The sequence below is a fragment of the Streptomyces sp. Qhu_M48 genome (genome assembly GCF_051305195.1).
Taxonomy (GTDB): domain Bacteria; phylum Actinomycetota; class Actinomycetes; order Streptomycetales; family Streptomycetaceae; genus Streptomyces.
The window spans coordinates 4,236,140-4,466,825 of sequence record NZ_CP195432.1 but is presented as its reverse complement, the minus strand read 5'-3'; the positions used below and the strand labels follow the sequence as shown (position 1 = coordinate 4,466,825).

Annotated in this window: 182 protein-coding genes, 6 pseudogenes and 1 riboswitch (2 of these 189 cut by a window edge); of the genes and pseudogenes, 85 read left to right on the top strand and 103 right to left on the bottom strand. The window is 72.7% G+C overall.

Annotation, left to right across the window (positions count from 1 at the left end; genetic code table 11):
• The 4 genes from ACRRSS_RS20285 to ACRRSS_RS20270 form a co-directional block, all read right to left on the bottom strand.
• A protein-coding gene (locus tag ACRRSS_RS20285; protein WP_435972528.1) for a globin domain-containing protein crosses the window boundary here: on the bottom strand, positions 1–1,039 show its 5' portion. 149 nt of this gene lie to the left of the window's left edge; 1,039 of the gene's 1,188 nt are visible here — the first part of the coding sequence; its start codon is at positions 1,037–1,039; the stop codon falls past the left edge of the window.
• A gap of 69 nt (positions 1,040–1,108) precedes the next feature.
• Entirely contained in the window at positions 1,109–1,552 is a 444-nt protein-coding gene (locus ACRRSS_RS20280) for an RrF2 family transcriptional regulator (protein ID WP_351904906.1), read from the bottom strand.
• Between the two features lie 36 nt (positions 1,553–1,588).
• Complete coding sequence (locus ACRRSS_RS20275; protein WP_435972527.1) at positions 1,589–2,521, bottom strand: hypothetical protein; 933 nt, start codon at positions 2,519–2,521, stop codon at positions 1,589–1,591.
• A gap of 37 nt (positions 2,522–2,558) precedes the next feature.
• Positions 2,559–2,963 (bottom strand): SHOCT domain-containing protein, encoded by a 405-nt coding sequence (locus tag ACRRSS_RS20270; protein WP_435972526.1) that lies wholly within the window; start codon positions 2,961–2,963, stop codon positions 2,559–2,561.
• Between the two features lie 222 nt (positions 2,964–3,185).
• Between ACRRSS_RS20270 and ACRRSS_RS20265 the strand changes: the two genes are divergently transcribed.
• Entirely contained in the window at positions 3,186–3,422 is a 237-nt protein-coding gene (locus ACRRSS_RS20265; RefSeq protein WP_435972525.1) for a hypothetical protein, read from the top strand.
• A 6-nt stretch (positions 3,423–3,428) separates the two neighbouring features.
• On the opposite strand, the gene ACRRSS_RS20260 is transcribed toward ACRRSS_RS20265, so the two are convergent.
• Together ACRRSS_RS20260 and ACRRSS_RS20255 are read right to left on the bottom strand one after the other, a co-directional pair.
• On the bottom strand, positions 3,429–3,878 hold the full coding sequence (locus ACRRSS_RS20260) for a peroxiredoxin (protein ID WP_435972524.1): 450 nt from the start codon (positions 3,876–3,878) through the stop codon (positions 3,429–3,431).
• Positions 3,879–3,986: 108 nt separating this feature from the next.
• Complete coding sequence (locus ACRRSS_RS20255; RefSeq protein ID WP_435972523.1) at positions 3,987–4,601, bottom strand: PadR family transcriptional regulator; 615 nt, start codon at positions 4,599–4,601, stop codon at positions 3,987–3,989.
• A 180-nt stretch (positions 4,602–4,781) separates the two neighbouring features.
• Between ACRRSS_RS20255 and ACRRSS_RS20250 the strand changes: the two genes are divergently transcribed.
• Positions 4,782–5,267 (top strand): SRPBCC family protein, encoded by a 486-nt coding sequence (locus ACRRSS_RS20250; RefSeq protein WP_435972522.1) that lies wholly within the window; start codon positions 4,782–4,784, stop codon positions 5,265–5,267.
• A 301-nt stretch (positions 5,268–5,568) separates the two neighbouring features.
• On the opposite strand, the gene ACRRSS_RS20245 is transcribed toward ACRRSS_RS20250, so the two are convergent.
• Positions 5,569–7,179, bottom strand: a complete 1,611-nt coding sequence (locus tag ACRRSS_RS20245; RefSeq protein ID WP_435972521.1) for an extracellular catalytic domain type 2 short-chain-length polyhydroxyalkanoate depolymerase — start codon at positions 7,177–7,179, stop codon at positions 5,569–5,571.
• 169 nt (positions 7,180–7,348) lie between these two features.
• Here ACRRSS_RS20245 and ACRRSS_RS20240 point away from each other — a divergent pair, with 169 nt between their 5' ends.
• A complete protein-coding gene (locus tag ACRRSS_RS20240; protein ID WP_435972520.1) occupies positions 7,349–7,852 on the top strand; it encodes a tetratricopeptide repeat protein in 504 nt (167 codons plus the stop codon).
• 10 nt (positions 7,853–7,862) lie between these two features.
• On the opposite strand, the gene ACRRSS_RS20235 is transcribed toward ACRRSS_RS20240, so the two are convergent.
• The gene (locus ACRRSS_RS20235) at positions 7,863–8,183 is read right to left on the bottom strand and encodes a cupin (protein ID WP_351904874.1); all 321 of its coding nucleotides are present in this window, start codon (positions 8,181–8,183) and stop codon (positions 7,863–7,865) included.
• Positions 8,173–9,513: an MFS transporter gene (locus ACRRSS_RS20230; RefSeq protein ID WP_435972519.1), complete on the bottom strand. Its 1,341-nt coding sequence runs from the start codon at positions 9,511–9,513 to the stop codon at positions 8,173–8,175. Before ACRRSS_RS20230 ends, ACRRSS_RS20235 begins: the two co-directional genes overlap by 11 nt.
• A gap of 127 nt (positions 9,514–9,640) precedes the next feature.
• Between ACRRSS_RS20230 and ACRRSS_RS20225 the strand changes: the two genes are divergently transcribed.
• Positions 9,641–10,528: a LysR family transcriptional regulator gene (locus ACRRSS_RS20225; RefSeq protein ID WP_435972518.1), complete on the top strand. Its 888-nt coding sequence runs from the start codon at positions 9,641–9,643 to the stop codon at positions 10,526–10,528.
• 11 nt (positions 10,529–10,539) lie between these two features.
• On the opposite strand, the gene ACRRSS_RS20220 is transcribed toward ACRRSS_RS20225, so the two are convergent.
• From ACRRSS_RS20220 to ACRRSS_RS20190, 7 genes are all read right to left on the bottom strand, one after another.
• Positions 10,540–11,835, bottom strand: a complete 1,296-nt coding sequence (locus ACRRSS_RS20220; RefSeq protein ID WP_435972517.1) for a M20 metallopeptidase family protein — start codon at positions 11,833–11,835, stop codon at positions 10,540–10,542.
• Positions 11,836–12,010: 175 nt separating this feature from the next.
• Positions 12,011–13,306 (bottom strand): vWA domain-containing protein, encoded by a 1,296-nt coding sequence (locus tag ACRRSS_RS20215; RefSeq protein WP_435972516.1) that lies wholly within the window; start codon positions 13,304–13,306, stop codon positions 12,011–12,013.
• Positions 13,303–14,541, bottom strand: coding sequence for an AAA family ATPase (locus ACRRSS_RS20210; RefSeq protein ID WP_435972515.1), 1,239 nt, complete (start codon positions 14,539–14,541; stop codon positions 13,303–13,305). The genes ACRRSS_RS20215 and ACRRSS_RS20210 overlap by 4 nt, the downstream gene beginning before the upstream one ends.
• 146 nt (positions 14,542–14,687) lie before the next feature.
• Positions 14,688–16,163, bottom strand: a complete 1,476-nt coding sequence (locus tag ACRRSS_RS20205) for a hypothetical protein (RefSeq protein ID WP_435972514.1) — start codon at positions 16,161–16,163, stop codon at positions 14,688–14,690.
• A gap of 314 nt (positions 16,164–16,477) precedes the next feature.
• Positions 16,478–18,133, bottom strand: a complete 1,656-nt coding sequence (locus tag ACRRSS_RS20200) for an acyl-CoA dehydrogenase family protein (protein ID WP_435972513.1) — start codon at positions 18,131–18,133, stop codon at positions 16,478–16,480.
• Positions 18,117–18,734 (bottom strand): TetR/AcrR family transcriptional regulator, encoded by a 618-nt coding sequence (locus ACRRSS_RS20195; protein WP_435972512.1) that lies wholly within the window; start codon positions 18,732–18,734, stop codon positions 18,117–18,119. Before ACRRSS_RS20195 ends, ACRRSS_RS20200 begins: the two co-directional genes overlap by 17 nt.
• A gap of 195 nt (positions 18,735–18,929) precedes the next feature.
• The gene (locus tag ACRRSS_RS20190) at positions 18,930–19,514 is read right to left on the bottom strand and encodes a TMEM165/GDT1 family protein (protein WP_435972511.1); all 585 of its coding nucleotides are present in this window, start codon (positions 19,512–19,514) and stop codon (positions 18,930–18,932) included.
• Positions 19,515–19,891: 377 nt separating this feature from the next.
• Between ACRRSS_RS20190 and ACRRSS_RS20185 the strand changes: the two genes are divergently transcribed.
• The 4 genes from ACRRSS_RS20185 to ACRRSS_RS20170 all read left to right on the top strand — a co-directional run bounded on the left by ACRRSS_RS20185 (position 19,892) and on the right by ACRRSS_RS20170 (position 25,336).
• Positions 19,892–20,479 (top strand): TetR/AcrR family transcriptional regulator, encoded by a 588-nt coding sequence (locus ACRRSS_RS20185; protein WP_435972510.1) that lies wholly within the window; start codon positions 19,892–19,894, stop codon positions 20,477–20,479.
• Entirely contained in the window at positions 20,476–22,047 is a 1,572-nt protein-coding gene (locus ACRRSS_RS20180) for an MFS transporter (RefSeq protein WP_435972509.1), read from the top strand. The genes ACRRSS_RS20185 and ACRRSS_RS20180 overlap by 4 nt, the downstream gene beginning before the upstream one ends.
• A 1-nt stretch (position 22,048) precedes the next feature.
• A complete protein-coding gene (locus ACRRSS_RS20175; protein WP_435972508.1) occupies positions 22,049–23,152 on the top strand; it encodes a PP2C family protein-serine/threonine phosphatase in 1,104 nt (367 codons plus the stop codon).
• A gap of 177 nt (positions 23,153–23,329) precedes the next feature.
• Complete coding sequence (locus ACRRSS_RS20170; protein ID WP_435972507.1) at positions 23,330–25,336, top strand: CocE/NonD family hydrolase; 2,007 nt, start codon at positions 23,330–23,332, stop codon at positions 25,334–25,336.
• A gap of 63 nt (positions 25,337–25,399) precedes the next feature.
• Here ACRRSS_RS20170 and ACRRSS_RS20165 read toward each other — a convergent pair whose 3' ends face one another.
• Both ACRRSS_RS20165 and ACRRSS_RS20160 read right to left on the bottom strand, forming a co-directional pair.
• On the bottom strand, positions 25,400–26,767 hold the full coding sequence (locus tag ACRRSS_RS20165; protein WP_435972506.1) for an NtaA/DmoA family FMN-dependent monooxygenase: 1,368 nt from the start codon (positions 26,765–26,767) through the stop codon (positions 25,400–25,402).
• Positions 26,764–27,891 carry an LLM class flavin-dependent oxidoreductase gene (locus ACRRSS_RS20160; protein ID WP_435972505.1) on the bottom strand — a complete coding sequence of 376 codons (1,128 nt, stop codon included), beginning with the start codon at positions 27,889–27,891 and terminating at the stop codon, positions 26,764–26,766. Before ACRRSS_RS20160 ends, ACRRSS_RS20165 begins: the two co-directional genes overlap by 4 nt.
• A gap of 488 nt (positions 27,892–28,379) precedes the next feature.
• Here ACRRSS_RS20160 and ACRRSS_RS20155 point away from each other — a divergent pair, with 488 nt between their 5' ends.
• Positions 28,380–29,642 (top strand): alpha/beta hydrolase family protein, encoded by a 1,263-nt coding sequence (locus tag ACRRSS_RS20155; protein WP_435972504.1) that lies wholly within the window; start codon positions 28,380–28,382, stop codon positions 29,640–29,642.
• Positions 29,643–29,665: 23 nt separating this feature from the next.
• Here the strand turns inward: ACRRSS_RS20155 and ACRRSS_RS20150 are convergent, their stop codons facing one another.
• The 3 genes from ACRRSS_RS20150 to ACRRSS_RS20140 all read right to left on the bottom strand — a co-directional run bounded on the left by ACRRSS_RS20150 (position 29,666) and on the right by ACRRSS_RS20140 (position 32,632).
• On the bottom strand, positions 29,666–30,250 hold the full coding sequence (locus ACRRSS_RS20150; RefSeq protein ID WP_435972503.1) for a nucleosidase: 585 nt from the start codon (positions 30,248–30,250) through the stop codon (positions 29,666–29,668).
• A 121-nt stretch (positions 30,251–30,371) separates the two neighbouring features.
• On the bottom strand, positions 30,372–31,766 hold the full coding sequence (locus ACRRSS_RS20145; RefSeq protein ID WP_435972502.1) for a vWA domain-containing protein: 1,395 nt from the start codon (positions 31,764–31,766) through the stop codon (positions 30,372–30,374).
• Positions 31,763–32,632, bottom strand: a complete 870-nt coding sequence (locus ACRRSS_RS20140) for an AAA family ATPase (RefSeq protein ID WP_435972501.1) — start codon at positions 32,630–32,632, stop codon at positions 31,763–31,765. Before ACRRSS_RS20140 ends, ACRRSS_RS20145 begins: the two co-directional genes overlap by 4 nt.
• A gap of 181 nt (positions 32,633–32,813) precedes the next feature.
• On the opposite strand from ACRRSS_RS20140, the gene ACRRSS_RS20135 reads away from it, so the two are divergent.
• Positions 32,814–33,932, top strand: a complete 1,119-nt coding sequence (locus tag ACRRSS_RS20135) for a PP2C family protein-serine/threonine phosphatase (RefSeq protein ID WP_435972500.1) — start codon at positions 32,814–32,816, stop codon at positions 33,930–33,932.
• Positions 33,933–34,069: 137 nt separating this feature from the next.
• On the top strand, positions 34,070–34,435 hold the full coding sequence (locus ACRRSS_RS20130) for a luciferase domain-containing protein (protein WP_435972499.1): 366 nt from the start codon (positions 34,070–34,072) through the stop codon (positions 34,433–34,435).
• Between the two features lie 108 nt (positions 34,436–34,543).
• Here ACRRSS_RS20130 and ACRRSS_RS20125 read toward each other — a convergent pair whose 3' ends face one another.
• Positions 34,544–35,059 carry a PaaI family thioesterase gene (locus ACRRSS_RS20125; RefSeq protein ID WP_435972498.1) on the bottom strand — a complete coding sequence of 172 codons (516 nt, stop codon included), beginning with the start codon at positions 35,057–35,059 and terminating at the stop codon, positions 34,544–34,546.
• A gap of 112 nt (positions 35,060–35,171) precedes the next feature.
• Between ACRRSS_RS20125 and ACRRSS_RS20120 the strand changes: the two genes are divergently transcribed.
• The 8 genes and pseudogenes from ACRRSS_RS20120 (at position 35,172) to ACRRSS_RS20085 (ending at position 40,556) form a co-directional block, all read left to right on the top strand.
• Positions 35,172–35,645 (top strand): winged helix-turn-helix transcriptional regulator, encoded by a 474-nt coding sequence (locus tag ACRRSS_RS20120; protein ID WP_435972497.1) that lies wholly within the window; start codon positions 35,172–35,174, stop codon positions 35,643–35,645.
• 116 nt (positions 35,646–35,761) lie between these two features.
• Positions 35,762–36,631 (top strand): YhjD/YihY/BrkB family envelope integrity protein, encoded by an 870-nt coding sequence (locus ACRRSS_RS20115; RefSeq protein WP_435972496.1) that lies wholly within the window; start codon positions 35,762–35,764, stop codon positions 36,629–36,631.
• Between the two features lie 75 nt (positions 36,632–36,706).
• Positions 36,707–37,966 (top strand): sensor histidine kinase, encoded by a 1,260-nt coding sequence (locus ACRRSS_RS20110; protein ID WP_435972495.1) that lies wholly within the window; start codon positions 36,707–36,709, stop codon positions 37,964–37,966.
• Positions 37,963–38,643 (top strand): response regulator, encoded by a 681-nt coding sequence (locus tag ACRRSS_RS20105; protein WP_435972494.1) that lies wholly within the window; start codon positions 37,963–37,965, stop codon positions 38,641–38,643. The genes ACRRSS_RS20110 and ACRRSS_RS20105 overlap by 4 nt, the downstream gene beginning before the upstream one ends.
• A gap of 148 nt (positions 38,644–38,791) precedes the next feature.
• Positions 38,792–39,295 carry an NUDIX domain-containing protein gene (locus ACRRSS_RS20100; RefSeq protein WP_435972493.1) on the top strand — a complete coding sequence of 168 codons (504 nt, stop codon included), beginning with the start codon at positions 38,792–38,794 and terminating at the stop codon, positions 39,293–39,295.
• Positions 39,296–39,365: 70 nt separating this feature from the next.
• Positions 39,366–39,656, top strand: a pseudogene (locus tag ACRRSS_RS20095) (DUF6629 family protein); the annotation flags it as partial.
• A 63-nt stretch (positions 39,657–39,719) separates the two neighbouring features.
• Positions 39,720–39,935 carry a hypothetical protein gene (locus ACRRSS_RS20090; RefSeq protein ID WP_435972492.1) on the top strand — a complete coding sequence of 72 codons (216 nt, stop codon included), beginning with the start codon at positions 39,720–39,722 and terminating at the stop codon, positions 39,933–39,935.
• Between the two features lie 123 nt (positions 39,936–40,058).
• On the top strand, positions 40,059–40,556 hold the full coding sequence (locus ACRRSS_RS20085) for a peptidylprolyl isomerase (RefSeq protein ID WP_351908820.1): 498 nt from the start codon (positions 40,059–40,061) through the stop codon (positions 40,554–40,556).
• Positions 40,557–40,678: 122 nt separating this feature from the next.
• On the opposite strand, the gene ACRRSS_RS20080 is transcribed toward ACRRSS_RS20085, so the two are convergent.
• From ACRRSS_RS20080 to ACRRSS_RS20070, 3 genes are all read right to left on the bottom strand, one after another.
• Positions 40,679–41,515 (bottom strand): SDR family oxidoreductase, encoded by an 837-nt coding sequence (locus tag ACRRSS_RS20080; protein ID WP_435972491.1) that lies wholly within the window; start codon positions 41,513–41,515, stop codon positions 40,679–40,681.
• Between the two features lie 141 nt (positions 41,516–41,656).
• Positions 41,657–41,905 (bottom strand): type B 50S ribosomal protein L31, encoded by a 249-nt coding sequence (locus tag ACRRSS_RS20075; RefSeq protein WP_435972490.1) that lies wholly within the window; start codon positions 41,903–41,905, stop codon positions 41,657–41,659.
• Positions 41,906–42,019: 114 nt separating this feature from the next.
• Positions 42,020–44,602, bottom strand: coding sequence for a SpoIIE family protein phosphatase (locus ACRRSS_RS20070; RefSeq protein WP_435972489.1), 2,583 nt, complete (start codon positions 44,600–44,602; stop codon positions 42,020–42,022).
• Positions 44,603–44,791: 189 nt separating this feature from the next.
• Between ACRRSS_RS20070 and ACRRSS_RS20065 the strand changes: the two genes are divergently transcribed.
• From ACRRSS_RS20065 to ACRRSS_RS20055, 3 genes are all read left to right on the top strand, one after another.
• Entirely contained in the window at positions 44,792–45,556 is a 765-nt protein-coding gene (locus tag ACRRSS_RS20065; protein WP_435972488.1) for an alpha/beta fold hydrolase, read from the top strand.
• A gap of 148 nt (positions 45,557–45,704) precedes the next feature.
• A complete protein-coding gene (locus tag ACRRSS_RS20060) occupies positions 45,705–46,301 on the top strand; it encodes a hypothetical protein (protein ID WP_435972487.1) in 597 nt (198 codons plus the stop codon).
• 115 nt (positions 46,302–46,416) lie between these two features.
• Positions 46,417–47,706: a phosphoribosyltransferase family protein gene (locus ACRRSS_RS20055; protein ID WP_435972486.1), complete on the top strand. Its 1,290-nt coding sequence runs from the start codon at positions 46,417–46,419 to the stop codon at positions 47,704–47,706.
• Here the strand turns inward: ACRRSS_RS20055 and ACRRSS_RS20050 are convergent.
• A complete protein-coding gene (locus ACRRSS_RS20050) occupies positions 47,700–48,563 on the bottom strand; it encodes a LysM peptidoglycan-binding domain-containing protein (RefSeq protein ID WP_435972485.1) in 864 nt (287 codons plus the stop codon). The genes ACRRSS_RS20055 and ACRRSS_RS20050 overlap by 7 nt on opposite strands.
• 5 nt (positions 48,564–48,568) lie before the next feature.
• Positions 48,569–48,725, bottom strand: a riboswitch (cyclic di-AMP (ydaO/yuaA leader).
• Between the two features lie 371 nt (positions 48,726–49,096).
• Here ACRRSS_RS20050 and ACRRSS_RS20045 point away from each other — a divergent pair.
• The gene (locus tag ACRRSS_RS20045; RefSeq protein WP_435972484.1) at positions 49,097–49,738 is read left to right on the top strand and encodes a DUF6197 family protein; all 642 of its coding nucleotides are present in this window, start codon (positions 49,097–49,099) and stop codon (positions 49,736–49,738) included.
• Between the two features lie 92 nt (positions 49,739–49,830).
• On the opposite strand, the gene ACRRSS_RS20040 is transcribed toward ACRRSS_RS20045, so the two are convergent.
• Together ACRRSS_RS20040 and ACRRSS_RS20035 are read right to left on the bottom strand one after the other, a co-directional pair.
• Complete coding sequence (locus ACRRSS_RS20040; RefSeq protein ID WP_435972483.1) at positions 49,831–51,855, bottom strand: phosphocholine-specific phospholipase C; 2,025 nt, start codon at positions 51,853–51,855, stop codon at positions 49,831–49,833.
• 177 nt (positions 51,856–52,032) lie between these two features.
• Complete coding sequence (locus ACRRSS_RS20035; protein ID WP_435972482.1) at positions 52,033–52,854, bottom strand: DeoR/GlpR family DNA-binding transcription regulator; 822 nt, start codon at positions 52,852–52,854, stop codon at positions 52,033–52,035.
• A 148-nt stretch (positions 52,855–53,002) separates the two neighbouring features.
• Between ACRRSS_RS20035 and ACRRSS_RS20030 the strand changes: the two genes are divergently transcribed.
• Positions 53,003–53,926: an SIS domain-containing protein gene (locus ACRRSS_RS20030; RefSeq protein WP_435972481.1), complete on the top strand. Its 924-nt coding sequence runs from the start codon at positions 53,003–53,005 to the stop codon at positions 53,924–53,926.
• A 44-nt stretch (positions 53,927–53,970) separates the two neighbouring features.
• Positions 53,971–54,807 (top strand): class II fructose-bisphosphate aldolase, encoded by an 837-nt coding sequence (locus tag ACRRSS_RS20025; RefSeq protein ID WP_435972480.1) that lies wholly within the window; start codon positions 53,971–53,973, stop codon positions 54,805–54,807.
• Between the two features lie 28 nt (positions 54,808–54,835).
• On the opposite strand, the gene ACRRSS_RS20020 is transcribed toward ACRRSS_RS20025, so the two are convergent.
• The gene (locus ACRRSS_RS20020; protein ID WP_435972479.1) at positions 54,836–55,714 is read right to left on the bottom strand and encodes a LysR family transcriptional regulator; all 879 of its coding nucleotides are present in this window, start codon (positions 55,712–55,714) and stop codon (positions 54,836–54,838) included.
• A 72-nt stretch (positions 55,715–55,786) separates the two neighbouring features.
• On the opposite strand from ACRRSS_RS20020, the gene ACRRSS_RS20015 reads away from it, so the two are divergent.
• Complete coding sequence (locus ACRRSS_RS20015) at positions 55,787–56,716, top strand: DMT family transporter (RefSeq protein WP_435972478.1); 930 nt, start codon at positions 55,787–55,789, stop codon at positions 56,714–56,716.
• Positions 56,717–56,738: 22 nt separating this feature from the next.
• Here ACRRSS_RS20015 and ACRRSS_RS20010 read toward each other — a convergent pair whose 3' ends face one another.
• Complete coding sequence (locus ACRRSS_RS20010; RefSeq protein ID WP_435972477.1) at positions 56,739–57,176, bottom strand: nitroreductase family deazaflavin-dependent oxidoreductase; 438 nt, start codon at positions 57,174–57,176, stop codon at positions 56,739–56,741.
• A gap of 171 nt (positions 57,177–57,347) precedes the next feature.
• On the opposite strand from ACRRSS_RS20010, the gene ACRRSS_RS20005 reads away from it, so the two are divergent.
• The 5 genes from ACRRSS_RS20005 (at position 57,348) to ACRRSS_RS19985 (ending at position 61,900) form a co-directional block, all read left to right on the top strand.
• Positions 57,348–58,133 (top strand): alpha/beta fold hydrolase, encoded by a 786-nt coding sequence (locus ACRRSS_RS20005; protein ID WP_435972476.1) that lies wholly within the window; start codon positions 57,348–57,350, stop codon positions 58,131–58,133.
• A 222-nt stretch (positions 58,134–58,355) separates the two neighbouring features.
• A complete protein-coding gene (locus ACRRSS_RS20000; RefSeq protein WP_435972475.1) occupies positions 58,356–59,570 on the top strand; it encodes a S8 family peptidase in 1,215 nt (404 codons plus the stop codon).
• Positions 59,571–59,724: 154 nt separating this feature from the next.
• A complete protein-coding gene (locus tag ACRRSS_RS19995; RefSeq protein WP_435972474.1) occupies positions 59,725–60,756 on the top strand; it encodes a serine/threonine dehydratase in 1,032 nt (343 codons plus the stop codon).
• Complete coding sequence (locus tag ACRRSS_RS19990) at positions 60,753–61,298, top strand: hypothetical protein (protein WP_435972473.1); 546 nt, start codon at positions 60,753–60,755, stop codon at positions 61,296–61,298. Before ACRRSS_RS19995 ends, ACRRSS_RS19990 begins: the two co-directional genes overlap by 4 nt.
• Before the next feature lie 68 nt (positions 61,299–61,366).
• On the top strand, positions 61,367–61,900 hold the full coding sequence (locus ACRRSS_RS19985; protein WP_351908858.1) for a GNAT family N-acetyltransferase: 534 nt from the start codon (positions 61,367–61,369) through the stop codon (positions 61,898–61,900).
• Positions 61,901–61,932: 32 nt separating this feature from the next.
• On the opposite strand, the gene ACRRSS_RS19980 is transcribed toward ACRRSS_RS19985, so the two are convergent.
• Positions 61,933–63,210, bottom strand: coding sequence for a serine hydrolase domain-containing protein (locus ACRRSS_RS19980; protein ID WP_435972472.1), 1,278 nt, complete (start codon positions 63,208–63,210; stop codon positions 61,933–61,935).
• Between the two features lie 273 nt (positions 63,211–63,483).
• Positions 63,484–65,703 (bottom strand): catalase/peroxidase HPI, encoded by a 2,220-nt coding sequence (katG, locus tag ACRRSS_RS19975; protein ID WP_435972471.1) that lies wholly within the window; start codon positions 65,701–65,703, stop codon positions 63,484–63,486.
• A 173-nt stretch (positions 65,704–65,876) separates the two neighbouring features.
• Here katG and ACRRSS_RS19970 point away from each other — a divergent pair, with 173 nt between their 5' ends.
• Positions 65,877–66,287 (top strand): Fur family transcriptional regulator, encoded by a 411-nt coding sequence (locus ACRRSS_RS19970; RefSeq protein ID WP_351908862.1) that lies wholly within the window; start codon positions 65,877–65,879, stop codon positions 66,285–66,287.
• 150 nt (positions 66,288–66,437) lie between these two features.
• Here ACRRSS_RS19970 and tpx read toward each other — a convergent pair whose 3' ends face one another.
• Complete coding sequence (gene tpx / locus ACRRSS_RS19965) at positions 66,438–66,938, bottom strand: thiol peroxidase (protein ID WP_435972470.1); 501 nt, start codon at positions 66,936–66,938, stop codon at positions 66,438–66,440.
• Positions 66,939–67,301: 363 nt separating this feature from the next.
• On the opposite strand from tpx, the gene ACRRSS_RS19960 reads away from it, so the two are divergent.
• From ACRRSS_RS19960 to ACRRSS_RS19945, 4 genes are all read left to right on the top strand, one after another.
• Entirely contained in the window at positions 67,302–68,600 is a 1,299-nt protein-coding gene (locus ACRRSS_RS19960; RefSeq protein ID WP_435972469.1) for a ricin-type beta-trefoil lectin domain protein, read from the top strand.
• Between the two features lie 192 nt (positions 68,601–68,792).
• Positions 68,793–69,752 carry a GlxA family transcriptional regulator gene (locus ACRRSS_RS19955; RefSeq protein WP_435972468.1) on the top strand — a complete coding sequence of 320 codons (960 nt, stop codon included), beginning with the start codon at positions 68,793–68,795 and terminating at the stop codon, positions 69,750–69,752.
• A 127-nt stretch (positions 69,753–69,879) separates the two neighbouring features.
• On the top strand, positions 69,880–70,875 hold the full coding sequence (gap, locus tag ACRRSS_RS19950) for a type I glyceraldehyde-3-phosphate dehydrogenase (protein ID WP_351908872.1): 996 nt from the start codon (positions 69,880–69,882) through the stop codon (positions 70,873–70,875).
• 219 nt (positions 70,876–71,094) lie between these two features.
• A complete protein-coding gene (locus tag ACRRSS_RS19945) occupies positions 71,095–71,982 on the top strand; it encodes a poly(ethylene terephthalate) hydrolase family protein (protein WP_435972467.1) in 888 nt (295 codons plus the stop codon).
• 22 nt (positions 71,983–72,004) lie between these two features.
• Here ACRRSS_RS19945 and ACRRSS_RS19940 read toward each other — a convergent pair whose 3' ends face one another.
• From ACRRSS_RS19940 to ACRRSS_RS19925, 4 genes are all read right to left on the bottom strand, one after another.
• On the bottom strand, positions 72,005–72,559 hold the full coding sequence (locus ACRRSS_RS19940) for an HAAS signaling domain-containing protein (protein ID WP_435972466.1): 555 nt from the start codon (positions 72,557–72,559) through the stop codon (positions 72,005–72,007).
• Entirely contained in the window at positions 72,556–72,927 is a 372-nt protein-coding gene (locus tag ACRRSS_RS19935; RefSeq protein ID WP_435972465.1) for a PadR family transcriptional regulator, read from the bottom strand. Before ACRRSS_RS19935 ends, ACRRSS_RS19940 begins: the two co-directional genes overlap by 4 nt.
• An 83-nt stretch (positions 72,928–73,010) precedes the next feature.
• Entirely contained in the window at positions 73,011–76,088 is a 3,078-nt protein-coding gene (locus ACRRSS_RS19930; RefSeq protein ID WP_435972464.1) for a glycoside hydrolase family 3 protein, read from the bottom strand.
• Between the two features lie 67 nt (positions 76,089–76,155).
• Complete coding sequence (locus ACRRSS_RS19925; protein WP_435972463.1) at positions 76,156–78,105, bottom strand: lectin; 1,950 nt, start codon at positions 78,103–78,105, stop codon at positions 76,156–76,158.
• 221 nt (positions 78,106–78,326) lie between these two features.
• Here ACRRSS_RS19925 and ACRRSS_RS19920 point away from each other — a divergent pair, with 221 nt between their 5' ends.
• From ACRRSS_RS19920 to ACRRSS_RS19890, 7 genes are all read left to right on the top strand, one after another.
• A complete protein-coding gene (locus tag ACRRSS_RS19920) occupies positions 78,327–79,337 on the top strand; it encodes a LacI family DNA-binding transcriptional regulator (protein ID WP_435972462.1) in 1,011 nt (336 codons plus the stop codon).
• 327 nt (positions 79,338–79,664) lie between these two features.
• Entirely contained in the window at positions 79,665–83,036 is a 3,372-nt protein-coding gene (locus tag ACRRSS_RS19915) for a CARDB domain-containing protein (RefSeq protein ID WP_435972461.1), read from the top strand.
• 136 nt (positions 83,037–83,172) lie between these two features.
• Positions 83,173–87,459, top strand: a complete 4,287-nt coding sequence (locus ACRRSS_RS19910; protein ID WP_435972460.1) for a discoidin domain-containing protein — start codon at positions 83,173–83,175, stop codon at positions 87,457–87,459.
• A gap of 307 nt (positions 87,460–87,766) precedes the next feature.
• Positions 87,767–89,185: an extracellular solute-binding protein gene (locus ACRRSS_RS19905; protein WP_435972459.1), complete on the top strand. Its 1,419-nt coding sequence runs from the start codon at positions 87,767–87,769 to the stop codon at positions 89,183–89,185.
• 101 nt (positions 89,186–89,286) lie between these two features.
• Positions 89,287–90,246: a carbohydrate ABC transporter permease gene (locus ACRRSS_RS19900; protein WP_435972458.1), complete on the top strand. Its 960-nt coding sequence runs from the start codon at positions 89,287–89,289 to the stop codon at positions 90,244–90,246.
• 16 nt (positions 90,247–90,262) lie between these two features.
• Positions 90,263–91,138 carry a carbohydrate ABC transporter permease gene (locus tag ACRRSS_RS19895; RefSeq protein ID WP_435972457.1) on the top strand — a complete coding sequence of 292 codons (876 nt, stop codon included), beginning with the start codon at positions 90,263–90,265 and terminating at the stop codon, positions 91,136–91,138.
• Positions 91,139–91,313: 175 nt separating this feature from the next.
• Positions 91,314–92,918, top strand: coding sequence for a glycoside hydrolase family 13 protein (locus tag ACRRSS_RS19890; protein WP_435972456.1), 1,605 nt, complete (start codon positions 91,314–91,316; stop codon positions 92,916–92,918).
• A 256-nt stretch (positions 92,919–93,174) separates the two neighbouring features.
• Here ACRRSS_RS19890 and ACRRSS_RS19885 read toward each other — a convergent pair whose 3' ends face one another.
• From ACRRSS_RS19885 to ACRRSS_RS19860, 6 genes are all read right to left on the bottom strand, one after another.
• A complete protein-coding gene (locus tag ACRRSS_RS19885; protein ID WP_435972455.1) occupies positions 93,175–95,358 on the bottom strand; it encodes an FUSC family protein in 2,184 nt (727 codons plus the stop codon).
• 206 nt (positions 95,359–95,564) lie between these two features.
• Positions 95,565–97,004 carry a cellulose binding domain-containing protein gene (locus tag ACRRSS_RS19880; protein ID WP_435972454.1) on the bottom strand — a complete coding sequence of 480 codons (1,440 nt, stop codon included), beginning with the start codon at positions 97,002–97,004 and terminating at the stop codon, positions 95,565–95,567.
• Between the two features lie 47 nt (positions 97,005–97,051).
• Positions 97,052–98,569 (bottom strand): beta-N-acetylhexosaminidase, encoded by a 1,518-nt coding sequence (locus ACRRSS_RS19875; RefSeq protein ID WP_435972453.1) that lies wholly within the window; start codon positions 98,567–98,569, stop codon positions 97,052–97,054.
• A gap of 9 nt (positions 98,570–98,578) precedes the next feature.
• Positions 98,579–99,412: a carbohydrate ABC transporter permease gene (locus tag ACRRSS_RS19870; protein WP_435972452.1), complete on the bottom strand. Its 834-nt coding sequence runs from the start codon at positions 99,410–99,412 to the stop codon at positions 98,579–98,581.
• Positions 99,409–100,269, bottom strand: a complete 861-nt coding sequence (locus ACRRSS_RS19865; protein ID WP_435975381.1) for a carbohydrate ABC transporter permease — start codon at positions 100,267–100,269, stop codon at positions 99,409–99,411. The genes ACRRSS_RS19870 and ACRRSS_RS19865 overlap by 4 nt, the downstream gene beginning before the upstream one ends.
• 203 nt (positions 100,270–100,472) lie before the next feature.
• Positions 100,473–101,732 carry an extracellular solute-binding protein gene (locus ACRRSS_RS19860; protein WP_435972451.1) on the bottom strand — a complete coding sequence of 420 codons (1,260 nt, stop codon included), beginning with the start codon at positions 101,730–101,732 and terminating at the stop codon, positions 100,473–100,475.
• Between the two features lie 188 nt (positions 101,733–101,920).
• On the opposite strand from ACRRSS_RS19860, the gene ACRRSS_RS19855 reads away from it, so the two are divergent.
• A complete protein-coding gene (locus ACRRSS_RS19855) occupies positions 101,921–102,688 on the top strand; it encodes a GntR family transcriptional regulator (RefSeq protein WP_435972450.1) in 768 nt (255 codons plus the stop codon).
• Positions 102,689–102,748: 60 nt separating this feature from the next.
• Positions 102,749–103,513, top strand: coding sequence for a GntR family transcriptional regulator (locus tag ACRRSS_RS19850; protein ID WP_435972449.1), 765 nt, complete (start codon positions 102,749–102,751; stop codon positions 103,511–103,513).
• A gap of 557 nt (positions 103,514–104,070) precedes the next feature.
• Here the strand turns inward: ACRRSS_RS19850 and ACRRSS_RS19845 are convergent.
• A complete protein-coding gene (locus tag ACRRSS_RS19845) occupies positions 104,071–105,372 on the bottom strand; it encodes an MFS transporter (RefSeq protein ID WP_435972448.1) in 1,302 nt (433 codons plus the stop codon).
• Between the two features lie 152 nt (positions 105,373–105,524).
• Here ACRRSS_RS19845 and ACRRSS_RS19840 point away from each other — a divergent pair, with 152 nt between their 5' ends.
• The 6 genes from ACRRSS_RS19840 (at position 105,525) to ACRRSS_RS19815 (ending at position 111,704) form a co-directional block, all read left to right on the top strand.
• Positions 105,525–106,574: an ABC transporter substrate-binding protein gene (locus tag ACRRSS_RS19840; RefSeq protein WP_435972447.1), complete on the top strand. Its 1,050-nt coding sequence runs from the start codon at positions 105,525–105,527 to the stop codon at positions 106,572–106,574.
• Positions 106,575–106,746: 172 nt separating this feature from the next.
• Positions 106,747–107,829, top strand: a complete 1,083-nt coding sequence (locus tag ACRRSS_RS19835; RefSeq protein ID WP_435972446.1) for a FecCD family ABC transporter permease — start codon at positions 106,747–106,749, stop codon at positions 107,827–107,829.
• Positions 107,826–108,614 (top strand): ABC transporter ATP-binding protein, encoded by a 789-nt coding sequence (locus ACRRSS_RS19830; protein WP_435972445.1) that lies wholly within the window; start codon positions 107,826–107,828, stop codon positions 108,612–108,614. Before ACRRSS_RS19835 ends, ACRRSS_RS19830 begins: the two co-directional genes overlap by 4 nt.
• Before the next feature lie 32 nt (positions 108,615–108,646).
• Complete coding sequence (locus tag ACRRSS_RS19825; protein ID WP_435972444.1) at positions 108,647–109,597, top strand: Rossmann-like domain-containing protein; 951 nt, start codon at positions 108,647–108,649, stop codon at positions 109,595–109,597.
• Positions 109,594–110,736 (top strand): GHMP family kinase ATP-binding protein, encoded by a 1,143-nt coding sequence (locus ACRRSS_RS19820; protein ID WP_435972443.1) that lies wholly within the window; start codon positions 109,594–109,596, stop codon positions 110,734–110,736. The genes ACRRSS_RS19825 and ACRRSS_RS19820 overlap by 4 nt, the downstream gene beginning before the upstream one ends.
• Positions 110,694–111,704, top strand: coding sequence for a pyridoxal-phosphate dependent enzyme (locus tag ACRRSS_RS19815; RefSeq protein WP_435972442.1), 1,011 nt, complete (start codon positions 110,694–110,696; stop codon positions 111,702–111,704). Before ACRRSS_RS19820 ends, ACRRSS_RS19815 begins: the two co-directional genes overlap by 43 nt.
• A gap of 52 nt (positions 111,705–111,756) precedes the next feature.
• On the opposite strand, the gene ACRRSS_RS19810 is transcribed toward ACRRSS_RS19815, so the two are convergent.
• From ACRRSS_RS19810 to ACRRSS_RS19740, 15 genes and pseudogenes are all read right to left on the bottom strand, one after another.
• Positions 111,757–113,631, bottom strand: coding sequence for a hypothetical protein (locus ACRRSS_RS19810; protein WP_435972441.1), 1,875 nt, complete (start codon positions 113,629–113,631; stop codon positions 111,757–111,759).
• Positions 113,628–117,515, bottom strand: a complete 3,888-nt coding sequence (locus ACRRSS_RS19805) for a vWA domain-containing protein (RefSeq protein ID WP_435972440.1) — start codon at positions 117,513–117,515, stop codon at positions 113,628–113,630. The genes ACRRSS_RS19810 and ACRRSS_RS19805 overlap by 4 nt, the downstream gene beginning before the upstream one ends.
• Positions 117,512–118,666, bottom strand: a complete 1,155-nt coding sequence (locus ACRRSS_RS19800) for an ATP-binding protein (RefSeq protein WP_351908017.1) — start codon at positions 118,664–118,666, stop codon at positions 117,512–117,514. Before ACRRSS_RS19800 ends, ACRRSS_RS19805 begins: the two co-directional genes overlap by 4 nt.
• 191 nt (positions 118,667–118,857) lie before the next feature.
• On the bottom strand, positions 118,858–123,771 hold the full coding sequence (locus ACRRSS_RS19795; RefSeq protein ID WP_435972439.1) for a DNA-binding protein: 4,914 nt from the start codon (positions 123,769–123,771) through the stop codon (positions 118,858–118,860).
• Positions 123,768–124,625 (bottom strand): DUF4132 domain-containing protein, encoded by an 858-nt coding sequence (locus ACRRSS_RS19790; protein ID WP_435972438.1) that lies wholly within the window; start codon positions 124,623–124,625, stop codon positions 123,768–123,770. The genes ACRRSS_RS19795 and ACRRSS_RS19790 overlap by 4 nt, the downstream gene beginning before the upstream one ends.
• A gap of 317 nt (positions 124,626–124,942) precedes the next feature.
• Entirely contained in the window at positions 124,943–125,695 is a 753-nt protein-coding gene (locus ACRRSS_RS19785) for a D-Ala-D-Ala carboxypeptidase family metallohydrolase (protein ID WP_435972437.1), read from the bottom strand.
• A gap of 277 nt (positions 125,696–125,972) precedes the next feature.
• Positions 125,973–129,293 (bottom strand): DUF4132 domain-containing protein, encoded by a 3,321-nt coding sequence (locus ACRRSS_RS19780; RefSeq protein WP_435972436.1) that lies wholly within the window; start codon positions 129,291–129,293, stop codon positions 125,973–125,975.
• Positions 129,294–129,432: 139 nt separating this feature from the next.
• Positions 129,433–130,701, bottom strand: coding sequence for an FUSC family protein (locus ACRRSS_RS19775; RefSeq protein ID WP_435972435.1), 1,269 nt, complete (start codon positions 130,699–130,701; stop codon positions 129,433–129,435).
• 212 nt (positions 130,702–130,913) lie between these two features.
• The gene (locus ACRRSS_RS19770; protein ID WP_435972434.1) at positions 130,914–133,877 is read right to left on the bottom strand and encodes a LuxR C-terminal-related transcriptional regulator; all 2,964 of its coding nucleotides are present in this window, start codon (positions 133,875–133,877) and stop codon (positions 130,914–130,916) included.
• A 99-nt stretch (positions 133,878–133,976) separates the two neighbouring features.
• A complete protein-coding gene (gene bdeA, locus ACRRSS_RS19765; RefSeq protein WP_435972433.1) occupies positions 133,977–134,858 on the bottom strand; it encodes a bis(hydroxyethyl) terephthalate hydrolase in 882 nt (293 codons plus the stop codon).
• 182 nt (positions 134,859–135,040) lie between these two features.
• Complete coding sequence (locus ACRRSS_RS19760; RefSeq protein WP_435972432.1) at positions 135,041–136,432, bottom strand: chloride channel protein; 1,392 nt, start codon at positions 136,430–136,432, stop codon at positions 135,041–135,043.
• Between the two features lie 265 nt (positions 136,433–136,697).
• Positions 136,698–137,378 carry a hypothetical protein gene (locus ACRRSS_RS19755; RefSeq protein WP_435972431.1) on the bottom strand — a complete coding sequence of 227 codons (681 nt, stop codon included), beginning with the start codon at positions 137,376–137,378 and terminating at the stop codon, positions 136,698–136,700.
• The gene (locus ACRRSS_RS19750; RefSeq protein WP_435972430.1) at positions 137,375–139,045 is read right to left on the bottom strand and encodes a serine/threonine-protein kinase; all 1,671 of its coding nucleotides are present in this window, start codon (positions 139,043–139,045) and stop codon (positions 137,375–137,377) included. The genes ACRRSS_RS19755 and ACRRSS_RS19750 overlap by 4 nt, the downstream gene beginning before the upstream one ends.
• Positions 139,046–139,210: 165 nt before the next feature.
• Complete coding sequence (locus tag ACRRSS_RS19745; RefSeq protein ID WP_435972429.1) at positions 139,211–140,035, bottom strand: class I SAM-dependent methyltransferase; 825 nt, start codon at positions 140,033–140,035, stop codon at positions 139,211–139,213.
• Positions 140,036–140,308: 273 nt separating this feature from the next.
• Positions 140,309–140,570: pseudogene (locus tag ACRRSS_RS19740) on the bottom strand (RidA family protein); the annotation flags it as partial.
• Position 140,571: 1 nt separating this feature from the next.
• On the opposite strand from ACRRSS_RS19740, the pseudogene ACRRSS_RS19735 reads away from it, so the two are divergent.
• The 4 genes and pseudogenes from ACRRSS_RS19735 to ACRRSS_RS19720 form a co-directional block, all read left to right on the top strand.
• Positions 140,572–140,766, top strand: a pseudogene (locus tag ACRRSS_RS19735) (winged helix-turn-helix transcriptional regulator); the annotation flags it as partial.
• Positions 140,767–141,158: 392 nt separating this feature from the next.
• On the top strand, positions 141,159–142,022 hold the full coding sequence (locus ACRRSS_RS19730; protein ID WP_435972428.1) for an alpha/beta hydrolase: 864 nt from the start codon (positions 141,159–141,161) through the stop codon (positions 142,020–142,022).
• Between the two features lie 110 nt (positions 142,023–142,132).
• The gene (locus ACRRSS_RS19725) at positions 142,133–142,381 is read left to right on the top strand and encodes a helix-turn-helix transcriptional regulator (RefSeq protein WP_435972427.1); all 249 of its coding nucleotides are present in this window, start codon (positions 142,133–142,135) and stop codon (positions 142,379–142,381) included.
• Positions 142,378–142,893 (top strand): hypothetical protein, encoded by a 516-nt coding sequence (locus ACRRSS_RS19720; RefSeq protein ID WP_435972426.1) that lies wholly within the window; start codon positions 142,378–142,380, stop codon positions 142,891–142,893. The genes ACRRSS_RS19725 and ACRRSS_RS19720 overlap by 4 nt, the downstream gene beginning before the upstream one ends.
• A 136-nt stretch (positions 142,894–143,029) precedes the next feature.
• Here the strand turns inward: ACRRSS_RS19720 and ACRRSS_RS19715 are convergent, their stop codons facing one another.
• The 3 genes from ACRRSS_RS19715 to ACRRSS_RS19705 all read right to left on the bottom strand — a co-directional run bounded on the left by ACRRSS_RS19715 (position 143,030) and on the right by ACRRSS_RS19705 (position 145,486).
• Complete coding sequence (locus tag ACRRSS_RS19715) at positions 143,030–143,653, bottom strand: phosphoribosylanthranilate isomerase (RefSeq protein ID WP_435972425.1); 624 nt, start codon at positions 143,651–143,653, stop codon at positions 143,030–143,032.
• A gap of 147 nt (positions 143,654–143,800) precedes the next feature.
• On the bottom strand, positions 143,801–144,358 hold the full coding sequence (locus tag ACRRSS_RS19710) for a DUF3291 domain-containing protein (RefSeq protein ID WP_435972424.1): 558 nt from the start codon (positions 144,356–144,358) through the stop codon (positions 143,801–143,803).
• Between the two features lie 576 nt (positions 144,359–144,934).
• Entirely contained in the window at positions 144,935–145,486 is a 552-nt protein-coding gene (locus ACRRSS_RS19705) for a DinB family protein (RefSeq protein WP_435972423.1), read from the bottom strand.
• 649 nt (positions 145,487–146,135) lie between these two features.
• On the opposite strand from ACRRSS_RS19705, the gene ACRRSS_RS19700 reads away from it, so the two are divergent.
• The 4 genes from ACRRSS_RS19700 to ACRRSS_RS19685 all read left to right on the top strand — a co-directional run bounded on the left by ACRRSS_RS19700 (position 146,136) and on the right by ACRRSS_RS19685 (position 151,696).
• Positions 146,136–147,656: a catalase gene (locus tag ACRRSS_RS19700; protein WP_435972422.1), complete on the top strand. Its 1,521-nt coding sequence runs from the start codon at positions 146,136–146,138 to the stop codon at positions 147,654–147,656.
• A gap of 271 nt (positions 147,657–147,927) precedes the next feature.
• Complete coding sequence (locus ACRRSS_RS19695) at positions 147,928–148,485, top strand: PadR family transcriptional regulator (protein WP_435972421.1); 558 nt, start codon at positions 147,928–147,930, stop codon at positions 148,483–148,485.
• A gap of 157 nt (positions 148,486–148,642) precedes the next feature.
• On the top strand, positions 148,643–150,367 hold the full coding sequence (locus tag ACRRSS_RS19690) for an acyl-CoA dehydrogenase family protein (protein ID WP_435972420.1): 1,725 nt from the start codon (positions 148,643–148,645) through the stop codon (positions 150,365–150,367).
• Between the two features lie 315 nt (positions 150,368–150,682).
• A complete protein-coding gene (locus ACRRSS_RS19685) occupies positions 150,683–151,696 on the top strand; it encodes a hypothetical protein (protein WP_435972419.1) in 1,014 nt (337 codons plus the stop codon).
• A gap of 94 nt (positions 151,697–151,790) precedes the next feature.
• Here the strand turns inward: ACRRSS_RS19685 and ACRRSS_RS19680 are convergent, their stop codons facing one another.
• Complete coding sequence (locus tag ACRRSS_RS19680; RefSeq protein WP_435972418.1) at positions 151,791–152,831, bottom strand: VWA domain-containing protein; 1,041 nt, start codon at positions 152,829–152,831, stop codon at positions 151,791–151,793.
• Positions 152,832–153,028: 197 nt separating this feature from the next.
• Here ACRRSS_RS19680 and ACRRSS_RS19675 point away from each other — a divergent pair, with 197 nt between their 5' ends.
• Entirely contained in the window at positions 153,029–153,277 is a 249-nt protein-coding gene (locus ACRRSS_RS19675; protein ID WP_435972417.1) for a hypothetical protein, read from the top strand.
• 230 nt (positions 153,278–153,507) lie between these two features.
• Here the strand turns inward: ACRRSS_RS19675 and ACRRSS_RS19670 are convergent, their stop codons facing one another.
• Complete coding sequence (locus ACRRSS_RS19670) at positions 153,508–154,236, bottom strand: hypothetical protein (RefSeq protein WP_435972416.1); 729 nt, start codon at positions 154,234–154,236, stop codon at positions 153,508–153,510.
• A 134-nt stretch (positions 154,237–154,370) separates the two neighbouring features.
• Between ACRRSS_RS19670 and ACRRSS_RS19665 the strand changes: the two genes are divergently transcribed.
• The 3 genes from ACRRSS_RS19665 (at position 154,371) to ACRRSS_RS19655 (ending at position 157,230) form a co-directional block, all read left to right on the top strand.
• Positions 154,371–154,958 (top strand): hypothetical protein, encoded by a 588-nt coding sequence (locus ACRRSS_RS19665; RefSeq protein ID WP_435972415.1) that lies wholly within the window; start codon positions 154,371–154,373, stop codon positions 154,956–154,958.
• A 215-nt stretch (positions 154,959–155,173) separates the two neighbouring features.
• Entirely contained in the window at positions 155,174–156,364 is a 1,191-nt protein-coding gene (locus ACRRSS_RS19660; RefSeq protein ID WP_435972414.1) for a serine hydrolase domain-containing protein, read from the top strand.
• Positions 156,365–156,504: 140 nt separating this feature from the next.
• Entirely contained in the window at positions 156,505–157,230 is a 726-nt protein-coding gene (locus tag ACRRSS_RS19655; protein WP_435972413.1) for a dienelactone hydrolase family protein, read from the top strand.
• Between the two features lie 142 nt (positions 157,231–157,372).
• Here the strand turns inward: ACRRSS_RS19655 and ACRRSS_RS19650 are convergent, their stop codons facing one another.
• From ACRRSS_RS19650 to ACRRSS_RS19620, 7 genes and pseudogenes are all read right to left on the bottom strand, one after another.
• Entirely contained in the window at positions 157,373–158,095 is a 723-nt protein-coding gene (locus ACRRSS_RS19650) for an esterase/lipase family protein (protein WP_435975380.1), read from the bottom strand.
• Positions 158,096–158,616: 521 nt separating this feature from the next.
• A pseudogene (locus ACRRSS_RS19645) lies at positions 158,617–158,704 on the bottom strand.
• A gap of 36 nt (positions 158,705–158,740) precedes the next feature.
• On the bottom strand, positions 158,741–159,475 hold the full coding sequence (locus ACRRSS_RS19640; RefSeq protein WP_435972412.1) for a DUF7873 family protein: 735 nt from the start codon (positions 159,473–159,475) through the stop codon (positions 158,741–158,743).
• Between the two features lie 81 nt (positions 159,476–159,556).
• Positions 159,557–161,062 carry a cryptochrome/photolyase family protein gene (locus tag ACRRSS_RS19635; protein WP_435972411.1) on the bottom strand — a complete coding sequence of 502 codons (1,506 nt, stop codon included), beginning with the start codon at positions 161,060–161,062 and terminating at the stop codon, positions 159,557–159,559.
• Between the two features lie 61 nt (positions 161,063–161,123).
• Complete coding sequence (locus ACRRSS_RS19630; protein ID WP_435972410.1) at positions 161,124–161,546, bottom strand: DUF427 domain-containing protein; 423 nt, start codon at positions 161,544–161,546, stop codon at positions 161,124–161,126.
• A 50-nt stretch (positions 161,547–161,596) separates the two neighbouring features.
• The gene (locus ACRRSS_RS19625) at positions 161,597–162,325 is read right to left on the bottom strand and encodes an SDR family NAD(P)-dependent oxidoreductase (RefSeq protein WP_435972409.1); all 729 of its coding nucleotides are present in this window, start codon (positions 162,323–162,325) and stop codon (positions 161,597–161,599) included.
• Between the two features lie 58 nt (positions 162,326–162,383).
• Entirely contained in the window at positions 162,384–163,256 is an 873-nt protein-coding gene (locus ACRRSS_RS19620) for an oxygenase MpaB family protein (RefSeq protein ID WP_435972408.1), read from the bottom strand.
• Between the two features lie 276 nt (positions 163,257–163,532).
• On the opposite strand from ACRRSS_RS19620, the gene ACRRSS_RS19615 reads away from it, so the two are divergent.
• From ACRRSS_RS19615 to ACRRSS_RS19605, 3 genes are all read left to right on the top strand, one after another.
• Positions 163,533–163,712 carry a DUF6480 family protein gene (locus ACRRSS_RS19615; protein WP_435972407.1) on the top strand — a complete coding sequence of 60 codons (180 nt, stop codon included), beginning with the start codon at positions 163,533–163,535 and terminating at the stop codon, positions 163,710–163,712.
• 199 nt (positions 163,713–163,911) lie between these two features.
• Complete coding sequence (locus tag ACRRSS_RS19610; protein WP_435972406.1) at positions 163,912–164,382, top strand: TetR-like C-terminal domain-containing protein; 471 nt, start codon at positions 163,912–163,914, stop codon at positions 164,380–164,382.
• 202 nt (positions 164,383–164,584) lie between these two features.
• Entirely contained in the window at positions 164,585–164,863 is a 279-nt protein-coding gene (locus ACRRSS_RS19605; protein WP_435972405.1) for a UBP-type zinc finger domain-containing protein, read from the top strand.
• A 161-nt stretch (positions 164,864–165,024) separates the two neighbouring features.
• On the opposite strand, the gene ACRRSS_RS19600 is transcribed toward ACRRSS_RS19605, so the two are convergent.
• The gene (locus ACRRSS_RS19600) at positions 165,025–166,281 is read right to left on the bottom strand and encodes an NAD(P)/FAD-dependent oxidoreductase (protein WP_435972404.1); all 1,257 of its coding nucleotides are present in this window, start codon (positions 166,279–166,281) and stop codon (positions 165,025–165,027) included.
• Between the two features lie 1,413 nt (positions 166,282–167,694).
• On the opposite strand from ACRRSS_RS19600, the gene ACRRSS_RS19595 reads away from it, so the two are divergent.
• Entirely contained in the window at positions 167,695–167,928 is a 234-nt protein-coding gene (locus ACRRSS_RS19595) for a hypothetical protein (protein WP_351900634.1), read from the top strand.
• A 436-nt stretch (positions 167,929–168,364) separates the two neighbouring features.
• On the opposite strand, the gene ACRRSS_RS19590 is transcribed toward ACRRSS_RS19595, so the two are convergent.
• The 4 genes from ACRRSS_RS19590 to eno all read right to left on the bottom strand — a co-directional run bounded on the left by ACRRSS_RS19590 (position 168,365) and on the right by eno (position 172,409).
• Positions 168,365–168,901 carry a hypothetical protein gene (locus ACRRSS_RS19590; RefSeq protein WP_435972403.1) on the bottom strand — a complete coding sequence of 179 codons (537 nt, stop codon included), beginning with the start codon at positions 168,899–168,901 and terminating at the stop codon, positions 168,365–168,367.
• A complete protein-coding gene (locus ACRRSS_RS19585) occupies positions 168,898–169,866 on the bottom strand; it encodes a transposase (RefSeq protein WP_435972402.1) in 969 nt (322 codons plus the stop codon). Before ACRRSS_RS19585 ends, ACRRSS_RS19590 begins: the two co-directional genes overlap by 4 nt.
• A gap of 91 nt (positions 169,867–169,957) precedes the next feature.
• A complete protein-coding gene (locus tag ACRRSS_RS19580) occupies positions 169,958–170,326 on the bottom strand; it encodes a hypothetical protein (RefSeq protein WP_435972401.1) in 369 nt (122 codons plus the stop codon).
• Between the two features lie 775 nt (positions 170,327–171,101).
• The gene (gene eno, locus ACRRSS_RS19575; RefSeq protein WP_435972400.1) at positions 171,102–172,409 is read right to left on the bottom strand and encodes a phosphopyruvate hydratase; all 1,308 of its coding nucleotides are present in this window, start codon (positions 172,407–172,409) and stop codon (positions 171,102–171,104) included.
• 162 nt (positions 172,410–172,571) lie between these two features.
• Here eno and ACRRSS_RS19570 point away from each other — a divergent pair, with 162 nt between their 5' ends.
• The gene (locus ACRRSS_RS19570) at positions 172,572–172,994 is read left to right on the top strand and encodes a MarR family winged helix-turn-helix transcriptional regulator (RefSeq protein WP_435972399.1); all 423 of its coding nucleotides are present in this window, start codon (positions 172,572–172,574) and stop codon (positions 172,992–172,994) included.
• Positions 172,995–173,173: 179 nt separating this feature from the next.
• Here ACRRSS_RS19570 and ACRRSS_RS19565 read toward each other — a convergent pair whose 3' ends face one another.
• Both ACRRSS_RS19565 and ACRRSS_RS19560 read right to left on the bottom strand, forming a co-directional pair.
• The gene (locus ACRRSS_RS19565; protein ID WP_435972398.1) at positions 173,174–173,698 is read right to left on the bottom strand and encodes an AAA family ATPase; all 525 of its coding nucleotides are present in this window, start codon (positions 173,696–173,698) and stop codon (positions 173,174–173,176) included.
• Positions 173,699–173,755: 57 nt separating this feature from the next.
• Positions 173,756–173,872: pseudogene (locus tag ACRRSS_RS19560) on the bottom strand (IS5/IS1182 family transposase); the annotation flags it as partial.
• A gap of 22 nt (positions 173,873–173,894) precedes the next feature.
• On the opposite strand from ACRRSS_RS19560, the pseudogene ACRRSS_RS19555 reads away from it, so the two are divergent.
• A pseudogene (locus tag ACRRSS_RS19555) lies at positions 173,895–174,013 on the top strand (IS481 family transposase); the annotation flags it as partial.
• Positions 174,014–174,090: 77 nt separating this feature from the next.
• Here ACRRSS_RS19555 and ACRRSS_RS19550 read toward each other — a convergent pair.
• Positions 174,091–174,609: a hypothetical protein gene (locus tag ACRRSS_RS19550; RefSeq protein ID WP_435972397.1), complete on the bottom strand. Its 519-nt coding sequence runs from the start codon at positions 174,607–174,609 to the stop codon at positions 174,091–174,093.
• Positions 174,610–175,100: 491 nt separating this feature from the next.
• A complete protein-coding gene (locus ACRRSS_RS19545) occupies positions 175,101–175,277 on the bottom strand; it encodes a CsbD family protein (protein WP_435972396.1) in 177 nt (58 codons plus the stop codon).
• Between the two features lie 253 nt (positions 175,278–175,530).
• Here ACRRSS_RS19545 and ACRRSS_RS19540 point away from each other — a divergent pair, with 253 nt between their 5' ends.
• The gene (locus ACRRSS_RS19540; RefSeq protein ID WP_435975379.1) at positions 175,531–176,268 is read left to right on the top strand and encodes a VOC family protein; all 738 of its coding nucleotides are present in this window, start codon (positions 175,531–175,533) and stop codon (positions 176,266–176,268) included.
• 83 nt (positions 176,269–176,351) lie between these two features.
• On the opposite strand, the gene ACRRSS_RS19535 is transcribed toward ACRRSS_RS19540, so the two are convergent.
• From ACRRSS_RS19535 to ACRRSS_RS19525, 3 genes are all read right to left on the bottom strand, one after another.
• Positions 176,352–176,864, bottom strand: coding sequence for an SRPBCC family protein (locus tag ACRRSS_RS19535; protein ID WP_435972395.1), 513 nt, complete (start codon positions 176,862–176,864; stop codon positions 176,352–176,354).
• Between the two features lie 169 nt (positions 176,865–177,033).
• Entirely contained in the window at positions 177,034–178,752 is a 1,719-nt protein-coding gene (locus ACRRSS_RS19530; protein ID WP_435972394.1) for a PP2C family protein-serine/threonine phosphatase, read from the bottom strand.
• A gap of 115 nt (positions 178,753–178,867) precedes the next feature.
• Positions 178,868–179,191: a plasmid stabilization protein gene (locus ACRRSS_RS19525; protein ID WP_435972393.1), complete on the bottom strand. Its 324-nt coding sequence runs from the start codon at positions 179,189–179,191 to the stop codon at positions 178,868–178,870.
• 405 nt (positions 179,192–179,596) lie between these two features.
• On the opposite strand from ACRRSS_RS19525, the gene ACRRSS_RS19520 reads away from it, so the two are divergent.
• The 4 genes from ACRRSS_RS19520 (at position 179,597) to ACRRSS_RS19505 (ending at position 183,250) form a co-directional block, all read left to right on the top strand.
• On the top strand, positions 179,597–180,106 hold the full coding sequence (locus ACRRSS_RS19520) for a hemerythrin domain-containing protein (protein WP_435972392.1): 510 nt from the start codon (positions 179,597–179,599) through the stop codon (positions 180,104–180,106).
• 107 nt (positions 180,107–180,213) lie between these two features.
• Positions 180,214–181,404: a zinc-dependent alcohol dehydrogenase gene (locus ACRRSS_RS19515; protein WP_435972391.1), complete on the top strand. Its 1,191-nt coding sequence runs from the start codon at positions 180,214–180,216 to the stop codon at positions 181,402–181,404.
• A gap of 75 nt (positions 181,405–181,479) precedes the next feature.
• The gene (locus ACRRSS_RS19510; protein ID WP_435975378.1) at positions 181,480–182,745 is read left to right on the top strand and encodes a cation:proton antiporter; all 1,266 of its coding nucleotides are present in this window, start codon (positions 181,480–181,482) and stop codon (positions 182,743–182,745) included.
• 94 nt (positions 182,746–182,839) lie between these two features.
• A complete protein-coding gene (locus ACRRSS_RS19505) occupies positions 182,840–183,250 on the top strand; it encodes a hypothetical protein (protein WP_435972390.1) in 411 nt (136 codons plus the stop codon).
• 153 nt (positions 183,251–183,403) lie between these two features.
• Here the strand turns inward: ACRRSS_RS19505 and ACRRSS_RS19500 are convergent, their stop codons facing one another.
• Positions 183,404–185,752, bottom strand: coding sequence for a lectin (locus ACRRSS_RS19500; protein WP_435972389.1), 2,349 nt, complete (start codon positions 185,750–185,752; stop codon positions 183,404–183,406).
• Between the two features lie 544 nt (positions 185,753–186,296).
• Here ACRRSS_RS19500 and ACRRSS_RS19495 point away from each other — a divergent pair.
• The 4 genes from ACRRSS_RS19495 to ACRRSS_RS19480 all read left to right on the top strand — a co-directional run bounded on the left by ACRRSS_RS19495 (position 186,297) and on the right by ACRRSS_RS19480 (position 193,208).
• Positions 186,297–189,194: a lectin gene (locus tag ACRRSS_RS19495; protein ID WP_435972388.1), complete on the top strand. Its 2,898-nt coding sequence runs from the start codon at positions 186,297–186,299 to the stop codon at positions 189,192–189,194.
• A gap of 16 nt (positions 189,195–189,210) precedes the next feature.
• Positions 189,211–190,983 carry a ThuA domain-containing protein gene (locus ACRRSS_RS19490; RefSeq protein ID WP_435972387.1) on the top strand — a complete coding sequence of 591 codons (1,773 nt, stop codon included), beginning with the start codon at positions 189,211–189,213 and terminating at the stop codon, positions 190,981–190,983.
• 244 nt (positions 190,984–191,227) lie between these two features.
• Complete coding sequence (locus ACRRSS_RS19485; RefSeq protein WP_435972386.1) at positions 191,228–191,536, top strand: hypothetical protein; 309 nt, start codon at positions 191,228–191,230, stop codon at positions 191,534–191,536.
• Between the two features lie 133 nt (positions 191,537–191,669).
• Entirely contained in the window at positions 191,670–193,208 is a 1,539-nt protein-coding gene (locus ACRRSS_RS19480; protein ID WP_435972385.1) for a carboxylesterase/lipase family protein, read from the top strand.
• Between the two features lie 119 nt (positions 193,209–193,327).
• Here the strand turns inward: ACRRSS_RS19480 and ACRRSS_RS19475 are convergent, their stop codons facing one another.
• From ACRRSS_RS19475 to ACRRSS_RS19465, 3 genes are read right to left on the bottom strand one after another with little or no spacing between them, the layout of a single operon-like run.
• Positions 193,328–195,442, bottom strand: coding sequence for a xanthine dehydrogenase family protein molybdopterin-binding subunit (locus ACRRSS_RS19475; RefSeq protein ID WP_435972384.1), 2,115 nt, complete (start codon positions 195,440–195,442; stop codon positions 193,328–193,330).
• An 18-nt stretch (positions 195,443–195,460) separates the two neighbouring features.
• On the bottom strand, positions 195,461–196,444 hold the full coding sequence (locus ACRRSS_RS19470; RefSeq protein ID WP_435972383.1) for an FAD binding domain-containing protein: 984 nt from the start codon (positions 196,442–196,444) through the stop codon (positions 195,461–195,463).
• Entirely contained in the window at positions 196,441–196,998 is a 558-nt protein-coding gene (locus ACRRSS_RS19465; RefSeq protein ID WP_435975377.1) for a 2Fe-2S iron-sulfur cluster-binding protein, read from the bottom strand. Before ACRRSS_RS19465 ends, ACRRSS_RS19470 begins: the two co-directional genes overlap by 4 nt.
• 770 nt (positions 196,999–197,768) lie before the next feature.
• On the opposite strand from ACRRSS_RS19465, the gene ACRRSS_RS19460 reads away from it, so the two are divergent.
• On the top strand, positions 197,769–197,996 hold the full coding sequence (locus ACRRSS_RS19460; RefSeq protein WP_435972382.1) for a hypothetical protein: 228 nt from the start codon (positions 197,769–197,771) through the stop codon (positions 197,994–197,996).
• A 77-nt stretch (positions 197,997–198,073) separates the two neighbouring features.
• On the opposite strand, the gene ACRRSS_RS19455 is transcribed toward ACRRSS_RS19460, so the two are convergent.
• The 3 genes from ACRRSS_RS19455 to ACRRSS_RS19445 all read right to left on the bottom strand — a co-directional run bounded on the left by ACRRSS_RS19455 (position 198,074) and on the right by ACRRSS_RS19445 (position 202,081).
• Entirely contained in the window at positions 198,074–198,829 is a 756-nt protein-coding gene (locus ACRRSS_RS19455; protein WP_435972381.1) for a restriction endonuclease, read from the bottom strand.
• 257 nt (positions 198,830–199,086) lie between these two features.
• Complete coding sequence (locus ACRRSS_RS19450) at positions 199,087–200,676, bottom strand: pyridoxal phosphate-dependent decarboxylase family protein (protein ID WP_435972380.1); 1,590 nt, start codon at positions 200,674–200,676, stop codon at positions 199,087–199,089.
• Positions 200,666–202,081, bottom strand: coding sequence for an MFS transporter (locus tag ACRRSS_RS19445; protein ID WP_435972379.1), 1,416 nt, complete (start codon positions 202,079–202,081; stop codon positions 200,666–200,668). The genes ACRRSS_RS19450 and ACRRSS_RS19445 overlap by 11 nt, the downstream gene beginning before the upstream one ends.
• Before the next feature lie 168 nt (positions 202,082–202,249).
• On the opposite strand from ACRRSS_RS19445, the gene ACRRSS_RS19440 reads away from it, so the two are divergent.
• Positions 202,250–202,396: a hypothetical protein gene (locus ACRRSS_RS19440; protein ID WP_435972378.1), complete on the top strand. Its 147-nt coding sequence runs from the start codon at positions 202,250–202,252 to the stop codon at positions 202,394–202,396.
• A gap of 47 nt (positions 202,397–202,443) precedes the next feature.
• On the top strand, positions 202,444–202,827 hold the full coding sequence (locus ACRRSS_RS19435) for an FhaA domain-containing protein (protein WP_435972377.1): 384 nt from the start codon (positions 202,444–202,446) through the stop codon (positions 202,825–202,827).
• A gap of 77 nt (positions 202,828–202,904) precedes the next feature.
• Here ACRRSS_RS19435 and ACRRSS_RS19430 read toward each other — a convergent pair whose 3' ends face one another.
• The 3 genes from ACRRSS_RS19430 to ACRRSS_RS19420 all read right to left on the bottom strand — a co-directional run bounded on the left by ACRRSS_RS19430 (position 202,905) and on the right by ACRRSS_RS19420 (position 206,521).
• Positions 202,905–204,020 carry an AI-2E family transporter gene (locus tag ACRRSS_RS19430; protein ID WP_435972376.1) on the bottom strand — a complete coding sequence of 372 codons (1,116 nt, stop codon included), beginning with the start codon at positions 204,018–204,020 and terminating at the stop codon, positions 202,905–202,907.
• Between the two features lie 214 nt (positions 204,021–204,234).
• Positions 204,235–205,833: an MFS transporter gene (locus tag ACRRSS_RS19425; protein ID WP_435972375.1), complete on the bottom strand. Its 1,599-nt coding sequence runs from the start codon at positions 205,831–205,833 to the stop codon at positions 204,235–204,237.
• A gap of 214 nt (positions 205,834–206,047) precedes the next feature.
• Positions 206,048–206,521: a MarR family winged helix-turn-helix transcriptional regulator gene (locus tag ACRRSS_RS19420; protein ID WP_435972374.1), complete on the bottom strand. Its 474-nt coding sequence runs from the start codon at positions 206,519–206,521 to the stop codon at positions 206,048–206,050.
• A gap of 351 nt (positions 206,522–206,872) precedes the next feature.
• Between ACRRSS_RS19420 and ACRRSS_RS19415 the strand changes: the two genes are divergently transcribed.
• A complete protein-coding gene (locus tag ACRRSS_RS19415; RefSeq protein ID WP_435972373.1) occupies positions 206,873–207,124 on the top strand; it encodes a hypothetical protein in 252 nt (83 codons plus the stop codon).
• A gap of 354 nt (positions 207,125–207,478) precedes the next feature.
• Here ACRRSS_RS19415 and ACRRSS_RS19410 read toward each other — a convergent pair whose 3' ends face one another.
• On the bottom strand, positions 207,479–207,760 hold the full coding sequence (locus tag ACRRSS_RS19410; RefSeq protein WP_435972372.1) for a GlsB/YeaQ/YmgE family stress response membrane protein: 282 nt from the start codon (positions 207,758–207,760) through the stop codon (positions 207,479–207,481).
• A 709-nt stretch (positions 207,761–208,469) separates the two neighbouring features.
• Between ACRRSS_RS19410 and ACRRSS_RS19405 the strand changes: the two genes are divergently transcribed.
• Positions 208,470–209,714 carry an extracellular solute-binding protein gene (locus ACRRSS_RS19405; RefSeq protein WP_435975376.1) on the top strand — a complete coding sequence of 415 codons (1,245 nt, stop codon included), beginning with the start codon at positions 208,470–208,472 and terminating at the stop codon, positions 209,712–209,714.
• 103 nt (positions 209,715–209,817) lie between these two features.
• Positions 209,818–210,552: an SOS response-associated peptidase gene (locus tag ACRRSS_RS19400; RefSeq protein WP_435972371.1), complete on the top strand. Its 735-nt coding sequence runs from the start codon at positions 209,818–209,820 to the stop codon at positions 210,550–210,552.
• Between the two features lie 207 nt (positions 210,553–210,759).
• Here the strand turns inward: ACRRSS_RS19400 and ACRRSS_RS19395 are convergent, their stop codons facing one another.
• Positions 210,760–211,233 (bottom strand): MarR family winged helix-turn-helix transcriptional regulator, encoded by a 474-nt coding sequence (locus ACRRSS_RS19395; RefSeq protein WP_435972370.1) that lies wholly within the window; start codon positions 211,231–211,233, stop codon positions 210,760–210,762.
• A 116-nt stretch (positions 211,234–211,349) separates the two neighbouring features.
• Between ACRRSS_RS19395 and ACRRSS_RS19390 the strand changes: the two genes are divergently transcribed.
• Positions 211,350–212,858, top strand: a complete 1,509-nt coding sequence (locus ACRRSS_RS19390) for an MFS transporter (protein ID WP_435972369.1) — start codon at positions 211,350–211,352, stop codon at positions 212,856–212,858.
• 137 nt (positions 212,859–212,995) lie between these two features.
• On the opposite strand, the gene ACRRSS_RS19385 is transcribed toward ACRRSS_RS19390, so the two are convergent.
• From ACRRSS_RS19385 to ACRRSS_RS19350, 8 genes are all read right to left on the bottom strand, one after another.
• Complete coding sequence (locus ACRRSS_RS19385) at positions 212,996–213,550, bottom strand: hypothetical protein (protein ID WP_435972368.1); 555 nt, start codon at positions 213,548–213,550, stop codon at positions 212,996–212,998.
• 60 nt (positions 213,551–213,610) lie between these two features.
• Positions 213,611–214,897, bottom strand: a complete 1,287-nt coding sequence (locus ACRRSS_RS19380; protein ID WP_435972367.1) for an AAA family ATPase — start codon at positions 214,895–214,897, stop codon at positions 213,611–213,613.
• A 79-nt stretch (positions 214,898–214,976) separates the two neighbouring features.
• Entirely contained in the window at positions 214,977–215,579 is a 603-nt protein-coding gene (locus ACRRSS_RS19375; RefSeq protein WP_435972366.1) for a sigma-70 family RNA polymerase sigma factor, read from the bottom strand.
• A gap of 190 nt (positions 215,580–215,769) precedes the next feature.
• The gene (locus ACRRSS_RS19370) at positions 215,770–217,005 is read right to left on the bottom strand and encodes a S8 family serine peptidase (RefSeq protein WP_435972365.1); all 1,236 of its coding nucleotides are present in this window, start codon (positions 217,003–217,005) and stop codon (positions 215,770–215,772) included.
• 8 nt (positions 217,006–217,013) lie between these two features.
• On the bottom strand, positions 217,014–220,433 hold the full coding sequence (locus ACRRSS_RS19365) for a right-handed parallel beta-helix repeat-containing protein (protein WP_435972364.1): 3,420 nt from the start codon (positions 220,431–220,433) through the stop codon (positions 217,014–217,016).
• A gap of 52 nt (positions 220,434–220,485) precedes the next feature.
• Entirely contained in the window at positions 220,486–222,033 is a 1,548-nt protein-coding gene (locus tag ACRRSS_RS19360) for a hypothetical protein (protein WP_435972363.1), read from the bottom strand.
• Positions 222,034–222,112: 79 nt separating this feature from the next.
• On the bottom strand, positions 222,113–222,535 hold the full coding sequence (locus ACRRSS_RS19355; protein WP_435972362.1) for a hypothetical protein: 423 nt from the start codon (positions 222,533–222,535) through the stop codon (positions 222,113–222,115).
• 102 nt (positions 222,536–222,637) lie between these two features.
• Positions 222,638–230,686, bottom strand: the 3' portion of a protein-coding gene (locus tag ACRRSS_RS19350) for a hypothetical protein (RefSeq protein WP_435972361.1). It continues 13,428 nt past the right edge of the window; 8,049 of the gene's 21,477 nt are visible here — the last part of the coding sequence; the start codon falls outside the window, past its right edge — the gene reads right to left on this strand; it ends in the stop codon at positions 222,638–222,640.

Sequence of the window (230,686 nt, the reverse complement as noted above, 5' to 3'; positions counted from 1 at the left end):
CGAGCGCGGTGACGTCCGCGCGGCCCGGACGGGCCCCGGAGTCGCCCGGCTCCTCGTACCAGAGGTGCAGCGTGGCCTGTGGCAGCGCGTCCACGAGGTGCCGGAGTTCGGCGGCGTGCGCATGGGAGCCGGGGGCGCGGTCGGCGTGCACGACCACGACGGGGCGGGTCGATCCGGTGGCGGCCAGGTGGTCGAGCATGGCCAGCATCGGGGTGCTGCCGATCCCGGCGGAGGCGAGCAGCAGGGGCGTCTCCCCGTCGGGCAGGACCAGGTCGCCGAAGGGGGCGGAGACCTCCAGGGTGTCGCCCGCGCCCGCGTGGGCGTGCAGCCAGGAGGAGACCTCGCCCGCCGGGTCGCCGTCGACCCGCTTCACGGTGATCCGCCGGCCCGGGCGCCCCGGAGCGGCGGACAGGCTGTACTGGCGGATCTGCCGGGCGCCGTCGGGCAGGGTGACCCGGACGCTGACGTACTGGCCCGGCCGGAACGCCTCCGTGGGGGTGCCGTCGGTGCGACGCAGGACGAATGAGGCCGTGTCGGACGTCTCCTCCCGTCGCTCGGTGATCTCCATGGACCGCCAGGCCTGGCCCGCGGTGATGCCGGCCTCCTGGTAGAGCCGGGTCTCCACGGCGATCAGCGCGTTGGCCATCAGCCAGTACACCTCGTCCCAGGCCTGTGCCACCTCGGGGGTCACGGCGTCGCCGAGGACCTCCGCGATCGCGGCGAAGAGGTGCTCGTGCACGGTCTTGTACTGCGCGGCCGTGACGCCGAGCGAGGCGTGCTTGTGCGCGATCCGCGACAGCATCGCATCGGGGCGGACGTCCGGCTTCTCGACCAGGGCGACGGCGAAGGCGGCTATGGAGCCGGCGAGCGCCTGCCGCTGCTCGCCGCCGGCCTGGTTGCCCCGGTTGAACAGGTCGCGCAGAAGCTCGGGATGGGCGGCGAAGAGACGCTCGTAGAACCGCGCGGTGATCCGGTCGAGTGCGCCGCCGACGGCGGGCAGGGTGGCGCGGACGACCGGGACGGCCTGCTCGGATAGCATGGCAACTCGCAATCTGGTAAATGATCTGCGTATTTAACGGTGTGGCTGAGCGCCCGTGGGGCCGGGGGTTCAGGGGGTGGGGCGCGGGGTGAGGGAGAGGAGGAGCGGGCCGGTCGGCGACTCGACGAGCTCGGCGACGGTCAGGGGGTCGAGCGCGCGGTAGAACGCCTCCTGCGCCTGGCGCAGCGCCCCCCGCAGGCGGCATCCGCTGCGCAGTGGGCACGGCGGATCGCCCTCGCAGGCGACGACCTCCTCCTCGCCCTCCAGGGTGCGGGCCAGCCAGCCCACCGAGGAGCGCCGGCCCCGTTCGGTGAGGGCCAGGCCGCCGCCGCGGCCCCGTCGCGCCTCGACCACGCCCAGATGCTGGAGCCGGGTGACCGCCTTCGCCATGTGCGCGTAGGGCACGTCCATCGACTCCGCCACCTCGCGGGTGGTGACGGATTCCTCCGGAGCGGTGACCGCCAGGCGCATCACGGCACGGAGCGCCAGGTCGGTGAACTTCGTCAGCCTCACGCCATGACCGTATCAAAGCGGTATCTGAGAAGCGTATTAAGGGGTGGGATGTCGTCTCAGGCGCCGCCACAGCCACCAGCCGCCCGAGACCAGGCAACTGGCGGTGAGGACGATCCCCACGACCGGCCACCGCCCGCCCGCGATCCGGGTGTCCGTCACGAGGACCAGAAGGAGGGCGACCGCCGGCAGCAGCGCGGAACCGACCGCGCGCAGCCCCGCCAGAGCCACAGCGGGGTCGAGCCGGGCACCACGCGAGGCGCGCAGATCGGGGGAGCCGACGTAGAAGACGGTGGCCCGGTCGGTCAGCTGTGTGGTGCCGCGGTGGTACTGGAAGGCCATGTACGGCAGCCAGACCAGCGGCACCACCAGGCCGACCAGAAACACTCCGCCGAGGAGCGACCACCTGCCGACGCGGACCCACCGGCCGACACCGTCGCCCGGCGTGACCAGACCGAGGAGCCGCGCCATCCGCACGATCAGGTACCGGAACGCCGCCAGCCGTCCCTGCCCACCCTCGGCTCGCGCCCCGGTTCCGGCCGTGTCCAGGGCGGCCCTGGCGGTCGCTGTGTCGCCGTACACCCCCTGGATGACAAGGAGTTCGGCCGCCCGCTCGGGGTCGGTCGTGTCCCTCCCCTCGGTTGCGGCGAGTTCGAGCACCGTGCGCACCTGGGAGAGCAGGGCTCCGCAGAAGGCCACCGGGATGAGGAACAGGAAAGGCCCGCCGACGAAAGCCCCTTCCGTCGTCACCGACCGGCGTCCACGGGTGACGAGCAGGGCGCGCAGCGCGGCCGCGTCGGCGTGGGGGTGGGCGTCGCGGAGGCGGGCGACCGTGGCGCCGGCGCCCGGGCCGAGCCGTCGCAGAGCGAAGGACGCGAGCGACTCCGGGAGCCGGCCGGGCTCCGCCAGGGTCTCCCTCAGCAGGGAGCCGGCGAGCCCGGCGGCCGGAGCCGCCCGCGTCCTCTTCCGCACTGCCGTGTGCGCTTCCTTCCCGTCCTCCTCCGGAGCCTCAGGCCAGGACCTTGGCCTTCGCCTTCTCGAACTCCTCGGGCGTGATCGCGCCCTTGTCCTTCAGCTCCGCGAGCCGGGCCAGTTCATCGGTGGAGCTGCCACCACCGCCCGCCCCCTGGGTGCCGGCGGTCTTGCGGATGTAGTCCTGGAAGGCGGCCTCGCTCGCCTTGGCCTGCTTGACGTCGCGCGCGCTCATGCCCTTGCCCCGGGCGATGACGTAGACCAGCACGCCGAGGTAGGGGAGCAGGATGCAGAAGATCAGCCAGCCGGCCTTGGCCCACCCGTTCATGTCGTGATCCCGGAAGATGTCGGTGATCACCTTGAAGAGCAGGAACAGCCACATGATCCAGAGGAAGAACCACAGCATGGTCCAGAACACGTTGAGGAGGGGGTAGTCGTCCATTCCGGCACTCTCCGTTCCGGCGCCGGCCGGGAGAGGCCGTGCGTTGGTGCGAGTCTCACCCAGCCCGGACGCGTCCGCATGTCGGTGCCGCTCCACGTGCGACCGTGCCGCCGCCGTGTTCGGATGGAGCCCGCGAACCGTGCGGCACCGGGACCACGGGCGGAGGCGCGCACCGCACGAGGACGCGAGGCACGGAGCACCATGGGGCCGATGGAGTGAGTCGTGAACAGGACGCAGGAACAGGCCATCGCCGACCTCCAGGGCCGACAGCAGCCCTCAGCCGCCGCCCCGCCGCCCGCGCCGAGCACACCACCGGCCCAGGCTGCCGCGCCGGCCCCCGCTTCCGTAGGCGCGCCCACGGTGACCGACCAGCTGGTCCGATGGGGTGAACTGGCCGGGGAAGGCCTGCTCACCCCCGAGGCGTTCGCGGCCGCCAAGGCCGAACCGCTCGGCGTCTGAAGGGGTTCAGCCGCGGCGCAGCGCGGCGAGCGCGCGGTCGGCGTGGGCGCTCATGCGCAGCTCGCTGCGCACGACCTCCCGTATCCGCCGGTCCTGGCCGATCACGAACGTGACCCGCTTCGTCGGCGCGAGCGAGAACCCGCGCTTCACGCCGAACCGATCGCGCACCGCGCCGTCGGGGTCGGACAGCAGGGGGTAGCCGAGGGAGTGCCGCTCGGCGAACTCCTGCTGCCGTTCCACCCCGTCCGTGCTGATCCCGACGGGCAGCGCGCCGACGGCGCGGAACTCGGCCGCGAGATCGCGGAAGTGGCAGGCCTCGGCGGTGCAGGCCGGGGTGAGCGCGGCCGGGTAGAAGAAGAGGACGACCGGACCCTCGGCCAGCAGGCCGGTCAGGGAGCGCGGAGCGCCCGTCTCGTCCGGAAGGGTGAAGTCCTCGACGAGGTCACCGACGTTCACAGCAGTCCGTCCCCGATCCGTACCTGGTGAGCCACCGGAGCCACCGATGGCAGGGCGGCGACGTTACCGCAGAGTACGAGGCGACGTCACCCCTCGGCCGAGGGCCTGTCATCCTCGGCGTGCCGCCTGCGCCCGCGCCCGCGCCTCCGCCTCCTTCGCCCCGCTCCGGGCGGCGGCGCGCCGGTCGAGCACGTCCAGGGCCCGCTCGCCCCAGCGCAGGTTCTCCTCCTCGAAGAACCGGCCGCGCATCAGCGTGAGGTACGGACCCACCCGCTCCGTCTCCGCGAGGTAGGTCTCCTCGTCCCGGCCGGCGAGCATCCACTCGTACAGCCGGTCGTAGCGGGCCAGTTTCGCCCGGGAGGTCTCCATCCGCTGGGCGACGAACCCGCGGACGGCCGTGGTGTCGCCCTCGTCGCAGGCCTGCACCTGGACCATCAGCTCGTCACGGACGGCGCTGGGGCGCGGCGGCGTCGACGTGTAGGCGGCCAGGTCCCTGAGTCCGGGCTCCGTGAGACTGAACATCCGCTTGTTGGGGCGCCGTTCCTGCTCCACCACGCGAGCCGTGATCAGGCCCGCCTCCGCGAGTCGGTCCAGCTCGCGGTAGAGCTGCTGCGGGGTGGCTGCCCAGAAGTTCGCGACGGACACGTCGAAGATCTTGGCCAGGTCGTATCCGGAGGCCTCGCCCTCCAGGAGAGCTGCGAGGACGGCGTGCTTGAGGGACATCCGGACACGCTAGCAGCACGTTGAATAATTTCTTCCGCACCTAATCAACTCGACGCGCGCACGATCCACCGGCCGGAGGGTCCACGCGATCCACCGGTTGGACGGGCTCCCTCGCTGGCACGTCCGTCCGGCGCCTGCCTAGGCTGGAGGGAGGGGACGGCAGATCCGAGGGGCAGCGCGATGGACAGCGACACGTTCGTCTACACCACCTACATCCGGACCACCCCCGACGAGCTCTGGAAAGCGCTCACCGACGCGGCGTTCACCCGCCGCTACTGGGGCGTGGCCTTCGAGACCGAGTGGACCCCGGGCGCCCCCATGGTCTGGGACGAGGGCGGGCGCCGGACCGCCGATCCCGAGCAGGTGGTGCTCGCGGCCGAGCCGGGCCGCCTCCTCTCGTACACCTGGCACTCCTTCACCCCGGCCTGGGCGGAGGCCGTACGCCTCGACCAGGACGTCTACGAGCGCCTGGCCCGGGAGCCCCGGTCCACGGTGACCTACGTGATCGAGCCCTCGGGCGACACGGTCAAGCTCACGGTCACGCATGGGGACCTCCGGCCCGGCGGCATGATGAAGGGGCTGATCGCCGAGGGCTGGCCCGCCCTTGTCTCCAGTCTCAAGTCCCTTCTGGAGACGGGCGAGGAACTGCCGGAGCCGCCCCGCTGACCCGGCGACCGGGCTGACCCATTCGAGTGGTCTCGCCCGTCACTCCGCCGCCACGCCCATCGACGTGATCATCGTTCGGTCCTTTCACCCGTTGTGATGCCGCGGTCGGCACCGCACGCCGACGCCGACGCCGTCGTCAGAAAGGGGAGGGTGTCCGACGTGTCGTCACGCAGATAGGTGCGGGGGTGGGGTGCGTTGTCCCAGGCCGCCGGAACCGTCCTCGTCGGCACCGCGGCCCAGCCGCCCGCCCAGCCCGACGTGCGACCCGCCACGGCACCGGATTCCACCGCCGTCGTCCCCGCTACCGGTACTCGACCGTCAGGGTCACCGGCGTGTCCCGGTTCACGAAGAGGTACGCCGTCCCGGTCGGAGCAGACGCGAACCCGAGCCGGAACTGGGTGACCCCGCCCCGGTTCAGCGCCGCGAGGGCCTCCGCCGACAGGTCCGTCGACACCGCGCTCCCGGAGGAGAAGGAGTCGATCCGCGCCGCACCCGCCACCGAGGCCGCGGCGGACCAGTCACCCGGCTCGACCGCGCATCCCCCGAAGCAGCCCGCGCGCAGATCCACCTGGAGCCGGTTGCCCGCCGGAGACGTCCAGGGATCGCCGGAGCCACTGGTCCTGCTGACGGTCAGCCAGGCACGCGTGATCTCCTTGCCCGCCGGAACCCGCGAGGTGTCGAAGGAGACCACCGACCGGTTCACCTTGCCGTCCGTGCCCCGGCCGAGCGCCAGCCCGGACAGGTCCTCCAGGGTGCCGACCGCGGCCCCCGAGCCGTCCGGCGCCGCCTTCACGTACCCGTCCTCCGCGTCCGTGCTCGCCAGCACCGTCCGGCCCGGGGCGGGCGGAGGCGTCCCCGTGCCCCGCAGGGCCCGCACCATCCCCATGATCGCCTCGATCTGCTTCCCGCCGTGGCGCGCGTAGGCCGTGTCACCGAGGTAGCCCCACCAGTTCCAGCAGCCGTTCGGGTTCTCCAGGGTCGTGGTGGGCGCCGCCTGCGGATACAGCACGACGATGTCGTTGGTGTCGGCGTACTCGTTCAGGTACGCGCCCCCGACGAACCGGGTCCCGAACCCCTGGTACGCGTACCCCTGCTTGCACCCGTGCAGCGCGACGAGCAGCCGGCAGCGCGCCCCCTCGGCGCAGGACGCCGGTACGTACGCGAAGCCCTCCGCTCCCATCGACAGGGCCGCCGCCGAGCCGCCCGGCGCGTACACGTTCTGGTCGAAGCGGATCAGCGAGCCGCCCGTGCCGGAACCGGGCGCCGCGACCGTACCGAAGAGGTGCCCGAGAAGCGCTCCTTCCGCGTCGATCCCGCAGTTGTTGAGGAACGGGGTCTGCGTCACCGTGCAGGAGTTGGGGCCGAGCGGGGTGATCCACGCGTGGCCCGCCGCCGTGGAGCGGTCGTACCGGACCCGGGCACCGAAGCGCCCGTAGTAGTCGGCGAGGGCGTCCGCCACCGGCCGCTTCACCGTCGAGTCGTTCGAGCCGCTGAACACGTACACCGGGTCACCGGCCAGATTCGCCACCGGGTCCACCTGACCCTGCGCCGACCGGTCGCGGGTCGCCTGTTCCAGGGCGGCGAGCTGAAGGTTCTGCGTCGTGTCCATGCAGGCGTTGAGCGCCGTGGCGAGCTGGCCACGCGCGCAGTCGTACGGGCCCGAGGCGAACGCGGCGGAGCCCTCGAACGTACCCGAGTACGCCACGTGCAGCTGGGTCGCCATGTATCCCCCGGACGACACCCCCGCACTGAACACGGAGCCGATGTCGTACGGCTGCAGGGTGCCGGGCACCGGCGGCGGAGCGGCCGCCCCGGCCGGAGGCGCGGCGGGCAGAAGGGCCGCCGCGGCGCACAGCAGCAGCGCCGCGAACCGGCGTGGCCCTCGGCGGTGGGTGGGACGGGGTGAACGCATGGGGGCTCCCGGCTGGCTCGTTCCTGACGGAGGGTCGGCCGGGAGGCTACGGGCGGTCCTGAGCCCTCCTCCATGGGCGAGGACGCCACAATCCGGCCCGCCGGGTATGGCGGCCCGTCACCTGGCAGCCGCCGTGGGAGCGTCCGGCGCGAGCTGCGAGGATGCCGTCATGGACATTCACGACGTGAGGAACGGGCCGCTGGCCGAGGCGGTCGCGCTGCGCGAACAGGGCAGGCCGGAGGAGGCCCGCGAGCGGCTCGTCGCGCTCGCCGCCCGGTACCCGGACGACGCGGAGGTCGCGTACCAGACGGCCTGGGCGCACGATGTCCTCGGCCTGGAGGCGGACGCCGTGACCCACTACGAACGCGCCCTCACGGGCGCCGGGCTCGGCTCCGAGGACCGGCGTGGGGCGCTCCTCGGCCTCGGCAGCACCTACCGGGTGCTCGGCCGTCACGAGGACGCCGTCGCCCTCCTGGCCGGGGCCGTCGAGGAGTTCCCGGACGACGGCTCCCTCCGGACCTTCCTCGCGATGGCCCTCTACAACACGGGCCGCCACCACGAGTCGGTCCGACTGCTGCTCCGGCTGCTCGCCACCACCAGCGACGACCCCTCCGTACAGCGGTACCGCCGCGCCATCGAGCACTACGCCGAGGATCTCGACGCGACCGAGTGACGCGGGGCGGTCAGTCGTTCACCGCCGTCAGCAGGACCACCGCGTCCTCCAGGGCGGTGAGCCCGTGCCGCTCCTTGGGGATCATCCGCAGCGTCCCCGCCGCGAGCTCCTCCGACCGCCCGGACGCCGTCAGGTCCACCCGGCCCCGCAGCACCTGGAGACTCGCGGCCGGCGGCGCGTTGTGCTCGTCCAGGGACGTGCCCGAGGTCAGCGCGATGACGGTCTGCCGGAGTACCCCGTCGTGCAGCACCCGATGGGCGCTGCGCCCGTGCGGCGCCGCACGGGCCGCGGCCAGGTGCTCGTCGGCGAGGGCGGCGAGGTCAAGCTTCATGACTCTCCCTGCGGGATGCGCGGGCGGATACCCCACCAGCCTCCCGTGTGCCGTCCGGGACGCAACTCGGGACCGTCGCCCGTACGGCTCGTACCAGGCGTACAGGGTGTACCGACCGTACGGAGGGCGCCGCCACGAGACCGCCGACGGCGAGGAACACCCCGGCGGCCAGCAGGGCCGCCGACCAGCCGTGCTCCGCGTACAGCCAGGACCCGGCGAGGGAGCCGAGCGCCCCACCGCCGAACGTGGCCAGCATGAAGACCGTGTTGACCCGGGCCGCCACCGCGGCGCCGATCGCGAAGATCCGCGCCTGGTTGGCCACCTGGCAGGAGCTGACCCCGGCCACCAGCAGGTTCGCCCCGGCCACCAGGGCCGCCGGGAAGTCCGGGGCCAGGCCGGCCACGCCGAGGCCGAGCCCCGCCGACGCCAGCCCGACGGCGCTCACGACCGGCGCCCCGTACCGGTCGGTGAGCGGCCCGGCCGTCGCCGAGAGCAGCGCGGCGGGCAGGGTCAGCACCCCGAAGAGCCCGGCGGCGCCCGGCCCGTACCCGAGCGGGGGCGCCGCCAGGTGGAAGGCGAGCACCGCCCAGAAGACGCTGAACGCGGCGAACACGCCGGCCCCGAGCAGCGCCGCGACCCGGAGCTCGCGATGCGCCGCCAGGAGCCTGGGCAGTCCGGCCAGGAGACCGCCGTACGAGGTGCCGCCGGGCCCGCCGAGACGCTCGGGCAGGCTGCGCGGCAGGACACACAGCAGCGCCGCCGTCGCCACGGCGGCCACGACGTAGGCGACCCGCCAGCTGCCGCTCGCGTCGGTCACGGCGCCCGAGACCGTACGGGAGAGGGTCGACCCCAGCGTGAGGCCGAGTCCGACGAGGCCCACGACCCGGCCCCGCCGCCCGGGACCGGCGAGGACGGCCGCCACAGGAGTGAGGATCTGCGGCAGCACGGTCGTGGTCGACAGGGCGAGCGTCGCGAGCGTCAGGGTGACCACGCCGGGCGCCGCCGCGGCGAGGAGCAGCGCGCCGCTGGTGAGGACGAGCAGGACCGAGGTGAGGCGGCGCAGCCGCGCGGTGTCGGCCAGGGGCACGAGCAGCAGGATGCCGAGCGCGTATCCGATCTGCGCGGCCGAGGCGACGAGTCCCGCCGTCCGCTCCGACACGTCGAGCCCTTGGGCGACGGCCGCGAGGAGCGGCTGCGGAAAGTAGATGTTGGCGACGGTGACCGCGCCCGCGACGGCGAAGAGCGGAACGTTCACGGGCCGGGCGGCTTCGGAGCCTCCCGCGGGCTCGGTGGTGGGTTCTGGCGGGGCGGCCGGGCGGCGTGGGTCCACGGAGACTCTTCCGTACGGGGGAGGGGGACGCCTCAAGGCTCCTCGTCGCCGCACCGGCGGAACAAGCTGTCATCATGAAAACGGCGTTGAGCCGGACTCAACAATCGGAACGATCGCAGGAGGACCGGTGCTCGAACGGTACGAGCTGGAAACGTTCCTCACGCTCGCCGAGGAGCTCCACTTCGGACGCACCGGCGAGCGTCTCGGCGTCTCCACCGGCCGCGTCAGCCAGACCGTCAAGAAGCTGGAGCGCCGCGTCGGCACCCCGCTCTTCGCGCGCACCAGCCGCAGCGTCGCCCTCACCCCGGTCGGACGGCGCCTGTACGAGGACCTCCTGCCCGCCCACCGGCGGATCCGCGCGGCCCTGGAGCGTGCCACCGAGGCCGGACGCGGAGTCCACGGCAGACTGCGCACCGGCTTCGCCACCCCGTGGGGCGGCGAACTCCTCACCGCGGCCGCCGACACCCTCCTCACCCGCCACCCCGGCTGCGAGATCACCGTCCGCGAGGTCCCGCTCGACGGAGGCGTACAGCCCCTCCAGGACGGCGAACTCGACGTCCAGCTCACCGCCCTCCCCGTCCGCGAGCCGGAGCTCACCACCGGCCCCGTCGTCCTCCGCGACGACCGCGTCCTGCTGCTGCCCGCCGCCCACCCGCTGGCCGGCCGTCCTTCCCTCGGAGCCGAGGACCTCGCCGGGCTGCCCCTGATCACCACCGCGGGCGACAACCCGCGCCACTGGCTCGACCACCACTACCCCCGGCACACCCCCTCCGGAGCGCCCGTCGGGCGAGGCCCCGTCGCCGCCACCTGGCAGGAGGTCCTCTCCCACGTCACGGCCGGCCGGGGCGTCGCGTCCGGCGCCGCCCGAGGTGCCCGCTACCACCCCCGGCCCGGCATCGCCTACGTCCCCCTGCGCGACGCCCCGCCCCTCGAATACGGCCTGGTATGGCCCACCGCCGCCGACACCGCCCTGCTCCGGGCCTTCGTGACGGCGGTCGGCACCCCGCGCACCTGACCGGTGACGCATCAGCCGCCGCCCCCGGGGACGAGGGCCCCCGCCAGATGGTCGTACGCCACGTGGGCGTGGAGCCGGACACCGGTGACGAGAGTGTCGTCGTCCGCGTAGAAGTGCGGGTTGTGGTGGGTCACCAGACCACGACCACCGGGTACGGGCACCGGCCGGCCGTCCGCGTCCAGGGTCGCGTCCTGGACGCCGAGCATCACGTACAGGCCGCCGAACCGGCTCACGAACTCGGAGACGTCGTCGTACCCGAGGGTCGCCCCCGTCTCCACCACCCGCTCCTCGCCCACCACCCTGCGGAAGGTCGGGAGCCCCGCCTCCACCCACGGCCCGCTGTTGTGCACGGGCGGCACGGACTGGAGGTACTCCACCGTGGCCGCCGCCCCGTACGCCGCCGCCGAATGCTCCACGAGCGTCGTCAGCCGGCGCTGGACCCGCTCCATGTCCGACTCCACGGCCGTGCGGACCGTTCCCCACAACGTCACCGTCTCCCCGACGATGTTGAAGCGTCCGACGTCCTCGACGTGCCCGATGGAGACCGTGACCGGGTCGAAGGCCGACACCTGCCGGTACAACTGCCCGATGCCCGTCAGGACCGCCCCGACCGCGGGCATCGGGTCGATGCCCTCCCACGGTGTGGAACCGTGGGTCTGCCTGCCCGCGACGACGATGCGGACAAGGGTGGAGGCGCCGTACTGATTGCCGATCCGGTACCCCACGTACCCCTTCGGATGCGGCGTCACGTGCAGCCCGAAGACCATCGTCGGCACCGGGTCGGCGAACGCGCCCGCCTCGACCATCGCCCGCGCCCCGCCCTCCTCGGTCACCGGAGCGCCCTCCTCGGCGGGCTGGAAGACGAAGAGCACCGTCCCCGGCAACCGGTCGCGCACCCCGGCCAGCACCGTCGCCGCGCCGAGCAGCGCCGCCGTGTGGCAGTCGTGTCCGCAGGCGTGCGAGACGGGGAACGGGCCGCCCGGGTAGTCGGCGTCGACCACCCCGGAGGCGAACTCCACCCCGCACAGGTCCTGGACGGGCAGCGCGTCCATGTCGGCCCGCAGCGCCACGACCCGCTCACCCGGGGCCCCGCCGCGCAGGACACCCACCACCCCATGGCCCGCGATGCCCGTGCGGACCTCGTCGAGGCCGAGGGCGCGCAGCTGGTCCGCCACCAGGCGGGCGGTGTTCACCTCACGGTTGGACAGCTCCGGATGCCGGTGCAGATGGCGCCGCCAGGCCACCACCCGGTCCGCCACCCCGGCCGCCCGCTCGTCCAACTCGTCGTGGATCGCCTCGCTGCCCAACGGGACTCCTTCTCCTCCGGCCGCCATGGCCACGGACTCGGCCACGTGTGCCCTCAGGTTGCCATCCGCGGCCCGCCCGGGCACCGCCCCCTCGCGAGCGGGCGGTGCCCTCCTCGCTGCGGGCGTCGGCAGTCCGCCCGCGGCGAGGAGGGCGCACCCCTCCACCGCGCACGCCCTAACCGATGGTCACCACCCGCGCCCAGTCGGGCGGCGCGTCCGGGACGTAGTCCGGATCGTCCTCGTCCCAGGAACCGGTCGACCTCTCGCGGGGGAACAGGCCCACCACCGTCCGGCAGGACGGCCTGGCCTCGGGCCAGGGCGTCTGGCCGTCCGTCAGGACCACCACGACGTCCGGCCGCGGCGCCGTACGCAGCGCCCGCGCGAAACCCGTACGGAGATCCGTACCGCCCCCGCCCACCAACGTGATGCCCTCGGCGTGGCACAGCGGGTGCACGGTGTGCGCGGCCGCGTCGCAGGACATCACCGTGACCAGGTCCCGGCGACCGCCCACGGCCCGGGCGATCGCGGTCACCTCCAGGAGTGCGCTGCCCAGCTCGGCATCGCTCACCGACGCGGAGGTGTCGACGATCACGGACACCCGGGGCGGTCGGCGCCGCAGGCTCGGCAGCACGGCGCCCGGTACACCCGCCGAGCGACGGGACGGCCGGCCGTAGCTGTAGTCCTGGCCCGCGCCGGATCCGGAAGCCGCCGCGCGGACCGCCGCCCCCAGCAGGTCCCGCCACGGCTGCGGCGGGTGGAACACCTCCTCCGCCCACCGCTTCCAGGCCTTGGAGGTGTGCCCGGGGCGGCCGTTGACGGCCTGCGCCACCCGGAAGCGGACGGCGTCCCGCTGCTGCTCGCTCAGTCCGTCCGCGCCGTTCGGACCCAGATCCCACTCCCGGTCCAGCCCGTCGGAGCCACTGCCGCAGTCCAGCCAGGCGAAGTCCTGGGTGCGGGGGCCGAGGCCGAACTGACGCAGGTAGTCCTCCATCAGCTCCCCGGAAGGAAGGCCGAGGGCGCCCGGAGTGACCGCGCCATGGGGCAGGACCAGGCCGTCCCCGAACGAGTCGTCGTTGATCTCGCAGTCGGCCGCGATGTTCATCCGCAGCCTGGCCCCGGGGCCGGTGAGACCGCGTTCCCGGGCCACCCGGTCACCGCGTCCGTGGTGGTCGCGCAGGAGGTGCGACACCTCGTGCACCCACACCCCGGCCAGTTCCTCGACCGGGTTCCGGCGCACGAAGCCCGGCGAGACGTAGCACCGCCAGTACCGGTCGACGGCCATCGTCGGCACCTGCCGCGACTCCACGACGTGCAGGGCGAACAACGCCGTCGCCAGATAGGGCCGGGCCCGGACGGCGAGCAGCCGGGCGGCGAAGAGCTTGTCGAGGTCGAGCGACCCCCCGGCGTCCGCGCTCGTGGCGCTCACCGGGCCGGGAGTCCGGGCCGCGCTCGTGGCGTCCACCACGCTCATCGCGCGCCCGACGTCGCGATCGGCGTGCTCGCGACCAGGGCGGCCGCCTCGTCGGCACGCCGGGACATGGAGACGGCCCCGGCGAGCCGCTCGATGGCGGGCGGCACGTCCCACTCCTCACGGCGGAGTGCGGCGAGCGTGGTCGCGGGGACGACGACCAGATCCGGCGCGCCCGTCTCCACCGCCCTGGCCAGCAGGGTCCAGGCGGCGTCCCACCGCGCCTTCTCGGGGCGGGCCCCGACCGCGGCCACCACGCCGTCGAGCGCGGCCTGGCGCAGGTCACCCCGTACCGGAAGGGCGGCGCCCGCGGGGTCGGCGAGCAGCGTCTCGGGGTCCGGGAGGTCCATCCGGTCCAGACCGGCGAGGAGTTCGAGCCCCGGCCCGTCCCCCACGGTCCCCCTGACGAGGAGCGAGATCACCTCCCGAGAGGAACCGGCCGCCGTGGCGAAGGCGATGAGGCACAGGCTCATCTCCCAGCTGCGCGGAGAGGGCCAGGGGCCGCCGCGCCGGGCCTCGCCGTTGGGCAGCTGGTGTACGAGTTTGGGACGGACGGCGAGGAGTCCGCAGACCGCCCGCCTGGCGTACTCCACGGCCTGAGGCAGGCGCTCCGGGTCGAGGCGCGGCAGCGTCGCCCGCGGCCAGGTCCCGCCGAGGCCGCGCACGACGACGTCGTGGTCGTGGGTCCACCGGAGGTGGACGAAGCGGTTCGCCAGGGGCGGGCTGAGCTCCCAGCCGTCGGCAGCCGAGGCCCGCGGGTTGGCCGCGGCCACGATCCGCACCTCCGACGGCAGACGCAGTGCGCCGATCCGCCGTTCCAGGACCAGCCGGAGCAGAGCGGCCTGCACCGCCGGCGGAGCGGTGGACAGCTCGTCCAGGAACAGCAGCCCCCGACCGGCCCGCACGAGCCGCACCGCCCAGTCCGGCGGGGCCATCGGGACGCCCTGTTCGGCGGGATCGTCGCCGACCACGGGGAGCCCCGCGAAGTCGGACGGCTCGTGGACGCTGGCGATCACCGTGGTCAGTGGGAGGTCGAGGGTCTCGGCGAGCTGGGTCAGGGCGGCGGTCTTGCCGATACCCGGCTCCCCCCACAGGAGGACCGGCAGGTCGGCGGCGACGGCGAGGGTCAGCGCCTCCAGCTGGATGTCGGGGCGGGGCTCGGTGGTGGACTCGCGCAGCATGGAGAGGAGTTCACCGGCGACGTCGAGCGTGGAGTCGGACGGGGTGTGCAGGGGCATGAGTGATCACCTGTGGGTGTGTGGGGACCGGCGGACGGCAGCAGAGGGCCAGGGTTGGGCCCGTGGCCACGTACGGGTCCGGGTCCGGTGAGTACGGGGGACGGGGTGGGACGGCGCGGCCGGGATCGGGACCGGGGCCGCGCGCGTCAGCGGGCGAGAGTGTGGCGGGGATGGCTGCGGTGGTCCTGCGGGCGGTCGGGACCGGGCCGCGCACGACCGGGCCCCGGGCCGTAGAGGCCCGCCCTGAAGAGTCCGTACGTGATCCGGCGCCGAGCGGCCGTCTCCAGCGCGTCCCGGAGCGCACCGTTGCGCAGCACGGCGCCGGGGCCGAGCAGGCCCTCGACGACGGCCAGCGCGCCGGCGGTGTCGCCGTGGTCCAGGCGTTCGCGGACGCCGGTGAGACAGTCCGGCCGACGGTGCGCCTCGTCGATGACCTGGAGACAGGGCAGGGGCGGCCCGCCCAGCGCGACCAGGAGCTCCTCGCGCCGGAGTTCGGCGGAGCCGTGGTCGAGCGGGGCGAGTACGCCGTCGGAGAGTCCGATCCGGTGACGGGACCCCCGGCACTCCACGACACGCGGCTGCCCCGGCCGGTCCGCCGCCGGGGTCGTCGGGGACGGGTGTCCGGCCGGTGGACGGTCGGGGGCGAGGGCAGAGGCGACCAGCGGATGCAGTCGTCCGGCCTCGATCAGACCGGCGCGCAGCAGCTCCAGGTCGGGGAGCGCCCAGGTGGCGGCGTCGGGCAGGAGCGGCAGCGCCCGCGCGCCGGGCACCGGCTCCGACGCCGGTGTCGCCGTCGCGGCAGGGTGGAGCGGCTGTGCGGTCGCCGAGGAGCCGTCGCCGCGCGCGTCCACGTCGAGGAGGACCTGCTCGCGTGCCCCGAGCCGGACGCGGACGCGTCCGACGGAGTGCCCTGTGGAGCGGAGCAGTATGCCCGCCTCCGATGCCCAGCGGTCGACGGCGCGACCCGGCACCCGCTCGATCCGCATCGACGGGGCCGCGACGGGCCCGGCGGCACCCCTGGTCACCGCGCCTTCTGCAGCGCCCTCGGCGCCCTCAGGGCCTTCGGCGCCGTCGGCTCCCGAGCGGACGCGCAGCTCACCGCTGCGGTCCGCGTCCCAGAGGTGGCGGTGCAGGTCCAGGCGGTACCGGGGGCTGGGGCGGGCGTGCGGGTGGCGGCGCTCGGCCGGCCCGTCACGCGACCGGTCCCACAGGGCGAGGCTCATCCGTTGGCCGGCGTCCGCCCACGCGGGCGGGGTCCGCACCACGAGGTACACCGGACGGGAGCTGTAGTCCCCGGGGGCGTCGTACCGTGCCAGGGGCACGGTCAGGCCCGGACGCAGCAGGCCGTCGGGGGCGATCCGTGGCATGTGCCATCGCAGCAGGTCGGGAGCGAGCCGACGGAGATCGGCCCTCACCAGGGCGGTGAGCTCCCGGCCGTACTGGCGGGTGGTGGAGCCGAGGTCGAGATCGACGTCGATGCCGGCGGCGGCGCACGCGCCCGCCCAGTCCCCGACGGAGCGACGGAGGGCAGCGGTCTCGATCATGGACGGCGGCACGGCGAACTCGCGCACGCGCAGCCAGAGGGAAAGGCGGGTATCGCCGTTCGCGGTGGAGGTGGGCATCAGCACTCACCTTGCGCGGACGGGACCCCCGATCTGATAGCGGAGTAGGTCTTCATCGCGATGATCTTATCGACGCGTACGTCGCGGAGCCAAGGGATTTTCGCGGCACTGCCCGCAGCCGCAGCCGCAGCCGCAGCCGCAGCCGCAGCCGCAGCCGCAGCCGCAGCCGCGGCCGCAGGCGCGTCGCCGGGCCATCGAGCCGCCGAGCCGCCGATTGGCCAGCCGATGGGTCGACCAGCTGATCAGCACCTCTGCCACCCCGGCCACGGACGGTGGCCCCGCCGGAGTTCCGGCGGGGCCACCACCGTCGGGACCTAACCCGCGCTCACCGCGTCCGGACCGCTCCGTGCGATGATCGCCGCCGTGTCCACGCCCGCGGGGAGCGTGCCGAAGGCGAGCCCGCGGTCGCCGTCGAGCCGGGACGCGCAGAACGCGTCCGCCACCGCAGGGTGCCCGTGCCGTACGAGCAGCGAACCCTGGAGCACCAGGGCGAGCCGCTCGACGAGCCGCCGCGCCCCGTAGGCCGCCGCGTCCGGGTCTCCGAGGCCCGTCAGGTCCTTGCGGAGGCCCGCGACCGCCGTGTCCAGGCGCCGGTCGGCGCCCGCGCCCCGGTCGACCTCCGCGAAGTACGCCTCCAACGCCTCCGGCTGACGGGCCATCGCCCGCAGCACGTCGAGCGCAGCGACGTTCCCCGAGCCCTCCCAGATCGACGGCAGCGGCGACTCGCGGTAGAGCCTCGGAAGGCCCGAGTCCTCCACGTAGCCGTTGCCGCCCAGGCATTCGAGCGCCTCCGCCGCGTGCGCGGGCGCGCGCTTGCACACCCAGTACTTGGTGACCGCGAGGCCGAGCCGCCGCAGCTGATCCTCCTCCGCGTCGCCGCGCGTCGCCCGGTCCACCGCCCCCGCGAGCCGCAGCGCCGCGACCGTGGCCGCCTCGGCCTCGACCGCCAGGTCGGCGAGGACGTTCCGCATCAGCGGCTGGTCGGCGAGGCGCGCCCCGAACGCCTCGCGGTGCGTGGCGTGGTGCACGGCCTGGACGAGCCCGAGACGCATCCCGGACGCCGAGCTGATGGCGCAGTCGAGCCGCGTCATGTTGACCATCCGGATGATGGTGGCGACTCCGCGCCCCTCCTCGCCGACGATTCGGCCGAGGGCTCCCTCGTACTCGATCTCGGAGGAGGCGTTGGACCGGTTGCCCAGCTTGTCCTTGAGGCGCTGGAGGCGGATCGCGTTGCGGCTGCCGTCCGGGAGCACCCGGGGCACCAGGAAGCAGGAGAGACCCCCCGGCGCCTGTGCGAGGGTGAGGAAGACGTCCGACATCGGCGCCGACGTGAACCACTTGTGACCGGTGAGCGCGTACAGACCCGGCTCACCCGCCGGGACCGCCCGGGTCGTGTTCGCCCGGACGTCCGAACCGCCCTGCTTCTCGGTCATCGACATCCCGGCGATGATCCCGCGCTTCTCCGTCGGCACCCGAAGCCCGAAGTCGTACGACGACGCGGTGAGCAGCGGCTCGTACACCTCGGCAAGCTCCGGCTGGGCGCGCAGCGCGGGCACCGCCGCGTACGTCATGGAGACCGGGCACAGGTGTCCCGCGTCGGCCTGGCCCCACACGAACACCTTCGCCGCGCGGGCCACGTGCGCACCGGGCCGCTCGTCGCGCCAGGGGGCGCCGTGCAGCCCGTGCCGGACGGCCACGTCCATCAGCCGGTGCCAGTACGGGTGGAACTCGACCTCGTCGATCCGGTGGCCGTGCCGGTCGTGGGTGTGCAGGACGGGGGAGTGGCGCTCGGCGAGCCGCCCCCACTCCTGGGCCTCCGCACCGCCGGCACGCGCCCCCAGTTCGCGGACCTCGCCCTCGGCCCAGCCGGCGCCCTCCCGGCGCAGCGCCTCCAGGAGCGCGGGGTCGGCGGAGACGTCGTAACCGGTCAGGGGTGGTGCCTGGTTGGTGACCTCATGCGTGGTCGGCATCGGGAACTCCCAGTGCTCGCAGGGTGAAGGTGACGAGTGCGGGTACGGTGCCGGGCCCGACGGACCCCTCCGCTAGCGGGCCGACGAGCGCCTCCGCGCCCGCGCCGACCAGCGCCGAGGCCGTCAGGACCGGGTCCTGCGGCGGGAGTTCGCCCGAGCGGACGCCCTCCTCGACGCGCGCGGCGAACACGTCCCGGAACGCGCGTCGGAAGACGAGCCGCTCGGCGTCCACGGCGGGGTCGACGGGCTCGGCGAGGAGCGCGTAGGCGAGGCGTGGCGATTTGAGGGCGCGCAGGGCGAAGGTCTCGATGACGGCGACCACCCGCTCGGCGGCCGAACGGTGCCCTGGGTGCCCGGCTGCCTCGGAGACGGCCGCGACCTCCCGGCTCACCACGGTCCGGAAGAGCTCCACGGAGAGGTCGGCCTTGCTGGGGAAGTGGCGGTACACGCTGCCCGTGGCGATTCCGGCCCGGGCGGCGACGGCCGCCACCGTGCATCCCGCGTAGCCCTGCTCGGCGAGAAGTTCCCTGGCCGCGCCGACGACGGAGGCGCGCTGGGCGTCGAGCCGGGCCTGGACGGCGGGGGTGCGTCGGTAGGGCATGGAAGGAGTGAAGCAGTGATTCACTGCTTCATCAAGAGGTGGGGAGACGGCGTCAGGACAGGTCCGCAAGAGGTGGAGGGACGGCTTCCGGACAGGTCCGCAAGGAGGTAGGCGGTTCCCGGACGGGTCCACGAAACGGGGCACGCCCCCACCGGGAGCGGTGGAGGCGTGCGCCGTCAGGGCGTGCGAACGGTGTCAGCCGGTGAAGACCTCCGTGAGGGACCAGATCGCGAGCCCCGCCATGCAGACACCGCCGATGCGCTGGACGGTCTTGAGCGGAACGCGCTTCGCGATGAACCGGCCCGCGACCAGGGCGAGCGCGGAGACGCTCATCAGGGCGGCGAGCGAGCCGATCGCCGTCGACCAGGTGCCGTTCGTGGCGGCCAGGTTGGCGGTGGTGATCTGGGTGAGGTCACCCCACTCGCTGATGAAGACGGCCATGAAGGCGGTCGAGAAGACGGGGAGGAAGCCGGTGACGGTCCGGCCTCCCTCGTCGGCCTCGTCGTCGTCGCCCCCGCCGCGCAGCAGCATGAACGCGCCGAAGCCGAACAGCAGGGCCGAGACCAGCTTCACGGACCAGCCGGGGAGCAGCCCGAGCAGGCTGCCGGCTCCCACGGCGATGGCGACATGGGCCAGGAAGGCGGTCGAGGTGCCGATCCACACGTACAGCGGACGCATGCGCGTGCCCATGGCGAGGGACGCGAACATCGTCTTGTCGGGAAGCTCGGCGAGGAAGATCAGCCCGAAGGCGGTGAGGATCGCCAAAGGGTCGAGGTGCATACCGGGGCTCTCTGCTCGGTCCGGGCCCGTGGACCCGGCACGGCGCCTCGGTGGGGCGACGGGAGGACCACTCGGCCCGGCATGACGGACCACGCCCACGGAAGCGCGGACGCGGTTGATGCCTGGCCGAAGGTCTCGCCCGTCCGCGTCGTACGCGGACCCGGTCACCGGGAACCCGAGGGCTCCAGTATGTCGACGGCCGGTTCGCGGGGCTACTCCCCTTCGCTGTCCCTCAGTGTAGCCGACCAGGGCGCGAGGGTAGGTAGACACTGTCTACTCGTCCTTGGTAGACAGTGTCTATGCATGAGGAACGAGAAGATCGTCAAGGACCTGCCGCAGTCGACGAAGGTGCCGTCCACGCGGACGGCGAAGGAGCCGTGCACGGTGAGGACGGCGGCGGCGGGCTGCGCGGCCGGCTCGTCCGCGCCGGCGTCGAGCTCGTGGACGCCGAAGGCGCCCAGGCGCTCTCCCTGCGCGAGATCGCCCGCCGCGCCGGCGTCTCCCACGGAGCCCCCCGCCGTCACTTCCCGACCCACCTCGACCTCCTGTCGGCCATCGCCCGCCAGGGGTTCGTCGAACTGGCCGCCCGCGTCGCGGCCGAGGACCGGGAGACCGCCGCACCGCGCGAACGGATCGCGCTCCTCGCCCGCGTCTACCTCGACTACGCCGGGACCCGGCGCGGAATGTACGAGCTGATGTTCCGGCACGACCTGCTGGAGAGCGGCCGCCTGGGACTGCGGGAGACGAGCCTGCCCCTCTTCGCCCGCCTCACAGGGCTCGTCGCCCTCGTGCGCCCCACCGCCGACCCCGTCGTCGTCGCGGGAACGCTCTGGGCCAACCTCCACGGCATCGCCCAGCTCTGGCACTGGGGCAGCCTCCGGCTCGCCACCGGCGGCGACGACCCCGCCCCACTGCTCGCTGCCGCCCTCGACGCCCACCTCGGCCCCGCGGAGCCCGCCCCGTGACCGCCCGCCCCGTGACCGTCCGTCGCGGTCCCGTCCTCGCGTGCAGCGTCGTGGGCGCCGCCGTCGTCGCCCTCGACGGCACCGTGCTCACCGTCGCCCAACCCGCCCTCCAGCGCGACCTGCACGCCGGCCTCGGCCAGGTGCAGTGGACCAGCACCGGCTACCTGGTCGCGGTCGCGAGCCTGCTGGTCTTCGCCGGCCGGCTCGGCGACCGCTACGGCCACCACCGGGTCTTCGCCGTCGGCGCCCTCGGCTTCGCCGCCACCTCCGCGGGCATAGCCCTGGCGCCCGGCATCGGCGCAGTGATCGCGCTCCGCGTGCTCCAAGGCGTGTGCGGCGCGCTCCTCCAGCCCGCCACCCTCGGCATGCTGCGGACCGCCTACCCGCCCGAGCGGCTGGGGACTCCGATCGCCGTGCGCACCGCCGCGATCGGCCTCGCCGCGGCGGCCGGGCCGCTGATCGGCGGCGCGCTGGTCTCGGCGTACGGCTGGCGTTCGGTGTTCCTCCTCGGCGTACCCCCGACCCTCGCGATCGGCCTGCTGGCCCTCGCCACCGGGGAGCGCGGGACACGGCGCCCGGCCGCGCCCGCCGAGGGGCGCGGAGCACACGAGCCGAGCATCTCGCACGCGCCGAGCCGGTCGGACGCGCCGAACGCGTCGTCCGGGCCCGCGCCACGCCCTCCCCGCCAGGCGGCGGCAACCACCCCCCGCCCCACCCCGGCCGGCCTCTCCGCGCTCGATCCCGTCGGTGCCCTGCTGCTCGCCGCCGCGCTCGGTCTGCTCGTCCACGGCCTCGTCGAGGCTGCCAGGCCCGGCGGTGCGGTGCCCGGCCTACTCGCCTGCGCCGGGGCCGCCGTCGCCGGGGTCGTCCTCGCCCGGCACGAGCGCCGGGCCACCCGCCCCCTCCTCCCCGCCGAACTGCTGCGGAGCGTCCCCGTCGTCGCAGGCCTGGCCGTCCTCCTCGCCGCCTCGGCCGCCCTCTTCGGCTCGCTCTTCGTGGCGACGTACTTCCTCCAGGACGTCCAAGGGCTCGACCCCCTCGGCTGCGCGCTGCGCGTGCTGCCGCTCGCCGTCCTCATGGTGCTCGGCGCGCCGCTCTGCCCGCCGCTCCAGCGACGCTTCGGCCCCCGGCGCACGGCGACCGCGGGCGCCCTCGTCCTCAGCCTCGGGGTGGTGCTCCTCTCGCGACTCGACGCGAGGGCCGGCGCGGCCCCCGTAGGCGTCAGCGCCGCTCTGCTCGGCGCCGGGTTCGTCGTCCTGATGGTCACGGCCACCTCGGTCGTCGTGCACCGGGCCCCCGAGGCCCACGCCGGGGTCGCCGGTGGCCTCCAGCAGACCGCCATGAACATCGGACCCGCCCTCGGGGTCGCCGTCGCGACCCTGCTGCTCGCCCTCGCCCCGCTCGGCGGGTTCGTCCCGGCAGCGGGCGTCGCCGTACCCGCCCTCGCCGTGATCGCCGCCCTCGCGGTCCCGGCCGCGCTCGCCCTCCCCGGCGCGGCGGACCGGGGACGGACACGCCCGGGGACGACGTCACCAGGGCCCGACCGCGGAGCCTGCGTACGATCATGAAATGCCCGCAGGCAAACGGAGCCGTCCCGGCACAGCTAGACGCACCCAGTTCAACCTCGGTCGCGCCCTGCCCTTCCTGATCCTGACCCTGTGCGTCGTCGCCGATCTGCTCACCCCGGACCGCGAGCGCTTCGACCGGCTCCTCGTCGCCGCACCCGCGCTCGCCGCCGTCACGTGGAGCGTGCGCGGGACGATCGGCATCGGGCTGCTCGCCATGGCCGCCCGCGCGCTGCTGAGCCGGGGGGACGCGGGTGCTGCCGAACTCCTCGCGAACGAGGTCGTACTCGCCGGCGTCACCGCCGTCGCGGCCTGGGTCAGCCACGTCCGCACCCGGTACGAGCAGGACCTGAGGGAGCTGACCGCTGTAGCGGAGGTGGTGCAGCGGGTCGTGCTGCGCCCGCTCCCCGCCCACCTCGGCCGCTACGAACTGCGGCTGCTGTACGTGGCGGCCGCGGCCAAGGCCAGGATCGGCGGCGACTTCTACGAGGCCGTACGGGTCCCGGGCGCCGTCCGGATCATGCTCGGCGACGTCCAGGGCAAGGGCCTCGGCGCCGTCGAGACCGCCTCCGTCCTGCTCGGCTCCTTCCGCGCCGCCGTCGACGACGCCCCGGACCTGGCGGCCCTCGCCGACCGGCTGGAAGAAGGCCTCGCCCGTTACGGCGCCTGGGACCCGGACTCCGACGCCGCCGAACGCTTCGCCACCGTCGTCCTCGTGGAACTCCCCGACGGCAGGGACATCGCGCGGCTGCTCAGCTGCGGCCACCCCGCCCCGCTCGTCCAGCGCGGCTCCGCGGTCGAGCCCGTGCACTTCGCCGACCCCTCGCTTCCCGTCAACCTGGCGGGACTCTGCGACCCCCGTCACCGGATCGAGGAGGTGCCCTTCGGCCCGGGGGACCGGATGCTCCTCTACACCGACGGCGTCAGCGAGACCCGGGACCGGACCGGCACCTTCTACCCGCTCGAAGTGCGCCTGCGTGGCTGGGCGCGAGAACCGGCCAAGGAGCTGCCGGAGATCCTCCACAAGGACCTGGCCGATTACGGCGCCGACGGCCTGGACGACGACGTGGCCGCCCTGTTCGTGGTCTTTCCGCCCGAAGCCCGCTGACCTGAACCGTCCTCGTCGTCCCCAAACATCGAGTTCGGGGCGTCTTGTGTCGTTCCTGCCCGGTTGCGTGACACGTGCGCTCTTCATGCGCTCTGGCCGCTGCGTCCCGGATACGTGAGGCTTGTGACCGTCCGCGACGCGGACACTCACCAGTCCAGTCGAGAGGAACGGGTGCACGTGCCCCAGGAGAACCCCCTCACCGCCGGCTCGTCCGAACACTTCCCCGGCTTCCCGGACGTCACGACGGCGCTGACCGCCGCCGAGACCTCCAGGATCGCCGGACGCGGCCTCTGGGCCGCCGACGGAACGGTGGACCCCGGCGCCGTCCGGCTCGGCCAGACCCTCGCCAACGCGCTCCTGAGCGGCACGGCGGGCGGCACCGAGAGCACCGACGGTTCCGACCGCGCCGACGCGCTGCTCCCCGCCGAACTCGCCGCGATGGTCCGGGAGGTGCGCGGCCTGGCGCTGCCCGCCTACCACCGCATCGAGGGGGCCGCCGAAGGCGTCGAGCTCTCCGCCTTCAGCCTCCGCCAGCTCGGCCCGGGCCCGCACCCGCTCGTCGTCGTCCCGGCCGGCTGGACCCCCTTCGGCTGGCCGCTGTTCCTCTGGTCGTACCTCGTCCTCGCCCGCAAGGGCTACCACGTCCTCGCCTACACCCCCCGTGGCCTCGGCATCCCCGGACTGCCGTCCACCTCCAGCGGCTTCGTCGACGTCGCGGGACCCCACGACTGGGCCGACGGCTCGGCCGTCGTCGACTTCGCCGTCGACCGCTTCGCCCCGAGCGTCATCGGCTTCATGGGCGAGTCCTACGGCTCCGGCATCAGCCAGCTGGTCGCCGCCCACGACGACCGGGTCGCCGCCGTCGTGGCCCTCAGCACCTGGGGCAACCTCGCGACCAGCCTGTACGACAACAACACCCGCCACCTCGCGGCCGTGAAGGCCCTTCTCGCCCTGACCGGCGGGCCGGTGGAGACCAAGTTCGACGAGGACAACCAGCGGATCCTCGCCGACTTCCAGGCCGACCGGAACCTGGACACCGTCGTCGAGTGGGGCCGGCTCCGCGCCCCCGAGTCGTACCTCCACCTGACCAACGACAACCGCACGCCCACTTTCTTCTCCAACACCTGGCACGAGAGCCTCTTCGCGGTCAACCAGACCCTGGAGACCTTCAACGGCCTCGACGTGCCCAAGCGGCTCAACCTGTGGATCGGCGACCACGCCGCGCCCGAGGGTCCCGCGCTCATCGGTCCGCCCGCCACGCCCGGCGAGGTCAACCTCCCCATGGCGGAGGCGTACGCCTGGCTCGACCACCACCTCAAGGGCGAGCGCAACGGTGTGGAGGAGTGGCCGCAGGTCTGCAACCAGGTGATGTTCACGTACGGGACGGAACCGGTCCTGGACCCGGGGACCGGTGAGCCGACGGGCGAGAACAGGATCGTCACGCCCGCCCGCCGGGAGACCAGCCCGGACTGGAGCGAGGTCACCCGCGACACGGAGGTGTTCGGCCTCACCGGAGACGGCGCGGGCGGCGCCGACGGGCGGCTCGTCCCCACCGGCGGCGGGGCGCCCGAGGTGGAGGTGACCGGCTGGCGGCGGGCGTTCCTCGCGGGCGTGGACACCGAGGCCACCGCCATGGACGCGATCATGAAGACCGGTCAGGCGGAGTGGGCGGGCAATCCCAAGATCTACGACACCCGGAAGATCGACCGCAGGCACGCGGTCGCCTGGACGACCGACCCGCTGGTCTCGCCCGACGGCGAGAGGGCGGCCGACGAGAGGGCGGCCGGCGAGGGGCCGGCCGGGGAGAGCGCGGCCGGTGAGGGGGCCGCCGGTGAGGGGGCCGCCGGTCGCCGGGTCCGCGGCATCCCGCGGCTGCGGCTCACCGTCCGTTCCACCGCCACGTCCGCCAGCCTGTACGCCCACCTCCTGGACGTGTCCGAGGACGACACGGCCCGGATCATCAGCCACGAGCCGCTCAACGTGTACGGCCTGACGCCCGAACAGGACACCACCGTCACCTGGAACCTCCAGGCCGCCGCGTACGACATCGCCGACGGGCACCGGCTGATGCTGGTCGTCGACAGCAAGGACCCGCTGTACGGCGACGCGTCCGTCACCTGGACGCAGACGGTCGTGGGATCCCCGGAGGGCGAGCCGTCCTTCCTGGAACTGCCGCTCGGCTGACCTCCCGGAAGCGGACGGCGGACGGGTGCGCGGACCCAGGCCGCGCCCCCGTCCGCCGACGTGTCACACCGCCGGGGCGAGCCCCAGATGCTCCCGGAGGGTCGTGCCCGTGTACGCGGACCGGTACACGCCCCGCTCCTGGAGCTCCGGCACGAGCAGCTCCACGATGTCGTCGAGCCCGTCCGGAACCAGGTACGGCGTGACGTTGAAGCCGTCGACGGCCCCGTGCCGGACGAACCGGGCGAACTTCTCGGCGAGCCCGGCCGGTGTGCCCACGTGCCCGCGCTGCTGCGGACCGAGCTCGATCACCGTCTCGCGCAGCGACCAGCCGTTGGCCTCGGCCTTCGCCCGCCACCTTGCCACCACCGCCCGGGGGTCCTCCACCCAACGGGTCCCGAAGGTCCCCTTGTCCTGGGCGACCACCGGATCCTCGGCGGGCAGCGGCCCGTCGGCGTCCCGCCCGGACAGGTCGAAGCCCCACAGCCTGCTCGCGATGCCCAGCGCCACCGCGGGCGTGACCTGGGAGAGGCGGACCCAGCGGGCCTTCTCCTCCGCCTCCTTCTCGGTCGCCCCGATGATGATCTCCGTCCCCGGCAGGATCCGCAGCGCGTCCTCGGCGCGGCCCGCCGCGCGCAGCCGGCGCCGGATGTCCTCGGCGAAGGCGAGCGCGTCGTCGAAGTCCGTACCGTGCGCGGAGAAGATGACGTCGGCGTTGCGTGCCCCGAACTCGCGGCCGTCCCCCGAGTCGCCCGCCTGGAAGATCACCGGATGCCCCTGGGCGCTGCGCGGCAGGGTCGGGGCCAGGTCGACGTCGAACTGGGCGCCCCGGTGCCGTACGCGTCCCACCGCCTCCGGCACCGACCAGGAGCGTGCTTCGGCGGAACCGGCCGCCGCGTCCTCCGCCCAGCTGTTCCAGACGGCGCGGGCGAGCGACAGGAACTCCTCGGCGCGGTGGTAGCGGTCCGCGTGGTCGAGGTAGCCGCCCCGCCGGAAGTTCTCCCCGGTCCAGGCGTTGTGCGTGGTCACCACGTTCCAGCCGGCCCGGCCGCCCGAGAGGAGGTCGAGACCGGCGAGCCGCCGGGCGAGATCGACCGGCTCGTTGTAGGTGGTGTTGGAGGTGGAGACGAGCCCGATGCGCTCGGTCGCGGCGGCGAGCGCCGACAGCTGGGTGATCGAGTCCGGGCGGCCCGCGACGTCCAGTTCGTGGATGCCGCCCTCCGACTCGCGCAGCCGCAGACCGTCCCCGAGGAAGAAGGCGTCGAAGAGCCCGCGCTCGGCGGTCCGCGCCACCCGCAGGAAGGAGGCCGGGTCGATCTGGGAGCCGCTCGACGGGTCCGACCAGATCGTCCAGTGGTTGACACCCTGGAAGAACACCCCGAAGTGCAGCTGGGCGTCCGGGCGGGGGACGTCGGCCGGATCGGTGCGGGTCATCGGTTCTCCTCCCGGACGAGCGCGGCGGCACCGTCGGTCGTGAAGCGGCTGAGGGGCCGGGCCAGGCCCAGGGAGGTACGCAGGGTGGTGGCGGGCAGCGGCCGGGCCGCGAGCCGCCGGACGAACAGCTCGGGCAGGACGAGCCGGGAGAGCACGGCCAGGTCCTCGTCGAGCACGAGCGGACGCAGCCGCACCCCGTCGACCCGCCCGCTCAGCTCCGCCAGGAGCTCCACCAGGCCGGCGGGGGAGCCGGTGTACCGCAGCCGGTCCGGGCGGGGCGCCCACGGGGCGTACCGCTCCAGGTCGGCGATCCGTTCCCGCGCCGTCTCGCGCGGGGTGTCGAGGGCTACCTCGATCTCGGCGAAGGCGAGCGGTGACGCGCCGTCGCCGGTGGCGGCCGCGGCGGCGTCCACGACCTCGGCCGCGGTGCCACCGCCGACCAGCGCCACATCGGTCAGCTCGGCCGGTACGAGACCGGGGCGGGCGAGGACCACCGGCCGGCCCTGCGGCGGGCGCGGCACGATCGAGGGACCCTTCACCGAGTACGTCTCACCGGTGAAGTCGATGGAGTGGAGCCGGGACCGGTCCAGGTAGCGGCTGGTGGACACCGACCGGATCACCGCGTCGTCCTCCCAGGAGTCCCACAGGTCCCGTACGACCCTGAGTCCGTCGCGGGCCTCGCGGGCCAGCGCCTCGGACCCCTCGACCCGCGGCCGTCCCCACGCCCGGGCGGCCCCGGGGTCGTCCTCGACCCCCACCACCCAGCCCGCCCGGCCCGCCGAGACATGGTCGAGCGAGGAGAGCTGCGAGGAGACGTGGAACGGTTCGGCGTAGGTGGTCGCGAGCACCGGAGCCACCCCGAGGACGCTCGTGGACGCGGCCACGAACGCGGCCCGTTCCACCGCGCCGATCCGGCCCACCGGATCGGCGCCCCGGCCGGGCGGCAGGATCGAGTCGTCAAGGGTGACCAGCGTGAACCCGGCGTTCTCGGCGACGGCCGCGACCCGGCCGAGCCGACGCGGGGTCAGCAGCTCGCCGGGGGAGTGCGCGGCACGGCGCCACGCGGCCGGATGGGCGCCGTCACCGTCGATCTCGACGGCCAGGCGCAGGGCAGGGCGGGGCATGGGAGGTCCTTCCGGAAGACAGGAGCGCGCGGCGGGCCCACGGGGCCTGCTGCGGGATGTCGGCAGAAGCGCGGACCCACGCGGGGCGGGTCAGGCGCGGAAGGAAGGACAGATGGCCGAACAGGTACGGCAGAGGTCGACGTGCCGACGGCAGAACAGCCGGGCCACCCGGAGGCCGGGACGGGGGCCGCGCGGCGCCGCGATCGCTACGCGCACGTCCGCCTCCCCGCAGGTCCTGCCCGATCCCGTCCGTGTCCGGAGGGAGCCTCAGCTTAGGCAGGCGGCCTTCGGCGCTGTCAAGGCCGTTCCGGGGGGTGGGCGGGCGGACGGACGCCGGGGGCGCGGGAGTTGGCCCCGGGGCGCGGAAGGAGGCCCGGGGCGGCGACATCTCACCACCGTCGAGCCGTCGTGCGCATCCTTCGCTGGTCGGACGGAACATTGGCCCGCAGTGGGACGCGTCGACCGTTCCCCGCCCCTAGCGTGACCTCATGATCCGAAACACCAGAGCGGCAGCGGCCGTTCTCCTCGCCTGCTCTCTCGCCTTACCCGCCGCCCTCGCGACGGCGGGCCCGGCCTCCGCAGCCCCCGGACCGGCCACGGTCTCGGCTCCCGGCGCCACGACGGCCTGGGAATCCGCCCCGCGCTCGCCCCTCGCCCTCCTTCGCGACGCCGCCCCGACCGAGGCCGTCACACCGGGCGTCACCCGGGCCTCGCTGCCGGCGCCCACCGGGCCGTACTCGATCGGCAGCACGATCCTGCCGCTCGTCGACCGGTCCCGCACCGACCCGTGGGTTCCGAGCGCCGACGGACGCGCGCTCATGGTCACGCTCCACTACCCGGCCGCGCGCGACGGCCGCGGACGGACCGCCCCGTACGCCACGCGGGAGGAGGCGAGGCTGCTCGCCGAACAGCTCGGGCCCGGCGTCTCCGGTGACGTACTCGCCCGGACGCGCACCCACAGCAGGACCGACGCGCGCCCCGCGCCGGGCCGACGCCCCCTCGTGCTGCTCTCACCGGGCTTCAGCGTCTCCCGCTGGACGCTCACCCATCTCGCCGAGGACCTCGCCTCCCGCGGCTACGTCGTCGCCTCCGTCGACCACGCCTACGAGTCGTACGGGATCAGCCTCCCCGGCGGCCGTACCCTCACCTGCGTCGCCTGCGAGGCACTCGACGAGGACGGGGTGCACGGCAGCGTGGTCACCTCGACCCGCGCCGCCGACATGAAGTACGTCCTGGACCGGCTCACCGGGCCCCGGCCCGTCTGGCGGTACTCCGACGTGATCGACGAGCGCCGGATCGGCATGGCCGGCCACTCCATCGGCGGGGCGAGCGCGGCCAGTGCGATGGTGGCCGACCGGCGCATCGACGCCGGGATCAACATGGACGGATCCTTCTGGGAGGAGCTCCCCGCGGAGGGCCTGCGAGGCCGCCCGTTCATGATGCTCGGGACCCACGAAGGCATGCACCTGCCCGGGGGGATCGACACCACCTGGGACACGACGTGGACCGCGCTCGACGGGTGGAAGCGCTGGGTCACCGTGGCCGGATCCGACCACTTCTCGTTCTCCGACGGGCCCGTGATCTCACGGCACTTCGGCCTGCCCCAGCCCGAACTGCCCGCCGACCGCGCCGTCGGCGTCACCCGGACGTACGTGGCCGCCTTCTTCGACCAGCACCTGCGCGGCCTCTCCCGCCCGGTGCTCGACGGCCCGTCCCCGGCGAACCCGGAGGTCCACTTCCAGCACCGCTGACCGGGCCGTACGAGGCTCCGTGCTCAGGAGCGGTACGGGGTGTTCTCCTCCGCCCAGTCGGCCAGGACCCGCGCGCACTCGGCGACCGATTCACGCCAGGTGCGCGCGGCACCCTCCCCGGCCTCGTCGCTGACGTGCTTCACGATCCGCAGCGGCACCCCCGCGATCCCGGCGGCGTGCGCGAGGGCGTACCCCTCCATGTCGACGAGGGCCGCCTGCTCCGCGAGGCGGGCCCGGGCGATCTCGTCGGATATGAACGTGTCCCCGGTGGCCAGGACCGTGTCACCGCCGTCCGGCAGCGTCAGCGGAGCCCCGTACGACTCGCCCGTCAGCGTGGCGAGCAGCCGGCCGTCGAAGTCGTGCTGGACCACGGTGCCGATCACGTGGGTCCCGGTCATACCGGGCCGCAGCGCTCCGGCCGTCCCCAGGTTCACGATCCCGGACGGCCGCGGGCCCCGTCCGAGAGCGGAGGCGAGGGCGGTCGCCGCGTTCACCTTGCCCATGCCGGTCAGCAGCACCGGCAGATCCGTCTCCAGGAACTGCGCCTCCTCCTTGACGGCGAGGACGAGCAGCGGACGGTCGGCGGTGATCTCTCCCAAGAGTTCCATGGGGGTCACGCTAGTTCGCGGCGCCGCCCGCCGTACAGCCGAGTCCCTGGTCAGGGCCGGAGGGCGCGCGCCGCGCGGCAGTCCGCGCTCCGCGAGCGCCTCGCCGAGCACGCGCGGAGCCTCACACCGGCAGCAGCCTGCCGATCAGCGCCCCGAGCTGACGGGCGTTCCGGCACGGGCGCATCTCGACGAGCCCGGCGTAGGCCGGAGCCACCGAGTCCCCCGTGCCCCACAGCGAGGGCTGCTCGGGGTTGAGCCAGTGGACCCGGCGGGCCCGGTCGGCGATCCGCCGCAGCGCCGCGAGGTTCGGGTCGGAGCCGTTGGTGCGGGCGTCCCCGAGGACGAAGACCACCGTGCGCGGGCCGAGGGCCTCCGCGTACCGGTCGGCGAACTCGCCGAGCGCCGTCCCGTAGTCGCTCTGCCCGTGCCAGCCGGTCAGCTCCGCCTCCGCGAGGATGCGGTCACCGAGTCCCGCGGGGTCCGCCGAGCCCCGGGCGATCAGCCCCGTCACCTCGTCCACCCGGTTGACGAAGGCGAACACCCGCACCCGGCTGAACTGGTCGTGCAGGGCCTGCACCAGCAACATCGTGAACTGGGCGAACCCGGCAACCGACCCCGACACGTCACAGAGCAGGACCAGCTCCGGCCGCCGGGGAGGGCGCCGCCGCAGCACCGGACGCACCGGCACACCTCCGGTCGCCAGCGAGCGGCGCAGCGTCCGCCGCAGATCGATCTCCCCCCGCGCGGCCCGGCGCCGCCGGGCCGCGAGCCGGGTGGCCAGCTTCCGCGCCAGCGGCCGTACCGTACGCCGCAGCTCGTCCAGCTGCGCCCGCCCGGCCAGCAGGAAGTCGACGGAGTCCGCCGTCCCCGCGACCGCCCGGCGCGCGACCGGGTCACGGCCCCGCCGCTCGGCGACGCGCCGTCGGGCCTCGGTCCGCACCCGCTCGCGGAAGGCCTCGATCAGGCGCCGGATCTCGTCGTCGAGGAGCCGTTCGGCGAAGTCGGGTTCCGCCGCCCCGGGGGCCGCCCGCAGCCGCTCCCGTACGCGGGCGAGCAGGGTTTCGGGGCGCAGCCGGGAGAGCGTCTGGTACGAGGACCAGCCGTCCGACTCCGGCCCGGAGCCGTACCCGCCGAAGCCGCCCACCGCCTCGGCGGCCAGCCGGTCCAGGGCCGCGCCGTCACCGGCGGTGAGGGCCTCCGCGAGGCGCTCGCGGAGCGCGGCGAGATCCGCCGGGGTGTTCTCGTACGTCTCCGCCGCCCCGGTGTGACCGAGCGGGAAGTACAGGTCGAAGACCTGGTCGAACACCGGGCGCTGTCCCTCACCGTGGAGCAGGGTCGCCGCCAGCGCCTCCCTCACCCGAGCCCGGTCCGTGAACCCCACCGCCTCCAGGGCCAGCCCGGCGTCCACGGTCTCGCCCGTCCCGATCCGGAACCCGTGGGCGCGCAGCGCCCCCACGAGACCGGTGAGCCGCCCGGCGGGCGCCGCCGGTGCGGCCGGGGTGTCCCCGTGGCTCACACCGCCTCCAGATCGAGCTTGGCCGCGGCCTTCACGATGTCCTCCTGGTGCTTCAGGAGGACGCCCAGGGTCTCCCGTACGACCCGTTCGTCGAGGCGGTCCGCACCGAGCGCGAGCAGGGTGCGGGCCCAGTCGATCGTCTCCGCGACGGACGGCACCTTCCGCAGGTCCATCGCGCGCAGCGCCCCCACGACCCGCACGACGGACCCGGCGAGCGCGGCGTCGAGGCCGGGGACCTTGAGGGTGACGATGCGGCGTTCCAGCTCCTCCTCGGGGAAGCCGATGTGCAGGAAGAGACAGCGCCGGCGCAGCGCCTCGGAGAGTTCGCGGCTCGCGTTCGAGGTGAGCACCGTGAACGGCCGCCGGGTCGCCGTGATCGTGCCGAGCTCGGGCACCGTGATCTGGAAGTCGCCGAGGACCTCCAGAAGCAGGCCTTCGACCTCGACGTCGGCCTTGTCGGTCTCGTCGATCAGGAGCACGGTCGGCTCCTCGGAACGGATCGCGGTGAGCAGCGGCCGGGGGAGCAGGAACTCCTCGCCGAAGATGTCGGTGCGCGTCTCGTCCCAGGACTCGCCCCTTCCGGCCGTGATCCGCAGCAGCTGCTTGGCGTGGTTCCACTCGTACAGCGCGCGGGACTCGTCGACGCCCTCGTAGCACTGCAGCCGGACCAGGCGCGCGCCCGTCACCTCGGTGACCGCCTTGGCCAGCTCCGTCTTGCCGACCCCGGCCGGGCCCTCGACGAGCAGCGGCTTGCCGAGGCGGTCGGCGAGGAAGACGGTGGTGGCGACGGCGGGTGACGCGAGGTAGCCGGTCGTGGCGAGCCGTTCGGCGACGTCGTCGACGGAGCTGAAGAATCCGGTCGTCATGGCGGTCCCCCCCGGGGAGCGGAATCTCTTACTGGCCAGTAGCCTCTGCTGTAGCTGATCAGATCGAGCACCGTCGCACAACCGTCCCGCGCGAGCTCCGTACCGTGCGCGGGGCGCCACCCACTGGTGCAATGGGGGGACCGGGTACGCCACCCGGGGACCGCGCGGCGGTGGAGGTGTCGTGGCGGAACGGGACGAGGCCCTCCTGACCAGGGTGCGGGCCATGGAGCAGGCGATCGGCGAGATCGGCACGACGCTCGACGAGACGAGCACCTGCCGGGAACTCGCCGCCTTCGCCGCCCGCCACCTGCGCGCCTCCACGACGGTGGACCTGCTGACGACCCCGGGCACCCCGACCCGCCGCGTGGCCCAGGCGGAGCCCCCGGGCCAGGACCCCACTCCGCCCGCCGCCACCCACCGCCTCTCCGCCCCGCTCGTCGTGCACGACGACGAGGAGCCGCTCGGGGTGGTCGGTCTCGTCCGCACCGGCGGTGACCCCTTCTCCGCCGACGAGGCGGCCCTCCTCCACCACGCCGCCCGGCTCGCGGCCCGGCACCTCGGCCACGCCCGCCGTCTGGCCGCCACCGAGGACACCGCCCTCCACCTCCAGCGCGCCCTCGTCGCCGAACCGGGCCGGCCGCACCCCAACCTGGAGATCGCCGGCGGCTACCTCCCCGCCGGCCCTCGCGCCCTCGTCGGCGGCGACTGGTTCGAGACCGTACGGCTCCACTTCGGGCGGAGTCTCCTCGTCGTCGGCGACGTGATGGGCCACGGCCTCGACGCGGCCGTCGACATGAACGCCTACCGCACGGCCCTCCGGGAGGTCGCCGCGACCGACCTGCCACCCCACCGGGTGCTGCGCCACCTCGACTCGGTGGTCGCCGAGGACGCGTCCCGCCGCCCCGCCACCTGTCTCCTCGTCCGCGTCGACCCGGCCCGCTCCGCCGCGACCTTCGCCAGCGCCGGACACCTGCCGCCCGTGGTGTTCGGCGCGGACGGCTCGGCGGAACTCGTCGACCTCCCGGTGGGCCCGCCCCTGGGCACCGGGGTCGGAGGCTACGAACCGACCACCCGCCCGCTCGCCCCCGGCGACACCCTGCTGATCTTCACCGACGGCCTCGTCGAGCGGCGGGGGGAGGACATCGACGTCTCGCTCGCCCGCCTCGCCGCCCTGCGGCTCCCGCCGGACTCCGGGCCCCGTCAGGTCGTCGACGAGGTGCTCAGCCGTCTCGGCGCGCACGGTGCCGAGGACGACGTGGCCGTGCTCGCGGCCCGCATCCGCGCACGTGCACCCCAGTGACACCGCGTCACATCATTCCCACCCGCCGCCGTGACGCACGGTCACAGCCGCCCTGCGGGCACCACGTTTCAGGTCTGCGCGGGATTCTTCGGCAGGATGCTTGTGCACGGGGCCCCGTGCCCGGCACGCTCCTCCATATGAACACGGCCAGGCATGCCAGTGAACGCTTGACGAGCTGGCCCTCGCTGACCCCCGGCCGCGCCCACTGCGGCGCCGAGCTCGGACTGGGCACCGCGACGCAGGAGATCGTGCATTTCCACGGTGAACACGAGGCGGACGTCCATCTCACCCGCGCCATGGTCGCGAAGTTGCGCCCGGCGCTCCTCGGGTCCAGCGCGGTGCGCCTGCGCGCGGGTTCCGGCTGGGTGACGGTCCGCCTGGACATGGGTTCGGACATCGACCTGCTCGCGACCCTGGTGAGCGCGGCGCTCCAGGCCAACGGTGTCCCCGACGTGGCGCCGGACGGCTGCACCCGGACCCGTCCGGTCACCGGAATCCGCTGAGCCGGACGGCAATTGAGCCGGACGGTACCGGGGCGCCGGCCCTCCCTCCGCGCGCGTGCGCCCGGCGTACCCGCGTTCTTCCGGCGCACTCCTGCTGTACTCCCGCGCCTACGCGCGCGTACTCCCGGAACCCTCCGCCGGCAGGGGGAACAGCATGCACGTGCTGGTCGCGTGGGCGAGCAGCCGGTCCTCCGCGTCGTACAGCCCCGCCTCGGCGAGCGCGGTCCTGCGCCCGCGCGACAGCACCGTGCCGATCGCGCGCACCGTGCCGGTGGCGGTGGTGACGGGCCGGAGGAAGCGGGTGGACAGGTCGAGCGAGGTGTACGCGGTGCCCTTCGGCAGCGTCGAGTGGACCGCGCAGCCGGCCGCCGAGTCGAGCAGGGTCGCGTACACACCGCCGTGCACGCTGCCGATCGGGTTGTAGTGCTCCTCGCCCGGCTCCAGGACGAACACCGCGCGCCCGTCCTCGACCTCCTCCAGTCCGAAGCCGAGGAGTGCTGCGATCGGGGGTCCGGGCAGCCGTCCCGCCACCATCTCCCGCAGGAAGTCGAGGCCCGCCATCGAGCCCGCGGCCCGCGCGGTGGCTCCGGGGTCCTCCCACTCGACCGTGCGCGACCGCCCCATGACCACTCTCCGCCCGCCGTGGCCGGCTGACCCGCAGCTGGCTCTGTACGGCGAAGCTAGCCTTCGCGACAGCTGACTGTCAACGACGCAGTCAGGTGGCTACAGTGTGACGATGAAGTGGCTGGAGACGGACACGGAGAACTGCTCGGTCCGCCGCACCCTGGACCTGGTGGGCGAGAAGTGGACCCTGCTGATCCTGCGGGACGCCTTCAACGGCGTCCGCCGCTACGACGACTTCCGCCGCCACCTCGGGCTGTCCGAGGCCGTCCTCGCCGACCGGCTGCGCAAACTGGTCACGGCCGGCGTGCTGCGGGCGGAGCCGTACCGCGAACCCGGCGCCCGGACCCGCTCCGAGTACCGGCTCACCCCCAAGGGCCTCGACCTCTGGCCCGTGCTCCTCGCCCTCAAGCAGTGGGGCGACACCCACACGGGGGACCCCGACGGCCCCGTCCTCGACATCCGGCACACCGACTGCGGAGCACCCGTGCGCGTCGCCGTCCTGTGCGAGGGCGACGAACAGGCCACCCTGACCACCCGTGACGTCACCGTCCGCCCCGGCCCCGGAGCCCGCCCGCTCCGTCCCTGACCCCCGAGACAGCCGGGTGGACGGGCGAGCCCCCCGCCGCCCTCCGCGCCCCGCCCGGCACCCGTTCGGCGGCACCCCCGCGATGCCCCGGCGCCCGGCCGGGTACCTCACGAGGCATGCCCTCCACACCCGGTCCGCCGCACGACGGTGCCCCCACCGAACACGGCCACTGGCTCCAGCGGTGGTACGCCCAGGTCCAGGCGTCGCCCGTCGGGCTCGCCTGGAACCGGGGCCGCGCCATGGAACTCATGCACCGCGCCATGGGCTTCGCGGCGCTCAGCCTGCTCACCCTCGTGCCCCTGCTCATCGTCGTCGCCGCGGCCGACCTCGCCAGCGGCCGGGGATTCGCCCGCTGGCTCGTGCAGGGCCTCGGCGTCTCCGAGGTCTCCGAGGAGGAGGTCGAGCGCCTCTTCGGCCAGCCGGGCGCGGCCCTGCAGCGCACCACCGCCTTCGGTCTCGCCGCCCTCGCCGCCTTCGGCGTCACCTTCGGATCGGCCGTACAGACCGGGTACGAACGGGTCTGGGACCTTCCCACGGCCCGCTGGCACACCATGTGGCGGCACGTCGTCTGGCTCGCCGTCCTCGTCGCCTGCCTCCTCCTCTTCGTCGCCACGCCCGCCCCCGCCGACTCCCCGGCCACGACCACCGCCCTCGTCGCGATCGCCGACCTCATCGGCACGTTCTTCTTCTTCTGGTGGTCGCAGCGCTTCCTGCTCTGCGGCCGGATCCGCTGGCGCGCCCTCGCCCCGGGCGCCGTCCTCACCGCGCTCGGGCTCCTCGGTCTGCGGATCTTCTCCCAGCTGGTGTTCTCTCCGCTCATCGCCTCGAACGCCGTGACGTACGGCCAGTTCGGCACCGTCCTGGTCCTCCAGTCCTGGCTGGTCGGCGTCGGCTTCGTCGTGTACGGAGGTGCCCTGGTGGGGCGTCTGGTCCACGAGCACCTCATCCGGCGCCGCCTGCGCCGCGACCGTCCGGCGGCTCTCTGACCACCCACCTGTCACCCCCGGTCGTACACCCCGGGTCCGATGACCGCGGCCCCGCCCTCCCTCTACGATCACCGCATGTCCGCCACCCCGTCCGTACCGTTCCTCAGGAGGGTCACCCCCGGCGGGTGGACCGCGACCGCCTGGCTCGCGGGCCTGCTCTTCACCGCCCTGCTGCGGATCCGGCTGCCCGGCCAGGAGGAGGCCGACGTGCTGCCGGGGATCGTCATCCTGCGCTGGGACGGCCTCACCATGCTGTTGCTCGCCACCGCCCTCGCCCTGCGCGGCAGCGTGCTCCTGACCCGCCGTCCGGCGGCGGCACTCCGGTACCTCCTGGTCGCCGCGGTCATCGGCAGCACCCCGCTGGGCGTCACCGCCATCCCGTTCGCGCAGTACCTCGCCGTGGACGTCGCCCTCTACGCGATCGCCGCCTCCCGCCCGCCCCGCGAGGCCGGCCGGGCGCTCCTGCTCGCCCTCGGCCCCGTCGTCGTCTACCTCGCGGTCCGGCTGCTCTCGGGGTGGAGCGTCGGCACCACCGGCGCGCTGGCCGTCGCCCTCACCGCCGCCGTCGCCTGGCTGCTCGGCCGCTCGGAACACCAGAGCAGGACGTACGCCGAACGGACCCGCGCCCAGACCGCCGCCCGGGCCGTCACCACCGAACGGCTCCGCATCGCCCGCGAGATGCACGACTCGGTCGCCCACAGCATCGGCATCGTCGCCCTCCAGGCCGGCGCCGCCCGCCGCGTCATCGAGACGCAGCCCGAGCAGGCCCGGCAGGCCCTCGTGGAGATCGAGACGGCGAGCCGCGAGACCCTCGCCGGACTGCGCCGCATGCTCGGCGCCCTGCGCACCGAGGAGTCCGGCGCCGCCGGAGCGCACCCCGACGAGGCCACGGGGCTCCCCGAGATGCCCGGCCTCGCCGTCCTGGACCGGCTCGCCGAGGTCACCGCCGCCGCCGGGCTCCGCGTCGCCGTCCACCGCGTCGGAGCGCCCCGCACCCTTCCGCAGGAGATCGACCTCTCCGCCTTCCGCGTCGTCCAGGAGTCCGTCACCAACGTCCTGCGGCACTCGGGCGCCGACTCCTGCACGGTCACCGTCGACCAGCGGGACCCCGAGGCCCTCGTCGTCACCGTCGAGGACCGCGGCCCCGCCCACGGCAGGGACCGCGAGCAGAACCACGACCTGACCCGTTCCGGCGACGGGTCCGGCTACGGCCTCGCCGGGATGCGGGAGCGCGTCGGCCTGCTGCGCGGAGAGTTCACCGCCGGGCCCCGCCCCGGTGGCGGCTACCGCGTCACCGCCCGCCTTCCCCTACCCGCAGGAGCCACCGTCCGATGAGCGACACCACCACCGAGCGGCCCGTCCGGGTCCTCCTCGCCGACGACCAGCCGCTGGTGCGCGCCGCGCTCCGGATGGTCATCACCGACCTGCCCGATCTCGTCGTCGTGGGCGAGGCGGCGGACGGCGCCCAGGCCGTCCGGCTCGTCGAGGAGACCGGCGCGGACGTCGTCGTCATGGACCTGCGCATGCCCGGCACCGACGGCATCGAGGCGACCCGCCTCATCACCGGGGGCCCCACCGGCGCCCGCGTGGTCGTCCTCACCACCTTCGACGACGACGACCACGTGTACGGCGCGCTCCACGCGGGCGCCTCCGGCTTCCTGGTCAAGGACATGGCTCTCGACGACATCCTCGCCGCCATCCGCGTCGTGGCCTCGGGGGACGCCCTCATCGCCCCCAGCGTCACCCGGCGCCTCATCAAGGAGTTCACCGACCGCCCGAGGGCCGTCCCCGCCGCGCCCGGACGCCGTACCGACGGGATCACCGACCGCGAGCGCGAGGTGCTCACCCTGGTGGGCCGGGGCCTCTCCAACACGGAGGTCGCCGCCGAACTCCACATCAGCGTCGCCACCGCCAAGACCTATGTGACCCGGCTGCTCGCCAAACTGGGCGCCCGCGACCGCGTGCAGCTGGTGATCATCGCGTACGAGGCGGGCCTGGTCTTTGCCGGCTGACCGGGGCGCTCCGGACGGCGGCGGCGCGAAGACGTCCGGCCGGGAAGTGATCACACGATCCGGTGACGCGCCCCCTAGCGGTCGGTCGCGGCCTCCCGGACCGCTTGGATGGGGACGATCCCATCGGCCCGTCGAAGGAGAGCCGCCCATGGCGAACATCTGGCTGCCGCCCGTCGAGTACGTCGCGACCCTGCCGAGAGCGACGGCGTACGCCTGCCTCTACTTCACCGACACCCGGGGCCGCCCCTTCCAGCTCCGCGCCACCTACCGCACCGAACTGTGGCAGTGGCCCGGCGGGAACATGGACCCGGGGGAGACCCCCTGGGAGACGGCCGTGCGCGAGTGCCACGAGGAGACCGGCATCACCTTCACCGGCGAGCCACGCCTCCTCGGCACCCACTTCGTCACCGACCGGGGCGAGGACTGGCCCGCCAACCACATCGGCTTCGTCTTCGACGGCGGAGAGCTGACGGACGAGCAGATCGCCGGTGTCGTCCTCGACCCCGAGGAGCACAGCGAGTACAGCCTGCGCACCCTCGACGAGTGGGAGCGGGAGATGGAGCCGCGGGAGTTCGCCCGCCTCGCGGGGATCGACCGGGCCCGCAGGACGGGCACGCCGCTGTACCTGGAGACCGGCTCCGAGGGCGACTGAGCAAGGGGTACGGGGGTGGGGGCCGTCCGTAACCGTACGGTTCCACCCTGAATGGGGTAAAAAGTGCGCTATGTGCTGGAGTGTCACGGCCGACCTCTGGGCCGGCCTCGGGATCGGTGCCGTCGGCGTGGCCTCCCTCGCCTCCGTACGCCGACCGGGGGACGCGCCACTCGCCGCCCTGCCCCTGCTCCTCGGCGCCCACCAGGTCGTCGAGGCCGCCGTCTGGCACGGTGGCGGCGGAACGGGACCCGCCACCCTCGCCTGGGCCGTGATCGCCCTCCCCCTGCTACAGCTCCGGGTCCCGGTCGGCGTCCTCACCGCCGCCCGCCCCGACGACCGGCCACGCCTCCCCGCCGCCCTGCTGCTCCTCGTCCGGATCCGGCGACGGCCGTAACTCCTCGGGCGTTCAGCAGTTGACCCGGTCATGAAGAAGCGCAGCATGCTCGCCATCGCCTCCCTCGCCGCAGGCGTCGTCACCGCCCTCGTCACTCCCGCGCCGCAGGCCAGCGCCGCCGAGAGCCCCCTGGGCGGAGCCACCGGCCTCCTCCAGGAGGACCAGGGCGTCGAGACCGTCCTCCAGGACACCGTCGAGGGCGCCGGAGGCACCCTCCCCGCCCCCGCGACCGGCGGACTCCTCTGACCCGTGTCCCACCCGGCGACCGGTGCCCCGCGCCCCCGACGGGCCGCGGGGCACCGGCACGCCGTGACTCGGGAGGAGGCAGCCCGTGCGCGCGCCGTACGTGACTAATGACAGGATGTCCCCATGAGCGAGAACGTTTACTTCGACATCACCATCAACGACGAGCCCGCGGGCCGGATCACCTTCAAGCTGTTCGACGACGTCGTCCCGAAGACGGCGCAGAACTTCCGCGAGCTCTGCACCGGCGAGCACGGCTTCGGTTACGCCGGATCCCCGTTCCACCGCGTCATCCCGCAGTTCATGCTGCAGGGCGGCGACTTCACCCGCGGCAACGGCACCGGCGGCAAGAGCATCTACGGCGAGAAGTTCGCCGACGAGAACTTCAAGCTGAAGCACGACCGCCCGTTCCTGCTGTCGATGGCCAACGCCGGCCCGAACAGCAACGGCTCGCAGTTCTTCATCACCACGATCGTCACCGACTGGCTCGACGGCAAGCACGTCGTCTTCGGCGAGGTCGTCGAGGGCCAGGACCTGGTCAAGAAGATCGAGGGCCTCGGCTCCCGTTCCGGCGCCACCAGCGCCACCATCAAGGTCGCCGATTCCGGCATCGTGAAGGCCTGATCGCCTTCCCGAGCTGAGCCGAGGGCGCCGAGCGCCCTCGCTCGACCCACCCGGCCGGGGCGGGGGACACCGTCCGCGCGACGCGCGTCCCCGCCCCAGCCGAGGGCTCCCGACGCTCCGGGTCAGGTGAAGGCGGGCGCGTTGCGCGCCGCCCACGCCGAGAAGGGCCGCGGAGCCCGGCCGAGGACCCCCGCCACGTCGGGGCTCACCCGCTGCTCCTCGGCACTCGGCTCGCCCATCACCGACAGCATCCCGTCCACGGCGTCCTCGGGCAGGAACCGCACCAGCCGGGACCGTGCCTCGCCCGCGCTCTGCGCGACGAACGCGACCGGTTCGCCCACCGCTTTGGCGAGCGCCCGCACCTGCTCACGCGGTGATACGGCCACCGGTCCGGTCAGGACGTACGTCCGCCCCGCGTGCACCGGATCGCGCAGCGCCTCCGCCGCGACCCCGGCGACGTCCTCCGGATCCACCACGGGCAGGGCCACATCGGGGAACGGGGCCGCGACGGTACGCGCCGAACGCACCCGCTCGGCCCAGAGGACCGCGTTGGAGGCGAAGCCCCCGGGCCGCAGGACGGTCCAGTCGACGCCCGACCCACGCACCGCCGCCTCGAAGCCGCGCAGGATCTCGTGCGACACGGAACCGGTCCGCGTCCCCACCAGTTGCGAGGACTGGAACACGATCCGCCGCACCCCGGCGGCCACCGCCGCCGCCACGATCTCACGCGGCCTCAGCTCCGCCCCGAGACCCGCGACGAGCAGATACACCGCGTCCGCACCCTCGAACAGGCCCTTGAGCTCCGCCACATCGGCCAGATCACCCGGCCGGTGCGTCACTCCGGCGGGCAGCCCGGTGGCGGGCCGACGGCTCACCGCCGTCACCTGCTCACCCGCCGCCGCCAGCAGCTCCACCAGCGGACGTCCGACGTTTCCGGTCGCTCCGGTCACCACGATCACAGCTGTTCCCCTCCAGGGAGTCCTCGGCGGAGCGCGAGCGCTCCGCCGTCTTCGTGACCTCACCCTGGAAGGCGAACCGGCCATCTCCTGGCCAGTTTCACCAGCGGATCCCGGGAAAGGGGATCCGGCCCCCCTCGGGACTCAGCTCTCCTCGCCGAAACGCCGTTCGAACCTGGCGATCCGGCCCTCCGAGTCCACCGTCCGCGCCGTGCCCGTGTGGAACGGGTGGCTCTCGGAGGAGATCTCCACGTCGACCACGGGGTACGTGTTGCCGTCGTCCCACTCGATGGTCCGGTCGCTGGTCGCGGTGGACCGGGTCAGAAAGGCGAACCCGGCCGAGCGGTCACGGAAGACCACCGGGCCGTACTCGGGCTGCTTGTCCTGCTGCACGTGTCCTCCTCGGGCTCACGCCCCGACTCGTCCGGCCGCCTGATCGGCACGGCACCCCCAGCCTCCCCGCGCCCCCGGCGGCCGACCAGCGCCACGGGACCGACCGGGTGATCCTCAGCCGTGCTCCGGCCAGCGCGCCGCGAGCAGCAGCGCGATGTCGTCCGGGCGGGCCGTGGCCTGCCGGGCCTCCCGGATCACCCGGTCGGCCGCCTCCGCCAGCGGCAGCGAACAGGTCGCGGCCAGCGCCAGGCGCAGGCGCTCGATCCCCTCGTCGATGTCCCTGCCCGGCCGTTCGATCAGGCCGTCCGTGAACAGGGCCAGCACCGAGCCGGGTGCGAGCCTCATCCGTGTCACCGGGTACGAGGCGCGGTCGTCCACCCCGAGGACCACCCCGCCCGCCAGGTCCAGGAGCTGCGTCGTCCCGTCCGCACGCAACAGCAGCGGCTGCGGATGCCCGGCCCGCACCGCCCGGATCTCCCCCGACTCCGGGTCGAGCAGGACGTAGCAGCAGCTCGCGAACTGCCCCGGATCCAGGTCGATCAGCAGCCGGTTGGTGCCCCGCATCACGTCCTGCGGTCGGTGGCCGCCCAGGGCGAACGCCCGTACCGCGCTGCGCAGCTGACCCATCGTGGCGGCCGCCGCCACCCCGTGCCCCTGGACGTCGCCGATCACCAGGGCCAGCCGGCCCTGCCCCGTCTCGATCACGTCGTACCAGTCGCCGCCCACGTCCATGCCCTGCGTGCCCGGCAGGTAGCGGCCCACCGTGTCCACCCCGTCCCGCACCGGCAGCCGGTGCGGGAGCAGCGCGTCCTGGAGTCCCCGGGCGACCTTCGCCTCCGTGTCGTACCGCTGCGCCCGCTCCAGGGCCTGCGCGATGAGGCCCGCGAGCGCCGTGAGCACCGTCCGCTCCTCCGGGCTGAAGCCGCGCGGCTGGTCGAATCCGAGGATGCAGGAGCCCACCGGCCGGCCCGAGGCGATCAACGGCAGGAAGGCCCTGGCCCCCCTCTCCGCGTCCAGCGGCAGGTCCGGGTACGAGCGTCTCAGCTGCTCCATCGACTCGAAGAAGAGCGGTCTGCCGGTCGTGAGCGTCTCCACGCCCGGCAGCCGGGCGTCCAGGGCCACACCGTCGAAGGGTTCGAGGAACCCCTGCGGGAATCCGGTCTCCCAGGCGAGGTAGAGGCGCCGGTCGCTCAGCAGGTAGATCGCCAGCTGCCGCCCGCCGAAGGCCGGGAGCAGCTCCTCCGTCACCACCGCCGACACCTGGCGGGCCGTCATCGCCTCCGTGAGCGCGATCGCCAGCGCCACCGGCCGGTACAGGGCCGAGGCCCGGTCACCGGGGGAGGAGAGGTCGTCCTCCGGCTTCCGTCCGGTCCCGGACTTGTGCGCCAGAGCCGCCGGATCCTCCTCGGGGACCAGCACCATCGTGACCCCGTCCCGCCCCGGGTGCAGCGAGACCGACAGCCACCGGCCCCGCTCCGGTCGGGCCAGGAAGCGGATCGGCTCGCCGGACAGGAGCGCGGCGCGCAGTTGTTCGTCGTGGAAGGGGTGGTCGAACCAGGGCAGCGCCTCCCAGAGCGGCCGCCCGGCCAGCGCGCCGCGCGTCCGGCCGAGCAGCCGTTCCGTGCGGTCGTTGACGTAGGTGATCCGGCCCAGCCGGTCCATGGCCAGGATCGCCCGCGGCAGCCGGTCCGTGGCGTCCGAGCCGACCAGCCCGGTCCCCAGGTCGACGAGCGTGCCCATCAGGTGCCCCGCCCCGAGGGGCGGGCGGACCCCGGCACGCGCGCGCGTGCCGTCGGTGGTGTCCGGGGTCGTCGCGGCCCCGGGAGGGTCCCTCCGCGCCCTGGCGGACACCTCCAGGAGGTGCAGGCGGCCGTCGGGGCCCTTCAGCCGGATCCTGCGCACCGCCGGGCGTCCGTCCGGGCCCGTCGCCTGCCGGGCCGCCGCCCACAGCGCGTACCCGTCCTCAGGTTCGAGGAGCGACGTCAGCACCTCGATCGGACAGGGGGAGCGCACCTCCGGACCGAGGATCCCGAGCAGCCCCTCGTCCAGCGTGACCACGTTCGAGTCCAGGTCCCAGTCGAAGGAACCGAACCGGACCGGCGGCCCGGAGCCGGTGGACAGCTGGACGCAGACGGGATCGCCGGGCCATTCGACCGGCGTCCCCTGGTGGGCCAGACCGGACAGGGCCCCACCGAGGCGGAGCGCCTCCCGGGTCATCCGGTTCCGGTCGCGCGCGTCCACCGGTACCCCCGGAGTAGGAGCCCGCAGCGCCACGAGCACCCCGTAGCGCTCACGGCCGGCGACCACCGGCGCGTACAGCGAGGCGAAGGGGAACGGCAGGCTGGCCACCAGCTGGGGGAAGGACCGCATGGCCTCCTCGACGTCGGCCAGGTGGACGGGCTGCCCGGAGCGGTGCACCTCCGCCACCGGGAAGGGGCGATTTGTGTGCATCCGCCACCAAGGGCGCATCAGCGGCCCCGGCAGCCCCACGAGGACCGCGAGCCGCAGCAGCCCGGGGGTTCCCGAGCGCAGGTACACCCCGCCCGCGTACCCCCCGACCTCCTCCACCACCCGCAGCGCGGACTCCGCGAGCGCCCACGTCAGGGCACCCGAAGCGGGCCCGTCGGCGGTTCCCTTCCCGGGCGGACGCCCGGTACCGCCCGCCGGTCCGGGGCCGTACGAGCCGTGCGAGGTCACACAGCAAGGATGCCCCTGTCGGGAACGGCCCCGCATCCCGACTCGGCGACCCCCTGCCCCGCCCCACGCCGACAGGGGTCTCTCCCTCCACCGACGACGGTGTTGACCGCGCGCGTCCGCGCCGTCACACTCGGTCGTCGTCCGGTGTCGCGCGAGCGCGGCGCCACCACCTCATGACCAGGGAGCACGATGACGGGCCGGGTTCTTCCGCACGACGTACAAGGCGACGGCCCCCGGCGGGCCCTCGTGCTGCACAACTGGTTCGGCGACCGCACCAGCTTCGCCCCGTTGCGCGCCCATCTGAACGACGCCACCGGCTCCTACGCCTTCGTCGACTGCCGTGGCTACGGCGAGGCCGTCGACCACCCGGGGGCGTACACGATGGAGGAGGTCGCGGCCGACGCGCTCGCGGTCGCCGACGACCTCGGCTGGGACTCCTTCTCCGTGATCGGCCACTCGATGGGCGGCAAGGCCGCGCAGCTGATGCTCCTCGACGCCCCCGAACGCGTCCGTTCGATCATCGGCATCTCGCCCGTCTCGGCGGCCGGCTTCCCCCTCGACGGCGATACCTGGGAGCTCTTCGCCGGAGCCGCCGAGGAACCCGCCAACCGGCGGGCCATCATCGACAACACCACCGGCGGCCGGTACGACGACTCCTGGCTGAGCACGCTCGTCGAACGCTCCGTCGGCCGCTCCTCGGCCACCGCCTTCCGCGCCTACCTGGACTCCTGGTCGCGCACCGACTTCCACGAGCGCGTCCGTGACAACCCCACCCCCGTGCTGCTCGTCGTCGGCGCCCACGACCCCGCGCTCGGCGCCGAGGCGATGGAGGCCACCTGGCTGCGCTGGTACCCCAACGCGCGCCTCGAAGTCCTCAAGGACGCCGGCCACTACGCGCCCGAGGAGACCCCGCAGGCCCTCGCCGAGGCCATCGAGGCCTTCCTGGCCGCCTGACGGCGGCTCGCCGGATCTCATCCGAACGTCGTCGGCGGCGACGACTTTCGAGGACAGCGGTGCGGCCCCTCGCCGCCGGATCATCGTGCTCACGACCTCAGGGGGCGGTCCTTCGACGGACCGCCCACGACCGGCAGGAGCACGTTCGATGGGCCTCGCGCAGACGCAGCACCGCTTTCTCGTCCGGCAGAAGGTGACGCTCATGGCCAACCGCTACCTGGTGCACACCGTCGGCCCGGACGGGGAGGAGGCCGAACTCGTGGCCTTCGCCCACCAGAAGAGGATGGCGCTGAAGGAGCAGTTCACCTTCTACACCGACGAGTCCCGGCGCCAGGTCCTCTTCACCGTCAAGGCCCGCCAGGTCATCGACCTCGGCGCGAGCTACGACGTGCACGGCGCCTCCGGCTCCCGGCTGGGCGGCTTCCGCAAGAACTTCGGCGCCTCCCTGCTGCGCAGCACCTGGCACCTGAGCCGGGAGGGAGCCGCGGGGGAGACGACCGGTCAGGAGCGGAGCGAGCGGCTCGCGCTGCTGCGCCGTGCCTGGGAGTTCCTGCCCTTCACCGACCTGATCCCCTTCATCGTGCCGTACCACTTCGACTTCACCGAGGAGGAGCGGACCGTCATGACCGTCGACAAGATCTTCGGTCTGCGCGACCGCTACGTGCTCGACATAGCCGACCCGGAGCTCGACCGGCGTCTCGCGATAGCCCAGGCCGTCGCCCTGGACGCCCTGCAGTCCCGCTGACCTCCGCTCCACCCGACCGCCGCGGGAGAGGCGACCTACCCTGGAGGGACGGGCACGGGACAGGACACGCCGTCCTCCCTCACCCGAAACCGTGCGTACGGATGGGCGGTGGGCCATGTTCTTCAGCGATCGCACCGACGCGGGTCGGCGACTGGCCGGCCTGCTCGACCGCCTCAAGGGCCATGACGTCGTGGTTCTCGGCCTGCCCCGGGGCGGGGTGCCGGTGGCCGCCGAGGTCGCGGACGCCCTGGACGCCCCGCTCGACATCTGTCTCGTGCGGAAGCTGGGCGTGCCCAGGCAGCCCGAACTCGCGATGGGCGCGCTCGGCGAGGGCGGTGTGCGGGTGCTGAACGAGCGGGTGCTGCGGGAGTCCGGGGTGACCGAGCGGGGTCTCGCCGAGGTCGAGCGGCGCGAGCACGCCGAACTCGACCAGCGGACCCGCCGCTACCGGGGCAGCAGACCGTCCGTCCCGGTGGAGGGCCGGACGGTCCTGGTCGTCGACGACGGTCTGGCCACGGGTGCCACGGCCCTCGCCGCGTGCCGGGTGGTCCGTGCCAGGGGCGCCGCGCGGATCGTGCTGGCCGTCCCGGTCGCGCCACGGGGCTGGACGGTCCGGCTCGGGGGCGAGGCCGACGAGACCGTGAGCGTCCACACGCCGGAGCAGTTCTTCGCGATCGGACAGTTCTACCGGGACTTCTCACAGACCGCCGACGCCGAGGTCGTCGCCTGTCTGGACCGGAACCGGGCCGCGCACGACCCGGTCGTCCAGGACTCGGACGTACGGATCCCCACGGCGGCCGGAGTGACGCTCGCCGGGCGGCTCGCCGTGCCCGAGGGAGCCCTGGGCACCGTCCTGTTCGCCCACGGCAGCGGCAGCGGACGACGCAGCCCCCGCAACCGTGAGGTCGCGGCGGCGCTCAACAGGGCGGGACTCGGCACGCTCCTGTTCGACCTGCTCACCGAGGCGGAGGCGGTCGACCGGGCGCATGTCTTCGACACCCCGCTGCTCGCCGGCCGGCTCACCGACGCGACGGAGTGGCTGGCCGGGCGCCCGGAGAGCGAGGGCCTCCCGCTGGGGTACTTCGGCGCGAGTACGGGAGCGGCCGCCGCGCTGTGGGCGGCGGGCGATCCCGAGTCCCAGGTGACCGCCGTCGTCTCACGCGGAGGCCGGCCGGACCTCGCGGCCGACCGTCTGGCCCGGGTCCGGGCTCCCACGCTCCTGGTGGTGGGAGGCCGGGACACGCCGGTCCTGGACCTCAACCGGCGGGCCCGGTCCCTGCTGCGCTGCGAGAGCCGGCTGGCCGTCGTCGACGGCGCCACGCACCTCTTCGAGGAGCCGGGCGCCCTGGAGGAGGTGGCGGAGCTCGCCACCTCCTGGTTCAGCGGGCACTTCCGGGGTCAGTAGGCCCCGTTGACCTGGTCCATCGAGCCGTACTTGTCGGCCGCGTAGTTGCAGGCGGCGGTGATGTTGGCGACCGGGTCGAACGGGTCCATCGACGTGCCGGGCACGTGATAGGCGCGGAAGGTCGGGTCGATGACCTGGAGAAGGCCCTTCGAGGGGGTGCCGGCCATCGCGTTGGAGTCCCACAGGTTGATGGCCTGCGGGTTGCCCGAGGACTCACGCATGATGTTGCGGTGGATCCCCTCGTAGGAACCGGGGATCCCGTGCTGGGCCATGACGGCCAGCGACTCGCGGATCCAGCCGTCGAGGTTGTTCGCGTACTGGGTGACGGCGACCGGGGCGGCCTGGACGGCACCGGCGGCGGAGGCCCCCGTGCCGGTGGCGGCGGGCGCGGCGGCCCGACGCTCGGAGCGGTCGGCCCGCTCGGTCGTGGAGGCCTTCTTCGCCTGGGCGGGAGCCGCCTTCGCGGAATCCTTACGAAGCGTCAGTTCAAGGCCCGGGTGAATGAGTGACGGATTGTCACCCACCACGCTCATGTTGGCCCGGTAAAGGCCCTTCCAGCCGCCCTGAATTCCCTTCTTCTGGGCGATCAGGGAAAGCGAGTCGCCGCTCACGACGGTGTAGGTACGGGCGGCGGCCGGGGCGGCGGGAGCCTTGGCGGCGGCCGGGGCCGCGGCAGGAGCGGCGGGGGCGGCGACGGCCCGGGTGGTGAATTCCGGGGCGCCGGAGACGGGCGCGGCACCGGCCGCCGCGGGGGCGATCAGCGGGAGGGCGAGGGCGACTCCACCTGTGCCGACCAGCGCGAGTCCATGGGAGACGGCGCGGCGTCGGGGGCGGCGGTGCTTACCGTGAGCAGGCATGACGGGATTCCTCTCCGGCGCCTGCGGGGTGAGCTGTCGGGTTCGGACGGGAGATGTCCGGCCGCGCGCACGCGGCTGCACCCCGAGCCGTCCCGGGATTCCGGGCCGGCGTATTCGTGGGTCCCCCGCTCCTGCCGTCGGGTGAAAAGGGAGGTATTTCGAGCGGTGGCAGGATTAGGCGATCCGCTCGAATGGAGGTGACCGTAGGCCAGTAATGCGACAGAGAACAAGAGGACCGGAGCCCCGGGCCCGGGAATTGGATCACCGAATTCGACGAATTCAAGATCGAACGCGCCGAAGGTCCCTCGAACTTCCTTGTCCGGCCCGGCATGCGCGGACTCCTGCCGCGAGCCTCGTCCCGGGAAAGTGAGTCGCGTCACCAGCGACCGTATGTCCGAATAGGGCTTTTGATTCCATAAATTAAGGAGTGGGCGGTAAAGGCCGCTTCGAAGAGGTGGACACTTGCCCTCAGAAGTCGCAAAACCGACATTCGTCGTGAAAGATGAGGTGACCCCGACCGAGGAGCTGCCCGGATGTCCCCCTCCGCCGCCCTGCTCACCCCCGACGGACTCGACCGCGAGGCCGCCGAGCTCTATGAGAGCGCCACCTGGCAGCGTGTCGTCACGGACTTGACCACCGCCCCGCCCTCCCCGCCCACGTCCCCGCCCACGCCCGTACTGTCGCCCGCGTCCTCGCCCGACGAGAGCTGGCGGGATCTGCTCACCGTGCCGGTGGACCGCCTCGTCGCGGACGCGCTCGTCGCGCTGCCGCCGTCCCCGCCGGCCGAGCACCGCCTCCCTGGCCGGATCGCGGCCGTCCTGCCCGACCGGCTGCACGCCTGGCGCCGTGTCGGCCGTCCGGATCTGCGCCCTTCGGTCCACCTCGGCTACGCGCGCCTCGTCCTGACGGAGTGGGGCTGGCAGAACGCCCCGTACAAGCTGCGTGACGCACGGGGGGCCCGGTGCGTCTGCGGAGCGCTGCTCGCCGCGCACCGGCTCGGCCACGGCAGCGCCCCGACCATGCACGAGGCCGCCGCCTGGATCATGGCCGAGCTCCGGTCGCGGGGCTGGAGCGAGCTGATCGGACCCTGGAACCGGGCTCCGGGCCGTACGGCGGCCGACGCGGTGGCCCTGCTCGACGCCACGATCCACCGCGCGGCGCGCGCGGGCCGCTGACGGCCGTGCCGATGAGCCGGGCGGTGGCCCGGAAGCCGCCCCCGGCTCATCGACGCGGGCCGCCGGGCCGCCGGGCCGCCCGGCCGCCGGCGTCAGCCGGTGACGCTCGCGGCGCCGGTCTCGATGTGGCCGGTGTACCGGCGCGACCAGGTGCCGTCGATGTCGACGACGATCGTGAAGTCGTACCAGCCGTTGTGGAGGGCCACCGCGTTGAAGAAGTCCTCCCGCGTGGAGTTCGCCGGGACCGTGTACGTCCACGGGCCGTCCGTACGGTAGGCGTTCGAGCGGATCGTGAAGGTCACCGGTCCCGCTGAGGTGTTGCTCATCCGGAACCAGAGCGCCGTCCGGCCCGTACCCGCCTCGGGCGCGAACCGGGCCGCCACCTCGACCGCCTTGCCCGCCTTGGAGGCGTCCCCGAGGAAGCGGCGCAGGAAGCGGTTGGGGCCCATCATCGAGATGTCGTACTTGCCCGATCCCGACCCGGTGCCGATGTTGAAGTAGTCGGTCGCCGTGGCGCCCGGGTCGACCGTGTACTGCCAGGCGGCCGTGTCGCGGTGCTGGTGCGGGTGGATCGAGAAATGGGCCGCCCGCTTGGCCTCCGCTCCCTGGTTCGCCATCGAGAACCAGGCCAGGATCTTGCCCGCGGACCCGAACTCGAAGCGGTCGAGGTTGCCGTTCACCTGGTAGGGGAGGGCGCGCGCCGGGCGGGTGCCCGACTCCTGCGCGGGCAGGGTGTTGTTCTGCGGGGCCGGGTTCGGCAGCGGCTTGCAGGTGGCCTGGCCGATCACCTTCGCCGTGGAGGGAAGGCCGGCCGGCACGCCGTACACCGGGTGGGCGAAGTCGAAGACGCCGGTCAGGTCACCCGTCACCTTCCGTCGCCAGGCGCTGATGTTGGGGCAGGCGGCGGGCGTGCCGAGCGCGGACGTCCAGGTCTCCATGAAGCGAAGCACGGAGGTGTGGTCGAAGACCTCGGAGCTCACCCAGCCGCCCCGGGTCCACGGGGACATGACAAGCATCGGGACGCGGAAGCCGAGGCCGATCGGCACGCCGTCGAGGTACTCGCCCGGGGTGCCCGGGGGAGCGACCGGCGGCGGCACGTGGTCGAAGAAGCCGTCGTTCTCGTCGTAGTTGAGGAAGAGCACCGTCGAGTCGAACACCTCGGCGTCGGCCGCCAGGGCGCGGTAGACGAGATCGACGAAGTGCGCGCCGTCCCCGGGCGGCGCGTACGGGTGCTCCGAGAACGCCTCGTTCGCGACCACCCACGACACTTGGGGCAGGGTGCCCGCGACGACGTCGGCGCGGATCGCCGCGGCGATGTCGTCCGGCGTCGACCCGGTGACCTTGGGGACCGATCCCATGCCCCGGTCGTACAGCGGGTCGCCGGGGCGGGCGTCGGTGAACCTCTTGAAGTACGCGAGGCCGTTGTCGCCGTAGTTGTCCTGGGCGTTCTGGTAGAGCTTCCAGCTCACCCCGGCGCGCTGCAGCGCCTCGGCGTACGTCTCCCAGGTGAGGCCCGACTCGTCGCCCCCGTCCTTGCTGGAGGCGTCGATCCTCCCGCTCCACAGGAAGGTGCGGTTGGGGCCCGTGGCGCTGAGCGCCGAGCAGAAGTACGCGTCGCAGATCGTGTAGTGGTCGGCGAGCGCGTGGTGGAAGGGGATGTCCTCGCGGTCGAGGTGGCCGAGGGTCCGGTTGTTGCCGACTCCGGTGACCCAGTTGTCGAGGCGCCCCTTGTTCCAGGCGGCGTGCTGCGAGGTCCAGCTGTGCGGCAGGTCGCCGTTGCACTGGGCGAGGGTCTCGCCGTCCACGCCACCGGCGGGCGGGGTGTCGCTGAGCTTCCAGGGGTACCGGCGGCCACCCCAGTCGGGCTGGTTGAACATCCCCCAGCCGCCGGGCAGGTTGCCCGCGGCGCGGTCGCCGAAGCCCCGGACGCCGCGCAGGGTGCCGAAGTAGTGGTCGAAGCTGCGGTTCTCCTGCATGAGGATCACCACGTGCTTGACGTCGGTGAGGGTGCCGGTGGCCGCCCGCGCGGCGGCGGACGCCCGGGCCGTCGGGAGCGCCGCGCCCGCCACGAGCCCCGCGCCGATACCGACGAATCCCCTGCGGCTGATGGGAATCATGCTCCGCCTCTCCTGTCACGCTGTGCCCCGGCGGCACGTGCGAGACATGATGGGGGAGGGGAGCTTAAAGGTATACATCCGCGCGGTAATTAAAGGATTAACTCCCCAGGACACCCCAGGGGCAAGGGAAAGAGGGCTCCTGATTGGTCCGACTGCATACCAATGTGAACCGGCGGCTCAGACGGCGAGCACCTTCACTCCGGCCTCGGTGAGCTGCGCGACCGCCTCCGGAGTGATACCCGTGTCGGTCACGAGGAGGTCGATCCGGTCCAGACCACAGATGCGTGCGAAAGCCCGGCGGCCCATCTTCGAGGAGTCGGTCACCACGACGACCCGGCTCGCGCGCTCCGCGAAGAGCCGGCTGATGCTCGCCTCGTCCTCCTGGTGGGCCATCACGCCGAGCGCGGCGTCCACCCCGTCGACGCCCAGCACCACCACGTCGAGCACGACCTCGTTGAGCACCCCGACCGTCAGCGGGCCCACCAGCTCGTACGTCTGGGGCCGGGCCACCCCGCCTGTCGTGACGATCTTGATCTGCGGACGCACCGCCAGCTCGCCCGCGATGTTGAGCGCGTTGGTGACGACGGTCAGGGCGGGTCCGGACGTCGCGGCTCCCCCCGTTCCCGCCGTCCCCGCCGTGTCCGCGCGGCCGCTCGCGAACCGCAGGGCGAGGGCGCGGGCCACCTCCGTGGTCGTCGTGCCACCGTTGAGCCCCACGACCTCTCCGGGGGCGATCAGATCGGCGGCGGCCTCCGCGATCCGTCGTTTCTCCGCCGCGTGCCGTGTCGACTTGTAGCGCAGGGGCAGCTCGTAGGAGACACCGTGCGCCACCGCCCCGCCCCGTGTCCGTATCAGCAGCTGCTGCTCGGCGAGTTCGTCGAGGTCCCGGCGGATCGTCGCGGCGGAGACGTCGAGGGCGGTCGCCGCCTCCTCGACCTCCAGCTTCCCCGAGGCCGCCAGTAGTTCAAGGAGCGTGTTCCACCGCTCGTGCTTGGACATGTGTCCCTCCCTCGGGCTCGTGCGCGCGTCCGATTCTATCCGTCGAAGGGCGCGGGACCTGGAAAGCCGCTGCATGTTTCTGCTTGAATGGCATCGACTTCAAGCATCTTCCATCATTCCTGTGCACTCTTCTTGCAAGGAGACCGGCATGAGCACCACCCGCACCGCCGTCGAGATCGCCTCCCAGCCGACGACCTGGCGTCAGGCTGCCCGCACCCTGCCCCAGCACACCTCCGCCCTGCCCCGGCGGGGCGAGCGGGTCGCGGTGATCGGCTGTGGCACGTCCTGGTTCATGGCCCTGGCCTACGCGGAACTGCGCGAGTCCGGCGGCCACGGCGAGACCGACGCCTTCGCCGCCTCGGAGTTCCCCTACGGGCGCCGCTACGACCGGGTCGTGGCGATCACCCGCTCCGGCACCACCAGCGAGGTCCTGGCCGTCCTGTCCAAGCTGCGCGGCACGGTCCCCACGGGCGCCGTCACGGCCGACCCGACGACCCCGGTCATGGACCTCGCCGACGAGGTCGCCGTCCTGGACTTCGCCGACGAGGAGTCGGTGGTCCAGACCCGCTTCGCGACCACGGCGCTCGCCCTGTTCCGCGCGCACCTGGAGTCCGAGGGCGCGCTCCCCGAGGGGGTGGCCACCGTCGAGGAGGCCGCGCGGGACGCCGAACAGGCCCTCACCGCCCCCCTGGACGAGAGCGTCCTGACGGCGGAGCAGTTCACCTTCCTCGGATCGGGCTGGACCTACGGACTCGCCCTGGAGGCCGGACTGAAGATGCGTGAGGCGGCCGGCGCCTGGACGGAGGCGTACCCGGCGATGGAGTACCGTCACGGCCCCATCAGTATCACCGGACCCGGCCGGGTCACCTGGGGCTTCGGCACCCTCCCGGCCGGCCTCGCCGACGAGGTGCGCAAGGTCGGAGGCACCCTCTCCGAGAGCGACCTCGACCCGCTGGCGGACCTGATCAGGGCCCAGCGGCTCGCCGTGGCGGTCGCCGAGGCCCAGGGCCTGAACCCGGACACGCCCCGGAACCTGACCCGTTCGGTGGTCCTCACCGACGCCCCCGCCTGACCGCCACCCCGCACCGCCGCCCACTCCCCGGGAGAAGAACGACCATGCCGTTGACGCCGACCGATGAGATCGTCCGCCGCGCCCGCGCGGCGGGCACCGGTGTGGGGGCGTTCAACGTCCTCCAGCTCGAACACGCCCAGGCCATCGTGGCCGGCGCGGAGCACGCCGACCGCCCCGTCGTGCTCCAGATCAGTGAGAACACCGTCCGCTACCACGGAGCCCTGGAGCCGGTCGCCCTCGCCTCGCTGGCCATCGCCCGCGCCGCGAAGACCTCCGTCGCCGTCCATCTGGACCACGCCGAGAACCCCGGCCTCGTCCGCGAGGCCGTCGTACTCGGCCTGGGATCCGTCATGTTCGACGCCTCGAAACTGCCCTACGCCGAGAACGTCGCCGCGACCCGCGAGGTCGTGGAGCACTGCCACCAGCACGGCGTCTGGGTCGAGGCCGAACTCGGCGAGGTCGGCGGCAAGGGCGGCGCCCACACCCCGGGCGTCCGGACCGACCCCGACGAGGCCCGCGCCTTCGTCGAGGCCACCGGCGTCGACGCCCTCGCGGTCGCGGTCGGCAGCTCCCACCAGATGCTGACCCGGGACGCCGTCCTGGACTTCGAGCTCATCGCCCGCCTGCGGGCCGCCGTCGACACCCCGCTCGTCCTGCACGGCTCGTCCGGCGTCTCCGACGCGGACCTCACCGCGGCCGTCGCGGCCGGCATGACCAAGGTGAACGTCTCCACCCACCTCAACAAGGCCTTCACCCGGGCCGTCCGCGAACACCTCGGCGACCACCCCACCGCGGTCGACCCGCGCCACTACCTGACCCCCGCCCGCGCGGCCGTCGCCCGCGAGGTCGCCCACCTCCTGGCCGTCCTGTCCCCGGCCTGACCCGGAGCGGCCCGGGGGGCCGGGCCGCTCACACCTCCTGAAGCGCCCTGAGCAGACCGCGTACGGCGGGCAGGGCCAGTGAGGACTCCCGCACCGCCGCGTGGATGGCACGGACCGGCTCCGGCCCCCGGACCTTCCGGACGACCACGTGCGGGTGCCGGCTGCCCAGGCCCGTCAACGGGATCAGGCTGACACCGAGACCGGCCGCGACGAACCCCTGCGCGGTCGCGTACTCCTCGCACTCCACCGCGATGTCCGGGGTGAACCCGGCGGCCGCGCAGGCGTCGAGGACGGCGTCGAGGCAGGGGCCGGGCCGCTCGCTGCCGACCCACGGTTCGGCGGCGAGCTCAGCCAGGTCGACGGCGGTACGGCGCCCGGCGAGCGGATGGCCCCTGGGCAGCACCGCGCGGTAGGGGTCGTCGAGCAGGTGGACCAGACGGAGGCCGTCGCCGAACCCGTCCGGGCCGCCGCCCCGGGGCCGTACGACCAGGGTCAGGTCGGCCTCCTCGTCGGGCGCGCCGTCGGCGATCCTCAGATCGACCCGAACCCCCGGATGCTCGGTACGGAACCGGGCGAGCGCGGGGGCGACGAGGTCGGCGCCCGCCGTGGCGAAGTACCGGACCGCGATCTGCCCGGTGCGCCCCGCCCGCAGATCGGCCAGGGCGGTCTCGGCCTCGGACACCTGACGTCCGATGACGGCGGCGTGCTCGGTGAGCAGCCGTCCGGCGGCGGTCGGCCGCACACCACGGCCGTACCGTTCGAGCAGCGCGATGCCGGCCTCCTTCTCCAGGACACCGATCTGCTGGCTCACGGCTGAGGGGGTGTAGCCGAGGTTCGCGGCAGCGGCGGTGACGGAGCCGCTGGTCACCACCGCCCGGAGCACCTGCATGCGTCTCACATCCAGCATGTAGCAGAGCTTAACGCCGGATACACGATTCTTCGCTTGTCCTGTCGGATCGCGCGGAGGACGGTGGGTGACATGACATCGGCGATACGCATGGGTGTCCTCGCCCTGCTCTGGGGCTCGGGCTTCCTCTGGATCAAGATCTCCCTCAACGAGGGCCTCACACCGGGATGGATCACCTTCGTACGGTGCCTGCTCGGCGCGGCGGTGCTCCTCACGCTCGCGTACGGCGCGGGGCAGCGACTGCCGGGGGACCCTGCCACCTGGGGGCGGCTCGTCGTCGCCGCCTTCTTCTGCAACGCCCTGCCGTTCCTGCTCTTCTCCATCGGCGAGCAGACCGTGGACAGCGGAGTGGCCGGCGTCCTCAACGCCACCACCCCGCTCTGGGCCCTCCTCATCGGTCTGACCCTGGGCTCGGAACGCCCCCTGCGCGTCCCGCGCCTGGCGGGCCTCGCGCTCGGCTTCGCCGGAGTCCTGCTGATCTTCGCGCCCTGGAGTCACGGCTCCGGCCTGATGAGCTGGGGCGCCCTCGCCCTCCTCGGCGCCTCCGCGAGCTACGCCGTGGCCTTCGCGTACATGGCCCGCCACCTCACCGGCCGGGGAACCGCGCCGCTGGCGCTCTCCGCCGCGCAGCTGACCACCGCGACCGGCCTGAGCACGCCCGCCCTGGCGGCCGGCGGAGCGGCGACGGTGACCTGGGCCGGTGTCCTCGCGGTGGTGGTCCTCGGGGTGTTCGCCACCGGGCTCACCTTCCACCTGAACTACCGGATGATCGCGGAGGAGGGTCCGACCGCCGCCGCCACGGTCGGCTATCTGCTGCCGGTGGTGTCCGTGACCCTGGGAGCCGTCGTCCTCGGCGAGCCCCTGACGGCACGGGTGGTGGCGGGGATGGCGGTCGTCCTGGTGGGGGTGGGCCTGACGCGATCGAACCGGACGCCGCCCGCCGGCACGGAGCCGCGCCCCGTCGTTCCCCCGTCCGCACGTGATCGGCTCGGCACCCCGTAGGGCGGGTCTTTCGGGCCAGGCCCTACTCGACCCGCTCGACGACGAAGACGGGGATCTCCCGGTCGGTCCTGCGCTGGTAGTCGGCGTAGTCGGGGAACGCGGCGACCGCGCGTTCCCACCAGGCCGCGCGCTCCTCGCCGGTGACCAGACGGGCGTTCATGTCCCACACCTCCGTGCCGTCGCGCAGTTCGACGAGCGGCGCGGCGACGAGGTTGTGGTACCAGACGGGGTGCTTCACCGCCCCGCCGTTCGAGGCGACGAGCGCGTACGCCCCCTCGTGCTCGACCCGCATGAGCGGGGTCTTGCGGATCTTGCCGCTCTTCACGCCGACGTTCGTGACCAGGACGACCGGCATGCCCCGCAGGGTCGTGCCCTTGGTGCCGCCGGACGACTCGTACAGCTCGACCTGGTCACGCACCCACTTCGTCGCGCTGGGCTCGTACTCACCTTCGAGTGGCATGGGATGTCCTTTCGGTGGTGTGCGGTGGCACCGGCGGACGGCCCGTCCCTTCGGCGCCGTCCGGTTCCGTCCCGCGGAAGGCAGCCGGGACCGGTGCGTTGTCAGTGCCGACTCCTAGGGTGGCAGCTGACGTGACGACAGCGGTGTGTGACACAGGGGAGAGCGGACGGCATGCGGGAATTGTTCCTGACGGACCAGCGGGCGTACATCCGGTGGATCGACCTGCCCGGAGACGGGCCCGTGCGGGTTTTCGTACACGGGCTCGGCTGCACCTCGGCATCGGACTTCGCCCACATCGCCGCCCACCCCGCCCTCGGCGGCGGCCGGGCGCTGCTCGTGGACCTCCTCGGCCACGGGCTCAGCGACCGGCCCGCGGAGTTCGACTACCGCATGGAGTCCCAGGCGGCGGCCGTGGCCGCCGTCCTCGACCACCTCGGTCTCACGGGCGTCGACCTCGTCGGGCACTCCATGGGCGGCGCGGTGACGATCCATCTGGCGGCCGCGCGTCCCGAGTTGGTGGGGAGGCTCGTGGTCGCGGAGCCGAACCTGTACGCGGGCGGGGGCGCGTTCAGTTCGCCGGTGGCCGCCCAGGACGAGGCGGTGTTCGTGGCGCGGGGGTTCGCCCGGATGCTGGCCGCCGCACAGCGCGCCGACTACGCGGCCCGGCTGCGCCTCGCCGACCCGCTGGCCGTGCACCGCAGCGCGGTCGCCCTGGTCCAGGGCAGTACGCCCGCGCCCGGCGACCTCCTCGCCGCGCTGCGGGCGCCCCGGACCTTCCTGGTGGGGGAGTTGAGCCTGCCGGACGCCGACGCGGAGAAGGCGGCCGCCTTCGGCGTTCCGGTGATCGAGGTGCCGCGCGCGGGGCACAACCTGATGCTGGACAACCCGGAGGGGTTCGCCGGCGCGCTCGCCCAGGCCCTCGCGACCGCCCCTGCTTCCGGCCACGACGGGAGCTGATCCGGCCACTTCGGGTGGGCGGGGAGGGAGTTCGATTGCAGGTGTATGGCAGATGCATGACAAGGCCTCAACTTCCTTGAGCTACGCCCGTAGAGCGGCCAGGCTGCTCAGCACGCCAGGACCGGACCCACCCGTCCCGGCCGTGCGCGTGGCCCCACGCGCCCCCCGTCGTGCCGCCCCACCCCCACCCGGCACGGCGCTCATCAGGAGGACTCCCTCGCAATGGCACTCCCGCAGAGCACCAAGACCCGTTTCGCCGTAACGGCCTCCGCCGCGACCGCCGCCGCCCTGCTCGGCACCTTCGCCGCCGTCCCCGCGCAGGCGGCCCCGGCCGAAGGCGTCGTCCTCGCGGCGGGTTCGGCCGACGCGGTACCCGGCAGCTACATCGTCACCCTCAAGCAGGGCGCGGGCTTCAAGGCCGCCTCCGCCAAGGGACGGAGCCTGATATCCGGATACGGCGGCACGGTCCGCACCACCTTCGGCTCCGCCGTCAACGGCTACGCCGCCGCCCTCGACGAGAAGGCGGCCCGCCGCCTCGCGGCCGACCCGGCCGTCGCCTCCGTCGAGCAGAACCGGATCGTCCGCGCCGACGCGACACAGACCAACGCCCCCTGGGGCCTGGACCGCATCGACCAGGCGAACCTGCCGCTCTCCGGGACGTACACCTACCCCGACACCGCCGGCGGCGGCGTCACGGCGTACGTGATCGACACCGGTGTCCGGATCAGCCACTCCCAGATCGCCGGGCGCGCCGTCAACGGGTACGACGCCGTCGACGGCGACACGGTCGCCCAGGACGGCAACGGGCACGGCACCCACGTCGCCACGACGATCGCGGGCTCCACCTACGGCGTGGCCAAGGCGGCGCGGATCGTGGCCGTCCGCGTGCTCGACAACAACGGCTCCGGCACCACGGCCGGCGTCATCGCGGGCATCGACTGGGTCACCGCCCACCACACGGCGGGCGCCCCGGCCGTCGCCAACCTCTCCCTCGGCGGCGGCGCCTCGACCGCTCTCGACAACGCCGTGAAGAACTCCATCGCCGACGGCGTCACCTACGCGGTCGCCGCGGGCAACTCCGGGGTCAACGCCTCCTCCACCTCGCCCGCCCGGGTCCCGGCGGCCATCACGGTCGGCGCCACGGGCACCACCGACGCCAAGGCCAGCTGGTCCAACTACGGCTCCGTCCTCGACCTCTTCGCCCCCGGCGTGTCCATCACCGCGGGCTGGAACACGAGCGACACCGCCACCAGCACCATCTCGGGCACCTCGATGGCCACCCCGCACGTCGCCGGCGCCGCCGCGATCCACCTCGCGGGCCACCCCTCCGCGACCCCCGCCCAGGTGGCCACCGCCCTCGTCAACGGAGCCACGACCGGCAAGGTGACCACCCCGGGCAGCGGCTCCCCGAACCGGCTCCTGAGGATCGTCCCGTAACACCGGCCAGCGGAACCGTGCGACGACCGCACCGCCCCGGAGGCAGTCGGCGCCTCCGGGGCGGAGCCACCGCCGGGCCCGGCGAGGGAGAAGGACGGCGACGGGGGCGGGCCCCCGCGTCCGGCGAGCCCCCGGCGCTGAGAGGATCGACCCCATGACCGATCCGTTCCGCCAGGAGTCCCAGGTGACCAGCCTCCTCACCTACGCCGACATCAAGACCGCCGCCGACCGGATCGGCGGCCACGTCCGCCCCGTCACGATCGCCCGCGCCGACACCGGCAGCGAGCCGTACGCCCTCCACTTCGCCCTGGAACTCATGCAGCACACCGGCTCCTTCAAAGCACGCGGCGCGCAGAACTTCCTCCTCGCACACCGGGAGGAGGGCACCCTCCCCGACGCCGGCGTGACGATCGCCTCCGGCGGCAACGCGGGTCTCGCGTGCGCCTGGGCGGCCCTCCGGCAGGGCGTCCGCGCCACGGTCTTCCTGCCGACGACCGCACCGAAGGTGAAGGCCGACAAGCTCCTCGGCTACGGCGCCGACGTCCGTCTCGTCGGCACGGAGTACGCCGAGGCGCTCGCCGCCTGCGAGGCCTTCGCCGCCGAGACCGGGGCGCTCGCCTCCCACGCGTACGACCATCCCCTGATCGCCGCCGGGGCCGGCACGCTGCTCGACGAGATCCAGGAGCGGATCCCGGACCTCGGCACCGTCGTCGTCGCGGTCGGTGGCGGCGGACTCTTCGCCGGTGTCGCCACCGCCGCCCGGCACCACGGCATCAGGACCGTCGCGGTCGAACCCGAGAACTGCCGTGCCCTCGACGCCGCCCTCCGGGCGGGACACCCGGTCGACGTGACCGTCGACTCCGTCGCCGCCGACTCCCTGGGTGCCCGCCGCGCCTCCGCCACCGCCGTCGCGGCCGCCCAGGAGGACGGTGTCCGCACCGTCCTCGTCACGGACGCCAGGATCACCCGCGTCCGCCGATCCCTCTGGGACGACCGCCGTCTAGCCGTCGAGCACGCGGCCGCCACCGCCCTGGCCGCCCTGGCGTCCCCGGACCCGTCGGACCCGTCGGACGGGACGGGCCGCGGCTACCGCCCGGCCCCGGGCGAGAAGGTCTGTGTCGTCCTCTGCGGCGCCAACACCGACCCCGCCGACCTCGTGCCCACCCCGGCGGAGGGTGCGAGATGACCGCACGGACCGCACCGACTCCTCCGGCCGCCGACGACCCGGCGTTCCGGGCGTGGCTCCGTACGCTCGCGGACGACCTCGACCTCGACCTCGACCGCGTCGACAACTCCGGCGCCCCGGGCCGCCTGGCCTTCTTCCGGGACACGTTCTCGTACAACGGCGCCGTGCCGGCCCCCTACTTCGTGCCGCTCCTCGCCGAGCACCGGCGGATCCACGCCGAGCGCGTCGTCACCGCGCTCCTCGTGGGGGTGTACGGGGACACCGGGCGCACCCTCGACGTTCCGGTCCACTACGAGTGGCCCGGCGAACAGGAGCCGGCCGGCCGGCTCACCGTCGGGCACGAGACGGTCCACGGCATCGACCCGGCCGACATCGCCCTGGAGGCCGCGGAGGGCGTGCAGTGCCTCCTCGCCGACCGCGACAGGCTGGTCTGGCCGCTCTGCCCCGACCACCGTGTCGGCGTCCACGCCACCCCGACCCCTACCGGACCGGCCTGGGTCTGCGCGGCCGGTGCCCACGTGGTGGACCGGTTGCCGGACTGACCCGCCGGAGGAAGGTGCGCAGGTGGCCGGTGGTGTGGAGGGGGCGTCCCGTGCGTCAGGATGGGGGCATGACCGAAATTCGTACCCCCCGTCTCCTCCTCCGACGCTGGACCGACGACGACCTCGTCCCGCTGTCCGAGATCAACGCCGACCCCGAGGTCATGCGCTGGATCGGTGACGGCTCGGTCCGGGACCTGGAGGAGACCGCGGAGGACATCGAGCGGTACGAGGAGGAGTGGGACGAGGAGGGCTTCGGCCTCTTCGCCGTCGAGCTCCTGGCCTCGGGCGAGCTGATCGGCTTCGCCGGCCTGTCCCTGCCGGAGTTCCTGCCCGAGGTGATGCCGGACGTCGAGATCGGCTGGCGCCTGGGCAGACCCTTCTGGGGACAGGGGTACGCCTCCGAGGCCGCCCACGCGGTCCTGGAGTTCGCGCTCCAGGACCGCGGTCTCGACCGGGTCGTCGCCATCACGCACATCAGCAACCAGGCCTCCGAGAACGTCATCGGCAAGCTCGGGATGTCCGAGGAGCGGGAGACGAACCACCCGGTCTTCGGCCTTCCCCTGCGCGTCTACGCGATCGACCTCACCGAGTACGAGGCCTGAGCCCCGCGGGCGACCCGGTGTCAGCGGGTCGCTCAGTGACGCTCGGGCAGGTCCCGCTCGGCAGGCAGCGACGTCAGGTCACGGGCCGCGGACGGGGCGGCGGCGCGCGAGGACGCGGCGGGCGCGGGCTTCTTGCCGCAGAACGCGGGCTCCAGCACCCCGCCGAGCGCCGTGTTGGCGACGCCGCGGTTCGAGGTGTTCGCCATGGCCGAGAGGCTGCGGCGGCCGTCACGGGTCGAGAAGGTGTACGTGTAGAAGCCCTGCACGGTGCCGGTGTGACCGAACACCTGCGTCCCGCACGACAGGTTGTACCGGCGCAGGCCGAGGCCGTAGAACCGGGTGTTGGCGGCGTCGGTCGGCGTGACCGTCGTCATGGCCTCCATCATCGCCGGGGACAGCAGCCGGCCGCGCAGCAGGGCGCTGGTGAAGGTGTTGAGATCGGCGGGGTTGGAGATGACCGCACCGGCGGACTGTGCCCAGGACACGGTCTGCTCCGTGGAGTCCACCAGCGCGCCGCCGGCCTCGTCGGGGTGCAGGTAGCCGCGGACGTGCGCGCCCTTGATCCGGGTCTCGGGGTGCACGTACGAGGTGTTGCGCAGCTTCAGCGGCTTGAAGATGCGGTGCTCGTACGCCGTGGCCACGGGCTTCCCGGTGAGCTTCTCGATGAGCATGCCGACGACCACGAAGTTGGCGTTCGAGTACTGGTAGGAGACACCGGGCTGGGTGGTCCGGGGCTCGCTCAGGGAGAGGTCGACGAGCTCCTGGTAGCTGAACACCCGGTTCCGCACGGCCTCGAAGCCCGGCACGGTGTTGGCGAACATCGCGTTGGTGTAGTCGGCGAGACCGCTGCGGTGGGTCAGCAGGTGACGGACCGTGATGCGGTCGTCGGGGAGCAGGCCCGGGAGGTAGGTGTTCACCGGCTGGTCCAGCTCCAGCCTGCCCTCCTCGACCAGCTGGAGGAGCACGACGGTCGAGAACGTCTTGCTGACGCTGCCGATCCGGAAGCGCGACTGGATGTCCATGGGCGTGCCCGAGACACGGTCCTGGACACCGGCGGTGCGGCTCTTGACCCCGGTGGGGCCGGAGAAGCGGGCCATCGCTCCCGGTGCCCCGTTGGCCATGGCCGCGTCGAGCGCGGCGGCGACGCCGTCCATGTCGGGCGCGGGGACGGCGGGCGTGGTGGTGGCCGGGGTGGCTGCGGCGGGGGTGCTGGGAGCGGCGAACGCGCTGGTGGCGGGAGTGACGCCGGCGGCGAGCGCGGCGATCAGGGTGGCGCTCACGGCCACACGGCGGTGCGACGACAGGGGCACGTTGGTTCCTCGACTTCTTCCGGGACGTTCGGCACGGCACACGGCAGAGGTGCGCCGAGAGGTACGGGCACTCCCGGCCGCCAGGCCTGGCTCCCGGTACCCATGGATCATGAGTGCCAACGCGCGACTTCGGTTCCTGACACGGCACGCGGTTTTGCGGAACCCGCAGTTCCGAGGCGTGCGGGAACGACCGGGGGCCCGGCCGGCCGACGGAGTGTCGGCCGGCCGGGCCCCTGAGGGTCGACCGCGATCCGGACGAGGTCCGGAGGAGGATCAGACGGTGTCGAACCGGTCCAGGTCCATGACACGGCTCCACGCGGAGACGAAGTCGTTCACGAACTTCTCCTTCGCGTCGTCGCTCGCGTAGACCTCGGCCAGCGCGCGCAGCTCGGAGTTCGAGCCGAAGACCAGGTCGGCGCGGGTGCCCGTCCACCTGACCTCGCCCGTGGCGGAGTCGCGGCCCTCGAACGTGTTCGCGTCCTCGGACGTCGCCGACCAGGTCGTGCCCATGTCGAGCAGGTTGACGAAGAAGTCGTTCGTCAGGGAGCCCGGGGTCGTGGTGAGGACACCGTGCGCGGACTGCTGGTGGTTCGCCCCCAGGACGCGGAGGCCACCGACGAGGACCGTCAGCTCGGGCGCGCTCAGGGTCAGCAGGTTGGCGCGGTCGACGAGCAGGTACTCGGCCGGGAGGCGGTTGCCCTTGCCCAGGTAGTTGCGGAAGCCGTCCGCCTGCGGCTCCAGGGCGGCGAAGGACTCGACGTCCGTCTGCTCCTGGCTCGCGTCCACACGGCCCGGGGTGAAGGGGACCTCGACGTCGAAGCCGGCGTCCTTGGCGGCCTTCTCGACCGCCGCGGAACCCGCGAGCACGACCAGGTCGGCGATCGAGACCTTCTTGGCGCCCGCGGCGTCGAAGGACGCCTTGATGCCTTCGAGGGTGCGCAGCACCTGCGCCAGCTCGTCCGGGTTGTTGACCTCCCAGTTGCGCTGCGGCTCCAGGCGGATGCGGCCGCCGTTGGCGCCGCCTCGCTTGTCGCTGCCGCGGAAGGAGGAGGCCGCGGCCCAGGCCGCGGAGACCAGCTGCGCGACGGTGAGGTCCGAACCGAGGATCCGCTCCTTGAGGGAGGCGACGTCCGCGGCGTCGAGCAGCTCGCCCTCGCGGGCCGGCAGCGGGTCCTGCCACAGCAGGACCTCGGAGGGGACCTCCGGGCCGAGGTAGCGCACGACGGGACCCATGTCACGGTGCGTCAGCTTGTACCAGGCGCGGGCGAAGGCGTCCGCGAACTGCTCGGGGTTCTCGTAGAAGCGCCGCGAGATCTGCTCGTACGCCGGGTCGAAGCGCAGCGACAGGTCGGTGGTGAGCATCGTCGGGAGGTGCTTCTTCGACGCGTCGTGGGCGTCGGGGATGATCGCCTCGGCGTTCTTCGCCACCCACTGGTGCGCACCGGCCGGGCTCTTGGAGAGCTCGTACTCGTACTCGAAGAGGTGCTTGAAGAAGTCGTGGCCCCACTGCGCGGGGGTGGTGGTCCAGGTGACTTCGAGACCACTGGTGATCGCGTCGGCGCCCTTGCCGGTGCCGTACGAGTTCGCCCAGCCGAAGCCCTGCGCCTCCAGAGGGGCGGCCTCGGGGTCGTCGCCGACGTTCTCCGCGGGACCGGCGCCGTGGGTCTTGCCGAAGGTGTGGCCACCGGCGATGAGGGCGACGGTCTCCTCGTCGTTCATCGCCATGCGGCGGAAGGTCTCGCGGATGTCGCGGGCCGCGGCGACCGGGTCCGGGTTGCCGTTGGGGCCCTCGGGGTTGACGTAGATGAGGCCCATCTGGACCGCGCCGAGCGGGTTCTCCAGCTCGCGGTCGCCGGTGTAGCGGTCGTCGCCGAGCCAGGTGGTCTCGGGGCCCCAGTAGACGTCCTCGTCGGCCTCCCACACGTCGGCGCGGCCGCCGGCGAAGCCGAAGGTCTCGAAGCCCATCGTCTCCAGGGCGACGTTGCCGGTGAGGATCATCAGGTCGGCCCAGGAGATGTTCTGGCCGTACTTCTTCTTCACGGGCCACAGCAGACGGCGGGCCTTGTCCAGGTTGCCGTTGTCCGGCCAGCTGTTGAGCGGCGCGAAGCGCTGCTGACCGGCGCCGGCGCCACCGCGGCCGTCGCTGATGCGGTACGTACCGGCGCTGTGCCAGGCCATACGGATCATGAGCGGGCCGTAGTGGCCGAAGTCGGCGGGCCACCAGTCCTGCGAGGTGGTGAGGACGTCGGCGATGTCACGCTTCACGGCCGCGAGGTCGAGGGCCTTGAACGCCTCGGCGTAGTCGAACTCCGCGCCGAGCGGGTTCCCCACGACGGGGTTCGTGGCGAGGATCTTCAGGTTGAGCCGCTCCGGCCACCACTGGCGGTTGCCGCCGCCCTGGGTCGGGTGCGCGGCACGACCGTGCGCGACCGGGCAGCCTCCCGTGCCCTCGGGGGCGGGGTCGGTGACGATTGCGTCGTGGTTCTCGGACATGCAAATCCTTCCGGACGGGGCGGATCGTGGGCTGCTCGGCCGTGGCGGGTGCCGGCGCGGGTCTTGCGCCCGACCGGCCCCGTGGTGTCCCTTGGCTACTGCCGGAACCGATCCTACAATGGACAGAGTCCAAGTCAAGAACCCTGCCAATCATCCGAAGAGGTGAGCCGGAAATGAGTGACCTGCTGGAGCGGCTGCGTGTGCGCGGCTGGCGGATGACGTCACAGCGACGTGTCGTCGCGGAGGTCCTCGCCGGCGAGCACGTCCACCTCACGGCCGACGAGGTGCACGCGCGAGCGGTGGCGCGGCTGCCGGAGATCGCGCGGGCGACGGTCTACAACACCCTGGGGGAACTGGTCGCCCTGGGGGAGGTGGTGGAGCTCTCCACCGACGGCCGGGCGAAGCGGTACGACCCGAACGCGCACCGCCCGCACCAGCATCTGGTCTGCTCGAACTGCGGGATCATCCGCGACGTCCACCCGACCGGGGATCCGCTGGCGGTCCTGCCGCCCGCGGAGCGGTTCGGCTTCACCGTCGCGAAGGCGGACGTGACGTACCGGGGGCTCTGCCCCGCCTGCGCCTGAGCGGGCGACGGGGAACGGGAGGAGCCCCTCCACCGGGTCGGTGGAGGGGCTCCTCCCGTGCGGCGTTCGCCGCGGGCGCTGCTTCGGGACGCTTCTCGTTCGGGAACTCCCTTTGCGGGACGCCTCCTTCGGGCCGTCCCGCTCGGCGTCCTACTTCAGGACCGCGAGCGCGTCGTCGTAGCTGGGCTCCTCGGCGATCTCGCCCACGAGCTGCGCGTGCAGGACCGTGTCGTTCTCGTCGAGGACGACGACGGCGCGGGCGGTGAGGCCGGCCAGCGGGCCGTCCGCGATCTCCACGCCGTAGTTGGTGTGGAACTCACGGCCGCGGAGCGTCGAGAGGCTCTTGACGTTCTCCAGCCCCTCGGCGCCGCAGAAGCGCGCCTGGGCGAAGGGGAGGTCGGCGGAGATGCAGAGCACCACCGTGTTGTCCAGCGCGCCGGCCTTCTCGTTGAAGGCGCGGACGGAGGACGCGCACGTCGGGGTGTCGACGCTGGGGAAGATGTTGAGGACCTTGCGCTGACCGGCGTAGTCCTTCAGCGACTTGTCCGCCAGACCCTCGGCGACGAGCGTGAAGTCAGGAGCCTGGCTCCCCGGCGTCGGAAGGGCGCCGTTGACCTGTACGGGGCTGCCCTTGAGCGTGACCTGGGCCATGGGGGATCTCCTTCGGGCGAAGTAAGTGACAACGGGGGGAATCGTACGGCGTGCGGACTCGTCCGCCGGACACGGCCGTCCGGACGCCCGGGGCGGGGGCAGGTCGCCAGCTGTTCAGGGATGCGAACATCCGGGTCCTGTATCGGGGTGTCTGCGGTACGAACAACCTCTTCGCCGCTTGGGAGACCCTTACCCCCGCCGGCAACCCGCGCTGACCGGAGTGCGCGGGGGAGTCCGTACCTCTTGACGCCCCCTTACTTCACTTCTTAAATCATGGAGGCTAGCAAAGCGGTTCGCGCGGTGTCATGTCATGAGCATGACTTGCCATCGCGTCTCCCCCCACACCCGACGGAAGAGAGAGTCATGCCCTCCTCCCGCTCCACACGGCGCCCGCTGTTCACCGCCGTGACGGCCCTCGCCCTCGCCGTGGCCACCGCGGCCCTCGGCCCCGGCGCCCTCGCCGGTCCGCCCGGCCCGGGACAGCCGCTCGCCGCCGTGCAACCCGCCGTCCAGCCCGCCGCCGAGGCCGCCGCCGTCACCTTCTCCGACGACTTCGACGGCGCCGCGGGCGCCGCCGTCGACGGCGCGCGGTGGCAGATCGAGACCGGCGACAACGTCAGCAACCACGAGCGGCAGTACTACACGGCCGGCAACCGGAACGCCGCCCTCGACGGCCAGGGCCACCTCGTGATCACCGCCCGCAAGGAGAACCCGGGCAACTACCAGTGCTGGTACGGCCGGTGCGAGTACACCTCCGCCCGGCTCAACACCGCCGGGAAGTTCACCACCCGGTACGGGCACGTCGAGGCCCGTATGAAGGTGCCGCGCGGCCAGGGCATGTGGCCCGCGTTCTGGATGCTCGGCAACGACCTCGGCCAGGTCGGCTGGCCCGCCTCCGGCGAGATCGACATCATGGAGAACGTCGGATTCGAGCCGTCCACCGTCCACGGCACCCTGCACGGCCCCGGCTACTCCGGCTCCGGCGGCATCGGCGCCGGATACACCCTGCCCGGCGGTCAGGCCTTCGCCGACGCCTTCCACACCTTCGCGGTGGACTGGTCGCCCAACAGGATCACCTGGTCCGTCGACGGGACCGTCTACCAGACCCGCACGCCCGCCGACCTCGGCGGCCGGACCTGGGTCTTCGACAAGCCCTTCTTCCTCATCCTCAACCTCGCGGTCGGCGGCTACTGGCCCGGCGACCCGGACGGCTCGACCGCCTTCCCGCAGCAACTCGTCGTCGACCACGTCCGCGTCACCACCGCCGACGGCCCCACCACCGGGGGGCCGATCACCGGGATCGGCGGCAAGTGCGTCGACGTGGCCGCGGCGAACAGCGCGAACGGCACCCCCGTCCAGCTCTACGACTGCAACGGCACCGGCGCCCAGCAGTGGACCGTGGCGGCGGACGGCAGCATCCGGGCGCTCGGCAAGTGCCTCGACGTCACCTCCGCCGGAACCGCCGACGGCACCCCCGTCCAGCTCTGGGACTGCAACGGCACGGCGGCCCAGCGCTGGACCGCCAACGCCGCCCGCGACATCGTCAACATCGGATCCGGCAAGTGCCTGGACGCCACCGGCAACAGCTCAGCCAACGGCACCAGGCTGCAGATCTGGACCTGCGGCGGCACACCGAACCAGAAGTGGACGGTGACCCGCTGACCGGCTGGCCCGCTGACCGGCCGGCCGGCTGACCCGTTGGCCGGCCGGCCGGCTGACCGTCGACCGGCCGGTCCGTCCCCTCACCCACCCGCCCACCCGCCCCGCTCGCCCACCGACGGGCCGGCCCCCCCCGCCCCCTCACCCGGACGAGTCGCCGGTCCACGCGTCCGGCGGCCCACGTACGCTCGTCCCGTGCCACCCACCCTCCGCCTCCACCGCGTCGCCGTCCTCGTACTCGAAGGGGCGAAGCCGCTCGACGTCGGGATTCCCGCGCAGGTCTTCACGACCCGCGCGAGCATGCCGTACGAGGTGCGGGTGTGCGGCGCGGAACCCGGACTCGTCGCCGGGGGCGACGGCCTCTCGTACGCCGTCGCCCACGGCCTGTCCACGCTCGCGTGGGCCGACATCGTCTTCGTCCCCGGCTACCGCTTCCCCGACCGCGAGGACCCGCCGCGCGCCGTCGTCGAGGCGCTGGTCGCCGCCCACGACCGGGGCGCCCGCCTCGCCGCGATCTCCACGGGCGCCTTCGCGCTCGCCGCGACGGGCCTGCTCGACGGCAAGCGCGCCACCACCCACTGGCACTACACCCAGGCCCTCGCGGCGAAACGCCCCCTCGTCCAGGTCGACGAGAACGTCCTCTTCGTCGACGAGGGCAGCGTGCTCACCTCCGCGGGCGCCGCCTCCGGCATCGACCTGTGCCTGCACATCCTGCGCGGCGACCTCGGGGTCGCCGCCGCCAACCACGCGGCCCGACGCCTCGTCGCCGCCCCCTACCGCAGCGGAGGCCAGGCGCAGTACGTGCCGCGCAGCCTGCCCGAGCCGCTGGGCGAACGGTTCGCCGCCACCCGCGAGTGGGCGCTCCACCGGCTCGGCGATCCGCTCACCCTCGACGTGCTGGCCCAGCACGCGGCCGTGTCGGCGCGCACCTTCTCGCGCCGCTTCGTCGAGGACACCGGGTACACGCCCATGCAGTGGGTGATGCGGGCCCGCGTCGACCTCGCCCGTGAGCTCCTGGAGCGCTCGGAGCGGAGCGTCGAGCAGATCGCCGCCGACGTCGGGCTCGGCACCGGCGCGAACCTGAGGATGCACTTCCAGCGCATCCTCGGCACCACGCCGAGCGACTACCGGCGGACCTTCACCAAGGGCGCGTAGCGGGCCCGGGGACCGCCCCGAAGGACGCTTGGCGCGATCCTTGCGGACCGTGGCGATCCCGCCTCTGTCAGGACCGTTCCCGCCGAGCGAACCTGGTGGCGACGCAGAAGGTGAAGGGACACCACTCATGACTCGCATCGCCATCAACGGATTCGGCCGCATCGGACGCAACGTGCTGCGCGCGCTCCTGGAGCGCGACACCGACCTGGAGGTCGTGGCCGTCAACGACCTGACGGAGCCGGCCGCCCTCGCGCGGCTGCTCGCCTTCGACTCGACCTCGGGTCGCCTGGGCCGTCCGGTGAGCGTCGACGGGGACACCCTCGTCGTCGACGGCCACCGCATCAAGGTCCTCGCCGAGCGCGAGCCGGCGCAGCTTCCGTGGGCCGAGCTCGGGGTCGAGATCGTCCTTGAGGCGACCGGTCGCTTCACGTCGGCCAAGGCCGCCCGCGGCCACATCGACGCCGGGGCCAAGCGCGTGCTGGTCAGCGCGCCCGCCGACGGTGCCGACGTCACGCTGGCGTACGGCGTCAACACCGACGCGTACGACGCGGACCTGCACACCATCGTCTCGAACGCCTCGTGCACGACCAACGCGCTCGCGCCCCTCGCCAAGGTCCTCGACGACCTCGCGGGCATCGAGCACGGCTTCATGACGACCGTCCACGCCTACACGCAGGAGCAGAACCTGCAGGACGGTCCGCACCGCGACCCGCGCCGCGCCCGCGCCGCCGGCGTCAACATCGTCCCGACCTCGACGGGTGCCGCCAAGGCCATCGGCCACGTGCTGCCGAACCTCGACGGCAAGCTGTCGGGCGACTCGATCCGCGTACCGGTCCCGGTCGGCTCGATCGTCGAGCTCAACACGACGGTCGCCCGCGACGTGACCCGCGAGGACGTCCTCGCGGCGTACCGCGCGGCGGCGGAGGGCCCGCTCGCCGGTGTCCTGGAGTACTCGGAGGACGCTCTCGTCTCCTCCGACATCACGGGGAACCCGGCCTCGTCGATCTTCGACTCGGAGCTGACCCGCGTCGAGGGCCGTCACATCAAGGTCGTCGCCTGGTACGACAACGAGTGGGGCTTCTCGAACCGCGTGATCGACACGCTCCAGCTGCTGGCCCGCTGACCCGGACGCCACCACCCGCCCACCGCCCTCGCCGAGCCACGGATTCGGCGGGGGCGGCGTGCGTGCGCGCGGGCCGGGGAGCGGCGTCGTGGGCAGGTGCCCAAGCCGGCCCCGGAAGGTCTGGGCTCCTGCGGACAGACACCCGCGCCGGCGCGCTCGATCATGGCCTGGTCACGCTTGCGAGGACGCGCAACGTGCCCGATCCGTGAAGGAGTTCGTATGCCAGGGAGAATTCCGGGGAGAACGAGCCGTGTGTTCGGCGGTCTCCTGCTCGCCGCCCTGATGGCCGTGTGCGCCGTACCGGGAACCGCCGGCGCGGCGGTCGACGAGGGGACGGCGGGGAGTGTCCCGTCCGTCGGCGCCGACTGGGGCCGGCCGGGCCCGTACGAGGTGGGCGTCGACATCGAGGCGGTGCACACCTTCTACTACCCGAAGGACATGGGGCGGTCGGGGGAGCGGCACCCGGTGATCATCTGGGGCAACGGGACCGGCGCGGTGCCGGGGTTCTACGGCTCGCTGCTGCGGCACTGGGCGAGCCACGGATTCATCGTCGCCGCCGCCAACACCCCCACGTCGAACTTCGCGATCAGCATGCGCGCCGGGATCGACGTCCTGGAGCACCGGAACACGGACGCCTCCAGCCGCTTCCACGGCAAGGTGGACCTCGACCACATCGCCTCCGCCGGGCACTCGCAGGGCGGTGCGGCCGCCGTCAACGCCGCCGTCGACCCCCGGGTCGACACCGCCCTCCCCATCCAGCCCGGCCCGCTGACCGACCCGGACCTGATGGACGAGCCGGTCTTCTACCTGGCGGGCCAGCGCGACCTGACGGTCTGGCCGGCCCTGGTGAAGGCCCTGTACCGGGACTCGGACCACGTGCCCGCCGTGTACGGCGAGGTCCGTGGCGCCGGGCACCTCGGCTCCATCGGGGACGGTGGGGACTTCCGAGCCCCGACCACCGCGTGGCTGCGCTTCTGGCTGCTCGATGACGAGAACGCGCGGGGCGTCTTCTTCGGTCCCGGGTGCGGCTACTGCGTCGACGACGACCTGTGGTCCGGCTGGCAGCGCAACTCCGGGGCCCTCCGGATCCCGGGCCCCGCGAGCTGACGTCACCCCGGGAGGTCCCCGTTCAGCGGCGGGCGGCGCGCACGAGCAGGGTGCCGCCCACCGCCGGGACGGCCAGGGCGAACGCGAGGATCAGCAGGAGCTCCGTCGGACCGAGCCGGGAGGACGCCCCGAGCAGGGTGCCCAGGAGCACGAGCACCGGCACGGCCACGGCCGTGCCGGTCCCGACGATCTTGTCGCGCGTCTCCCACTGGGGGGCGGCCCACAGCAGCACCAGGCCGGCGATCAGGGCGATCGCTCCCACCACGGAGCTGAACAGGATCAGCACGCCGGAGACGGCGAGCAGGACGGCGGTCAGCTTCGTGCGGCCGGGTGCGGCCGTGGCGGCCCTCCCGGCGGGCGCCTCCTCGGCGAGGGCGGAGGCGGCCACGGTACGGGGTTCGCCGAGCCCGGCCAGGACCGCCCGGAGCCGGGCGTCGTCCTCGGCCCCGCTGACCTCGATGTGCTCGCGGAGGTCCGCGAGGAGCTCGGCCCGGCGCTCGGCGGGCAGTTCGGCCGTCTCCCGCGCGACGGCGTCGAGGTAGGCGGAGACGAGCGGGTGCCGGTCTGTGGTGTTCATGCGGAATCCCCCTGTGGGTCGGTGAGGAAGTGGTCGACGGCGTCCCGGAACAGCGGCCACGCCCCGGCGAACTCGGCGAGCGAGGCCCGGCCGACGGCCGTGAGCGTGTAGTAGCGGCGTGGCGGCCCGCTGGGCGACTCGCGGAGCTCGGTGTCGACGAGCCCTTCGCGCCGCAGTCGCGACAGCAGGGGGTAGATCGTGCCCTGACTGGTGGTCATGACGCTGACCGCGGAGAGCTCGGCGACGAGCTCGACGCCGTACTTCGGCTCGTCCCTGAGCAGCGCGAGGACGCAGTACTCCAGCACGCCCTTGCGGAGCTGACTGGGGACCCTGTCGCCCCCGCCGTTCATTGCGTTACCAGGAACCATGCAATGCAAGATACCTACGGAAGTGATCTCCGACAAGCCCGGCCCCCAAGGACGGACGTCCCCGGGGGCCGGGCTGGTGCACGTCAGCGCGCGGCCCGGTACGCCTCCGTCAACTTGCCGACCGCGCCCGCCGGATCACCCGTGAGCAGCAGATGGTCCGCGTCGGCGAACGGCTTGGCCGTGGCCTCCGTGATGTTCTGGCCGATCCTCTTCTGGACGATCTGCCGCGCCACCGCGACGAGCCTCCGGCTCTCCGGCGACCCGCCGAGCCCCGCCGCCCCGAGCGCCTTCGCGGTGACCCGCAGCCCCCACAGCGCGGCCTCGCCACCGGACGGGGCCGGGGTGAGCGTGGTCAGACCCCAGCCGTACGGGTACTGCGGGTCGTAGCGGCCGTCCCCCACGTTGAGGGGCAGCTGCGCCTCCGACCTGGGCCAGGTGACCGGCAGCTGTCCGGTGAACGGCCGCTTGCCGTAAAGGACGTCGGCGACACCGTCGCCCTCGGTGCCGGGCAGCCAGGACGCCACCAGGGCGTCGACGGCGGGCAGCCGGTCGCCGATGAGCTGCGGCCGGCCGGACACGACGAGCACCGCGCAGGGCATCGCCGCGCAGACCTTGTCGACCGCCGCCTTGTCGGCGGCCGTCAGTTCGAGGTCGTTGCCGTTGCCGACGTCACCGAACCCCTCGGCGTACGGGGTCTCGCCGACCACCACCACGCCCACGTCGTAGCCGTCGACCGGGGCGGAGACGTCCTTGGACCAGGCGATGTCCGCCCCCGGCGCGGCCTCGCGCATCCCTTCGAGGATCGTCGTGCCCGTCGTCGTACGTCCCGAGGCGCCCTGCCAGCTGATGGTCCAGCCGCCGGCCTGGTTGCCGAGGTCGTCGGCGTTCGACCCGGCCACGTACACCTTCTGGGAAGGCTTCAGCGGCAGCACCGCGCCCTCGTTCTTCAGGAGCACCTGGGACTTCGCCACGGCCTCGCGCGCCACCGCGCGGTGCGCGGGCGAGCCGATCGACGGCAGGTTCGTGGTGTCCGCGTACGGCTTCTCGAACAGCCCGAGGCGGAACTTCTGGGTCAGGACGCGGGACACGGCGTCGTCGATCCGCGCCGTGGGGATCCGGTCCGCCTCCACCTCGGAGGTGAGGGTCCGGGTGAACTCCTGGTAGTTCGTCGGCACCATGATCATGTCGAGGCCGGCGTTGACCGAGGTGCGGACGTCGCTCGGGTAGTCGCCGGGGATCTGGTCGATGGCCTGCCAGTCGCTGATGACGAAGCCCTCGAAGCCCATCCGGTCCTTGAGGACGCCGTTGATCATCTCGGCGTTGGCGTGCATCTTCACCGGACCCCGCTCGTCACCGAGGACGTCCAGGGAGGAGTACGAGGGCATGACGGTGCCGGTGCCGCGCTTCACGGCCTCGGCGAACGGCGCGAGGTGCACCGCCTCCAGCTCCGCCCGGGTGACCTCGGTGACGCCCTGGTCGATGGTGTACGAACCGGTGGTCGAGGAGCCGAAGGTGGTGCCGCCGTCGCCGACGAAGTGCTTGGCGCTGGTCAGGACCTTGTCGTTGCGGTCGAGGTCCTTGCCGCTGGGCGCGCCCTGCATGCCGTTGATGACCGTCTCCATGGCGGTCACGAGCGCCGGGTCCTCGCCGAAGGCCTCGTAGGAGCGGCCCCAGCGCTCGTCACGGGTCACGCACAGGCACGGGGCGAAGTCCCAGGGGACGCCGGTGGCCCGGACCTCCTTCGCGGTGACGGCGCCGGTCCGCGCGGCCAGCTCGGGGTCGCGGCCCGCGCCGATGCCGATGTTGTGCGGCATGATCGTCGCGCCGATGACGTTGTTGTGGCCGTGGACCGCGTCCACGCCGTAGAGCAGCGGGACCTGGAAGCGGGTCGTCTGCGCGCGCAGCTGGTACGCGTCGACCATCGCGGCCCAGGCCTCGGGCGTGTTGGGGGTGGGGACCGAGCCGCCACCGGAGAGCAGGGACCCGAGCGCGTACCCGGCGATGTCGCCCGGTGCCCGCAGCGCGTTGCGCTCGGCCTGCGTCATCTGGCCGACCTTCTCCGCCAGGGACATCCGGGAGAGCAGATCGGCGACCCGCTTCCGGACCGGCAGCCCGGTGTCGAGGTACGGCAGTCCGTGCGCGTTCACGACGACGACGGGGTTCTCGGCGGGCGCCTTGGCGCCGTCGACCGACAGCTTGAGCGGAATCGTCTCGGCGGCCTCGGCCGCACCGTCCTTCAGCGTCCGCACGGTGATCGAGCGGGTCGTGCCGGAGGGCGTGCCGGCCGGGAACACGACGCTGCCCGTGACCGGCCGGTAGTCCTTGCCCGGCTCGGCGCCGTCGCCGCTCTCCGTCTCGTACGCGACCGTGACGGGTCCGTCGGTCGGCCCCGAGCCGGTCGTGGCCACCGAGACGTCGACCCGGGCGCTGCCTCCCTCGGCGACGGGGTGCACGACGGACTTCGTGACCACCTTCGTGGTCAGGGCGGGCTCCGCCTGGCCGTACAGCTCCACGCCGTCGAGGGCGAAGGCGCCCGGCCCGCCGGTCGGGAGCGTGACCGCGTACCCCCACATCCGGTCGAGCCCGAGGACCTGGTCGATGCCGCCGACGGGCTGGTAGTCGGTCCGGTACTGGAAGTCGGAGAACGGGATCTCGACCAGGTGCCAGCCCTCCCAGTCGTCGGTGAAGGAGGTCGTCCACAGCTCGGACGCCTCCCCGTTCGCCCCGCCGTCCTTGATCTCCAGGGCGATCCGCTTGCCCGAGCCGGGCGGCAGCGGCGCCGTGTTCTGGCCGAACCACCAGAAGCGGATGCCCTTGTACGCCGTCCAGTCGTGGGCCGGCCGGTCGAAGGCGAAGTCGTGGGTGAAGCCGCCCCAGCCGCTGATGTCGTAGCGGCCTTCGAGGACCTTGCCGCCCTCGGGGGCGTCGGCGCGCTCCCTGAGCTCCAGCCGGGGATGGGACTCGGTGGCGTCGCCCCAGGTGAAGATGCCTTCGGCGGGGGGCGGCGCGAAGGGGACCTCGCCCTCGAACCGGTCGACGGCTCGGGGAGCGGGTTCCTGGGCGGCGGCGGTCGGCAGACCGCCGGTGAGCAGACCGGTGAGTACGGCGGTGGCGGCGACGACCGCCGCGCTCACCGTCCTTCGGGGACGTGCGGGTGGCATGCGGGCTCCTTGGGACAGGTCATGGCCTGTCGGCGGGGTACGGGGGAGGACGGACGAGGGGCGGGGGTCAGGCCGCGTTGTGGGTCCACTTCTGGTTGGCACCGCCGGTGCAGCTCCAGATCTGCGCCCGGGTCCCGTCGGCGGAGGAGTTGCCGGTGATGTCCAGGCACTTGTTCGCACCGGTGTTGACCACGTCGTGCGTGGTGGCGTCGTAGGTCCACCGCTGGGCGGCCGTGCCGTTGCAGGCGTACAGCTGGACCCGGGCGCCGTCGGCCGTGGAACCGCCGGTGACGTCGAGGCACTTGCCGAGCGCCCGGACGCTGCCGTCGGCGGCGAACGTCCAGCGCTGCGCCGTGGTGCCGTTGCAGCCGTAGAGCTGTACCGGCGTGCCGTCGGCGGTGGCGCCGCCGGCCACGTCCAGGCACTTCCCGGCCGGACCGGTCAGCGTGCCGGACCCGGTCCCGCCGCCCGTCGTGCCGGCCCAGGTGAAGGTCGCGGTGGTACGGGCGGGCAGGGTGTACGTGAAGGACTGGTCGCCCCACACGACCCGGACGGACTGCGCGGAGGAGCCGCCGTTGTGGGCGATCAGCGCCTTCGAGCCGTCGGAGTTGCGCCAGGCCACGTTCTGCACCGTGCTGTTGGCGGTGGAGGCGATGCGGTACGCCCCGGGCCGGACGAACCTGGTCAGGTGGCCGGTCGTGTAGTACTCGACCGTGTAGTCGACCTGACCGGCCCGGGCGCCGCCCTCCTGCACGGTGATCAGGCCGGTGCAGGTGCCGCAGCCGCCGTTGTGCGGGCCCATGGTCTGGTTGAGCGCGAGGCTCCACTTGACCAGGCTGCCGCTCCAGTTGCGGGCGTAGTTCACGATGTCGGCGAGGTCCTCGTTGTGCTGGTTCCCGATCCAGGTGCCGCCCGAGTGCTCTGTGCTGAACTGCTTCACCGCCGGGTACTGGTCGTGGACCTGGGTGCCGACCGCCGGGTCGCCGAAGTAGCCGTGCCAGGCGATGCCGCCGAAGAGCGGGTCGTCGCGCACGCCCGCGTCGTTCAGGATCCCGGCGCCGAAGGCGGCGTAGTCGCCGTAGTTCCAGTCGTGCACGAGGACCTTGGTGGTGAGGCCGGCCGCCCGGAAAGCGGGGTAGACGTGGTTCTTGGTGAACTCGACGAGGCCCGCCGGGTTCCAGCTCATGCCCGGGTAGTTCATGGCGGTCGGGTTGCCGGCCTGACAGCAGTTCGGCTCGTTCTGTACGGAGAGGTAGTCGACCTTCACCCCGGCGGCCTGGTAGCTCTGCACGTACCTGACCAGGTACTGGGCGTAGAGCGGGTAGTACTCCGCCTTGAGCCAGCCCATCTGGTCCATCCGGCCGTTGTCCTTCATCCAGCCCGGGGCGCTCCACGGCACGCCCTTGACGCGGAGGGCCGGATTGAGTTGCCTGGCCTGGGCGGTCAGCAGCCGGACGTTGGTGTCGTAGCCGTTGGAGCCGAAGTCGTTCAGGTCGCAGCAGGTGTCGTCGAGGGAGACGTTCCCGGGCCGGGAGAGGTCGGAGGCGCCGATGGGGTTGCGGACGAAGGAGAGGCCGATGCCGTCGGTGGGCGAGAACAGCTTGCGCATCACCTCGTCGCGGGTGGCGGCGCTGATCGCACCCCCGCGCAGGAGGTGGGCGGTGGTGTCGGTGATCGACGCCCCGCCGCCCTCGAACTGCTGGTACGTGGTGTTCTCGTCGACGGTGACCGTGTGGTTCGCGGTGCCCCCGGCCGGGCCGAACGCCAGCGGTGTCTGCGGGGCGAGGCCGCGCGTGACGGTACGGCCGCCGGAGTCGGACGTGGTGGTGAGCCAGACGTCGACCCGCTCGCCGGCGGCCCGCGCCGTGCCGGGCCCGGTGAGGACCAGGCTGCCGGCGAGGAGGGCGCCCGCGATGAGGGCGGTGACCGGGCGGAGGCGGTGGGTGCGGCGGTCGCGGACGCGGGGCGGGGTGTCTCCACCGTGTGCCACGGCCCCACCTCCTCGCCGGAGGAACATACGTGCACCCAATAATGTGTTATGCACCTGACAACCCTTTCGCCGTTTCGCGCCTCAACGGACAGCAGCAGCACGCCTTTTATCAAGGCCTGAAGTTATGAGGCGCCTTCGGGCCCGTCAAGCCTTCAGGCGTTGACGGCTCAGCACGGGTTGCGTTCGCTCCTCGCAAGGGGATGACAGTGACGCAACTCGCTTGCGAAGTTTGCGATACTCTTGCGCTCATGACGCGACGACTTGCTCAAGTGGCCAAGAAGGTGGGAGTCAGCGAGGCGACGGTCAGCCGTGTCCTCAACGGAAAGCCGGGTGTCTCCGAGGCGACACGGCAGTCCGTCCTCACCGCGCTCGACGTGCTCGGATACGAGCGCCCCACCCAGCTGCGCGGCGAGCGCGCCCGCCTCGTCGGCCTCGTGCTGCCGGAGTTGCAGAACCCCATCTTCCCCGCGTTCGCTGAGGTGATCGGCGGCGCCCTCGCCCAGCAGGGACTGACCCCGGTCCTGTGCACCCAGACCAAGGGCGGCGTCTCCGAGGCGGACTACGTGGACCTCCTCCTCCAGCAGCAGGTGTCCGGCGTCGTCTTCGCCGGCGGCCTGTTCGCGCAGGCGGACGCCCCGCACGACCACTACCACCAGCTGGCCGAGCGCAACATCCCGGTGGTCCTGATCAACGCCTCCATCAAGGGGCTCAACTTCCCCTGCGTCTCCTGCGACGACGCCGTCGCCGTCGAGCAGGCCTGGCGCCACCTCGCCTCCCTCGGGCACGAGCGCATCGGCCTCGTTCTAGGCCCCGGCGACCACGTCCCCTCCCGCCGCAAGCTCGAAGCGGCCCGTGCCGTGGCCGAGGCCGCCGGCGGGGAGCTGCCGGACGAGTTCGTCGTACGGTCGATCTTCTCGCTCGAAGGCGGCCAGGCCGCCGCCACCCGCCTCCTGGAGCGCGGGGTCACCGGGATCGTATGCGCGAGCGACCCGCTCGCCCTCGGCGCCATCAGGGCGGCCCGCCGGCGCGGACTCTCCGTCCCCTCCCAGGTGTCGGTCGTCGGCTTCGACGACTCCGCCTTCATGAACTGCACCGAGCCGCCGCTCTCCACCGTGCGCCAGCCCATCGAGGCGATGGGCCGCGCCGCCGTGGAACTGCTCTGTGCCCAGATCCAGGGCACCCAGACCGACCCCGGTGAGCTGCTCTTCGAGCCCGAGCTCGTGGTGCGCGGGTCGACGGCGCCGCCGCCGGCCGGCTGACCCCGGGGGCGTCGGATCCCTCCGCCACCGACCCCCCTCTCCTGATCGTTCCTCGGCTCCGGGCCGGGGAGGCCACACGGCCTCCCCGGCCCGGAGCCGTTTCTCGTTGACCTGCGGGGATGTGACACCCCAAGTGCCGGTTCTGCCGGGGCTGTTGACAAAGCGGTGACCTGATAGAAACCTGACACCCCGGCGGCGCAAAAGATTAACGAATCCGCTCAATAATTCTGTATCCAGCCGTCATTCATTGTCAGAGTTCCGCTGGGTTCCTGGCGAGAGTCACTGTGCCGATGCCGAGCCGCGGCCCCAGCAGTCGGAGAGGCTCCTATGAGAGGCAAAATCCTGAGCTGGCGGCTGACCGTCGGCGTGCTGATAGCCGGACTGATCGCCGTCGGACTGATGCCGGTCACCGCCTACGCGGTGGCCGGAACCAACCTGGCCCTCGGCAGGACCGCCACGGCGAGCGCCGCCCACGGCGCCTACCCGGCCGGCAACGTCACCGACGGCGGCCAGCAGTCCTACTGGGAGGGACCCGTCGGTTCGTTCCCGCAGTGGGTGCAGATCGACCTCGGCGCGGCGACCCGCGTCGACAGCGTCGTCCTCAAGCTCCCCACCACCTGGGAGGCCCGCTCCCAGACCGTCGCCGTGCTCGGCAGCACCGACGGAGGCAGCTTCACCTCCCTCGCCGCCGCTCAGCCACGGGCGTTCGACCCCTCGGCGGCGAACACCGTCACCCTCGGCGTCACCTCCGCCACCACCCGGTACGTCCGCGTCCAGGTGACGGCCAACACCGGCTGGAACGCGGCCCAGCTCTCCGAGGTCGAGGTGTACGGCGACGGTGGTCAGGGACCGGTCGACCCGCCGCCCACCGGCACCAACCTCGCGCGCAACAAGCCCATCGAGGCCACCTCGACCGCGCAGACCTATGTCGCGGCCAACGCCAACGACGACAACACGGGCACCTACTGGGAGTCCGCCGGATTCCCCTCCAGCCTCACGGTGAAGCTCGGCGCCAACGCCGATGTCACCGGCGTCGTCGTCAAGCTCAACCCCGACCAGATCTGGGGCCCGCGCACCCAGGCGATCCAGGTCCTCGGACGCGAGCAGGCCGCCTCCGGCTTCACCTCGCTCAAGGCGCGCGCCGACTACGCCTTCAGCCCCGGCACCGGACAGAACACCGTGACCATCCCGGTGACCGGACGCTACGCCGACCTCCGGCTGACCTTCTCCTCCAACACCGGCGCCCCCGGCGCCCAGGTCGCCGAGTTCCAGGTCGTCGGCGCGGCCGCGCCCAGCCCCGACCTCACCGTGACCGACCTGAACTGGACCCCGTCCTCCCCCTCCGAGACGGACTCAGTGACGGTCCACGCGACCGTGCGCAACGCGGGCAGCGCCGCGTCCCCCGCCACCACCGTCGAGGTCAGCGTCGAAGGCGCCGTGGCCGGCTCCGCCCCGGTCGCCGCGCTCGCCGCCGGTGCCTCGGCGACCGTCCCGGTCACCGTGGGCAAGCGGCCCATGGGCTCGTACACCGTCTCGGCGGTGGTCGACCCGACCGACACCGTCCCCGAGGGGGACAACGGCAACAACAGCCGTACCGCCACGGCCAAGCTGGTCGTCGGCCAGAGCCCCGGCCCCGACCTGCGGGTCACCGGGATCGCCACCAACCCGACCAGCCCCGCCGTCGGCTCCGCCGTCACCTTCACGGTCACGGTCGCCAACCGCGGCACCAGCGGCGTCGCCGCCGGCACCGTCACCCGGCTGACCGCAGGAGCCACCACCCTCAACGGCGCCACCGGCGCGATCGCCGCGGGCCAGACGGTCACCGTGCCGATCTCCGGCAGCTGGACCGCCACCACCGGCGGCGCCACCCTCACCGCGACCGCCGACGCCACCGGCACCGTCGCCGAGACCGACGAGACCGACAACGTCTTCTCCCGGTCGCTCGTCGTCGGCCGGGGCGCGGCCGTCCCGTACACGGAGTACGAGGCGGAGGACGCCCGCTACCAGGGCACCCTGCTCACGGCCGACCAGAAGCGGACCTTCGGGCACACCAACTTCGCCACCGAGTCCTCCGGCCGCAAGTCGGTGCGTCTCAACGCCACCGGCGAGTTCGTCGAGTTCACCTCCACCAACCCGTCCAACTCCATCGTGGTCCGCAACTCCGTGCCCGACGCGGCGGCGGGTGGCGGCGCCGAAGCCACCCTCAGCCTCTACGTCAACGACGTCTTCGTCCGCAAGCTGACGCTGACCTCCAAGCACAGCTGGCTGTACGGCAGCACCGACGACCCCGAAGGGCTCACCAACCGGCCCGGCGGCGACGCCCGGCGCCTCTTCGACGAGTCCCACGCCCTGCTCTCCCAGTCGTACCCGGTGGGCACGGAGTTCCGCCTCCAGCGCGACGCCGACGACCGCGCCTCCTTCTACATCGTCGACCTCATCGACCTGGAGCAGGTGGCGCCACCGGCCGCCAAGCCGGCGAACTGCGTCTCCATCACCGCGTACGGCGCCGTCCCCAACGACGGCATCGACGACACCGACGCCCTCCAGCGCGCGGTGACCGCCGACCAGAACGGCCAGATCCCCTGCGTCTGGATCCCCGCCGGCCAGTGGCGCCAGGAGCAGAAGATCCTCACCGACGACCCGCTCAACCGCGGTCAGTTCAACCAGGTGGGCATCAGGGACGTGACGATCCGCGGTGCGGGCATGTGGCACTCCCAGCTCCACACCCTCACCCCGCCGCACCAGGCGGGCGGCATCAACCACCCGCACGAGGGCAACTTCGGCTTCGACATCGACCACAACACCCAGATCTCCGACATCGCCATCTTCGGCTCCGGCGCGATCCGCGGCGGTGACGGCAACGCCGAGGGCGGCGTCGGCCTCAACGGGCGCTTCGGCAAGAACACCAAGATCAGCAACGTCTGGATCGAGCACGCCAACGTCGGCGTCTGGGCCGGCCGCGACTACTCCAACATCCCCGAGCTGTGGGGTCCCGGCGACGGCCTGGAGTTCACCGGCATGCGGATCCGCAACACCTACGCCGACGGCATCAACTTCGCCAACGGCACCCGCAACTCCACCGTCTTCAACTCGTCGTTCCGTAACACCGGGGACGACGCGCTGGCGGTCTGGGCGTCCAAGTACGTCAAGGACACCTCGGTGGACATCGGCTCCGACAACCACTTCCGCAACAACACCATCCAGCTGCCCTGGCGGGCCAACGGCATCGCCGTCTACGGCGGCTTCGGCAACACCATCGAGAACAACATCATCTCCGACACGATGAACTACCCCGGCATCATGCTGGCCACCGACCACGACCCGCTGCCCTTCACCGGACAGACCCTCATCTCCAACAACGCCCTGTACCGCACCGGCGGCGCGTTCTGGAACGAGGACCAGGAGTTCGGCGCCATCACCCTGTTCGCCCAGGGCCAGCCCATCCCCGGCGTCACCATCCGGGACACCGACATCGTCGACTCGACCTACGACGGCATCCAGTTCAAGACCGGCGGCGGCGAGATGCCCGACGTGAAGATCACCAACGTCCGCATCGACAAGTCGGTCAACGGCTCCGGCATCCTCGCGATGAGCGGCGCCCGAGGCAGCGCCACCCTGACCGGCGTGACCATCACCAACTCGGCCGAGGGCAACGTCCTCGTCGAGCCCGGCTCACAGTTCGTCATCAGGAACGGTTGACCCCCGTGACACCGGTCCGGTGGCCCGCCGTACAGGTCGGGCCACCGGACCGGGCCACGCACCTTCCCCGTCGCACCCCCCACAGAGCCGCGCCTCGTCGCGCCGTGCGCGAGGCCGAGAGCGAGACAGAGGACAGATGACCATCCGCAACTGGAGATCACGGGGCCTGAGCGCCGTGATCGCGACCAGCCTTCTGACCCTGGGAGGCCCCCTCATCAGCGCCCGGGCGGCGGGCGGCCCCAACATCGCCCTGGGCGACGCCGCCGCCGCTGCCAGCGCCCACGCCGAGTACGGTGCCGCGAACATCACCGACGGCAACCAGGGAACGTACTGGCAGAGCGCCGGCAGCACCCTTCCCCAGTGGGTCCAGGTCGACCTCGGCGCCACCACCCGCGTGGACGAGGTCGTCCTCAAGCTGCCCGCCGGCTGGGAGAGCCGCAACCAGACGCTCTCCGTCCAGGGCAGCGCCGACGGCACCAGCTTCGCCACGCTGAAGAGCTCCGCCTCCTACACCTTCGCCCCGGGCGCGGCCAACACCGTCACGGTGACCTTCCCCGCCACCCAGACCCGGTTCGTACGGGTCGACATCACCGCCAACAGCGGCTGGCAGGCCGCCCAGCTCTCCGAGCTGGAGGTGCACGCCGCCGACGGATCCTCCGCCAACCTCGCGAGCGGCCGCACCCTGACCGCCAGCAGCCACACCGAGGTGTACACGGCGGGCAACGCCAACGACGGCAACCGCGCCACCTACTGGGAGAGCGCCAACAACAGCCTCCCGCAGTGGATCCAGGCCGACCTCGGCTCCTCCGTCCGCGTCGACCGGGTCGTCCTGCGCCTCCCCGACGGCTGGGGCGCGCGCAGCCAGACCCTGAAGATCCAGGGCAGCGCGAACGGCACCTCGTTCACCGACCTGACCGCCTCCCGGGCGTACACCTTCGACGCCGCCGGGGGACGGGCCGCGACGATCTCCTTCGACGCGACCACCACCCGCTACGTCCGGGTCCTCGTCACGGCCAACAGCGTCCAGCCCGCCGCCCAGCTCTCCGAGCTGGAGGTCTACGGACCGCAGACGGGCGACACGCAGGCACCGACCGCGCCCGCGAACCTCGCCTTCACCCAGCCGGCCACCGATCAGATCCGGCTCACCTGGAACGCCTCCTCCGACAACACCGGCGTCACCGGCTACGACGTCTACGCCAACGGCACCCTGCTGACCAGCGTTGCCGGAAACGTTACGACCTTCACCGACACCCGGCCGGCGAACCAGACGGTCACCTACCGCGTCCGTGCCAAGGACGCGGCGGGCAACCAGTCCGCCGACAGCAACACCGTCACCCGCACCGGGGACACCGGGGACACCCAGGCGCCCACCGCGCCCGCGAACCTGGCGCTCAGCGAGCCCGGCACCGGCCAGATCAGGCTGACCTGGAACGCCTCCTCCGACAACACCGGCGTCACCGGCTACGACGTCTACGCCGACAACGTCCTCCGGGGCAGCGTCGCCGGGAACGTCACCACCTACACCGACTCCCAGCCGGCCTCCACCACCGTCACCTACCGCGTCCGTGCCAAGGACGCGGCGGGCAACCAGTCCGCCGACAGCAACGCCGTCACCCGCACCGGAAGCGGCGGCGCGGGCTCCAACCTCGCGGTCGGCAAGGAGATCAACGCCTCCTCCACCGTCCACGGTTTCGTCGCGGCCAACGCCAACGACAACAACGTCAGCACCTACTGGGAAGGCGCGGGCGGCAGCTACCCGAACACCCTGACCGTCAAGCTGGGCTCCAATGCCGACGTCAACAGCCTCGTCCTCAAACTCAACCCGGACACGGCCTGGGCGACCCGCAGCCAGACCGTCGAGGTCCTCGGCCGCGAGCAGAGCTCCACCGGCTTCACCGGCCTCGCCGCCGCGAAGAGCTACACCTTCGACCCGGCGACCGGCAACACCGTCACGATCCCCGTCTCCGGCCGGGTCGCCGACGTCCAGCTGAAGTTCACCGCCAACTCCGGCTCCTCTGCCGGCCAGCTGGCCGAGTTCCAGATCATCGGCGTTCCCGCGCCCAACCCGGACCTGGAGGTGACCGGTCTGACGACCACGCCGGCCTCCCCGGTGGAGTCGGACCCGATCACGGTCGGCGCCACCGTCCGCAACAGCGGCCCCGCGGCCGCGCCGGCCAGCACGGTCGCGCTCCGCCTCGGCGGCACCAAGGTCGCCACCGCCCAGGTCGGCGCCCTGGCGGCGGGTGCCCAGACCACGGTCACCGCCTCCATCGGCGCCCGCGACGCCGGTTCGTACCAGCTGAGCGCCGTCGCCGACGACGCGAACGCGGTCGTCGAGCAGAACGAGACCAACAACACCTACACCCGTCCCACCGCCCTGGTGGTCGCGCCGGTCTCCAGCTCCGACCTGGTCGCCGCCTCGGTGACGACCTCGCCGTCCAGTCCGTCCGCCGGTGACACGGTCACCTTCAAGGTGGCCCTCAAGAACCAGGGCACCGCGGCGAGCGCCTCGGGAAGCCACGGCGTCACCCTCTCCCTCGTCGACTCGACGGGAGCCACCGTCAAGACCCTGACGGGTGCCCACAACGGGGTTCTCGCCGCCGGGGCGAGCGCCGACGTGAACCTCGGCCCGTGGACCGCCGTCAACGGCTCGTACACGGTACGGACGGTCCTCGCCGACGACGCCAACGAACTGCCGGTCAAGCGCGCCAACAACACCTCCACCCAGCCCCTCTTCGTCGGACGCGGCGCCGACATGCCGTACGACATGTACGAGGCGGAGGACGGCACCGTCGGCGGCGGGGCCACCGTCGCCGGGCCCAACCGCACGGTCGGCGACATCGCGGGCGAGGCCTCCGGCCGCAAGGCCGTCAGCCTGGACGCGACGGGGGAGTACGTCGAGTTCACCGCCCGGCGCCCGACCAACACCCTGGTGACCCGTTTCTCGATCCCGGACGCCCCGGGCGGCGGTGGCATCGACTCCACGATCAACGTGTACGTCAACGGCGTCCTGAAGAAGGCGCTGCCGCTGACGTCGAAGTACGCGTGGCTGTACGGCGCCGAGACCGCCCCCGGCAACTCCCCGGGCTCGGGCGCACCGCGCCACATCTACGACGAGGCGCACATCCTCCTGGGCGAGAACGTCCCGGCGGGTGCCAGGATCAGGCTCCAGAAGGACGCGGCGAACACCTCCACGTACGCGATCGACTTCGTCAACCTGGAGCAGGTCGCCCCGGTCACGAACCCGGACCCGGCCACGTACGCCGTGCCGGCCGGATTCGGTCACCAGGACGTGCAGAACGCCCTGGACAGGGTCCGCATGGACACCACGGGCACGCTCGTCGGTGTCTACCTCCCGCCGGGCGACTACCAGACGGCGAGCAAGTTCCAGGTGTACGGCAAGCCGGTCAAGGTGGTGGGCGCCGGACCCTGGTACACGAAGTTCCACGCGCCGTCGACGCAGGACAACACCGACGTCGGATTCCGTGCCGAGGCGGCGGCCAGGGGCTCGCTGTTCAAGGGCTTCGCCTACTTCGGCAACTACACCTCGCGCATCGACGGACCGGGCAAGGTCTTCGACTTCGCGAACGTCTCCGACATCGTGATCGACGACATCTGGAACGAGCACATGGTCTGCCTGTACTGGGGCGCCAACACCGACCGGATCACGATCAGGAACTCCCGGATCCGCAACATGTTCGCCGACGGCATCAACATGACCAACGGCTCGACGGACAACCACGTCGTCAACAACGACGCCCGGGCGACGGGTGACGACAGCTTCGCGCTGTTCTCCGCGATCGACGCCGGCGGCGCCGACATGAAGAACAACGTGTACGAGAACCTCACCAGCACCCTGACCTGGCGGGCAGCGGGTGTCGCCGTCTACGGCGGCTACGCCAACACCTTCCGCAACATCCACATCGCCGACACCCTCGTCTACTCGGGGATCACCATCTCCTCCCTGGACTTCGGCTACCCGATGAACGGCTTCGGGACCGACCCCACGACCTTCGAGAACATCTCCGTCGTCCGGGCGGGCGGCCACTTCTGGGGCTCCCAGACCTTCCCCGGCATCTGGGTCTTCTCGGCCTCCAAGGTCTTCCAGGGCATCAGGGTGAACCACGTGGACATCGTCGACCCCACCTACAGCGGGGTGATGTTCCAGACCAACTACGTGGGCGGCCAGCCGCAGTTCCCCATCAAGGACACGGTCTTCACGGACGTCTCGATCACCGGGGCGCGCAAGAGCGGCGACGCGTTCGACGCCAAGTCCGGCTTCGGCCTCTGGGCCAACGAGCTGCCCGAGTCGGGGCAGGGACCCGCCGTGGGCGAGGTGACCTTCAACGGCCTCCGGCTGAGCGGCAACGCGGTGGACGTCCGCAACACCACCTCCACCTTCAAGATCAACATCAACCCCTGACCGAAGCGGCGGGGTGATCCCCGTCCCGACCCCGTGAGGCCGATGCAGGTGGCTTGCAGCCCCTTGCGTCGGTCTTGCGCGCATTCCACCCCAAGGTGCTGCGGTGAGGGGCGTACGAGCCCGCCGGTGGCCGTGAACTGTCGGTTTCGTGAGGAGCGCCCTCCCGTCATCTCCCGTCTCCTGTCAGGCAATTACGAAATCAGCGCGATATCTTGCGTTCACTTGTTGAGAGTGGTTGAGTGTGCCGCGCCCCACAACGCACAGGCGGTGGGGCGACCTCCACGTTCAGGCCCGAAGGGGACCACCCATGAGAAGAGCCCGGTTCCGCCGCACGCGCCGCGCCAGCGCGGTCACCCTCGTCTCCGCCCTCACACTGACCGCTCTCGCCGCCTGCGGCACGAGCAGCAGCGACAACAACGGCGCCGGCGGTTCCGAGGGCGGTGGGTCCTCCGACCCCACCGCGCCGCTGGACCCCAAGACCAAGGTGACGCTCACGATCGACTGCATGCCCCCGACGGCGAAGGCGGCCGAGCTCAAGGAGTGGAAGGAGGACGTGGCCGAGTTCAACAAGACGTACCCGAACGTCACCATCGAGGGCCGCTCCACACCCGGCCAGTGTCTGGAGCCGCCGCGGTTCACCGCGATGCTCAAGGCCAAGTCCCAGCCGGACGTGTTCTACACGTACTTCACCGACCTGCCCCAGGTCCTCTCCGAGGACGGCGCCGCGGACATCACCGCGTACGTCAACGACAAGAGCGTGCCGCTCCTGAAGGACATCGACCCCAACGTCCTCAACTCGCTCAAGCAGGACGGCAAGTTGTACGGGCTGCCGACCAGCAATTACACGATGGGTCTGCTGGTCAACCGCAAGCTCTTCAAGGACGCGGGTCTGGACCCGGACGCCCCGCCGCGCACCTGGGAGGAGGTCCGCGCCGCCGCGAAGAAGATCGCCGGGCTCGGGAACGGTGTCGCGGGCTTCGGTGAGTACAGCGCGGGCAACACCGGCGGCTGGCACTTCACCGCGCAGATGTACAGCGTCGGCGGTGATGTGGTGGACGCGTCGGGTACGAAGGCCGCGTTCAACAACGACCTGGGCAAGCAGGTGGCCAGGAACCTCCACGCGATGCGCTGGGAGGACGACTCCATGGGCAGGACGCAGCTGCTGAAGTGGGGTGACCTGCAGAAGCAGATAGCGACCGACAAGCTCGGGATGTTCCTCGCAGCCCCCGACGACATCGCGTACATGGTCCAGCAGCTCGGCGCGAAGTACGAGAACTTCGGCATGGGCCCCATCCCCGGCGGCAAGAACACGCTGGCCGGCGGCAACAACTACATGATCAAGAAGGGGATATCCGGCGACAAGATCAAGGCCGCGGTCGCCTGGCTCACCTACAAGAACCTCACTGTCGGCAAGGGCCAGTTCGACTGGGCCCGCACCAAGCGGGACGCTCTGCCCGTCGGCGTGCCGCAGCCCAACTTCTGGCTGAACGACTCCAAGGCCAAGGACGACGCCGCCCGGCTCGCCCACGCCACCATGCCGGTCGCGAACTTCAAGGCCTTCATGGACAGCCCCGTCGCGGGCAAGGCCGAGCCGCCGAAGGCGCAGGAGGTCTACAAGGTCCTCGACAACGTGATGTCGGGTCTCCTCACCAACAAGGACGCCGACATCGACAAGCTTCTCGCCACCGCCGAGACCCAGGTCAACCAGGTCCTCGCCAATCAGTGACGGGCCCCGGCGGGGGCGGACCGACCGGCCGCCCCCGCCGGCCCGACCGGACCCGGCCCTCACGGCACCACACCCCGGCAGACCAGCACCAAGGAGCGACGATGTCGGCCCCCAGCCTGACCCCGAGCAAGGCGGGATCCCCCCGCCCCTCCCCGCCGCGGGGGGCGGACCCCGCACCCCCAGGCGGCCGGTTCGCCAAGAACCTGCAGCGCAACCTCACCGCCCACGGATTCCTCATCGGCGCGGTCGTCTGCTTCGCGGTGTTCTCCTGGTACCCGATGGTCAGGGAGTTCTTCCTCGCCTTCCAGAAGACCGAGAGCGGCCACACCACCTGGGTCGGGTTCGACAACCTCGTCACCGTCGTCAACGACCCGGCCTTCTGGCAGGCCTGGCGGAACACGCTCCTGTTCACCGTGCTCGCCCTGGTCTTCGGCTTCGCGGTCCCCTTCGTCGTCGCCCTCGTCATCAACGAGTTCCACCACGGCCAGGGCTACCTCCGACTCCTCGTCTACCTGCCGGTCATGCTCCCCCCGGTCGCCTCGGTCCTCCTCTTCAAGTACCTGTACGACCCCGGCTACGGCCTCCTCAACGAACTGTTCCGGACCGTCGGCCTGCCCGAGCAGCAGTGGCTCCAGGACCCCGACCTCTCCATGCTCTCCGTCGTCATCGCCTCGACCTGGATGAACATGGGGGGCGCCGCCCTCATCTACCTGGCCGCCCTCCAGTCCATCCCCGGCGAGCTGTACGAGGCGGCCGAACTCGACGGCGCGGGAATCCTCCGCAAGATCTGGCACGTCACCATCCCGCAGACCCGCCTCATCCTCTCGCTGATGCTGCTCATGCAGGTCATCGCCACCATGCAGGTCTTCGTCGAACCGTTCCTGCTCACCGGCGGCGCGGGACCCGAGGGATCGACCACGACCGTCGTCTACCTCATCTACCAGTACGCCTTCAACTTCAACAACTACGGTGCCGCGGCGGCGCTCGGCCTGCTCCTGCTCGTACTCCTGGCCGGCTTCTCGGCGGCGTACGTGAAGCTCAGCCGCGCCGAGGACGAGTAGGACCGGGGAGACCACCATGTCCACACGCACACTCATCTCGCCGTCGCAGCTCGCCCGCCCGCGCGGCAAGGTCCTCTACTGGACCGTCTTCGCCGTGGTCGTCGGCGGCTTCACCCTGGCGTTCCTCGGCCCCCTGTACTGGCTCGTGTCCAGCGGCTTCAAGGACACCCAGGAAGTGATCCAGACACCCCCGACTCTGGTGCCGGGAACGTTCGAACCGGAGAACTACACCCGGGCGTGGGAGGTCATGGACCTCGCCACCCTGCTCTTCAACACCCTCTACTACGCGCTCGGCGCCCTCGCCTTCCAACTCGTCCTCGACGTGGCGGCCGCCTACTCGCTCTCCAAACTGCGCCCCGTCCTCGGCAAGGCGATCCTGGGCCTCATGCTTGCGACCCTGATGATCCCGGCGACCGTCCTCGTCGTACCCCAGTACCTCACCGTCCTGGACGTGCCCATCATCGAGCGCAACCTGCTCAACACACCCTGGGCGATCTGGCTCCCCTCCGTCACCAACGCCTTCAACATCTTCCTGCTCAAGCGCTTCTTCGACTCCATCCCCAAGGAGCTGCTCGACGCCGCGTCCATGGACGGGGCCTCCCCGGTACGGATCCTCTGGTCGATCGTGCTGCCCATCTCGCGCCCGATCCTGGGCGTCGTCTCCATCTTCGCCGTCGTGGGGGTCTGGAAGGACTTCCTCTGGCCGATGCTCACGCTCCCCGACCCCGCGATGCAGACGCTCAACGTCGGCATCTACTCGCTCTCCAACGGAGTGCCGGTGAACGTGCTCATCGCCGCGCTCACCATCGCCTCCGTGCCGACCCTCCTCATCTTCCTGGTCTTCCAGCGCAACATCATGAGCGGCCTCACCGCCGGCGGACTCAAGGGCTGACCGGCCGCACCCGGTCGACACCGGCCGGTCCTCCGACCGCGCTCCCGCCGGTCCCCGGGCCACCGCCCTCGCCCGCCACCGCACCCAGAAGCCTTCGTCGCCGGCCCGCCATCCCATGCCCCGCGGCATCCGGGCCGGCGACGAAGAACCCCGACCTGCCCGAAAGGACCCTCACGTGGCAGCCCCTCTCTCGCATCGCACCGACGACTGGTGGCGCGACGCCGTCATCTACCAGGTGTATCCGCGCAGTTTCGCCGACGGCGACGGCGACGGCACCGGGGACCTCGCGGGCGTCCGGGCGAGACTGCCCTACCTCGCCGAACTCGGCGTCGACGCCGTCTGGTTCACCCCCTGGTACCTCTCGCCGCTGGTGGACGGCGGCTACGACGTCGCCGACTACCGCACCATCGACCCCGCCTTCGGCACCCTCGCCGAGGCCGAGAAACTGATCGCCGAGGCCGGCGAACTCGGCATCCGTGTGATCGTCGACATCGTCCCCAACCACGTCTCCGACCAGCACGCCTGGTTCCGGGCCGCGCTCGCCGCCGGCCCCGGCAGCCCGGAACGCGAGCTGTTCCACTTCCGGCCCGGCCGCGGCGAGGACGGCGAACTCCCGCCCAACACCTGGCCCTCCCAGTTCTCCGGACGCACCTGGACCCGGGTGGACGACGGCGAGTGGTACCTCCACCTCTTCACCCCCGAACAGCCCGACCTCAACTGGGCCCACCCGGCCGTGCGCCAGGAGCACGAGGACGTGCTGCGCTTCTGGTTCGAACGAGGGGTCGCCGGCGTACGGATCGACTCGGCCGCGCTGCTCGCCAAGGACCCGGCGCTCGCCGACTTCGTCGAGGGCGTCGACCCCCACCCGTACATCGACCAGGACGAACTCCACGACATCTACCGGTCCTGGCGCGCGATAGCCGACACATACGGCGCCGTCTTCGTCGGAGAGGTCTGGCTCCCCGACTCCGAGCGCTTCGCCCGCTACCTGCGCCCGGACGAACTGCACACCGCCTTCAACTTCAACTTCCTCTCCTGCCCCTGGGACCCGGACCGGCTGCGCCGCACCATCGACGACACCCTCGCCGAACACGCCCCCGTCGGCGCCCCCGCCACCTGGGTCCTCTGCAACCACGACGTGACCCGCACCGCCACCCGCTACGGCCGCGAGGACACCGGCTTCGACTTCGCCAAGAAGCGCTTCGGCACCCCCACCGACCTGGAACTCGGCACCCGCCGGGCCCGCGCGGCGGCGCTCCTGACACTCGCCCTGCCGGGCTCGGTGTACCTGTACCAGGGCGAGGAACTCGGCCTGCCCGAGGCGGAGGTCCCGCTCGACCGGATCGAGGACCCCATGCACGCCCGCTCCGGCGGCACCGACCCCGGCCGCGACGGCTGCCGCGTCCCCCTGCCGTGGGAGGCTGGAGCGCCCTGGTACGGATTCGGCTCCCACACCGAACCCTGGCTGCCGCAGCCCGCCGACTGGGCCCGCTACGCCGTCGACCGCCAGCGGACCGACGCGGGGTCGATGCTGGCGCTCTACCGGGCGGCCCTGCTCCTGCGCCGGACGGCAGAGGGCTTCGGCGACGGCCCCCTGACGTGGCTGCCCGCCGCGGAGGGAGTACTCGCCTTCGCGCGGCCCGAGGGCCTGGTGTGCGTGGTCAACCTCTCCGCGAGCCCGGCCGCGCTCCCGCCGCACCAACGCCTGCTCCTGTCGAGCGGCCCCCTGGACGCCGACGGCCGCCTCCCCGAGGACACGGCGGTGTGGCTGCGCACCTGACGGGCGGCCGACGGGCCGACGAGCGCCCCCGGTGCCGACACCGGGAGCGCCTCGCCGCGAGCGTCGACTCCGCCCTGGCGCAGGCGCCGGGTGACATCGGGCGCCCAGAACACGCCGGTGTGCGTCCGCAGGGCCCCCTCCGGTCGGGCTCCGGTCATCGCTCTCGGTGGAACCGTCCCCGAGAAGGGGCTCCGGCGCGATGCCTGCCCGACCGGGCGTACGGACGGGGTCAGTTGACCGATCGGCCCCCTTCAGCTCACTCGCGGCCCCCACCCGGCACGTCGGACCCGCCGGTGATCCGCTCCAGGTCCGTGGTCAGCGAGTCCAGCCACTCCACGGTCGCGTAGTACGACCGCGGCGCACCGGGAGACTCGACGGCGAGGTCGTCGAAGGCCCGGGCGCGCAGCGCCATCGGCGTGCCGGGGGTGTCACCGCGCGGATCCAGCCGGGCGGAGACCAGGAGCATGCCGGCGGCCACCCGGTCGCCGATCAACGTGACCGCCACGGCCGACTCCCCGGGCAGCGGCGGAACGACCACCGGCTCGGGTGGCACGAGCAGCCGGTCCGCGCCCCAGAGCGTGTGGTGGCCCGAGATCAGCGCGGCCTGCCAGTCGTGCGGGTCGTCGGAGCCGGCCCTCTCCTTCGGCTCGCTCCGGTACTGGGCGTACGCCGTCTCCGCCATGATCAGCGCGTGCTGCAGCGACCGGTGGCCCGGCGCCGTGGGCACCGGAGCCCGCGACCCGCCCGTGGAGACCTGGGCGGTCGTGGCCACCACGGTCTCCGCGGCGATCCGGAGCATCCACGCCACCGATCTGCGCAGCTCGTCCTGGGCACCACGGGGCCAGGCCAGCAGCCCGAACGCCGCGCCGACCGCGCTGCCGGCGAGTACGTCGAGCAGCCGGAACTCGGCGAGTTGCCAGGTCGCGGGTGCCAACTGGGCGAAGACCAGGGCGACGAGCACCGTGAACAGCGCCTGCGCCCACCCCACCCCCTTCACCGGGCCCAGCGTGAAGGTGACCAGCATCAGCGGGGGCAGCGCCGCGGCGTACACCACGGTGTCCGTCCCGACCGCCGCGAGGAGCGCGGTCGCGACGAGCGCGCCGACGAGGGTGCCGGTGAGCGCCACCCGCACCGTGCCGCGTGTCTGGCGCACCGTCGTCCGGGTCAGGGTCAGCGTGGCGAGGAGCATCCAGAAGCCGTGCGGGAGCGTGTCGAGCCCGGCGATCGTCCGCGCCGCCGCGAGGGCCAGGCTGATGCGTACGGCGTTCTGGAAGAAGACCGACCGCTGTCCCGCGTGGCCCGTGAGCCGTCGCCACCACAGCTCGGGAGCCCGCATCCGCGCGTACCAGAACCGTCCCGGCGCCGCCGCGGCGGCCGCCCGGCCCCGTACCGCGAGCTCCGCCGCCGTGGACGTGGCGAGGGCGGCGTCGGCGACCTCCAGCATCGCCGCGTGGCGGCGCAGCGCGGCGGGCGGGGCGCCCTCCTCGGGCCCCTCGGCCAGGGCCCGGCGTGCCTCCCGCAGCCGGGCGCGCGCGTCCCCGGTGGCTTCCCGGCCCCCGGGGGACGCCGTCCCCTCCCGGCCCCGCAGGAGCGCCGCGGTCTCCCGGGAGGCGTCGGCCACCCCGTGCAGAACGGTCAGGTCGGCCCGGCCCGACGAGGGGTCGCCGGGCGGGGGCGGCAGCAGCGCCAGCCGCGCCAGCAGGGTGCGGACGGCCAGACCTGTGTGGGTCAGCGCCCGGTCCCGTACCCCCGCCCCCGCCGGTCGTTCCGCCTCGGGGACCTGGGAGGCGCGCAGCCCCGCGCCCAGCTCCCGGGCGGCCCGCAGTGTCGCGCCGGAGGGCGTGCAGGGGGCCGTGGCCAGCTCGTCGGCGCAGCGCGCCGCGCCGTCGGACGCGCGGGCGGCCAGCTCCCGGTAGGAGACGCCCACCGCGCGTTCGGGGAGCAGGAACGTCTCGGCGACGATCAGCAGCAGGAGCCCCGCCGTGGCTCCCATCAGGCGTTCGCCCAGGGAACCGGGATCGTAGGGCGGGAAGGAGGGCAGGATGTACATCAGGTGCAGCCCGGGGGCCGCTCCGGCCGGACGCGGCCCGCCCACCGCCATGAAGGCCAGCGCGAAGCCGATGACCAGCATGCCGAGGGCCGCGGTCCAGGTCCGTACGGAGAGGTAGGTGCCGATCGTGATCAGCACCCAGCAGACGGGCACCGCGCGGGACAGCACCACCGCCCGCTGCCGCCCGGTGCCAGGGATGTGCGACAGGCCCGCCAGCGCGATCGCCGCGAACAGCGCGTACGTGGCGGCGACCGTCGAGCCGAAGCCGTACAGGAACACGTAGAAGCCGACCGTCGCGGCGAGCGTGACCCGCACCGACCGCCGTACGGCCGCCGCGTAGACGGGCGGCAGCCGCACCTTCGGACGTCGGACTCGGGGAACGCCACCCATGCGACCAGCTTCCTCAGCCGGGGCGACCAGGTCGTCGGAGCGCCGTGCGGCGACATCTCGCCCGCCGCCCCGGCACCCCTTCCACTATCGGCCAGTGCGGTGAGCGGCGCCAACCACGGCCGGCGACGACGCACCGGTCCGCCACCCCCGGGGGGACGGCGGACCGGGTTGCCACGGGCCCGGGTCGAGCCGGACCGGTCCGGCTCCTACGTGGCCGGCACGGAGTCCTCGAAGGCCGTGCCCGCCGACCGGTACGCCCCGACCTTGGCCGCGACCTGGGCCGGGGTCAGGACCTGGTCCTTGACGTGCAGGACGTAGTCGACCTTCTGGTCGTAGGCGCGCGGTGTGGTCGACGTCTGGCCGGCGAGGTCGATCAGCCACTGGTTGAAGTTGATGGACATCGGGCGTTCGGGGAGGTAGCGGGCGTCGTGCCGGCCGAACTCCTGGCCGTCGACGTAGTAGACGATCGTGTTGTCGTCGATGGTCAGGACGAGGTCGTGCCAGCCGGCGTAGCTCGTCCGGACCTCGGAGTGCTGGTTGACGGCCTCCCAGGGGTCGGGGCGGTAGGTCTCCCACGACGTGGTGTAGAGGATGTTGGCGGGCTCGCCCCAACCGCCGTTGGGGAGGTACTCGAAGTCGTACTCGGCGTAGTCGTCGGCCATCGGCGCCTTGAGGTCGTTGATGGTGAAGAAGGTCTGGACGACACGGTCGCCGTCCGGGCCGGACACCGGCGCGTCGGAGAAGCGCACCCGCGCCGCGTACGTGCCGTTCCTGAACTTCGAGGCGCGCGTGAGGATCTCGGTGTGCCGCGTCGACTCGCCCGTTCCGGCGGTCGAGCTCCGCAGGTTCATGATCGAGTTCGTGCCCTCCTTGGCGAAGGTGACGTTCTCGGGCGCCCAGGTGGCGCCGGGCACCCCGGGGCCGCCGGAGTTGGAGCGCACGCTCCACCCGTGGGCGTTGATCGCCGGGTCCGTGTGTCCGGTGTAGGCGAAGTCGTCGAAGAGCGCGGCCCCGGCGGGCGGCGGGGTGGTCGGGCCGGTGGGGGTCGGCGTCGGTGTCGGCTCGTTCCCGGCGGGAGCGGTGCCCCAGACCGGTACCCCGCCCACGGTCGCCGTGACCTTGGACCAGTTGGCGTACGTCGTCTGGGCCGGTCCGAAGGAGTAGTCGTCGTTCTGGTTCAGCGGCTGCCAGTTGGAGCGGTGGAAACGCAGCTGCATGTCGCCGGTGTCCGCGCCGGGGGCCAGCGAACCGGCACCGGCGGTGAAGCCGATCTCCAGGTAGCGGTCGGCGGTCGCGGTGGGGCTGGCCAGGGTGCCGAACGTGCCGGTGAGGTTCGCGCAGCCCTTCACGGCCCAGGAGCAGGCGTAGGTGTACGAGGCTCCCGCGTCGGCCTTGAAGTAGTAGCGCACCTTGACCTGGCTCAGCGGCACGCTCGACGTGCCGGTGTTGACCACCTTGAGCCAGGGCTCGACCTGGTCGCCGCCGGTCGCGCTCTGCCGGTACTGGACGGTGACGGCCTCGCCGGCCGCCGCGGCCGGGAGGGCGGTGAGGGCGGTGGCGCCGAGCCCGGTCACCGCGGCGACGGCGAGCGCGGCGCGGATGCGCAGCCTCCTGTTGCCGGTGGGGGCCTTCTGGGGGTCGCTCATGGGGAATTCCTCTCCTTCGTTGGGGTGGAACGGGGGTGCGGGAGCGGTCACGGGGTGGGGGCGGGTACGTGAGTGAGGAGGGACGGGAGCGTGGGGGAGAGCCTGCGCGGCACCCCGAGGGCGTCGAGCCGCGTCCTGTGGTGGCGGAGCCGCTCCTGGAAACCGGGCCAGTCGTGACGGCCGGTCCACACGACCTCGGCGAGGGCGCAGAGCCTCGGAAAGGTCAGGTACTCGGCGTGCGCCGTGGTCGGCACGTACTCGGTCCACAGCTGCACCTGCGAGCCGAGGACCTGGGCGGCCTCCTCGGGGCTCCACTCCGCCGGCGCCGGGTCGTTGCCATGGACGGCGCGCAGGTCGACGACCTCGCCGGCCTGGCCGGGCGGCTCCGTGGGGCTGTGGGACTGGGGGTAGTCGAGGTACGTGGTGCGGTGCGGCGCCATGATGACGCGGTGCCCGCGGCGGACGGCGGTGCGGCCGTGGTCGGCGTCCCGCCAGGGCATGACGGTGAAGTACGGGGGGAGGTCGGCGCCGTTCTCGGTCCAGCTGAGCGGGCGGCGGCCGGCGTCGAGGAGATGGCGTCCGATCCGCTCCATGAACCAGCCGTGCAGGGCCGAGGGGCCCGCCAGCCCCTCCTCGGCGGCCCGTCGGCGGGCGGCGGGGGAGTCGTGCCACTCGGTGGTGGGGCACTCCTCACCGCCGATGTGGACGTACGAGGAGGGGAAGACGTCCATCACCTCGTCCAGAACCGTGCGGCAGAAGTCGAGGGCCCCGTCGTGGACGCCGAGGATCGTGTCGCAGACGCCCCACCGGTCCCAGACGTCATAGGTGCGGCCCGGGTGGTTGCCGAGCTCGGGGTAGGCGGCGAGAGCGGCGCGGACATGGCCCGGCATCTCGATCTCCGGCACGACGGTGACACCGCGCTCCGCCGCGTACGCCACCAGACCGGTGAGCTCCGCCCGGGTGTAGGCACCGCCGTGCGGCGCCCCTCCGACCTCGGTCAGCCGGGGCAGCGCGGCGACCGGCATGCGCCAGCCCTGGTCGTCGGTGAGGTGGAGGTGGAGGACGTTGAGCTTGTGGAGCGCCAGGAGGTCGACGTACCGCCGGAGGTAGGAGACGGGCCGGAAGCGGCGGGCGACGTCCAGCATGGAGCCGCGCCACGGGAAGCGGGGGGTGTCGGTGATCTGCGCACAGGGCACCGACCAGGCGACACCGGCGACGGGCTCGGCGTGGAGGGCCTCCACGGGCAGGAGCTGACGGAGGGTCTGGACTCCGGCGAGGAGCCCCTGGGGCCGCGCGGCCCGCAGGAGGATCCCTCCGGCGCCGACGGTGAGGCCGTACCCCTCCTCGCCGAGGCCGGTCAGCGCGCGGTCGAGGGCCAGGACGACCGAGCCGTCGGGGCGGGCGGGCAGCGGCAGGCCGGTGGCCGGCCCGAGCAGGGTGCGCAGCAGTCCGGCCGCGCCCTCGGCGCCCGGCGAGACCTTGAGCGCGGTCGTCGAGTCGAAGGTGAACCGGCCGGGCAGGAGCTTGAGTTGGGTGGGTTCGGGGACGAGGCGGGGGTGGGGCATCGCGGTGCGTTATCCCTTCACGGCTCCGCCGGTCATTCCGGCGGCGACCCGGCCCTGCAGGACCAGGAAGAGGACGAGGACGGGCAGGGCGAAGAGGGTGGAGGCGGCCATGGTGGCGCCCCAGTCGGTGCCGAAGACGTTGGAGAAGGACGAGAGCCAGACCGGCAGGGTGCGGTCGTCCTGGTTCTTGATGATGAGCATGTTGGCGAAGGCGAACTCGTTCCAGGCGGTGATGAACCCGAAGAGCGAGGTCGCGAGCAGCCCCGGCGCGAGCAGCGGGAGCGTCACACGGCGGAAGGCGGTGGCCCGGGTACAGCCGTCGACCTGCGCGGCCTCCTCCAGCTCGGCCGGGACGGCCGCCAGGAAGGACCGGAGGGTGACGATGGTGAAGGGCAGGGTGATCATGAAGTAGACGAGACTCAGGGTCGCCAGCCGGTCGAGCAGGTCGGCGTCCCGGGCGATCACGTACATCGGGATCAACAGCGCCTCCCAGGGCGCCACCTGGGCGATGAAGACCATGAGGATGAAGCCCCGCCTGCCGCGCCAGCGCATCCGGGCGACGGCGAACGCGGCGGCGAGCGCCACCACCAGGGCGAGCAGCACGCATCCGGCGGTCACCAGCAGGCTGTTGCGCCAGAAGATCCAGAAGCCGTCGGCGGCCACGGCGGCGCGGAAGTGGTCCAGGGTGACGGAGACGGGCAGGAACCGAGGGGTCTCGGACTGGATGTCACGGGCCGGCCGGAAGGCGGTCAGGACCATCCAGTACACCGGGAAGACGGCCAGGACGAAGACGAGCGCCGCCGCGGTGTTCAGGGGGAGTCGGCGCAGGGCGCGCGGTGTCACCGGTCGGCCTCCTGTCGGAGCATCTGGCGGAAGTAGGCGATCAGCACGGCCACGAGGAGCAGCACGGTGAGGGTGGAGACCGCCGCCCCGAGGTCGTAGCGGTGCAGCGACTGGGCCACCCGGTAGGCGTAGACCGGCAGCGTGGTCGTCGCCTCGCCGGGCCCGCCCTTGGTCACGGCCCAGATCTGGGCGAAGCAGCGGAAGACCCAGATGACCTCCAGGCAGAGGACGAGACCGAAGATCGGCCGCAGGAGGGGCAGCGTCACCGAGCGGAAGATCCGCCAGGCGCCGGCCCCGTCGAGGCGGGCCGACTCGTACAGCTCGGTCGGGACGGTCAGGAGCGCCGAGTGCAGCGTGATGGCCGCGAAGGGCACCGACTGCCAGACCACGAGCAGGACCAGGACGCTGAACGCGGCGGGCCCGTCCGCCAGCCACGAGTACCCCTCGAACGACTCGAGCCCGAGCCGGACGAGAACCCAGTTGACCACCCCCAGGCGGGAGGCGAAGAGCCACTGGAAGACGGTGGTGGTGGCGATGACCGGGCTCGCCCACGCGAGGACGAGCCCGCTCGTCACCAGCATCCGCATCCGCCGGCCGAGCCGCTGCGTCATCAGGGCGACCAGCGTGCCGATCACCATGATCAGCACGACGTTCACCAGGGTCCACCAGAGGGTGCGGCGGACGACCTCCCAGAACTCGGGGTCGGCCAGGACGGTCCGGTAGTTGGCGAACCCCACGAACCCGGCCTCCCCACGGATGAGTTCGCCCAGTCCGTACTCCTGGAAGGAGATGAGCAGATTGCGGGCGAAGGGGTAGCCGAGGAGGAGCACGCCGCCGAGGACGGTGGGCGCGACCAGGAGGTAGGGCCAGAGCGCGGCCCGGTCCGGCCGCCTCGGGCGCCGTGCCCCGCGGCCGCTCGGACGGCCGGTCCCGGGACCGGCCGACCCGGCGTCGGCCGCGTCGGTCGTACGGGCGCTCGGGGGATCGGTCGTACGGGCGAATCCGGGACCGGTTCCGTCCCCGCCCGCGCGGCCGCTCGCGAGATCGGTCACGGGACCGCTCACGAGCCGAGGGTCTTGGTGATGCTCCGCGAGGCGGTCGCCGCCGCCCGTGCGGGATCGGTACCCGTCAGCACGGCGGTCATGTACTGCTTGATCGGGTTGGTGGCCTCGACGGCGGCCCACCGCGGGGAGTTGGGCGTCGCCCGGCCCTGCGCCGCCCCGGCGGCCATCGCGGCCGTCCCCTCGTCGTCCTGGATGACGTGCGCGAGGGAGGTGCGGTTGGGCACGTAACTCATCGTTCTCGCCATGTCCGTCTGCCACTTCTCGCCCGCCAGCGCCCTGACGACCTCGTAGGCGGCCTCGGGGTGCGTCGAGGCCTCCGGCACGATGAGGTCGGAGCCGCCGGTGAAGACCGCGCCGGGCTTCCCCGCCGTCTTGCCGGGCACCGGGAAGAAGCCGAGCTTCCCCTTGAGCGCGGGGTTGATCTCCTCGACGATCTTCGCGCCGCCGGGTACGGCGACGATCTGGGCGACGTCGCCCTCGGCGAAGACCTCGGCCTGCGGGGGCTTGGCCTCGTCGGAGTCCTTCGGCCCCTTCCCGAGAGCCTGGAGCCGCCGGTAGAAGTCCATCCCGGCCAGGGCCTGCGGGGTGTCGAGCGACCCCTTCCACCCGGCGCCGTCCTTCACGGCGAGGTCGCCGCCGCCCTCCCAGACGAAGCCGGACAGGGTGTACCAGTTCTGACCGGGCAGGTAGATGCCCTGGGTCCCGCCCCGGTTGAGCTTCGCCGTGACGGAGAGCCACTCGGCCTGCGTCTTCGGGGGAGCGGTGACGCCCGCGCGGGCGAAGAGGTCCTTGTGGTAGATCACCACGCGGTTCGCCGCGTACCAGGGGATGCCGTACTGCTTGCCGTCGACCCTGCCGGGCTCGGCGAGCCCCGGCAGCCAGTCGGCGCCCTTCAGCTCGGCCGTCTTGCCGCTGAGGTCGCGGACGCCGCCGCTCGCCGCGTACTGCGCGACCTGGGTGTTGCCGACCTCGATGACGTCGGGGGCGTCCTTGCTGGCCAGGGCCGCCGTGACCTTCTCGCCGATGCCGTCCCACTCCTGGATCTGGAGGTCGAGGTCGATGTCCTTGTGCTCCGCCTCGAAGCCGGCGCGGAAACGGGAGAGGAAGGCGTCGGTGACGCTGTCCTTCATGATCCATACGGTGACCTTCTCCGGTCCGCCGGAGGCTGCCGGGACACCCGATCCGCCACATGCCGTGGCGGTGAGGACGACGGCCGCCGCGAGGGCGACAGAGCCGGCGAGGGGACGAGTCTTCACGAGCACCTCGATGAATGGTTGACCAATTGGTCAAGTGGTCAGGTGTGTGACCAGAAGGTGGCACGGACCGTGTGAGCCGTCAATCCCTTGAAAAACATGAGTTGTTCACCCAGTGACAGGTCAACAGATCTGGCTAGTATCGGATTTACCAGTTGACCAGTCAGGGAGAGTGGCATGAAGGGCGTCACATGAAGGACGGTTCCTCCAGCGGGGTGCTGAAGCGGGAGCGGGTACGCGAACACCTGCTCGGCCTGATCGAGGCGGGCGGCCCGGGCGACCCGATCCCGTCCGAGCGCACCCTCTGCGCCACCCTCGGGGTCTCCCGTCCCACGCTGCGCGCGGCGGTCGACGAACTCGTCGCCACGGGCGCGCTGGTGCGCGAGCACGGCCGCGGCATGTTCGTCGCCCCCGCCAAGATCACCCAACAGCTCGCCCCGGACGACGCGGCCTTCACCGTCCCCCGCGCCTCGGGCAGCTGGTCCAGCACCGTCCTGGAGTCCGCCACGATCCGCGCCGGAGCCCGCATCGGCCGCAGGCTCCGCCTCTCGCCCGCCGCCGAACTCCTCTACGTCGCCCGCCTCCGCCTGGTCGACGGCTCCGCCATGGCGATCGAGCACCTGCACATCCCGGCGGACCTGGTGGGCGCCGCGCTCACCCCGGAGGAGCTGGAGGCGGGCGACCTCTACGACCACTTGCGGGAGCACCACCAGGTCCACGTCCGGGAGGCCACCCAGTCCATCGAGCCCACCGTCGTCAGCGAGGACGAGGCCGCGCTCCTGGACGTCCCCGTCCTCTCGCCCGCCCTGCTGATCGAACGCCTCACCCTCGACACGGCGGGGCGGCCGGTCGAGTACGTCCACTCGGTCTACCGGGGCGACCGCTACCGCATCGTCTCCCGGCTCGACTTCACCCGCGACGGTCTCGTGACCTCCTCGACCGAGGGGGATGCATACTGACCCCCAGTCGAGCCGTACCCGGGGAGGCGACCCACGGGGGCGTACGGGGGAGGGAACAGGATGGAGCTCAAGCGCGAGCGGGTACGGGAGCATCTGCTCACCGTGATCGACAGCCGCAGGCCCGGCGACGCCATCCCCTCCGAGCGCACCCTCTGCGCCACCCTCGGCGTGTCCCGTCCCACGCTGCGCGCGGCGGTCGACGAACTCGTCGCCACCGGCCTGCTGGTACGGGAGCACGGCCGCGGCATGTTCGTCGCCCCCGACAAGATCACCCAGGAACTCGTCGCCGAGAACCGGGCGGCAGGGGCCCCCAGGAGCCCGGGCAGCTGGACCAGCACGGTGCTCGAACTCCGCACGGTCAGGGCCGGAGCCCGGATCGGCCGCAGGCTCGCGATCTCACCGGCCGCGCAGCTCGTACGGGTGACCCGCCTCCGGCACGTCGACGGTGCCCCCATCGCCCTGGAGAACCTCCACGTCCCGGCCGACCTGGTCCCCGGACTCACCGTCGCCGACATGGAAGGCGGCTTCTACACCCACCTCCGCGAGCGGCGCGGGATCCGGACCGCCCACGCGGTCCAGTCGATCGAACCGACCGTGCTCAGCGAGGAGGAGGCGGCCCTGCTGGACGTTCCGGTCCTGTCACCCGCGCTGCTCTTCGACCGGACCACCTCCGACACGGACGGCAGACCCGTCGAGTACGTCCGCTCCCTCTATCGAGGCGACCGCTACCGCATCGTCTCCCGGTTGGCCCTCGGCGAGGGAGCCACCGGCGATCCCGCGACCCATGGCGCGCGGGCCGGGGCGTGGTGGGGGACGGTGCGGTGACCCGGCCGGAGGCCCGCACTCCCCGGAGTCCCGCGACCCGGCCGGGGGCCCGCACTCATGCCGGCCACGTCGATCGTGAACGTGGCGCTGCCTCGGATACGTGCCGGAGCGGGCCTCCCGGACAGCGGCACCGCGTGGGTGGTCGACGCCTGCGGCTCGCCTCCGGGGCGCTGCTGCTCGCCGGTGGCCGCGCGGCGGACCTCCGGGGCCGCCGCCGGGTGCTGCTCGTCGGCCCGGCGCTCTTCGGGGCCTGACCGGCGCACGCCGCTCCGGCTGGACGGACCTCCACGTGGTGGGGGCCTTCGCCCTGGCGGCCGTACTCCTCACGCTGTTCGGCCTGATCGAGCGACGGCACCCGCAGCCGCTGCTGTCCCCGAGTCTGTTCGGACCGGATCGCGGCGGTTCACCTGCCCCGCCGCGTCGCCGCCGGCATCCACGGCTCATGGATCCCCGACGTGGCCCCTCGGGGGCGACCACGCCTGGCCCGACCCACTCCGCAGGACGCACTCCCGGGGGACGAGCACGAACCGTCCACCGGGGGCGCGTCGCGTGCGGTGTCACTCCTTCGCTGTCGGCGCCGTACGGGCGAAATGGCGGGCGGTCGGGACGAGGGCCGCGGCGGCGGGCACCAGGAAGCAGGCGGTGGCGCAGGTGGCGAGGACGGCCGTGACGCCGAAGTGCTCGATGGCGGGGGCGATCAGGGCGAGGCCGACGGGGGCGAGGCCGTACGACACCAGGAAGTCCAGCGAGGAGACCCGGGCCAGTTTGTCCGGGGCGACCTCGCGCTGGGTGGCGGTGAACCAGGGCACGTTGAACAGCTCGATGCCGATCCCGGCGACGGCGTACGCGGCGACGACGACGAACGGGTGCACCGGCAGCATCAGGCTGAGCGGCGCGACTCCGTAGGCGGCGAGCCCGGCGAACGCGGCCCAGCCCTGGGAGCGCGGCCGCAGCCGGGCGATGAGCAGGGCTCCGCCGAGCGCGCCGACGGTGTACGCGGTCATGGCCGCGGCGAGGACCCACTCGGTTCCGTAGCGGTCCCGGCTGATCAGGGGCAGGGCGACGCTGGTGGCGGAGTACCCCAGGGCGATGACGGCGACGAGCGCGCCCAGCCCCGCGAGGAACCAGGGGTGGCGCCGGGCCTCGCGTATGCCCTCCAGGAACTCGGCGCGGAACCCCCCGCGCGGGGCGGGATCGGCGGTCGCGGTGGCTGCGGCGGTGGGTGTGGTCGCGGTGGCTGTGACGGCTGCGGCGATGGAGCCCCTGCCCGGGACGAGCGCGGCGACCAGCCACAGCAGCCCGATGCCGAGCAACAGCGTGGGGACGTCGAGCAAGGCGGCGAGCAGTGCCGTCAGGGCGGGTCCGGCGAGGGTGGAACCGCGTACGGACATGGTCATGGCGGCGTTGGCCTGCTGACGTCGTTCGGGTGCGACGGTCTCCGCGGTGAGCGCCTGGAAGGCCGGGCGGCAGGCCCCCTGTCCGGCGCCGGCGAGGGCGGCGGCGGCCGTCATGAGCACGAGCGAGCGCCCGAGGCCGGCGGCGAGGAGCGGCGCGGCGGCCGCGGCCGCCAGGGCGGACCAGAGGACGACCGCGCGGCGGGAGTGCCGGTCGGCGAGTACGCCTCCGACGGCGACGGCCGCGAGGAAGCCGACGGTACGGGCGGCGAGGACCAGGCCGAGGCCCGCGGCGTCGAGGTCGCGGTGGAGCACGGCGAGCCCGAGGACGAAGGGCAGGGCCCAGGTCGCGAGACCGGAGGCGGTGGTCCCGGCCCAGAGGCGCAGGAAGGTCGGGTCGGTCAGGACCGAACGCGGGGGCGGGGCAGGGGCCTTGCTCGCGGTCGGCGTGGGTGTGGTGGACACGGTGGGGTCGCTCCTCGGAGGTGGGGAGCGGCGCGTGGAACCGCCCCCGGGGTCGTTAATGAAAATGATTGCCATTACAGTACCCTTCGAACGCGGCGCTCCTACCCGGTGCGTCACCACACCCATGCCGCCCTTCCCAGACCGGAGAACCCATGCGCCATCCCGTCCGTCTCGGCATCGCCCTGACCCTCGCCCTCGCCACCGCGGGCTGCGCCGCCACGACCGGCGGAGGTACCGGCGACACCGGCGGCCCCGCTGCCGGACCGACCGCCGGTACAGGCGCCGCCAAGGCGGTCTCCGTCACCAGCTGTGGCCGCGAGGTCTCCTTCGCCGGGCCGCCCGCTCGGACCGTCGCGCTTGACCAGACGTCGACCGAGACGCTGCTCGAACTCGGACTCCAGGACCGGATGGCGGGCACGGCCAACCTCAAGACGAAGATCCCCGCGGTGTACGAGGCCGCCTACGCCAAGGTCCCTGTCATCGCCCCGAAGATCGCGACCGGCGAGCAACTGCGCGCCGTCACACCCGACTTCGTCGTCGCGGGCTCCACCGACCTCTACACCAAGGACCGCGCCGGCACCCGCGAGGAACTGGCCGCCCTCAAGGTCCCCACCTTCGTCAGCGCCGTCGACTGCCCGCAGCACAACCCGGCCGGCAAGACCCCCTTCGAGCTGCTCTTCTCCGACTACGAGAACCTCGGCAAACTCTTCGGCGCCGAGAGGAAGGCCGGCGCCCTCGTGGCCGACCAGCGCGCCGCCGTCGCCGAGGCGGGGAGGGCCGCCGCCAAGGTCCCCCAGGGCGCGGACCGGCCGACCGTGGTCTACCTCTACTCCGTCTTCAACGGCATGCCGTACGTCGCGGGCGGCACGAGCCTGCCCAGCGAGATGAGCCGGATCATCGGCGCCGAGAACGCCTTCGACGACGTCGCGGAGGACTGGCCGGAGGTCTCCTGGGAGGAAGTCGCCCGACGTGACCCGGACTTCATCGTGATCGGCGACCTCTCCGAGCGCGGGCGGCCCGGCGACAGCGCCGCCGAGAAGCGCGCCACGATGACCGGACACCCGGTGATCTCCAAGCTGGCCGCGGTCCGGGACAACAAGATCCTCCAGGTCCCCGGCATCGAACTCGACCCCTCGGTGCGCTCCGTCCACACCCTCGGGCTGCTCGCCCGAGGCATGAAGGACCTCGGCCATGCCCGCTGACCCGCTGTCGGGGAGGGGACGGGCGGACCTGTTGCTGCCGTCGGCGAGGGAACCCGAACGGGAGACGGACTCCACGGGGGCATTGGGGGCTGCCGGGTCTGCCGGGTCCGCTGGGTCCGTCGGGTCCGAAGGGTTCAACGGGGTTGCCGGGCTTGTGGGGTCCGCCGGGCTTGTGGGGTCCACCGGGTCCACCGGGTCCACTGGGGCCGCCGAGTCGGCCGGTTCCTCCGCGTCCCCCCGCACCGCCCCGCCTTCGCGTCTCCTCCTGCTCCTCGTCACGGTCGTCGCGCTGGTGGGCTCGATCGCGGCAGCCGTACGCGTCGGCACCGCCGACATCGGCTGGACCGATCTCGCCCGCGTCCTCGCCACCCGGATCGGACTGGACGTGGAACCGCTGCCCCCGCTGCTCGACTCCCTCATCTGGGACCTGCGGCTGCCGCGCGTCCTGATGGCCGCGCTGGTGGGCGCCTCGCTCGCCGTGTGCGGCGCCGTGCTCCAGGCGCTCACCCGGAACGCCCTCGCCGACCCCTACCTGCTCGGTGTCTCCTCGGGCGCGTCGACGGGAGCCGTGACCGTCGTCGTCCTCGGGGTCGGCGCGAGCACGCTGGGCGTCACCGGTGGTGCGCTCGTCGGCGCGCTGCTCTCCTTCGCCCTGCTCCTCCTGCTGCTGCGGCGGACCGGACTCGACTCGGTCCGCATCGTCCTCACCGGCGTGGTCGTCGGCCAGCTCCTCACCGCGCTGACCTCGCTGGTCCTGATGGCCTCGGCCGACGCGGACACCACACGGGCCGTCACCCACTGGTTGCTGGGCTCGATGGCACCGGCCCGCTGGGACACGGTGGTGGTCTCCGCGATCGTCACCCCGCTGGGCCTGGTGCTCGCCTGGCTGTGCGCGAACGCCCTCGACGGCCTCGCGTTCGGCGCGGACACGGCCGCGTCGCTCGGGATCGGCGTACGGCACACCAGAATGCTGCTGCTCGTGGTGACGGCCGCGCTGACCGCGGTCGCGGTGGCCACCGTCGGCGCCATCGGCTTCGTCGGACTGATCGTCCCCCACGGCGTGCGGTTCCTCGTCGGCCCGCCGCACCGGGTGCTGCTGCCGTACGCGGCTCTCGCGGGCGCGGTGTTCCTGGTGTGGACGGACGCCCTCGCGCGGATCGCCTTCGCCCCGCGCGAGGTTCCCGTCGGTGTGATCACCGCGCTGCTCGGCGTACCGCTGTTCCTTCTCGTCCTGCGCAAGCGGGGTGAACTGTGAGGATCACCGTGGAGAACCTGAGCTGGTCGGTCGCGGGAACCCCCGTGGTACGCGAGGTCAGCGCGGCCGTCGCCCCCGGTGAGACCGTCGGACTGCTCGGCCCCAACGGCTCGGGCAAGTCCTCCCTGCTGCGCTGCCTGGCCGGTCTCCGCACCCCCGACGGCGGCACGATCCGCTACGACGGAGAGTCCGTCCAGGAGTGGAGCCCGCGCCGGATCGCCCGTCACGTCGCCTTCGTCGCCCAGGACTCGGGCGCGGACAGTGATCTACGGGTCGCCGACGTCGTGGGCCTGGGACGCACCCCGTTCCGGGACCGCTGGCGCGGAGCGGACGCCCACGACCGGGCGGTCGTCGCCGCGGCCCTGGAGGTCGTCGGGCTCACCGCGCTCGCGGACCGGTCCTGGAAGGCGCTCTCGGGCGGCGAGCGTCAACGTGCCCACCTCGCCCGCGCGCTGGCCCAGCAGCCGTACGCACTGCTCCTCGACGAACCCACCAACCACCTGGACGTCAAACACCAACTGGAGTTGATGGAGCTGCTGACCGGGACCGACCGGACCGTCCTGGTCGCCCTGCACGACCTCTCCCTCGCCGCCCGGTACTGCGACCGGCTGCTGCTCCTGCACCACGGCCGCCTGATCGCCTCCGGCCCGCCCGCCGCCGTCCTGACGGCCGAACGCCTCGCCGAGGTCTTCGAGGTGGACGCCGAACTCACCACCGACGCCCTCGGACACCCCACCGTGACGTACCGCGGGCCGGTCGACAGCCGGCTCCGGACCACCCCGTGAAACGAATCCCCTCCCCGATGACAAGGAATCACATGTCCCAGCCCACACCCCAGCCCACACCCCAGCCCACGCCCCAGCCCACGCCCCAGCCCACGCCCACGCCTGTGCACACGACGTCGACCGCTGCACCACGCTCCGCCGCCCCGTCCGTGGTCGACACCTCCGCAGCCTCCGTCGACCGGCTCGTCGCCGACGTCCTGTCGGGTGGCCACGGCCCGCTCCCCTCCGAGCTCGTCGCGACGAGCGTGTTCTGGATCCACCACGGCACCCGGCTGGCCGGCGGTGACACCACCTACCTCAACCAGTACGTCCTGGTCCGTCTCGGCGGCACCTTCGGCGGCTGCGCCTTCGAGGCCGGTGAGATCACCCCGGAGATCTGTCGCGACTCCTCGGGCGCGCCGCTCGACGTCCTGCTGCGCGACGCCCCGCGCCCGCTGCGGATCGCCGCCCTCGACGCCTACCTCTCCCACACCCGCCCGCACCGGGTGGCCGCCGAAGAGGGCGATGCCGAGCCCGTCATCCTCCCCGCCGGTGTCCCGGAGGTACGGGCGAAGGCCCGGGACGCGGCCATCGCGGGCCTGCTCGACATCGAGGCAGGCACGAAGGTCGGCCTCATCGGTGTGGTGAACCCGCTCGTGGCGGCGATCCGCGAGCGCGGCGGCGAACCCCTGCCCTGCGACTTCAACCTCAAGGCCACCCAGTGGGGCGACCCCGTCACGGACGACATGCACGAGGTCCTCGACCGGGCCGAGGCCGTCGTCGCCACCGGGATGACGCTGAGCAACGGCTCGTTCGACACGGTCCTGGAGCGCTGCCGGTCCCGCGGCATCCCGCTGATCGTCTACGCGCAGACCGGCAGCGCCGTCGCCCGTGCCTTCCTCGGCGCCGGAGTGACCGCCCTGTCGGCGGAGCCCTTCCCCTTCTCCCAGTTCAGCGCCGAGGAGACGGTCATCTACCGGTACCGGACGGGCGGCGGCGCATGATCCCCGCCCCCCACCGGGCCACCGTCACAGTCCGTCCCGGCGCGGGAAGCGGCGCCCGCCCCAGCCGCACCGGGGGCACCGAAAACGTCACCCTCCCCACCGAGACCGGCCGACCCTTCCCCACCGACACCGACACCGACACCGACACCGACACCGACACCGACACCGACACCTTCCTCACCGGCACCGCGCACGCCCCCTGTCACCACGGCGAACTCCTCCAGGGGGTCTTCCTCGACGCCGACGGACGCCGCTGCGCGGGCCTGGTGACCCTCCCCATGGCGGGCCCCGGCAGCCGCGCCGACTTCGCCCGCCGCCCCGGAACGCCGCCCCACGCACTCACCGTCGTCCCCGCCGACCGCACGAAAGCCGCGCGCGCCGCGGTCCTCGCGATCGAGGAGTGCGCCCGGCGGACCGGACTGCCGCCCAGTGGCGGGGTGTTGCGGCTCGCCGGGGACGTGCCGGTGGGACTTGGCATGGGCAGCTCCAGCAGCGACGTCATCGCGACCGTCGGAGCCGTCGCCGACGCGTACGGACTCCGCCTGGCCCCCGCGACGGTCGCCCGCCTGGCCGTCCGGGCGGAGCTGGCGAGCGATCCGCTGATGCTCGACGGCCCTCCGGTCCTCTTCGCCCAGCGGCAGGGCCGGGTCATCGAGGTCCTCGGCGCCGCCCTGCCGCCCCTGGTCGTCGTGGGCTGCGCCCTGGGCGGGGGCGTACCCGTCGACACCCTCGCCCTGCCCGTACGGGAAGCCTCCGACGCCGATGTCGAGGACTTCGAGCGGCTGCGCACGCTGTTGCGCCGGGCCATGGCCGCAGGCGATGTCGCGCTCCTGGGCGAGGTCGCCACCGCCAGCGCCCGGCGCGGCCAACAGGTGCTCGGACACCCGGAGTTCGACGCGCTGACGGCCGTCGCCCGGCGGGCCGGGGCGGCAGGAGTCCAGATCGCGCACAGCGGCACGGTGGCGGGAGTCCTGTTCGACCCGGCCACGCCGGGCCTGCGGCGCCGCGTACGCCTCTGCCGGCACGCCCTGAACGCCCACGGCATCCCCACCACCCGCACCTTCACGACCACGCCGACCACCCAGGGAGCCCCCGAATGGACCAGCACATCGCCGAGGCGATCGGCCGGCCGGACCTGATACGCCTCGACGACCGGCTCGTCTGCCTGCGCTTCGAGACGATGAAGGTGGTCTCCGCCCTCGCCGCGGTCCGCCACCTCCTCGACACCGGAGCCGTACGGCGCGGTGACACCCTCCTCGACAGCTCAAGCGGCATCTACGCGTACGCCCTCGCCCTGGCCTGCCACCGGCACGGCATGCGCTGCCACATCGTCGGCTCCACGACGGTCGACCACACCCTGCGCACCCAACTCGCCGTCCTCGGGGCCACGCTGGAACAGATGGAACCCTGCGACGACCTCAAGCTCGACCAGAAACGACGCGTCGGGAGAGTCCACGAGATCCTCGCCGAGCACCCCGAGTACCACTGGATGCGTCAGTACCACGACGACATCCACTACCTCGGCTACCGCGCCATCGCCGACCGCGTCCGCGAGGAGACCGGCACGGACCCGCTCACCGTCGTCGGCGGAGTCGGCTCCGGCGCCTCCACCGGAGCCCTCACCCGCTACCTCCGCACGGCGGACGGCGGCCCCACCGACGTCGAACTCGTGGGCGTGCAGCCCTACGGAAGCGTCACCTTCGGTGCCCAGCACACCTCCGACCCCGACATCATCATCGCCGGCATCGGCAGCTCCATCCCCTTCGGAAACGTCTCCCACGAGCTGTACGACACCCTGCACTGGATCTCCTTCGACACCGCCCTCTCCGGCGCCGTCGACCTCCTGCGTCGCCACGCCGTCTTCGCGGGCCTGTCGACCGGTGCCGCCTACCTCGCGGCCCGCCACGAACGCGAGCGCACCCCCGGGCGAACCGTCCTGTTCCTCGCTCCCGACACCGGCCACCGCTACGTCGACACCGTCTACGCCCGCCACCACGAGGCCGCGCCGCTCAGCCACCTCACCCCCCAGGAGGTCTCCGACCGCACCGAGCTGACCCTGCCCTGGTCCCGCATGCCCTGGAACCGCAGGCCGGCCCCGGCCCCGTGACACACCGAACCTCCCTCCCCCCGTAGCCACCCCGCCAGGCGTGTCGATCACGTCAGCACCAGGAGGCCGCCACCAACGACCGTTCCGCGGCGGCCAGATGGACCGCCGAGGCCAGCCACGCCCGGGCGTAGCCGTCGGCCGTACCGTCGGTGAGACGGCCGAAGGCGTCGCGCGGGCGCCGGTCCGCCTCCGCCGTCAGCGCGGCCACCAACTGCGCGGCGCCACCGAACCCCGCCCGGCGCAGCGGCGCGACGACGGCGGCCGTGTCCGAGCCGCGCCCGGCCTCGGCCACCGCACGCCGCCCGCCCGCGACCCCTGTCTCCAGGAGCCGCCGCACCCGCCACAGGGGCGCGTCCGCCAGCGGATCCGGTCCGGCGGCCACCGGACCGGACGGTTCGGGGCGCGCCGCCCCGGTCGGGAAGTGGCTGCCCTGGAGCCGGTCGTACCCCAGGTCGGCCCGGCCCAGCCACTCCTCCGGCAGCCGCAGCGTGTGCGAGGCCCCCGGCACCGGTCCGACCGCGAGCGGCCGGAGCGTCGCGGCCCGCTCCAGGTCGGGCCGGCCGAGAACCCGCAGCGCGAGGCCCGGATGCTGCGCGATCCTGCGCAGGTTGGCGGTGTGCGGCAGCTCGGGATGGGGGTGCGCGGCGCGCAGCCGTACCAGTGGCCCGTCGTCGGCGACACGGGCCACGAGGTACTCGCCGACCGCGCCGACCACCACCACGTCACAGCCCAGGAGTGACGCCTCGGTCCCGTCTGTCGCGCCCGCCCCGTGCGAGCCGCCGTCGAGCGCGACGGCCATCGCCTCGTGGACCGGTCGGGCGAACAGCGTGGCCGCCGGCTCCTCGGACCAGTCCACACCGCGCAGCGGGGTCGCGTTCACGCCCCGGCCCGTCCCGAGCCGCCCGTCCGCCGACACGGTCGCGCCGACGATCCGCAGCCCCCCGCGCGCGAGTCCCGCGTGGTCGAGGACCGCCCCGCCGAGCGCCACGGAAGCGGACCCCGCCCCCCGCGCGCGGGCCAGCCCCCCGGGACGTACGTCGGACACCGTGTAGCCGGAGCCGTCAGGACCCAGCAGGTGGGTGGTCACACCGCCGTACCCGGTGGCGGACAGCACGGGTTCCCGGCACAGGCCGTACACCCGCAGGCTGCCGCCCGCCTCGTAGGAACGGCGCGAGGTGCCGGTCGCTCCGGATCCGGCGGATCCGGCGACGAGCAGGGCGGCGCCGGCCAGCAACTCGCGGAAGCCGCTCGTGAGGTCGCCGAGCCGCTGGCCCTGACCGCGCTCCCGTGCGGCCCGCAGCCCCCGCACGACACGCAGCGCGGCCGCCTCCGCGCGGGGCAGCCCGGCCAGCCGGGCGGTGTGCGCGGCGCGCAGCAGCTCGGCCTGGACCACCGCCCCACCGGCCATGACACCTGCGGACAGCGCTTCGGCGGCCGCCTCCCAGAGCGCGGTCGCCGCCCGGACCTGGGCGGCCGTGAGCGCGGGCGCAGGACTCTCCGTACCCTCGGCGCGCGCGGCCGGTGAGTCGGCGACGGCCGCGGTGACGGGTTCCGGACCGTCTCCCAATACCGCGGCGGTCTCGGGCGGCATCCCCGCGTCCGTAGCCGCCTGAGATCCGGGATCCGCGGCCGGGTCCGCGATCGGCGCCGCGCCGAGCGCCGCCGCCCGGTGGAGGCAGCGCGGGGCCAGCAGACACGTACAGACCGCTTGTGCTGCGGCGGCGACCGTCCCCGAGGGGCCGGGGCGCAGGGTGACCGCCGCGTCCTCGCCGAAGCGCACGCCGACGGAGCCGTCGGCGCTGGGTACGGCCGATGCGGCGCACCCCGCGATCGCGGCGTCGAGCTTCTTGCGCAGCCGTGCGCTGAGCTGCTCCACGGCCTCGGCGAGGACCTCGGGGGCGACGGGAGGCAGGACTTCGGTGCTCAACGGGGTTCTCCACGGAGGCGGTCGCCCACCCAACGGGCGAGAGCGAGGGGACTGAGGGCGGCCACCGGCATGCCGGCGGCGACGAGTCGGCGCGCCACCGGCACCGAGTAGCGAGGCGTGCCGGCGTCGTCGAGGGCCGCGCAGCCCAGGAGGTGCGCGCCGGACGAGGCCAGCGCACGCACCTCGCCGAGGAGCCCGGCGAGCGGTGCGCCCTCCTCGAAGTCGCTGACCACCACGACGAGGGTGCGGCTCGGCACGGTGATCAGCGAACGGGCGTGGGCCAGCCCCGCCGCGATGTGCGTACCCCCGCCGACGCGGACCTCCAGCAGCAGCGACAGGGGGTCCTCGACCCGGTCGGTCAGGTCCACCACCTGGGTGGAGAACGCCAGGAAGTGCGTGGACAGGGTCGGTACGCCGCCGAGCACCGCGGCGGTCAGCGCCGACCAGATGACCGAGGCCTCCATCGATCCGGAGACGTCGACCACCAGGATCAGCCGCCAGTCCGCCTCCTTGCTCGCCCGTGTCCGGAACACCGGCCGCTCCGGTACGACCAAGACCCGGCCGTCCTCCGTGCGGCGTGTGTGGGCGAGATTGGCGCGCAGGGTACGGGCCAGGTCGAGGCGACCGCCCGGCCGGCGGGTGGGGCGAGGCGTGGCCAGGCCGGAGAGCGCCGGGCGCAGGCGGGTGGCGAGCTCGCGCGCGAGCTCGTCGACGAGCCGCTTCACCAGGGGCCGGAGCCGGGCGAGTTGCGCCTCGGGCATGCCACCGGCCAGCGACAGCACCGAACTCAGCAGCTCGACCGACGGACGTACGGCCGCCGGGTCCAGCTGGGTGAGCACGTCGGACCGCCCAGCGTCCGCCGCTTCGGCCAGGACCTCTTCGCGTACGTCGGCTCCGAAGAGGGCCTCCAACTCCTGGGACCACTCCCGGGCGGTGGGGAAGGAGGGGTCCTGTCCGCCCCGACCGGATCCGCCGTCGAGGTCGTCGGCTCCCTCTCCGCGCCCATTGCCGTACAGCTCGTCCAGGGCGAGCGCGTAGCGGCGCGCGTCGGCGGGCAGCCGGTCGTTGTGCCGGCCGAGAAGGAGCCGCCAGCGGTCCGCGTGCCCGAGCCGCCGGTCCGGCGAACCGGCGGTGAGCGCCCCCGCGGGCTCGGTTCCGCCCGGCGCGGCCTCGACCTGCTTCGTGTCGGCCCGGAGCGCGGCTGCCTCGGCCGCGGCCTCCTCGGCCGCTCCGGCGGCGGCCACAGCGGTGAAGGGCGTGGCCGAGCCGGGCGTGGCCGAGTCGGGCGTGGGACGGGACCCCACGGACGCGTCCGGACCGGACAGCGCCACCGTCTTCAGCGCCGCAAGGCCTGCCGCGTCGGCCGCCGTCCACAGGGCGAGCAGCTCGGGCGGCACATCGAGGGAGAGGTCGATCCGGTCACCGAGCCGCTCGGTCACCGTGCTCAGCAGCCGGTCCCGGTCGGCCGGGGCCAGTACGTCGAATCCGCCCCGCAGCGCCGGGAGCCGGTCGAGGAAGTCCTGGTCGCCCAGGGCCTCGACCCGGTCGAGCAACGGGGTGAGCGCATCAGGGGACGCCTGGAGCAGTGGTCCGGCGGCCGTGAGCAGCCCCGCGAGACGCTTCGTCAGGGCCCGCCGGGCCGGGGGAGCGGTGGCTCCCTCGATCCAGTCGGCCGCCCGCTCTCCCAGCCCGACGGCCGGATCGAGGTCCAGCATCACCCGTACGGCGAGGGCGGCGCCCTGCATCAACGGCGAGGCCTCGGCGGCGAGGTCGGCGAGCGCCCGGTCGAGGCGGAGGCCCAGGTGCCGGGCGGCGGTCCGGTCCGCGAGTGCCACCAGCGCCCGCGCGTCCGGGGCACTGTCACTCCCGGCCAGTCCCGGTAGCGACCGCACGGCGGCCTCCAGGAGCTCACCCGTGAGAGCCCCGGCCATGGCGCGGGCGTCCGAGGTGGCGCCGGGGTGGTGGCCACGCCGCACACCCTCCAAGAGGTCGAGCGCCGCCAGCAGTTCGGGCAGCTCGGCCGTGTCGGGCAGCACGGCGGCGGCCTCCCGCAGCCGCGCGTCGACAAGCTCGGGAAGGTCGCAGCGAACGGCGGCCGACAACCCCGCCAGGATCTGGGCCGGAGTGGGGCCACCCTCGGCGGCCTCGCGCCGCGCGGTCTCCCCCAGGGTGCCGGCTGCGGCCTGGGCCGAGGTGACCCCGCGGACTCCGGCGAGGTCGAGCCGCGCGGACACCGACGGCGTCCACCGCAGGCGCCACTTGGTGCCGAGCGCGGTGCCGTCGCCGGTGGCGGCGACCGGGACGGGCTCGCCGTAGGAGGCGCCGATGGTGAGCAGACGCTGCAGCAGCACCTCACGGCGACCGTCGAGGGGGGAACGCAGCGGGTCGAGGCGTACCTCGCGGGAGTCGGAGTCTCCCGAGCCGGGCAGCCGCAGCCGTGCGAGTTCCTCCTCCACGGAGGGGCCAAGACCGGAACGGGGTGCGCGCGGGCTGATCCGGCCGCGCGCGGTGCCGACGAACACCGCCTCCAGGGCGCGCGCCAGCGCGCGGCCGCGGCCGAGGGGCTCGCCCTGTCCGAGGACGGTGGTGACCGCCTCCAGGAGTTCGCCGCGCCCTGGCGCCGGCAGTCCGCGCAACGTGGCCAGGTCACAGGCGAGGCGCAGGGTCTCCGCGGCTTCGCCGGTACCGGCGGTGTGGCCCGCGCGCCGCAGCTCCCGGCACACCCCTGTCACCGCGGTGGCGGCCGCACCACGGATCCGGTCCGGGTCGCCGGCCGCGGTGAGCACGGCCTGCTGCCAGAGCGGGTCGCGTATTCCGGCGGGGTAGCCGGACCGGGAGTCGAGCAGGTCGAAGGAGTAGGGGACGAAAGAGGTCACCGGCGCGTCCGCGACGGCCGACGCCCGGCCGGGCCCGCCCTCGGGGGACACAGGACCGGACGTGGCGACCGGAACCAGGCCGGCCCCGTTCCCGGCGGGAACCGGCGCGGCCGTGGCCGCCTGCGCCCCACCGGGCCCGACCCCGGAGGAGGGGGCCGGGGCCGTGCCCGCGCCCGTCGCCGTGTCCACGAGCAGGGCGGGCGCGTGGAAGGCGCCGATCACGGCGGCGACCCTGCGGCCTCCCGTCGAGGCAGCGGCGACCACCTGCCGCATCCGTGCCTCGCGGGCCAGATCCGTGGCGGGCACCGCGCCGTCGGCGCGCAGCGCCCAGCCCACGCCCAAGGCCGCGCGCCGCACCGCTTCGGGAGAGCACCCGGGCGCGAGCACCTCCACGGCGCGATCCCACATGTCCTCACCGTTCCGTCCGGTACCGGCGGCGGCGAGCGCCCCGGCGAAGGAGCGCGGCTCCTCGTCCTCCCCGGCGCGCGGACCGGTACGGCGGGTGCCCATGTCCGTCGTACCGTCGCCGCCTTCCCCAATGTCACGGTCACGGTCACGGTCGGCCGGACCGTCACGGTCCTCCTCCTCCCCGGTGGGGCGCTCCGTCCCCTCGCCCCGGCCCCCAGCCGTGACGGGCGGCGACCAGCCGGGGTCGGACAGCGGCAGGTCGCAGCACACGACCTCCACCCCGTGGGTCCGCGCCCACCGCACCGCCGCGAGCTCCGGCGAGAAGTCCGCGAAGGGGTAGAACGACAGCCGTCCGCCCTCGCCCGCCCCGGCCAGCGCGACCGGGGCGACCGTCTCGGGGTCCGCCAGATGCTCCAGCCAGGGCTGGAAGTCCGCGGGGAGTTCCACGCAGACCACCTCCGCCCCCGCCTCCTCCAGGAGGGCGGGCACCACGGCGGCCAGCGCCGGACTGTGGTGGCGCACGCCCAGCAGGTACGGTTCGCGCGACGCGGCCAGCGTCTCCACGGCCGCCCTGGGGTCGCTCGGCTCGACGGTCGTCACCGCAGGCTCCCGCGCAGGTCCCAGAGCCGACGCCACATCGCCGAGCCGCTCTCGGCCCGACGGCGGACCGGACCGTCCCAGTAGCCCAGCAACCGCGCGTGGTCGGCCGGATCGTCCTTGCGTACGACGCCGAGGAGATGGCCCGGCAACAGGTCCAGGACGTCCCCGCCCGGCAGGTAGGCGGCGGCGACACCGAGCGACGCCGCCACCTGCACGGCCTCGGCCGTCGACATCACCGTGCCCGGCCGTTCCACGTCCCAGCCCTCGGTCGAGCGCCCGGAGCGCAGGTCCCTGAAGACCGTGACGAGGGCGTCGAGGACGGCGTCGTCGACGCCGAAGGCCGCGCCCGCCCGCTGCACCGCCGCGACGGCCTGACGGCGGATCAGAACGGCCTCGGCGTCGGCGTCCGCGATGGGACCCACCGTCTCGAAGTTGAACCGCCGCTTCAGCGCGGCGGACATCTCGGAGACCCCCCGGTCGCGCAGGTTCGCGGTGGCGATCACGGTGAAGCCGGGCGCCGCGCCGACCACCGCGTCCTCCGTCGCGGTCAGTTCGGGCACGGTGACGCGCCGGTCGGACAGGATGGACACCAGGGCGTCCTGCACCTCGGGCAGACAGCGGGTGATCTCCTCCACCCGCACCACCCGCCCGGTGCGCATGGCGGAGAGGACGGGGGAGTCGACCAGGGCCTGCGGGGTCGGGCCCTGGGCGAGCAGCAGGGCGTAGTTCCAGCCGTAGCGGAACGCGTCCTCCGTGGTACCCGCCGTGCCCTGCACGGTCAGTGCGCTGGTCCCGCTGACGGCGGCCGCGAGCAGCTCCGACAGCATCGACTTGGCGGTACCGGGTTCCCCGGTGAGCAGCAGTCCGCGTTCTCCGGCGAGGGTGACCACACACCGTTCCACCAGAGCGCGCTCACCGACGAACTTGGGGGCGATCTCCAGCTTCGACGGCAGCCCGGCGCGGCGCTTGGGCAGGGCGAGCTCCACGCCGTCGCTGCCGCAGACGAAGGTGACGACCGCGCGCGGGGTCAGGGCCCAGCCGGGCGGGCGCGGGCCGGGGTCCTGGGCGGCGAGGAAGGCGAGTTCGGCGGCGTGGCGCTCCTCGGCCGGCTGGACCTGCCGGGCGGGTGCGGCCTGTTCGGTGACGGTCATGCGGGGGATTCCTCCGGGCGGTGCAGGTACGGACTGAGACGTACGGGATGTACGGGATGTGATGGATGTGTTGGATGTGCGCGACATGAGAGGCGAGCGGGATGTGCGGGGCACGGGGGTGCCCGGCGCGGCGCGCCCACGGCGGAGGGCGCCGCGCCGGACTCAGGTCGGCGGCCGACCGTGACAGCCGGTCAGCGGCGGCGCCTGGTGCGCTTGACCTGCAGCTCCTCGAACCGCGGCACGTCACCGTCGAGGATCCGCTGCCACGCCCGGGCGAAGAGCTCGGCGGCGGGTTCGACCGGCACCAGCAAGCCCAGGACCGGCCGAACGCCCGCGACCGGCCCGTACATCGGCAGCTTCCACTGCTCGACCGGCAGCACAGGGGCCGCCTGCTCGGCCCAGGCGCCCGGCAGGAACAACGAGCGCCCCGCCCGGGCCCGTACCGCCGACACCACCAGGTCGGTGGCCTCCAGTCCGGCGCGGGCCGCCCTGAGCCTGGCCGGCTTCCACCCCGTCCACCGCGCGGTGTTGCGGTCGGTCGGGTCGGGCATGGCCAGCAGCATCAGGTACAGCGCCGCCGCGTCCGCCCCCAGCTCGTGAGCCTCGGAGACCTCCGCCACGAGGGCGGGCACCGACCGGGACGGATCCTGCGGCCACCAGGTGCCCTCCGGGTCCGTCTCGCCCGCCGAGGGCGCGCCCGGATCGGCGAGGAGACGCGCGAACGCCGGATCGTGCGCGCGCCGCAGAGCCGTCTCGGTCGCCGTCGGGTGCTGCTCCTGGCCGCGCAGGACCACCAGGTACGGGTCGGACCCCGTGGAGTCCAGCAGAGCGGGCCGCACCGCGGGCTGGGGCTGGCCGTCGTGGGTGGCCATGAGCACGGCGCCGTACCGCTCGTGGTCCGGCGCCGTCTCCGTCGGCGCGCCCGCCACCTTGCGGAAGTCCGCGAGGCTCGTGAAGTGCCCCACGGACAGCAGCAGGTCGGGCGAGGCCAGACGCTGCCGCACGGCCGTGAGCGCACGGGGCAGCGTCGCCCGTACGGGGTCACCGGCTGGCAGCCGGTGCGCGAGCCAGGCCGACAGACTCATCGAACCCGTGAGGACCGACGTGGTGAACGGCGCCTCCGCCGGGGCCACGGTCGCCGGCCGGTCTCCCTCGATGCGCCACGCCACGTCGACGCTCAGCTCCGGCGAAGACGACGGGTCGAGCAGCCCAGGGAGAGCCTGATGCACGGGCCACCCGCTACGCGCCGCGCGCGCGGCCTCCGCCGCCAGCCAGTCGGGCACCTGCGCCCGCCGTCCCACCCGCGCGATCCACACGGCGGCCGCCGCTGCCACGTCCGGCCCCTCGCTCCACAACCGCGCGGGATCGGCGGGCAGGAGCGCCGCCACCACGGCCCGCCGCACCTCGACGTCGAGGGACCGCAGTTCGTCGCGGGCCTGACGGGCCTCGGCCACCTTCAGGCCGAGGGTCTTGCGCAGCTCCGCCGGCAGGAAGTTGTTCTCCCAGCTGTCCACGTCGGGGATACCCACGACGACGAGCCGGGCGAGCGCCCCCGACACCCCGGTGAGACGGCTGAACTCCTCGGCCGCCTCAGGGAAGAAGGGGGCCGCCGTACGGGACGTCGCCTCCCGCAGGAAGGCGGTCAGCCACTCCGCGCCGCGCGTCCGGTCACCCACCGGCGCGTCACCGCGCACGGTGTACGGGCCGGGCACCTCGAAACGGCCGCTCGGGTCGTACAGCAGCGCCCCGAACTCCCGTCCGTCGTCGACGGCGTCGCTGTGCTCGGTGATCCCGAGTGCCGCTCCACCACCCAGTGGCAGGACACTGCGGTGCCAGGAGCCGCGCTCCTGACCGTCCGGGGTGTGCAGGTGGGGCGAGGTGAGATGGACGAGGACCCGGCGCCAGTGACCGGCCGAGCCGGCTGCCGAGGCCAGTCCCAGCGCGTCCACCCGGCCGAGCAGCCCGAGCAGCGCGGCCCGGTGCTCGTCGGTGCTGCCGGGCGCGACGGCCCGGAAGGCGATGGCGGCCGGCTCGTCCAGGAGCGGGGTGAAGGGCAGTCCCGAGTACGGCAGCGACGGCAGGTCGAAGTGCACCCGGCCCGGCAGCGCCGTGGCCGAGGTGTCCGCCCGTACCGACGCGAGCCCGCCCAGGAAACGGTGGGCCACGTCCTCGGTCGCACCCGACCGGTAGTACCCGGCACTCGCGATCCCGCTCAGCGCCGTGCTGATCAGGCGGTCGGCCGGTCCCTCCGAGTGGGCCTCTGCGGGCTCGTTCGCCGGGTCGAGCCGTGCGGCCACGGCGTCCAGGGACTTCTGCTGCCCCACGGCGAAGCTCAGCACCCTCACCACTCCCGCGATCAGCTCGGGCGCCGAGATCCCCGGCAGTGCGGTGCGGACCAGCTCCGGCAAGTCCGCAGCGCGCTCCGCCAGGGCGGCCGCCTTGAGGAGCGTTCCCATCGTCTCCCCGTCGGCGGCACGCAGTACGTCCGACCCCTCGGGATCCCGCGCCCGCAGCGTGTGCAGGTGGGACAGCGGCGGCAGGGTCGTGGCGGCGGTGCCGTACCTCTCGTTCCGGTCGCCGGACGCCGTCGTCGTGACCACGCCGTCGGGGTCGATGAGCGACAGCTCCCGCCACTGGTGGCTGAGCGCCCTGGGCCGGTCGTCGCCGGGGAACGTCACCGCCGCGACCGGCATGGCCGAGCCCTCGGGCACGGTGACGGACCGCCCGAGGGTGTCCTCGGCGTGCCAGCCGTTGCCGGGCAGCCGTACGACCCGCCAGCCGAGCAGGCCGTCCTCGGAGACGCCGGCGACCGCACCGTCCACGCCCGGTGCGGGCCGCAGCCAGGACGAGCGGGCGACCAGTTCGGCCCCGGTGGCGTGCGGGCGCAGCGCGTCCGCGAGGAAACCGGGCTGGGAACGGCGCCCGTAGGCTCCCTCCGCCGGGTCGTACTCGGCCCAGCCGCCCTCGCCGTGCCGCTCACCCGACTCCCACACCCAGTACGAGGTGCCGTCGGAGAGCAGCGGGCGTTCCAGCGGCAGCTTCGTGTCGCCGGCGTGCAGGACGCCTCCGCCGGTGGTGCGGCCACCGCCGGGCAGCGGCAGGCTGAGGTTCTCCGTACGCATCGACCAGTAGTCGGCGCCGCCCTCCAGAGTGAGCACCTTGTCGGGCGCGGTGTGCCAGTACCCCTGCGTCCGGCTACCGCTTCCGTAGGTGCTCCAGAACACCAGCAGGGCGCCATCCACGTAGTGGAAGCCGTACCGGTAGGAGTGCCCCGAGGGCACCCGCAGATCGTGCGTGAGCACGGTGGAGTCGGCGTCGATGACCCGCACCTGGACGGCGCCGGCCACGATCAGGTACGGCCAGGCCTCGACGACGGTCAGACCGTCGACGTCGTCGCGCCCCGGAGCCAGCTCCGCCAGGGCCTCCTCCCACGCAGGCCAGCGCAGCTCCTCCCACAGGCCACCGCGCAGGGTGCGCGCCAGGGTCTCGCCGAGGTCGGCACCGGCCGCGGCCGCGACCTCCTCCGGGGCGAGCGCGAGGGCCTCACCGGGCAGCCACGACAGTCGCGCGAGCGCGCTGGGGAGTCCGGGCAGTCCGGCCGCCACCGAATCGCGGGCCACCTCCCGCATCCACTCGGCGAGCATCGGACGACCGCCGGACGAACCCGCGAGCCTCCGCATCACGTCCGCTCCGGCCGACGCGCTGCCGTAGGCGTTCGCACCGTTCCGGAAGGCGGGGCGGAAGCGCGGGTCGGCGGCGAGAGCCGCCAGGTCCCGCGGCTGCTCCCCGCGTGCCCAGTCCGACAGGTTCAGGGCGTCGTGGCGCCGGTTGCGGCCGGCCGGCACCGGATCGGCGACCGGGATCTCCAGCGAGAGCAGCAGGTCCAGCAGGTTGACGTCCTCGACGCCGACGCGCAGCGCGTCCTCGCCCTCGGGCCGGGCCGCCAGTTCGGCGCGCAGCCTCCCGGCCGCGCGGTTCACCAGGTCCAGCAGGGCCGGCGGCGTGGGGCGGGTGCCCCAGCCACGGTGCCGGGCGGCGTGGAAGCGCTCCAGCCACCCCGCCACGCCGTCCTCGCACCGCTCCTCCGACGGCGCCTCCGCGTCGGTCAGTCCGGCGTCCGCCCCGGAATCCGCCAGGATCGCGAGCCACAGCTCGCTCAGCTCACCGTCGTCCCCGGGCGGGGTCATCGACAGGAGCGTGCCCCGTACGGCCGGGGTCCGGCGGGCCAGCGCGACGAGCGCGGCCCGGTGCGACTTCCACCAGCCGCTCGCCGCCCGCAGCGTGGCCGGCAGCGGCAGGAGTTCGGCGAGGTACTCCTGCTCCGCCTCGTCGCCGGACAGCTTCGCCGCACGGGCCAGGCGCCGGAGCTCCACCGCGGCCTGGGCGGACGGGGCGAGGCCACCTGCGGTCCGGCGCACGCACAGTCGCCGGAATCGCTCGTACGCCTCGACGGGGGCGAGCCGCGCGGCGAGTTCCTTGCCGTAGCCGGTCAGGACCTTGACCGGCAGGGCGCCGGCCAGCGCGAACTCGAGGAAGACGGCGTCGAGCCGGTCCTCGTCGACCGCGAGCCCGTGCTGGGCCTCGCTCGTACGGGCGCGGCCGAACAGCTGGCCCGCGTACGTGGTGTTCTCGACCCCGAGGAAGACCCGGGCGGCCTGCTCGTAGAAGACGGGCAGGAAGTGCGGGACGGCCGAGGCGAGCCGCCCGGCCAGCTCCTGGCAGGCGTCCAGGGCGGCCTTGGGCTTGGTCTTCGCCTGCCGGGCCAGCCGGTCCAGCTCCGGCACGACCGCCAGTGCGTGGTGTCCGTCCTCCGGGTGGTGCACGAGCACCCACTCCGGGAAGCCCAGCTCCTGCCGCTGCCCGAGACCGACCACGGCCGGCTCCCCGTGGAGTTCGAGCCCGAGGAAGCCCGCGGCGAGGTCCTCGGCCGGGCCGAGTTCGGCCGCTGCGAGCCGGACGACGACCCGGTCCTCCCCGAGCACCTGGTGGCGGTAGGCCCGCGCGGTCAGTTCGACCGCGGAGGCGCCCGCTCCCTCGGCGTCGGCCGGGAGGACCGCCCCGGCCTTGAGCAGCTCCGTGTTGCCGGAAGCGGTCGTGCTGGTCACGCGTCCCCACCCTCTTCGATCGTGCGGCCGGCGTACAGCGCCGCGGCCATGCGCATTCCCTCCGACCAGGCCACCGGCCCGACCTCGTTCAGCCGGACGGCGCGGCCGTCCTCGTCGTGCCAGGAGAGCGCGCCGGTCTCCGACTCGCCCTCCCAGTACGGTTCGCCGATCCACACGGAGGCCTCCGTGCCGCGGCCCCCGTCGCGGACCTTGCACGTGGCGTAGCCGCCGGACACCCGGTAGCCGAGCCCGGTCGCCCGCGCCGCGAGGCCGAAGCGCGAGGCGAACTTCCCGCCCGCGTAGTCCCGCACGTCCGCCGCCGTCTCCGGATGGACGGCGGCCGGCTTGACCCAGGTGGCGCGGTGGATCTGCTCCACCCGCTGCGTGATGCCGAGTTCGGCCGCGAAGTCGCGCACGTCGTCCAGATCCGGAAGGAGCACGGGGTGCGGGAGCGTCACGGTGCGCGGGGACAGCCGTACGGTCTCGCCGTCGAGGTCGACCACCTTCAGCTCACCTTCGGCGGTGGCGTCCCGCAGGAAGCCGACCTCCTCCGGGTCGTCGCCCACCACCGCCATGTCGCGCAGCGCGGACCGCCACGCCTCGTCCGGCCACACCCGCGCGATCAGCGCGGTGGGCACGGGGAGCGAGGACACCATCCAGGTGTCCACCTGAGCCACGCACGAGGCCGCGTGCCGGTCCAGCCACTCCGCGAGCCGCCGGAGCCGGTCGGCCTCGGGATGCTCGCGCAACGCCTTCGGCAGCGTCTTCAACTGCCGCCCCCCGGTGCGCCGTGCGACCACCCGCCCGTCGTCGAGGGAGATCTCGTATCCCTCACTCGCTGCCAGCCACGTCATCAGCCGTGCCCCTCCGCCTGTCCTGTCGGAACCAGCGCAGCTCGAACCAAGGGACCCTGTCCCTGAGCTGCGATGAGCTGCGATATGCGGGGAGACTATCCAGGGCCACTGACAACGCCTGTACGGGCTGTGGACAAGGTCTCTGAATCGGGAGTACGGGTGGTGGACAGGGCTCCGGAAGGCGCCTGCGGGCTGTGGACAGATTCCGGGCTACGCGTCCGCGAGCCGTGTGCAAGGCCTCGGACGGAACGTCACGCCCGTTCCCTCAGCCGGGGAGAGCGGCCCGCCCCATGAGGAAGGGGCGGGCCGCCCCGGTGTCAGATGCCGCAGCTGGAAGCGGACCAGAAGCGGCTGTCCCGATGGTCGAGGTGGGTGTGGTCACCGTGCCCGGGGTAACCCGGGCCGAGGATCCCGTTGAAGCCGTGGTTGCGGGCCTGCTGGGCGAGCCTGCACAGCGAGTGGGGCCCGGAGCCGAGGTCGGCCGCGTCGCCGTACAGATGACGGCTCGACGAGGCGCCACCGACGGCGTCGTTGCAGGCGTGGCTGCGGAAGCCGCTGGTGACGCGGATGCTCTGGTCCCCGAGGGCGTGCCGCAGGGCCTCCAGCTTCCACATGGTCCGCAGGGCGTTGGACTTCGCCGTGGCCGCGCTCACCGCGCCGCCCGCCCACGTCGTGTTGCAGTTGTTCAGCTCGGCGTAGGAGAAGTGGACGGGGGTGCAGTCGTCGTCCTGGAGCGCGTAGATCTTGCTGAACGTCGCCGGGCCCGCGACTCCGTCCGCGGCCAGCCCGTAGGCGGCCTGGAACCGTTGGACGGCGGCCGCCGTCCCGGGCCCGTAGGCGCCGTCGATCGCGAGCACCCCGCCGGAGCCGGGATAGCCGGCCACCCGGATCTGCAGTGCCGTGACATCGGCGCCGGAGGCGCCCTGGGAGAGGGTGCGCGACCAGGTGTAGCAGCCGTCGGCCTGGGCGGTGCCGGCGGTGGCCACCACCCCGGTCAAGGTGGCTGTCGCGGTCATGACAATCGATAGGAGAAGGCGCAAGGGCAGTGAACGGGGGGTGCGTCGGGACATCGAACCTCCATGGCCTCACGAATCCGGAATGACCTCTGGACGAGAGTCCCCCCGAGATTGACGGCCCGGTCGACGCGCGTCAACCAGGCCGGGGCGAGCGTCATTTGTCGGCCCAATGGCGCCCGAACCCTCGGGTCCGCACTCCCGCTTCTCCGCACGGCCGCAACCGTGAGGAGAACCACCAGCCCCCGCCCCGCACCCCCGCACCGGCACCGGCACGGCATCGGCACGGCATCGGCACCGGCGCACCAAGCGCCGCACGAGCCGCCGCCGGGCGTCAGCGCACGAACCGCCGGAGCGTCTCCTGCCACGTCTCGCACCACAGCACGCCCTGCACGACCCCCAGGGCCCGCACCCGGCAGGCGTCGTCCACGATCTCGGGCAGCGCCGCCTCGATCCCGGGCTGCAACTCCTCGGCGAACCCGCTCCCCGGACGGAACTCGGTGTACCTGCTCCTGCGTCGGGCCGGGTCCACGGTGAACACCTCGGCATGACGGTGCCGCGTGGCCGTGTCCGTCGAGTCCAGCAGCTCCCGCGCATGGTCGACCGTCACCTCCCGCAGCCCGCAGGCGGCCACCGGGTCGCCCTCGTGCCCATGGGCGAGGCACCGGGCGCGCAGACAGTCCGCGAGGAGCGCGGCCGGATCGACGGCCAGCGCCTCCCGCACGGAACGGTCGAAAGGCCGCGCCGCCCCGGCGACGAGGAACGGCTCCACGTGGAGCAGCAGATCCTGGAGAGCGAACAACCCGTCCGCACCGCCCTCGCGCACCCGCCGCACGCGCTCGTCGAGGATTCCGGTCATCAGCTCGCGCAGAGGTTCCAGCGCGGCCACCCGTTTCGTCACCTTCGGATGCGGAGTCAGGCGGTGCGGTGTCACGGCGTACCCCAGGCTCCCGCGCACGGCGCCGGTCAGTTCCGTGCGGATCGACTCCTCGAACGCGGGATCGGCCAGCACGGACTCGACCCCGTCGGTCCCCCGCTTCTGAATCCACTGCAGAACATGGGCGCCCCGCTGGGCGGTCGGTTCGCCGAGCGGCATTCCCAGCCGCTTCAGCAGGGCGAACAGTCCGAGATCGATACCGACGCCCCAGAAGTCACCCCCCAACGATGCGCTCTCCAGCCCGAGCAAGGGCTCACGGACCTCGCCCGCCTCACGCATCCGCGCCGCGACCGACGCCACCACGGGCTCCAGACCGGCCACGGGCAGCCGCAGCCCCGCGTACCGCCGGAAGAACAGCGTCAGCCAGGCATCCGCGTCCTGCGCCGACCCGCCGGACCCCGACGCGGCCGAGCCCGACCCGCCGGACCCCGACCCGCCGGACTCCGACCCGCCGGACCCCGACCCGGCGGAGCCGGACCCGTCGAAGCCCGACCCACCGAACCCCGGCGCGCCGGGGTCCGCCCCCGCGGCGACCGGCTCCCCGGAACTCGGCCGCGTTCCCCCGGCGAACCGCTCCAGCAGACCGACCCGCGCCATCAGCGCCAGCCACGCCTCCGCGGCCTCGGTCTTCGCCGCTGCGGAGGAGCCCCGGGGCTCCGGCAGATGGGTGCGCAGGTACCCGGCCGTGTCGGGGTGCTCCGCCAGGTCCCGCTCCAGAGGCGCGGACCAGGCTTCCCACAGGGCCGCCGTCGCCCGCTCCAGCCCGCCGTTGCGCAGGAGCAGATGGAAGAGCTCCGTGTGGGTGTCGTCGGCGGGCAGCGGGCCGCCGGCTCCCTCGGCCAGGTCCCCGGCGAACGACGCGGGTACGTCCCGCCCCCGGTAGTGCGTGACCCCGTCGCGGACGAACGACGTGGGAGTTCCGCTCTCTCTGCGGAGCCAGTCGAGGACGAGCCGGCGATAGCTCTCGTACGCCTCGGCCGCCGACGAACGGCCGGCGAGGTCCGCCCGGTACTGCCGGAGCAGCTTCTCGTCGACGACGCCGAGCACACGGAACTCCCCTACGAGTTCCCGCAGGTCATCCTCGTCGATGCCGCCCAGTCTCCGCTCGGCGGCCCGCGCCTCGGTGTAGAGCGGCCTGGCCATGGCGACACTGCCCGCGGCCGCCACGATCCGGGCCCCCTCGTCCAGGGCGTACGGCAGGAGTTCGGGGTGGGGCGCGGTCAGCTTCTTCAGGCTCGACTGGAGTTGGGTCGCCGCCCGGCCCGGCTTCGTGTCCGCGGTCTTCGCGCAGGTGCGGAGCGGAGCGAGCAGGGCCATCGCCTGCGGGGCAAGTTCCGGGTGCGGCCGGCAGATCCGGGAGAGGAGGTCCAGCGGCCTCACCCGTGTCCGGCCGACCGGCGCGGCCTCACCCGGGTCCGGCTCCAGGCCCAACGCCCGTGCCACCGCGTCCCGCGCCCCGACCGACCGTGCCACGACCAGCCGTACGAAGCACCCGCCGTCGTCGAGGACGGGGGAGTGGTACCGACGCGCGGTCAGGACCTCCTCGTTCCGACCGGCGGGCTCACCCGCGAGGACCGCGCCCGCGCCGAGGAGCTGCCACTCCTCGGCGGGCTGCCGTGCCTCCGGACGCTCGGCCCGCGGAGCGCCGGCGGCGGCGTACTCCGCGCACGCGACGAGAAAGGCCTGGTACCCGGAGGCGGCATCGGACGGCCGGGTTCCGTCCGGGCCTCCCGCGGCGACCTCCCGCTCCTCGTAGAGGGTCGCCATCGCCCTGATCCCCTCGGACCAGACGGGCCGGGGCACGGCGTGGTACGCCCCCGCCCCGTCCCGTCCTCGAGCGTCCGTGAACCAGAAGTCGTGCAGGTGCACCCGCGCCGCGGGTCCCTGATAGCGCAGGTCGGCCACCATGCCGTACGTGCGTCCCTGGTGCACGAAGCCGAAACCGGCGCGCTCCCCGCCGATCCGCCCGCCGAAGCGTCTCACCACGTTCTCGAAATGGGCGCCGGACCTGTACTCGGCGCCCTGGAAGGCGGTGATTCCCTGCCGAGCGTTCCGCGCTCCGGGTGCCGGAGAGCACTCCGGCCGTACGTACACGGCACGGTGCAGCTGCTCGATCCCCTGCTCGCCGCCCAGGGGGTCCAGGACCTTCCGCCACCGTTCGATCCTGCCGGTGCCGCGCGGATCGAGGAGCACCGGGTGCGGGATCATGACGACGGCGTCGTCCAGCTCGCGTTCCTCCCCGTCGAGGCCCCTCACCACGAGTCCACCGTCCGGGCCCGGCGCGACGCCCGTGAGAACCCCGGCCCGCCGCACGTCCGGCCCACCCGACCCGCCGTCGGCCCCGTCCTCAGGGCTGACGGCCGCCCCACGACCCGACTCGTCATCCGGCCCGTCGTACGGCGCGATCACCGCGTACCGCAGAGCGCGCCGCCAGTACGGGTCGGGCCACACCTGCCGGATCAACTCGGCGGGAACGGGCAGGGATCGCGTCATCCACCGCTCGACGCTCGTCAGCGTCTCGCCGGCGTGGTCGCCGATCCACTCCGCCAGCGCGGTCAGCTCCCGCACCAGCGGCTCGGAGGTCAGCGCCGACGGCACCTTCTTCAACTCGCGCCCCGCCGCCGTGCGGCAGCGCAGCACCGGTTTCGGCCCGGCCCAGGGATCGAGCCTCAGCTCGTAGTCCCCTGCGGCTCGCCAGACAGTCGCGGTCGAACTCATCCTGTGTACCCCCGTGGTGCGTCGCCGCCCGCACTCTTCCGAGCAGCCCCTCACACGGTACGGGGAGCCACCGACACTCCCCCTCCGCGGCCCGGGGACGCCCCGGCCCCAGCCTGCCGGGGGGCGGGGCCGCCCGCTCTCACGACTCGCGCCGCGCCCGCGTCGCGAGGGCGGTGACGCGGCGGCGGCGTTCCTCCCGGGCCCGCGTGTGGCGGTCCAGCTCCTCCATGAGACGGCGCCCCCGATGGTCCGGGTCGAGTTCGTCGAGGACCCGGTCGATCTCTGCGAGCAGGGCCCCGTACAGCTGCCAGTGGTCGGGATGGGCCTCCGCGTCGCTCCGCAGCAGCCCCGCGGCGCGGTCACGGGCCGAACGGGCCGCGCGCAGCTCGTCGGCGAGGTGGCCCTCCGCCCTCTCCGAGCCGGTGCTCGTGTGCGAGGTGACGAGGACGGCGAAGCTCACCAGCACGTCCGCGAGGTGCCGAACGGTCTCCTGGAGGGCCCCGGCCGTCTCCTCGCGGAAGAGCGCGGCGCCGTCCCGGTCCCTGGCGAGGTCCGTCAGCGTACGGGTGAGGACGCGCAGCACGACCGCGCAGATCTCCAGGGTGTCGAGCCCGGTGCGCAGCACGATGCGGTGCAGCAGCCCCTCCTTGACACGCGGGTTCATACGGAGGCTGTCCTCCGCCTGGCGCAGGGCGGCGTCGACGTCGGCGACGTCGTTGTCGAGGAGCCTGGCCTCGTGGAGACGCGCCGCGGCCCGCTCCACTGGCGGGGGCGCGGCGCCGGTCCCGGACATGGGCGCGGGCTCGGGGTGGCCGTCCTGATCGGCGAGCTCGTCACCGATGTCGACGAGCAGCCGGCGCATCCGCCGGGCCAGGTCCACGATCGAGTCGCCCGCCGTGTCCACCCAGACCGGAGGCACCAGCACCACGTTGAACACCAGACCGACGACCGCGCCGATCAGGGTTTCGAGCACGCGGTCCCACGCGGTGTTCGCGACCTGGGTGACCCCGAGGACGAGCATGGCGCTGATGGCCACCTCGGGGATGAACTCCTCGACCCGGACGAACCGGCCCACGACCAGCGACGCCAGGATGACCAGGGCGAGACTCCACCACGTCAGCCCGACGAGCGCGCTGAACGCGATGGCGATGAGGACGCCGACGACGACGGAGGTCACCCGCCGCAGGCTCGTCTTGAGCGTCGAGTACAGCGTCACCTGCACGACGAGCAGGGCGGTCAGAGGGGCTGTCAGCGGTGCGGCCTCGGCGCTGAGCTGGAGGGCGACGACATAGGACAGCGTCGCCGCCGCGGTGGAACGCACGGTCTGCACCGCGAAGGGATCCCGCCGGAACCGCTGCCACCATTGCCATCGGCGCGGGTGGACGAACCAGTCGGAGGGGCGCGGCATCCGTACTCCTTCTCCGGTCGACGACGGCCTGCTGGAGGCGCCTTCCCGCCTTGGTGCCGTCGAATCGCGATGGTTCGCGGTGTCGACCGCGAGCGCGCGCCGACGCGCCGACGACGGCCCGACGAATTGTCCGTCTCTTCTCGGATGGGTTCGGTGACCCGTGAACCGGAGTGCCGCGGAGCTGCTCAGGGGAAAGCCCGTCGGCCCCGTGGCTACCGGAGGGGATCCCACCCTCCGGTAGCCCGCGCCGGACCGTCGGCGTCCGACTCTCCGCGGGCGACGGCCCGGCCCTCGGTGTCCCGCTGCCCGCCCGCGACGACCCGGCCCTCGGAGTCCACCTGCCCACCCGTGGCGGCCGAGCTTTCGGTGTCCCACCGCCCACCCGTGACCGAGCGGCCTTCGGTGTCCCACTGCCCGACCACGCCGGGGAGTTCGACGCGGGAGCGGATGCCCAGCCGTGCGAAGACGCTCCTCAGGTGGTGGTCGACCGTCCGGGGGCTCAGGCACAGTCGGTCGGCGATCTCCCGGTTGGTGGCGCCCTGTGCGACGAGCCGCGCGATCCGCTGCTGTTGCGGGGTCAGCCGCCCCCACGCCACGCGGGGTACGGCGCCACCACTGGTACCACCGGTGGCGCGCAGCTCCGACCGCGCATGCTCGGCCCAGCCCTCGGCGGCCGCCCGCTCGAAGGTGACGAGCGCGTCGCGCAGCGGCCCGCGCGCGTCACCGGGGCGCCTGCGGCGCCTCAGCCACGTGCCGTACGCGAGGAGCGTGCGGGCGCGTTCGAAGTCGTTGGCGCAGTCGTCGTGCCGTCGGACGGCCTCACCGAACCAGTACCCCGGTTCCTCTCCCTGAGCGAGCAACGCCCGGCAACGGGCCAGCTGCGCCGGCGCCGCGCTGTCGATGCCCTGGACGGCCCAGACGGCGTACTCCTCAGCCGCCTCGCGGGCCTCGACCCTCCGGTCGGCCGCCACGGCCGCCTCGACGAAGCACGGCACGACCAGCATCCGCAGCGCGAAGTGACCGCCGCGGGGGCCGGTCCTGACGAGCGGAACGAGCCGCGCCGCCGCCTGCGAGGCCAGGCCACGACCCAGCTCACCCCGCGCCAGCGCCCACTCGGCGAGCGTCGCCGCCTGTACGAGACCGTGGGGGCGGGCCGTCTCCAGAGCTCGCCCGGCGTGCTCGACCACCGCCCGCTCGTCGCCGACCACCGAGCCCACCAGGGCGAGCACGGCGTGCTGGTGCGCGGCGACGTTGCGCTGCCCGGTCACCTCCGCCGCCCGCAGCCCCTCCCGGGCGGTGCGCGCGGCCCGGCTGTACCGGCCGGCCCGGAGTTCGGCGTACGCGAGGTGTTCGAGGACGCGGGGCAGCAGGGACGTACGGCGCTCCGCACGGGCCCGGGCGAGCGCACGCGCGTGGACCCGGGCCGCCGCGGCCGTGTCACCGAGGACGAGCGCGGCCGAGCCCGCCCGCAGCAGCAGCCTCGGATCGTCCTCGGCGCCGTCCCGCGCGACCACCCGCGCCAGCGGCGGACGGGCACGGTCGAGCCGTACGGTCAGGGCGGCGCTCAGACCGTCGGCGAAGTCCCGCTCCGTACCCCGGACGTCCGCGCCGCCGTCGAGGGCGGCCAGGCAGGCGGCGACATCGCCCCCGGCCCAGGCTGCCTCCATCGCGAGGAACCGGGCGTCGGACGCCTCGACGGGAGCCCGCTCCCGCAACAGCTCGGCCGCCTGCAGCAGCGCCTCGTACGCCTCCATCACCGGACCACCGGCCAGGGCGGCCAGACCGCGTACGAGTTGGGAGCGGCCCCGGACCACCGGCGCGAGGGCGCGCCTCGCGGGGGAGGGACCGAGCCGGTCGGCACGGTGGTCCTCGCTCCGCGCGAGCGCCGCGCGCGTGCCCACGGCGGTGGCCGACGGACCGGTCCCGGCGGCCTCCTGGACACGACGGAGCCACGCGGCCGGAGCCGAGGCGCGAGCGGCCCGCGCGAGGAACGGATCCTCGAACCGCAGCACATCACCCCTGCGCCACAGCAGCCCGTCCGCGAGGAGACCGTCCAGGGCCTCGACGGGGGTACGGGTCGCCCGCGCGCCGGAGCGGACGGCTTCGATGCCGACCTCGTACGCCGCGCACCCGCCCCTGTCCCCGGCTCGGTCCGTCAGCGCCACCAGGGCGAGCAGACGGCGGGAGTCCGCGGGCAGCCGGTCCAACAGCCCTCCGTACACCTCGGCCAGGACGGTGCCGTCGACCACCGGCTGCGGCAGGGGAACACCACCGGCAAGCTCGGCGGCCGTGAGGTGCCGCGCCACCGCCGCGAGGAGCCCGGGGTGCCCGGCGGTCTCGTCGAACAGCCGGCCCGCGACGCGTGGTGACGGAGGCGCCGCGCACAGATCGTCCAGGAAGGCCCGAGCGCCGTCCCGGGTCAGCCGTCCCAGACGCACGCTCTCCGCCCCCGGCACGTCGGGAAGCCGGTGGTGACGGGCGGCGGCGACGAGCCAGCCGGGGCGCGCCGAACCGCCGGGCCCTGGGTGCGCCGATCCGCCGGACCTGCCGGACGTCGGCCCGCCGGACCTGCGGAGTCCCGGCCCGCCGGACCCGGAGCGGTCGGCGGGTGGACGCCCGGGCTCACCGCCGAGTTCCTGCCAGGCCGAGGTGAGCGCGGCTCGCGAATGCGCGTCCCACAGATGCAGGTCGTCCAGGCAGATCAGCGCCCGACGACCGGCGAGCAGCTCGGCCACCGCGGCGCCGAGGCCGTGCGCGCCCCGCGCGGACCGCAGCGCCCGTCGAGCGGCCGACGGAGTGGGTGCGAGGGCCGCGAGCAGGGCGCGGGCGCCGCTCCACGGGCCGCGGTGCGAGGGTGCGGCGACGCGAAACGCGACCCGAGACCCGGCCCCGGTGCCATCCCCGGCCCCATCCCTGGCCGTACCCCCCGCCCCGCGCAGGTCTCCGGGTCCGTCCCCGGGCAGGTCTCCGGCCCCGTCTCCGGACGGCGTACGGAGGAAGTCCTCGGCCGCCCGCGCCAGAAGCGAGGTGCGTCCCTCGCCCGTGTCCCCGGTGACGAAGAGGACACCACCGGCCCCCGCGTCGGCCCGGGCCGACAGGCGGGCCACCGCGGAGAGTTCGGCCGCCCGGTCGTACAGCCGTCGGCTCGGGGTCGCGGCATGCGTCGCTCCGCTCACGCCCGCCACGTTACCGACCCGTACGGGACGGCGGAAGGTTCCCGGGTCTGGACGGTGGCCCAGACCCGGGAACCGCGCTCTGTGACCGTGCACAGGGCGTCAGGAACCGAGCGGGCAGCTGCCCCGGTACTCCTCGATCGTCAGACTGGGCCGCGGGAGCGGGCAGAGGAACTGCTCGTAGCGGGTGTCGTCGTCGATGAAGCGCTTCAGCCACGAGATGCTGTACTTCGCGATCGTCGTGTTCGAGGCGTTCGGGGTGAAGTGAGTGGCGCCGTTGAGCTCCAGGTACGCCTTGTCGAGCGAGCCGGGGAGATTTTCGTAGAACGGCTCGGAGTGCGTGGCGACGGGGGCGATCGTGTCGCCGTCGGCGCCGATGACGAGCGTGGGCGTGGTGATCTCGGGCCAGGTCTTGTCCGTGTTCCAGGCCGTGAGGGGGACGGCGGCCTTGAGGGAGGGCCGGCTCTTGGCGGCTTCGAGGGTTCCGCCGCCGCCCATGGAGTGCCCCATGACACCGAGTCGGGAGGCGTCGACGCGGCCCCGTACGGTGCTGCGCTGGGTCAGGTGGTCGAGCGCCGCGAGGAGCTGCCGGCCACGGCTGTCGGGCTGGTCGAGCGTGGTGAGGGTGTCGATGGTGAACACCACGAAGCCCTGCGAGGCGAGCCGCGGTCCCAGCCAGGCGATCGAGGACTGCGTGGCGGTGAACCCGGGCGAGATGACGACCGCGCCGAAGGTGCCGTCGGCGGTGGAGGTGGGGTAGTAGATGGTGCCGCCGCCGAATCCGGTGACGGCGAGGGAGGAGACGGAGGTCTCGGCGACCGCGTAGGGGCCGCGAAGGGCCTCCACGCTGGTCTGGGTCGGCGCGGGACCACGCTCGTAGGGGTTGCCCGCGGAGGCGGCGGCTTGGACACCGGGGGCGAGGAGCAGGGCGAGGCAGGCTGCGGTGGCGGTCGCGGCGGAGGCCGCGGCAAGGTGTCGTTTCACGACGGAGTCGTCCTCTCGTGTCGTGGGGCGGCCGCCCTCCGAGGAATCCGGTCGGCGGCCGCGCCGTGAACTGGCCCGGCACACTGTCCGGTCAGCACGACACGCGTGCATCGGCAGAACCACCGGTCTCAGCGACCGCCGGACCGTTCCCCGCGCACAGCGGCGTGATCCCTCACCCCGCGTCAGGGACGCGAGGAACCTCCGGCGGTCGCGTCGGCGGAGGAGCGACGGGCGCGTGAGGGGGCGAGCCGCCGCAGGTCGGAGGGGAGCAGCTCGGTGGTGACGAACGCGACCACGGCCGCCAGGATCACCACGGGCGTCACGTCGGCGCTGCCGAGCAGCAGGGCCACGAGCACGACACTGCTCACGGGGAGCCGCAAGGTGGCCGCCGCCGCCGCGGCCATACCGGCGGCCATCGCCGGCACCAGCCCGAGTCCCGGCAGCGGAGCGAGCAGCACACCGGTGGCGGCTCCCAGGAAGAGGGCGGGGAAGACGGGACCGCCGCGCAGGCTGCCCAGACACAGGGTGTACGCGGCGCCCTTGAGGAGCAGGACCGCCAGCAGCGCACCGACGCCCCAGGAGTGCGCGTCGGAGGCCAGCGTGCTCAGCGTGGCCTGGCCGGACGAGGCGACGTCGACGGGCGAGCGGCCGGTGATCAGCGAGTAGAGGGCGGCACAGGCCGCGGCTCCCAGCGCGCAGACGACCGTCCGGAACCGCACGCCGCTCCGGACGTACGCCGCCACGAGCCGTCCCCCGTCCAGCACCAGACGCATCACGACGGCGATGGCCCCGGCCATCAGGAGGGACCACAGCACGTCTCCGGCGTCCAGACGCGGCGTCGGCGTCGGCAGTTCGAGGCTCAGACTGCCCGTCTCCAGACCGGTCCAGCGCCCGAATCCCGTGAACACCAGGGATCCGACTCCGCTGGACAGCAGGGCGGGCAGCATCACCGCGAACAGCCGCGGGCCTCCCACTCCCGCGATCTCCATGAGGAGGACGGCGGCGACCAGCGGGTTGCCGAAGATCGCGGCGATCGCGGCGGCGGCTCCGGCCGCGCCCAGCAGCGCCGTGCTCTGCGGGGTCGAGGGCGCGCGAGCGAGGTCACGGAAGAGGAGGGCCAGGCCGCCGCCCAGGGCGATCAGCGGTGCCTCCGGACCGAGCACGGCGCCGAACGGCAGGCTCGCCACCGCGGCGAGGAGCACGCCGGGCAGCGCGGTGGACGAGGCGCCTCCCGTGTGCAGACCCAGGGCGGGGATGTGGCCGCCCGCGCCGGGCAGCCGGGCGGCGATCTGTCCGACGCCGAGGCCCGCGACGAGGAGAAGGGGCAGCGGCCACCACCACGCGGGCTCGTCCCGGCCCATGTGGTGGGGGAGGTCTGTCCACAGGAAATGTTCGAGTTCGTGCAGGCCGACCAGGAACCAGAACGCGGCGAGGGAGACCGGGACACCGATGAGGGCGCAGAGGACGAGCGCCTTGAGATAGCCGGGGGTCAGCAGGATGTCCCGAAGGTGGTCCGCCTCCTCGGGCTGCGTTCCGCCGGCGGCCGGACCGGACGGAGGGCTGGGCTCGGCCATCGGTGTCTTCCTTCCCCATCGACCGGGCGCCCGGGGCGCGTCCCGCCGTGAGTGTGCGGTGAACGGGGACACCGCCCGTGCGGAAGCCCCGGATCGGAGCGGACAGCCGGGATCGCGGTGGCCGGGCGGGATCGGATCAGCTGGACGGGGTCGGAGCGGACGGAGGTGACGGCCGGGCCCCGGACCGGGTCCCGTACCGCACGGTCCATCGCTACCCGGAGTTCCCTCCGGCCGCAACAGGGACACACCAGGAGCGCGAGGTCCTTCACCCGCAGTGGTACGTGAACGCCGCCGCCGACGTGTGGACCGTGGGTGACGTGATCACCAGGCGCGCCACGGCCTGGTGCGTCCCGGGCCCGTGGAAGGTCCACAGCAGATGGAGGGTGGCCTCCTCCTGACCACGGGCCAGTTTCTCGTGCAGGACCGTGGAACGGGTCCCGTCGCTGCGTTCCCAGCGGTACGTGACGGTGCCCGGCCGGCCGTCCGTGCGGACGACAGCCACGACGTCCGCGGTGCCGTCGCAGCCGAGGCGCTGCCCCGAGGTGCCGACGGTGACGTCCCGTACCGCGACGCCGGGCCCGTAGTGCCGCCAGGCCAGGAAGACCAGGACGGCGGCCATCACGACGCACGCGAGCGCGTAGCGCCGCGGCCACCGTGAAGGGACCGGCGGCCTCGGCGCGGGGACGCCGGGCAGGGTCCCGTGCCAGATCTGGACCGCCGTAGGGGTGTTCTCGGCACGCCGTGCGGCGGCCGCGGTCACGCCCGGTCCGAACCGGAGGACCTCACCTTCGACCCGGTCGGGCGCGGCGGGAGGCGCGGCGACGGGCGCGGCCCGGCGCGTCTCTTCCGGCGCACGTCGCACCGTCTGTTCCGGCGCGTCCTCCGGTGTCGGACGTTCGAACCAGTGGCTGCCGAGTTCGGTGGCGCTGTAGTCGTCGTCGTTCATGAGATCGTGCACCGCCGGATGAAGATCTGCTGCAAGGAGCCGCCGTTCGCGGCGGCGGGGGTCGTGGTCGCGCGCAGCCCCCAGTAGCATCCGGCGCCCCGGACGTCGTGGGCGAGCGCGAGGGTGTACCGGGTGGCTCCCTCGCGCCGGTAGGTCTCGGAGCCGTCGGGGGCGCCCGGCGATCCCTGCTCGTCCCCGGTGAACCACTCGATATGAATCGTCACCGGTCCCGTTCCGTCCGTCGTGACCTCGACGGCGGCCGAGGCGGCCGTCGGCCCGGTCTGGCGCAGGCTCGTGACCGAGACCGCTGACACGGAGACGGGCGGCGTCGGGGGAGCCGTGGTCGGTGGCGTGCTCGTCGAGGTCGTCGGAGGGGTGCCGGTGGGAGGTGCGGACGTCGTCGGTGGCGCCGAAACGCGAGGCGTGGTCGGAGGAGCGGTCACGGTCGGCGGCGTCGTCGCCCCGCCCGTCGGGGACTCGTCCGGAGTGACGCTCACCCCGGGGCTCGGCGACGAGGACGGCCCCGTTGTCGTCGCCGTCGGATCGGGGGAGGGCGTCGCTGACGTGGCGGGTTCCGACGGAGGCGTGCTCGCCCCGGTGCTCGTCGTCGCGAAGGCCTGGGCGGCCTTGTCGCCGTCCGGCTCCTCGCCCCCGGCGCGCGCGGCGAGGGCGAGGAGGAGCGCCAGGACGAGCCCCGCCGCACCCGCCGGCAGCCCGCGCGGGAGCCGCCACCGGGAGCGGGACGGCGGGGCGGGCAAGGTGGTGGTGCCGAGGGCGGTCGTGCCCTCCGGGATACCGCCCGAGGACGGGAAGAACAGCGGCAGGAGAGCGGCCAACGCCGCCAGGCGGCCCCGGCCCCGTTCCTCCCACTCCGGTCCGTACGCGTTCAGGGCGACCGACTCCAGCTCGGTCACGAACGCGGCCGCGTTCTCCGGCCGCTCGTCCGGGGACTTGGCGAGCCCCCGCCGGATGAGAGGGCGCAGCGGCTCGGGCGCCTGCCCGTCGGGAACGGGCGTGCCCAGGTGCTGCAGGGCGAGTTCCGCGAAGTTGTCGCCGGAGAAGGGCTTGCGCCCGGTCAGACACTCGAAGAAGGTCGCGGTCGCCGCGTAGACGTCGGCCGCCGGTGAGGCAGGGGCGCCGTTCCACTGCTCGGGCGCCATGTAGGCGGGCGTGCCGGCGACTCCCGGTGTGGCGCCCCGGCCGACCGCGATGCCGAAGTCGACGAGTGTGGACGACCCGTCGGCGGCGACCAGCACGTTCTCGGGCTTGTAGTCGCGGTGCACGACGCCCGCCCGGTGAGCGGCGGCGAGGCCCAGGAGCGAGCCCTTGAGCACCACGAGGGCCGCCTCGGGGCCGGTCGAGCCCTCCCGGGCGAGGAGCGCGCGCAACGCGACGCCGTCGACCAGCTCCATCACGATGGCGGCACCCCGTGGAGCCTCGACGTACTCGTAGAACGTCACGACGTGGGGAGTGTCCAGGGCGCCGAGCAGCCGCGCCTCGGCCCTGAACCCGCGTACGAACGCCTCGTCCGAGCGGAACCGCTCACTCAGGTACTTCACGGCGACCGGCAGGCCCGTCGCGTCGTGCGTGGCGAGCACCACGCGGCCGCTGCCGCCCGCTCCCAACTCCCGGGTCTCGGTGTACCCCGGAACCACCCATGCGCCCATCCCCGCCCCCCTCGACGCCGTCTCCGGCTGTCCCGCTCACATGGACAGATTTTGGCCACGGCCGGTTCCCCGCGAAAGGGGGCGACTTGACCCACAGGTGACGGTGAGCAGGGTGGGGCACAGGCACCGAAAAGAGGGATCAGAGGTACGAGGGCGGGGCAGGCGTCACGCGCCCTCCCCGGGTCTCCACCCCCAGGCGGTGAGCATGCCGGCCGACAGGGAGGCGCACGCGTCGGAGTCCAGGTACCGGATCGCCGCGTCGACGCCCGCGTCGTCGACCAGACCGGTCCCGCGCATCGCCGCCCTGCTCCGCTCCCACGTGTCCGCCCAGAAGCGGCTGAGCGGGCTGCCGGGCACGAGTGGCGGTACATGGATCTCGGCGGCGACGGGCACGAGCCCCGCCCCACGCAGCAGTTGCGGGTACGAGGGCACCCAGGAGACGTCGGTGCCGATGGTGTCCCGCAGCCCCTGCCACATCGCCCGCATCGCCAGGGTGTACGGCGTCGTGGGCGCCCGGTCGCCGGTCAGGTCGACCGCGTCGCTGAGCACGAGCACCCCGCCGGGCGCCACGAGTTCGGCGAGGCGGGCGATGACGCGCTCGTGCTCGGGCAGGTGCATCAGCACGAAGCGCGCGTGGACGAGCCGGAACCGGCCGGGAGCGAAGTCCGGGGCGGTGGCGTCGGCCTCCAGCAGGTCGAGCCCCGCCACGGGCCGCTCGCCGAGGAAACGTACGTCGCGGTCCACGGCGAGCACACTCTCCACCCGTGTCTCGTCGAGCAGCCGGCGCGAAACCGTCCCCGTCCCGGCGCCCACGTCGAGGCACCGCCACCCCGGTCCGACGCCCAGCGCCCGCAGCCGAGCCATGGTGATGTCGTCGTAGGCGAGGGCGCCGAAGTCGATGCGCTCGCCCTCGCCCGCCTGCTCGGGCCGGAACACGGCCTCGCCGTAGCGGCCGCCGCCCGGCGCACCCTCGTGTGGCGACGCGTTCACAGCGCCGCCGTGGTCACGCGGTGGGCACCATCCTGGAGGTGCCCCGGTGCCCGGTGGGCGAGGAGCGGGAACGGCGGACCGTCGAACGGTTGCATGGCAGTGCCTCTTCACACGAGGGGTCGGAACCGGCCGGCCCGTCCCGAGGCCGCCGCCCACCGATCCTCCACCGGGGCCCACCCGCAGGGCCGAGGCGCGCCGTGCCTCGACCCGTCGGCCCCACGGCCGGCGGCACCCGAGGGCGCCGAGGGGCGGAGCCGGATCGCAACGCTTCACTCAGTCGACGACCGCCGTGGCTTCGACCTCGACCAGGATGTCGGGTCCGGCCAGGGCGGCGACGCCCACCCCGGTGAGTGGGGCGACCGGGGTCACCCCCAGCTTCTCGGCCGCCCGGGCGACCCCGTCCAGGAAGGGGCATCTTGTCGGGGGTGAAGTCGACGAGGTACACGGTCAGTCTCACCACGTCGTCGAACGAGGCACCGACCTCGGCCAGGGCGGTACCGACGTTGAGGTAACACCGCTCGACCTGGGAGGCGAGGCTCACGCAGAACCTGCGCATGCTGGAGCGCAACGGTCTGGTCGACCGGACCGTGCACCCCACCGTGCCGCCGCGCGTCGAGTACACCCTCACCGAGCCGGGCCAGGCCCTCCGGGCGACCGTCGACGGAATGTGTGACTGGACCCATCGGTACGTCGGCCACATCGAGGCGTCCCGCCACCGCTTCGACAGCTGAGCGCGGGGGAGCGGCCGGCAGGAGGACCGGTGCTCGTCTCCTTGACCTTGACGCGACGGCAGGGATTCCGCTGGGCCTCGTGCGGATCGGAGTGACCCCCGGGGTCGCCGGGACGATCCCTCTGGAGAGGACACCGAGATGGACACCCGCACGGAGAAGAACCCGGCCCTGCCGCGAGCGGCCTACGAGGCGCTGGAAAGCGGCGGACAAGGAACGAGACCGCCGGTAGGGTCGTGACCATCATGCATACCGTCATCCACAACTGGCAGGCCGCGCGCACCCGGTCGACGCTCTGACCGCGGTGCCGACCGTCGTCGGCACCGGGGACACGACAGAACGGCATCACAGCCCAGCGTCCACCGTTTCACCTCAGGATGACGAGGATCCTCACCATGCGCGCAATCCCGCGCCCCACTTTCGTGTTCGTCCACGGCGGCTCCAGCAACGCCCGGGCCTGGGGCCCGCTGCAGAACGAACTGGCCCTGCTCGGACACCGTTCGTACGCCGTCGACCTGCCCGGCCACGGAGACCGCGCCGACGTCCCCGCCGCCTACTACCGGCAACCCCAGGACGTCACCGCCCTGGCCGCCGCCCCTTCCCCGGTGCGCGGCATCACACTGCGGCACAACGTGCGCCATGTGGTGGACATCCTGCGGCGGCTCTCCGCGTGGGGCCCGGTCGTCCTGGTCGGCAACAGCCTCGGCGGCCTGACGATCAGCGCCGTCGCCAACACCGCGCCGGACCTGCTCGACCGGGTCGTCTACCTCTCCGCGCTCTGCCTCAGCGATCCCGCCATGCTCACCGAGCCGTGGGACGTGGCCGACGACAACCTGCTGGACGCCGCCGCCGCGCGGATCACCGTGCCGGACGTACGCGATCCCGGAGTGGCCAGGCTGAACTGGCGCAGTGCCCACGCCGATCCGGCGCTGTTCGCCGAGCTGAAGGCCGCGGTCATGGCCGACTCCACCGACCACCAGTTCCGGCTGCTGCTGGACTCCCTCGACCCCGACGAGAACTACTCGGTGCTGGAGCCGGCGGCAGTGGTCAGGGCCGACGCATGGGGGCGGGTCCCGCACACCTATGTCCGGCTCTCCGAGGATCGCGGCATCACCCCCGCCGTCCAGGACCACATGATCCGCGCGGCGGACGCGCTGACCCCCCACAACCCCTTCGACGTGCATACGCTCGCCACCTCGCACACCGGTTACTTCAGCCATCCGCGCGTCTTCGCGGAACTCCTGGCCGACCTCATCTGATCCGCCCCCCATGGCCCCCGCCGCCCACCCGGAGCGACGGGGGCGTCGGCGCGTTCGACTCCACCCTCGGAATGTTGTGCTCCTACCGCCAAATGTAGTACTTCTTGTACATGAGCGAGCAGGTACACAACAGGCTGGCCGTTGTCAGGGCTGAGCGGAAGGTGTCGCGACAGGCACTGGCCGAGGCAGTGGGAGTCCACTACCAGACCATCGGCTACATCGAGCGCGGCCAGTACAACCCCAGCCTCGACCTGGCCCTGAAAGTGGCCCGGTTCTTCGGACTGCCGGTGGAGGCGCTGTTCTCCCTGGATCCGTTCCAGCCGCTCACCGACGAGGTCTACGGGAGGAAGCAGAAATGACCGCGACGCGCTACGACCGACAGATGTACGCCCTGATGAACGACCGCCGGGCGGCCGCGGCCTACGCCACTCCGGCCCGGCGCCGACTGCTGGTGACGGTGCACGTCGCCCTCACCGCCGTCGGAGCGGGCGCCTGGATCGCGACGGTCTTCGGACCCGGATACGGCCCGGCCGTCGCGATCGCCGTGGTGATGCTCCCCTGGGTCGTGCTCACCGGCATGCTCAACGGATCCACACGGGGACTGCTCGAACTGCGCGGCCGGATGCTCGACGAGCGCCAGCTCGTCGAGCGCGACCGGGTGCGCGCCCTGTCCCACCGCATCACCCTGTGGCTGCTCGTGGCGGCGGCCGCCGGTGCCGGGACCTGCAGCACGCTGACGGACGCGCCTGTCCGGGCGGCGGTGACCCCCGTCCTCGTCGGCGTGCTCGTGGTGCACTGGATCATGCCGCTGTGGGTGGCGGGACTGCGGGTCCAGGACGACCTCGCCGACGACGTCGCCGACGGGTCCTGAGGCTGCCGCCGTCGTGACCCGGCCGCCCCAGGTCAGGCGCCCCGCGAGACGCCCTGATCGTCAGGGGGGCGGCCGGGTCACGACGGCCTGGTCGCGACAGCCGGGTTCACAGCAGCTGGGTTCACGAGAGCTCGCTTCACGACAGCCCGGTCACGGTGGCTTGCTGCACGGCCGCGACGAACGCGCGAATCCGGTCGTGGTCCTTGACGCCCGGAGCGGACTCGACGCCGCTGGAGACGTCGACCCCCCAGGGGCGTGCCCGGTCGATCGCCTCGCCGACGTTCTCCGGCGAGAGTCCACCGGCAAGCATCCACGTGCCCTCGGGGCGGGCCGTTTCGAGAAGCGACAGGTCCCACCGGTCGCCGGAGCCGGCCCGAGGCGAATCGAGGAGGAGGACCTCCTCGCCGTAGGCGCCGACACGGGTGTCGGGCCCTTCGCTGAGAGAGGTGGCCCGCCACAGCCGCGGAAAGATCCGGGCCGCTGCGGCGAAGTCCTCCGCGTGGTACGCCGAACCGTGCAACTGCAGGGCGCCGAAACCGAGTTCACCGGCCATCCGGGCGGCTTCGACGGCGGGCGTGTCGTTGACCACCAGGACGGACAGCACGCTGGGCGGCACGTGAGCGGCGAGCCGTACGACCCGGTCCCGGTCGAGCCCGCGCACGCTGGTCCCACTGATCACCAGGCCGACGGCGTCCGCGCCGGCCGCGACCGTCGCATCGATGTCATCGGTCGACCCGAGCCCGCACACCTTGACGAACACTGTCTCTCCTCTACGGACCTCCGGCATGGCATCCCGAGCCTAGGCGGTCGGCTGCGTGAATCCTTCGGGGGTTGGCTGTGGAGTCCGGGCCGTGTGGTGCGGGGACACATGCCGGGGCCGGTGAGGGAGAGGCCGAAGGCTGCCTTGTCAGCGAACCCGGTCGCTCTGCGGCCCGATGCCCTTCATCCTGGCCGGGGTTCCGTCCGGCGTGAACGGGTGGTGATAGGTGAAGGCGCGCGGCGCGGCGCCGTGGTCGTGGAGGTGTTCCAGCCTGGAAACCCCGTCCTGCCAGGTGGGTATCACGCCGTCGGAGACCCACCAGAACACGTAGTTCGGGTGGGTGGACCTCTCGAACCAGTCGTACCGCCTGTTCAACGCCTCACGGTGCAGACCGGTGTAGATGGCGTCGAAGGCGGGGCGCAGGCCGGTCCAGAGCGAGAGAGTCGTGGCCAGGGCGGTGGTTTCCGCCGTGTGCCCCTTGCCGTACCAGCTGGGTACGGCGAACTCTCCCCACGCGCCCCAGTCCGCCTCGAAGAACGCGCCCCGGTCACCGTCGGCCGCCTCGGCACGGGCGAGGTATCCGGGATGCTGACCGATCTTCCGGTAGACGGCCTCACCGATCTCGTAGAACTCGCGCGTGAGGGGTGTGGGATGGGCGAGAGGTGACTTGAGGACGCCGAAGGTGTACAGCGCAAGACGGGGCATTCGTCTCTCCCTGGTCGGGTGCCTGATGTGGATCGGTTCGGCGCCTCCGCACGGGGGCGAGGGTTCGTGGGGCGTGACCGACCCGTCCCGTCGTGGGTGGCCCGGCCGCAGGGAACTCCTGTGCGAACGTGGGCGATCGCCGAGGACCAGGTGAACGTAGCTGTCTCAGCGATCCCTGTCGAAGTTGCGTTTTCCCTGGCCAAGTGGCCTCCCGCCCTGGCCATACGGGGCCGGGGCGGGCCGGGGCGGGAGGCCATGGCGGGCCGGCGGCGGGGACCCAGAGATCCACCTCGGCCGGACGCCCGCCCCGCCATGCCCGTCCGCCCCCCTGTCCGACAGCCCCGAGTGCCACCGGAGGCGTGCGGTCGAAGAAGATCGAAGAAGATCGAAGAAGGGCGAAGAAGGGCGAAGAAGGGCGAAGAAGGGCGAAGAAGGGCGAAGAAGGGCGAAGAAGGGCGAAAAAGGGCGAAGAAGGGCGAAGGAGACGGCCCACGGCCTCGACCGCCGGCATTGCGGCGCCGCCCACCAGGCGGCGAGGGTGAGGTGGCCGAACGTCCCACCGCGACCCACCTCAGGTCACCTCGGCGGGTCCTCGCCCGTCAGGCCGTCGACGGATTCGCGGATGAGGTCGGCGTGACCGGCGTGGCGGGCGTACTCCTCGACGAGGTCCAGGAGAATGCGGCGGAGATTGGGACGTTCCCCGCTGCGGGTGGTGTACGCGCCGAGCTGGTCCAGCCCGCCCGCCCCGAGCGCCGTGTCCACGACGGCGCGGGAGCGGGCGACTGCTTCCTGCCAGAGGGCGAGCAGCTGCTCGGGGGTGTCCTCGGCAGCGGAGCGGTAGTCCCAGTCGGGAGTGCCGGCCCAGTCGACGGTGTCCCAGGGAGCGCCCACGGGAGAGCCGAGCCACAGCCGGGCGAAGTGGCTGTCCTCCACGTGCGCCAGGTGTTTGAGCAGGCCGCCCAGAGTGATCGTGGACGTGCCGAGTGTGGCCCGCAGACCGGGAGCGTCCAGGCCGGAGCACTTCCAGGCCAGCGTGGCCCGCTGGCGTTCGAGGGCCCCGAGGACGGCCTCCGCCTCGGTGCCGGCGAGTGGAGGTTCCGGCCATGTCCCGGCTGCGATCTCAGTCATGGCCGCTGACCTTAGCGAAGGGGTCCGACAGTGCGGGCCCGGCGGCCCACCGAGTGCGCCCTCGCCCCCGTGACGTCGTGCACCGGGCGGCCACGGGGGAACCGTACCCACGCGTGCTCGACCCCGCCCGGCAGCGGCGGTGTCACCCGGTCAGGGGAACCGGCGCCGGGCGGCCCGGCTTAGTGAGCGCGCGGAGGAGCTCCGTCCGCGCGGGGGGAGGTGCTCTTCCCCCGCAGGACGCAGGAGTGACCCGCTGGCCGCGCAAGCGTGCCGGGAGGCTGCGACCTCCGGTGGTGGCATCGCGCGGTTGGGCCCAGGCTGGGACGTGCGTGGCGGGCGCGGATGCCTCCGACGCGCGCCCGCCCGCCCCCCGAGGACCGCCCGCGCCCGCAAGGAGGCCGCCACGACCGCGCCCCCACTCGCCGCTGCCCTCCGGGGAGCAGTCGATCGCGGAGAGGACGTTTGCCGCGGCGATGGCGGGTGAGGCGACATGCCGAGACGCGCGTACTCAAGGGGAGGGCCGCTTCAACGGGATACCCCGACGCCACAAGCTCCGGTCGGCGGGCAGCAGGCCCTCCGTTCCGGGAACGTTCGACCGCCTGCGACCGCGGGGCGCGACCGCTCAGCACAAGGAAAGGCAGACCGACCGATGACCGAGAGCCGACCCGCCACCACGACCGATTCCGGCGCCCCGGTGGAGAGCGACGAACACTCACTCACCCTGGGACCGGGCGGCCCGGTCCTGTTGCAGGACGCCTACCTGATCGAGCAGATGGCACAGTTCAACCGCGAACGGATCCCCGAGCGCCAGCCGCACGCCAAGGGCAGCGGCGCGTTCGGCCGTTTCGAGGTGACCCACGACGTCAGCCGCTACACCAAGGCGGCCCTCTTCCAGCCGGGCACCAGCACCGATCTGGTCGCCCGCTTCTCGACGGTCGCGGGTGAGCGCGGCAGCCCGGACACCTGGCGCGACCCGCGCGGCTTCGCGGTGAAGTTCTACACCAGCGAAGGCAACTACGACATGGTCGGCAACAACACGCCGGTGTTCTTCATCAAGGACCCGATGAAGTTCCAGCACTTCATCCGCTCCCAGAAGCGCCGCGCGGACAACAACCTTCGCGACCACGACATGCAGTGGGACTTCTGGACCCTGTCCCCGGAGTCGGCGCACCAGGTCACCTGGCTGATGGGGGACCGCGGTATCCCGCGCTCCTGGCGCCACATGAACGGCTACACGTCCCACACCTACATGTGGATCAACGCGTCCGGCGAGCGCTTCTGGGTGAAGTACCACTTCAAGACCGACCAGGGCATCGAGTTCTTCACCCAGCACGAGGCCGACCAGATGGCCGCCGTCGACACGGATTACCACACGCGGGACCTCTTCGAGCACATCCGTGACGGCGACTTCCCGAGCTGGACGCTGCACGTGCAGGTCATGCCGTACGAGGATGCCGCGGGGTACCGGTTCAACCCGTTCGACCTGACCAAGGTGTGGCCGCACGGCGACTACCCGCTCATTCCGGTCGGCCGTATGACGCTCGACCGCAACCCCACCGACAACCACGCCGAGATCGAGCAGGCGGCCTTCCAGCCCAACAACCTGGTCCCGGGCATCGGGCCGAGCCCCGACCGGATGCTGCTGGCCCGGCTGTTCTCGTACGCGGACGCCCACCGGCACCGCATCGGCGCCAACTACCAGCAGCTCCCCGTGAACGCACCCGTCGTCGACGTCCACACGTACTCGAAGGACGGGGCGATGGCCTACCGGAAGACGACCGACCCGGTCTACGCCCCGAACTCCAAGGGCGGGCCCGCCGCCGACACCGAGCGCTACGGAACACCGCCCAGCTGGTCGGCGGACGGCGAGATCACCCGCTCGGCCTACGTGTCCCACCCGAAGGACGACGACTGGGGCCAGCCGGGCACGCTGGTTCGCGAGGTCATGGACGACGCCGCCCGGGATCGTCTGGTGGACAACGTGGTCGGCCACCTGCTCAACGGCGTCACCGAACCGGTCCTCGAGCGCGCCTTCGCGTACTGGAGGAACATCGACGCGACCATCGGCGACCGCATCGCGCAGGGTGTGCGCGAGAAGGCCGACGAGAAGGACCCCAAGGCGGCCGAACAGGGCAACCCGGCACGCCGCTCCATGCAGCAGAAGGCCTGACCGGGCGAGAACAGGCCGGGCACGGTGAGGACGGGCCCGTGCCGTGAACACTGAGGGCGACGGTCGGCCGGACCCGTACAGGGACCGGCCGGCCGTCGCCTTGCCGTTCGCCACCGCCACGCGGTCGGAGCGCGGGTGGGGCGGGGGAGGCGCCGGGGACGGGAGCGGAAGGGGATGAGGATAGGGGGACCGGGGGATTCCGGGGTGAGTCACGTCTCAACGAGACCGCTCAGCCTTGCTATGCAACTCGTTGCATAGCAGGATCGGGTGCATGGCGCTCGACCACGCGATCCTCGTGTCCCTGCTCGAGAAGCCCGGGTCCGGCTACGAGCTGGCCCGGCGCTTCGAGCGGTCCATCGGCTACTTCTGGACCGCCACCCACCAGCAGATCTACCGCGTTCTCAAGCGCATGGAGAGCGACGGCTGGGTGGACGTCCGGGACGTGCCGCAGCACGGGCGCCCGGACAAGAAGGAGTACTCCGTCGCCGGGCCGGGACGGGACGCGCTCTCCGCGTGGCTGCACGAACCGATCGAACCCGAGAGCGTGCGACACGACCTCGCGGTGAAGATCCGGGGGGCGGCCTTCGACGATCCGGCCGCGCTGATCAGCGAGGTCGAGCGGCACCGGCGGACGCACACCGAGCGCCTTGCCCACTACCTCGCGGGCAAGGCCCGGGACTTCGGGGAGCCGGCGGCGGGCGGTCCTCCGGACGCCGAGCGCGAGCTGCAGCACGTCGTGCTGCGGGGCGGCATCGCGTACGAGCGGATGATGATCGCCTGGCTGGACGACGTCCTCGCCACCCTCGACGGCTTCCGCGCCGGGCCCTGAACCGAACCGGGCCGGCGGCCACCCTCGTACGACCGCTCCCACCTGCGCCCGCCGGCACCTCGCCTCGCCCCACCCCGTAAGACCACACCCGTACGAGTGCCTCCGTACGGCACCTCCAGCATCACCACCCTCATCCCGAGCCGGAAAGGCGGACGTCATGGCCGACCCGCTGCTGTTCAACCCGCACACCTACGACCCGGTGCACTTCGACCCGGAGACCCGCCGGCTGCTGCGCGCCACGATCGACTGGTTCGAGGCGCGCGGCAAGCGCAGGATCATCGAGGACTACCGGACCCGCGCCTGGCTCGGCGACTTCCTCGCCTTCGCCGCCGAGGAAGGCCTCTTCGCCACGTTCCTGACGCCGTCCTCCGCGGCGGGCGAGGACGGCGGCGACAAGCGCTGGGACACCGCCCGCATCGCCGCCCTCAACGAGATCCTCGGTTTCTACGGGCTCGACTACTGGTACGCCTGGCAGGTCACCATCCTCGGCCTCGGCCCGGTCTGGCAGAGCGACAACGCCGCAGCCCGCGCCCGCGCGGCCGAACTCCTCGCCCAGGGAGAGGTGTTCGCGTTCGGTCTCTCCGAGAAGTCCCACGGCGCGGACATCTACTCCACCGACATGCTCCTGGAGCCCGACGGCGCGGGCGGCTTCCGGGCCACCGGTTCCAAGTACTACATCGGCAACGGCAACGCCGCCGGCCTCGTCTCCGTCTTCGGGCGCCGGACGGACGTCGAGGGCCCCGACGGGTACGTCTTCTTCGCCGCCGACAGCCGCCACTCGGCCTACCACCTCGTGAAGAACGTCGTCGACTCCTCGAAGTACGTCAGCGAGTTCCGCCTGGAGGAGTACCCGGTCGCCGCCGAGGACGTCCTGCACACCGGCCGCGCCGCCTTCGACGCAGCCCTCAACACCGTGAACGTCGGCAAGTTCAACCTGTGCACCGCCTCGATCGGCATCTGCGAGCACGCGATGTACGAGGCCGTCACGCACGCGCAGAACCGGATCCTGTACGGCCGCCCGGTCACCGCCTTCCCGCACGTGCGGCGCGAGCTCACGGACGCGTACGTCCGGCTCGTCGGCATGAAGCTGTTCAGCGACCGTGCCGTCGACTACTTCCGCACCGCCGGCCCCGACGACCGCCGTTACCTGCTCTTCAACCCGATGACGAAGATGAAGGTGACCACGGAGGGCGAGAAGGTCATCGACCTCATGTGGGACGTCATCGCCGCCAAGGGCTTCGAGAAGGACAACTACTTCGCCGAGGCGGCCGTGGAGATCCGCGGTCTGCCCAAGCTGGAGGGCACGGTCCACGTCAACCTGGCGCTGATCCTGAAGTTCATGCGCAACCACCTCCTCGACCCGGTCGCGTACGAGCCCGTCCCGACCCGTCTGGACGCGGCCGACGACACGTTCCTCTTCCGCCAGGGCCCGGCCCGGGGCCTGGGGGCGGTCCGCTTCCACGACTGGCGCGCCGCCTACGACGCGTACGCCCACCTGCCCAACGTCGCCCGCCTCCGCGAACAGGCCGACGCTCTCTGCGAGTTCGTTCTCAAGGCCGCTCCCGACGAGAAGCAGAGCCGGGACCTCGACCTCCTGCTCGCCGTCGGTCAGCTCTTCGCGCTCGTGGTCCACGGCCAGCTGGTCCTGGAGCAGGCGGCGCTGACCCTTCTCGACGAGGACGTGCTGGACGAGCTCTTCGCCGTCCTCGTGCGCGACTTCTCCGCGCACGCGGTCGAGCTGCACGGCAAGGACTCCGCGACCGAGCCGCAGCAGCACTGGGCGCTCGGCGCCGTCCGGCGCCCCGTCGTCGACGAGGCGCGGTCGGAGCGTGTCTGGCAGCGCGTCGAGGCGCTTTCGGGTGTGTACGAGATGACGCCCTGACCCGTGATGTTCTGACGCTCCGGGGGCCGTCCTGACGTCCCGAGCCGCTGCCTCCCCGGGTCCGGACCCGTGTCCGGGTCCGGACCCGGGAAGGCGGAAGGCCGGGGGGGGGGTACGGGGCCTGTGGTCGACGGAACAGCAGGGATATCGGTCCACAGGGCAACCATGTGGGGGAGGTGTGAGTCTCCTTGGCGATCACATAGTGATCGCGTCTACGAGGAGATCATCATTACCGTCATACGCAAGACCCTGACCGCCACCGCTGTCGTCGGTGCTGTCCTGGTGGGCTCGGCCGCCTGCGGCACGGTCGAGCAGTTGTCTGCCGGGAAGAAGCTGGACCAGGCCTTCGAGAAGCTGGGCAAGGAGAAGTCGATCTCCTTCGAGCTGGACCTGGACGTCGACGCCGAGACCATCAAGCAGATGGACGCCGGGTCGGACCCGGCACCGGGCGAGGAGATCCCCGCCGAGGCCGCCGAGCTGATCAGCGGTGTGAAGGTCAGCGTCACGGTGGAGTCGAAGAAGCCGATCGACGAGTCCGAGGAGAAGGACCTCGTCGGCATGGCCATGAAGGTCAGCAGCCCCGACGGTGACCTCGTCGAGTACCGGGTCGTCGGTGACCACACGTACATCCGCTCCGACGTCGAGGCCCTCACCAAGGCGATGGGCTCTCCCATGCCGCCCGCCGACGAGCTGCCCCCGGAGGCCGCGGGCCTGAAGAAGGTGCTGGAGGGCGAGTGGGTCAAGTTCAGCACCGAGGAGATGAAGAAGGCCGGCCAGGAGATGGGCCAGGAGCCCGGCGCCAAGCCGTCTCCGGAGCCCTCGCTGGACCCCAAGACCCAGAAGAAGCTCCTGGAGGCCCTTCGCGAGGTCATCGCCCGTGAGGTCGACTTCACGACCGCCGGGGGCAAGGACGGCACCGAGCACATCACCGCCACGGCCCCGTTCCGCACGCTCGTCGCCGAGCTGATCGGCGAGGTCCGTCCGCTCACGAAGGACCTGCCCCCGGGCATGGACCTGCCGTCGGACAAGGATCTGAAGGAGATCCCCGACACCAAGGTCTCGGCCGACTTCACGCTGAAGAACGGTGAGCTGACCGAGGTGTACGTCGACCTCGCCAAGCTGGCGGAGAACGCGAAGGTCAAGAAGTTCGGCCTGGTGCTGAAGATGAGCGGGGGCACCAAGCCCACCGCGCCGGCCGGAGCCACCGAGCTGAACGTGGAAGAGCTCATGGGCGGCCTGTTCGGCGCCATGATGCCGGAAGAGGGCTTCGACGAGGGCACCCTCCCCGGCGAAGGCACCGAGGAAGGCTTCACCGAGAGCGCCGCGTAGCCACCCACCGGACCGGGGCGGCGCTTTCTCTCGCGCGCGCCCCGGGACCCGGAACGGAGCAGGGCGACGTAACGGCACGGGAGGCTCGGCGGGGTCAGAACATGAGCAGGAGCCGCGTCTGCGGTACGAGCTTGCGGTTCACGCTGGTGCTCTGCACGAAGATCGTGAAATCGTCGTTGTGGTCCGGCTTGACGCGAACCTCCACGTCCGGCAGGCCGAGCAGCGCTCGCGCCTCCGGGCCGGTGTACACCCGGTCCGTCTTCTTCTCCAGTACAGCGATCTGCTTGCGCGCCTGGATCTTCTCCGACTTGCTCAGCTGGTAGAACGCGCCCCCCGTGCGGTACGTGTGGCCGGATTCGACGACCCACTCCCGGATCGCGGCGTCGCGGGCCACGGGGATCAGCTGGTACCGCGACTGGTCCACCGGGGTGAGACCGGCTGCCTTGACGGTGTCCTTGTTGACCGCCTCCGCACCGGCGGAGAACACCGTCCTCGACCCCCGGATGCCCTTGGCGCGGCCGATCATGAACTTCTCGGTGGCCTCCTGGATGACCTGGCCGGCCTCCTCCAGACCCTGCGTGCTCGTGGCGTCCCAGATGGCGACGTTGTCCTTCGGGAATCCGCACTGCACGGCCTCGCGCTTGCCCATCTGGTCCGGCACCAGCACGGCCAGCGTCCAGTTGTCGCCCTGCGTCTCGATCATCTCGGCCACGGCCTTCACCAGCTCACCCGGGTCCCTGGAGGGCGCGCCGGGGCAGCGGTGGCTGGCGTTCTCCTGACCGTCGGTCAGGACGAACGTCAGGAAGCTGTGGTCGCCGTAGAGCTGGGCCGTCTGCGCCAGCTCCCGCTGCGACTTCAGCGCGGCCGCCAGCAGGGCGGTCATCCCGCCGACCCGGTACAGCTGCTTGAGCGACGGCATCCGCAGCACGTCCTTGTCGTAGATGACGCACTGCACCTCGTCCGCGAAGACGTAGACCGTGACGCGGGTCTCCTGGTCGAGCTCCCGCGACCTGCGGGCGAGGTACGCGATCTGCTGGTCGGCGACCTCGACGACCTTGCGGCTCAGCCGCGACATGGACGAACTGGCGTCCAGGACGAGAGCGACGTGGTTGATGTAGTTCTGGGTTCCGGACAAGACAGGCTCCCCCTCATTCCGACTGATGCGTCTACCGTCTCACCCACCACTGACAATCGATCTTGGCCGCTGCGCCGGCGGAGGCGCTGCTCCCCAGGGCGAAACCGCCGGGGGACTGCCGCCGACGGTGCCGCGCGCGGCCGTTCGTGGTGCCTACGCTCCTGACTCCCCATCACCGAGAGACAGAGGAGCACACCATGGAGAACCCGACCCGCAGGACCCTCGCCGCCGGAGCCGCCGCGCTGGTGACCGTGGGCCTGGTGGCCGCGGTCGCCGGTACGGCGAGCGACGCCGTACCGGCCACGTCGGAGCGGATCACGACGGTGGCCCAGCTGAAGGAGAGCATCGGAACCGCCGCCGAGTTGGAGCGGCAGAACGGGGCGGCCGACGTCGGAGGCTCCACCGGCGGACAGGTGACGCGACTCGGCTCCCGCACCGCCTGCTGAGGCAGAGGACGGACCCGTCGCGGGCGACGACGGGGCCGAGCGGATCCGGTGTCCCAGCAGGGGACGCGCACCTGCCGACCCCGTCGTCCTGGGCGTGCGCCCCCGGCGTCGTACGCCCAGGAGGCCGTACGGCGCCGGGCGCGTGAGCCGTACCCCGGCGCGGCGACGGGAGCGGGATCCGGATGGTGACCCGACCCGAAGATCCGCCGCACTCGACGCGCCTCCGCTCCTCAGCCGACCCTGTCGTCGGGCGCCACCGGGTACGCCTCCAGATCCGAAGCGGCCAGGAGGTCGGAGATCAGCTCATGGGACCCGCCGATGTAGGTGCTGACCAGATCCACGTCGCCGCCCAGGCACCAGGCGCGGTCCTCCGGCCACCAGAGGTCGGGCAGGTCGGCGAACTCGTCCAGGGACACCGGCGAGACGGCGTCGGCCAGTGTCCCGCCGAGCAGTACCTCATCCCGCTCGGGGGTGGAGAAGGAGGGAACCGAGTCGAAGTCCCACCGGCCGTAGCCGTTCCACAGACCGAACCAGCAGCGCTCCGGGGTACGCGTGTGCCGGGCCAGGACAGGGATCAGTGCCCGGGCGACATCGGGTGGGGGCGGACCCTCCGCCGGATGCTCGTCCCAGACGCCGGGCAAGCCGTACTCGGAGAGGTTCTGGTAGTAGGAGTCCGCCCCGATCAGCTCGTGCCAGTGGGTGACCGGCGCCACCGAGCGCCCGTATGCGGCGGCCACCGCGGCCCAACGCACGGGTTGTTCGCTCAGCGAAGCCGGATGCAGCACCCGGGCGTACGCGGCGAATCCGGGCGCGCCGACGCCCGCCACCGTCCCGAAGGCGCCGTACCCGGGGGCGCGTCTCGTGAGCCATTCCGCCGGGCCGAGATCCTCGGTCCGTACGTGCAGTCGTCCGTACCACTCAGGAGCGGGGTCCCGGTCCACCGGGGGATAGTTGTCCACCCCGCACAGTCTGCCTGGAACCCGTGCCGACCTGCCCGTGGTCACCCGTCCGGGCCCGGCCGCGGGACGGATGAGCCGGGTGGGGGAAGGGCTACAGGCGCATCCGAACCCCGCTGTCGTCGAGGAGCCCCCGCATGCCCCACCTGCTCGCCGTGACCGCCCTGACCGTCGCCGCCACCCTCGCCCTGACCCCGACCGTCGCCACTCCCGCTCCACTCCCCGTTCCCGGCCCCGGCCCCGGCCCCGGTAGAGCGGCGGCGGACAAGGCAGTCGCCTATCAGGCCACGGCCCCCTACCAACGGCATGTGAAGGGCGTGCGGGCCGGCTACAAGCCCGACCAGTACTGCGTCTTCGACCGGACCGGCGGCACGGGCGCGCTCGGCTACCCGCACTTCAACCATGCCTACGACAACTCGACGGACCCGGCGAAGCCCACCGCGCTCTACTACGAGGACGACGGCAGAGGCGGCAAGCGTCTCGTCGGCGTTCAGTGGCTGGTCCACGACCGCGACCAGAACCCGAGGACGGACGAGGACCGGCCGAGCATGTTCGGGATGCCCTTCAAAGGCCCCCAGCGCGGCAACTTCCCCGGCCAGCCCGTCCACTACGCCTTGCACCTGTGGCTGTGGAAGAAGAACCCCAAGGGCCAGTTCGCCACCTACAACCCGGCGGTCACCTGCCTGCCCGGCACCACGCGCCCACAACCCCGCCCGGCGCCCTGACCCACGACGCCCCGAACTCCGGAGCTCGTGAGGCGACGCGGTCCCGGCCTCCGGCCGTCCGGACCACGGGCTCGGCCCCACTCCGACCCTGGCCCGCCGTGTCTGGGCCGGATGGAGCATCGCGGACAGGCAGCCACCGCCGGTCCGTCCGATGCTGGGGCCGACCCACCGAACCGGGCCCGCACCCGCCCCCGACTCACCGTGAAGGAGCCCTCGTGCCGCCACGCTCTGGAGTCCGTTCCCGCTCGCGTGTCCCCCTGCGCCTGACCGTCACCACCCTGGCCGCGTCCGCCGCGCTGGCCGCCCTGGTCCAGCCCGTACAGGCCACGGCCACACCGCCGTCCCCCGACAGGGCCCTGCAGCGGCAACTGGACGGCCTCGTCCGTACCCCCGGAGGTCCGCCCGGAGTCATCGCGCTGCTGCGGCAGGGCGACCGGACGTCGGTCCACCGTGCGGGCGTCGCCGACACGAGGACCGGCCGCCCGCCCCGTACGACCGACCACATGCGGATCGCGAGCGTCGCCAAGGCCTTCAGCGGGGCGGTCGCCCTGCGCCTGGTGGACCGGGACAGGCTGGAGCTCGACGACACGATCGGCAAGCTCCTGCCGTCGCTGCCCACCGCGTGGCACCGGGTGACGCTCCGCCAGCTCCTGAACCACACCAGCGGACTGCCCGACTTCTCGACCGCGCCGGCGTTCATCGACATCCTGCGGGAAGACCCCAGGCACCACTTCGACTCCCGCCGACTCCTCGACTTCGTCGCCGACGAGGGCCTGCTGTTCCCGGCCGGATCGAAGTACCAGTACTCGAACTCCGACAACATCGCCGTCGCGCTGATGGCCGAGGCCGTCACGGGAGAGCCGTACGAGCGGCTGCTCGCCCAGCTCGTGTACCGGCCCCTCGACCTGCGGCAGACCAGCCTGCCCCAGGGCTACCGGCTGCCGAGGCCGTACCTGCACGGCTACGACGTGACACCGCCCGCCCCGCCCGAGGACATCAGCGAGGTGCTGAGCGCGTCGGGTGTCTGGGCCTCCGGCGGAATCGTCTCGACGCCGAAGGACCTCAACGCCTTCGTCCGCGCCTGGGCCGGCGGACGCGACTTCCTTTCGGAGCAGACCCGCCGCCAGCAGCGGACCTTCATCCCCGGAGCCGCCTCGGAGCCCGCCGGTCCCGGTGTCAACGCCGGCGGACTGGCGATCTTCCGTTACACGACCCGGTGCGGCACGGTCTACGGCCACACCGGCAACTTCCCGGGCTACACCCAGCTCGCGGTGGGCACGGCGGACGGCAAGCGCTCCCTCACCTTCTCGATCAACACCCAGACCAGCAAGAGCCTCAAGCCGGAACTCCTGGCCAAGGTCCGCGCCGTCCAGGAGGACTTCGTCTGCGCCCTCCTGCGGCGCTGACCCCGCCCCGCCGACCGACGACGAGCGCTCCTGACCCGGCGGCCGCGCCCTCGACGCCCACCCACGGGCACGCACCGCGCTCTTCCGCCGACGGCGAAGAGCGGTCCGACAGGGCGCGGAGGTCTCTACCGTCGGGTCCCATGACGACAGTCACCACGCACACGGTCGAGTACCCGGCCGACGGCCTCACGATGATCGGGCACCTCGCACTCCCCGCCGGCGCCGGCCGCCGCCCCGCCGTCCTGATCGGGCCCGAAGGGCCGGGTCTGAACGACTTCCAGCGCCGCCGGGCCGACGCGCTGGCCGAACTGGGCTACGTGGCACTGGCCTTCGACCTCCACGGCGGACGCTGGTTCACGGACCCGCAGGAGATGCTGGCGCGCGTGACCCCCCTGCTCGCCGATCCCGACCGGATGCGGGGCATCGGCCACGCGGCGCTCGACGTGCTGCGCGCCGAACCACGCACCGACCCGGACCGGATCGCCGCCATCGGCTACGGCACCGGGGGAGCCATCGCGCTGGAACTCGGGCGGGACGGCGTCGACCTCCGCGTGATCGGGACGGTCAACGCCCTGACCACGGGCCGACCGGGCGAGGCGGCCCGGATACGCTGCCCGGTGTGGGCCGGGGTCGGCTCGGAGGACCCGATCATGCCGCCCGCGCAACGGGACGCGTTCGCCGCCGAGATGCAGACGGCGGGCGTCGACTGGCGGCTCGTGGTGTACGGCGGAGCCCAGCACGCCTTCCACCACCCGCCGGTCGACCAGACCGTGCTCCCCGGCGTCGGCCACCACCCGCTGCACGCACAGCGAGCCTGGCGCGACATCGTCGGCCTGCTCGCCGAGTGCCTGCCCGTCACGGAGTGACGCGGCCCGCCTCAGCGTGTCACGGACCCGTCCGCCCTGGTCAGAGCCGGGTCGCCTCGATGCCGTCCGTCTCGGGCGTCCGGATGTCCATGACGACGATGTCCGCCCGGTCGGCCCGTGCCATCTGCCGGCGGGTGCCGGCTCACGCGTCCATGAGCACAGAGGCCGTCGCGGACACGACCGAGGAGCGGAGGAAGGCCCGCACGCCCTGCGAGACCGCGTCGTCGCCGAGGAGTTCGTTGTGGTCCAGGCAGCCGGCGGCGTTGTTGGTCGCGCCGGTCAGGGGCACGCTGCCGTCCGGGTTGATGACCTCGTCGCAGTTCGACCACCAGGTGGCGTAGAGCACGCTCCCGGGAGTCTCGTCGCCCGCCGCGAGACCCTTCTGGACGTAGGAGCCCGGGGTCATGTCGCGGCACGCCTGGTCCCACAGGGCGCAGGCCCACGCGGTGCCGGTCCCGTGGTTGGGGCCGGCGAGGGAGACCCAGTGGGCGACCGATGCCTGGCCTACGGCGTCGAACTTCACGTACCAGCGGGTGACGAGGCTGCCGAAGGAGTGGGCGACGAGATCGACGCGGTCGGCGCCGGTCCGCCGCTTCACGCCCTCGACGTACGAGGCGAGTTCGCCGGCCAGGACCTCGTTCACGGACCGGTGCGTGTCGTAGCCGAAGGAGAAGAGCTCGGCGTCGGCGTACCCGTCGGCCTTGAAGTCCTCCCGCAGGCCGCCCCATACGCCGGGGTCGGCGTTGTAGCCGTGGACGAAGACGACAGGGGTGCGGGCGGCGGCGACGCGCGCGGGTGCCTGGGCGCCGACCGCCGAGGTCGGCAGGAGCAGGGACGCGACGGCGACGAGCAGCGGAACAGCGATCCTGGCACGGAGCCTTGAGCCGGACTTCGACACACTTCCCCCTACGACGTGTTACGCACGAGTAGTCAGGAGCATGGTGGGGCTTGACGGCGTGGATGAACAGCCCTCTGCGTCGCGAGGTTCCCACGGTGGTCGCAGGGAAGCCGTGGGAGGCGCTCCGGGCACGAGGCCGGGCGAGGCGAGGAACGGCGGGTCCGAGGAACGGCGGGTCCGGGGGGAGGAGCGGCGGGTCCGCGGGCAAAAGGAGCGGGTCCGAGGGCGTAGCCTGCCCCCGGACCCTGTCGATGCCGCTCACATCACACGCCGGCACACTTGAGGACCCGGGTCATTCGTCATTGCGTCGCGTCCTGCCTTTGGACCACCGCCGATCGAGCTCGGCGGACCAGATTCGAACTGGCATTTCGACGCACCAGGGCCCGGGCCCGGTCGATCCGGCGATGAGCGGCGCATGCTGAGTCTGGAGCAATAGTCTGAGATTGACGCGGTCTGCCTCTGCCGGGTTGGGCCATCCCGGCGAGAAGTGCCGGGAGGAGGACTCGAACCTCCACTGGAACCGCGGATGTCACGACAAGGCTCAGCTTCAGCTTTGCGCTCCTCGCGCACCCCGGCCCTGTTCTGTGGCCGGGGAGACTGTGGTGCCCCCGGCTACCCGAAGAGGTAGCCGAAGACGGCGTCGCCGACCCGCTGGTCGGAGACCTCGGCGCTGTTCGCCTCCTCACGGGCGAACTTCACCGCCTGCTGGAGCTTCTCCACCCGCTCCAGCAGTTCGTTGACCCTCCGGGCCGGCAGCGCGCCCGAGAACTTCACCGTGGTCCAGTAACCGACCGGCACGTCCTCGTAGTAGACCTCGACCTGCGCCGGGTGCTTCTCCGTCGCCTCCGCCTTGACGTGGTTGCGCGGCACCTTCTTCGTACGGAGCGTACGGACGACCTCGGTCTTCCACGCGTCGGTCGACGGGTCCTGCGTCCACGACTCCGCGGCGTCCAGCACCGGAAGCTTGCGGACGAAGGTGTTGATGTCCGTCAGCTGCTTCTCCAGGAAGAGCAGATAGGCGACGGGCACCTGCCCCACCAGGACACGTCCGTCGACCGTGACGTCGGCGCGCGCACCGCAGTTCGCCCAGTCCTTCGTGGCCGTCACATCGAAGAGCCGGGTCAGCGCGCGCGCCGTGTCGCGCAGTACGTCCTCGGCCTTCACCTGCACCAGCGTCGACTCGGGCGGCAGTTGCTCGCCCTCCTCGTCCTTCGGCTGGTACGTACGGGAGATGCCGGCGAGCAACGCGGGCTTCTGCAGGCCGTGGTGAGCCGCCGTCAGGTCCTGGTGCGCCCTGGACTTGACGCCCTTCTCCACTGCGATGATCTGATTGAGTTTCGTTGCCACGTCGCCGACCTTAGAACGCGAAGCGACATGTGATCGAACGGTTTTTCTCCGCGAGAGGTAGCGCACGCCTCCCGCACGGAGTCAGGGCGGGCCGTCACCTCGGTCGCGTTCCTGCTCCAGGAGCGCCGACAGGTCCTTGAGACGGTCCAGGCCGCCCAGCACCCGGGAAACACGCGGGTTGTGGGCGAGAGTGCCGCGGTGGCGGTCGAGGAAGTTCCAGTAGCCCGCCGTGAAGGGGCAGGCGTCGGCGCCGACACGTCGGTCCGGGCGGTACCGGCAGGGTCCGCACAGATCGCTCATGCGATCGATGTAGGCACCGCCCGACGTGTACGGCTTGCTGGTCATCCTGCCGCCGTCCGCGTACTGCGACATGCCCACGACGTTCGGCAGCATCACCCAGTCGTATCCGTCGACGAAGCAACGGTGGAACCAGTCCGTGACGGCGGCGGGGTCCCAGCCGCGCTGGAGCGCGTGGCTGCCCAGGATCATGAGCCGGGGGATGTGATGGGTCCACCCGGTGTCCCGGACCTGGCGGAGCACGGTCGCGAGGCACCGTGCGGTGACGGCGTCCGCGTCCAGGTCGTTCCACCAGTCGGGCAGGGGAGCGGTGTGACGGAGCGCGTTCGACGTCCGGTACTCCTCGCCGAAGTACCAGTACAGCTGCCAGACGTACTCGCGCCATCCGGCGATCTGCCGGACGAAGCCCTCCACCGAGTTCAGGGGCGCGTCTCCCGCCCGCCAGGCGGCCTCGGCCCGCTCCACGCACTCGGCCGGATCCAGCAGGCCCAGATTGAGCGAGGACGACAAGAGACTGTGGCTCATGGCGTCGTCGTCGGCCAGCACGGCGTCCTCGTGCGCGCCGAAACCCGCGAGGCGGTGCGTGACGAACCGGCGCAGCGCGGCCAGGGCCTCTCGACGGTCGGCGGGGAACATCCTCGGTCCGTCCCGCCCGACGAACGACACGTCCCCGTCGCGCTCCCACCGATCGAGGTCGTGTCGGACCTCGGCGTCGATGTCGTCCTCGCGCGGCCGGTACGGAGACGGTGCTCCGAGCGTCCTGGCGTCCTTCGGAGGCGGCTCCCGGTTGTCGTGGTCGAGGTTCCACCGGCCGCCCGCCGGCTCACCGCCGTCCATCAGGAGGTCGTGGTCCCGCCGCACGCGCCGGTAGAAGGACTCCAGCCGCAGCGAGTCCCCCCGGTGACCATGGGCCCAGGCCGCGAAGTCCTCATGACCGACAAGGAAGCCACGGGGAGGGAGCACGGTGACGTTGTCCAGGGACCGGACGAGGCCGAGCGCCGCCCGGGAGGTCGGGTGGCGGACGGTCACGGGTTCACTGCCGACGGCCTGCCGCAGCCCGTCCCGGTAGGTCTCGGCGCGCACATAGGTGACCCTGTCGCCGAGCTCGGCCGCACGGTGCCGCATCGCCGAGAGGACCAGGTGCGCCTTGGCCCGGTGGAAGCGTCGGCGACGGAAGACGGCACGCGACTCGATCATCACCACGGGAGCGGACCGCGCGGAGCCGTCTCCGTCCCCCGCGAGGAAGGCGGGTCCCAACTGGTCACCGAAGAGCCAGTGCGCGGAGGTCATCGACGTGCCTTCCTTCCTCGGGGGCGTCCGCGGGAGCCGGCGGACCTGCCCCTCACCCGCCTCACCAGCCCCAACTGCCCGGGCCGCCCTTGAAGGGGCCCGTGATCTCGCCGGTGATCCACCCGCCGTAGAAATCGCCCTCCTGGCCCTCGACGTCAACACCGTCCACCGAGCACAGGGCCTTGCCCGGATAGAAGGCCATGTGCCCGCGGATGGCCTCATAGGCGCCGAGCGGCCGCTCGTAGCTCCACGCGCCGGCGACCACCACCGACGATCCGACGACCAGGTCCCAGTAGCCCGCCACGCCCTTCCACTCGCAGACGGTCCTGTCCGGGTTGGGGCGCAGGAACTCCATGCGCACATCGCCGCGGGGGAAGTAGAAGACCGGAGGGTGGCTGGTCTCCAGCAGGCGGAACGCCGTGGTGGTATCGGCCACGACCACGGACCCCACCCGAACCGACAGCCGACGGTCGTCCCTCTCCATCCGAGGTGGCCGTGGATAGTCCCAGACGGACTCCGAAGGTCTCCCGCCGGTCATGCGGCCGCTCCCGATTCCGTACGAACGCTCTGTGACTCCGTGAGACACGCCTTGAGCGGCGTCATGACATGCTCTTCGACCGCACGGGCCGGATCCTGCCCCGTGGGGAGAGCCGGGGCGCGGCCGATCACCGGCCGTTCGGCGAAGCCGTTGTCGAGGTGGGGCATGCGGACGTCCAGTACGGAGATCCCGGCGTGGCGCGCCTCACGGCCGACGACGGTCAGCCAGGTGGCCAGAGCCGCCTTGCCCGCCGCGTAGTCCGCTGTCCCGATCATGGGCCGGTCGACGATGGCGCCGGTGACGACGCAGACCGCGCTGCCCTCGGACAGGACACGCAGGGCACCGCGGACCACGGCCATGGGTGCCTGGGCGTTCACCGTCATCAGATGCTCCGCGACCGCTTCCGGCACATCCCGTGCCGGGCCGAACCCCGCGGCCCCCACGGCGACGACCACCACGTCGAGGCCGCCGAGGGCCTCGTGTGCCCACGGCGCCAGACCTGCGCAGACGGCCAGGTCGTACGCTTCGAACCCGCGGTACGGGCAGCCGCCCAGGCCCTCCGCCCGTCGAGCGAGCCGCCCGCGATCGCGTCCGGCCAGTGCCGTGGAGGCGCCGAGTCGCACGAGTGCCTCGGCGGTCAGCCCCCCGACGCTTCCCGTGGCACCCACGACCAGCGCCCGCTTTCCGCTGTCGCCGACCATGGCGGTCTCCTCGCTCGTCGCCACGCAGCTGTCGTGACTGATTCGTGCGAGCGGCGCCGACCGGATGCACGACGCGCCCAGCTCACGGAGTCGGGCCTGCCGGCAGCTCCGGGGTCGCCCAGCGGACGGCCGAAGTGACCGCGATTCCACCGAGGCGCGCCACGGGCAGGAGTAGCCGTGTCCTCGTGGGGAGGTCCAGGAGGTCCTGTGCCCAGCCGGGCAGGAGAGCGACGGCAGCCGCGGACAGGAGGGCGTAGGGCAGCAGAGCCGGCCAGGGAAGGGGAGGATGCGCGAGCAGGTACCGCCCCGTCGCCCGGGACTCCGGGGTGGCCCTCAGCACGTCGCGCCAGTCGGAGAGGCTGCGGGCCAGGGCCTCGACGGTCTCCGGGGGGTCCTCGACCCCGAGCTTCCGCGCCACCGAGGCCATGTCGGCGACGTAGGCGTTCCGCTCCCGAGCGTCCAGGGGCCGAGCCCCGTACACACGATGGGCCTGGAGGAAGCAGGAGGCCTCGGCCGCGTGCACCCAGGCCAGCAGATGGGGATCGGAAGCCCGGTAGGCGACACCCTCGGCCGTCGTCCCGGTGACCCCGTCGTGAACACGGCGAACGCGCAGCACGGCCTGCTCGGCGTCCCCGGCCGTTCCGAAGGTCGTCACCGCCAGAAACGTACTGGTGCGCTGCAGGCGGCCCCAAGGGTCGCCCTGGAATCCCGAATGGGCCCAGACCGCCCTCATGGCCACCGGGTGAAGCGTCTGGAGCAACAGGGCGGCCAGCCCTCCGATGTACATGGAGGCGTCCGCGTGAACGGTTCGGATGGGCCTGTCCGGCGAGAACCAGCGGGGTCCGGGCGTGTGGTGGATCCTGGCCCGTTTCTCGTGCGCGGTCGGTCCCGCGACGCGAAGCAGGAGGGCCTCGCCCGCCTGTCGGCGGAGTCTGTTCAGCAGCGTCAGGGACATGGAAAGCCTTCTCTCACCTCTCACCTTTCCTTCCCCGGCACGAACCCCGCACACGACCTCCCACGGACCCGCATGACGGCATTCATGAATTCAGGGACTTCCCACCGCGCTTCCGGTCCGCGCATCCGCGTGGATGCGTCAGCGGATGCGTCAAGGGCGCGATCCCACGGTTTTCGACGCAGCAGCGACGCGGCTGGTGAGGTTGCGGTGAAAGGAGGAGGGTGAATGGGGAAGGAAAATTCCGTGCCCCCATGACCTTGATTCGAAGGAGGGGTCGTGACCGAACCACTCGTACCTCCTCAGGAAACCCCGCCCGTCGAGGGTTCCACCTCCTCGGCGCATCCCGAGCGCCCCGACGGAGGTATCTGGGAGCACCCCATGATCTGGGTTGCCCTCACCGCTTTCGGAGCTCTGCTCGTGGCACTCTTCTTCTTGTTCCGGATCTTCGGCCTCTGACGACGGACGGGCGCCGTCGGTGCGCGCTCAGGTGCTCACCTCGCTGATGCGGTGAGCGGCGATGTGGTGAGGACCGACGTGGTGAGCACCGCGACGTGGTGAGTATCGACGTGGTGTGTACCGATGTGATGAGGACCGACTCCGGTGAGTCGGACGGCACCCTGGTCCGGCGTGGTGTGCAGAGCGCGCCACCGCACGGGTGAGCGGCCGTGCTCCCCACGTCCTGCGGGACTGGGCCGTGACGGATCCGCAGCGGTACTTCCTGGTCCACGGCACACCCATTCCGGGCTACCGAGCGCCCGAGGACATCGCGGCCGTCTCCTCCGAGATCATGGCGCTCCTGCCCGACGCGGGCCGCGAGCTGACTCCGACTACCACCCTCACCCTCTTCGACCCCGATCTGGAGAGCCGCCGGGACCGGGCCGGCGACCACCCCGCCAGGCCCGGTCCCCTCCACCGGTTCCTGACCCTCTGGACCCGCCTGCACGGTGTCCTGTCACTGGAGCTCGCCGGCCACTTCACCGGCATGGACTTCGACCCCGCCTTGCCCTTTACGGCCGAACTGGACGGTCTTCCGGCACCCGCGCCTGAGGCCGCGGGCGGGGTGCCACTTCCTGCCCACCGCCGGGCTCGCCGTCGTGCACCCGTGGAGGCCGCCGGTACCGAATGAGGGTGTCAGGCCAAACCTCCCTGGTCTCGGAGGAAGGTGGCTCACTGCTGTGGAAGGACTGCTGATGACCCGATGTGACGACGGTGGCGAGCAGGCGGGGAGGCAGCAGCCCGACGTCCGCCGCTCCAGGTGGACCGTGGCGTATGACGGTGGTCGCCCGGACCGGTCACACGCGTGCGCGCACGCCGACACGACACCCACCGTGGCGGAGAAGCCGGCCGACGGCTGCGCCGAGTGCCGTTCCTTCGGAGGGAGCTGGCGACGGTTGCGCTGGTGCACGACGTGCGGGCACGTCGGGTGCTGCGACAGTTCGCCGGGCCGCCACGCGTACCGACATCACGAGGCGACCGGGCACCCTGTCGTCCTCTCCCTCGCGGCGGACGAGGGCTGGGCCTGGTGCTTCGAGGACGAGGTCTTCCTGGTCCTCGGGCCCCCTCCAGAAGCACCGAGCGGCACACCGCGAGCGGAGGACCGGACCTGAGCGGATCGGACCTGCGCGGACCGGACCTGCGCGAGGCCGAGCCGAGCGGTCCGGCCTGGCCCGGCCCGGGCCCGGAACTGAGCGGAGGCATGGGGGGACGGCGGCGTGGCGGCACGGACGGATGTGTCCCACCGTGGCGACGAGCTGCGTCACCGCGCACATCAGCGTCCCGCGCCACGCCTCACATCGGCCAGGACCTCACGCGCCGCGCGGGCGCCCGAGGCGAGGGCACCCTGGAGGGAACCCGTGGCGCGATGGTCACCGCACACGTACCGGCCCGGTGTCACGCGCGTGGTCTGTGAGAGGGGGTGGGGTCCGGGCATCGCCGGCAGGGCATCGTGGACCGTGACCCGGTGGACGAGCTCCCACGCCCCTGTATCCGCCTCGTACACCTCGCCGAGCGCACTGACCACGGCCGCCACCGCCTGAGCATCGGGCGCCCCCAGGACCGAGGTGGACACCAGCGCCCGGCCGTCGGGGGAGTAGTGAGGATGGACGGCGGTGAGGACACAGCTGTTCAGGAATCGGCGTCGTGAGTCGACCACGAGGACGGGTTCGGCAAGGGGCGGGTGCGCGGCTGCGTGGTAGAGCGTGGTGACGGTCCGTCCACGCGGTACGGCAAGACCCGGAAGGAGCTCGGCGGCGGCCCGTTGTCCGGTCGCGACGACGACGCTGGGGGAGCGGACCTCGGCACCATCGGTGAGCGTCACCCCTTCCGGAGTGAGAGTCGCTACGGGGCTGTCGGTCCTCAGCACGTCCGGGGGCAGACCGGAGGCGAGTTGAGCGGGGACCGCGCCGATGCCGTCGGCGGGAAGGCACAGCGTGCCGCGCAGCATGCTCCGCCACACGAGATGGAAGAAGCGGGCCGACGTCTCCAGATCGTCCTCGAGGAAGACCCCGGAGAGGAAGGGCCGGAAGAACGTCTCCACCAGTTCGGGGGAGACGCCGGCGTCGGCCAGGGCCGTGAGGGTCGTGCCGTCGGGCCGGGACCGCAGCCGCGCGGCCGGGGCGAGTACGTCGTATGCCGTCATCGCGCCGAGGGCAAGCAGGTCACGGCCTGATGCCAACCGTCCGGGCAGGAGGTCACGGCTCTCACGGAAGCGCCGACTGGGATCGGTGAACCGCATCATCCCGTCGTCGGTGTGGACGAGGACGCCGGGCGTGAAGGGCCGCAGTCGCAGCGCCCGCAGATCGAGGCGGCGCTTCACCTGGGGATAGGACGTGTTGAAGACCTGGAATCCGCGATCGACGGTGAACCCCGCGACCCGGTCCGTACGCATCCGCCCACCCACGGTGCCGTCGGCCTCCAACAGCCGCACGCGCAACCCGGCAGCGGTCAGGTCCGTCGTGCAGGCGAGCCCGGCGGCCCCGGCCCCGACGACCGTCACGTCGTACCGCTCGTCGTCCGTCAGTGCCATACCCGCAGTCACTCCTCATACGTCGTGCCGGGCTTCACACCGGCCGTCCAAGATCGCCCCCGGGCCCGTCACGTTACGCGGGGCGGGCCGCCGCCGAACAGGGGCGCGCCGCTCCGACCGCCCTCGTCGGAGAGACGCTCGCGCTGCCCCGGCTGAGACGACCGCGGCGCTGGAGGATGCGGCATTCGAGGCGTCGCTCTCTCCGCTTCATCACATAGTCGGATCGTCGATGTCCTACGGGCATGACAGCCCACGCACAGGTCCAGGAACACCCGTCGCGACCTCGGACCGGGTCCGCCAAACCCACGCTGCCCTCGCCCACGGAAAGAGCGGCATCGCGCCGGGCATGGCATCTGTGTGAGCGCCAGGTCGCCGAAGCCTTCGGCATGACGGCCACGACCGTACGGTCCTGGGAAGCGGGCCACACGTCGCCCACCGGAAGGCGACGCGCGGCTTACGCCACCTTCCTGAGCGGACTCGCCTCCGGCATGGCTTCCGGGCGGAGCGGGCCGCCTGGACAGGCACCCCGAGCGGCGGTACGGGACCGCTCGCGGCGACAGAGCGTCGACGCACCCCGGAACGCCACTGTCCCGGACGTCCCCGGTGCCCCGTGCCGACGCAACGTGTCGCCCGGCGCGCCGTCCACCTCAAGGGACTGCCCGTAGGCAGCGGCTTTGACCCCGTCTCCCCGGAGCGACGGCGCAGGCTGCGTCTGTCGGCTGCGGCCTTCGGTGAGTGGACGGTTGCCCGAGCTGTCACCGAGGAGGCACTGACGACATCCGCGGTGGACGGCTGCAGATCCCGCATGATCCGTGATGGCCGCGACCTGTGACTGCGTATGACGATCACACTCCACCGCGATGCCTTTCCGACAGCGCGCTCCCCGCACTCGGTCTGCTGCTGGCCCAGCTCAACGAAACCCTCGCCCCGCAGCAGGTGAGAGCAGACATCCACTTCGTCTCCGCCCGCAACCGGCCACGGACCAGACTGCACCGACAATTCTCGACGGGAAATGTGACAAAACGCGTCCGGCCTGCGTCCGTCGTCGGCAGCCACGACACGGCTTCAAGGTTGCATGTCGCCCGAGGCAGATTCTGTCCAGGCTGTCTGCGCGCCGAAGTGCTTCCCGTGTGCCGGGCAGCTCACACCGACGGCGCAGTCCGCTCACCGAGAATTCGTCACGAGCCGGGGGCGTCAGCGACGACCATTCGGCAATCGAGTGGCGAACGCCAGGTCACCGAGGTGAGACCGGTCCCCAACGGGCCGTTGGAGCGCATCGTTTCTGCGGTTGAGCACCCCCGTGATCCGCTGTCCGGCATTGGAGTGAGACGCCGTGTCTCGTTGCCCTTCGTGGCGTTTGACCGCCCGACGGGCACTTCCTGGCACGTCATTCGGAGATCTTGAGGAGTAGCTATGCGTTCTCTCGCCGCATCCGTCCTGGCCGTGGGCATTCTGCTGGGCGGCGCCGGTGCCGCGCTCGCCAACGACGGAGTCGGAATCGGGAACTTCTCCGCCGGTGGCGCGGGCTTCACTTCGCACTGCTCGGTGACCGGCGTTCCGGCTGTGTACGGAACGATCTTCACCGGTTCGTGTTCGGAAGCGGGCTGGGAAGAGGGCGCGGAGTTCTCCTACCTCGGCGCCCACTGACCTGCCGCCGACACGGCAACAGGTACAGCTCAGAAAGACCCACGCATCCCGTGCCACCGCACGGCCTGCGGCAACGGCCCGCCCTCGCACGCGAGAGCGGGCCTGCTTGTGCCGCTAGAATCCGGCTCCGACCTGCGGAGCAGTGAACTTAGGCCGACTTGTCCAGCGGCCCGCTAAGGCGTGTTGCAGAGGGCTGTGATCCTCCGCCGACCGCCGACCGCCGACCGCCGACCGCCGACCGCCGACCGCCGACCGCCGACCGCCGACCGCCGACCGCCGACCGCCGACCGCCGGCAGCGCGGCAACGTTTTTCACCACGCGGTCCAGGGCGTCGCACACGGGTACAACCTCGCCTTGGCCGCATGGACCGCACGGCCGCGACTTCGGCTCCGGGCTGCCCAGATACGAAATTCTGCGACACGCTTCAGCTTGATCCTTACCCTGTGCGACGGGGGCGTGGGGCGGTCGACTTCTTGTTCCGGTACGTGGTGGTGCCCGTCTCGCGGGGTGTGTGGACGTCGTGGCGTGGGGTGGGCCGGGTGTTCTTTCGCCCGGGTGGTCGCCCGGGTCCGGGGCGGGCAGATTTTGGTGCCTGGGCGGGGCAGGCGGTCCTCGGGCGGATGTGCCGAGAGTCGCGACGGACACGTGCGGGCGTGAGCCTGTCCGGGGGGACGGGCCTCTCCCGTGGACGACGCCGGTCAGCTGCCAGTGGCCGGGCCAGTCGTAGTTGGGTGTAGGCGGCGAGGATCAGCCAGGTCCAGCGGTCGGCCGCCTGGGGGGTGCGGATCTTCGGGCAGGTCCAGCCGAGGGTCTGCTTGAACAGGCGGAAGGTGCGCTCGATGTTGAAGCGCCTCAGATGTGCCTGCCAGAGCCGGTCGGTGTCCGCTGCGTCTGCGTCGGTGCCCGACCCCCACAGCCAGACCGGCTTCGGGGTGGCTGTGGGGGGCAGATGCTCGATGTCCAGGCGGATCACGGTCCCCTCGTAGATCGAAGGGCGGCGTGGGCCGCGGCCCAGGGCGAGCGGTGGGTGAGCCTGGGGTGGAGCCGGTCCCAGGACCGGGCGAGGGCGGTGCCGTAGTGGCGTGTATCGGTGACGGTTTCGCTGTCCGGGGTGCCCCACGTGTCGGGCTGTCCGAAGGCGGACTCGCCGCCGTGCCGGGGCGGCCGGCCCCGGGTGTGAGGCTGCCGCGAGGGTGCGGGCCTGCGCAGGACACGGTCCGAGCGCATCCGGGCCAGCACCTGGACCGGCAGGTCCCGACGGGGGTGGGCCATGTGGGGCGCGTCGTATCCGGCGTCCGCGATGACGCGTATGTCCGGGTCTCCGGTCTGGCACTGACCTGCGGTGATCAGCCGCTCGACCAGGTCGCGCAACTGCCCGGCGGAGACGGTGTCGGTGTGATCCCCGGATGCCGGACGCAACGCGCCCAGGGGTGCGGTCCACGAGCTGCGGCAGGGCTCCAGCGCGCGGACGATTGCGTACGGCAGCCGGCAATGGGGACGTGCTGCTTTTGCCCCGGTCATAGGTGTGACACAGGATCCTCTGCGGTGAGGTGTGGGTGTCGGGCCGCAGCCGGCAGGTGACGTCGACGGCCAGGACCAGCCGGCGTCCGCTGACCGTGGCAGCGGCACCGAAGCCAGGGCCTGCCGCATCCGGTCCGCGTCGACCCGGCCTGGGCGAGCGCAGCGTAGAGCCCTCCGTGCCCGCGGCGGGTGTTCGCCCACCAGCGGCAGCTCGGCCAGTGATTTCACCGGCCCGTCCCCGCATGAGACTGCAGCCGCGAGCTCGAACAGGGCGTCCGAACGGGCGGTGAGACTGGAGTGGAACTCGCCCCGAAAGCCTGACAGTTCGACCAGCGGTTCTCGCCGGGCATCGCGATGTTGCAGAGTCGTCCTCACGGCCCTCGTGCCGGACGCGTGGATTCCTTGGGCGAAGCACATGTGCGGACGAGGGCCGCTTCCACGTACGGCGGATACTGAACCGAGTGATCAAGTACGAGGCACCGTTCGACGGCGCACGTTAAAGGTCAAGTTAGAGCCAGCCCTTCTTCCTGACGACGACGAAGGTGCCGAGGGACGCCAGGAGGACGGTGCCGATGAGGATCGGCAGAGCAAAGAAGTTGTCGAAGCCGTATTCGTTGAGGTGCTCGAAGTTGGCGCCGGGGATCGCGGCGAAGGTGGAGGGGATGACGAACATGAGCGTGATCGCCGTGAGCTTGCGGTTCTCCACCGTCGACTTGACCTGATCTTCCGTCAGGGTGTTCAGGTGGTCCATGTCCTTGTTGAATTCGCGCAGTTCGTCGCGGATCTCATGCAGGACCGCCAGGGTCAATTCCTGGTCGAGGGCGTTCGAGCGCACGGTCGTGTCGGTGTCGGTTTCGGTGTTCGTGTGAGCAGTCATAGCGGGGCTGCTTTCTTCTGTACGAGTGAGGAAGGCGCCGATCCGGCGTGCCGAATCCGCACACGGCGGTGCGGCCCCATGAAGGCCGAAGGCCGACACCCGGCGGAGTGGGCGGTATGGGCATGCGGAATCCCGGCCGCGACGAGCAAGGGGTGTGCCCGACCAGAGGGGTGTCCCGTCAGGCCCGGGTTCGAGCTCGCCGGGCGGGGCGAGGCCACCGCCGGGCGACGGTAGAGGGGGAGATGCGGCTGCGCGAGGACGCGGTCAGAGCGTGGCGGAGCCTGAGGCGACGCGGCGCGGGGGGTTCACGGGACTCGGACTGTGATCCATCGGGCGATCGCCTCCTCTCGGCCGGGCGTACGGCATACGCGGGTCGCGGCCATCAGGAACGGAGAGCGAAACGGCATTCTCCGGGCGGCGACGCCTCAACGGTAACAGCAGCTCAGGGCCGTAGTCCGGGACCTTGGTCCCACGGGGCGGGCCCAAGGTCCTTGAGCGTTAGGTAGGCCCTGCGGTGTGCCTTTGCAGACTGCTTCGGCACCCGTGGCGGAACTGATGGTCCGCCCGAAGCGGGACAAGACCCAGCTGCAGCCCGTGTTCATCGGGGGCTCCCCCATGCATGGGCTGTCATCTGTGCCGCGCGGCGCATGACCCTCCGTACGTCGTCCACGCCGGCGACCGTGAGAACACGCCCACGGCCGCACTGGTCTCGCCGGCGCGCGAACGGTCCCCCGATCGTGATCGGGGGACCGTGGTCTCTACCTCTGCCTGCTGTTCACGCCCGGCGCAGTGCGGAGCGGCCGGCGAAGCGTGCCGAGTCGCCGAGCTCCTCTTCGATCCTGATGAGTTGGTTGTACTTCGCCGTGCGGTCGGATCGTGAGAGCGAGCCGGTCTTGATCTGACCGCAGCCGGTCGCCACGGCCAGATCCGCGATGGTGGTGTCCTCCGTCTCGCCCGAGCGGTGTGACATGACGGCGGTCCAGCCCGCCTGGTGGGCCGTGGCCACCGTGGCCAGCGCCTCGGTCAAGGTCCCGATCTGATTGACCTTGACCAGAACCGAGTTGCCGACGCCGGTGCGGATGCCCTCGCGCAGCAGCGCCTCGTTGGTGCAGAACACGTCGTCACCGGTGAGCTGGCAACGGTCGCCGACGCGGGCGGTCAGCTCACGCCAGCCGTCCAGGTCGTTCTCCGCCATCGGGTCCTCGATGGAGACGATCGGGTAGGCGTGGATGAGCTTGGCCAGGTAGTCGGCGTGCTCGGAGGGGGTACGGCGTACTCCCTCACCCGCGTAGTCGTACACCCCGTCGTGGAAGAACTCCGACGACGCCGGGTCCATGACCAGGCCGATGTCAGTGCCGGGGCGGTAGCCGGTGCGCTCGATGGCGGTCATCACGAAGTCGAGCGCCTCTTCGGCCGTACGGAGAGCGGGTGCGAAGCCACCCTCGTCGCCGACGCCCGTGGAGTGACCGGAGGCCAGCAGATCACGGCGAAGGGTGTGGAAGACCTCGCTGCCCATGCGGACGGCTTCGGCGAAGGTGTCCGCGCCCAGGGGTGCGATCATGAACTCCTGGAAGTCCAGCGGATTGTCGGCGTGGGCGCCGCCGTTGATGATGTTCATCATCGGCAGTGGCAGGAGGTGGGCGTCGGCGCCGCCGAGGTAGCGGTAGAGGGGCCGGCGGTGGGCGGCGGCGGTGGCCTTGGCGGCGGCGAGGGAGACGCCGAGGATCGCGTTGGCGCCGAGCCGGGACTTCGTGGCCGTGCCGTCGAGGGCGACCAGCGCGGCGTCGAGACCGGTCTGGTCCGCCGCGTCCCGGCCACGTACGGACGCCGCGATCTCTCCGTTGGCGTGGGTTACCGCGCGGTCGACGCCCATGCCGTGCCAGCGCGCGGAGTCTCCGTCGCGCAGTTCCACGGCTTCCCGCGCACCCGTGGAGGCACCGGAGGGAACAGCCGCGCGCCCCAGGGAGCCGTCTGCCAGGACGACATCGACCTCGACCGTGGGATTGCCCCGGCTGTCGATGATCCGGCGGGCGGTGACGGTCTCGATGGTGGTGTGGACGGCCCCGACTGCCTGTGTGGACATGGGAGTTCCTTCCCGTTGTCGTGTGCCGTGGCCCTGGCTGCGACAGCGCTGGCGCTGAGCCCGACAAGCGAGACCCTACAGCAATGCTGTTCAGTTTGGCTGCGCAGCATTGCTGTGCAGGTCGAGTGCGCAGCAATGCTGGCCAACGGGGTAAAGTGCCCTATGCCCACCTCGGAAGCCGCCGCCATCGCCGCCGAACTGCGCACCGCGATGGGCAAGCTCACCCGACGCGTCAAGCACGAGGACCGCATTCCGCTGGGCCAGGTCGCCGTCCTGGGCGCACTCGACCGCGACGGCGCCATGACCACCAGTGACCTCGCCGCCGATCAGCGTGTACGCCCCCAGTCGATGGCCCGGGCGGTGGGGCTGCTCATGGAACAGAACCTGATCACGCGCCGGGCGCACCCCACAGACGGCCGCAAGTCGCTGGTCGAGCTGTCGGACGAGGGCCGGGTCGCGCTCGAAGCGGAGCGCGGCCGCAGGGTCGGTTGGCTCGCGCAGGCCATCGAGGCCGAACTCACGGATGAGGAGCGGACGCTGCTGGCCCGGAGCGCCGCCCTGCTGGAGCGGCTGGCTACGCGCTAGGTCTACTGCCCCGGGAGGTTGTGGACAGGTGGTGCACGTCTCGGCTGAGGCTTCTTGAGCGGGTGGGGGCCTTCCGGGTTCGGTGGGGATTACGACGTCTAGCTAGGGCCTGTCCGGCGGATCTTTTCGGGCTAGGGCGGGCACGCCCAGTACGGCTGAGTTGGCGTGGGCCGCCGTGGTCACGCGAACGACGGCCACCGGTCGGCGGCCCACTCCCGCCAGCCCACCCAGCCGGGCGGCGGGCCGGCGACTCCGCGGCCCTCCAGCTCCGCGGCGTCGGGCTCCTCAAAGTGCACCCGCCCGTGCAGGATGTCGGCCTCGGACATCGGCAGCGTCTCCTCGGGGGTGGTCGCCCAGCGATGGGCGATACGGGCGCGTTGGGTCTCATCGTCCACCGGCAGGTAAACCATGCGGAAGCACGCCTCCTCGGCCTCCACCAGCCAGCGGATAGCGGACCGTTCGTCCCGTGACCAACAGCCGTAGTCCACGACGACGTTGGTGCCCAGTTTGACCGCCTCCAAGGCGAGCCAGAGCATGCGCCCCTCCAGCACGTCGCGCTTCCCGTCCGCCTCCGCCTCGCCGAACAGGGGAATCATCCAGTCGTCGGGCGTCAGGCGGAGCGCGCGGCGCTCCGCAGCGAGCTGCCGAGCCCGCGTGGTCTTTCCGGCCCCTGGCAGGCCGACCATCAGGAACAACGTGGTCACACCCAGATCGTGACAGGGAAGCCCATCAGACGACCACCGCTTTATCCGCCCGCCCGATTACGGGCTGAGCCACAGACGGATGGAGGCCACGGTGACAGTGCCGTGGAAGACGTAGGCACGCTTGTCGTAACGCGTAGCCACGGCGCGGAAGTGCTTGAGCCGGTTGCTCGCACGGTGGGCCGGCCGCTACCGGAAGGAACGACGCGACGCCTTCCCCGGCTGGCTCCACACCTACGATCACCACCGCGGACACACCGCGCTCGCAGGCCGACCACGCGCCGCCGCGTCCTCAACTTCACAGGGCAATACGCCTAGCGCAGTCGCTCGCAGTTCGTGGCGGCCCCGGCCGCACCATGCGCCCAGCCGTGCTCATCGGCGACACTCACCCGTCGTCAGCGGCCGTACACGATGCGGCAGAGGTCGGCGGCGCCCATGGGGGTATCCATGGTCTGCGCCTGCCGGCAGAGCTGGCGCATGTCGGGTGTCTGGCCGGTCGACGGTTGACGCCTTGGTGCGTGGAGCTGGGGCTTCGTGCTCTTGTTCGGCTTTCTGGGGGACAGCTGCTTCCTTGGCTTCCTGGGCTCCTTCACCGGGATGCCCGGGCGCCTGTTGGGCGCCGCCCGCCGAGCCGGGGCTTGCCCCGTGTCCGCCCTCTCCGCTCTGCGGTCCGCAGCCGGAGTGACGCGAGCGGCCGGTGGGGCGCCGTGCGGGGCGGTGGCGGCGAGCTCCTCGCGCGGGGCGGCCGGGGTGGGCTGCGGCCATGTCGGGAGCGGGGCCGGCGGGCGGTCGGCGGCAGGCGCGATTCCTGCGGGCCGGGCGGGGGCGGCTGGTACGGGAGCGTGGGGGACGGCCACGCAGGCGCTGGTGAGGAGCGCGGCGAGGATGAGGATCGTCGTATGGCGGGGGTGCACGGTGCCACGCTTCCGGACTCGGCCGGGCGCTGGGGGCGGCGCGGCGAGGGTCCACCGTGACGAGTGATCGGTGACCGGGGGTGGACGTGACCACGCCCCGAAGGGAGGTCGGAGGTACGGTGCCGTCTCCCCGCCCCTGCAGGGCCTTGAGTGCGTCTCGGTGGCTGCTTCGTCCTGGCCCGAGCCTCCCTCGATGCCATCTCCGCGAGCCACGTCGCGTCGGGCCGCTCGCTCCGCCTCCTGGTCAGAGGCGCCGCCGCCCGCTTCACGGACGCTGAGGCGTGAGGGATTCGGCGGCGTCCACCCCGGGGTGGGAGGCTGGGCCCCCCAGCCGTGCGGCCGGCCGGGCGGCGAGATCCGCCCGCCGGACCCGGTCGGCCGTGTCAGACGGCCGGTGCGGCGTGAGCCGCTGTGAGTGCGCGGTTCGCAGGGCCCGGAGCGGCTGAAAGGTCCGCTCCTCAGAGGAGCGGACCTTTCCCGCAGCGGATGGATCAGCGTTCGTCGCGCCTGTCGCGGAGGGAGTCCGTCGCGTCGGACACGGCTTCCTTCGCCTTGCCCTTGGCCTGGTCCATCTTCCCCTCGGCCTTCATCCGGTCGTCGCCGGTCACCTTGCCGACCGTTTCCTTCGCCTTGCCCTTGACCTTGTCCGTGCGGCCCTTGTCAGCCATGACCCGTCCTTCTTGGGTGGGGAACCAGTGACGATGACAATCTAGGACGTACAGGGGTGTTTCGCCTGTCGAGTTCAGGTCGGTCCTGCCGTCCTGTCGTCCTGCCATCGTCCGGCGGGGTGCCCACCTCGCGGCCCGACCCTTCTGTCGGGTTTACGGTGGAAGTGTCCCGTCCCGCACGAGTGATCCGAGGGTGACGGCCGTGTCTACGTCGAGCCATGAGATCGCGGGCGCTCCGTGCTGGGTCAGTCTGATGGCCCGGGACCTGGCTGCCGCGCAGCACTTCTACGCCGGCGTCCTCGGCTGGGAATTCCGGGCCGGCGGCCTGGGGGACGCCTTCTCGGTCGCCCTCCATGAGGGCGTGCCCGTCGCGGGCATCGGCGCGCTCGCCGAGCGCCTGGACATGCCGGTGGCGTGGACGCCGTACTTCGCCGTCGCGGACGCCGACGTCACCGCCGCACGGATCTGTGAGCGCGGCGCGACCATGGCCGTGGGGCCCCTCGCCTTCGGTACGGGCCGTGCCGGGCTGGCCGCCGATCCGGCGGGGGCGGTCTTCGGGTTCTGGGAGGGGACTGTCGTACCCGACTGGTCGGTGGGGCATGGCAGTGCCCCGGTCCGGCTGGAGCTGCACACGCGCGAGGCCTTCGACGCCGCGGTCTTCTACGGGGAGGTTCTCGGCTGGGCCGGGGAGGGACCCGGCTGCTGTGTGGCCTCGTACGAGCATGACCGCGTCGTCCTGCGCCACGGCCACGCCACAGTCGCGCGCATCAGCGGCGGCACGGGCGACGAGGCGCCGGACCCCGGGATCCGCCCCCGCTGGCACGTCCACTTCCCCGTACCGGATCTTGAGGGAGCCGTCGCGGCCACGAAGAGGCTGGGAGGCGGGGCCGTCGCCCCTGTGGGTACGTCCACGACGAGCCGGTGGGTCGACCTCGCCGACCCCGACGGGGCGCGCTTCACCGTGGTCGCACCCCAGGACACCTTCTCCTGAGGTCTCCAGCCCGGCACGCCGGAGCCCCGTCAGGCCCGGTTACGCCGGGCCTGACGGGGCTCCGTGCCTCCGTGAACCGCTGCTCACCCGTCTGTCGGACGGCCTGCCTGCCCGGTGGGACCCGAGGCCGCGTCCGCCTCTCCCGGAGTGATCCGGCCGCGCCACCCGCCGGTCTCCTGCCCGCGTTCCTCGATGAAGCCCTTGAACCGCTTCAGATCGCCCTTGACCCTGCGGTCGAGCACGCCGGTCATGTCGCCCGCCTTCTCCACCATGCCTTCCGGCTGGAAGTCCATGGCCAGGATCACGCGCGTGTGGCTGTCATCGAGGCTCTGGAAGGTGACGACTCCCTTCTGCTTGACGTCGCCGCCCACCGTGCGCCAGGAGATCCGCTCGTCCGGCAGCTGGTCGACGATCTCGGTGTCGAATTCACGCTGGACGCCGCCGACCTTCGTCCGCCAGTGACAGTGCCGGTCGTCGACCTGACGGATGTCTTGCACACCTTCCATGAAGTGGGGGAACTCCTCGAACTGCGTCCACTGGTTGTACACGTGGTGCAGCGGGACGTTCACGTCTATGGATTCCTTCACCATGCTCACGAGAAGCCTCCTCGGTCGGACTGTGCAGAAATTCCTGATCGATAGCCCGCCTACCCGGCATGCGCGGCGGTACTCGGCAACCCCTCTCCTCATATCCGGCACGGGAATTCCGAGAAGGGACCGGCCGAGACCTCGTGAAGGGACCCGCCGAGCCCTCCGCGTCGCTCGTTCAGTCCACCCGGATTCCCAGCACGCACGCGTCGTCCTCGTGGCCCGCGATGTCGGGGTCGGCCAGCAGCGCGTCGACCAGCGTCCGCGGCTCCATCGGCGCGGCGGCCTCCACCGCGTGGGCCATCCGCGCGATCCCCTCGGTCACGTCCTCGCCCCGGCGCTCGACCATCCCGTCGGTGTAGAGCACCAGCAGATCGCCCGACCGCAGCCGCGTCGACGAGGTCTCGTACGCGTACCCCGGCAGGGCGCCGAGGAGCGGGCCGCGCTGCTCCGTCCCCAGCGGCCCGGCCCGGCCGTCGCGCAGCAGCAGTGGCGCGGGGTGGCCGGCGTCGGCCCAGTGCAGGACCTTGTCCTCGTCGAGGTGACCGATCACCACCGTGGCCGTGTGCCCCGTCGGGTCGCTGCACACCAGCTCGTTCATCCAGGTCGTGATCTCGCCGGCCGACGCACCCGTCTGCGCGAGTCCCGCGAGCGCGTGCCTCTGCTGGGCCATCCGTGCCACGGCGTCGAGACCGTGGCCCGACGCGTCCCCGATCGCCACCAGTACCCGGCCGTCCGGCAGCAGCCGGCACTTGTACCAGTCACCGCCCACCGCCGCGTCGGGCTCGGCCGGCCGGTAGGAGGCCGCCACCGTCAGCCCGACCGCCGCGAGCGCCTCGGAGTGGGTGGGAAGGATCGCCTCGCGCAGCGCGTCGGCGACCCTCCGCTCCGCCTCCGTCTGCCGCCGCAGACGGTCCGTCTCCCGCTCCGTCTCGGCCAGCCGTCGACGACTGCGGATCTGCGGCGTGAGATCCCGGGCCACCAGGTTCACCGCCCAGGCTCTGCCGTCCGTCCCGGTGACCGGGCGCCCCAGCAGGTCGAGCGTACGGACCTCGCCGAGGACGATGAAGCGGATCCGGGTCCAGGCGGGCTCCTCACCCGCCAGCACCGAGCTGAGGAACTCCGCGAGCGCCGTCAGGTCGTCCGGCAGCAGCGCGTCGCACAGCTGCTCCAGCGACCACGGCATGCGCACATCGGCGTGGAAGATCCGGCTGAGCCCCTCCGACCAGGTCACCTTCCCGGAGAGCAGATCCCAGTTTCCCCACCCCATCGACGCCAGGAACTGCGCGTCGATCGTCAGGAGCTCCGCCTGGCTCTGCACAGGCCGCCACGTCGCCAGGACCTGTCCACCGCACCGGGCGGCGGAGTACAACAGCGGCGCCCGGTGGAGCCGGCCGAGCCGCTGCTCCGTGTAGTCCACCACCAGCCCGCCCAGGGGCTTGCCGGTGTCCACGACGTCCGCCAGCGCCGCCAGCAGTCCCGAGTGCGCCGCGCCCGGCCGCGCCTCCAGGAGCCGCTGGCCGACCTGGCGGTCCGGAGCCTCCAGCCAGTCCGCCGACCGGACACGGTTGCCGGCCACGATCCGGAAGTCCAGGACAGCACCCGTGTCGTCCTGAACGGGTTCGAGCAGCACGGCCGAGGCCGGGATCGCGGCGAGCACCGAGCAGACGCCGCTGCCGCCCGGCTCGTGAACGCCGCACAGGCATGGTGAGGCGCCATCCGTCTCCGCCGACGGCGGGAGTACGGCCAGCGACTGCAGCGGCGACGACAGCTCCGTACCCCCTGAGCCGTTGAGCGGGCGCTCCGTGTTCCGGCGTACGGCCGCCCGCAGGGCGGTGATCTCGCGGCCGATCATGCCCTTGAGAGCGTCGACACTGTCGGGCAGGGGAAAGCTCATCGTCCACCTCCGCGAACGTCATGACACGCTGCTCGTCTCCTGAGCACCGGCGACACCTCGCTCGAATCCGCCGAACATCGACCGACGACGTGGGCTTCTGTTTGGTATCGACGGGTCAGTGGCCGAGCGACTTCTTCAGCTCGGACTTGTTCATCGACGAGCGACCGTGGATGCCGCGGCGCTTCGCCTCCTCGTACAGCTGGTCGTACGTGGGGCCCTTCGAACCGCTCGCGGGCCGTTGCCCACCTCGCTTCGACGACGCCGTGTCCCGGGTCGAGGACCTGCTCGCGGTCTTCGACTCGCCGGACCGCGCACGCTCCTTGTTCACCGTGCGTGCGGCGATCTCCTCGGCGCGCTCAGTGCTCTCCCCGCGGTCCTTCGCGCTCTCCTTGATGTGCTCGTACTGCCGCTCCCGCTTGGAGCTCGACCCACGAGGCATGACGTGTCCCTTCCGTGTTCCGACGGATGCGTGGCCGGAGACAAGCCCACCGCCGCATTCCGCCCGTTCCCGGCGAGACGGGCGTCGATCACCCGACCCTGCCATCGGGATCCTCCGACAGCAGGTGGAGATGCCCGAACAGGTGAGGTGCGAGGCCATTCGGCGGTGCATCCCTTGTCCCGGCCTCGGGGCGGGGCGTGTCTGGCATCAGAGACCCCACGGCCACCGGCGCCACGGGGAGGAAGGGCCGAGATGAGGCGGCCGATCGGCTCGGCACGGCCACCTGCCGAGGGTGAGCACGGTTGCCCCGACGAGGCAGGGGTACCCGCCGATCGAAGCCGACGGCCGACAGACCACGGCGCCTTCGGAGTGAAGGCCGACCGTCGACAGCGAGCGAGGAGAACGATGGTGAGTACCGGCAGCAGCAAGGAAGAGCAGGACGTCGTCGCGGTCATCCTCAAGGATCACCGCGCCATGGAGGACCTGTTCCGCCGCATGCGCAGCGTCGAGTCGGACCGCGCCGCCGCGCTGAAGGAGTTCTCGGCGCTGCTCGTGGCGCACGGCGAGGCGGAGGAGTCCGAGGTCTACGGCGCCCTCAAGCGCTTCCGGGACATCGACAGCGAGGAAGTGGAGCACGGCACGGAGGAACACGCGGAGGGGAACGAGGCGCTCCTCGCCCTGCTGGAGGTCGAGGAGGTGGGCTCCGACACCTGGGACTCCCGACTGGAGGACCTGGTGGAGGCGGTCTCCCATCACATCGACGAGGAGGAACGGACGATCCTCAACGGTGCCAGGGAGAACGTTCCCGACGAACGTCGGGCCGAGCTGGCCGCCGCGTTCCGCGAGGAGCGCGCGAAGCAGCTGGCGTCGGGGTGCGGCAGCGTGGAGAACGTGCGCAAGATCGTCAACCGGTGAGGTGAGAGGGGCGCATGGGACGGCCGGGCCCGGGCAGGCGCGGTGTGGCGGGCCTGCCGAGGGCAGCCGGGCGGGAACGGAAGCGACGACGAGCGTGAGGTGAGGACATGAGGGCGTTGACCTGGCAGGGACAGCGCGACGTGCGGGTGGACACCGTGCCCGATCCGGTGATCGCCGACCCCACGGACGTGATCGTCCGCGTCACCTCGACCGGCATCTGCGGCTCCGACCTGCACCTGTACGAACTCTTCGGCCCGTTCCTCGATCCCGGCGACATCCTCGGGCACGAGGCCATGGGCATCGTGGAGGAGGTCGGCCCCGGCGTCCGTACCCTCGCGCCGGGCGACCGGGTGGTGGTGCCGTTCAACATCTCCTGCGGTACGTGCTGGATGTGCGGCCAGGGGCTGCAGTCCCAGTGCGAGACCACCCAGGTCACGGAGTACGGCATGGGTGCGTCCCTTTTCGGCTACACCAAGCTCTACGGACAGGTTCCGGGCGGCCAGGCCGAGTTCCTCCGGGTGCCCTTCGGCGACACCCTGCCGATCAAGGTGCCGGACGACGCCCCCGACCAGCGCTACCTCTACCTCTCCGACGTCCTGCCGACCGCCTGGCAGGCCGTCGCCTACGCCGAGATCCCGCCCGGGGGGACCGTGACCGTCCTCGGGCTCGGCCCCATCGGCGACATGGCCGCCCGGGTGGCCCTCCACCGGGGAGCGGGCGAGGTCATCGGCGTGGATCTCGTGCCCGAACGGCTCTCCCGCGCCCGGGAGCGCGGTGTCCGTACGCTCGACCTCAACGAGCTCGGCGACGGGCTCGGTGACCGGATACGGGACCTCACCGGTGGCCGCGGCACGGACGCCGTCATAGAGGCCGTCGGTATGGAGGCCCATGGCGCGCCCGTCACCAAGGCAGCCCAGCGGGTCACGGGACTGCTGCCCGACGCCCTGGGCAGGAGGCTGATGACCAGGGTGGGCGTGGACAGCATGACCGCGTTCGACACGGCGGTCGACGTGGTGCGCCGCGGCGGCACCATCAGTCTGATCGGGGTCTACGGCGGCGCCGTAGACCCCGTGCCCCTGCGCAGCCTCTTCGACAAGCAGGTCCAGCTGAGGATGGGCCAGGCAAACGTACGGCGCTGGGTGGACGACATCCTTCCACTGCTCGACGACAGCGACCCCCTGGGAGTCGACGGGTTCGCGACGCACGTCCTGCCGCTGGAGGAGGCGCCCCAGGCGTACGAGGACTTCCAGGCAAAGCAGGACGGCATGGTCAAGGTGGTGCTGACGCCCGGACCCTGACCCTTCCATCTCCCCGGGCACCGACCTCCGCGTCACCTGGTGACCGCCCGTTCCGCGAGCGAAAGGGCGAAGAGCCTGTCCTCCACCGGCACCGTCTTCACAATCCTGGGCCTCGGCGCGCTCGCCGCGGCCGTCCTGCCCCGGCTCGTACGCCGAAGGCCCCTGTCGACGCCCATCGTGTTCCTGGCCGCCGGTGCGGTGGCCGGTCTGCTGCCCCTCCCCCTGCCCGAGCTGGACCCCGTGACGGACCGGGTCTGGGTCGAGCACATCACCGAGGTCTGCGTGATCGTCTCCCTCATGGGCGCGGGCCTCGCTCTGAACCGGCCCTTCGGGCCGCGCGCCTGGGCCGGGCCGGGCCGGCTGATCGGCATCACCCTGCCCCTGACGGTCCTCGCGACGACCGTCCTCACCTGGGTGCTGTTCGACTGGCCCTGGGCCACCGCGCTGCTGGTCGGCGCACTGCTCGCGCCGACCGACCCGGTTCTCGCGGCGGAGGTACGGGTGGGGGAGCCGACCGACGACGAGGACGACGAGGACGAGGTCCGCTTCACCCTCACCGCCGAGGCCGGCCTCAACGACGGACTCGCCTTCCCCTTCGTCCTCGCCGCCCTCGCGCTCGCCGCCGCCGGCGGCATGTGGGCAGAGGCGGACTGGGGACGCTGGTTCGGCGTCGACCTCCTGGCGAAGGCGGCGATCGGCGTCGCGGTCGGCCTCGTCCTCGGCCGACTCCTGGGATGGATGTTCTTCCGGGCCGGGTCGCACTCACTCAGGCTGTCCGAGCACATGGAGGGCTTCGTCGCGCTCGCCGCGACGTTCCTCTCCTACGGTCTCGCCGAACTCGCCCACGGCTACGGATTCGTCGCCGTCTTCGTCACCGCCTGCGCCGTACGGGCCGCGGAGCGCGGTCACGGCTACCACAAGGTGCTGCACGGATTCACCGAGCAGATCGAACGCGTCCTGACCGCCGGACTGCTCTTCCTCCTCGGCCACTACCTCGTCACCGACGGTCTCGCGGCACTGACCTGGGAGATGGTCCTGCTCGCCGTGGTGCTCCTCGTCGTCATCCGCCCCGTGACGGGGTGGATAGCGCAGCTCGGCTTCGTCACCGGCCCCCGGGAACGGGTGGTCACCGCGGTCTTCGGGCTGCGCGGGATCGGCTCCCTCTTCTACCTCTCGTACGCGCTCGGCCACCACGGATTCGACGGACAGGCCCGCGATCTGTGGGCCCTCACCGCGACCACGGTGGCGCTGTCCGTGCTGCTCCACGGCGCGAGCGCCACACCGGTCATCCGCCGCCTGGACCGGCTGCGCGAGATCCGCCCGCCCGGCGCCCCGCCCTGAGGGATCCGCGCTGAGGCAACCGCGCGAGGTCTCGGCCCGGCGGCGCCGCGGGCACGTGCGGAGCGATGGAGGGACAATGGGTCCAATGATGACCGTGCTGGTAGCAGGCCTGCCCGAGGGCGCCGAGTTGGAGTCGGTGCGCGCCCGCGTCCACTCCAGCCCGCACTTCCGCATCGTCGCCCACGCCTTCGAGCCCCGGATCGCCCTGGCCCAGGCGCGTGTCCTGCTGCCCGACATCGCGGTGATCACCCGCCATCTGTCGCACCCCGCGGCCGAGCTCGCCCGCTACCGTCTCGTACGGGATCTTCGCGCCCTGGATCCGCCCACCGGGATCGTCCTGCGCCGGGACGCCGACGAGCCGGATCGGCCCCTGGGCCCGGGCGCCGAACCGCTCGACGGGGCGATCCACGAGATTCGCCGCGGGGAGGCCGACGCCCTCTGGGACGCGCTGGTCACCATCGGCCGGCGCCGCGCCACCTGCGACACCGACCCGCCGGCGCTCTGATGCCGAGCGGCCCGGCCTGTCGGGCCGAGCCGCGAGGGCCCGGGCGCCGGCGGCCGAGCGGGCCGGGGTGGCCGCGAGGGGCGGAGACCGAGCGTGGCCCGGGTGGACGGCCCTCCGGCCACGCCCCGTCCTCCGGCCGGGGCGCACGCTACGTCACGGCAGGATCCATTTCTGGTTGGGGCCGGTGTGGCAGGTCCACAGGTGGACGGCCGTGCCGTCGTTCCAGGTGCCGCCCGAGGCGTCCAGGCACTTGCCCGACTGCGGGTTCCGGAGGGTGCCGTCGGAGGCCTGGGCCGTCCACTTCTGCGCGGCCGACCCGTTGCAGGTCCACAGCTGGACCTTCGTACCGTCCGCCGAGCCGCCGTTGGAGACGTCCAGGCACTTGCCGAGCACCTTCAACGTGCCGTCTCCGGGCACCGTCCACTGCTGGGCGCCGGTGCCGTTGCAGGTCCACACCTGGATCTTCGTGCCGTCGGCGGTCTGGGCGTTGTCGACGTCCAGGCACTTGTTGCGGACGCCCCTCACCTCGCCCGGCCCGGACACCCCACCGGGGAGACGGTTGAGCGTGTACCAGGCCTCCGTGCTCCACAGGGGCTCCCCGGCCGCCGAACTGAAGGGGCGGGGCGAGCGGACGTGGACCACACGGTCGGCCTTGAGTCCCGGGATCGTCAGGGTGACGGTCCTGCGGTCGGCGGAGAGCGAGGCCGACTGCGCGGTGAGGGTCTCCTCGTCGAGCTTCGGGCCGCCGTAGTCCGCGGTCGGCGCGTAGCGCCACTGCTTGATCCTGTAGTGCTTCGCCAGGTCGTTCGCCGTCTCCGTCGACAGGGGCTGCGTGTACTCCAGGGCGAAACCGCCCGGCACGGCGCGCATGGCGCGGATGTCGAACGCCCGGGATCCGTTCGGTGTCAGCTTCTGCAGGCCGAAGGCGAGCTTGCCCTCCTGGCCCCAGTTGCCGCCCGCGCCCAGCCCTCCGGCGTACAGCGCGCCGTCGGGGCCGACGCTGATGCGGGTCACCCCCGCTTCGAGGCCCTGGGTGAGGCGGAAGACCGCGCCCTGGTACTCGCCGCCGACCTTCTCCAGGAATCCGCGCTGGATGCCGCCGTAGGTCACGTCGCCGAACAGCATCTGCCCGGCGAAGGGGCCTTCGGTCAGCTGGAGGGGGGTGCTCGGGGAGTTGGCTATCTCGTTCTGCGGCAGCCAGAGCACCGGCTTCGTCACGGGCTGGGAGTCGAAGGGCCCGGCCGGGTTGGTGTAGTGGTGGAAGAACCTGCCCTGCTTGATGTGCACCAGCTTCGACGACGGCAGCCAGCCCCCCTGGTTGTCGGTGGCGAAGAGCTCCCCTTCCGGGCCCCACCCGATGCCGTTCGGTGTGCGCAGTCCTCCGGCCACGTACGAGACCGCACCGGTCTGCTTGTTCACCTTGATGGTGGTCCCGCGGTTCGCCGCCGGCTGCGGATTCGTGGTCGCGCCGCCGTAGTTGATGGCGACCGACAGGTTGAGGTAGAAGAACCCGTCCTTGTGGAGCAGGCCGAAGGCGAACTCGTGGAAGTTGCCGCCGAAGGGCCAGGTCGCCACGGTCCGGTACCGGTCGGTGACCTCGTCGCCGTCGGTGTCGTCGAGTTCGGTCAGTTCGTGTTTCTGCGAGACGTAGAGCTTGCCGTCGACGTACTTGACACCCATGGGCTCTCTGAGGCCCGAGGCCACCTTCTTGAACGTGACCTTGTCCGGGCCTGTGCTGCCCGTGACGTGGGACAGCAGGTACACCTCGCCCACGCTGTTGTTGCTGCCGCCCCAGGTGGTCACGGCGAGTCGGCCGTCCGGCAGCCAGTCCATCGCGGAGACCTGCGGTTCGAAGCCGTCGGGACGCAGGTCGGTGAGGGTGTAGTCGGGGTGGACCCCGGTCAGCGGCAGGCCGTCGCCGGGGGAGTCGGTGCCGGCCTCGCATTCCTTGCGGCCCGGCGCGGTCACGCGTACGACGTCGGCGTCCGTGCTCAGGGCCGTGGTGGGGACGACGGCGAAGCCGGCGGCGCCGGGAGGTTTCCACGCCAGCGTCAGCCGCTGACCGCCGTCACGCTCGAAGTGCTCGATGCGCAAGGCGTGGGGACCGGCCGTCAGGTCGACGGTCGCGTCCTTCGGGTCGGGCCCGTGGAGACCGCCGTGGTCGATCACCAGCTGGTCGTCGATCCAGAGGCGGGAGCCGTCGTCGCTGGTGAGGCGGAACGTGTAGGCGCCCGCCTGCGGGGCTCCGAGGTTGCCGATCACCTGGGTGACGAAGTGGGTCTCCAGACCGAAGTCCCCGGCCGTGGACCAGTCGACCACCGGCATCAGCTTGTCGATGTTGGGGGTCTGGCCCGCTTTCAGGGTGCACAGGTCACTGAGAGGAACCTGCACGTCGAAGACGCGGAGCGTGACTCCGGGCACCTGCGGGGGGAGGGCCGCGATGGCCGGGCCGTCGGCGGGGGCGGGAGACGCCGCCAGACCGAGGGTGAGTAACGACGCCATGAGTGTGCCGACCAGACGTCCGGCCGGGTGACGGGGATACAGCCGTGGACGCACGTGACCTCCTGACGGCCCCTCACGCGGGAGGGGCTCGATCGGGTGAGCGGGAATCCACCGCTGCCGGGGCGCGCCGTCGCTCCGGACACGGAGGTGGGTGAGGACGGGGCCAGGGGCGGGCCCGCGCCGTCGCTCGGCCACAGTAGGGACTTCTTCCGTCACCGTCCATGCTTTGTCCTCGGTGCGCGAAAAGTTCCGGCCTCGTGGAGCCGCCCTGCCCGCGCCGGGACCACACGTGAGAGTCCTGTGCCTCAACTGCCCATGCGGTGCTGGCCTGTTGGGAGGTCACAAGGACTTTGTCCCGTGTAGGGAGAAAGTAGTGAGAAGTTGCGCGCGCGGGGTTACGCCCTCCGACAAAGCCCGCTAACTTCCTTGAAACGAACCGGTCACAGAGATCCGTGTCCGGCCCCCGCGACGCGACGGCGCGCGTCGATGGCTACCTGGCAGTCCCCTCGGCTGCCGCCATCCCACCCCACTTCGGGAGACCTCTGTGCGCACGAAAACGCTCAGACACAGACGCGTCCGCGTCCTCTTGACCGCCGCGGCATGCGCCGTCGGCTGTCTCCTGCCGGTGTCCCCGGCCACCGCCACGACGACCCAGCGGGACGGCCCCGCCGCGGCCGCGGCCGCACCGGAGGCGCACCGGGACAGGGATGCCGCGGCCGCGGCCGCGCCGGAGTTCCAGCAGGTGACGCTTGCCAAGGGGGTGGCCGAGACCGGCGAACCCATGACGCTGGCGGTGCTGCCCGACCGCTCGGTCCTGCACACCTCGCGGGACGGCACCCTCCGTCTGACGAACGCCGCCGGCACCACCACCGTGGCGGGCAAGGTCGACGTCTACAGCCACGACGAGGAAGGCCTCCAGGGCGTCGCCGCCGATCCGGGCTTCTCCTCGAACCGGCACGTCTACCTCTACTACGCCCCCAAGCTCACCACCCCCGGCGGTGACGCCCCCGCGGACGGATCGGCAGGCGCCTTCACGCCGTTCGACGGGGTGAACCGGCTGTCCAGGTTCGTCCTGAGGACGGACGGCACCCTGGACCTGGCCAGTGAGAAGAAGATCCTCGACGTGCCCGCCTCCCGCGGCATCTGCTGCCACGTCGGCGGCGACATCGACTTCGACGCCGCGGGCAACCTGTACCTCTCCACCGGCGACGACAGCAACCCCTTCGCCTCGGACGGCTTCACCCCGATCGACGAGCGGGCCTCCCGCAACCCGGCCTACGACGCCCAGCGCTCGGCCGGTAACACCAACGACCTGCGGGGCAAGGTCCTGCGCATCAAGGTCGGCGCCGACGGCTCCTACGCGATCCCCAGCGGCAACCTCTTCCCGCCGGGCACCGCCAGAACCCGCCCCGAGATCTACGCGATGGGCTTCCGCAACCCCTTCAGGATGAGCGTCGACAAGGCCACCGGCATCGTGTACCTCGGTGACTACGGCCCCGACTCCGGCACCGCCAACCCCGGACGAGGACCCGAGGGCCAGGTCGAGTTCAACCGGATCACCCGGGCGGGCAACTTCGGCTGGCCCTACTGCACCGGCGGGAACGACGCCTACACCGACTACGACTTCGCCACCAACACCTCCGGAGCCCCGTTCAACTGCGCCGCACCCAGGAACACGTCGCCCCGCAACACCGGCCTCACCGACCTGCCGCCCGCCCAGGCCGCCTGGCTCCCGTACAACGGCGGTTCGGTTCCCGAGTTCGGCGGCGGTTCCGAGTCACCCATGGCGGGCCCGGTGTACCGCTACGACGCCGCCTCCACCTCCGACGTGAAGTTCCCGCAGGAGTACGACGGGGACTTCTTCGCCGGCGAGTTCGGCCGCCGCTGGATCAAGCGCGTCGAGACGGCCGGCGACGGCACGGTGCAGACGATCAATCCCTTCCCCTGGAGCGGCACCCAGGTGATGGACACGGCCTTCGGCCCCGACGGCGCCCTCTACGTTCTCGACTACGGCACCGGGTACTTCAACGGCGACGCCAACTCCGCGCTGTACCGCATCGAGCACGTGACGGGCGGCCACGCCCCGGTGGCCCAGGCCAAGGCGAACATCACCTCGGGCACGGCGCCCCTGGCCGTCACGTTCTCGTCGGCGGGAAGCTCCGACGCCGACGGCGACGCCCTCAGCTACGCCTGGACCTTCGGCGACGGCTCCACCTCGACCGCCGCCGACCCCTCCCACACATACGTCGCCAACGGCCGGTACACGGCCACGCTCAGGACCACCGACACCACCGGCAGGTCCGCGACGGCCTCGGTGCAGATCACGGTCGGGAACACCGCGCCCACGGTCAGGCTGGACCTGCCCCTCGACGGCAGCATCTACGACTTCGGCGCGGCGATCCCGTTCAAGGTGACCGTCACCGACCCCGAGGACGGCACGATCGACTGCTCCAAGGTGAAGGTCACCTTCATCGTCGGCCACGACAGCCACGGACACCCGCAGACCTCCGCCACCGGATGCACCGGCACCCTGCAGACGCTCGCGGACGGTGAGCACGACCCCAACGCCAACATCTTCGGCGTCGTCGACGCCGAGTACACGGACAAGGGGGCCAACGGACAACCCGCGCTGACCGCGCACGACCAGCACGTCGTCCAGCCCAGCCACCGGCAGGCCGAGCACTACTCGACGTCCTCGGGGGTCCAGGTCGTCTCCCACACCCCCGCCCACGGAGGAAAGACCGTCGGCTACATCGAGAACGGCGACTGGATCGCCTTCACGCCCTACGCCCTGCGGAACACCGGCACGTTCACCGCACGGGTCTCCTCCGGGGGAACGGGCGGCACGATCGAGGTGCGCGCCGGATCCCCGACCGGCACACTCCTCGGCACGGCGACCGTTCCCGTCACCGGCGGCTGGGAGACCTTCCAGGACGTCACGGCCCCGCTCACCGGCCAGCCCGCCGGATCCACCTCGCTCCACCTCGTCTTCAAGGGCGGCGCCGGTTCGCTCTTCGACGTGGACGAGTTCTCCTTCACCACCTCCGGCGCGGCCACCCGGACCGGCGAGGTGAAGGGCGCCAACGGGAAGTGCCTCGACGTGGACGGCGGCGCCGCCGCGGACGGCACGAAGGTACAGCTCTGGACGTGCAACGGCAGCGACGCCCAGAAGTGGACCGTCGCCGCCGACGGCTCGCTGGGAGCCCTGGGCAAGTGCCTCGACGTCGCCGGCGGAGGTACGGCGGACGGCACCGCGATCCGGCTGTGGACGTGCAACGGCACGGGCGCGCAGAAGTGGGCGCCGCAGACAGCCGACGGCACGGTCCGGAACCCGCGGTCCGGCAAGTGCCTGGACGCCTCGGGCGGCACCTGGAACGACGGCACACCCGTGCACCTGTGGACCTGCCACACCGGCCCCAACCAGAAGTGGACCCTGCCGTAGAAAGGAGGCGACACCCATGCGCACCCACCTCAAGGCGATGCTCGGCCTGCTCGTCGGCGCCGCGCTCACGCTCTCCCCGCAGGCCGCGGCCCTCGCCGCACCCCCGACCGTGGTGACGGGCGAGCCCGCCGCCACGGCCACCGCCCCCCACGCGGCCGCGGACCCGGCGTACAAGATCCTCGTCTTCTCCAGGACGGCCGGCTTCCGGCACTCCTCGATCGACGACGGTCTCACGGCCCTGCGCGGCCTGGGCACGGCCAACAGCTTCACCGTCGACGCGACCGAGGACGGCGCGGCCTTCACCACCGGCAACCTCGCCCAGTACAAGGCGGTCGTCTTCCTGTCGACGACCGGTGACGTCCTGAACGCCACCCAGCAGACCGCGTTCGAACAGTACGTGCAGGGCGGCGGGGGATACGTCGGCATCCACGCCGCCGCCGACACCGAGTACGACTGGCCCTTCTACGAAGGACTCGCCGGAGCGCTCTTCCACTCCCATCCGGCCATCCAGCCCGCCGTCGTCAAGGTCGAGGACCGGGCGCACGACGCCACCGCCCACCTGGGCGCCACCTGGCAGCGCACCGACGAGTGGTACAACTACCGCACCAACCCGCGTACCACCGCCCGTGTCCTGGCCTCCCTCGACGAATCCAGCTACTCGGGCGGGAACATGTCCGGCGACCACCCGATCGCCTGGTGCAAGGACTACCGGGGCGGCCGGGCCTTCTACACCGGCGGCGGCCACACCGACGAGTCGTACACCGAGACCGCCTTCCGCCGGCACCTCCTCGGCGGAATCCGGTGGGCCGCCGGCATGACCGACGCCGACTGCCGCCCCGAGACCGGCTACACCGCCCTGTTCGACGGCTCGTCCACGGCCGGCTGGAAACAGGCCGGACCGGGATCGTTCGCTCTCGCGGACGGCACCCTCACCTCGCAGGGCGGGCTGGGCATGCTCTGGTACTCCGCGAAGGAGTACACGGGCGACTACTCCCTCAAGCTGGACTGGAGAGCCGCCGGGGACGACAACTCCGGAGTCTTCCTGGGCTTCCCCGCCTCCGACGATCCGTGGTCCGCGGTGAACAACGGCTACGAGATCCAGATCGACGCCACCGACGCGGCCGACCGCACCACCGGCGCCGTCTACGGCTTCCGGTCCGCCGACCTCGCCGCACGCGACGCGGCGCTGAATCCGCCGGGGGAGTGGAACACGTACGAGCTCAGGATCACCGGCGAACGCCTGGAGATCTTCCTGAACGGCCGGAAGATCAACGACTTCACCAACACCGACCCCGCACGGAGCCTGCGCCAGGGCCACATCGGCCTCCAGAACCACGGGGACGGCGACGACGTCGCCTTCCGCAACATCCGCGTCAAGCAGAGCGGAGGACAGCAGCCCGGCCCGCGCACCGGGGAGGTGAAGGGCGTCAACGGCAAGTGCCTGGACATCGACAACGCCCAGACCGCCGACGGGACGAAGGTCCAGGTGTGGACGTGCAACGGCAGCAGCGCCCAGACGTGGACGGTCGCGGACGACGGCTCGCTGCGGGCGCTGGGCAAGTGCCTGGACGTGTCCGGGGGAGGCGGCGCCGACGGAACGAAGATCCAGTTGTGGACGTGCAACGGCACGGGGGCGCAGAAATGGGCGCCCCAGGCCTCCGACGGCACGGTCCGCAACCCGCAGTCCGGCAAGTGCCTGGACGCCTCGGGCGGCACCTGGAACGACGGCACGCCCGTGCACCTGTGGACCTGCCACACCGGACCCAACCAGAAATGGACCCTGCCGTGACGGCACGACCGTCCTGAAGGCGTGACCGCCCTGGCGGTCGCGTGAGGGGAGCCGGCCCCCGGGGCTGATCGGCTCGCGCAGTCGGGACGAGAGGAGGGGCGGACCTGACCGGTCCGCCCCTCCTCTCGCGCACTCTGCCCCGCCGGTGTGAAGAACCCGACGTGCCTCCGATGGACCGCGCCGATCGGGGTACATGGGGAGGAAGCAGAACGATCAGCAAGTCCACCCCATACGAGGAGACGTCGTGACCACCTTCGTCATCACCGTGCCCGGCACGTTCCTCTCGGACATCACCACCTCCGAGCGTGCGACTCTCGAACGGAAGCTGACCTCGCGGCACACGGACATCAGCGAGAGCGAAGACGTCGACCTGCTCACGCTGAACGAGGACGGGACCTTCGCGATCCGCCTCGAAGTCCAGGCCGCGGACCAGTACGAGGCCAAGCTGGACGCCACGCGGCTGGTCTCCGAGGCGCTCAGGGAGGCGGGCGTCGAGGAAGCCGACGCTCCGCTCGGCCCGCCCGCCGTCACCGGGATCGACAGCGACCTCTGACGCCATGGACAGGGCGGGAATTGACATCGCCGGTGCGTCAATCGGCGCGATCTCGGTGTTGGAGGTGACGCGCCGCACGATGCGAGGCTGAACCCGTCCCCGGCGACCGGGCGGGTAGCGAAAGGCAGTCTCCATGGACATCTTCAGGACGCGGAACGGTTCGGTCCTAGGGTTTCGGGCCGCGGCCGACGTCGCGGCCGTTCTCGGCATCCCCTACGCGGCCCCGCCGTTCGGCGCGAACCGGTTCCGGGAGCCCCTCCCCGCAGCGGCGTGGACCGGCGTACGGGACTGCACGGAGTTCGGCCCCGTCGCACCGCAGTCGGCACAACTGCCCGGCGCCCCCGTGTGGTCCCCCGGTGACGAGGACATCCTCACGGTGAACGTCTGGACCCCGTCGGTGCCTCCTCCCGTGACCCCGTCGGTGCCTCCGGAGGGGCGCCGCCTGCCCGTCCTGGTGTGGATCCACGGCGGCGCCCATACCTTCGGGTCCTCGGCCCAGCCCGACTTCGACGGGACCGAACTGGCCCGGGCTGGTCTGGTCGTGGTCACCCTCAACCACCGGATCGGTTTCGAGGGCTTCGGCCACGTCCCCGGCGCCGCCCCCGACAACCGGGGCTTGCTCGACCAGGTCGCGGCCCTGCGCTGGGTGCGTGAGAACATCACCGTCTTCGGCGGCGACCCGGACAACGTCACCGTCGCCGGCCAGTCCTCCGGAGCGGCTTCGGTCGCCTGCCTGATGGTGATGGACCGGGCCCGTGGCCTGTTCCACCGCGCCATCGCCCACAGCGCCGCCAGCCCGTGCTACACCCTCGACATCGCCGCGGCGACCACCCGCGAGGTGGCCGCGGCGGCGGGCTGTCCCGCCACAGCAGAGGGCCTGGCATCCGCGACTCCACAGGCCCTGGTCCGCGCCTCCGACCAGGTGGTCGACGCCTACCGGCGGAACCCCGCCTCCGGATCGCGCCACTACGACCCCTCGCTCTACGCCCCCGTGCTCGACGGAGACGTCCTGCCCACCGACCCCCTCACCGGGATGGCCGCCGGTGCGACCCGAGGCGTTGACCTGCTGGTCTGCCACACCACGGAGGAGTACTGGTTGCTCGACGCCGTCGGCAGCTGCGCGAAGATCACCACCGACGAACAGCTCGCCCTCTTCGCCGAGGACTTCGGGCTCCCCGACGGCCTGGTGGCCGGCTACCGCGAAGCGATGCCCGACGCTCCGGTGCTCGACGTCTACCTCGCCGTCTTCGGCGATCTGCTCTTCGGCGAGTACACCCACCGACTCGCCGAACTCCACGCCGAGGCCGGCGGCAGGGCGTTCCTGTCGCGTTTCGACCGGCGGCGCACCGGGCCGCACGGGGTCGTGCGGGCATGGCACTGCGCGGACATCCCCTTCGCCTTCGGCAACCTCGACAGCGAGCACCTGGCCTTCCTCATCGGCGGCGCACCGACGTCAGCCGACCGTGAACTGGCGCGCCGCATGATGCGCGCCTGGGTCGACTTCGCCACCACCGGAAACCCGGGCTGGCCGGCCGTCGACCGCTTCACCACCCGGGCCGCCCTGTGGAGCACCGACGACGCGGGCGTCGCCGCCCCGCCCACCGACGTCCGGTCCGTCGCCGACCTCCGTGCCCTGTGGGCCAAGGCCGGGTTTCCCGTCCTGCGTCCGTGAACACACCCACTCCGGTGCCAGGAAGGGGCCGGCGGCGGTGGCGAGTGACGGCGACGGTGGCGAGTGGCGAGTGGCGAGTGGCGAGTGGTGAGCGGTCAGTGCCGGATCGGCGCGGCGGCTCAGGCGCGCAGGTGCGGAAGGAGCCGGTCCGGAGTCAGGGGCAGCTCCCGCAGGCGTACACCCACCGCGTGGTAGACGGCGTTGGCGATCGCGGCGGCCGTGCCCACGATTCCGATCTCCCCGATCCCCTTGCTCCCCATGGGGTTGAGGTGGGAGTCCTCCTCGTTCAGCCAGTGCGTCTCGATCGCCGGCACGTCGGCGCAGGCCGGCACGTGGTAGGAGGCCAGGTCGCGCTCCGCGAAGTCCCCGAACCCGGAGTCCAGGGTGCTGCCCTCTGTCAGCGCCATGCCCAGCCCCATCGTCATGCCGCCGATGAACTGGGAGCGCGCGGTGCGCGGGCTGAGCACCCGGCCCGCCGCGAAGACCCCGAGCAGACGGCTGACCCGTACCTCACCCGTCACGGTGTCCACCTCGACCTCGGCGAACTGCGCGCCGAACGCGTGCCGGGCGTACGGGGAGTCCTGCCCTGCCTCCTCCGCGGTGTCCGCGTGCGCGGTGAGGCCCTCGGGCGGGAGCGGGCCGGAGTGGGCGCGCAGCATGTCGGCCAGCGCCGCGCAGGCTTTGTGGACGGCCCAGCCCCAGGACGAGGTCCCCGAGGAACCGCCCGCGAGCGGAGCGGCCGGCAGGGTGCTGCTGCCGAGCTCCACGCGCACCGAGGCCGACGGGACGCCGAGGGCCTCGGCGGCGACCTGGGCGAGAACCGTTCGGGCGCCGGTGCCGATGTCGGTGGCGTTGATCCGCACGAGGTGGCTGCCGTCCGGTGCGGCGTGCGCGGAGGCCGTCGAGGGGCTGAGGAGGTACGGGTACGTGGACGCCGCCACCCCGGTGCCGGTCAGCCGGTCGCCGATCCGCCGCACCCCCGGCCGGGGATCGCGGTCCGCCCAGCCGAACAGTCGGGCGCCCTCCCGCAGACATTCCGCGAGGTTCCTGCTGCTGAACGGTCTGCCGCTGTCGGGTTCGGTGGCGGGCTCGTTGCGCAGCCGGAGTTCGACCGGATCGACGCCCGCGGCGACGGCCAGCTCGTCCATGGCGGATTCGAGGGCGTACATGCCGGACGCCTCGCCGGGGGCACGCATCCACGAGGGCGTGGGCACGTCCAGAGCCACCACCCGGTGGCTCGTCCGGCTGTGGGGCGAGGTGTACATGGTGCGGGCGGGTACGGCCGCCTGCTCGACGAACTCCTTCACCGTGGACGTCTGGGTGGTGACCTCGTGGGCGAGGGCGCCGATCACACCGTCGGCGTCCGCGCCGAGGCGGACACGCTGGACCGTGGGGGCGCGGTGGCCGACGACGGCGGCGAGTTCGCGCCGGGGGAGGACCAGTTTGACGGGCCGTCCGAGGTGGCGGGCGGCCATGGCGGCGAGCACGACCTGGGGCCGCGGGGTGCCTTTGGAGCCGAAGCCGCCGCCGACGTACGAGGAGTCGACCGTCACGCGGTGCTCGGGCACCTGGAACAGCTGCGCGAGCACGCCTCGTACGGTCGTCGACCCCTGGCTGGAGTCGTACACGGTCAGCTCGTCGTCCTCCCACCACGCGGTGGAGGCGTGCGGTTCCATCGGATGGTTGTGCAGCGCGGACAGGGTGAACGTCGCGTCGACCGTCACGGCGGACGAGGCGAAGGCCGCGTCGAAGTCCCCGCGCTCGCGTACGGCCGGGTGGCCGCCGTTCGCCTCCTCGGGGGTGTAGAGCCGGGGATGGCCGGCGGGCGGTCCCGGGTCGTGGTCCTCGGTGACGTACTCGATCCGCAGCTCGTCGGCGGCCGCGCGCGCGTTCTCCAGGCTGTCCGCGACCACGACGGCGACGTACCAGCCTCGGTGCGGGACGCGCTCGTCCTGCAGCAGCGCCAGCGTCGGGTCCTCGGCCTTGCCGAGACGCGGCGCGTTCTCGTGGCTGAGGACCGCGTGCACGCCGGGCCGCCGCAGGATCTCGTCGGCGTGGACGGCGGCGATCCTGCCGCGCGCGACGGTGGCGGGCACGGGCACGGCGTGGAGGCAGCCGGGCGGAGTGTGCTCGGCGGCGTAACGGGCCGTGCCGGTCACCTTCTGCCGGGCGTCGCGACGGACGGCGTCGGCATCGGACACGGGCGGGGCCTGGGGCGGGGGAGTCGGGGGCATGACGGTGGCCTGACCTCCTCAGGGGCGGGACGCGAGATCGGTGAGCACACGGACGGCGAGGTTGCGGGCGAGCGGCACCTTGAAGCCGTTGTCGCGCAGCGGCCGGGCGGCGGCGAGTTCGGCGTCGGCGGCCCGCTCGTACGTCTCCGCCGTGGCGGGCGCTCCGAGCAGTACCGCCTCGGCCGCGCGGGCCCGCCACGGTTTGGGGGCGAGCCCGCCGAAGGCGAGGGCGGCGTGGCGAACGACGCCGTCCTCCACGGCCACGGCGGCGGCCACGGAGGCGAGCGCGAAGGCGTAGGAGGCTCGGTCACGGGCCTTGCGGTAGGCGCTGCGGGCCCCGGTGGGGGGTGGGAGCGTCACGCCGGTGACGAGCTCACCGGGGCGGACGACGGTGTCCTGCTCCGGCCGGTCACCCGGCAGCCGGTGGAACTCGGTGACCGGCACCGTACGGTCGCCGTCTGCTCCGAGTACGTGCACCCGCGCGTCGAGACACGCGAGCGCGACCGCCATGTCCGACGGGTGCGTGGCGACGCACCGCTCGGAGTGACCGAGCACCGCGAGGTCGCGGTGGACCCCCTCGCGAGCGGGACAGCCCGTGCCCGGTTCGCGCTTGTTGCACGGCTTGGAGGTGTCCTGGAAGTACGGACAGCGGGTGCGCTGGAGGAGGTTGCCGCCGGTGGTGGCGGCGTTGCGGAGCTGTGCGGAGGCGCCGGCGAGCAGCGCCTGCGACAGCACGGGGTAGCGGGTCCGCACGAGGGGGTGGACGGCCAGGTCGCTGTTGCGCACGGTGGCCCCGATGCGCAGGCCCCCGTCGGGCGTCTCGTCGACGCCGTCCAGCGGCAGCCGGCTGATGTCGACGAGGAACGCCGGGTCGGCCACCCCGAGCTTCATCAGGTCGACGAGGTTGGTCCCGCCGGCGAGGTACTGGGCGCGGGGGTGGGCCGCGAACGCGGCGAGCGCCTCTTCGGTGCGCTCGGCCCGCAGGTATCCGAAGGGCTTCACCGGGCGACCTCCTCGATGGCGTCCACGATGTTCGGGTAGGCCCCGCAGCGGCAGATGTTGCCGCTCATGCGCTCACGGATCTCCTCCGGCGTGAGGGTCACCGGGCCGTGGCCGGGGGGCTCGTCCGGCGGTGTCACGTGGGAGGGGTGCCCGGCCGCCGCCTCGTCCAGCAGGGCGACGGCCGAGCAGATCTGACCGGGAGTGCAGTAGCCGCACTGGAGGGCGTCCCGGGAGACGAACGCCTCCTGGAGGGGATGGAGACGGCCCTCTTCGGCGAGGCCCTCGATCGTGGTGACCGGCTCGTCGCACGAGACCGCGAGCAGCAGGCAACTGTTCACACGCCGCCCGCCCACGAGCACCGTGCAGGCACCGCACTGCCCGTGGTCACAGCCCTTCTTGGCCCCGGTGAGGTCCAGGTGCTCGCGCAGGGCGTCCAGGAGGGTCGTGCGGTGGTCGAGGGGGAGGCTGTGCGTGGTTCCGTTGACCTGGAGGGAGACGGCCGACGTGAAGGCCCCACCTCCCGCCGCGCCGCTCTCGTGTGCGGCCGCGCCCACGCCGGTCGCTTCGGTACGGTCCACGGTGCTCGCTCCTCCGTCGGTGGATGGGGTGACCTGCTGCCCGACATCCCCTTCCCCGCCTCCCTCGCGATATTTCCTCGATGTCCGCCGAACGGCGTAGGGGAGGCCGCTCTGCGGACACGGCGGTCGGGCCATGGACGCGGCGGTCGGGCCCGGGGCATGGCGGTCGGGCCCGGGACACGGCAGCCGGGCCCAGGACGTGGCGGTAAGGCCTTCCGGGCGCGGGCCCGTGCCCGGCGCGGCGGCCATCGGGAACCCCCTGGCCGGAGAAGTCCGGATGCGGTGCGCATGCTCGGCGGGTTCGGGGGCAGACGGTCGGCGAGAGCACATGGGACTGCTCTCGCCGCCGGGCTTGCGGCCGCTCTCCCCCCTCGTGTCGCGGGCCCGCCGGACCGCGCGCACGGCCCGCACCAGGTAGGGGTGCGGGCCGTGCGCGCGCCACGCGGAGCGTGATCGCCCTGCCCGTCCGCGGTCGTCCCGCGGCCCTGATCCAGGCTCCGCCGAGCCCTCGTCGCGTGAGCGCCCCCGACGGCCTCACCACGGCCCGGCGGACGGCGCCACGTCCTGCTGTGCGGGGTCGATGGCCGAAAGGGCACGGGGGCGGGCGGCGAGGTTTGCCGCACGGCACACGGGTCAGCAGCCAAGGGCGGAGCCCGTCCCGGTCTGCCAGGGCCGCTCGGGCCGGAGCCGACGCAGAGAGTCCGTCTTCACCTGCGAAGAACCGTAGTCAGAGGAAGGTGAGCCGTATGAACACGCCGGACGAGCCCGATCGGACGGAGGAGCCGCTCCCCCGCGACCCGCAGAACCAGCAGGCGGAGGAGGGAGAGGACCCCTTGGCGATACCCGTACCGGACTGGCCCGACAGCGAGCTGCCCGAGACCGATGTGGCGGGCACGAGACGCAGGGGCGGTGAGGACGGCGACGCCGCCCAGGAGGGGCATGAGGATTCCGCCGCGGACGAGCCGGTGGACTGACGCACCCGCCACGATCTCGGCACGCGCGGCCGGGCGAAGATGACGTCGCCTCGCCCGGCCGCGTACGCGGCCGCCGCTCAGGCCGGGTCGGGCACAGGGACGGGCGCGGTCGGCTCCGTGGAGAGCGCGTCCCAGGGGGCGGCCGCGACCTGGTCCGTCCAGGCGGCCAGCGCCTCCCCGTCCACGCAGACGATCCCGCAGGTGGCGGCGTACTCGACAGCGGGCGCCGTGAAGGAGCTCGTGGTCACCACGACGGCCACATCCGCCTCGTGGATGGTGAAGCAGGTGCCGCCGAACCTCTGCAGATCCTGGGAGCCGACGCGGTTGTCCTCCGCGTAGTGCTTGCACTGGAGTACGACGCGCCGGCCGTCCGCTGTCACGGCGACCACATCGGCGCCCAGGTCGCCCGCTCCGCCGACCACTTCCACGGCGGTGCAGCCGTCCCGCGCGCAGAGCGCGGCCACCGCGTGCTCGAAGCCGTCGGCGTCGACCGCCGCGTGATCCAGGGCCTCGGGCCCGACGTCGGGAACCTCCGGGGCGAGGACCGGTTGGTCCGGCGCGCCGACGGGGTGAACGTGCTCGTGGTTCCGGCCGGGCCCCTTGCTCCTCCTGATCACCGCCAGCACGACGGCGAGCACACCCAGGGCACCGAGCGCCACGAGGACGGCGACGGCGACCCCCGATCCGCGGCTTCCCGCCGCCTGGGCCGCCTTGACGAAGAGGGCCAGACCCCCGACGCATATCCCCACGAGCCCCACGGTCAGCACCAGATCGCGCCCGATGGCCGCAGGGCGACGCCCGGCCCCGCCCCTGCCTATCCCGGTGGACTTCATCCGGGCCCTCCCTCAGTCGTCAACGGCTCACGCACACCGCGGCCCCGATCCGGGAAGGTTCGGGGCTCGCGTCGGTATCGGTATGCGGGTCAGTGCTGCGGCGTCCCTCTCGGAGAGGTGATGTCCCTGACGGAACGCCGTATATCCGTGAACGCGCTCCTGAAACGTGGCGGCCGGAAGGAGCCGACCAGGGGTTCGCCGGTGGCGCCCCCGGCGTGCGAGGCGGTGGTGTGGGGGAGGGGAGAGCCGAGGCGGGGTCAGATTCGGAAGATCGTCCCGATGAACTCCGCGAGGAGCCGCTCCTTCAGCGGCTGCGGCAGCGCGTCGAGCAGCACCAGCACGGGCGCCGTACGCGCGGGCAGGCCACCGTCGCCGTCGAGTCCCGCGAAGGCCAGCACTCCGGCGATGTCGTCCGGCCCGAGCGTCGCCGGATCGAGCTGCGCGGCCAGGTCGGCGAGGCCCGGATCGACGCTCACCGGCGGCAGGGCGCGCGCCGAGTCCAGGGCCGCCGCGAGATCGTCGAGGAGCGCTTCCACCTGGTCCACGGTCGCCGGGGTCAGCGTCAGGTGGAGATTGGGCGGAAGGCCGTCGAAGGACAGTTGTGGCTGGAGGTACCAGCCGCGCTCGCGCATCTCGTCGGCCAGGTGCAGCAGCAGGCTCAGGTCGGCCCCGCCCTCCGCGCCCCGGTCGCTCCCCGCGCCCCGGTCGCTGTCACTCCCCGCGGTCTGGCCGCCGCCCGCGCCCTGGTCACCGCCCGCTGATGGGGCGCCGCCCCCGTTCGCGCCCCCGGGTGCGTTCCCGAGCACCGTGAACGCCACGAGTCCGGCGGCCGGATCGCCCAGCACCCGTACACCGGGGAGCGCCCGCAGACCCGCCAGGAGCCGGTCCGATGCCTCGGCGACCCGCCCGGCCAGAGCGGTGTACCCGTCGTCGCCGACGTGCCGCAGGACGGCCCACGCCTGGGCCAGCAGGCCGCCCGGCTTCGTCCCCTGGACCGTCGGGTTCACGACCGGATATCCCGGCCAGCCCGCGTGCGCGAAGTACTGGTGCAGGCGCAGCGCCGCGTCCCGGTACAGCACGACGGAGGCGCCCTTGTCGGCGTATCCGTACTTGTGCAGGTCGACGGAGAGCGACGTCACCCCGGGCACCGACAGGTCGAAGGGTTCGACCTTCCGCCCGGCACGCCGCAGATGAGGCAGGATCCAGCCACCGATGCACGCGTCGACGTGGCAGAGGACGCCCCGCGCGGCGGCGGCAGCGGCGATCCGGGCCACCGGGTCGATCACCCCGTGCGCGTACGAGGGGGCCGACGCGACCACCAGGGCGGTGCGGTCCGTGATCGCGGCCGCGATCGCCGTCGCGTCGGCGCGGAAGGTGCCCGGGTCGACGGGGACGACGACCGTCTCCACCCCCAGGTAGTGCGCGGCCTTGTGGAACGCGGCGTGCGCGGTCGACGGGAGGACGAGCTGCGGCGCGGTGATCCCTCGTTCGGCCCGCGCGTGGTCACGGGCCGTCTTGACGGCGAGCAGGATGCTCTCCGTCCCGCCGCTGGTGAAGGTGCCCTGCGCGCCGGGTGCGCCGAGGAGCGCCGCGACGGCGCCCACCACGTCGTTCTCCAGGCGCGCCACGCTCGGGAAGACGGTCGGGTCGAGTCCGTTGACGGTCGCGAAGGCCGTGTACGCGGCGGCGGCCAGCTCGTCGAGCCCTTCGAGGCCCGCGTCGTAGACGTAGGCGAAGGTGCGTCCGCCCCGCGTGGGGGCGTCGGCCGCACGCAGCGCGCCGAGCTCGGCGAGCACCTCGTCGGCGGGGCGGCCGGAGGGCAGGGAACGGAGGGGTTCAGTCGGCACGGTCGGTCGTCACTTCCTGCTGCGGGGCGGCCTGTTCGGGTACGGATGGACGCGGAGGCGCGGGTTCTTCGGCCGGGGCCTCGCGGTAGCGGTGCAGGGGCCACAGGCTCGCGGCGGCGAGCAGCGCGGGCAGCAGGCTCATGCCCGCGGAGATGCCGGCCAGCGCCGCGTCGGGTTGGGCGACCTGGTGCTCCGCGTCCGAGGACCGGAATCCCGTCAGGGCCAGGACCAACGCGAAAACCCCCGCTCCCAGGGCGAACGCGAGCGTCTCGGCGGCGGTCCACAGGCCGGTGAAGGTCGCGGCCCTCCGTCTGCCGGTGCGGACCACGTCGGCGGCGAGCGTGTCGGCCAGCATGCTCAGCGGCAGCAGCTGGAGCCCCGCGTAGGCGATGCCGATGACGACGACCGCGCCGTACCCGACGCCCGGCCCGGCGACCGGGGTGAGCGAGAGCAGGAGTGTCCCGGCGAGGAACAGCAGAGAGGCGCACCACTGCGCCGCCTTCACACCGAGTCGGCGGGCGATCCGGTTCCACAGCGGCATGACGAGGACGAGCGGTCCGATGAGGGACGCGAAGAGCGGGGTGACGGCGGTGGCGGAGCCCAGCGTGTACGTGGCGAAGTACTGGACCGCGGCGAGCATGACTCCGATGGCGAGGGCCTGGAGCGTCCACATGCCCACGAGGTGGAGGAAGGACCGGTTCTCGCGGGCGACGGCCAGCTGGGCCCGCAGCGAGGGCTCGGCCTCGCTGCGGGCCGCCTCCGGGGCCCAGCGCGTCGCGAACCACGCGCCGAACATGCCGAGCGCCAGCAGCGCGGCGACGGCGATCCCCATCAGCCGGTAGCCCGCCGGGGTGTCCCCGTCGGCGTGGGCGATCGCGGGGGCGAGCGCCCCGGACAGCAGGATCGCGACGCCGAGGAACCCCACGCGCCAGCCGAGGACCCGGCCGCGCTCGTCGGCGTCCTCCGTCATCTCGGCCGGCATCGTCACGTACGGCACCTGGAAGACGGCGTACGCGGTGGCGGCGAGCAGGAACAGCACGGCCACGTAGCCGGCCGCCGCGGCGCCGCGCAGTGGGGGCGCCGCGAAGATCAGCGCGAAGAGCGGCGGGAGGGTGCACGCCCCGGCGAGCAGGAACGGCCGGCGTGGGCCGCCGCGCAGCCGGCTGCGGTCCGACAGCGCTCCGACGATCGGGTTGATCAGGACGTCCCAGGCCTTCGGAAGGAAGACGGCGAACCCCGCGACGGCCGCGGGGACGGCGAGAACGTTGGTCAGGTAGTAGAGCAGGATGAGCCCGGGCACGGTGGCGAACGTGCCGGTGCACAGCGAGCCGAGCCCGTACCCGATGCGCACCCGGCGAGGCAGGGGCGTGGCCGGGCCGGGAGTCGCACGGAGGTCCGGAGGCATGGCGCAGATCATGAACGACGGTACGAGCGGGCGGCAAGGGGCTGGTGTGACAGGGAGATGAACACGCGAGCGGGGCGGGAACCCCTTCGGCCCGCCGGGTGAGGTGCCCCGGCACATGGTCGCGGTCTCCCCGGGTAGGCGGACGGGACACCGACCCCAGGAGGAACCGTGTCCGGACTGACCACCCGCATCAAGCAGTTCACCCGTGGACCGCAAGGGCGGCGCGCGATCGCCTCGGTCCGTCGCGCCGCCGCCGACCCGCGCAGGCGCGCGCAGGCGCGCAGGCTGCTCGGACGGCTGCGCGGGCGGCGGTGACGGGGAGGCCGGAGGGGAGGCGCACGGCCGGGGAGGGGCTCTCGCGGGTGGAGCGAGCCCTGGAACGCTGGCAGAACAACCTCCTCTCCAAGTTGCGCCACCGTGAGGACGTCGAGCTGCTCGACGCGCTGCACCGTGAATGCGACCAACACGCGGTGGTGTGCAGCGAGAGCAGAGTGGTCGTCCCGAACGCGTACGAGGTGGAACTCGACGCCCACGTGCACGAGGAGCTGATACGCCACGGCCACGGCGACGTGGGCGAGGTCCTGACGGACGACCTGGCCCGTCACGGGGAGCGCAACGGGTACGAGTGGGCGGGACCCCTCACCGTCCGTGTCACCCCGGTGGCGCGGCCACCGGGCGACCCGTACCGGGTGACGAGCGGTCCCATGCCCCACGTACGGGCCGACGCCTTTCCGGGGGACGGCTGATCGGTGGGCCCCGCGAGAGCGCACCCCACGAGCGAGCGTCCCGCGTCGGTTCGTCCTCCGTGCGTCCTCCGTGCGTCCTACGACGGTGTGACGGAGGCGGTGTGCGGCTCGTCGACCTCGGATTCCTCCGGGGGAGTGGCGAGCTGTTCGCGCACGTAGTTCCAGATCACCGCGATCAGCGCGGCCGCGGGGACCGCGAGGAGGCTGCCCACGATGCCGGCCAGGCTGCCTCCCAGCGTCACGGCCAGGAGGACGACCGCCGCGTGCAGTCCGAGGCCCCGGCTCTGGATCATGGGCTGGAACACGTTGCCCTCCAGCTGCTGCACGACGACGATGATCGCCAGCACGAGGAGCGCGTCGGTGAGGCCGTTCGACACCAGCGCGATGAGGACCGCGACCAGGCCGGCGAAGAGGGCTCCCACGATCGGGACGAAGGCGGAGACGAACGTCAGCACGGCCAGGGGAAGCACCAGGGGTACGTCGAGGAACCACAGGCCCAGGCCGATGAACACGGCGTCGAGCAGACCGACGAACGCCTGCGAGCGCACGAACGCACCCAGGGTGTCCCAGCCGCGCGCGGCCACGACGGGGACGTCCGTGGCCAGGCGGCCGGGGAGCTGACGGGTGAGCCACGGCAGGAAGCGCGGCCCGTCCTTGAGGAAGAAGAACATCAGGAAGAGCGCCAGGACGGCGGTGACGAGACCGCTGAACACGGTGCTCACGCCCGAGACGACGGTGGTGACCATACTGCCGACACTGTCCTGGATGCGGGTCATCGCGGTGTCGAAGGCACCGGAGATCTGGTCGTCCCCGATGTTGAGCGGCGGCCCGGAAGCCCACTCGCGTACCTTCTGAATGCCCTCGACCACGCCGTCGGCGAGCTCTCCGGACTGGGACGCGACCGGCACCGCGATCAGTGCGACGACGCCCGCGACCGTCAGGAGGAAGAGGACGGTGACCACGCCCGCGGCCAGGGCGGGCGCCCACCCGAGCCTGCGCAGGAAGCGGGTGAGGGGCCAGGTCATGGTGGTGAGGAGCAGGGCCACGATGAGCGGCCAGACGACCGACCACATCCGGCCCAGGATCCACAGGGCCACTGCTGCCATCAACACGACCAGCAGCGACTCGGCGGAGACGCGGGCCGTTCTGCGGAGCGCGGCGGCGGTCTTCGTCGAACTCAGTATCTCAGACATGGGGTTCACTCTATTGACGCCCGGCGCCCGCCCGGAGCCGGCGGGGGCTCCCCCGAACTCGTCGAGGCGCCGACTGCCGTACGGGTGCCCGTGCGAGGCCATGGTCCGGCCGGACCGACCGAGGCCGGGGTCGAGACCAGGAGGAGCCGGCACGCGCACGTGAGCGCGCTCCGGCTCCTCCGTGGGCCCTGAACGTGGGCCCTGAACGTGGGCGTCAGCCTTGGTGGCGGGCTGCCTCGGGGGTACGCCGCACGCCGACCGCGGCGAGTACGGCGCCGCCGACACACAGCACGCCGGCCACCAGCACGGAGGTGTGCACACCGTTCATGAACGCCTGGTGGCTTCCCTCGGCGACGGCGGCCCTGATCTGGGTCGGCATCTGGTCGGAGACCGGGGCGACGCCCATGGCCACCGCGTCCTTCGCCTCGTACAGACCGGCCGCGGAGGACAGGGGTACCCCGGCGGAGGTCAGTTCGCCGGTCAGGGTGGAGCCGACCCGGCTGCTGATGAGGGAGACGAGCACGGAGGTGCCGAGTGCCCCACCGATCTGCAGCGCCGTCGCTTGGAGGCCGCCCGCCACACCGCCGTCCTGGACCGGGGCGTTGCCGACGATCGCGTCGGACGAGGACGCCATCACCATGCCGACCCCGAGGCCGAGCGCGACGAACGGCGGCCACATCGCCGCATAGGAGGAGCCCGGGTTCCAGCCGAGCATGAGGAGGCAGGCGATGGCCTGGAGCGCCATGCCGAGCGGCATCGTGAGACGTGGGCCGAACCGGCCGGTCAGGGCCGCCCCCAGCGGGGACGCCACGACCGAGGCGAGACTGAGCGGCAGGGTGCGCACACCGGCCTCGACGGGGGTGAAGCCGCGCACGTTCTGCAGGTACAGCATGACGAAGAAGATCACGCCGAGCAGGACGAAGAAGTTCAGGGCGGTGATGATCGTGCCGATGGTGAGCGCCGGGCTCCTGAACAGGCGCATGGGAAGCAACGGCGAGGCGACGCGGGTCTCGACGAAGCCGAAGACGAGCAGCACCACCAGGCCCGCCGCGAGCACACCCAGCGTGCCGAACGACGTCCAGCCCCAGGTCTCGCCCTTGACCACGCCGAAGACGACGGCGAGCAGGCCGAGCGCCAGGAGCGCGACTCCGAGCACGTCGAACCTCTCGCCCTTGGCGGTGGTGTTCCTGCTCTGCGGCAGGACGACGGCGCTGAACGCGAGCGCGATGACGCCGATGGGGGCGTTGATGTAGAAGACGGACTCCCAGCTGACGTGTTCCACCAGCAGTCCACCGACGATGGGACCGAGCGCCGTGGACACCGAGGAGACCATGGCCCAGATGCCCACCGCCATCCCGAACTTCTTCGGCGGGAAGACCGCACGCAGCAGACCGAGGGTGTTGGGCATCAGGAGCGCCCCGAACAGGCCCTGCGCGGCCCGGAAGGCGATGACGCCCTCGATGGATCCGGCGACTCCGATGGCCACGGACGCCGCGGTGAACCCGGCGACGCCGATCAGGTAGACGGTACGGCGTCCGAACCGGTCACCGAGCTTGCCGCCGAGGATGAGGGCCGCCGCGAGGGCCAGCAGATAGGAGTTGGTCACCCACTGCAGGTCGGTGGTGGAGGCGCCGAGGTCCTGGCCGATCGCGGGGTTGGCGATGGCCACGACCGATCCGTCGAGGCCGACCATGAAGAGGCCGAACGCGACGGCGATGAGGGTGAGCCACGGGTTGTCCCGTGGGCCGCTCGACTTCTCGGCGGCGGGGGCATGGGCGGTCGAGGCCCGGGAGTCGAGAGTGCCGGAGGGCATGACTGTGCCTGTCCTTTGTACGTCATGACGGAGGCGCGGACGGGGCGTGCCCTGTCCGCGGAAGCGAGGGAAGCGGCGCGGACGCACGGATGACAGAAGCGGCGCGGACGCGACGGCGACGGAACCCGCGTCCGGTACGGGGAGACCGGAGCGCGAGAGAGACGGCGCCCCGCAGCAGGACGTGCACCGGGACCTGGGGGTCCGGCGCGCGTGCTCAGTGGGCGGGGTGGTGAAGGCTCCGGTTGAGTGACACGAGCGCGCCCAGAGCTGAGCCGAGGGCGTCCAGTTCGCCCTCGGTCATGGTCCGCAGCGCACGCGCGACGTGGGTGCCCATGAGGTGGTTCACCTCGGCGACCTCCCTGCGGGCGGTCGAGGTGAGGTGCAGGTGCGCCACGCGCTTGTCGGCGGTGTCCTGCCGACGCTCCAGCAGCCCCTGCTCCGTCAGCTGCCGGACCAGTGCGCTGACGTTGTTCGGCTTCATCAGCAGGGCCTCGGCGCTCTCCCGCACGGTGACGCCGTCGTGGGCGTGGACGTGGCGCAAGAGGGCCAGCTGGGCCTCGGAGGGCTTGGGGTGCGGAAAGTCCTGGTCGACGTGGCGCTCAAGGGCCCGGGACAGCGTCGGGAGACACGCCACGAGGCCGGCGGCCACGTGGTCGAGGTCCGGAACGGACGCGCTGTGCTCGGGCATGTCGGCATCGTAGGGAAGACGAGACACCTATGTCAACATAGGTATGGCGACATAGGTACCCTCGGGGCCTCTCGGTCCCTGCCGGGAAGGCGGCGGCCGGACGGGCCAGACCCGAGGGCGCGTACTTACTCGAGGGGCTGAGAAAGCGACGCCCCCTCGGCCGGCAGGGCGGCGGTACACGCGTGCCCGTCGTGCGGCGGGGGAGTCGTCCCTCGCTGGTCGGTCGGGGAGGTCGGGGAGGCCGGGGAGGTCGAGGTGAGGGGGGGAGATGCGCATACGCCGGAAGAGGTCGCGGGTCGTGCGCATGCTCAGCACGCTGCTCCAGGCGATGCCGGGGTGGCGGGAGCGCAGGTGCAGAAGGGCCCGGGTTCCCAGGCCGCTGCTGTGAAAGCGCTCGTCGATGACGACGGCGCTGATGACACCCTGGGAACAGACGGAGCAGATCCGATAGTGGACCTCGCCGACCACCTGGCGGATGTGGACGAGAAGCAGGCACTCCTCGCCGGGGCCGGACAGATCGGGGAGGTGCGTGGACAGGAACTCGATCGCCCGGTAGGCGAGGATCCGGCGGCGGAAGCGACCGGTGCTCCGGCCTCGGCGTGAGTGCTTGGGGCCGGTCCGACCGGGCAGCGATGCCCGGATCGCGGGGGCGGAGCCGAACAGGGTGCTCGCGGGACGCGCATGTTGTCCGTGCATGGGGTGTCGTCTGCCCGGAGTCTCCACGGATACCCGGGCGCTGCGGAGATCCGGGCCGACCGCGGCGCGCGTGACCGCGAGCGAGAGTGCACCCGGTACGCGTCGAGCCGGTCCGGCTGGGCGGACGACCGGGCCCGTACGCGCCGAGCCGGGCCGGCTGGGCGGACGACCGGGCCCCGGCTCCCCGCACGCCGACGGCTCCCGCCCCGTGTGTAAGGGGAGGGAGCCGTGCGGGTCGTGCGGTCGCGAGCCGTCAGGAGGTCACGCGTGGCGGTGCGAGTGCCGCCGGTTGCCGGTGAGGAGGCGGTAGAGGGCGAGCAGGATGATGGAGCCGACGATCGCGGCGATCCAGGTGGAGAGGTCGAAGAACCCGTCGATGGAGTCGACGCCGAAGATCACCTTGCCGAGCCAGCCGCCGAGCAGGCCGCCGCCGATGCCGATGAGCATGGTGATGATGATGCCGCCGGGGTCCTTGCCCGGCATCAGGGCCTTGGCGATGACGCCGGCGAGCAAGCCGATGATGATCCACGCGATAATGCCCATGGTGCGTCTCCGCTCTCTCTGTGTGGCTTGTGTCAGCTAGCGTCTGCACCGATCGCGCGCGAACAAACGTCCTCTCCGAAGATTCGTCCTCGCCTTGTGTGAGTGCGGTGGGTCGACCGCGAACGTCCGCGAGCCGAGGAGGGTCGGCCGCGGGCCGTTCCGCGAGCTGCCGCGCGACGTCATCGGCCACGAGGCCCCCGCCTGTCGGGCGCCCGCCCGCAACTGTCATCGCCCTGTCATCGCCACACGAATTCCACGTCGTCACTGCCACCGCACCGGTGAGCCGGAACCTGGAAAACCGGAATTCGGACGGCAGGTGCCGGATACCGGGGCGGAGTCCGCCGGATAACGGGCGTTCGGAGGACGCCGCTTCCGAGGCGCTCCTCGACGGCACGGGATTTCCGCTGCGGCGACTCGGCTCATTGCTCGTTCCGGAGCCGGGTGTTGAGCCCGATACCTCGCGGGTCGACCTTTCGGCGACACTCCATTGCGTAGGGGTGTCGGACACGGTGGAGCGCTCTACGCGCGTCGGAATCAGCATCGGCATATGAGAAAACACCAGACCATGCCGATGCGGTTGGAGAAAGAGCCACAACATTTGATCAGGGGGCGCCATACATCCCGAGCCAGGGGAGAATGCCGGACGCACTGTCCAAAGAAACATAAGGAACGATCCGTGCGACCAAGACTCTTCGGCGCGACCGCCTCCATGGCCGCACTCGGACTACTGGGCTCCTTCGTCACCGCCTGCGGCTCGTCAGGGAGCGGCGGCGGGACGACACTGCGCCTGGTGGCCGCCGAGTACGGCAACAGTCCGGCGACCAGCTCCAAGGTCTACTGGGACAGGCTGACCACCGCCTTCACCGCCGCCCACCCCGGCACGAAGATCGAGGTGACGCTCTACCCGTGGGCCGACGTCGACCGCGAGGTGACCCGTCTCGTCGAGGAGGGCAATGCCCCCGACGTGGCCCTGATGGGCGCGTACTCCGACTTCGCGGCGCAGGGCCGCCTCTACCCCGCCAGTGAGCTGCTGTCGGTGAGGGCGGAGGCGAACTTCCTGCCCCCGCTCGCGGAGGCCGGTTCGGTCGACAACACCCTGTACGGCTTGCCCTTCGTGGCGAGCAGCCGGCTCCTCTTCTACAACGAGGAGCTATTCGACGAGTCCGGAGCGGAACCACCGAAGACCTGGAGCGACCTGGAAGAGGCGGCCAAGGCGCTGAAGGAGGAGGGCGTGCTCTACCCGTACGCCCTGCCACTCGGCCCCGAGGAGGCCCATGCCGAAGCCCTGATCTGGGAACTGAGCAACGGGGGAGGGTACGCCGGAGCCAGCGGCGGATACGACATCGCGTCCGAGAGGAACGCGCAGACGTTCCGCTGGATAAAGAAGAGCCTCGTCGAGCCCGGCCTGACCGGCCCGGTACCGCCGGCCGACCTCAACCGGCAGGACGCCTTCGCCGCCTTTCTGCGGGGCGAAGTCGGCATGCTCAACGGCTACCCCTCGCTCCTCCACGAGGCGAGGACGAAGGGAATGAAGGTCGGCACCCTGACAATGCCGGTGTCGGACACGCTGACAGACGGCCGGCCCATTTCTTCGGCGGGTGTCGCCGACTGGATGATGGCCTTCAAGCGCGACGGAAATCGTGAACTGGTCGGGAGTTTCCTGGAATTCGTCTACGAGGACAAGAACCTCAGCGCGTTCGCCGACCGATACCATCTGCTGCCCTCGACGGTCTCCGCGAGCCAGGCGTCCAAGGACGCGGCTGACCCCAGCAACGAGCAGTTCATGGAGGCCCTGAGCGGTGCCGAGCTCTACCCGGTCAACGAACCCTCCTGGTTGCAGGTGAGCGACACCATCAAGCGGAACATCGGCAAAGCCGTGGCGCCGTCCGCCGATCCGAAGGCCGTTCTGGAGGGCATCGCCGACGAGGTCCAGGAGGTGGCGAAGCAGCCGTAGGCGAGAAGCGCTCCGCCCCAGTCGCCGGCGCGCCCGGGATCGCCCGGTGACACGGGGCGGCTTTCGCCGTCGGGGCGGGTGGGTGCCGTGGCACAGTTGCCTCATGTGCGGTCGTTACACCTCCACCCGTGGTCCCGAGGATCTGGCCCGGCTCTTCCAGGTCACCGACTGGCGTCCCGAGGAGGCGCTTGAACCCAGCTGGAACGTCGCCCCGACGGACGAGGTGTACGCGGTGCTCGAACGTGCCGCCCGCGACGACGGGGGCGACACACGCCGTGAGTTGCGTGCGCTGCGGTGGGGGCTTGTGCCGTCGTGGGCGAAGGACCCGAAGACCGGTGCCCGGATGATCAACGCGCGGGTCGAGACCGTCCACGAGAAGCCCGCCTACCGGCGTGCCTTCGCCAGACGCCGCTGTCTCCTGCCCGCCGACGGCTTCTACGAGTGGGAGCCGGTGAAGGACGAGGCGACGGGAAAGACCCGCAAGCAGCCGTACTTCATCCGCCCCTCCGACGACCAGGTCATGGCCATGGCCGGGCTCTACGAGTACTGGCGCGACCCCGACGTGGGGAGCGACGACGATCCCGAAGCCTGGCTCACGACCTGCACGATCATCACCACCGAAGCCACCGACGCGGCCGGCCGCGTCCACCCCCGCATGCCGCTCGCCCTCACCCCCGACCACTACGACACGTGGCTCGACCCCCACCACCACGACACCGACGACCTCCGTGCTCTGCTCACGCAACCGGCGGACGGCCGGCTCGACGTCCGGCCCGTCTCCATGGCCGTCAACAACGTCCGTAACAACGGCCCCCACCTCCTCGACGCCCCCGCCTGACGCAGACGCACCTGCCTGACGCAGACGCACCGGAGGCGGGCGCGCCCACCTGGCGCATGCGCGCTGTGGCGTCGGCTGTTCCCGGCCTCCACCTCACCGGAGCCGGCTCGTCCGTCGCCTCAGGCACATCCGTCGGTTCCGGCTCGTCCGTCGCCTCCGGCCCCTCGGCGTACGACCGCGCGCGGCCCGATACGCGGACGGTCGTCCCTACTCCGTGAGGTGGGTGTCCATCGTGGAGTTGAGGTCGGACATGAACGCTTCGAACTCCTCCAGGAGCCGGGGCGGGTAGTGCGACATCGCGGTGTCGAGGCGGCGGGCGAGCGGGCCGAAGAACTCGTCCGCCCGCTCCTGGATGTGCCCGCCGCTGCGCAGGGTGACGACACGCCGGTCGGAGTGCTCGCGGGCGCGGCTGATGTGTCCTGCCGCTTCGAGTCGGTTCAGGAGCGCGGTGGTGGCGCCCGTGGACAGGGAGATCCGCTCGCTGAGCCGTGCCGGTGACAGGGGGGCGCCGCGCTCCTCGGCGGCGGCGATCTCCAGTACCGCGGTCGCGTCGGTGGAGTGCAGGCCCAGCCAGGCGGCGAAGCGCCGGCTGAGCTCGGCATAGTGGCCGCCGTAGATCCTCAGCGATTCCATCAGCCGCTCACGCTGCTCCGCGACGCCGTCGCGCATCGCTTCCTCCATGCAGGTTCCTCCGCGTTCTGTCGTGCCGTGCGGTCCACGCAGGCAGCCCGCTTTGACAACCTACCGCCATCACTTTACCTTCACCATGGAATTACTTCACCATGGAGGTATCTGTCGTGCGTGACCCGTCCCCCACCCCTGACGAGACCACCCTGCCCGAGCCCTACCGGTGGCGATGGCTGATCCTGGCGGTGATGATCGTCGCGGAGATCATGGATCTCCTCGACGCGTCGATCGTCAACGTCGCCGGGCCGGACCTGGAGAGATCCCTCGGTGCGGGCTCCGTCGGACTGCAGTGGGTGATCGGCGGCTACGCCCTTACCCTGGGCGCCGGTCTCGTCCTGGGCGGCCGACTCGGTGACCGCTACGGGCGGCGCCGGATGTTCCTGATCGGCCTGGCGGCCTTCACCGCGAGCTCGCTGTTGTGCGCGATCGCGCCGAACATCGAGTCGCTCATCGCCTTCCGTCTGCTGCAGGGCACCGCCGGCGCGATGCTGCTCCCGCAGGGCCTGGGCCTGCTGCGGGAGAACTTCTCCGGTCCCGAGCTCACCAGGGTCTTCGCGATCTTCGGTCCCGTCCTCGGTCTGGGCGGCATCATCGGCCCGGTTCTGGGCGGCTTCCTCATCGAGGCCGACTTCTTCGACCTGGGCTGGCGGTCGGTGTTCCTGATCAACCTGCCCATCGGTGTCGCGGCGCTGATCGTCGCCGCGAAGTTCGTGCCCAGGAAGGCGGGCGACCGCACGCTCCGGGTGGACACGCTCGGCGCGGCCCTGGTCGTGGTCTCCTGCGTCCTGCTCGTGCTGCCGCTGAACCAGGGGCAGGAGGACGGCTGGCCGCTGTGGACGTGGCTGAGCATGTCCGCCTCGGTGATCGGCTTCGCCCTGTTCGCCCTCCAGCAGCGCCGGACGGCCGCCGCGGGCCGTGAGCCGCTGGTGACCCCGGGCCTGCTGCGCAAGCCGGCCTTCACCGTCGGACTCGGTGGCATCGCCCTGTTCTTCGGCGGGCTGATCGGCACGCAACTCGTGCTGACCCTGTTCCTGCAGATCGGCCGGCACTTCACCGCAGGGGAGGCGGGACTCGGCAATCTGCCGCTCGCGGTGGGAACCGCGATCGGCGGCGCGGTCAGCGGCGCGTTCCTCGCGGACAAGATCGGCCGCAGGGTCCTGCAGATCGGACCGCTGGTCCAGCTGGCCGGTGCGGCCGTGCTGTGGTTCGAACTGGACGGCCTCGACGCCGCCTCGTTCTCCATCTGGGACATCGTTCCCGGCACGGTCGTGGCGGGCGTCGGTGCCGGCATGGTGATCGCCGCCCTGTTCAGTTTCATCCTGGCCGCGGTCGACGACGACGAGATCGGTTCCGCCTCCGGCGTCCTGACGGCGGTCCAGGCGGTCGGCGGCTCCATCGGCGTCGCGGTCTTCGGCTCGGTGTTCTTCGCCCAGGCGAAGACCGGCGACTTCACCGCCGGATTCCACCGCGCGCTGATCGTCCAGGCCTGCCTGCTGGTGGCGTTCCTCGCGATCACCTTCCTCCTGCCCAAGAGGGGCCGCCCCGAGGAGGAGCAGCACGGCGTCACCGTCGAGGCCCCTGCCGCCGACTCCGACACCAGGCAGCACCTCGGCGTGTGAGCCCCGGCGCCGGTCCCAGCCCTTCGCCACCGCCCCGCCGACCGCGGAGCGGGCCACCTCAGGTGCGCGTCACCGGCGTAGCCCCACCCCACTGATGGTTCTGGGGCAGGCTCGCGTCCATGAGTCGTCTCCCCGGGTCACCAGGGGCTGCTGCTGCTCGTCGACGTGTGGCCGTGCGAGGTCGTGCGGGCGGGAGAGGCGACGGGCCGGGTACCGAAGGCGGTGTCGTCCGACGACGACCGCGTGGAGCCTTGGGCGGGCCCCGCGGTCGTGAGGCGGGCCGGGGTGGTCGACGTCGACTGCGTCGCCGCCTTGACCGGAGTGTCGTGGACCAGTTCGTGGGTGCGTTCGGCCGCCTCGCCGATCCACTCCAGACGAAGCACGAGATTGCGCTCGTGCTGGTTCCCCTGGGGCCAGTCCACGTCCTTGCTGGTCACCGTCTGCGTACGGACGCCGTCCACGGTCTCCCAACGGCTCCTGACCGCACGGATGTTGGGGCGCCACCTCCCCTCGTGCCGGTGCTCCACCACCAGGTGCCAGCTCGGGGCGTCGATGTGCTGGACCGTTCCCACCTCGCCCGGGATCTCGATCCGTGCTCCCCGGACGCCGGACACCACGACCACCGCGCGCTGCGGCCAGTCGGCGTCGACGCCGGTGACGGTGATCCGGCAGGGGCCCTCGTACCAGGCCATGGGTTGTCCTCCAGTGTTCCGGGGTTGGGGAAGGCGCGTGCGGTCGTGGGCGGCGGTGCCTCAGGCGCGGCCGAACTCCCGCGCCACCAGCGACGCGAGCTCGTAGAACGCGGCTCGGGTCCGGCCGCGCATCCACTCGGGTTCGACCTCGCCGCCGCGAGCCAGGTAGGGGTCGTACGGAACGGTCACCACGGCCCGGCACCGCTGCTGGAAATGGGCGACGACCTCGTCGACCCGGATGAGCCGCCCCGCCGACGAACGCACGCCGGACACGACGGTCACCGCGTCGCGTGCCTTCTCCTCGTAGCCGTGGGCGGTCAGCCAGTCGAAGGTGAGGACGGCGCTGCTCGCGCCGTCCACGCTCGGCGTGGCCGCGACGACCAGCTGGTCCGACAGGTCCAGGACGCCACGCATGGTGTCGTGCAGCATGCCGGTCCCGGAGTCCGTGAGGACGATCGGGTACTGACCGCAGAGCAGGTCGACGACCTTCCGGTAGTCCTGGTCGTCGAACCTCCGTGAGACCGTCGGGTCCGCGTCGTTCGCGACGACCTCCAGGCCGCTGGGCGCCTGCGTGGTGAAGGCCCGGATGTCCATGTAGGTGCGCAGGCTCGGGATCGCGGCCACCAGGTCGCGCACGGTGGCGCCGGACTCGCGCCGGACGCGGCGGCCCAGGGTGCCCGAGTCCGGGTTCGCGTCCACGGCGACGACGCGGTCGGCCCGTTCGCGTGCCAGCACCGCGCCGAGGGCCAGGGTCGTGGTGGTCTTCCCGACCCCGCCCTGCTGGCTGATCACCGCGATCCGGTGGCTGCGCCGCAGGGGGGTCAGGAGGTCTTCGGAGACCCGGCCCGGTGCGCGGCGCAGGCCGACCCGGAAACGACTGCGGGTGGGGCGGCGGATCAGACGCTCATCCGACAGGTCCTGGTCAGTGGTCCGGTCGAGACGCCGTGGCGGCGCGCTGCCGACCTCGGGGGTAGCTTCGACCGGGGCTGGGGCTGGGGCCGGGGCCGGGGCCGGGGCCAGGACAGCGGACTCCGCTCGGGGCGCCGGGGCTTCCCTCGGCTCCGGGGCCTCCGCCACCGGGGCGGATTCCACGTCGGGCACGCTGCGCGGACGCGCGGGTACGGCTCCGCCGTCCGGGGGGCCCGGGAGTACGGCGATGTCGCCCCCCTCGCCCCCCTCGTTCCCCCCGGGGGCGGCGCCGACGCGCGGCACGGCGTCGTCTCCCGTGGACGGCACCGCCGACGGCCCCTCACCCCGGCCCGTACGCCACTCCTCCGGGCTGTAGTCGGGTGCGTCCGTCCAGTGCGCGGGTTCGTCCCTGTCGATTCTGGCTACGACGGTGACCACCTGGCGGTCCCTTCTCGTCGGTCGTCCGGAGTGGTGGCCCGCGTGGCGGGGCCGGTGCGGGGGAGGGCGGGAGCGGCGGTCACGCCGGGGCCAGGCCGCGACGTTCCAGGACGGGGCGCAGTGCCCGTACGGCATAGAAGTTGCGGGACTTCACGGTGCCCGGCGGAATGCCGAGCACCGCCGCCGCGTCGGTGGTCGAGCGGTCGTTGAGGTGCAGCTCCACCAGGACCTCCCGGTGGTGCGGTCCCAGTTCGGCGAGGGCCTCGCGGACGGCGTGCGCCACCACGACCTCCTCGTAGGGGTCGTCCGAGGTCGCCCGGTCCTCCGGGGTCTCGTCGCCCAGCTCCTTCGCCCGGGCCGACAGCGACCTGAAGTGGTCGATGGCGATACGGCGGGCGACCGTGAAGAGCCAGGGGCGGCCGTGCTCCGGGCCGCGAGCCAGCGCCTGGGGGTTCTGCCAGGCCCGCAGGAACGTCTCCTGAAGCATGTCCTCGGCCTTGCCACGGTCCCCGCTGGTCAGGCGGAGCAACGCGCGGAACAGGGCCGAGGCGTGCAGCCGGTGGAGCTCCGCCAGTGTGTCGCGGTCCATCGTGGGGCGGGGCCGCGCTTCCGCGCGGTGGTCCGGATCCGCCCCCACACGGCCCGTGTCGTCCGGCACACCGCCGGCGCTGTGCCCCTGCATTACCATCCTGGCTGTTCCCCTCGCGCTGTGCCGTCGACGGCTCTCGGGCGGACGACGGCGGCACCGACGACCCTCTGCGTCAGGCCCGTTCGGGGAGACACTCGCAACCTTGACTAATGTTCTGCTAATGCTTCGTCGGCGATCGCGCCCCGCTCGGTAACGCATCGCTTGCGTCCTTGCCGAGCGGCCCTCATCCGGGGTTCCGTTCCGGCGCGGGGGCCCGATAGCCGCCCGGCCGCCAACGCCGTCGCCGTCCTCGTGGCACCACGGCGGCGGCACCCGCCACCGCCGCCAGTACCGCCAGGGAACCGGCCGACACCCACCAGGCGGAACCCGCGGCGGACGGGCCGGGACCGGGGGGCATGGTCACGCCGGGCACCGGCACCCGGGCGCTCCCGGAGGCGTCATCGCGCCGCTCCTCGGGGAGCACGGCCGTGACGGCCGCCACCGGGTCGACCGGACCGTAGCCCCGCACCGGGTCCGGGACGCTGCCGCCCGGCCCCGACGTGGTGGCGCGCAGCCGGTGGACGAGCGCCCCGGCGCTCAGCTCCGGGTGGTAGCCGAGGACCAGAGCCGCGGTTCCGGCCACCAGGGCGGCCGCGTAACTCGGCCCGGACGCGGTGAACTTTCCCCGCCCGCGCGGACCGGGGCCCGTCACCGCCTCGCCCGGAGCCGTCAGGTCCACCCTGGTCCGGGAGTCCTGTCGCGGCGGCGCCCCGCCGGGCCCTGTCCCCAGCACGGACAGGACCTGCGGGTGGGCCGCCGGGTACCCTGCCGCGCCGTTGGCGCCGTCGGGGGAGGCCGGGGCGATCACGACCGTGCCCCTGGAGACCGCGTACCGCACGGCGCCCGACAGCGCCGGGCTGTCCGTGCCCGCCACCGCCACCGTCACGACCACGCGGGCGCCGCCGTCGACCGCGACCCGGATGCCCTTGGCGAGGAGGTCGGGGGTGGTGTTCCCCCGGCGGTCGGTGACCGGGACGTCGAGGATCCGGGCACGGGGCGCGACCCCCGCGAACCCCACCCCCGGGGTACGGGCCGCCGCGATCAGTCCGGCCGTGAACGTGCCGTGCCCGGCGCAGTCCTTCGTCGGGCCACTGTCGAACTGGCGCGGTGCCCGCTTCAGCCGGTCGCCCAGCAGCCCGGCCGCGTCGTCCACGCCGGATCCGACCACGGCCACCGTCACCCCGGCCCCTTCGGACAGCGGCCAGACCATGTCAGGGCGCAGCCGGGCCTGGGCCCACGGCACCTGCGTGACCGTACGGGCGGACGCCTTGAGACACGTGTCGTCGGAGAGCCGCTGCGTGAGCGCGGGCAGCGAGACGGGGTCCGCGCCCGGAGCCGCCCCGGCCGCCGCCGCGTCCCCCGGACGCAGGGTCAGGGCCCCGCACAGCAGCAGCGCGAGAACCGTCGCGGCCCCTCGCACGCCCCGGCTCACGCGACACCGCCCGGCACCCGGTCCCAGGGCACGTCCTGCGGCAGCAGCAGACTCAGTTCGGCCACGTCGTCGATGTCGAGCCTGCTGAGGCGCCCGGCCTGCCGGGTGATCATCGACTCCAGCGTCTGCCGGGCGAAGCGGCCGTTGCCGAAGGAGCGGTCACGGGGCACCGCCGCGAACAGCTCGCCCAGCGCCGAAAGGGTCTCCGGCGGGCACACGTAACCGGCCTTGTCGGACAGCGCCTCGACGATCCGTACGAGCTCCTCGTCCGTGTAGTGCTCGAAGGAGACGGACCGGGAGAACCGGGAGGCCAGGCCCGGGTTGGAGTCCAGGAAGCCCCGCATCTCGTCCGAGTACCCGGCCACGATGACCACGACCTCGTCGCGGTGGTCCTCCATCAGCTTCATCAGGGTGTCGACCGCCTCCTGGCCGAAGTCGTTGCCCGTGCCGCCGCGCGGTGTCAGCGTGTACGCCTCGTCGATGAACAGGACACCGCCGCGCGCCCGGTCGAAGGCCTCCTTCGTCAGCTGCGCGGTGTGCCCCACGAAGCGGCCCACCAGGTCCGCCCGTGCCGTCTCGATCAACTGGCCGCCCGGCAGCACACCGAGTTCGGCGAGCAACTGGCCGTACAGACGGGCCACCGTCGTCTTACCGGTGCCGGGCGGGCCCGAGAACACCAGGTGGTGGCTGATCGTGGCCGTCGGAAGTCCCGCCTCCTTACGGCGGTTGACCTGCTTGATCAGGTTGACCAGGTCCTCGACCTGCTCCTTGGCGGCCGGCAGGCCGATCATCGCGCGCAACTCGTCGAGCAGCTCCGTCCGGCGCTCCCCGGGCTCACCGGCCGTGCCCGCCGCGACGGCCGTCACCCCCACGTCCTCGGGCGTGAGCAGCGCCAGGTCGGTGTTGCGGATCTCGGGCAGCGCGGCCAGCCGTGAGGCCTGCCGGTCCACCATCTCCTCGAAGACCTTGCGCGCGGCCCGACCGTTGCCGAAGTCGGCGCCCTTGGCCACACTCTCGAAGTGCTGCGTCAGCGCCTCGCGGGTGCCGTCGGCGAGCTGGTAGCCGTGCGACGCGGCGGACATGGCCACGATCGTGGTCAGCTCGCCGTCCGAGTAGTTCTCGAAGTCCACCGTGCGGCTGAACCGGGACGCGAGCCCGGGGTTGGAGTCGAGGAAGCCCCGCATCTCCTCCGAGTACCCGGCGACGATGACCACGACCTCGTCGCGGTGGTCCTCCATCAACTTGACCAGCGTGTCGATGGCCTCCCGGCCGAAGTCCGGTCCGCTTCCGCCGGTGCCCTGCGACAGGGTGTACGCCTCGTCGATGAACAGCACTCCGCCGAGCGCCTGCTGGAAGACCTCCGTCGTCTTGATCGCCGTACCGCCGATGATCGACGCCACCAGGTCCGCGCGGGCCACCTCGACGAGGTGCCCCGACGGCAGGACGTCCAGCTCGGCGAGGATCGAACCGTAGAGCCGGGCCACGGTCGTCTTGCCGGTTCCCGGAGGGCCCGCGAAGATCAGATGGCGACTCATGGGCAGCGCGGGCATGCCTGCCAACTCGCGCCGTCTGGCGAGCTTGTTGAGATTGACCAGGGTGGTGACCTGCTCCTTCACCCCGTTCAGGCCGACCAGCGCGGTCAGCGCCTCCAACGGGCCGTCCGGCTTGCGCGGCGCGGCGGGAGCCGGCGCGTGCGCGGCCCCACCGGTGGGACCGTCCGCCACGTCCCCGCCGCCCGCCTCCCCGTGCGTCCCGCCCGCCGGGCCCCCCGGCCCGGCGGACGAGACGCCGATCTCGCCGTACGCGTCCGGCAGTTCGTTCTCCGCGCTCGTCAGGTTCTCCACCGCGAGCCGGCCCGACGGCCTGAGCTGACGCAGCCCCGACCCCCGGTTGCCGGAGACCGTGCAGTCGTGCACCCGCACCGCCTCCGTCGAGTCGACACGGATGCCGTCGGCCGTGTTGTCCACGGCCTCGCACCGGCTGAGCGTGGCCCGGCCGCCCTCCGCGACCCGGAAGCCGTACCGCCGGCAGGACCGCGCGCGGACCCGGGTCGCGGTCAGCTCCCCACCGTCCTCGACCAGCACTCCCTCCTGCGGCGAGTCGGCGACGTCGCAGTCCCGCAACGTGGCCACGCCGCCCCCGCCGACCGACACCGCCACCCCACCGGTCTCCCGGACCACGGTGTTGCCGACGTACGCGTTGCCGCCGTCGGCGATCCGCACCCCGGCCTGCCCGGTGGCCGAGATCTCCGAGCCCTCCAGCCGGCCCCGGCCGTCGCGGGTCACCTCCAGGCCCGCCCCGGCGACGTCCGACACGGTCACGCGCCGCAGCATCGGGTTCGCGCCCTCCAGCACCCGGACCCCCGCGCCCGCGCCGTCGCGCACCTCCAGCCGGTCGAAGTCCGGCGCGCTGTCCCCGGTCAGTTGGACGCCGGGGCCCTTCGCGTCCCGCACCGAACAGCGCTTGAACGACGGCCCCGACGTCTCCTCCACCCAGATGCCGCTGCCCTCGGGCGAGGTGACCTCGCACTCCTCGAACGAGCCGCGCGAACGGCCCGTGACGTGGATCCCATTGCCCTTGGTACGGGACACCCGGCAGCGGAGCAGCACCGGATCGGTGCCCTCGGCCAGCGCGATGCCGTGCACCTTCGTCCCGGACACCGAGCAGTCCTCCAGGACCACCCGCTCCTTGGAACTGATGAACACGCCCAGCAGACAGTCCCGCACCGAGGTCCGCAGCACCCGGGTGGCGCTGTTCTGCTCCAGGGCGATCCCGGGCTTGTCGGTGGCCGAGATCTCGCAGTCCTCGATCACGCCCCGGCTCTCGCCGTTGGCGCACACCCCGTTGCCCCGGGCGTCGCGCAGCACACAGTTGCGGAACGTCGGATTGGCCCGCTCGCCGATGACCACCGCCGACGTACCCAGGTGCTCCACGACACAGCCGTCGATGACACTGGTACCGGTGGACGTCTCCACGATCCCCGCGCCACCCGGGTTGGTCACCCGGCAGCCGCGCATCGCCAGCGACCCCTGCTGGCGGGTGAGCACGGCCGTCCAGGCGTTGCCCACCACCTCGCAGTCCTGGAGCGCCGCCTGACCGCGCGGCACGTCCACGGCGGGCAGTTCGTCGTCCTGCCCCTGCAGCACCAGCCCCGTCAGCTGCACCGCCTCGGCCACCACCTGCACCACCGAACCCCGGGGCGGCACGATCCGCACGCTCCCGCGCGGGTCCTCCGCGGTGATCGTCACCATCTTGGTGATGACCAGGTTCTCCTCGTACCGGCCGGGACGCACCGAGATCACCGCACCGCTGCGCGCCGCCTCCAGGGCAGCCCCGATGGTGCGGTAGAGACCGCCGGAGCCCGACGGGCGGTCGCTCTGCGCCTCGGCGCTCACGGTCAGCACATGGCGCGACATGCGTGGTTGTTCCCTTCGTCGTGGGCCGGTGGCCGTCGGTGGCCGAACCGCTTCAGGAGGAGGTGCACTGGACTCGGGCGGCGTCACCGGCGTGGTGGGCGTACGTCCTCTTCGACCCCGACCAGTCGACACCCCGGTCGTGGAGCTTCACCGTCAGCACGCCACGGGTGACGCTGACGCCGCCCGCGCTGATCCACAGGCCCCGCGAGGAGGCCTGGTTGACGGTGAAGGACCGCAGGATCGGGTCGTTGCCCGTCGCCCCGGCGTGCACGGTGTAGTACGACGGCTTGCCGCCGACGGCCTTGATGTCACTGTTGTTCGGGATGTGCACCGAGACCTGGCAGGTGCCGGAGGTGACCGCGCCGGTACGGAACGTCCAGCGCAGCGAGTGCCCCGCGTCCTTGCTCGCGCTTCCGGACATCGGCAGCGAGAAGAAGCCGCCGGTGCATCCGGAACCCACATAGCCGCCGGAGCCGTACCGCTGCCAGCCCTCCTTGCCGTCCGTGTACCAGCCGTTGTAGCTGAAGCTCGCACCCGTGCCCGCGCACGCGGGGCCCGCCACCGCCGAGTACTGCGCCTTCGCCGGGGGAGCCGGGGTCTTCTGCGGCGTGCTCACGGTCTCCCGCGACTTGGTGGGGGTCGGGCTGGGCCGGGTGCCGGTCGTCGGGCCGGAGGTCGGCCGGGACCCGCCGGGGGCGGAGGTCCGACCGGTGCCGGAGGTCTGCCCGGCCGAGGGCCGGGAGTCACCCGAGCCCTCGCCGGTGCCGGGGCTCTGCGTGGCGGCCGGCCCGAGGCCGCCGCCGACGCTGCCCACACCGGCCCCCGCGCCGAGGCCGGCGGCGGACTTGGCCAGGGGGTTGTTGGCGGGCCCCGGGCCGCCGCCCCGCCCCCCGGTCGCGGCCCCCGGGGCGGCGGCACCCGGCAGCGAGGAACCCTTCTCCGGCGTGTCGACCCCCGGCACGAAGCCGTCGGAGCCTCCGTCGGCCTGGTTGTACCCGGTCGGCCGCGGGGGCACGGGACCGGGCCCGGAGCCACCGCCGAGCTGCGAGAACAGCAGGGGCACGCCCATCAGCACCACGCCCGAGGTGGCCGCCGCCGCGATCATCGGCCTCGAGAGCCGCTTGGCGGGGCGGGAGACGGCACGAGGGGTCGCGGCGGGGGCGGCGGCCGCCGCGAGGCTCTCCGAGTCGGGCGCGGCCGCCTGCTGCTCGCCTTCCCGGTCGCTGTCCGGTGCGGTCTCCCCGGCGGTCTCGGCCTCGCCGTCGGGAGCGGTGGCCACGGAGGAGTCGGGTCCGCCCGGTGCGGCGGTGCCGACGGGTGTGCGCGCGGCATCCGGCTCGGCACCCGAGGTGGTCCCTGCGGCCGCATCCGGCGTGGTCCCGGCGACGACCGCCGGCTCGGTGACGGCCGGCTCGGGGCCCGTCTCGGGAGCCGGCTCGGATCCACTGGCGGTCGCCGAGACCACGCCGGTCCGCGGCTCCGTCGCCGCGCTGACCTCGGCCGGCTCCTCGCCCGCCGACTGCCAGGCGACCGCCGGCAGGCTGATGGCCGACGCGGCCTCCGCGGCGGCGTTCCCGGCCCGCACCTCGTTGTTGTCCACCCTGATTCCCCTCGGTCGTCGCGGACCCCCCGCGTCACGTACGAACGGACCGGTGGCATCCCGTGGTTCACCGGGCCGGTCAACTCAGCGGGTGGAGCTCCGTCCCCTCCGGCGCCGGAGTCAGCACGAAGGCGGCGGCGCGCTCGACGACGTCCTGGTCGAGGGGGCCCGGAGCCGTGTAGCCGGGCCTGTCCAGGTGAGCGAGCAGACCGGGTTCGGGAGCGAGCGCGTACTGCTCCAGGTAGTACGTGACGGTGTCCGTCCACACCCACTCCCCGTCCGTACGGAAGTTGAGCGGCACCTCCGCCACCCGGGAGGGATCGAGCACGTCGTCCATCAGGACCGGAGTCACCAGCACGGGCGTCCCCGCGTTCAGCCGCTCCACCAGCAGGGCGCGCAGCTCCGGGTCCTCGACCACCGGGTGGTCCAGGTCGAACCCAGGGCCCGCCTCCGATCCCGCGTGGTCGAAGACGGCGGCGAGCTGGAACTCCGGGTCGGTCATGGCGAGGTCCTGTCCTTGGATCGGGGCGGCCCGGCGGCCGTACGCCCCCGGGGGAACGTACGGAACGCCGGGCACGGTTCAGTCCCGTGCTGCCGGGTCGGATCAGAACGACCAGTCCACGGTCGGCAGCGTGAGGACGGCCCCCGCGCCGAGGTGTACGTACCAGTCGCCGTCCGGGGACTCGTACCCGTCCCCGGACGCGTCGGCGAACGCGCGCACCGCCGCGGCCTCGGCCCGTGCCACGGCGCCGGGGTCGCTCCCCTCCTCCCGTACGCGTCGCAGGTCGGCCAGCGCGCGGGCCAGCACCGTCCGCCCGTCCGTGCGGTCGGCGTCGGCCCGCTCCAACTGGTCGGCGATGGCGTTCAGTCGATCGCCGTAGTGCGCGAGGTTGGTGTCCACGGCGTGCCGCATGTCCGCGTCCCGCCGATCGGCCCGCGTACCGTCCCGCAGCGTGAGGTGATGTCCCTGGGGATCACCGGTGAGCACCGGGGGCACCGCACCGGCGGTGCCGCTTCCCTGGACGGTGACCCGGTGCAGGGTGTGTTCCACGCCGTCCCGGGTGAAGCGGATGTACGACTCCGGGTCGACGACCAGCCGAATCGGCCCCGTGGCGGCCAGACCGGCCGACGCCGCCCGGACGGCGTCCGGCGTGGCGTAGAAGTCCCTGCCCAGGCCCCCGTGGTCCGGCAGCGCGAACCGGTGGTCGGCGGACACCTGGAGGGCGGGCCGCTGAACCGACTCGACGGGGCGCACGGGCCGGTACAGGGGGAAGGACGCGGCGTCGCCGGGCGTGCCGTTGAGGGCGCGCGCGATGGGGTCGAGGTCGTCCGCGACGGCCTCCACGCGCGTCTCGTCGAGCCGGTAGGTGTGGCGAGTCGTTCCGCCCGATTCGTACTCGCTGAGGCGGTAGGGGGCGGACGGCGTCGCCGGGCGCTCCGGCGGGGTGTCCGACGAGGTGGACGCGTCCGTGGGCGGGGTGACGGTGATCGTGGGGACGGGGCCGGGAGGTGTGGGCGGCGCGGTGAGCCGCCCGGGGTCGGGTGCGGTGGCCGTCGCCTCGGGTGCGGTGGGGCGGTCGGTGGGCGGGGTGACGGTGACGGTCGGGACCGGGCCCCGGGGCCCGGCCGGCGGAGCGAGCCGCCCGGGGGCCGGGACGGTGGGCGTGGTGTCGGGCCTGGGCGCGCTGTCGGGTGCGGTCGGGTCGTCGGTGGGCGGGGTGACGGTGATCGACGGGAGCGGGGACGGGGTCGGCGGTGCCTCGGTCCGGTCCGCGTCGGCAGGTGACGGGACCTCCGGGGCGTCGTCGTTCGCGGTCGAATCCTCCAGGGGGGTCTCGCCGTCCACGCGCGGGCTTTCCGTGGTCTCGCCGTTCGCGCTCGGCTCTTCCTGGCGGTCGCCGTCCACGTTCGGGGCGGCCGGTGTCTCCGGCGCCGCCTCCGCCGGCGGCTTCGGTCCGAACCGTCCCGCGTGACCGCCGACGAGCCCGTCCACGGCGGAGTCGGGCAGCAGGCCGATCAGACCGGCCTCGACCACGGCCTCGACCGTCGTTCCCCGGCTGCCCGTGAGCACCCAGGTCACGTCGGCCGTGTAGTAGTGCTGAGTGCCCTTCTCCTTCTCCCGCTCGTCGACCGTCTCGCTCCGGGTGGCGCTGAGGCTGTGGCCGGCCTCACCGCCGAGGGAGACGGGCACGCTCAGGTTCGTGGCGACGCCGGAGACGTCCGGGGAGACCGGCGCGCCGCTGTCCGTTGCGTGGACTCGGACGTCCGGGGTGATCGAACCGGACCACGCCGACGTGGTCCGCTCCCGCTCCTGATCGGACTCCCGCTCCTTGACTCCCGTCTCGACGCCGGAGTCGAACGTGCCGGAGGCCAGGTGCCGGGCGCGGTGGACCACCAGGCGTACGGTGACGCTCTCGCCGCCCGCCACAGGAACCGTGTACCCGTCGCCGAGCAGCGCGCGGATGTTGGCGCGCAGGTTCCGTTCGCTCGTCAGCAGGTCGGCCCGCAGGCCCTCGAGCTTCGCGGGGGCGAGGTCCCCGCGCGGCGGCGCCTCGGTGTCGCCCGCTCCCACCCGGTGCGGCAGGGAGGCGGCGGCGGGCAGCCACCGCAGGACCTGGTCGAGTCCTGGCAGCGCCAGCGCCTGCATCGCCGGAGCCAGCTCCCTGTTCATCTCCTGGACCGGCTCGGGGACGGCCGTGGGGCCGTCCGGCCGGACGCGTCCGGTCACCTGGACGGCCGCCGGACGGGTGCCCGGGCCCTGCCGTGTCAGATGGTCCGGGACCAGCAGATGGGCGGCCAGACCGCCCCTCAGTCGGCTCGTCGCCTTCGCCGCGTGTCCCGAGGGGAAGAGCGTCTCCCACCGGCTGCCCCACTGCTCGGCGAACCAGCGTCCGGCGCGGCCGTCCGTGGCCCAGTCGACGAGTTGTGCCGGCGCGTTGAGCGCGGCGCCCGCCATCCGTACCAGCTGGTGCGGCTCGGAGGCGTCGAAGACCTCCACGTGGTACTCGACGGAGTGCGAGAACTCCTGCGCGGTGCCGGTGATCTCCAGGCTGTGCTGGTCGCGCTCGGAGTCGGTGTCGGTCCGCGTACGGCCGACGGACGTGTCCACCCCGCCGCCGATCTTGATTCCGCCGCGCGGCACGCCGTCGGCGTCGGTCTTCTTGACGGCGACGCTGACCTGCCCGCCCAGCTTGTCGGAGACGCCGGCCGCCGAAGCGGACGACCGGGTGGCCGTGTCGGCCACGGCGAGGGTGACGAGGTCGCGGGGTCCCACGTACGTCGGCTCCCCGACCGTGGCCCCGACCCGGATGCCGATCAGCCGTGTACCGCCGCCGGACTGCCTCAGTTTGATCAGCTGACGCACCGAAGTGGTGCGGAGAGCCGTGAAGTCGGCCCGCAGCGACTCCGCCGAGAACACCGAGGCCAGGCTGCGGGAGAGATCGGTCGGCGGGCCGTCGTCCGGGCCGACGGGGATGCCCCCCAGCTCCGCCAGCAGCCGCCTGACCTCGGGCAGGACCACGTCCGCGTCGAGCCTCTCCACGTGCGAGACGGCCTTCGCGAGGTCGGCGTCGACGTACGAGCGCGGCTCGGGCGTCGGGGCCGGTTCCCGCGGGCCGGGGACGGGAAGGTCCAAGGCGCGGGCCCGGTGGTCCGGCACCGTCAGCTCCACCCCGCCGTCCACCTTCACGTACCGCGTCCGCGGGGCGGGGACGGAGGAGCCGAGGGAGCGTCGGCCGTCGGGCTGCCACGTGTGGTGGGTGATCTCGTAGTACGCGTCGGCGCGGAAGCGGTGACTGGTTCCCTTGTACGTCACGGTCGAGGTGCCGCTGCTCGCCGACGCGAGGGTGCGGACGCCGGTGTACGTCCTCGTGACGTCCACGGACCCTCCGACGGTGACCGAGGCTCCGGTGAGGGAGGCGTGGCCGCCCACGCCGAGGCCGCCGCCGACGTTGGCCGACCTGGTGTGGGCCGTACTGGACTTGGTGCCGGTCTCCGCGCCGTACGCCAGGCTGGTCTCCGTACCGGAGCCCTCGTGGACCGGCCGGCCGAGCCTCAGCCTGACCACGAGTGCCTGCGCGCGGCCGGACGGGTCCGGCGCGAGCGGGAAGACCGCGCCGTCCCGGCCGGTGAGCTGCTCGAACTCGGCCTGCAGGACGCTCGGGGTGAGGACTTCCTCGATCTCCGGGGTGAGACCCCGGCGCAGGGCGCCGACCCTGTCGCCCGTGTGCCTGCCGAACTCGTCGCCGTGCGCGGTCGGCGGAGCGCCGCCGCCGCGTTCGGCGACGAAACGGGCGGTGAGGGCGGTGAGGTCACCGGTGCCGAGGAACTCCGGTTGGATGCCGCCGAGCCCGTCGCGCGGGAGGGCGAACTCGGCCTCCGGGTGGGCAGGGCCACCGATCCATCCCGGATCGTCGTCGTCGAACACCGTCGTGGCGCCCGTACCGGCGTGGTCGGTCGCGGAGCGCTCGGGATCCGGCAGGTGGTCCTTGCCGACCCGCACCACCGCGGACACGTTCTCGCCCTCGACACGCAGCGAGGAACCGGACACCAACTCGCCCTTGCCGTCGTGGACGGAGGCGGTCAGGTGGTGGACGGCCGCGTAGGTGAACGCGGTGTGGTCGCCGCTCGTCTCCTGTTCGCGGGACATCTTCGCGGTGGCGGCCACGGACTCCTTGACGTGGGAGAGGGTGACGCCGCCCGTGAGCTTGGCTCCGGGCACTTCGACGCGGGTCCGCTCTCCCGTGCCGATGCGCAGTGTGGCCCCGCCGCTGACCGAGGCGGCGACCTGGTCGCCGCTTCCGACGGCGTGGCTGGTACTCCGCGTCGCCGAACGGGTCACGGCCAGACCGGCCTCGTCTGAGACTCCTCGCAACTCCCGCAGTTCGGTGCGCAGATGCAGACGGATGTCCTGGCCACCGACCCGGAGGACGACCGGGACGCCGGAGCCGAGCAGTTTGGCGAACCGGGCCCGCATCCCGGTCGGGCCGAAGGCCGCCGCGAGTTCACGGTCGAACTGCGCGTATTCCGCCTCGCTGAGCCGCCTCGTGAGGCCCGTCCTCTCCAGGTGCGTGTCGAGCCAGGCGCGTGCCGTCTCCAGCACCTTCGGCGCCCCGGGGAGTTCGCCGACGACCCCCGGGCCCAGGCCCGTGCGCGAGGCGAGGGCCGGTGGTTCGAGGGGATCGGTCCCGAAGTCCCGCAGGCGGAACGGGCCGAGGAGATCGCCGGTCCCGGTCACCTCCATCAGGTACGCGCTCGGCTGCTGCGGAGCGCCTTCCTCCAGGAGATGGACGTGGGGGATCCCGCCGATGCCGGTGGTGAGTTCGGCGGCGTGCGCGTACCGCTCGCTGATCCGTACCGCCACCGGACCGCGGTGGGCGGCGAAGTCCTCCAGCTCGGCCGCGACGTCGGCGTACACCTGAGTGGGCCGCGCCGCCGCCTCGTCGTCGACGACGGCGAGGTTGCGGACGGTCTGTTCGACGGGGTGGCGCAGGGTGCCGCGGACGTCGATCGCGCCGTCCGCGCCGACGTGTGCGATCAGACGGACGCCGTTCCCGTCCAGGGAGGCTCCGCCGTGCTCGACGAGACGTGGCGGGGCGTCCTCGCCGTCGTGGACCTCGAAGCTCAGCCAGGGACGGTCGGCGCAGAGCGCGGCGAGCTGCTCGATGCCGCCCTCCTGCCTCGGCTTCAGCGGACCGAAGAGCTGGGTGAAGGAGGAGGTGCCCAGTCGCCGGGCGGCGGTCACCTCGCCGGTCGCGTTCACGTGATAGCGGAAGGCCGGTACGGGTGTGTCCGTCGCCGGCACGGGGGAGTAGGGGCGCCCGTCGGGGACGAACGACACATGAGGGTGGCGGCGCAGAGCCTCCCAGGGGGCTCCGGCGAGGACCGCGCCTTCAGGTGCGGCGATCTCGATCGGGTACCGCCTGGCGATCCTGAGCAGGCCCGCCGGGTCCGGCATCCCGCCGCTCGGGAAGGGCCGGGCCGCACCGACGTCGACCGTGGCGAGGGGCTCCTGGCGGGCCATGCGCAGCAGTCCGCGCACGGCCTGGCCGACGGCCCGGAAACGCGAGGTGGACCGCGGCGGGGCCGCGTCGTCACCTCTGGCCGCCCCGGTTCCCTGCGCCCCGGTTCCCTGTGCCCCGGTCCGCTGTGCCCCGGTCCCCAGCGCCCCGGTCTCCGGAGCGGTCTGCTCCGGGGCGAGCGGCTCCGGGACCGGGCCCAGCAGACGCGACTCGAAGGCAGCGGCCTGCGAGGCGGGCACGCCCACGGCCAGCTCCAGCGAGGAGTCGAACGCCAGGGCCGGCCGCTTCGAGGCCGACACGAACTCCACGTGGAACCGAGCGGTCGCGCGGTACTCGGTCTGGGTCTCCTCGGCGTGCTTGAGCTTCACCTTTCCCTTGTCCGAACCACCCACGTCGACGTTGTGGGAGCGGGCCGCGTTGATCGCCAGCTCCAGGCTGGGCACGGCCACGAACCTGCTGACGGATGCCGGAGCGGACACCCCCACGGTCAGCCCCGTCTTGTCTCCGTACTTGCCGCTCGACTTCACACCGAACGCGTCCGAGAAGTCCTCCCGCACCCGCAGCGGCCTGCCGGTCTCCCCCTTGCGCTGGAGCCCGGTCAGCTCGGCGCTCACGAGGAAGTGCCCGGCCAGGGACCTCTTCGGGAAACCTCCGGCGGCGAAGACCTTGGAGGTCAGGCTGCCGGTGGACCACCACTGGTTGCCGTCCTTGAACGACTTCTCGTTGAGGAAGTCCTCCGTGACCTCGGAGAGGAACTTCGCGGCGACGTCCGGGGCGAACCCGGCCCTCCGCAGAGTGGCGGCGAGATCGGTGAGCAGCTCCGTCGGCGCGACCGCGTTGATCGTGGACAGCGTGGACTTGAGCGTCTCCGGGGCCACGACCTTCCAGGTGGTGGCCTCGCCCGACGGGCCGGAACCCTCGGGGAGGGCCAGGCGCAGCCGCCCGGGGAAGTCCAGCAGCGCCTTGCGCTCCAGCCCGGCGTCCCGGTCCACGACATGGACCTGGACACCCACGCCCACGGCGAACTCGTGTGTCTCCTTGACCACGGTCCGTCCGGTGCCCTGGGTGTCCGCCGTGACGGTTCGGGACGTGGCGTGCGTGGTGCCCGCCTGCACCTTGACGGAAGGGATCACCGAGTTCAGGTCGCCCGCGTTGGCCATCTTGACGACGGCGTCCACGCCGGCGGCCACCGCGGCGTTGCCGCCCGAGGTCACCGCGCGGTTGGTGACCGCCTGGTTGCGCGGGGCGTGGGGGGCCGTCTCCTCCTTGGGCAGGGCCGCGTGGTGCGTGGGGTCCGTCGGCCGGGCGGTCAGGATCACGATCTTGCCGTCGGCCACGAAGGTCAGACCGTTGCGCAGGAATCGACTCCAGGACTCCGGATCGCCGCCGGAGACCTTCGGCGTCAGATGCCCCATGACCTTCCGTACGGTCCGCGCGTCCAGACCCGCCCGCTCCAGCACGGTCCTGGCGGTGGCCAGGTCCCCGGCCACCCGGGTGCGGTCGAGGACGGCCGTGACCCGCCCGTCGCCCAGCGCCCCCTGAGTGACGTACCAGGGAGCCCGGGGCGCCGGGGGGTTGGGGGACGCGGGCGCCGGGGGCACGGGTGCGGGGAGGGGTGAGGGCGCCGCTTCGGGGTGGGGCTGTCGCGAGGACGAGCCCTCACCGTTGTCGGACCTGGGGGAGGAGTCCGGGCCCAGGAGAGACGCGGGCGTTCCGAACGGCACCGCGCCGGGGACGTCTTCGGCGCTGTCCCGCACGGTGCGGTACCCGTTCGGGCCCGCGGTCGTCGCCGGGACGGCATCCGGCGGCAGGTGACCGTCGGGCGGCATGTGGGCGCCGAGGAGCGTGGCCTCGACCTCGGCGCCCTCCGTCACCGGGAGGGACAGCCGGACCCAGTGGTCCGGCTGCAGACGGGGCCTGCCGTCGGCGTCCCACACGACCTTCTGCGCGACGGTCGTGTGACCGGGGCCCGTGGCGTCGGTGGCGAACGGGCCGGTCACCCGGGGCACGAACCACAGGGTGGATCGGGGCGCGTAGGCGGTCAGAGGCAGGTCGGGCCGCAGCTCCCGGAGCGCCCGCAGGGTGTCGGCGGCATACGAACGCTCAAGCCCGCCGCCCAGACCGCAGGCGGCGAACTGCAGGGGCTTGGATGTGTCCCAGACACCGTCGTCGGCGAGTCTGGACAGTACGACGGCGAGTTCGCCGGCGGTGACCCGCTGCCCGCGCCAGGTGGGCGCGCCGTCGGACCCCACGACGTGGTTGGCCAGCGTGAAGAACCGCTCGTCCCGGGGGAACCGCCCGGTGGCGTCGCGAATGCGCTCCGCCTCCTCGGAGGCGGTGGCGGGGTCGATGAGGTGGTGGGTGTCGTTCTCCTGTCGCGACCGGGTGATGGCCACGACGAGCTCCTCGACCCGGTCGGCGGAGTTCCGGGAGGACCCGGGGGCGGAGACGGAGGCGTCGGAGAGGGGCGGGGACACGGGCGTGGCCTGCCCCTCGGCGCTCCCGAAGCCCATGAAGCCGCCGAGCATGTCGTCGTCATCGCTCTCCTGCGCGGCGACCTCCGGTTGTTCCGGTCGTTCCTGCCGGGCGTTGTCCGTGTCGCCCAGCTTTCCGGCCTCGGTACGCAGGCGCGC

Excerpts from the sequence above, each read along its gene's own strand:
- ACRRSS_RS20270 (WP_435972526.1), bottom strand. The coding sequence starts at position 2,963 with ATGGACGACTACCCCCTCCTCAACGTGTTCTGGACCATGCTGTGGTTC.
- ACRRSS_RS20255 (WP_435972523.1), bottom strand. The coding sequence starts at position 4,601 with ATGTCCCTCAAGCACGCCGTCCTCGCAGCTCTCCTGGAGGGCGAGGCC.
- ACRRSS_RS20250 (WP_435972522.1), top strand. The coding sequence starts at position 4,782 with ATGGACAGCGACACGTTCGTCTACACCACCTACATCCGGACCACCCCC.
- ACRRSS_RS20245 (WP_435972521.1), bottom strand. The coding sequence starts at position 7,179 with ATGCGTTCACCCCGTCCCACCCACCGCCGAGGGCCACGCCGGTTCGCG.
- ACRRSS_RS20240 (WP_435972520.1), top strand. The coding sequence starts at position 7,349 with ATGGACATTCACGACGTGAGGAACGGGCCGCTGGCCGAGGCGGTCGCG.
- ACRRSS_RS20235 (WP_351904874.1), bottom strand. The coding sequence starts at position 8,183 with ATGAAGCTTGACCTCGCCGCCCTCGCCGACGAGCACCTGGCCGCGGCC.
- ACRRSS_RS20215 (WP_435972516.1), bottom strand. The coding sequence starts at position 13,306 with ATGAGCGTGGTGGACGCCACGAGCGCGGCCCGGACTCCCGGCCCGGTG.
- ACRRSS_RS20210 (WP_435972515.1), bottom strand. The coding sequence starts at position 14,541 with ATGCCCCTGCACACCCCGTCCGACTCCACGCTCGACGTCGCCGGTGAA.
- ACRRSS_RS20205 (WP_435972514.1), bottom strand. The coding sequence starts at position 16,163 with ATGCCCACCTCCACCGCGAACGGCGATACCCGCCTTTCCCTCTGGCTG.
- ACRRSS_RS20200 (WP_435972513.1), bottom strand. The coding sequence starts at position 18,133 with ATGCCGACCACGCATGAGGTCACCAACCAGGCACCACCCCTGACCGGT.
- ACRRSS_RS20195 (WP_435972512.1), bottom strand. The coding sequence starts at position 18,734 with ATGCCCTACCGACGCACCCCCGCCGTCCAGGCCCGGCTCGACGCCCAG.
- ACRRSS_RS20190 (WP_435972511.1), bottom strand. The coding sequence starts at position 19,514 with ATGCACCTCGACCCTTTGGCGATCCTCACCGCCTTCGGGCTGATCTTC.
- ACRRSS_RS20175 (WP_435972508.1), top strand. The coding sequence starts at position 22,049 with ATGCCCGCAGGCAAACGGAGCCGTCCCGGCACAGCTAGACGCACCCAG.
- ACRRSS_RS20165 (WP_435972506.1), bottom strand. The coding sequence starts at position 26,767 with ATGACCCGCACCGATCCGGCCGACGTCCCCCGCCCGGACGCCCAGCTG.
- ACRRSS_RS20160 (WP_435972505.1), bottom strand. The coding sequence starts at position 27,891 with ATGCCCCGCCCTGCCCTGCGCCTGGCCGTCGAGATCGACGGTGACGGC.
- ACRRSS_RS20155 (WP_435972504.1), top strand. The coding sequence starts at position 28,380 with ATGATCCGAAACACCAGAGCGGCAGCGGCCGTTCTCCTCGCCTGCTCT.
- ACRRSS_RS20150 (WP_435972503.1), bottom strand. The coding sequence starts at position 30,250 with ATGGAACTCTTGGGAGAGATCACCGCCGACCGTCCGCTGCTCGTCCTC.
- ACRRSS_RS20140 (WP_435972501.1), bottom strand. The coding sequence starts at position 32,632 with ATGACGACCGGATTCTTCAGCTCCGTCGACGACGTCGCCGAACGGCTC.
- ACRRSS_RS20130 (WP_435972499.1), top strand. The coding sequence starts at position 34,070 with ATGAACACGGCCAGGCATGCCAGTGAACGCTTGACGAGCTGGCCCTCG.
- ACRRSS_RS20125 (WP_435972498.1), bottom strand. The coding sequence starts at position 35,059 with ATGGGGCGGTCGCGCACGGTCGAGTGGGAGGACCCCGGAGCCACCGCG.
- ACRRSS_RS20120 (WP_435972497.1), top strand. The coding sequence starts at position 35,172 with ATGAAGTGGCTGGAGACGGACACGGAGAACTGCTCGGTCCGCCGCACC.
- ACRRSS_RS20115 (WP_435972496.1), top strand. The coding sequence starts at position 35,762 with ATGCCCTCCACACCCGGTCCGCCGCACGACGGTGCCCCCACCGAACAC.
- ACRRSS_RS20110 (WP_435972495.1), top strand. The coding sequence starts at position 36,707 with ATGTCCGCCACCCCGTCCGTACCGTTCCTCAGGAGGGTCACCCCCGGC.
- ACRRSS_RS20105 (WP_435972494.1), top strand. The coding sequence starts at position 37,963 with ATGAGCGACACCACCACCGAGCGGCCCGTCCGGGTCCTCCTCGCCGAC.
- ACRRSS_RS20100 (WP_435972493.1), top strand. The coding sequence starts at position 38,792 with ATGGCGAACATCTGGCTGCCGCCCGTCGAGTACGTCGCGACCCTGCCG.
- ACRRSS_RS20090 (WP_435972492.1), top strand. The coding sequence starts at position 39,720 with ATGAAGAAGCGCAGCATGCTCGCCATCGCCTCCCTCGCCGCAGGCGTC.
- ACRRSS_RS20085 (WP_351908820.1), top strand. The coding sequence starts at position 40,059 with ATGAGCGAGAACGTTTACTTCGACATCACCATCAACGACGAGCCCGCG.
- ACRRSS_RS20065 (WP_435972488.1), top strand. The coding sequence starts at position 44,792 with ATGACGGGCCGGGTTCTTCCGCACGACGTACAAGGCGACGGCCCCCGG.
- ACRRSS_RS20060 (WP_435972487.1), top strand. The coding sequence starts at position 45,705 with ATGGGCCTCGCGCAGACGCAGCACCGCTTTCTCGTCCGGCAGAAGGTG.
- ACRRSS_RS20055 (WP_435972486.1), top strand. The coding sequence starts at position 46,417 with ATGTTCTTCAGCGATCGCACCGACGCGGGTCGGCGACTGGCCGGCCTG.
- ACRRSS_RS20050 (WP_435972485.1), bottom strand. The coding sequence starts at position 48,563 with ATGCCTGCTCACGGTAAGCACCGCCGCCCCCGACGCCGCGCCGTCTCC.
- ACRRSS_RS20045 (WP_435972484.1), top strand. The coding sequence starts at position 49,097 with ATGTCCCCCTCCGCCGCCCTGCTCACCCCCGACGGACTCGACCGCGAG.
- ACRRSS_RS20040 (WP_435972483.1), bottom strand. The coding sequence starts at position 51,855 with ATGATTCCCATCAGCCGCAGGGGATTCGTCGGTATCGGCGCGGGGCTC.
- ACRRSS_RS20035 (WP_435972482.1), bottom strand. The coding sequence starts at position 52,854 with ATGTCCAAGCACGAGCGGTGGAACACGCTCCTTGAACTACTGGCGGCC.
- ACRRSS_RS20030 (WP_435972481.1), top strand. The coding sequence starts at position 53,003 with ATGAGCACCACCCGCACCGCCGTCGAGATCGCCTCCCAGCCGACGACC.
- ACRRSS_RS20025 (WP_435972480.1), top strand. The coding sequence starts at position 53,971 with ATGCCGTTGACGCCGACCGATGAGATCGTCCGCCGCGCCCGCGCGGCG.
- ACRRSS_RS20020 (WP_435972479.1), bottom strand. The coding sequence starts at position 55,714 with ATGCTGGATGTGAGACGCATGCAGGTGCTCCGGGCGGTGGTGACCAGC.
- ACRRSS_RS20015 (WP_435972478.1), top strand. The coding sequence starts at position 55,787 with ATGACATCGGCGATACGCATGGGTGTCCTCGCCCTGCTCTGGGGCTCG.
- ACRRSS_RS20010 (WP_435972477.1), bottom strand. The coding sequence starts at position 57,176 with ATGCCACTCGAAGGTGAGTACGAGCCCAGCGCGACGAAGTGGGTGCGT.
- ACRRSS_RS20005 (WP_435972476.1), top strand. The coding sequence starts at position 57,348 with ATGCGGGAATTGTTCCTGACGGACCAGCGGGCGTACATCCGGTGGATC.
- ACRRSS_RS20000 (WP_435972475.1), top strand. The coding sequence starts at position 58,356 with ATGGCACTCCCGCAGAGCACCAAGACCCGTTTCGCCGTAACGGCCTCC.
- ACRRSS_RS19995 (WP_435972474.1), top strand. The coding sequence starts at position 59,725 with ATGACCGATCCGTTCCGCCAGGAGTCCCAGGTGACCAGCCTCCTCACC.
- ACRRSS_RS19990 (WP_435972473.1), top strand. The coding sequence starts at position 60,753 with ATGACCGCACGGACCGCACCGACTCCTCCGGCCGCCGACGACCCGGCG.
- ACRRSS_RS19985 (WP_351908858.1), top strand. The coding sequence starts at position 61,367 with ATGACCGAAATTCGTACCCCCCGTCTCCTCCTCCGACGCTGGACCGAC.
- katG (WP_435972471.1), bottom strand. The coding sequence starts at position 65,703 with ATGTCCGAGAACCACGACGCAATCGTCACCGACCCCGCCCCCGAGGGC.
- ACRRSS_RS19970 (WP_351908862.1), top strand. The coding sequence starts at position 65,877 with ATGAGTGACCTGCTGGAGCGGCTGCGTGTGCGCGGCTGGCGGATGACG.
- tpx (WP_435972470.1), bottom strand. The coding sequence starts at position 66,938 with ATGGCCCAGGTCACGCTCAAGGGCAGCCCCGTACAGGTCAACGGCGCC.
- ACRRSS_RS19960 (WP_435972469.1), top strand. The coding sequence starts at position 67,302 with ATGCCCTCCTCCCGCTCCACACGGCGCCCGCTGTTCACCGCCGTGACG.
- gap (WP_351908872.1), top strand. The coding sequence starts at position 69,880 with ATGACTCGCATCGCCATCAACGGATTCGGCCGCATCGGACGCAACGTG.
- ACRRSS_RS19945 (WP_435972467.1), top strand. The coding sequence starts at position 71,095 with ATGCCAGGGAGAATTCCGGGGAGAACGAGCCGTGTGTTCGGCGGTCTC.
- ACRRSS_RS19940 (WP_435972466.1), bottom strand. The coding sequence starts at position 72,559 with ATGAACACCACAGACCGGCACCCGCTCGTCTCCGCCTACCTCGACGCC.
- ACRRSS_RS19935 (WP_435972465.1), bottom strand. The coding sequence starts at position 72,927 with ATGGTTCCTGGTAACGCAATGAACGGCGGGGGCGACAGGGTCCCCAGT.
- ACRRSS_RS19930 (WP_435972464.1), bottom strand. The coding sequence starts at position 76,088 with ATGCCACCCGCACGTCCCCGAAGGACGGTGAGCGCGGCGGTCGTCGCC.
- ACRRSS_RS19925 (WP_435972463.1), bottom strand. The coding sequence starts at position 78,105 with ATGTTCCTCCGGCGAGGAGGTGGGGCCGTGGCACACGGTGGAGACACC.
- ACRRSS_RS19920 (WP_435972462.1), top strand. The coding sequence starts at position 78,327 with ATGACGCGACGACTTGCTCAAGTGGCCAAGAAGGTGGGAGTCAGCGAG.
- ACRRSS_RS19915 (WP_435972461.1), top strand. The coding sequence starts at position 79,665 with ATGAGAGGCAAAATCCTGAGCTGGCGGCTGACCGTCGGCGTGCTGATA.
- ACRRSS_RS19910 (WP_435972460.1), top strand. The coding sequence starts at position 83,173 with ATGACCATCCGCAACTGGAGATCACGGGGCCTGAGCGCCGTGATCGCG.
- ACRRSS_RS19905 (WP_435972459.1), top strand. The coding sequence starts at position 87,767 with ATGAGAAGAGCCCGGTTCCGCCGCACGCGCCGCGCCAGCGCGGTCACC.
- ACRRSS_RS19900 (WP_435972458.1), top strand. The coding sequence starts at position 89,287 with ATGTCGGCCCCCAGCCTGACCCCGAGCAAGGCGGGATCCCCCCGCCCC.
- ACRRSS_RS19895 (WP_435972457.1), top strand. The coding sequence starts at position 90,263 with ATGTCCACACGCACACTCATCTCGCCGTCGCAGCTCGCCCGCCCGCGC.
- ACRRSS_RS19885 (WP_435972455.1), bottom strand. The coding sequence starts at position 95,358 with ATGGGTGGCGTTCCCCGAGTCCGACGTCCGAAGGTGCGGCTGCCGCCC.
- ACRRSS_RS19880 (WP_435972454.1), bottom strand. The coding sequence starts at position 97,004 with ATGAGCGACCCCCAGAAGGCCCCCACCGGCAACAGGAGGCTGCGCATC.
- ACRRSS_RS19875 (WP_435972453.1), bottom strand. The coding sequence starts at position 98,569 with ATGCCCCACCCCCGCCTCGTCCCCGAACCCACCCAACTCAAGCTCCTG.
- ACRRSS_RS19855 (WP_435972450.1), top strand. The coding sequence starts at position 101,921 with ATGAAGGACGGTTCCTCCAGCGGGGTGCTGAAGCGGGAGCGGGTACGC.
- ACRRSS_RS19850 (WP_435972449.1), top strand. The coding sequence starts at position 102,749 with ATGGAGCTCAAGCGCGAGCGGGTACGGGAGCATCTGCTCACCGTGATC.
- ACRRSS_RS19840 (WP_435972447.1), top strand. The coding sequence starts at position 105,525 with ATGCGCCATCCCGTCCGTCTCGGCATCGCCCTGACCCTCGCCCTCGCC.
- ACRRSS_RS19825 (WP_435972444.1), top strand. The coding sequence starts at position 108,647 with ATGTCCCAGCCCACACCCCAGCCCACACCCCAGCCCACGCCCCAGCCC.
- ACRRSS_RS19820 (WP_435972443.1), top strand. The coding sequence starts at position 109,594 with ATGATCCCCGCCCCCCACCGGGCCACCGTCACAGTCCGTCCCGGCGCG.
- ACRRSS_RS19815 (WP_435972442.1), top strand. The coding sequence starts at position 110,694 with ATGGACCAGCACATCGCCGAGGCGATCGGCCGGCCGGACCTGATACGC.
- ACRRSS_RS19800 (WP_351908017.1), bottom strand. The coding sequence starts at position 118,666 with ATGACCGTCACCGAACAGGCCGCACCCGCCCGGCAGGTCCAGCCGGCC.
- ACRRSS_RS19790 (WP_435972438.1), bottom strand. The coding sequence starts at position 124,625 with ATGACGTGGCTGGCAGCGAGTGAGGGATACGAGATCTCCCTCGACGAC.
- ACRRSS_RS19785 (WP_435972437.1), bottom strand. The coding sequence starts at position 125,695 with ATGTCCCGACGCACCCCCCGTTCACTGCCCTTGCGCCTTCTCCTATCG.
- ACRRSS_RS19780 (WP_435972436.1), bottom strand. The coding sequence starts at position 129,293 with ATGAGTTCGACCGCGACTGTCTGGCGAGCCGCAGGGGACTACGAGCTG.
- ACRRSS_RS19775 (WP_435972435.1), bottom strand. The coding sequence starts at position 130,701 with ATGCCGCGCCCCTCCGACTGGTTCGTCCACCCGCGCCGATGGCAATGG.
- ACRRSS_RS19760 (WP_435972432.1), bottom strand. The coding sequence starts at position 136,432 with ATGGCCGAGCCCAGCCCTCCGTCCGGTCCGGCCGCCGGCGGAACGCAG.
- ACRRSS_RS19755 (WP_435972431.1), bottom strand. The coding sequence starts at position 137,378 with ATGAACGACGACGACTACAGCGCCACCGAACTCGGCAGCCACTGGTTC.
- ACRRSS_RS19750 (WP_435972430.1), bottom strand. The coding sequence starts at position 139,045 with ATGGGCGCATGGGTGGTTCCGGGGTACACCGAGACCCGGGAGTTGGGA.
- ACRRSS_RS19730 (WP_435972428.1), top strand. The coding sequence starts at position 141,159 with ATGCGCGCAATCCCGCGCCCCACTTTCGTGTTCGTCCACGGCGGCTCC.
- ACRRSS_RS19725 (WP_435972427.1), top strand. The coding sequence starts at position 142,133 with ATGAGCGAGCAGGTACACAACAGGCTGGCCGTTGTCAGGGCTGAGCGG.
- ACRRSS_RS19720 (WP_435972426.1), top strand. The coding sequence starts at position 142,378 with ATGACCGCGACGCGCTACGACCGACAGATGTACGCCCTGATGAACGAC.
- ACRRSS_RS19710 (WP_435972424.1), bottom strand. The coding sequence starts at position 144,358 with ATGCCCCGTCTTGCGCTGTACACCTTCGGCGTCCTCAAGTCACCTCTC.
- ACRRSS_RS19705 (WP_435972423.1), bottom strand. The coding sequence starts at position 145,486 with ATGACTGAGATCGCAGCCGGGACATGGCCGGAACCTCCACTCGCCGGC.
- ACRRSS_RS19700 (WP_435972422.1), top strand. The coding sequence starts at position 146,136 with ATGACCGAGAGCCGACCCGCCACCACGACCGATTCCGGCGCCCCGGTG.
- ACRRSS_RS19695 (WP_435972421.1), top strand. The coding sequence starts at position 147,928 with ATGGCGCTCGACCACGCGATCCTCGTGTCCCTGCTCGAGAAGCCCGGG.
- ACRRSS_RS19690 (WP_435972420.1), top strand. The coding sequence starts at position 148,643 with ATGGCCGACCCGCTGCTGTTCAACCCGCACACCTACGACCCGGTGCAC.
- ACRRSS_RS19675 (WP_435972417.1), top strand. The coding sequence starts at position 153,029 with ATGGAGAACCCGACCCGCAGGACCCTCGCCGCCGGAGCCGCCGCGCTG.
- ACRRSS_RS19665 (WP_435972415.1), top strand. The coding sequence starts at position 154,371 with ATGCCCCACCTGCTCGCCGTGACCGCCCTGACCGTCGCCGCCACCCTC.
- ACRRSS_RS19655 (WP_435972413.1), top strand. The coding sequence starts at position 156,505 with ATGACGACAGTCACCACGCACACGGTCGAGTACCCGGCCGACGGCCTC.
- ACRRSS_RS19635 (WP_435972411.1), bottom strand. The coding sequence starts at position 161,062 with ATGACCTCCGCGCACTGGCTCTTCGGTGACCAGTTGGGACCCGCCTTC.
- ACRRSS_RS19630 (WP_435972410.1), bottom strand. The coding sequence starts at position 161,546 with ATGGAGAGGGACGACCGTCGGCTGTCGGTTCGGGTGGGGTCCGTGGTC.
- ACRRSS_RS19620 (WP_435972408.1), bottom strand. The coding sequence starts at position 163,256 with ATGTCCCTGACGCTGCTGAACAGACTCCGCCGACAGGCGGGCGAGGCC.
- ACRRSS_RS19600 (WP_435972404.1), bottom strand. The coding sequence starts at position 166,281 with ATGGCACTGACGGACGACGAGCGGTACGACGTGACGGTCGTCGGGGCC.
- ACRRSS_RS19595 (WP_351900634.1), top strand. The coding sequence starts at position 167,695 with ATGCGTTCTCTCGCCGCATCCGTCCTGGCCGTGGGCATTCTGCTGGGC.
- ACRRSS_RS19585 (WP_435972402.1), bottom strand. The coding sequence starts at position 169,866 with ATGTGCTTCGCCCAAGGAATCCACGCGTCCGGCACGAGGGCCGTGAGG.
- ACRRSS_RS19580 (WP_435972401.1), bottom strand. The coding sequence starts at position 170,326 with ATGACTGCTCACACGAACACCGAAACCGACACCGACACGACCGTGCGC.
- eno (WP_435972400.1), bottom strand. The coding sequence starts at position 172,409 with ATGTCCACACAGGCAGTCGGGGCCGTCCACACCACCATCGAGACCGTC.
- ACRRSS_RS19570 (WP_435972399.1), top strand. The coding sequence starts at position 172,572 with ATGCCCACCTCGGAAGCCGCCGCCATCGCCGCCGAACTGCGCACCGCG.
- ACRRSS_RS19545 (WP_435972396.1), bottom strand. The coding sequence starts at position 175,277 with ATGGCTGACAAGGGCCGCACGGACAAGGTCAAGGGCAAGGCGAAGGAA.
- ACRRSS_RS19540 (WP_435975379.1), top strand. The coding sequence starts at position 175,531 with ATGGCCCGGGACCTGGCTGCCGCGCAGCACTTCTACGCCGGCGTCCTC.
- ACRRSS_RS19530 (WP_435972394.1), bottom strand. The coding sequence starts at position 178,752 with ATGAGCTTTCCCCTGCCCGACAGTGTCGACGCTCTCAAGGGCATGATC.
- ACRRSS_RS19525 (WP_435972393.1), bottom strand. The coding sequence starts at position 179,191 with ATGCCTCGTGGGTCGAGCTCCAAGCGGGAGCGGCAGTACGAGCACATC.
- ACRRSS_RS19520 (WP_435972392.1), top strand. The coding sequence starts at position 179,597 with ATGGTGAGTACCGGCAGCAGCAAGGAAGAGCAGGACGTCGTCGCGGTC.
- ACRRSS_RS19515 (WP_435972391.1), top strand. The coding sequence starts at position 180,214 with ATGAGGGCGTTGACCTGGCAGGGACAGCGCGACGTGCGGGTGGACACC.
- ACRRSS_RS19500 (WP_435972389.1), bottom strand. The coding sequence starts at position 185,752 with ATGGCGTCGTTACTCACCCTCGGTCTGGCGGCGTCTCCCGCCCCCGCC.
- ACRRSS_RS19490 (WP_435972387.1), top strand. The coding sequence starts at position 189,211 with ATGCGCACCCACCTCAAGGCGATGCTCGGCCTGCTCGTCGGCGCCGCG.
- ACRRSS_RS19480 (WP_435972385.1), top strand. The coding sequence starts at position 191,670 with ATGGACATCTTCAGGACGCGGAACGGTTCGGTCCTAGGGTTTCGGGCC.
- ACRRSS_RS19475 (WP_435972384.1), bottom strand. The coding sequence starts at position 195,442 with ATGCCCCCGACTCCCCCGCCCCAGGCCCCGCCCGTGTCCGATGCCGAC.
- ACRRSS_RS19460 (WP_435972382.1), top strand. The coding sequence starts at position 197,769 with ATGAACACGCCGGACGAGCCCGATCGGACGGAGGAGCCGCTCCCCCGC.
- ACRRSS_RS19455 (WP_435972381.1), bottom strand. The coding sequence starts at position 198,829 with ATGAAGTCCACCGGGATAGGCAGGGGCGGGGCCGGGCGTCGCCCTGCG.
- ACRRSS_RS19445 (WP_435972379.1), bottom strand. The coding sequence starts at position 202,081 with ATGCCTCCGGACCTCCGTGCGACTCCCGGCCCGGCCACGCCCCTGCCT.
- ACRRSS_RS19430 (WP_435972376.1), bottom strand. The coding sequence starts at position 204,020 with ATGTCTGAGATACTGAGTTCGACGAAGACCGCCGCCGCGCTCCGCAGA.
- ACRRSS_RS19425 (WP_435972375.1), bottom strand. The coding sequence starts at position 205,833 with ATGCCCTCCGGCACTCTCGACTCCCGGGCCTCGACCGCCCATGCCCCC.
- ACRRSS_RS19420 (WP_435972374.1), bottom strand. The coding sequence starts at position 206,521 with ATGCCCGAGCACAGCGCGTCCGTTCCGGACCTCGACCACGTGGCCGCC.
- ACRRSS_RS19410 (WP_435972372.1), bottom strand. The coding sequence starts at position 207,760 with ATGGGCATTATCGCGTGGATCATCATCGGCTTGCTCGCCGGCGTCATC.
- ACRRSS_RS19405 (WP_435975376.1), top strand. The coding sequence starts at position 208,470 with ATGGCCGCACTCGGACTACTGGGCTCCTTCGTCACCGCCTGCGGCTCG.
- ACRRSS_RS19400 (WP_435972371.1), top strand. The coding sequence starts at position 209,818 with ATGTGCGGTCGTTACACCTCCACCCGTGGTCCCGAGGATCTGGCCCGG.
- ACRRSS_RS19395 (WP_435972370.1), bottom strand. The coding sequence starts at position 211,233 with ATGGAGGAAGCGATGCGCGACGGCGTCGCGGAGCAGCGTGAGCGGCTG.
- ACRRSS_RS19385 (WP_435972368.1), bottom strand. The coding sequence starts at position 213,550 with ATGGCCTGGTACGAGGGCCCCTGCCGGATCACCGTCACCGGCGTCGAC.
- ACRRSS_RS19375 (WP_435972366.1), bottom strand. The coding sequence starts at position 215,579 with ATGCAGGGGCACAGCGCCGGCGGTGTGCCGGACGACACGGGCCGTGTG.
- ACRRSS_RS19365 (WP_435972364.1), bottom strand. The coding sequence starts at position 220,433 with ATGTCGCGCCATGTGCTGACCGTGAGCGCCGAGGCGCAGAGCGACCGC.
- ACRRSS_RS19355 (WP_435972362.1), bottom strand. The coding sequence starts at position 222,535 with ATGACCGACCCGGAGTTCCAGCTCGCCGCCGTCTTCGACCACGCGGGA.